Origin of the sequence: Sphaerisporangium corydalis (assembly GCF_025506355.1) — a bacterium.
In the GTDB taxonomy this organism is placed as follows: Bacteria; Actinomycetota; Actinomycetes; order Streptosporangiales; family Streptosporangiaceae; genus Sphaerisporangium; species Sphaerisporangium corydalis.
The window spans coordinates 1-176,950 of record NZ_JANZYP010000009.1 but is presented as its reverse complement, the minus strand read 5'-3'; the positions used below and the strand labels follow the sequence as shown (position 1 = coordinate 176,950).

The 176,950-nt window shown below is 70.9% G+C and carries 169 protein-coding genes and 1 pseudogene; 101 read left to right on the top strand and 69 right to left on the bottom strand.

What is annotated here, in order from left to right; translation table 11 throughout:
• Positions 1-191 precede the first annotated feature (191 nt).
• The 6 genes from NYZ98_RS09710 (at position 192) to NYZ98_RS09685 (ending at position 5,304) form a co-directional block, all read left to right on the top strand.
• Positions 192-1,355, top strand: coding sequence for an acetoin utilization protein AcuC (locus NYZ98_RS09710; protein WP_262842243.1), 1,164 nt, complete (start codon positions 192-194; stop codon positions 1,353-1,355).
• Positions 1,356-1,441: 86 nt separating this feature from the next.
• Positions 1,442-2,239 (top strand): phosphatase, encoded by a 798-nt coding sequence (locus NYZ98_RS09705; RefSeq protein WP_262842242.1) that lies wholly within the window; start codon positions 1,442-1,444, stop codon positions 2,237-2,239.
• 320 nt (positions 2,240-2,559) lie between these two features.
• On the top strand, positions 2,560-2,763 hold the full coding sequence (locus NYZ98_RS09700; protein ID WP_030456159.1) for a helix-turn-helix domain-containing protein: 204 nt from the start codon (positions 2,560-2,562) through the stop codon (positions 2,761-2,763).
• Between the two features lie 342 nt (positions 2,764-3,105).
• A complete protein-coding gene (locus NYZ98_RS09695) occupies positions 3,106-3,204 on the top strand; it encodes a 30S ribosomal protein bS22 (RefSeq protein ID WP_018654693.1) in 99 nt (32 codons plus the stop codon).
• A 106-nt stretch (positions 3,205-3,310) separates the two neighbouring features.
• A complete protein-coding gene (locus NYZ98_RS09690; RefSeq protein ID WP_262842241.1) occupies positions 3,311-4,351 on the top strand; it encodes an NAD-dependent epimerase/dehydratase family protein in 1,041 nt (346 codons plus the stop codon).
• Between the two features lie 53 nt (positions 4,352-4,404).
• Positions 4,405-5,304 (top strand): lysophospholipid acyltransferase family protein, encoded by a 900-nt coding sequence (locus tag NYZ98_RS09685; RefSeq protein ID WP_380707351.1) that lies wholly within the window; start codon positions 4,405-4,407, stop codon positions 5,302-5,304.
• A 51-nt stretch (positions 5,305-5,355) separates the two neighbouring features.
• On the opposite strand, the gene NYZ98_RS09680 is transcribed toward NYZ98_RS09685, so the two are convergent.
• The 3 genes from NYZ98_RS09680 to NYZ98_RS09670 form a co-directional block, all read right to left on the bottom strand.
• Complete coding sequence (locus NYZ98_RS09680; RefSeq protein WP_262842240.1) at positions 5,356-6,222, bottom strand: HAD family hydrolase; 867 nt, start codon at positions 6,220-6,222, stop codon at positions 5,356-5,358.
• 129 nt (positions 6,223-6,351) lie between these two features.
• Positions 6,352-7,041, bottom strand: coding sequence for a DUF5667 domain-containing protein (locus NYZ98_RS09675; protein WP_262842239.1), 690 nt, complete (start codon positions 7,039-7,041; stop codon positions 6,352-6,354).
• 119 nt (positions 7,042-7,160) lie between these two features.
• On the bottom strand, positions 7,161-7,760 hold the full coding sequence (locus NYZ98_RS09670) for a sigma-70 family RNA polymerase sigma factor (protein WP_262842238.1): 600 nt from the start codon (positions 7,758-7,760) through the stop codon (positions 7,161-7,163).
• 230 nt (positions 7,761-7,990) lie between these two features.
• Between NYZ98_RS09670 and NYZ98_RS09665 the strand changes: the two genes are divergently transcribed.
• Positions 7,991-9,724, top strand: coding sequence for an antibiotic biosynthesis monooxygenase (locus tag NYZ98_RS09665; RefSeq protein ID WP_262842237.1), 1,734 nt, complete (start codon positions 7,991-7,993; stop codon positions 9,722-9,724).
• Between the two features lie 58 nt (positions 9,725-9,782).
• Here the strand turns inward: NYZ98_RS09665 and NYZ98_RS09660 are convergent, their stop codons facing one another.
• Positions 9,783-10,031 carry a glutaredoxin family protein gene (locus NYZ98_RS09660; RefSeq protein ID WP_262842236.1) on the bottom strand — a complete coding sequence of 83 codons (249 nt, stop codon included), beginning with the start codon at positions 10,029-10,031 and terminating at the stop codon, positions 9,783-9,785.
• A gap of 244 nt (positions 10,032-10,275) precedes the next feature.
• Between NYZ98_RS09660 and NYZ98_RS09655 the strand changes: the two genes are divergently transcribed.
• The 13 genes from NYZ98_RS09655 to ccsB all read left to right on the top strand — a co-directional run bounded on the left by NYZ98_RS09655 (position 10,276) and on the right by ccsB (position 23,804).
• Positions 10,276-10,971, top strand: a complete 696-nt coding sequence (locus NYZ98_RS09655) for a redox-sensing transcriptional repressor Rex (protein ID WP_380707391.1) — start codon at positions 10,276-10,278, stop codon at positions 10,969-10,971.
• Positions 10,968-12,305 carry a glutamyl-tRNA reductase gene (locus tag NYZ98_RS09650; RefSeq protein WP_262842234.1) on the top strand — a complete coding sequence of 446 codons (1,338 nt, stop codon included), beginning with the start codon at positions 10,968-10,970 and terminating at the stop codon, positions 12,303-12,305. Before NYZ98_RS09655 ends, NYZ98_RS09650 begins: the two co-directional genes overlap by 4 nt.
• Positions 12,302-13,240 (top strand): hydroxymethylbilane synthase, encoded by a 939-nt coding sequence (gene hemC, locus NYZ98_RS09645; protein ID WP_262842233.1) that lies wholly within the window; start codon positions 12,302-12,304, stop codon positions 13,238-13,240. The genes NYZ98_RS09650 and hemC overlap by 4 nt, the downstream gene beginning before the upstream one ends.
• Before the next feature lie 89 nt (positions 13,241-13,329).
• Positions 13,330-14,910: a bifunctional uroporphyrinogen-III C-methyltransferase/uroporphyrinogen-III synthase gene (locus NYZ98_RS09640; RefSeq protein ID WP_262842249.1), complete on the top strand. Its 1,581-nt coding sequence runs from the start codon at positions 13,330-13,332 to the stop codon at positions 14,908-14,910.
• A gap of 81 nt (positions 14,911-14,991) precedes the next feature.
• On the top strand, positions 14,992-15,981 hold the full coding sequence (gene hemB, locus NYZ98_RS09635; protein ID WP_262842232.1) for a porphobilinogen synthase: 990 nt from the start codon (positions 14,992-14,994) through the stop codon (positions 15,979-15,981).
• An 83-nt stretch (positions 15,982-16,064) separates the two neighbouring features.
• Entirely contained in the window at positions 16,065-16,718 is a 654-nt protein-coding gene (locus NYZ98_RS09630) for a bifunctional DNA primase/polymerase (RefSeq protein ID WP_262842231.1), read from the top strand.
• 124 nt (positions 16,719-16,842) lie between these two features.
• The gene (gene hemL, locus NYZ98_RS09625) at positions 16,843-18,144 is read left to right on the top strand and encodes a glutamate-1-semialdehyde 2,1-aminomutase (protein WP_262842230.1); all 1,302 of its coding nucleotides are present in this window, start codon (positions 16,843-16,845) and stop codon (positions 18,142-18,144) included.
• Between the two features lie 79 nt (positions 18,145-18,223).
• A complete protein-coding gene (locus NYZ98_RS09620; protein WP_262842229.1) occupies positions 18,224-19,204 on the top strand; it encodes a LysR family transcriptional regulator in 981 nt (326 codons plus the stop codon).
• Positions 19,205-19,217: 13 nt separating this feature from the next.
• Positions 19,218-19,859, top strand: coding sequence for a histidine phosphatase family protein (locus NYZ98_RS09615; RefSeq protein ID WP_262842228.1), 642 nt, complete (start codon positions 19,218-19,220; stop codon positions 19,857-19,859).
• 93 nt (positions 19,860-19,952) lie between these two features.
• A complete protein-coding gene (locus tag NYZ98_RS09610) occupies positions 19,953-20,534 on the top strand; it encodes a TlpA family protein disulfide reductase (protein WP_262842227.1) in 582 nt (193 codons plus the stop codon).
• Positions 20,535-20,570: 36 nt separating this feature from the next.
• Positions 20,571-21,302, top strand: a complete 732-nt coding sequence (locus tag NYZ98_RS09605) for a cytochrome c biogenesis CcdA family protein (protein WP_262842226.1) — start codon at positions 20,571-20,573, stop codon at positions 21,300-21,302.
• Entirely contained in the window at positions 21,302-22,879 is a 1,578-nt protein-coding gene (gene resB, locus NYZ98_RS09600) for a cytochrome c biogenesis protein ResB (protein WP_262842225.1), read from the top strand. The genes NYZ98_RS09605 and resB overlap by 1 nt, the downstream gene beginning before the upstream one ends.
• Positions 22,869-23,804 (top strand): c-type cytochrome biogenesis protein CcsB, encoded by a 936-nt coding sequence (gene ccsB / locus NYZ98_RS09595; protein WP_262842224.1) that lies wholly within the window; start codon positions 22,869-22,871, stop codon positions 23,802-23,804. Before resB ends, ccsB begins: the two co-directional genes overlap by 11 nt.
• Before the next feature lie 122 nt (positions 23,805-23,926).
• Here the strand turns inward: ccsB and NYZ98_RS09590 are convergent, their stop codons facing one another.
• Positions 23,927-24,235: a PLDc N-terminal domain-containing protein gene (locus NYZ98_RS09590; RefSeq protein WP_262842223.1), complete on the bottom strand. Its 309-nt coding sequence runs from the start codon at positions 24,233-24,235 to the stop codon at positions 23,927-23,929.
• Positions 24,236-24,380: 145 nt separating this feature from the next.
• Here NYZ98_RS09590 and NYZ98_RS09585 point away from each other — a divergent pair, with 145 nt between their 5' ends.
• Both NYZ98_RS09585 and NYZ98_RS09580 read left to right on the top strand, forming a co-directional pair.
• Positions 24,381-25,436: a hypothetical protein gene (locus NYZ98_RS09585; RefSeq protein ID WP_262842222.1), complete on the top strand. Its 1,056-nt coding sequence runs from the start codon at positions 24,381-24,383 to the stop codon at positions 25,434-25,436.
• Positions 25,437-25,446: 10 nt separating this feature from the next.
• The gene (locus tag NYZ98_RS09580) at positions 25,447-25,695 is read left to right on the top strand and encodes a hypothetical protein (RefSeq protein WP_262842221.1); all 249 of its coding nucleotides are present in this window, start codon (positions 25,447-25,449) and stop codon (positions 25,693-25,695) included.
• Positions 25,696-25,960: 265 nt separating this feature from the next.
• On the opposite strand, the gene NYZ98_RS09575 is transcribed toward NYZ98_RS09580, so the two are convergent.
• Entirely contained in the window at positions 25,961-26,200 is a 240-nt protein-coding gene (locus tag NYZ98_RS09575; protein WP_262842220.1) for a BldC family transcriptional regulator, read from the bottom strand.
• Between the two features lie 292 nt (positions 26,201-26,492).
• Between NYZ98_RS09575 and NYZ98_RS09570 the strand changes: the two genes are divergently transcribed.
• Positions 26,493-26,693 carry a DUF4229 domain-containing protein gene (locus NYZ98_RS09570; RefSeq protein WP_262842219.1) on the top strand — a complete coding sequence of 67 codons (201 nt, stop codon included), beginning with the start codon at positions 26,493-26,495 and terminating at the stop codon, positions 26,691-26,693.
• Here the strand turns inward: NYZ98_RS09570 and NYZ98_RS09565 are convergent.
• Entirely contained in the window at positions 26,690-27,934 is a 1,245-nt protein-coding gene (locus NYZ98_RS09565) for an NHL repeat-containing protein (protein WP_262842218.1), read from the bottom strand. The genes NYZ98_RS09570 and NYZ98_RS09565 overlap by 4 nt on opposite strands.
• Positions 27,935-28,048: 114 nt before the next feature.
• On the opposite strand from NYZ98_RS09565, the gene NYZ98_RS09560 reads away from it, so the two are divergent.
• From NYZ98_RS09560 to NYZ98_RS09480, 17 genes are all read left to right on the top strand, one after another.
• Positions 28,049-28,780, top strand: coding sequence for a demethylmenaquinone methyltransferase (locus NYZ98_RS09560; protein ID WP_262842217.1), 732 nt, complete (start codon positions 28,049-28,051; stop codon positions 28,778-28,780).
• 130 nt (positions 28,781-28,910) lie between these two features.
• A complete protein-coding gene (locus NYZ98_RS09555; RefSeq protein WP_262842216.1) occupies positions 28,911-30,185 on the top strand; it encodes a geranylgeranyl reductase family protein in 1,275 nt (424 codons plus the stop codon).
• 91 nt (positions 30,186-30,276) lie between these two features.
• On the top strand, positions 30,277-30,636 hold the full coding sequence (locus NYZ98_RS09550) for an NADH-quinone oxidoreductase subunit A (protein ID WP_262842215.1): 360 nt from the start codon (positions 30,277-30,279) through the stop codon (positions 30,634-30,636).
• Positions 30,637-30,675: 39 nt separating this feature from the next.
• The gene (locus NYZ98_RS09545; RefSeq protein ID WP_262842214.1) at positions 30,676-31,227 is read left to right on the top strand and encodes a NuoB/complex I 20 kDa subunit family protein; all 552 of its coding nucleotides are present in this window, start codon (positions 30,676-30,678) and stop codon (positions 31,225-31,227) included.
• Positions 31,224-31,901 carry an NADH-quinone oxidoreductase subunit C gene (locus NYZ98_RS09540; RefSeq protein WP_262842213.1) on the top strand — a complete coding sequence of 226 codons (678 nt, stop codon included), beginning with the start codon at positions 31,224-31,226 and terminating at the stop codon, positions 31,899-31,901. The genes NYZ98_RS09545 and NYZ98_RS09540 overlap by 4 nt, the downstream gene beginning before the upstream one ends.
• Positions 31,898-33,253 (top strand): NADH-quinone oxidoreductase subunit D, encoded by a 1,356-nt coding sequence (locus tag NYZ98_RS09535; RefSeq protein ID WP_262842212.1) that lies wholly within the window; start codon positions 31,898-31,900, stop codon positions 33,251-33,253. The genes NYZ98_RS09540 and NYZ98_RS09535 overlap by 4 nt, the downstream gene beginning before the upstream one ends.
• Positions 33,250-33,927 (top strand): NADH-quinone oxidoreductase subunit NuoE, encoded by a 678-nt coding sequence (nuoE, locus tag NYZ98_RS09530; RefSeq protein WP_262842211.1) that lies wholly within the window; start codon positions 33,250-33,252, stop codon positions 33,925-33,927. The genes NYZ98_RS09535 and nuoE overlap by 4 nt, the downstream gene beginning before the upstream one ends.
• The gene (gene nuoF / locus NYZ98_RS09525; protein WP_262842210.1) at positions 33,924-35,210 is read left to right on the top strand and encodes an NADH-quinone oxidoreductase subunit NuoF; all 1,287 of its coding nucleotides are present in this window, start codon (positions 33,924-33,926) and stop codon (positions 35,208-35,210) included. The genes nuoE and nuoF overlap by 4 nt, the downstream gene beginning before the upstream one ends.
• On the top strand, positions 35,207-37,633 hold the full coding sequence (locus NYZ98_RS09520) for an NADH-quinone oxidoreductase subunit G (RefSeq protein ID WP_262842209.1): 2,427 nt from the start codon (positions 35,207-35,209) through the stop codon (positions 37,631-37,633). Before nuoF ends, NYZ98_RS09520 begins: the two co-directional genes overlap by 4 nt.
• Positions 37,630-38,985 (top strand): NADH-quinone oxidoreductase subunit NuoH, encoded by a 1,356-nt coding sequence (gene nuoH / locus NYZ98_RS09515; protein WP_262842208.1) that lies wholly within the window; start codon positions 37,630-37,632, stop codon positions 38,983-38,985. Before NYZ98_RS09520 ends, nuoH (NYZ98_RS09515) begins: the two co-directional genes overlap by 4 nt.
• The gene (gene nuoI, locus NYZ98_RS09510; RefSeq protein WP_262842207.1) at positions 38,972-39,487 is read left to right on the top strand and encodes an NADH-quinone oxidoreductase subunit NuoI; all 516 of its coding nucleotides are present in this window, start codon (positions 38,972-38,974) and stop codon (positions 39,485-39,487) included. Before nuoH (NYZ98_RS09515) ends, nuoI begins: the two co-directional genes overlap by 14 nt.
• Positions 39,480-40,445, top strand: coding sequence for an NADH-quinone oxidoreductase subunit J (locus NYZ98_RS09505; protein ID WP_262842206.1), 966 nt, complete (start codon positions 39,480-39,482; stop codon positions 40,443-40,445). The genes nuoI and NYZ98_RS09505 overlap by 8 nt, the downstream gene beginning before the upstream one ends.
• On the top strand, positions 40,442-40,738 hold the full coding sequence (gene nuoK / locus NYZ98_RS09500; protein ID WP_189165194.1) for an NADH-quinone oxidoreductase subunit NuoK: 297 nt from the start codon (positions 40,442-40,444) through the stop codon (positions 40,736-40,738). Before NYZ98_RS09505 ends, nuoK (NYZ98_RS09500) begins: the two co-directional genes overlap by 4 nt.
• A gap of 9 nt (positions 40,739-40,747) precedes the next feature.
• Positions 40,748-42,655: an NADH-quinone oxidoreductase subunit L gene (nuoL, locus tag NYZ98_RS09495; RefSeq protein ID WP_380707340.1), complete on the top strand. Its 1,908-nt coding sequence runs from the start codon at positions 40,748-40,750 to the stop codon at positions 42,653-42,655.
• Positions 42,655-44,184 carry an NADH-quinone oxidoreductase subunit M gene (locus NYZ98_RS09490; protein ID WP_262842204.1) on the top strand — a complete coding sequence of 510 codons (1,530 nt, stop codon included), beginning with the start codon at positions 42,655-42,657 and terminating at the stop codon, positions 44,182-44,184. The genes nuoL and NYZ98_RS09490 overlap by 1 nt, the downstream gene beginning before the upstream one ends.
• A 2-nt stretch (positions 44,185-44,186) precedes the next feature.
• Positions 44,187-45,758, top strand: coding sequence for an NADH-quinone oxidoreductase subunit NuoN (gene nuoN / locus NYZ98_RS09485; protein WP_262842248.1), 1,572 nt, complete (start codon positions 44,187-44,189; stop codon positions 45,756-45,758).
• 12 nt (positions 45,759-45,770) lie between these two features.
• Positions 45,771-46,766 (top strand): polyprenyl synthetase family protein, encoded by a 996-nt coding sequence (locus tag NYZ98_RS09480; RefSeq protein WP_262842203.1) that lies wholly within the window; start codon positions 45,771-45,773, stop codon positions 46,764-46,766.
• 14 nt (positions 46,767-46,780) lie between these two features.
• Here the strand turns inward: NYZ98_RS09480 and NYZ98_RS09475 are convergent, their stop codons facing one another.
• Together NYZ98_RS09475 and rarD are read right to left on the bottom strand one after the other, a co-directional pair.
• Complete coding sequence (locus NYZ98_RS09475) at positions 46,781-47,593, bottom strand: LLM class flavin-dependent oxidoreductase (RefSeq protein WP_262842202.1); 813 nt, start codon at positions 47,591-47,593, stop codon at positions 46,781-46,783.
• Between the two features lie 177 nt (positions 47,594-47,770).
• Entirely contained in the window at positions 47,771-48,688 is a 918-nt protein-coding gene (gene rarD, locus NYZ98_RS09470; protein WP_262842201.1) for an EamA family transporter RarD, read from the bottom strand.
• 138 nt (positions 48,689-48,826) lie between these two features.
• Between rarD and msrA the strand changes: the two genes are divergently transcribed.
• The 3 genes from msrA (at position 48,827) to NYZ98_RS09455 (ending at position 50,417) form a co-directional block, all read left to right on the top strand.
• On the top strand, positions 48,827-49,489 hold the full coding sequence (msrA, locus tag NYZ98_RS09465) for a peptide-methionine (S)-S-oxide reductase MsrA (protein ID WP_262842200.1): 663 nt from the start codon (positions 48,827-48,829) through the stop codon (positions 49,487-49,489).
• A gap of 278 nt (positions 49,490-49,767) precedes the next feature.
• Positions 49,768-49,998, top strand: coding sequence for a hypothetical protein (locus tag NYZ98_RS09460; protein ID WP_262842199.1), 231 nt, complete (start codon positions 49,768-49,770; stop codon positions 49,996-49,998).
• Complete coding sequence (locus NYZ98_RS09455) at positions 49,995-50,417, top strand: type II toxin-antitoxin system VapC family toxin (protein WP_262842198.1); 423 nt, start codon at positions 49,995-49,997, stop codon at positions 50,415-50,417. Before NYZ98_RS09460 ends, NYZ98_RS09455 begins: the two co-directional genes overlap by 4 nt.
• A 635-nt stretch (positions 50,418-51,052) precedes the next feature.
• On the opposite strand, the pseudogene NYZ98_RS09440 reads toward NYZ98_RS09455, so the two are convergent.
• A pseudogene (locus NYZ98_RS09440) lies at positions 51,053-51,431 on the bottom strand (transposase); the annotation flags it as partial.
• Positions 51,432-52,045: 614 nt separating this feature from the next.
• Here NYZ98_RS09440 and NYZ98_RS09435 point away from each other — a divergent pair.
• The 5 genes from NYZ98_RS09435 (at position 52,046) to NYZ98_RS09415 (ending at position 56,254) form a co-directional block, all read left to right on the top strand.
• Positions 52,046-52,357, top strand: a complete 312-nt coding sequence (locus tag NYZ98_RS09435; protein WP_262842197.1) for a hypothetical protein — start codon at positions 52,046-52,048, stop codon at positions 52,355-52,357.
• Complete coding sequence (locus NYZ98_RS09430; protein ID WP_262842196.1) at positions 52,333-52,749, top strand: PIN domain-containing protein; 417 nt, start codon at positions 52,333-52,335, stop codon at positions 52,747-52,749. Before NYZ98_RS09435 ends, NYZ98_RS09430 begins: the two co-directional genes overlap by 25 nt.
• 588 nt (positions 52,750-53,337) lie before the next feature.
• Entirely contained in the window at positions 53,338-54,153 is an 816-nt protein-coding gene (locus NYZ98_RS09425; RefSeq protein ID WP_262842195.1) for a hypothetical protein, read from the top strand.
• On the top strand, positions 54,150-54,527 hold the full coding sequence (locus NYZ98_RS09420) for a GntR family transcriptional regulator (RefSeq protein ID WP_262842194.1): 378 nt from the start codon (positions 54,150-54,152) through the stop codon (positions 54,525-54,527). The genes NYZ98_RS09425 and NYZ98_RS09420 overlap by 4 nt, the downstream gene beginning before the upstream one ends.
• A 110-nt stretch (positions 54,528-54,637) precedes the next feature.
• Entirely contained in the window at positions 54,638-56,254 is a 1,617-nt protein-coding gene (locus NYZ98_RS09415) for an alpha/beta hydrolase (protein WP_262842193.1), read from the top strand.
• A 111-nt stretch (positions 56,255-56,365) separates the two neighbouring features.
• Here NYZ98_RS09415 and NYZ98_RS09410 read toward each other — a convergent pair whose 3' ends face one another.
• Positions 56,366-57,187: a 5'-nucleotidase C-terminal domain-containing protein gene (locus tag NYZ98_RS09410; protein ID WP_262842192.1), complete on the bottom strand. Its 822-nt coding sequence runs from the start codon at positions 57,185-57,187 to the stop codon at positions 56,366-56,368.
• Positions 57,188-57,224: 37 nt separating this feature from the next.
• Here NYZ98_RS09410 and NYZ98_RS09405 point away from each other — a divergent pair, with 37 nt between their 5' ends.
• The 3 genes from NYZ98_RS09405 to NYZ98_RS09395 all read left to right on the top strand — a co-directional run bounded on the left by NYZ98_RS09405 (position 57,225) and on the right by NYZ98_RS09395 (position 58,966).
• Positions 57,225-57,530 (top strand): hypothetical protein, encoded by a 306-nt coding sequence (locus NYZ98_RS09405; RefSeq protein ID WP_262842191.1) that lies wholly within the window; start codon positions 57,225-57,227, stop codon positions 57,528-57,530.
• A gap of 129 nt (positions 57,531-57,659) precedes the next feature.
• Complete coding sequence (locus NYZ98_RS09400; protein ID WP_262842190.1) at positions 57,660-58,232, top strand: hypothetical protein; 573 nt, start codon at positions 57,660-57,662, stop codon at positions 58,230-58,232.
• A 32-nt stretch (positions 58,233-58,264) separates the two neighbouring features.
• Positions 58,265-58,966, top strand: a complete 702-nt coding sequence (locus NYZ98_RS09395) for a hypothetical protein (protein WP_262842189.1) — start codon at positions 58,265-58,267, stop codon at positions 58,964-58,966.
• Between the two features lie 352 nt (positions 58,967-59,318).
• On the opposite strand, the gene NYZ98_RS09390 is transcribed toward NYZ98_RS09395, so the two are convergent.
• The 3 genes from NYZ98_RS09390 to NYZ98_RS09380 all read right to left on the bottom strand — a co-directional run bounded on the left by NYZ98_RS09390 (position 59,319) and on the right by NYZ98_RS09380 (position 61,135).
• Positions 59,319-59,666 carry a helix-turn-helix domain-containing protein gene (locus NYZ98_RS09390; protein ID WP_262842247.1) on the bottom strand — a complete coding sequence of 116 codons (348 nt, stop codon included), beginning with the start codon at positions 59,664-59,666 and terminating at the stop codon, positions 59,319-59,321.
• Between the two features lie 23 nt (positions 59,667-59,689).
• The gene (locus NYZ98_RS09385; protein WP_262842188.1) at positions 59,690-60,109 is read right to left on the bottom strand and encodes a hypothetical protein; all 420 of its coding nucleotides are present in this window, start codon (positions 60,107-60,109) and stop codon (positions 59,690-59,692) included.
• 87 nt (positions 60,110-60,196) lie between these two features.
• Entirely contained in the window at positions 60,197-61,135 is a 939-nt protein-coding gene (locus NYZ98_RS09380; RefSeq protein WP_262842187.1) for a GlxA family transcriptional regulator, read from the bottom strand.
• A 244-nt stretch (positions 61,136-61,379) separates the two neighbouring features.
• Between NYZ98_RS09380 and NYZ98_RS09375 the strand changes: the two genes are divergently transcribed.
• The 6 genes from NYZ98_RS09375 to NYZ98_RS09350 all read left to right on the top strand — a co-directional run bounded on the left by NYZ98_RS09375 (position 61,380) and on the right by NYZ98_RS09350 (position 70,716).
• A complete protein-coding gene (locus NYZ98_RS09375) occupies positions 61,380-61,814 on the top strand; it encodes a DUF6010 family protein (protein ID WP_262842186.1) in 435 nt (144 codons plus the stop codon).
• Between the two features lie 263 nt (positions 61,815-62,077).
• A complete protein-coding gene (locus NYZ98_RS09370) occupies positions 62,078-65,188 on the top strand; it encodes a BTAD domain-containing putative transcriptional regulator (protein WP_262842185.1) in 3,111 nt (1,036 codons plus the stop codon).
• Complete coding sequence (locus NYZ98_RS09365) at positions 65,185-66,393, top strand: aminotransferase-like domain-containing protein (RefSeq protein ID WP_262842184.1); 1,209 nt, start codon at positions 65,185-65,187, stop codon at positions 66,391-66,393. Before NYZ98_RS09370 ends, NYZ98_RS09365 begins: the two co-directional genes overlap by 4 nt.
• Positions 66,390-67,733 (top strand): MFS transporter, encoded by a 1,344-nt coding sequence (locus NYZ98_RS09360; protein ID WP_262842183.1) that lies wholly within the window; start codon positions 66,390-66,392, stop codon positions 67,731-67,733. Before NYZ98_RS09365 ends, NYZ98_RS09360 begins: the two co-directional genes overlap by 4 nt.
• Before the next feature lie 43 nt (positions 67,734-67,776).
• Positions 67,777-70,296: an FAD-dependent oxidoreductase gene (locus tag NYZ98_RS09355; protein ID WP_262842182.1), complete on the top strand. Its 2,520-nt coding sequence runs from the start codon at positions 67,777-67,779 to the stop codon at positions 70,294-70,296.
• Positions 70,297-70,410: 114 nt separating this feature from the next.
• On the top strand, positions 70,411-70,716 hold the full coding sequence (locus NYZ98_RS09350) for a 2TM domain-containing protein (protein WP_262842181.1): 306 nt from the start codon (positions 70,411-70,413) through the stop codon (positions 70,714-70,716).
• An 80-nt stretch (positions 70,717-70,796) separates the two neighbouring features.
• Here NYZ98_RS09350 and NYZ98_RS09345 read toward each other — a convergent pair whose 3' ends face one another.
• Positions 70,797-72,407, bottom strand: a complete 1,611-nt coding sequence (locus tag NYZ98_RS09345; RefSeq protein WP_262842180.1) for an FAD-dependent oxidoreductase — start codon at positions 72,405-72,407, stop codon at positions 70,797-70,799.
• A 161-nt stretch (positions 72,408-72,568) separates the two neighbouring features.
• Here NYZ98_RS09345 and NYZ98_RS09340 point away from each other — a divergent pair, with 161 nt between their 5' ends.
• Together NYZ98_RS09340 and NYZ98_RS09335 are read left to right on the top strand one after the other, a co-directional pair.
• The gene (locus NYZ98_RS09340; protein ID WP_262842179.1) at positions 72,569-73,369 is read left to right on the top strand and encodes an alpha/beta fold hydrolase; all 801 of its coding nucleotides are present in this window, start codon (positions 72,569-72,571) and stop codon (positions 73,367-73,369) included.
• A gap of 323 nt (positions 73,370-73,692) precedes the next feature.
• A complete protein-coding gene (locus tag NYZ98_RS09335; RefSeq protein WP_262842178.1) occupies positions 73,693-74,430 on the top strand; it encodes a hypothetical protein in 738 nt (245 codons plus the stop codon).
• Between the two features lie 33 nt (positions 74,431-74,463).
• Here NYZ98_RS09335 and lgt read toward each other — a convergent pair whose 3' ends face one another.
• From lgt to NYZ98_RS09315, 4 genes are all read right to left on the bottom strand, one after another.
• Entirely contained in the window at positions 74,464-75,351 is an 888-nt protein-coding gene (lgt, locus tag NYZ98_RS09330; RefSeq protein ID WP_262842177.1) for a prolipoprotein diacylglyceryl transferase, read from the bottom strand.
• A 455-nt stretch (positions 75,352-75,806) separates the two neighbouring features.
• Complete coding sequence (locus NYZ98_RS09325; protein WP_262842176.1) at positions 75,807-76,976, bottom strand: Fic family protein; 1,170 nt, start codon at positions 76,974-76,976, stop codon at positions 75,807-75,809.
• A gap of 289 nt (positions 76,977-77,265) precedes the next feature.
• On the bottom strand, positions 77,266-77,934 hold the full coding sequence (locus NYZ98_RS09320; protein WP_262842175.1) for a hypothetical protein: 669 nt from the start codon (positions 77,932-77,934) through the stop codon (positions 77,266-77,268).
• Positions 77,935-78,133: 199 nt separating this feature from the next.
• The gene (locus NYZ98_RS09315) at positions 78,134-78,805 is read right to left on the bottom strand and encodes a lytic polysaccharide monooxygenase auxiliary activity family 9 protein (RefSeq protein WP_380707329.1); all 672 of its coding nucleotides are present in this window, start codon (positions 78,803-78,805) and stop codon (positions 78,134-78,136) included.
• 382 nt (positions 78,806-79,187) lie between these two features.
• On the opposite strand from NYZ98_RS09315, the gene NYZ98_RS09310 reads away from it, so the two are divergent.
• The gene (locus NYZ98_RS09310; RefSeq protein WP_262842174.1) at positions 79,188-79,949 is read left to right on the top strand and encodes a DUF2306 domain-containing protein; all 762 of its coding nucleotides are present in this window, start codon (positions 79,188-79,190) and stop codon (positions 79,947-79,949) included.
• On the opposite strand, the gene NYZ98_RS09305 is transcribed toward NYZ98_RS09310, so the two are convergent.
• The 5 genes from NYZ98_RS09305 to NYZ98_RS09285 all read right to left on the bottom strand — a co-directional run bounded on the left by NYZ98_RS09305 (position 79,939) and on the right by NYZ98_RS09285 (position 85,279).
• Positions 79,939-80,595, bottom strand: coding sequence for a response regulator transcription factor (locus tag NYZ98_RS09305; protein ID WP_262842173.1), 657 nt, complete (start codon positions 80,593-80,595; stop codon positions 79,939-79,941). The two genes, NYZ98_RS09310 and NYZ98_RS09305, sit on opposite strands and share 11 nt — an antisense overlap.
• On the bottom strand, positions 80,592-81,731 hold the full coding sequence (locus NYZ98_RS09300) for a sensor histidine kinase (RefSeq protein ID WP_262842172.1): 1,140 nt from the start codon (positions 81,729-81,731) through the stop codon (positions 80,592-80,594). The genes NYZ98_RS09305 and NYZ98_RS09300 overlap by 4 nt, the downstream gene beginning before the upstream one ends.
• Positions 81,732-81,806: 75 nt before the next feature.
• Positions 81,807-83,129 carry a lanthionine synthetase LanC family protein gene (locus NYZ98_RS09295; RefSeq protein ID WP_262842171.1) on the bottom strand — a complete coding sequence of 441 codons (1,323 nt, stop codon included), beginning with the start codon at positions 83,127-83,129 and terminating at the stop codon, positions 81,807-81,809.
• 36 nt (positions 83,130-83,165) lie between these two features.
• On the bottom strand, positions 83,166-84,608 hold the full coding sequence (locus NYZ98_RS09290; RefSeq protein WP_262842170.1) for a HAMP domain-containing sensor histidine kinase: 1,443 nt from the start codon (positions 84,606-84,608) through the stop codon (positions 83,166-83,168).
• Positions 84,605-85,279, bottom strand: coding sequence for a response regulator transcription factor (locus tag NYZ98_RS09285; protein WP_262842169.1), 675 nt, complete (start codon positions 85,277-85,279; stop codon positions 84,605-84,607). Before NYZ98_RS09285 ends, NYZ98_RS09290 begins: the two co-directional genes overlap by 4 nt.
• A gap of 119 nt (positions 85,280-85,398) precedes the next feature.
• Here NYZ98_RS09285 and NYZ98_RS09280 point away from each other — a divergent pair, with 119 nt between their 5' ends.
• On the top strand, positions 85,399-85,944 hold the full coding sequence (locus NYZ98_RS09280) for a hypothetical protein (protein WP_262842168.1): 546 nt from the start codon (positions 85,399-85,401) through the stop codon (positions 85,942-85,944).
• A 91-nt stretch (positions 85,945-86,035) separates the two neighbouring features.
• Here the strand turns inward: NYZ98_RS09280 and NYZ98_RS09275 are convergent, their stop codons facing one another.
• The gene (locus NYZ98_RS09275) at positions 86,036-86,974 is read right to left on the bottom strand and encodes an SDR family NAD(P)-dependent oxidoreductase (protein ID WP_262842167.1); all 939 of its coding nucleotides are present in this window, start codon (positions 86,972-86,974) and stop codon (positions 86,036-86,038) included.
• Between the two features lie 221 nt (positions 86,975-87,195).
• On the opposite strand from NYZ98_RS09275, the gene NYZ98_RS09270 reads away from it, so the two are divergent.
• Entirely contained in the window at positions 87,196-87,768 is a 573-nt protein-coding gene (locus NYZ98_RS09270) for a TetR/AcrR family transcriptional regulator (protein WP_262842166.1), read from the top strand.
• Between the two features lie 69 nt (positions 87,769-87,837).
• Here the strand turns inward: NYZ98_RS09270 and NYZ98_RS09265 are convergent, their stop codons facing one another.
• Positions 87,838-88,401 carry an ArsR/SmtB family transcription factor gene (locus NYZ98_RS09265; protein WP_262842165.1) on the bottom strand — a complete coding sequence of 188 codons (564 nt, stop codon included), beginning with the start codon at positions 88,399-88,401 and terminating at the stop codon, positions 87,838-87,840.
• Between the two features lie 79 nt (positions 88,402-88,480).
• Between NYZ98_RS09265 and NYZ98_RS09260 the strand changes: the two genes are divergently transcribed.
• Positions 88,481-90,025, top strand: coding sequence for an alpha/beta hydrolase family protein (locus NYZ98_RS09260; RefSeq protein ID WP_262842164.1), 1,545 nt, complete (start codon positions 88,481-88,483; stop codon positions 90,023-90,025).
• Positions 90,026-90,075: 50 nt separating this feature from the next.
• On the opposite strand, the gene NYZ98_RS09255 is transcribed toward NYZ98_RS09260, so the two are convergent.
• From NYZ98_RS09255 to NYZ98_RS09210, 10 genes are all read right to left on the bottom strand, one after another.
• Positions 90,076-90,681, bottom strand: coding sequence for a hypothetical protein (locus tag NYZ98_RS09255; RefSeq protein ID WP_262842163.1), 606 nt, complete (start codon positions 90,679-90,681; stop codon positions 90,076-90,078).
• A gap of 240 nt (positions 90,682-90,921) precedes the next feature.
• Positions 90,922-91,752: a hypothetical protein gene (locus NYZ98_RS09250; RefSeq protein ID WP_262842162.1), complete on the bottom strand. Its 831-nt coding sequence runs from the start codon at positions 91,750-91,752 to the stop codon at positions 90,922-90,924.
• Positions 91,749-94,013, bottom strand: coding sequence for a hypothetical protein (locus NYZ98_RS09245; protein WP_262842161.1), 2,265 nt, complete (start codon positions 94,011-94,013; stop codon positions 91,749-91,751). The genes NYZ98_RS09250 and NYZ98_RS09245 overlap by 4 nt, the downstream gene beginning before the upstream one ends.
• A complete protein-coding gene (locus NYZ98_RS09240) occupies positions 94,010-94,795 on the bottom strand; it encodes a hypothetical protein (RefSeq protein ID WP_262842160.1) in 786 nt (261 codons plus the stop codon). Before NYZ98_RS09240 ends, NYZ98_RS09245 begins: the two co-directional genes overlap by 4 nt.
• A gap of 250 nt (positions 94,796-95,045) precedes the next feature.
• On the bottom strand, positions 95,046-95,708 hold the full coding sequence (locus NYZ98_RS09235) for a Crp/Fnr family transcriptional regulator (protein WP_262842159.1): 663 nt from the start codon (positions 95,706-95,708) through the stop codon (positions 95,046-95,048).
• A gap of 239 nt (positions 95,709-95,947) precedes the next feature.
• Entirely contained in the window at positions 95,948-96,628 is a 681-nt protein-coding gene (locus NYZ98_RS09230) for an SRPBCC family protein (RefSeq protein WP_262842158.1), read from the bottom strand.
• A 39-nt stretch (positions 96,629-96,667) separates the two neighbouring features.
• Positions 96,668-97,057 (bottom strand): VOC family protein, encoded by a 390-nt coding sequence (locus NYZ98_RS09225; RefSeq protein ID WP_316249547.1) that lies wholly within the window; start codon positions 97,055-97,057, stop codon positions 96,668-96,670.
• The gene (locus NYZ98_RS09220; RefSeq protein ID WP_262842157.1) at positions 97,054-97,446 is read right to left on the bottom strand and encodes an ArsR/SmtB family transcription factor; all 393 of its coding nucleotides are present in this window, start codon (positions 97,444-97,446) and stop codon (positions 97,054-97,056) included. The genes NYZ98_RS09225 and NYZ98_RS09220 overlap by 4 nt, the downstream gene beginning before the upstream one ends.
• A 161-nt stretch (positions 97,447-97,607) precedes the next feature.
• Positions 97,608-98,306, bottom strand: a complete 699-nt coding sequence (locus NYZ98_RS09215; protein WP_262842156.1) for a class I SAM-dependent methyltransferase — start codon at positions 98,304-98,306, stop codon at positions 97,608-97,610.
• 185 nt (positions 98,307-98,491) lie between these two features.
• The gene (locus NYZ98_RS09210; RefSeq protein ID WP_316249546.1) at positions 98,492-99,415 is read right to left on the bottom strand and encodes an SDR family oxidoreductase; all 924 of its coding nucleotides are present in this window, start codon (positions 99,413-99,415) and stop codon (positions 98,492-98,494) included.
• 218 nt (positions 99,416-99,633) lie between these two features.
• Between NYZ98_RS09210 and NYZ98_RS09205 the strand changes: the two genes are divergently transcribed.
• Positions 99,634-102,060 (top strand): ATP-binding protein, encoded by a 2,427-nt coding sequence (locus NYZ98_RS09205; protein WP_262842154.1) that lies wholly within the window; start codon positions 99,634-99,636, stop codon positions 102,058-102,060.
• Positions 102,061-102,270: 210 nt separating this feature from the next.
• Here NYZ98_RS09205 and NYZ98_RS09200 read toward each other — a convergent pair whose 3' ends face one another.
• Together NYZ98_RS09200 and NYZ98_RS09195 are read right to left on the bottom strand one after the other, a co-directional pair.
• Entirely contained in the window at positions 102,271-102,744 is a 474-nt protein-coding gene (locus tag NYZ98_RS09200) for an ATP-binding protein (protein ID WP_262842153.1), read from the bottom strand.
• The gene (locus NYZ98_RS09195) at positions 102,741-102,953 is read right to left on the bottom strand and encodes a DUF5999 family protein (protein WP_262842152.1); all 213 of its coding nucleotides are present in this window, start codon (positions 102,951-102,953) and stop codon (positions 102,741-102,743) included. Before NYZ98_RS09195 ends, NYZ98_RS09200 begins: the two co-directional genes overlap by 4 nt.
• A 399-nt stretch (positions 102,954-103,352) precedes the next feature.
• Between NYZ98_RS09195 and NYZ98_RS09190 the strand changes: the two genes are divergently transcribed.
• Positions 103,353-104,225, top strand: coding sequence for a chitosanase (locus NYZ98_RS09190; RefSeq protein ID WP_316249545.1), 873 nt, complete (start codon positions 103,353-103,355; stop codon positions 104,223-104,225).
• 58 nt (positions 104,226-104,283) lie between these two features.
• On the opposite strand, the gene NYZ98_RS09185 is transcribed toward NYZ98_RS09190, so the two are convergent.
• Positions 104,284-104,655: a DUF742 domain-containing protein gene (locus NYZ98_RS09185; RefSeq protein ID WP_262842151.1), complete on the bottom strand. Its 372-nt coding sequence runs from the start codon at positions 104,653-104,655 to the stop codon at positions 104,284-104,286.
• A complete protein-coding gene (locus tag NYZ98_RS09180; RefSeq protein ID WP_262842150.1) occupies positions 104,652-107,087 on the bottom strand; it encodes a sensor histidine kinase in 2,436 nt (811 codons plus the stop codon). Before NYZ98_RS09180 ends, NYZ98_RS09185 begins: the two co-directional genes overlap by 4 nt.
• 166 nt (positions 107,088-107,253) lie before the next feature.
• Here NYZ98_RS09180 and NYZ98_RS09175 point away from each other — a divergent pair, with 166 nt between their 5' ends.
• From NYZ98_RS09175 to NYZ98_RS09165, 3 genes are read left to right on the top strand one after another with little or no spacing between them, the layout of a single operon-like run.
• Positions 107,254-108,183: an EamA family transporter gene (locus tag NYZ98_RS09175; protein ID WP_262842149.1), complete on the top strand. Its 930-nt coding sequence runs from the start codon at positions 107,254-107,256 to the stop codon at positions 108,181-108,183.
• Entirely contained in the window at positions 108,180-108,797 is a 618-nt protein-coding gene (locus NYZ98_RS09170) for a GntR family transcriptional regulator (protein ID WP_262842148.1), read from the top strand. The genes NYZ98_RS09175 and NYZ98_RS09170 overlap by 4 nt, the downstream gene beginning before the upstream one ends.
• Positions 108,798-108,843: 46 nt before the next feature.
• Positions 108,844-109,194 carry a hypothetical protein gene (locus NYZ98_RS09165; RefSeq protein ID WP_262842147.1) on the top strand — a complete coding sequence of 117 codons (351 nt, stop codon included), beginning with the start codon at positions 108,844-108,846 and terminating at the stop codon, positions 109,192-109,194.
• Between the two features lie 68 nt (positions 109,195-109,262).
• Here NYZ98_RS09165 and NYZ98_RS09160 read toward each other — a convergent pair whose 3' ends face one another.
• Positions 109,263-110,018 (bottom strand): crotonase/enoyl-CoA hydratase family protein, encoded by a 756-nt coding sequence (locus tag NYZ98_RS09160; protein WP_262842146.1) that lies wholly within the window; start codon positions 110,016-110,018, stop codon positions 109,263-109,265.
• 252 nt (positions 110,019-110,270) lie between these two features.
• Between NYZ98_RS09160 and NYZ98_RS09155 the strand changes: the two genes are divergently transcribed.
• Genes NYZ98_RS09155 through NYZ98_RS09120 form a run of 8 tightly spaced genes read left to right on the top strand, consistent with a single transcriptional unit; the run spans position 110,271 to position 118,959 of the window.
• Positions 110,271-111,734: a sugar transferase gene (locus NYZ98_RS09155; RefSeq protein WP_262842145.1), complete on the top strand. Its 1,464-nt coding sequence runs from the start codon at positions 110,271-110,273 to the stop codon at positions 111,732-111,734.
• Positions 111,734-112,801, top strand: a complete 1,068-nt coding sequence (locus tag NYZ98_RS09150; RefSeq protein WP_262842144.1) for a glucose-1-phosphate thymidylyltransferase — start codon at positions 111,734-111,736, stop codon at positions 112,799-112,801. Before NYZ98_RS09155 ends, NYZ98_RS09150 begins: the two co-directional genes overlap by 1 nt.
• On the top strand, positions 112,798-113,769 hold the full coding sequence (gene rfbB / locus NYZ98_RS09145; RefSeq protein WP_262842143.1) for a dTDP-glucose 4,6-dehydratase: 972 nt from the start codon (positions 112,798-112,800) through the stop codon (positions 113,767-113,769). The genes NYZ98_RS09150 and rfbB overlap by 4 nt, the downstream gene beginning before the upstream one ends.
• Positions 113,766-114,638, top strand: coding sequence for a dTDP-4-dehydrorhamnose reductase (rfbD, locus tag NYZ98_RS09140; protein ID WP_262842142.1), 873 nt, complete (start codon positions 113,766-113,768; stop codon positions 114,636-114,638). The genes rfbB and rfbD overlap by 4 nt, the downstream gene beginning before the upstream one ends.
• A complete protein-coding gene (locus NYZ98_RS09135; protein ID WP_262842141.1) occupies positions 114,638-116,026 on the top strand; it encodes an MFS transporter in 1,389 nt (462 codons plus the stop codon). The genes rfbD and NYZ98_RS09135 overlap by 1 nt, the downstream gene beginning before the upstream one ends.
• Positions 116,023-116,967: a glycosyltransferase family 2 protein gene (locus tag NYZ98_RS09130; protein WP_262842140.1), complete on the top strand. Its 945-nt coding sequence runs from the start codon at positions 116,023-116,025 to the stop codon at positions 116,965-116,967. The genes NYZ98_RS09135 and NYZ98_RS09130 overlap by 4 nt, the downstream gene beginning before the upstream one ends.
• Before the next feature lie 55 nt (positions 116,968-117,022).
• On the top strand, positions 117,023-118,204 hold the full coding sequence (locus tag NYZ98_RS09125) for a hypothetical protein (RefSeq protein WP_262842139.1): 1,182 nt from the start codon (positions 117,023-117,025) through the stop codon (positions 118,202-118,204).
• The gene (locus tag NYZ98_RS09120; RefSeq protein ID WP_262842138.1) at positions 118,201-118,959 is read left to right on the top strand and encodes a WecB/TagA/CpsF family glycosyltransferase; all 759 of its coding nucleotides are present in this window, start codon (positions 118,201-118,203) and stop codon (positions 118,957-118,959) included. The genes NYZ98_RS09125 and NYZ98_RS09120 overlap by 4 nt, the downstream gene beginning before the upstream one ends.
• A 43-nt stretch (positions 118,960-119,002) precedes the next feature.
• On the opposite strand, the gene NYZ98_RS09115 is transcribed toward NYZ98_RS09120, so the two are convergent.
• Entirely contained in the window at positions 119,003-119,836 is an 834-nt protein-coding gene (locus tag NYZ98_RS09115; RefSeq protein WP_262842137.1) for a glycosyltransferase, read from the bottom strand.
• 35 nt (positions 119,837-119,871) lie between these two features.
• Here NYZ98_RS09115 and NYZ98_RS09110 point away from each other — a divergent pair, with 35 nt between their 5' ends.
• Both NYZ98_RS09110 and NYZ98_RS09105 read left to right on the top strand, forming a co-directional pair.
• Positions 119,872-120,468 (top strand): acyltransferase, encoded by a 597-nt coding sequence (locus NYZ98_RS09110; protein WP_262842136.1) that lies wholly within the window; start codon positions 119,872-119,874, stop codon positions 120,466-120,468.
• On the top strand, positions 120,465-121,481 hold the full coding sequence (locus NYZ98_RS09105; RefSeq protein ID WP_262842135.1) for a TolB family protein: 1,017 nt from the start codon (positions 120,465-120,467) through the stop codon (positions 121,479-121,481). The genes NYZ98_RS09110 and NYZ98_RS09105 overlap by 4 nt, the downstream gene beginning before the upstream one ends.
• Before the next feature lie 32 nt (positions 121,482-121,513).
• Here NYZ98_RS09105 and NYZ98_RS09100 read toward each other — a convergent pair whose 3' ends face one another.
• Positions 121,514-122,491: a right-handed parallel beta-helix repeat-containing protein gene (locus NYZ98_RS09100; protein WP_262842134.1), complete on the bottom strand. Its 978-nt coding sequence runs from the start codon at positions 122,489-122,491 to the stop codon at positions 121,514-121,516.
• A 78-nt stretch (positions 122,492-122,569) separates the two neighbouring features.
• The gene (locus tag NYZ98_RS09095) at positions 122,570-123,133 is read right to left on the bottom strand and encodes a hypothetical protein (protein ID WP_262842133.1); all 564 of its coding nucleotides are present in this window, start codon (positions 123,131-123,133) and stop codon (positions 122,570-122,572) included.
• A gap of 298 nt (positions 123,134-123,431) precedes the next feature.
• On the opposite strand from NYZ98_RS09095, the gene NYZ98_RS09090 reads away from it, so the two are divergent.
• From NYZ98_RS09090 to NYZ98_RS09065, 6 genes are all read left to right on the top strand, one after another.
• Entirely contained in the window at positions 123,432-124,628 is a 1,197-nt protein-coding gene (locus NYZ98_RS09090; protein WP_262842132.1) for a YveK family protein, read from the top strand.
• The gene (locus NYZ98_RS09085; RefSeq protein ID WP_262842131.1) at positions 124,625-125,980 is read left to right on the top strand and encodes an O-antigen ligase family protein; all 1,356 of its coding nucleotides are present in this window, start codon (positions 124,625-124,627) and stop codon (positions 125,978-125,980) included. The genes NYZ98_RS09090 and NYZ98_RS09085 overlap by 4 nt, the downstream gene beginning before the upstream one ends.
• Before the next feature lie 57 nt (positions 125,981-126,037).
• The gene (locus NYZ98_RS09080) at positions 126,038-126,478 is read left to right on the top strand and encodes a MarR family winged helix-turn-helix transcriptional regulator (protein WP_262842130.1); all 441 of its coding nucleotides are present in this window, start codon (positions 126,038-126,040) and stop codon (positions 126,476-126,478) included.
• Positions 126,479-126,634: 156 nt separating this feature from the next.
• Entirely contained in the window at positions 126,635-128,329 is a 1,695-nt protein-coding gene (locus tag NYZ98_RS09075) for an MFS transporter (protein WP_262842129.1), read from the top strand.
• Complete coding sequence (locus NYZ98_RS09070; protein ID WP_262842128.1) at positions 128,326-129,069, top strand: dienelactone hydrolase family protein; 744 nt, start codon at positions 128,326-128,328, stop codon at positions 129,067-129,069. The genes NYZ98_RS09075 and NYZ98_RS09070 overlap by 4 nt, the downstream gene beginning before the upstream one ends.
• Positions 129,070-129,103: 34 nt before the next feature.
• On the top strand, positions 129,104-129,376 hold the full coding sequence (locus NYZ98_RS09065; protein ID WP_262842127.1) for a DUF6295 family protein: 273 nt from the start codon (positions 129,104-129,106) through the stop codon (positions 129,374-129,376).
• A gap of 158 nt (positions 129,377-129,534) precedes the next feature.
• On the opposite strand, the gene NYZ98_RS09060 is transcribed toward NYZ98_RS09065, so the two are convergent.
• The 11 genes from NYZ98_RS09060 to NYZ98_RS09010 all read right to left on the bottom strand — a co-directional run bounded on the left by NYZ98_RS09060 (position 129,535) and on the right by NYZ98_RS09010 (position 145,434).
• Entirely contained in the window at positions 129,535-131,262 is a 1,728-nt protein-coding gene (locus NYZ98_RS09060; RefSeq protein ID WP_262842126.1) for an RNA-binding domain-containing protein, read from the bottom strand.
• Between the two features lie 170 nt (positions 131,263-131,432).
• The gene (locus tag NYZ98_RS09055) at positions 131,433-132,614 is read right to left on the bottom strand and encodes a DegT/DnrJ/EryC1/StrS family aminotransferase (RefSeq protein ID WP_262842125.1); all 1,182 of its coding nucleotides are present in this window, start codon (positions 132,612-132,614) and stop codon (positions 131,433-131,435) included.
• A 1-nt stretch (position 132,615) separates the two neighbouring features.
• Entirely contained in the window at positions 132,616-133,293 is a 678-nt protein-coding gene (locus tag NYZ98_RS09050) for an acetyltransferase (RefSeq protein ID WP_262842124.1), read from the bottom strand.
• A 69-nt stretch (positions 133,294-133,362) separates the two neighbouring features.
• Positions 133,363-134,799 (bottom strand): oligosaccharide flippase family protein, encoded by a 1,437-nt coding sequence (locus NYZ98_RS09045; protein ID WP_262842123.1) that lies wholly within the window; start codon positions 134,797-134,799, stop codon positions 133,363-133,365.
• Positions 134,796-136,019 carry a glycosyltransferase family 4 protein gene (locus NYZ98_RS09040; RefSeq protein ID WP_262842122.1) on the bottom strand — a complete coding sequence of 408 codons (1,224 nt, stop codon included), beginning with the start codon at positions 136,017-136,019 and terminating at the stop codon, positions 134,796-134,798. Before NYZ98_RS09040 ends, NYZ98_RS09045 begins: the two co-directional genes overlap by 4 nt.
• Positions 136,020-136,089: 70 nt before the next feature.
• Positions 136,090-137,211 carry a DegT/DnrJ/EryC1/StrS family aminotransferase gene (locus NYZ98_RS09035; RefSeq protein ID WP_262842121.1) on the bottom strand — a complete coding sequence of 374 codons (1,122 nt, stop codon included), beginning with the start codon at positions 137,209-137,211 and terminating at the stop codon, positions 136,090-136,092.
• Complete coding sequence (locus NYZ98_RS09030) at positions 137,208-138,368, bottom strand: glycosyltransferase (protein WP_262842120.1); 1,161 nt, start codon at positions 138,366-138,368, stop codon at positions 137,208-137,210. The genes NYZ98_RS09035 and NYZ98_RS09030 overlap by 4 nt, the downstream gene beginning before the upstream one ends.
• Complete coding sequence (locus tag NYZ98_RS09025; RefSeq protein ID WP_262842119.1) at positions 138,365-139,333, bottom strand: NAD-dependent epimerase/dehydratase family protein; 969 nt, start codon at positions 139,331-139,333, stop codon at positions 138,365-138,367. Before NYZ98_RS09025 ends, NYZ98_RS09030 begins: the two co-directional genes overlap by 4 nt.
• Positions 139,330-140,367, bottom strand: a complete 1,038-nt coding sequence (locus tag NYZ98_RS09020) for a Gfo/Idh/MocA family protein (protein WP_262842118.1) — start codon at positions 140,365-140,367, stop codon at positions 139,330-139,332. Before NYZ98_RS09020 ends, NYZ98_RS09025 begins: the two co-directional genes overlap by 4 nt.
• 73 nt (positions 140,368-140,440) lie before the next feature.
• Positions 140,441-144,481, bottom strand: coding sequence for a DUF4082 domain-containing protein (locus NYZ98_RS09015; RefSeq protein ID WP_262842117.1), 4,041 nt, complete (start codon positions 144,479-144,481; stop codon positions 140,441-140,443).
• A 293-nt stretch (positions 144,482-144,774) separates the two neighbouring features.
• The gene (locus tag NYZ98_RS09010; RefSeq protein WP_262842116.1) at positions 144,775-145,434 is read right to left on the bottom strand and encodes a class I SAM-dependent methyltransferase; all 660 of its coding nucleotides are present in this window, start codon (positions 145,432-145,434) and stop codon (positions 144,775-144,777) included.
• A 170-nt stretch (positions 145,435-145,604) separates the two neighbouring features.
• Here NYZ98_RS09010 and rfbC point away from each other — a divergent pair, with 170 nt between their 5' ends.
• Both rfbC and NYZ98_RS09000 read left to right on the top strand, forming a co-directional pair.
• Positions 145,605-146,204: a dTDP-4-dehydrorhamnose 3,5-epimerase gene (gene rfbC, locus NYZ98_RS09005; RefSeq protein WP_262842115.1), complete on the top strand. Its 600-nt coding sequence runs from the start codon at positions 145,605-145,607 to the stop codon at positions 146,202-146,204.
• A 336-nt stretch (positions 146,205-146,540) separates the two neighbouring features.
• Entirely contained in the window at positions 146,541-148,226 is a 1,686-nt protein-coding gene (locus NYZ98_RS09000; protein ID WP_262842114.1) for a DUF4082 domain-containing protein, read from the top strand.
• A 92-nt stretch (positions 148,227-148,318) separates the two neighbouring features.
• Here the strand turns inward: NYZ98_RS09000 and NYZ98_RS08995 are convergent, their stop codons facing one another.
• From NYZ98_RS08995 to NYZ98_RS08985, 4 genes are all read right to left on the bottom strand, one after another.
• Positions 148,319-149,377 (bottom strand): 2-oxoacid:ferredoxin oxidoreductase subunit beta, encoded by a 1,059-nt coding sequence (locus NYZ98_RS08995; RefSeq protein WP_262842113.1) that lies wholly within the window; start codon positions 149,375-149,377, stop codon positions 148,319-148,321.
• A gap of 7 nt (positions 149,378-149,384) precedes the next feature.
• Positions 149,385-151,238 (bottom strand): 2-oxoacid:acceptor oxidoreductase subunit alpha, encoded by a 1,854-nt coding sequence (locus NYZ98_RS08990; protein WP_262842112.1) that lies wholly within the window; start codon positions 151,236-151,238, stop codon positions 149,385-149,387.
• A 256-nt stretch (positions 151,239-151,494) separates the two neighbouring features.
• Entirely contained in the window at positions 151,495-151,572 is a 78-nt protein-coding gene (locus NYZ98_RS41500; RefSeq protein WP_380707389.1) for a putative leader peptide, read from the bottom strand.
• A 191-nt stretch (positions 151,573-151,763) separates the two neighbouring features.
• The gene (locus NYZ98_RS08985) at positions 151,764-153,224 is read right to left on the bottom strand and encodes a polysaccharide deacetylase family protein (protein ID WP_262842111.1); all 1,461 of its coding nucleotides are present in this window, start codon (positions 153,222-153,224) and stop codon (positions 151,764-151,766) included.
• A gap of 148 nt (positions 153,225-153,372) precedes the next feature.
• On the opposite strand from NYZ98_RS08985, the gene NYZ98_RS08980 reads away from it, so the two are divergent.
• The 4 genes from NYZ98_RS08980 (at position 153,373) to nuoH (NYZ98_RS08965) (ending at position 155,939) form a co-directional block, all read left to right on the top strand.
• Positions 153,373-153,744, top strand: a complete 372-nt coding sequence (locus NYZ98_RS08980; RefSeq protein ID WP_262842110.1) for an NADH-quinone oxidoreductase subunit A — start codon at positions 153,373-153,375, stop codon at positions 153,742-153,744.
• 113 nt (positions 153,745-153,857) lie between these two features.
• Positions 153,858-154,391 (top strand): NADH-quinone oxidoreductase subunit B family protein, encoded by a 534-nt coding sequence (locus tag NYZ98_RS08975; RefSeq protein WP_316249544.1) that lies wholly within the window; start codon positions 153,858-153,860, stop codon positions 154,389-154,391.
• Positions 154,388-154,993, top strand: coding sequence for an NADH-quinone oxidoreductase subunit C (locus tag NYZ98_RS08970; protein WP_262842109.1), 606 nt, complete (start codon positions 154,388-154,390; stop codon positions 154,991-154,993). Before NYZ98_RS08975 ends, NYZ98_RS08970 begins: the two co-directional genes overlap by 4 nt.
• Entirely contained in the window at positions 154,986-155,939 is a 954-nt protein-coding gene (gene nuoH / locus NYZ98_RS08965; RefSeq protein ID WP_262842108.1) for an NADH-quinone oxidoreductase subunit NuoH, read from the top strand. Before NYZ98_RS08970 ends, nuoH (NYZ98_RS08965) begins: the two co-directional genes overlap by 8 nt.
• 64 nt (positions 155,940-156,003) lie before the next feature.
• On the opposite strand, the gene NYZ98_RS08960 is transcribed toward nuoH (NYZ98_RS08965), so the two are convergent.
• Positions 156,004-156,750, bottom strand: a complete 747-nt coding sequence (locus tag NYZ98_RS08960; RefSeq protein ID WP_262842107.1) for an SDR family NAD(P)-dependent oxidoreductase — start codon at positions 156,748-156,750, stop codon at positions 156,004-156,006.
• An 81-nt stretch (positions 156,751-156,831) separates the two neighbouring features.
• Positions 156,832-158,028: an FAD-dependent monooxygenase gene (locus NYZ98_RS08955; protein ID WP_262842106.1), complete on the bottom strand. Its 1,197-nt coding sequence runs from the start codon at positions 158,026-158,028 to the stop codon at positions 156,832-156,834.
• Positions 158,029-158,148: 120 nt separating this feature from the next.
• On the opposite strand from NYZ98_RS08955, the gene NYZ98_RS08950 reads away from it, so the two are divergent.
• Positions 158,149-158,742, top strand: a complete 594-nt coding sequence (locus NYZ98_RS08950; protein ID WP_262842105.1) for a TetR/AcrR family transcriptional regulator — start codon at positions 158,149-158,151, stop codon at positions 158,740-158,742.
• A gap of 103 nt (positions 158,743-158,845) precedes the next feature.
• On the opposite strand, the gene NYZ98_RS08945 is transcribed toward NYZ98_RS08950, so the two are convergent.
• The 4 genes from NYZ98_RS08945 to NYZ98_RS08930 form a co-directional block, all read right to left on the bottom strand.
• Positions 158,846-160,516 carry a hypothetical protein gene (locus tag NYZ98_RS08945; protein WP_262842104.1) on the bottom strand — a complete coding sequence of 557 codons (1,671 nt, stop codon included), beginning with the start codon at positions 160,514-160,516 and terminating at the stop codon, positions 158,846-158,848.
• 19 nt (positions 160,517-160,535) lie between these two features.
• On the bottom strand, positions 160,536-160,796 hold the full coding sequence (locus tag NYZ98_RS08940; RefSeq protein ID WP_262842103.1) for a hypothetical protein: 261 nt from the start codon (positions 160,794-160,796) through the stop codon (positions 160,536-160,538).
• Positions 160,797-161,015: 219 nt separating this feature from the next.
• Entirely contained in the window at positions 161,016-162,503 is a 1,488-nt protein-coding gene (locus NYZ98_RS08935) for a serine/threonine-protein kinase (protein ID WP_262842102.1), read from the bottom strand.
• Positions 162,504-162,618: 115 nt separating this feature from the next.
• The gene (locus tag NYZ98_RS08930; RefSeq protein WP_262842101.1) at positions 162,619-163,719 is read right to left on the bottom strand and encodes a helix-hairpin-helix domain-containing protein; all 1,101 of its coding nucleotides are present in this window, start codon (positions 163,717-163,719) and stop codon (positions 162,619-162,621) included.
• A gap of 397 nt (positions 163,720-164,116) precedes the next feature.
• On the opposite strand from NYZ98_RS08930, the gene NYZ98_RS08925 reads away from it, so the two are divergent.
• The 7 genes from NYZ98_RS08925 (at position 164,117) to htpX (ending at position 172,034) form a co-directional block, all read left to right on the top strand.
• Positions 164,117-164,920, top strand: a complete 804-nt coding sequence (locus NYZ98_RS08925; protein WP_262842100.1) for a 4Fe-4S binding protein — start codon at positions 164,117-164,119, stop codon at positions 164,918-164,920.
• Entirely contained in the window at positions 164,917-165,456 is a 540-nt protein-coding gene (locus NYZ98_RS08920; RefSeq protein WP_262842099.1) for an NADH-quinone oxidoreductase subunit J family protein, read from the top strand. Before NYZ98_RS08925 ends, NYZ98_RS08920 begins: the two co-directional genes overlap by 4 nt.
• A 1-nt stretch (position 165,457) precedes the next feature.
• Positions 165,458-165,835, top strand: a complete 378-nt coding sequence (nuoK, locus tag NYZ98_RS08915; RefSeq protein WP_262842098.1) for an NADH-quinone oxidoreductase subunit NuoK — start codon at positions 165,458-165,460, stop codon at positions 165,833-165,835.
• Positions 165,832-167,784, top strand: coding sequence for an NADH-quinone oxidoreductase subunit 5 family protein (locus tag NYZ98_RS08910; protein WP_262842097.1), 1,953 nt, complete (start codon positions 165,832-165,834; stop codon positions 167,782-167,784). The genes nuoK (NYZ98_RS08915) and NYZ98_RS08910 overlap by 4 nt, the downstream gene beginning before the upstream one ends.
• Positions 167,781-169,535: a complex I subunit 4 family protein gene (locus NYZ98_RS08905; RefSeq protein ID WP_262842096.1), complete on the top strand. Its 1,755-nt coding sequence runs from the start codon at positions 167,781-167,783 to the stop codon at positions 169,533-169,535. The genes NYZ98_RS08910 and NYZ98_RS08905 overlap by 4 nt, the downstream gene beginning before the upstream one ends.
• Positions 169,532-171,085 carry an NADH-quinone oxidoreductase subunit N gene (locus NYZ98_RS08900; protein WP_262842095.1) on the top strand — a complete coding sequence of 518 codons (1,554 nt, stop codon included), beginning with the start codon at positions 169,532-169,534 and terminating at the stop codon, positions 171,083-171,085. Before NYZ98_RS08905 ends, NYZ98_RS08900 begins: the two co-directional genes overlap by 4 nt.
• Positions 171,086-171,179: 94 nt before the next feature.
• Complete coding sequence (gene htpX, locus NYZ98_RS08895) at positions 171,180-172,034, top strand: zinc metalloprotease HtpX (RefSeq protein ID WP_262842094.1); 855 nt, start codon at positions 171,180-171,182, stop codon at positions 172,032-172,034.
• 63 nt (positions 172,035-172,097) lie between these two features.
• Here the strand turns inward: htpX and NYZ98_RS08890 are convergent, their stop codons facing one another.
• Positions 172,098-172,673: a pyridoxamine 5'-phosphate oxidase family protein gene (locus tag NYZ98_RS08890; protein ID WP_262842093.1), complete on the bottom strand. Its 576-nt coding sequence runs from the start codon at positions 172,671-172,673 to the stop codon at positions 172,098-172,100.
• Between the two features lie 138 nt (positions 172,674-172,811).
• The gene (locus tag NYZ98_RS08885; protein WP_262842092.1) at positions 172,812-173,711 is read right to left on the bottom strand and encodes a TolB-like translocation protein; all 900 of its coding nucleotides are present in this window, start codon (positions 173,709-173,711) and stop codon (positions 172,812-172,814) included.
• Positions 173,712-174,039: 328 nt separating this feature from the next.
• Between NYZ98_RS08885 and NYZ98_RS08880 the strand changes: the two genes are divergently transcribed.
• Positions 174,040-174,318 carry a hypothetical protein gene (locus tag NYZ98_RS08880; protein WP_262842091.1) on the top strand — a complete coding sequence of 93 codons (279 nt, stop codon included), beginning with the start codon at positions 174,040-174,042 and terminating at the stop codon, positions 174,316-174,318.
• The gene (locus NYZ98_RS08875; RefSeq protein WP_262842090.1) at positions 174,315-174,701 is read left to right on the top strand and encodes a hypothetical protein; all 387 of its coding nucleotides are present in this window, start codon (positions 174,315-174,317) and stop codon (positions 174,699-174,701) included. Before NYZ98_RS08880 ends, NYZ98_RS08875 begins: the two co-directional genes overlap by 4 nt.
• 31 nt (positions 174,702-174,732) lie before the next feature.
• Here the strand turns inward: NYZ98_RS08875 and NYZ98_RS08870 are convergent, their stop codons facing one another.
• Positions 174,733-175,341, bottom strand: a complete 609-nt coding sequence (locus tag NYZ98_RS08870) for a TetR/AcrR family transcriptional regulator (protein ID WP_262842089.1) — start codon at positions 175,339-175,341, stop codon at positions 174,733-174,735.
• Positions 175,342-175,453: 112 nt separating this feature from the next.
• Between NYZ98_RS08870 and NYZ98_RS08865 the strand changes: the two genes are divergently transcribed.
• On the top strand, positions 175,454-176,140 hold the full coding sequence (locus NYZ98_RS08865; protein WP_262842088.1) for an SDR family NAD(P)-dependent oxidoreductase: 687 nt from the start codon (positions 175,454-175,456) through the stop codon (positions 176,138-176,140).
• 225 nt (positions 176,141-176,365) lie between these two features.
• On the opposite strand, the gene NYZ98_RS08860 is transcribed toward NYZ98_RS08865, so the two are convergent.
• Complete coding sequence (locus NYZ98_RS08860) at positions 176,366-176,857, bottom strand: YajQ family cyclic di-GMP-binding protein (protein WP_262842087.1); 492 nt, start codon at positions 176,855-176,857, stop codon at positions 176,366-176,368.
• Between the last annotated feature and the right edge of the window lie 93 nt (positions 176,858-176,950).

Here is a 176,950-nt window from a genome sequence, read left to right as displayed (position 1 = left end):
TCTCGGGTCCTGGGGTTTGGTGGGGGATGGGGGTTTGTTGTTTTGGGGGGAAGGTCGTCGGTGGATGATCACAATGGGTGCGGTACGGTCGTTTTCATGAGTGCGCGCGGTGAGAAGGTGATCCCGCGCCCTCATCACGGCCGCCGGCCTGAGCCCGGCCGTGACCGGTCCGTCGTGGGCGAGGAGATGGCGTGAGCCGGTCCGTACGGGTTGTCTGGGATGACGCGCTGGTCTCCTACGACTTCGGGCCCGGGCATCCGCTCGCCCCCGTCAGGGTCGAGCTCACGATGGCGCTGGCCCGCGAGCTGGGCGTGCTGGACAAGGTCGAGCGGTCCGGATGCGCCCCGGCCACCGACGACGAGCTGTCCCTGGTGCACGAGCGCGACTACATCGCCGCGGTCAGGCGCGTCTCCGCCGACGGCATGCCCGATCTGTCCTGCGGCCTCGGCACGACCGACAACCCGGCCTTCGCCGGGGTGCACGAGGCGTCCGCCCTGGTCGCGGGCGCCACGCTCGCCGCCGCCCGCGCGGTGTGGACCGGCGAGGCCGAGCACGGGCTGAACGTCGCAGGCGGCCTGCACCACGCGATGCCGAACAGGGCCAGCGGCTTCTGCGTGTACAACGACCCGGCCATGGCCATCGCGTGGATGCTCTCCCAGGGCGCGCGCCGCGTCGCCTACGTCGACGTGGACGTCCACCACGGCGACGGCGTCCAGGCGATCTTCTACGACGACCCGCGGGTGCTGACGATCAGCCTGCACGAGAGCCCGCGTACGCTCTTCCCCGGCACCGGCTACCCGAGCGAGACCGGCGTGGAGGGCACGGCCGTCAATGTGGCGCTGCCGGCCGGCTGCGGGGACGAGGGGTGGCTGCGGGCGTTCCACGCCGTGGTCCCGCCGCTGCTCAGGGAGTTCCGGCCCGAGGTGCTGGTGACCCAGCACGGATGCGACAGCCACGCCCTGGACCCGCTGGCGCACATGATGCTGAGCCTGGACGGGCAGCGCCGGTCGTACGCCGCGCTGCACGCGCTGGCGCACGAGACGGCGGGCGGCAGGTGGCTGGCGACCGGCGGGGGCGGCTACGAGCTCGTCCAGGTGGTGCCGCGCGCGTGGAGTCACCTGATGGCCGAGGCGGCGGGCGACCCGATCAAGCCGGGGACGCCGACGCCGCAGGCCTGGCGCGAGTTCGCCCACGCCCGGACGGGCGAGATCCCGCCGCTGACGATGACCGACGGCCGCAGCCCGGAATTCACTGATTTCTCCGGAGGTTACGACCCCGGGGACGCTATAGACCGAGCGATCATGGCGACGCGGAAGGCGATCTTCCCCTTTCACGGGCTTGATCCGCAGCCCTGACCCCGCCAGGCATGGCGGCCGCCGGCGCGTAGTGCCTTGACGGTTGCACGAAGGTCGCACAACCCGCCAAGTGGACGGAGTGAACGATGGAGACCGCGACTGCTCTCTCGCGGGACGAGCTGAGGGACCACCTGGTCCGGACGAAGATCGCCGGGGATGTGGCCACCAGCCGGGAGAACAACCTGGACCACTACCGCTCACTGGCCGTACGCGACCCGCACTACATGTTCGGCCTCACCATGGAGGGCGACTGGACCTACCGCGACATCCTCGCGCTGATGGCCAAGTCCGCCGGGGTGGTCGCCGACGCCGAGCACCGTTACGGGCAGGACACGATCGACCCCGAGCGGACCATCGACGCCCTGGACGCGATGGGCGACGTCATCGCCGCCGCGCTCGGGCGCCCCTCCCCGAGGATCCTGATCGCCACCGGGCACCCCACCGGGCTGCTGACCACGCACCTCGCCCTGGCCCGGCTCGTACGGGCCCGTGGTGGCACGCTCCTGGCCCCGGGGGAGCAGCGGGCGTTCGCCAGCGGGGGGCTCGGCCGCAAGCGCCGGATCCGCTACCTGGACGACGTGGCGATGCTCGACGACGGCGGCGGCCTGGTGCACACCCACGACCCGGCGCCGATGCAGGCGATGATCGCGGAATTGGCGGGGCAGCTGCCGGATCTGGTGATCGCCGACCACGGCTGGGCCGGCGCGGCGGGCGAGGCGGGGGTCCAGACGGTCGGGTTCGCCGACAGCAACGACCCCGGGCTGTTCGTCGGAGAGGCGGAGGGCAAGATCGCCGTTACCGTCCCTCTTGATGACAATGTGCTACCGCGTCACTACGATCCGATGAACCGTTATCTGATCTCCCGGGTCGAGAGTGGCCTGTGATGTGCCCTGAGGCTAATCCGGTCTCACCTTAACCCGTGTTTCGCGCGCGCATTCGATGCCGGACGTCGACCGTTTGCCAACTTTTTTATGATCCTGAGCGACTCTAATGGGACACGGTTAGACCGTTCACAAGATCGGGATCAGGGCTCGGCTTGGCTGCTGGCCAGCGATTTTCCCCGTTCTGGTGGCAGGCGTCTCCACTGACTGATGGAATGGGGGGTTGCGCGATCGGAGACGCGTTCTACGCTGACAGCAGTACACGTGCGTGAGCAATGGCACCAGTGGGGATAACCCGGAAACACGTGCGGAAGAGGCGTCCGATGGGTGCAGGCGAAAGACCTCTCAGCGAGGTGAAGTTCCTGACGGTGGCAGAAGTGGCCACCGTCATGCGGGTGTCCAAGATGACGGTGTACCGGCTCGTCCACTCAGGGGAATTACCGGCCATCCGGGTCGGGCGGTCCTTCAGGGTGCCTGAGCAAGCGGTGCACGACTACCTGAGGGATGCGTTCATCGAAGCGGGTTGACTGGACCAGTAGCGACATCACCGGTCTCTGTGGATACCGCCTGACGATGAGCGCATGGTTTGCCAGGGGTGCGGACCAGTCCGGGAACGGGGTGGGTGGGCGACCGCTCGCGTCGTGGCCGGTCGTGGGGCGCGACCCCTCGGCGGGCCACGCGGGTTCCCCCCGGGGGGCGATCGACCGCGAATCGCCGGTAGGCTGTTGAATCGGTGTGCTTCTTGCGAGGCGCCGCGCAGGGTTCGGAGTGTGCCGTGGCAACGGTGCGTCCCGGGGCCTGGGCCGGCGCGCTGACTCGCCGGAGGGTACACGCCGATTTGCCAAAAACTACCTTTACCTGGGGGTCCCGTGGGCTCTGTGATCAAGAAGCGTCGTAAGCGCATGGCGAAGAAGAAGCACCGCAAGCTTCTGAAGAAGACCCGCATCCAGCGGCGTAACAAGAAGTAGTAGCGCGGACCGACGACGCAGAGCGGCGGACCGGGGGTGAGGGATCACGAACCCCGGTGAGCAGCCGAGCAAGCGCGACCCACATACGTGATTCTGCGAGGCGCCGATGACCCACACCGTGCTCGTCACCGGGGTCTCCCGGCACATCGGTGCCCGGGTGGCGGGCGTCCTCGCGGCGGACCCGGACATCGACCGGGTCATCGGAGTGGACACCGTGCCGCCGTCCTCGCTCACGCGAGGCGGCGGCGGCGTCGCGCTCGGCCGTATGGAGTTCGTCCGGGTTGATCTGCGCAGCCCGGACATCGCGCAGGTCATCGCGGCCGCCGACATCGACACCGTCGTGCACATGAGCCTGGTCAGCGCTCCCTCGAAGAGCGCGGGCCGTACGTACATGAAAGAGCACAACGTCATCGGCACCATGCAGCTGCTGGCCGCCTGCCAGCGGTCCGCGACGGTGCGCAAGGTCGTGGTGCGCTCCACGACCGCCGTGTACGGCTCGTCCTCGCACGACCCGGCGGTCTTCACCGAGGACGCCGAGCCGATCGAGGTGGCGAACTCCGGTTACGCCAAGGACGCCACCGAAGTCGAGGCGTACGTGCGCGGCTTCGCGCGGCGGCGCCCTGATGTGTCCGTCTCGGCCCTTCGCTTCGCGAACTTCATGGGGCCGGGCGTCGACTCGCCCCTCACCCGCTACTTCGCCCAGCCGGTGCTGCCGACCGTGCTCGGGTTCGACCCCCGCCTGCAGTTCGTCCACGAGGACGACGGCGTGGAGGTGCTGCGGCGCTTCGCCGTGGAGGACCACCCCGGCATCTTCAACGTGGCGGGCGACGGCGTCATGCTGCTGTCGCAGTGCGTGCGCCGCAGCGGCCGCCCGACGGTCCCGGTGCCCTCGACCGCGTTCCGCGTCATCGGCGACCTCGCCCGCGGGGTCGGCCGGGTCGACTTCTCCCCCGAACAGATCGCCCTGATGAGCTACGGGCGCGCCGTCGACTCCGCACGGCTGGTGGAGGAGCTCGACTGGCGTCCCAAACTCACCACCGCCGCCGCGTTCGATGATTTCCTCCAGTCGCGTGGCTTGTTTGGTGGTATGCCACTCACTGTGATCGACTGGTTGGCGACAGTGTGGGGTGGGGGCATGAAACGGTGAAGCACACAGACACATCGCATGACTTCGGTGAGCAGGAGCCAGGGACCGCCCAGGTGATCCCCATCACGGCCGCGCGCCGCCGCTCCGCAGGCGGGGCCGGCAAGGCCGACGTGGAGGACCGTCTGGCCGACCTGCTGGCCTTCCTGCGCCGGCGCGTCGCGGGCGAGTACGAGGTCGACGAGTTCGGGTTCGACCCCGAGCTCAACGACAAGGTGCTGCTCGAACTGATCCGCCCCCTGTACCGCCACTGGTTCCGCGTCGAGACCCTCGGCCTTGAGAACGTGCCGGACGAGGCGGGGGCGCTGGTCGTCGCCAACCACTCCGGCACCGTCCCGGTCGACGCCCTCATGCTCCAGGTGGCGCTGCACGACGACCACCCCGCGCACCGCCCGCTGCGCCTGCTCGGCGCCGACCTGGTCTACCAGCTTCCGGTGCTCGGCCATCTTTCCCGCAAGTCGGGCCACACCCTCGCCTGCCCTGAGGACGCCGACCGGCTGATGCGCAAGGGCGAGCTGGTGGGGGTGTTCCCCGAGGGCTTCAAGGGCGTGGGCAAGCCGTTCGCCGAGCGCTACAAACTGCAGCGCTTCGGCCGTGGCGGCTTCGTGGCCTCGGCGATCCGCGCGCAGGTGCCGATCATCCCGTGCTCGATCGTCGGCGCCGAGGAGATCTACCCCAAGATCGGGAACCTCCGGTCGATCGCCCGGCTGTTCGGCCTGCCGTACGTCCCGATCACTCCGCTGTTCCCGTGGCTCGGGCCGCTTGGCCTGCTCCCGCTGCCGTCCAAGTGGATGATCCAGTTCGGTGAGCCCGTGCGCACCGACGAGTTCGACCCCGAGGAGGCCGACGACCCGATGCTGGTCTTCAACCTCACCGACCAGGTACGCGAGCTCGTCCAGCAGCAGCTCAACCGGCTCCGCCTCCAGCGGGGCCACGCCTTCCCGCCGTTCTTCTGAGACCGCCTTCTTCCGAGTCTGAGAGCGCCTCGCCGGGCGCTGAACGGGGGGTCAGGCGGAGCGGTAGTGCTTCCTGAGGGCGATGGCCGCGGCTATGCCACCGGCGACGGCGCCCGCGGCGGCGGCGATGGGGAGACCGGCCATCGTGGCCTTGCGGCCGGTGCGGAAGTCCTTGACCGTCCAGTCGTGCTCCCTGGAGTACTCCATGAGCTCGCTGTCGGGGTTGATCGCGCAGGGGTGGCCCACGAGTTGCAGCAGGGGCAGGTCGTTGGCCGAGTCGCTGTAGGCCGTGCAGCGCGACAGGTCCAGGCCCTCGCGGCGGGCCAGCGCCTTCACCGCCTCGGCCTTGGCCGGGCCGTGCAGCAGGTCGCCCACCAGCCGCCCGGTGTACACGCCGTTCTCGGTCTCAGCGACCGTGCCGAGGGCGCCGGTCAGGCCGAGGCGCTGGGCGATCACCCGGGACAGCTCGACCGGCGTGGCCGTGACCAGCCACACCCGCTGCCCGGCGTCGAGGTGGCTCTGGGCGAGCGCGCGGGTGCCGGCCCAGATGCGTTCGGCCATCACCTCGTCGTAGATCTCCTCGCCGAGGCGGACGATGTCGTCGACCTTCAGCCCGACGACGAAGGCGAGCGCCGTCTCCTTGGCCTGGGCGATGTGCTCGGGGTTCTCGTTGCCTCGGACGCGGAACACCGCCTGGCCGAGGGCGAACCTCACCAGGTCCTTGGTGGTGAACAGGCCGCGGGAGGCGAGGCCCCGGGCGAAGTGGTAGATCGAGGCGCCGCGCATCATCGTGTTGTCGACGTCGAAGAAGGCCGCGGCGGTCGGGTCGGGCTCGGCGACCGGCGAGGTGATGGCGGCCGCGGCCGCGACCTCCCCGGCCATCTCCGCCTCGGTGCGCCGTCGCAGTAACCGCCTCATAGCCCCTCAGCTTAACGGGGGGCGGGGGATGTGGCCGATGTACGCGGCGTTAGCGTGGCGTGACATCTGGCCCACCGTTCCGGGTGGCCCGGGGTGCCGTCGGAGAAGGCCCCGGTGGGGGCCGCCAGGTCACGGGGTCAGGTCGTCGATCATGTCCAGGTAGGCGCTGGCCTTCATGCGGTCGTCGCCGCCGAGCTGGGGGATCATGGGCTCCACGACGTCGCGCTGCTCGTCGGTGAAGCGCTTCAACGCGGGCGCGTGCCTGCCCTGGCGCTTGACGTGGCCGAGCGCGGACAGGGCCGAGCGGGTCGTGGAGGCCATCTCGTCCAGCGTCGGCCCGATCAGCTGGGCGCGGCGGGAGTCGGGGTAGCCGAGCAAGGCCGCCGCCTCGGTCGCGCGGGAGTGCGCGGCGTTCAGCTCCCGCTGGGCGCGCTCCGCGTCGTCGGTGGTGAGGCTGAGCAGGGTGGCCTCCGCGGCGCGCTTGATCGGGTACAGGCGGTCGCCGGGGACCGAGGCGTAGGCGCCGACGCAGGCGACCAGCAGCAGGCCCGTCACGACCACGATGAGCACCCCTGGCCGCAGGCGCATCAGGAAGGGCGGACGACGCCTGCGCCCGGTCGCCTCGGGGCCGGGATCGGCGCCGGCGGCGCGGGCGGCCAGCAGCTCACCGCGCAGGCGGGTGCGGAAGTCGGGGCGCGGGCCGTTGCCGGGCTCGCCGCCGATCTCGTTCAGGCGGGCCACGAAATGGGTGTGGGGCTTGCGCCGCGTGATGGCGGCCCAGAACCTGGGCAGCCACCGCGAAGGCCCCCACTTGTTCATGAAAGCTCCCTGCCGCGCCCACTCCGATGATCCATAGGTGCTACCCGTCCAACGACGCGGGGACCCTCCAGGTTACGGCCGCCCGCCTCAATCGGGCCCCTCCCGAGCGCCACCCCGAATCAGCCGAGGTCCTGCGGCAGGGCCCTGGCCAGGGCGCGGATCGCGCGGAACTGCAGTGCCTTGATCGCGCCGCTCTTCTTGCCCATGATCAGTGCCGTCTCGGCCAGCGACATCCCGTGCAGGAAGCGCAGGACCACGCATTCCTGCTGCTCGGGGCCGAGATCGCGTACGGCGCGCAGGATCCGCTCGTTCACCATGGTCGTGACCACGGCGTTCTCCGGGATGTGCGGCCCGTCCAGCGGGACGTCGAGTACCTCGGCGGTGGGGACCTCCATGCGGTGGCGCGCGGACTTGAAGTGGTCGGTCACCAGGTTCCTGGCGATCGTCACCAGCCACGCGCCGAAGTCCCTGCCCTGCCAGGTGAAGTCGGCGATGCGCCGAAGGGCCCGCAGGAACGTCTCGCTGGTGAGGTCCTCCGCGAGGGCGTGACAGCCGACCCGGAAGTAGACATAGCGGTACACAAGATCCACATAGCGGTCGTACAGCGCCGCGAAGGCGTCGGCGTCGCCGGTTTTGGCGCGGAGGACCACCCGCCGGAGCTCGTCGATCTCCGGGGAGAGGCGCTCGCGCTGGTCAGCGGCGGCGCGCGTGGGGTTCACAGTGTCGGCCGATCCTGGAGGGGAAAGCCCGGCGACCGACCATGAGTTCGACATCCGGTATCCCTGGGGAGGAAAGGGAAGGGCGCGTGCGTGCTCGAACACTCTAGAAATCATCGGGAAATTACACAATCCACTTTGCCTCAGTAACTACCACGCGTAACAGCAGTGATGAGGCACTTCGGGCATCGGCTACCGGTTTGGAGGTAATGTCCGGCAGAGTTGGGGGCATCATGGAAGTCCTCGTTGCCGTCACCGCCTTCGCCGGTGCACTGTTCGCCGCCATCACCACTGGCATCCTGGTCGGACGTCTCCGGGATGAACGGAGCGGCTGGCTGATCGCCTGGACCATCACCACCTCGGCACTCTGCCTCGCGCTGGGCGCCGTGGCCATCGGCCATCTCATGGGATTCGGGCCCACGACCTTCCGGATCTACCAGATCACCGGCGCGTTCCTGGCCCCGTTCTGGCTCGCCATCGGCATGATCCAGATGATCGCCGAAAAGGCGGCCGCCAGGTTCGCCTCCTGGCTGCTCGGCATCGCCTTCACGCTGGTCACCGTCGTGATCATGGTCCTGGACCCCATCAGCGAACCCGAGAAGTTCGGCAAGACGCTGCCGCTGGGCGACACCCACTGGACCATCATCCCGACGTCCCTGCTGAACGCCGCCCACGGCCTCACCTACCTGATCCTGATCGGCTGCCTGATCCTCGCGGTCTTCCGCTGGCGCGGCGGCGACGACGTCGACGCCGACAACATGCACGCGGGCGTGGTCCTGGCGCCCACGGGACTCGCCCTGGTGGGCGCCGTGCGCTTCGCGATCCCCGGCGTCTTCGCGGCGCTGGTGATCACGCTCATGGTGGGGGCCGTCTGGTACGCCGTCGCGCGCCCGCTCGCGCCGTACGACGAGGAGCGGGACGGCGCCGACGACGACGACTGGGACGACGAGCGCCCGCCCGTCCGCAGGGCGGCCGATCCCGACTCCGGCTTCCCGTCCGGCCCCCTGCCGGTCACCACCGTCTCGTCGGCGATGCCGCCCCCGCCGCGCCGCTCCGGTCTCGGCGACCTGGTGGCGGAGTACCGCGCCGGGGACCAGGGGGACGTTGACTTCGCCGCGCGCATGCAGCCGTCCGGCGCCTTCGGCGGCCCGAGGACCGGCGAGTTCATCGGACCGGACGGTTCCGGCGACCCCCTGGCCGGCCAGGGCAGGCCGGGCCAGGGAATGCCAGGGCAGGGGATGCCAGGGCAGGGGATGCCAGGGCAGGGAATGCCCGGCGGCCCCCTGCCGGGGCAGGGCCTGCCCGGCGGCCCCGTGACCGGGCAGGGGCTGGCGCTCGGCTCCAACATGCCCGGCATGCCGGGCCAGAGCGGTGGCTGGGCCCAGCAGGGCCGGAACCCGATGCCCGGAGACCAGGGCCAGTACGGACGGCCGGGGCCGCTGGACGCGGGCATGGCCGGTCATGCCGGTCAGAACGGGTCACACCGCGCCCCTGGGCAGCCGCCGGAGTACTCCATGCCCGCCACCGGCGCGCTGTTCCCCGGCAACGAGATCAAGCCGCCCTTCGGGCACCCCGAGGGGTCCGCCGTCCGCAGGACCGACATGCCGCTCGCCTCGGCCGGCCCGGTGCGGCCGTCGCCGAGCATCTACGGCCTGCTCACCGTCTTCACGCTGATGGACGGGATGGGCGAGGCGTTCGACCGCCTGGCGGAGGAGACGGTCGAGGCCGTGCGCCGCAGCGAGCCCGACACACTGATCTTCATCTGCCACGCCGTGAAGTCGGCGCCGCTCCAGCGCATCGTCTACGAGCTGTACCGCGACGAGGTGGCCTTCACCGAGCACCAGCGCCAGCCCCACATGGAGCGGTTCTCCCGCGAGCGGGTCGCGCATGTGCTGGCGGCCAACGTCATAGAGCTCAACGTGAACGCCGCCAAGGTGGTCCCCCTGCCCACGGCCTTCCACGTCTGACCCGCCGTCCAGAACGGACCCGCGCGAACGGGTGAGCCGGGCGGGCCGGCGGGACGGGTCAGGCGGTGAGGGCGGTGCGGAGGCGGGTCTCGTCCACGCGCCAGAAGTCGTGCTGGACGCCGTCGACCAGCGTGACGGGGATCATCTCCCCGTAGGCCCGCTGGTCCTCCTCGGAGGCGGTGATGTCGCGCTCCTCCCAGCTGACCCCGAGTTCGGCGGCGACCCGCCGGATGACGGCCCTGGCGTCGTCGCACAGGTGGCAGCCGGGCTTGCCGAGGAGCGTGATCGTGTGGTCTCGCGGAGCCATGCGCCCAGCCTAACGGCCCCTCCCGGCGTGTCGTGGATCACAGCGGGAGGGCCGGATCCCGGACCGTCACCCCTACCTGGGAAAGTGGTGACCCGAGAGGCCGCGCTCGCACTTTGTGCATAGCTTCACAAAGGTACTAACCTGAATGCCTGCGCCCTCTCCTCGACATCCGTCACAACCGCGAGCGCGGCCGGGGCGCACCGGCCGCCCGTCCCCTGGAGTTCCGGCCAAAGTGATCCGCCGCATGTCTCAAGCGCGCGAACGTGGCATCCCCGATGCGACGGTCGCGCGGCTGCCGCTCTACCTGCGCGCGCTGAACGGGCTAGCGGAGCGGGGGACCGCCACCGTCAGCTCCGAGGACCTGGCGGTCGCGGCGGGGGTGAACTCGGCGAAGCTCCGCAAGGACCTGTCCCATCTCGGGTCCTACGGCACCCGCGGCGTCGGCTACGACGTGCAGTACCTGATCTACCAGATCTCCAGGGAGCTTGGCCTGACCCAGGACTGGGCCGTGGCCATAGTGGGGGTCGGCAACCTCGGGCGCGCCCTCGCCAACTACGGCGGGTTCGTCTCCCGGGGGTTCCGGGTGGCCGCGTTGTTCGACGCCGACAGGTCCGTCGTGGGCGAGCGGCTGGTCGGGATGGCCGTGGACCACATAGACGCGCTGGAAAGCGTGATCGAGGACCGGGGGGTCTCCATCGTGGTGATCGCGACACCGGGCGCGGCGGCCCAGCAGGTGGCCGACCGGGTCATCGCCGCCGGGATCACGAGTATCTTGAACTTTGCCCCCGTTGTGCTGACGGTGCCCGACGGGGTCGATGTCCGCAAGGTCGATCTATCGACCGAACTGCAGATTCTTGCGTTCCATGAGCAGCGCAAAGCGGATCGTGACACAGGGAGTCCGATGATGGCTGGAGACTGGGCCGAGGTGATGGACGCATGAGCCTTCTCGCGGTCGGCCTCAGCCATCGGACGGCACCCGTGGCGCTGCTCGAACGCGTCGCCGTGACCGGAGACGCGCTGGTCAAGCTTCTGCACGACATCCGCGCTGACGCGCACGTGTCCGAGGTGATGATCGTCTCCACGTGCAACCGCGTCGAGGTCTACGCCGAGGTGGACCGGTTCCACGGCGGCGTGACCGCGGTGACCGACCTGCTCGGCACCCACACCGGCGTCCCGCACGAGCAGCTCACCCGCCACCTTTACGTCCACTACGAGGACCGGGTCGTCGAGCACCTCTTCTCGATGGTCTGCGGCCTCGACTCCATGGTGGTCGGCGAGGGCCAGATCCTCGGCCAGGTACGCCAGTCGCTGCGGCTGGCCCAGGAGCAGGGCACCGCGGGCACCACGCTCAACGAGCTGGCCCAGCAGGCGCTGCGCGTCGGCAAGCGCGCCCACACCGAGACGGGCATCGACCGGGCGGGCGCCTCCCTCGTCGGGGTGGGGCTGACCCTCGCCGAGCGGGTCCTCGGCCCGATCAAGGGCAAGCGCGCGCTGGTGGTGGGCGCGGGCTCGATGAGCGCGCTGTCCGCCGCCACCCTCGGCAGGGCCGGGATCACCGACATCGTGGTCGCCAACCGCACCTTCGAGCGCGCCGCGCGGCTGGCCCAGTCCGTCGGCGGGCGCGCCGTCGAACTGGCCGACGTCCACCGCGAGCTCGCCGGCGCCGACCTGGTCATCTCCTGTACGGGAGCGGGTAGCGTGGTCATCGGCACCGAAATGGTGGCACGGGCGGAGCGCGACAGACCGCTGTTCCTGCTCGACCTCGCGCTCCCGCACGACGTGGACCCGGGCGTGCGCACACTTCCGAACGTCACGCTGGTCGACCTGGAGTCGATGCAGGAGGCCGGGCTCGGCGCGCAGGGCGACGGGGGGTCCGACGACGTCGTCGCGGTCCGGTCCATCGTGGCGGCCGAGGTGTGCGAGTATCTCCGGGCCGAGCGTGCCGCCAAGGTCACGCCGACCGTGGTGGCCCTGCGAGCCAAGGCCGCCGGCGTGGTCGAGGCCGAGCTCGGGCGCCTGGTCACCCGCGTGCCCGAGATCGACGGGCGGCTCAAGGGCGAGATCGCCCAGACCGTCCGCCGGGTCGTGGACAAGCTGCTCCACGAGCCGACTGTGCGTGTCAAGCGGTTCGCGGCGTCCCCGGCGGGCGATCATTATGCTGAGGCGCTGCGCGAACTGTTCGACCTGAACCCGAAGGTGCCCGAGGCAGTGACCAGAGCCGACGTGGCCGTGGAGACCGATGTGACCCGTCGAGCCGGCGAGGAGGAGGCATGACCCAGAGCCTGGGACCGGCCACGGCGCGGGGCGTCCTCCGGCTCGGCACGCGGCGGAGCCTGATGGCGACCACCCAGTCCGGGCAGGTCGCCGACCGGCTGGCCGCGCTGACCGGCCGCACGGTCGAGCTCGTCGGCGTGACGACCTTCGGCGACGTCACCAAGGCCCAGCTCGCCCAGCTCGGCGGCACCGGCGTGTTCGTCAGCGCGCTGCGCGACAAGCTGATCGAGGGCGAGATCGACTTCGCGGTCCACTCGCTGAAGGACCTGCCGACCAAGCCCGACCCGCGCGTGGTCCTGGCCGCGATCCCGCCGCGCGACGACCCGAGGGACGCGCTCGTCGGCGCGGAGAAGCTGGCCGACCTCGCGCCCGGCGGCCTGGTGGGCACCGGCTCGCCGCGCCGCGTGGCCCAGTTGCGCGCGCTGCGCCCCGACCTCGAGTACGTCCCGATCCGCGGCAACGCCGACACCCGCATCGGCAAGGTCGCCTCCGGTGAGCTGCGGGCCGTCGTGCTGGCCGCCGCCGGGCTCGGGCGCATCGGCCGCGCGGCCGAGATCTCCCAGTTCTTCGACGTCGCCGACATGCTTCCCGCCCCCGGCCAGGGGGCGCTCGCCGTCGAGTGCCGGGCCGGCGACGCCGACCTGATCGACCTGCTCGGCCTGCTCGACGACCCGCGCACCCGTACCGCGGTGACCGCCGAGCGCGCCGTGCTCGCCACGCTGGAAGCCGGTTGCAGCGCGCCCGTCGGCGCGTACGCGACCGATGACGGGCACATTCTCAGCCTGACCGCCGCCGTGGTCGCCTTCGATGGCACGCGGTCGGTGCGCAAGTCCACCGCCGGTGATCCCTTCGCCGCCATGGAGCTCGGCCGCGAACTCGCGACCGCCATGATCGCCGAGGGAGCCGGCACGTTGATGGGGGAGCGGACCCATTGAGCTCCGGTAGCCAGACCAGCAAGACCGACGAGACCGTCACGACGCCAGGGGGCGAGGCCGGGGAGACCGGCGCGAACGGCACCGAGGACATCGTCACGGACGGCGGGCACCGGCGTGAAGCCGGGTTCGTCGCGTTCGTCGGGGCGGGGCCGGGTGACGAGAACCTCCTCACCCTGCGCGGGGCCGACCTGCTGTCGCGGGCCGACGTCGTCGTCCTGGACAAGGAGACCTACGGCGCCCTGCTGCGCCACTGCCCGCAGGACGTCAGGGTCGTCGACGTCGCCGACGACATGGGCGCGGTCTCGCTGAAGGCCGTGCAGGAGGCCAAGGCCGGATGCCGCGTGGTGCGCCTGTGCGCCGGCGACCCCGGGTTGTTCTCCTCGGTCACCGAAGAGGTGGCGGCCTGCGCCAAGGCGGGGGTGGACTTCGAGATCGTGCCCGGCGTGCCCCCGGCCACCGCGGTGCTCACCTACGCGGGCATCGCCCCGGCCGTGGCCGTGCCGGAGTTCCGCATCGTGGACGCAACCCAGGTCGACGACTGGTCGGTCCACGCCGGGTCCGCCGGCACCGTGGTGATCTACAACGGCGTCGCCGACGCGGTCGCGATCGGCAAGGCGCTCGTCGCGGCGGGCAAGCCCGACACCACACCGGTGGCGGTGACCCAGAGCGGTACCACCACCGAGCAGTACACCGTGGTGTCCTCGCTCGGCAGGCTCGCCGCCGACCTCAAGCACGCCGACATCGCCGAGCCCGCGCTGATCGTCGTCGGCGAGGCCGTCGGCACGCGCGACCGGCTGTCGTGGTTCGAGAACAAGCCGCTGTTCGGCTGGCGCGTCCTGGTGCCCCGCACCAAGGAGCAGTCGGCCGGGCTGTCGGAGCAGCTCCGGTCCTACGGCGCGGTGCCCGAGGAGGTGCCGACGATCTCGGTGGAGCCGCCGCGCACCCCGCAGCAGATGGACCGCGCCATCAAGGGCCTGGTGACCGGCCGCTACGAGTGGGTGGCCTTCACCTCGGCCAACGCGGTCAAGGCGATCAGGGAGAAGTTCGAGGAGTACGGCCTGGACGCGCGGGCGTTCGCCGGGCTGAAGGTCGCGGCCGTCGGTGAGGCGACCGCCAGGGCGCTGGTCGAGTTCGGTGTCAAGCCCGACCTGATGCCCGCCGGCGAGCACTCCTCCGAGGGCCTGCTGGCCGAGTGGCCGCCGTACGACTCGATGCTCGACCCGATCAACCGGGTCCTGCTGCCGCGCGCCGACATCGCGACCGAGACGCTGATCGCCGGGCTCACCGAGCTCGGCTGGGAGTGCGACGACGTCACCGCCTACCGGACCGTGCGCGCGGCACCCCCGCCCGCGCCGATCCGCGAGGCGATCAAGGGCGGCGGCTTCGACGCCGTGCTGTTCACCTCCTCAAGTACCGTACGCAACCTCGTCGGCATCGCCGGCAAGCCGCACAAGGTGACGGTCATCGCGGTCATCGGGCCGCAGACCGCCAAGACGGCGGCGGAGTTCGACCTGCGGGTCGACATCATGGCCGAGACCCCCTCGGCCTCGGCGCTGGCCTCGGCTCTCGCGGAGTACGGCGCCAAGCAGCGTCAGGCGGCCCTGGCGGCCGGCGACGTCCCCCGGAGGCCCTCGCAGACCCGCAGGGGCGCGCGCCGCCGGGCCAGATGATCCGATGACAGTCGATCCCCCATCGCCGGTGCCGTCGCGTACGTGCGAAGGCACCGGCGGGGTCGGGGAGGGGAGAGCACGATGAGCGACGCGCAATTCCCGGTGGCGCGGCCCCGCAGGCTGCGCCGTACCGCGCCCATCCGCCGCATGGTGGCGGGCACCCGGCTGCACCCGGCCGAGCTGGTGCTGCCGATGTTCGTCAAGGAGGGCGTGAGCGACCCGCAGCCGGTCTCCTCGATGCCCGGCGTCGTGCAGCACACCCGCGACTCGCTCCGCAAGGCCGCGCACGACGCGGCCGAGGCGGGCGTGGGCGGTCTCATCCTGTTCGGAATCCCGGCCGTCAAGGACGCCAGGGGCTCGGCGGGCGACGACCCCGAGGGAATCGTCCAGGTGGCGCTGGCCGACCTGCGCGCCGACCTCGGCGACGCCATCGTGGTCATGAGCGACACCTGCCTGGACGAGTTCACCGACCACGGGCACTGCGGCATCCTCACCCCCGAGGGCGAGGTCGACAACGACGCCACGCTGGAGCGGTACGCGGCCGTGGCCGTCGCCCAGGCGGCGGCCGGGTCGGAGGTGATCGCCCCGAGCGGCATGATGGACGGCCAGGTGGGCGCGATCCGGGCCGCGCTGGACGCCGCCGGCTTCCCGCACATCCCGATCCTGGCCTACTCGGTCAAGTACGCCTCCGGCTTCTACGGGCCGTTCAGGGAGGCCGCGGAGTGCGCGCCGAGGTTCGGCGACCGCAGCGGCTACCAGCAGGACCCCGCGGGCCCGGTGGGCGAGGCGCTGCGCGAGGTGCGCCTGGACCTCGCCGAGGGCGCGGACGCCGTCATGGTCAAGCCCGCACTGGCCTACCTGGACATCCTGCGGCAGGTCCGCGACAGCGTGGACGTGCCGGTCGCGGCCTATCAGGTGAGCGGCGAGTACGCCATGGTGGAGGCGGCGGCGGCCAACGGCTGGATCGACCGCGACCGCATCATCATGGAGTCGCTCATCGCCATCCGGCGCGCCGGGGCCGACATGATCCTCACCTACTGGGCTACGGAAGTGGCCAGGAGACTATCCTGACGGGCCATTTCCGGGGGTCGCCTCACCTTGGACGCCCCTCATCGGGCATCATCAGGGGAAGGCAGGGTGGGGGAGGAAACACGATGGTGGGGGTACCACTGGCGGCTCGCCGAGCGAAGAGGCGAGGTCGTTCCCATGGGAGAGCGCACACGATCGCCTCGGTGCTGGAGTACGCCGAGCTGGGATGGGCGAGCTGTCTGGGCGCCCATTCGCCGCGCGAAGGGCGGCGTGCCTGCTCGTGTGACCGCCTCGGCTGTCCCGACCCGGGGGCGCATCCGCTGTCGCCGGCCTGGCAGATGATGGCGACCACCGACCCGGCGCTGCTGACCCGATGGTGGGAGCAGAATCCCGAGGCGAACGTGATCCTTCCCACCGGCCGGGTGTTCGACGTGTTCGACGTACCGGCCACGGAGGGCCAGATGGCTCTCGCCACGATGGAGTCCTCCGGCTTCGCGACGGGCCCGGTCGCCGCAAGCGGCGACCGGGTCCTTTTTTATGTCGCGACGCGCGGGGCCCCCGAGGACGAGGACGAGTGGTGGTCCTGCCACCTCGACTACGGCCCCGAGACGATCGAGGACAGCCCCGGGCTGCGCTGGCACTGCCGCGACAGCTACGTCCTTGCCCCGCCGTCGGCGCTCTCTGACGGCAGCCATTCCCGCTGGCTGCGGCCCCCCGACGGGCGCCCGCTCCCCGACCCGCTGCACGTCCTCGACCGGCTGGCCGACGCCCTGCCCTGAGCCTGCCCGCCGCCGGCCGGGGTGCTCCGCGTCCGGCGAGATGCCCGTACGGCCCTCTGCAGGTCTGCAGGGTCCTTCCCCGGCCGACCGGGAGGGCGGGGCCCACGCGGGCTAACCTTGACGCGTGAGCCGTACGGAGATCTCCGAGTCCTTGTTCGACCGTGCCCGGGCCGTGGTGCCCGGAGGCGTCAACTCCCCGGTGCGCGCCTTCGGCGCCGTCGGCGGCACCCCGAGGTTCATGCGCTCGGGCCAGGGCCCCTACATCGTCGACGCCGACGGCAACCGCTACGTGGACCTGGTCTGCTCCTGGGGCCCGATGATCCTCGGCCACCGCCATCCCTCCGTGGTGGCGGCGCTCACCGAGGCGCTGGTCCACGGCACGTCCTTCGGCACCGCCACGCCCGGCGAGGTCGAACTGGCCGAGGAGATCGTCTCCCGGGTCGGCCCGGTGGAGATGGTCCGCCTGGTCAGCTCAGGCACCGAGGCCACCATGTCGGCGATCCGCCTGGCGCGCGGGTTCACCGGCCGCTCGAAGGTCGTCAAGTTCGCCGGCTGCTACCACGGCCACGTGGACGCCCTGCTGGCCGCCGCCGGTTCCGGTGTGGTGACCTTCGGGCTGCCCGACACCCCGGGCGTGACGGGCGCGTCGGCGGCGGACACCATCGTCCTGCCGTACAACTCGCCCGAAGCGGTCACCGAGGCGTTCCGGGCATTCGGCGATGAGATCGCGTGCGTGATCACCGAGGCGTGCCCGGCGAACATGGGCGTGGTGCCGCCGGGCCCGGGGTTCAACGCGCTGCTGCGCGAGCTGTGCACGGCCTCCGGCGCCCTGCTGGTCGTCGACGAGGTGCTCACCGGCTTCCGGGTCTCGGCGTCCGGCTGGTACGGCCTGGACCCCGTGGAGGCCGACCTGATGACGTTCGGCAAGGTCATGGGCGGCGGCCTGCCGGCGGCGGCGTTCGGCGGGCGGGCCGAGGTCATGGGCCGCCTCGCGCCCGAGGGCCCGGTCTACCAGGCGGGCACCCTCTCGGGTAACCCCCTGGCCTGCGCGGCCGGGCTGGCCACCCTGCGGGCCTGCGACGACGAGGTGTACGCCCGGGTGGACGCGGCGGCGGAGACCGTCGGCCGCGCCGCCTCGGACGCGCTGACCTCGGCGGGGGTGCCCCATCGGCTGCAGCGGGCCGGCAGCCTGTTCTCGGTCTTCTTCACCGACCGTGCGGTCACCGACTTCTCCGGTGCCCGCGACCAGGACACCGGCGCCTACCGCGCGTTCTTCCACTCCATGCTCGACCAGGGCGTCTACCTGCCGCCCTCGGCGTACGAGGCGTGGTTCCTGTCGGCGGCCCACGACGAGGAGGCGCTCGCCCGGATCACCGACGCGCTCCCCGCCGCCGCCAAGGCCGCCGCGTCCGCCGCCTCGGCTTGAGCGTCGCGCGGCGGGTCGTGGGGCTCCGACCTTTCAGCCTGAACGGGACTATCGCCGGTAAATCATTTAGCATCGCTATATGCTCGATCTCCACCGCCTGAAGGCCCTGCACGCGGTCGCCGTGTACGGGTCGGTCGGCGCCGCCGCCGAGGCGCTCATGGTGACCCCGTCCGCCATCTCCCAGCAGATCGCCAAGCTGGAGCGGGAGACCGGTTCCACGCTCATCGAGCGCAGCGGGCGCGGGGTGAAGCTCACCGACGCCGCCGGCCTGCTCGCCGAGCACGCAGAGCGCATCCTCGCGCTGGTGGAGATGGCGGAGGCCGACTTCGAGGCGCTCAGGGGCACGGTCGTCGGGCGGCTGTCGATCGCCGCGTTCCCCACGGCGGCCCGCGGCCTGCTCCCGGCCGCGCTCAAGGAACTGAAGCGCCGCCATCCCGAGCTCGACCTGATGCTCTACGAGCGCGAGCCCGAGCGGCAGGTGCGCGAGGTGGCCCGGGGCGAGCTGGACCTGGCCCTGGTCCAGGACTGGCTGAACCGGCCGATGGCCCTGCCCGAGGGGCTTTCGCGGGCCCCGCTGTTCGACGACGTGGTGGACGTGGTCCTGCCGGCGGATCATCCGCTGGCCGGCCGGCGCGAGATCGACCTGGCCGAGCTGAGCGGCGAGCGGTGGATCAGCTCCTCGCCCGGCACGGTCTGCCACGACTGGCTGGTCTTCACGCTGAGGACGGCGTCGCTGGAGCCGGAGATCTCCTGCGTGGCCGACGAGTACGCGACGCAGATCGCCCTGGTCGGCGCCGAGCACGGCTGCGCCCTGGTGCCGCGCCTGGGCAGGGACGTGCTCCCGGCGGACGTCCGGACCGTGCCGCTCCTGCCGAGGCCGACCCGCCGGATCTTCGCGCTGTGGCGCACCGACGCGGCCCGGCGGCCGGCCATCCGGGCGGCCGTGGACGTGCTGCGCCAGTTGAGCCCGCCTTCGGGGCTGATGCCCATCTCCCAGGAACCTCAGGAATCCGACGAGTCCGGCATGGCACGTCACGTTTTGTCCCGTCCGGGCCAGTAGGCTGGTAGGTGTCATGAGCGAAAGCACCGTTGTTCACCTGCTCCGTCACGGAGAGGTGCATAATCCCCAAGGCCTCCTGTACGGCAGGTTGCCCGGATATCACCTCTCGGAGGACGGCCGGTCCATGGCCGAGATGGTGGCGAAGGCGCTGACGGGCCGCGACATCGTGGCGCTGTACAGCTCCCCGCTGGAGCGGGCGCAGGAGACGGCGGCTCCCCTGGCGGAGGCGCTGGAGCTCCCGATCCAGACCGACCCCCGGCTGATCGAGGCCGACAACGTGTTCCAGGGTCTGGTCATCGGCGGCATGTTCCGCTCGCCGGGCAACTACCGCCACCTGTGGAACCCCACCCGCCCCTCGTGGGGCGAGCCGTACGCCGAGATCGTCAAGCGGATGCGGTCGGTCATCGACCAGGCGCGTTCCGAGGCCCGGGGGCACGAGGCCGTCCTGGTCAGCCACCAGCTTCCGATCTGGATCATCCGGCTGGCGGCCGAGGGCCGCAGGCTGATGCACGACCCGCGCAAGCGGCAGTGCGGGCTCGCGAGCCTGACGAGCCTCACCTTCGAGGGCGGGCGGCTGGCGAGCGTCGGCTACAGCGAACCGGCGGGCGCCCTCATAAAACCCCCTAAACTGCTCAAACCGGCCAAACGGCGGTAGTCAACCTCGTTCCGCCCCGATTTCGAGGGCGCGTGGTGCGCTGGGTAGGGTTTGAGCTCTACCGGTTGTAGTGCGCAAGGAGATCCCTGCCCCGTGTCCCCGAAGTCTCGTGCCCTGCTCCTGCCCATGGCGCTGGCCATGGTGGTCGTCGCGGGCTGCGCGGGAGGCCAGGGCACCCAGCCGCAGTCCGGTGACACGCGCTTCGTCGCGGGCAGCGGCGCCGTGCAGTTCTTCCCCGCCGCCGAGCGGCAGGCCGCCCCGGCGGTCCAGGGACAGACGCTGGAGGGCACGCCCGCGAGCCTCGCCGACCACAAGGGCGACGTCGTGGTGCTGAACTTCTGGGCGTCCTGGTGCGCGCCCTGCCGCAGCGAGGCCCCGGTGCTCAAGGACATCGCGGCCACGACCAAGAGCCGGGGGGTCAGCTTCCTCGGCGTCGACTTCAAGGACGACAAGGCGCAGGCCCTGGCCTTCCAGCGCACGCAGCGACCCGGGTACCCCAGCCTGTTCGACCAGCCGGGCAAGGTCGCCCTGGCGTTCCACGGCATGGTCAACCCCGCCGCGATCCCCTCGACCCTGGTGCTCGACCGGCGGGGCCGGGTCGCCGCCCGCGCCCTCGGACAGGTCAAGTACTCCGACCTCGTCGACGTGGTCACCAAGGTCAGCGATGAGAAGTAGCCACTCCCCGAAGGACCCGCGCCGGCCGGGTGCGCCGTGAGCGACCTGGCGGGCACCGTCGCCGCGGGTTCGCTGGTCGTGGCTCTGCCCATCGCACTGGCCGCCGGTCTGGTGTCCTTCCTGTCGCCGTGCGTGCTGCCCCTGGTGCCCGGATACCTCTCCTACGTCACCGGCATGAGCGGCGACCCCCGGCGCGGGCGCATGGTCGCGGGCAGCGCGCTGTTCGTCCTGGGCTTCTCCCTGGTGTTCGTCCTCGGCGGCGCGCTCTTCGGCGGGCTCGGCGCCCTGCTGCTCGGCAACGCCGAGGTGATCACCCGCGTGCTCGGCGGCCTGACGATCGTGCTCGGCCTGGCCTTCCTCGGCCTGGTCCCCGGCCTCCAGCGCGACGTGCGCATCCACCGCTTCCCGGCGGCGGGCATCGCGGGCGCGCCCCTGCTCGGCATCGTGTTCGGCCTCGGCTGGACGCCCTGCATCGGCCCCACGCTCTCCGCCGTGCTGACCCTCTCGCTCGACCAGGCCAGCGCGGCGCGCGGCGCGACGCTGGCCTTCGCCTACGCGCTGGGCCTCGGACTGCCGTTCGTCCTGGCCGCCCTGGCCTACCGCAAGGCGCTCCACACGTTCAAGGCGGTGCGCCGCCACTCCCGCCTGATCACCCGTGTGGGCGGGGCGATGCTGGTCCTGGTCGGCGTGCTGCTGGTGACCGGCCTGTGGGGTCAGGTCATCGCCAACATGCAAGGCTGGGTCGGCGGATTCGAGCCGGTGATCTGATGACGTCGACCGAAGAGGTCAGGGCCGACCCGGTGCGCCCGACGGGCTTCGGCCCGCTGGGCTGGCTGCGCTGGGCGTGGCGGCTGCTCACCTCGATGCGCACGGCGCTGATCCTGTTGTTCCTGTTCGCGGTCGCCTCCGTGCCCGGGTCGATCTACCCCCAGCGGTCGATCAGCCCGGAAAGGGTCGCGCAGTACTTCAAGGACACCCCCGGCCTGGCGGGCTGGCTCGACCGGCTGTGGCTGTTCGACGTCTACACCTCGCCGTGGTTCGCGGCGACCTACCTGCTGCTGTTCATCTCCCTCGCGGGCTGCGTCGTCCCCCGGGCGGCGGCCCACCTGCGCGAGATGCGGCGCAAGCCGCCCGCGGCCCCGCGCAACCTGTCCCGGCTCCCGCACCACGCCTCGTTCCAGGCCCCCGGCGCCACGGTGGAGACGCTCGCCGCCGCGCTCAGGAAGAAGCGGTTCCGCACGGTCACCGGCCCCGGCTGGGTGGCCGCCGAGAAGGGCTACCTCCGCGAGACCGGCAACCTGCTGTTCCACTTCGCCCTGCTCGCCCTGCTGGTGGCGGTCGGCGCGGGCGGCCTGTACGGCTACCGGGGCAACGTGCTGCTCGTGGAGGGCAACGGGTTCGCCAACACCGTCGCCGCCTACGACCGGTACATCCCCGGGCAGAAGGTGTCGCCGGAGTCGCTGGAGCCGTTCTCCTTCACCCTTGAGGACTTCCAGGCGACCTACGTCGCCACGGGGGAGCGGCGCGGCCAGCCGCTCGACTTCTCCGCCCGCCTGAAGGTGACCGACCGCCCGGGGGCGCGCGAGCGGCCCTACGACCTGAGGGTGAACGAGCCGCTGGACGTCGGCGGCACCCAGACGTACCTGATCGGCCACGGGTACGCCCCGACGTTCACGGTCCTGGACGGCAAGGGTCAGGTGGCCTTCGAGGGGCCGGTGCCATGCCTGGCCGCCGACCAGATGACCTACACCTCCGAATGCGTCGTCAAGGTGCCGGACGCCGAGCCGGAGCAGCTCGGGTTCCTCGTGCGCTTCCTGCCGACGACCGTGCCCGCCCAGGACGGCTCCTACGTCTCGGTCTTCCCGGGCGCCGCCAACCCGACGGCCCAGGTGTTCGCCTTCTCCGGCGACCTCGGGCTGAAGTCCGGGCAGCCGCAGTCGGTCTACCAGCTCGACACCAAGAGCCTCAAGCCGCTGGTGATGGGCGCCGACGCCAAGCCGCTCAGCGTCGGCGCCACCCTCCCGCTGCCTGGGGGGGCCGGGTCGATCCGGCTCACCGGCGTACGCGAGTGGATCAGCCTGCAGATCGCCTACGACCCTGGCCGGGTCCCCGCCCTGCTGGCCGCGGGCCTGGCCGTGCTCGGCCTGGTCCTGTCGCTCACCGTCCGCCGCCGGCGCCTTTGGGTGCGGGTGGCGCAGGAGGGCGACGCGGTCGAGGTGGGCGGGCTCACGCGCACCGAGGGCGGCCCGGCGTTCACCGATGAGTTCTCCCAGATTGTCACGGCCCTTCGAGGTCCCGAGGCCGGCGAGTCCGCCTCGCGTCAAGGAGTAAAGGATGCCCACTGACGTCAATTCCGGGCTCGCCACGCTCAGCGACCAGCTGATCCTGGCGACCGTCCTGCTGTATGTCCTGGCCATGATCGGATACGCGCTGGACCTCGGCTTCGGCCGGGCGCGCGCGGCGGCCCCGGCCCGCGAGCTGGTCGCCGCCGGCGAAGGGCTCCCCGCGGCGCCCGAGCCCGCGGAGGACGGCCCCCCGCCGCCCGCCTGGGCCGCGCGGGCCGCCATGTTCGCGATCGTGGTGAGCTTCCTCGGCTGGGCCGCCAACCTCGGGGCGATCATCACCCGTGGGGTCGCGGTCGGCCGCTGGCCGTGGGGCAACATGTACGAGTTCGTGGTGGCGATCTGCTTCGCCGCCATGACGGCGTTCCTGGTGATGCAGGCCCGCCAGCCCGTGCGGTTCCTCGGGGCGTTCGTGTCGGTCGCGGCGGCGCTCGGGCTCGGCTTCGCCGTCCGCTACCTGCACGTGCAGGCCGGACCGGTCGTGCCGGCGCTCAACTCCTACTGGATCGCCATCCACGTGACCGCCGCGATCTTCGCGAGCGGCCTGTTCATCGTCGCGGGGACCTCGGGGATCCTGTTCCTGGCCCGCAAGGACGGCCCGTCGCGGCTGCCCGGCCGCGACGATCTGGAGCGGCTCGCGCACCGCGCCATCGTGATCGCCTTCCCGATCTGGACGTTCGCCGTGATCGCGGGCGCGCTGTGGGCCGACAAGGCGTGGGGTCGCTACTGGGGCTGGGACCCCAAGGAGGTCTGGGCGTTCATCACCTGGATCGCCTACGCGGCGTACCTGCACGCGAGGGCCACCGCGGGGTGGCGGGGCAGGGCGGCGATGATCGTCCAGCTCGTCGCCTTCGGCTGTCTGCTGTTCAACCTCGTGGGTGTGAACATCTTCATGTCGGGCCTGCACTCCTACGCTGAGGTGCCCTAGCCCCTGAACGCCCCCTGACCGTCCGGCCTCTCCCCTACGAGAGGCCGCCGGGGCCGCCCGTGCCCGCCGTCACGGCTCGCACGGGCGTGCCACCACCACCTGTCAGGGACACCCGCCGGGGGTCAGTCGTCCTCCCGGCGGAGGCGGCGGTCGAGGTCGCGGAGGAAGTCGGGGTCGTCGTCGGGTCCACGGGGCACGGAGGGCCGGGGCCGGCCGGGCCGGGCGATGCGTTGCCTCTGAACTGCCTGCTCGCTCTGGGGGCGGCCGAGCAGCAGCCATAGAAGGCCGCCGAGGTCGGCGAGAAGGACGACGATCAGAACCCAGAGCAGTTTGGGCAGGTTCCTTACGTCCTCCTCCGGTGTGGTGATCACATCGAACAGGCAGTAAAGCCAGAAGGCTAACAGGGCCAGGCCAAGAAGCACGCTAGGCATGTCCGCAGCGTAAGCCATTCGACGGTAGATCGTGTTCCCGGGGCGTAACAGCGCACTCCGATCCATCCCCATCGGACATCGGAGATGACTTCCCGAGCGGCCTCGTCGTACCGTGGACCGTGACCACGCTTCGCGGACGTGAGAGGTGCGTGCCGATGTTCGCGCTCCCGGCACCCTGGCCGTCGTCTTGACGGCGTTCTCCGGCGACAGGGGTCGCCACCGGAGAGGGCCACGCTGGCGGCAGAAGGCTCCGTACGGCTCTCCGTACCGCGGCGAGGCCCCCCGCGAGGGGACGCAGGAACCTGCGGAAGGAAGGCGCCCAGAGGGCGCGCCGGAACGCAGGGGAGACCCGCCCCGCGAAGGCCGTGAGGGGCGCGGCGACTCCTCGCGCGACCGCCTGGACTACCGCGACAGCGGGCGCAGGGCGAACCGCCGCGAGCGGCGCGCCGACGCCTTCTGGGAGGCGGAGCCGCCCCGGGCCGACTCGACGCGGGCCGTCACCGCGCCCGTGGTCGACCGGCCGCAGTACATCTGGCGGGACTTCGAGCTGGACGACGAGCCGCCGCTGGCCCAGCCCAACGCCCCCGACACCCCCGACGTCCGCGACGGGCTGCGCCACTGCGGCCCGCTGGAGCAGATCCTCTACCGCCAGTGGGACGCCGCCGACGGCCCGCCCTCGCCGGACGCCGTCCGCGCCGTGGACAGCCTCGCCCGCCTCCCGGAGCGGCTGAAGGCCCTGCTGGCGGTCGGGCTCGACGGCATCTACGTCGGGGCGGGCGGCGTGCCCGACCTGGACGACATGGGTTACCTGCGGGGCGCGCCGCTGCCCTCGGGCCGGGCCACATGGGACGTCTGCGCCGGCGCGTACGGCGACCGCAAGATCGTGGTGGGGGACCGGCCGTCGCCCACCCCCGACGTGATGATGCACGAGACCGGCCACGCCCTGGACGACATCGACGCCTCACCAGGTGAATGGGTGTCCGACTCCCCGGAATTCGTGGCCCTCTACGAGGAATGCGGGGCCCTGTTCGCCTCGGCGTTCCACAAGCAGTCAGGTGGTCTCGGCCGCAAGGAGTTCTTCGCCGACGCCTTCGCCGCGATCGCCTCGCGGCAGCGGCCGGCGCTGGTCGACATGCTCAATGGAGACACCCGTGCCGCTCTCAATGTCATGCTGTTCTTCAACCGGCGCTACGGAATCTAGGTGATCCGCCATGTACGTCATCCGGCTCGTGGACGGGACGTTGCGGATACCGCATTCCCTCACCAGTGACGACGGACGCCTGATCGGTAACGCGTACGTGGAGATCGCGCCGAGCGACCCCGACTATGAGCGCTGGCTGCCGGAGTCGATCACCGAGGAGCAGGAGGCCGAGCGGCGCGAGCGGTGGCAGGAGGAGAACGACGCGCTGGAGCGCGAATTCCTCGCGTTCAAGGAGTCACAGGCGAACTCGGACCGCTGATCCCGCCCCGAAGGTCCGGGGGGCGCGCCGATCGCGCGCGGCGGATCGTCGCCCAGAGCGTGGCGCGGGCGGATGACCGAAAATCGCGTGGGCCGGACGGCGAAGAGAAGATCGCCCCGTAATGCCATTAATGACATGCCCGAAAAAAAGAGCAGTGACCCTGCGGCTTCCGGGGGGCACGCAGGATCACCGGGTGGTGCAAGGCGGCTTCGAGTTCACCGTGCCCCGCGATGGACGCCGGGGACGGCACGCTCTCACCTGTACATCAGACACGCGGAGAGTCGCCACTCGGCCGATCGGCCGTGAGGACTTCCTCGCCACGCAGGAGAGCGTGCACCTCCGACTCGCGGAAACGCCGGTGCCCTCCGGGGGTACGGATGCTGCTGATGCGGCCTGCCGCTGCCCAGCGCGTCACCGTTTTCGGATCGACCCGGAAGAGGGCGGCAACCTCTCCGGGGGTCAGCAGGCGTTCGCTGCTACTCTCCACAATCTCTCCCCCTCGCATCCCGCATCCTGAAGCGGGCGGACAGGTAACCAGTTTGCCGAGCGGAAACTGATATATCCGTGATTTACATCGAAAGATCACGGGTTGTTATCAGCTGACTGCCCGTTTGTTATATGATAGAGCCTCTTTGGGGCGCTCGTGGGTGTTTCTTTACAAAAGCGCCGTGATGTGAACACTAGCAGTGCTCGCACCCGATGCGAAGTGAGCCTTGTAAAGCTCCACTCACGAAATCGGGCTCCGTCCAACGGCGGCGTAGACCGCTCCAGCTGTCCGGTGACGTAACCTCGACGTTGTGCGACCGTTCCTCGTCTACACCGCGTCACGGCTCGGCCTCTTCGCCGTCACCCTTGGTGTGCTCTATCTGATCGGCCTCCACCACGCCCTGTGGCTCATCGTGACCAGTTTCGCGGTCAGCGGCATAGCCAGCTACGTGCTGCTGTCGAGGCAGCGCGACGCGGTGAGTGAGCAGATCAGCAAGGGCCGCAGGGGTTAGGAGAGCGGGAACAAGCCGACCCGGGCATGGTACTCGTGTCCGAGGTGCGTGGTGTCGCTTCCGATGAGAAGGCCCTCTTTGTACGGCAGGAACGCTTTGACACCGATGCCCCGGTCCCGCGTCGGGTTCCACGCGAGCGCCCTTCCGGTGCCGGGGTGGATCGCTCCGATGCCCGGCCGGGGCACCGCGCCGGGGCCGGCCGAGTCCGACCCCCTGGGGTTGTCCAGCCACCGCTGGTGGCCGCCGACGTACACCGCGGCCCCGGTCACCGCCACGGAGTACAGCGAGTCGCCGCCGGTGAAGTTCACCCACGTCGGGGCCACCTCGTCCCCGCGCGCGTAGGTCTCGAAGCGGGCCGCCGAATCGCACAGCCTGCCCGAGCCCTTCGCGCCGCCCGTCGTGACCAGGACGAAATACTGTCCGTCGGGTGAGAAGTCCAGCCCTCGCACGTAAGAGGGGAAGACGTCCTTGCAGGCGGCCGCGTACGCCTCGGTGTGCCAGCCGGTCACGGTCGCCTGGGCCGCGCCGATGTCGACCAGGCCGACCTGGGGGCGGCGCAGCCCGTCCAACGTGGTGAAGGAGCCGTCCAGCGCGAGCCGGTCGCGGGTGGCCGCCATCGCGTAGACCTTGAGCGAGCCGCCCCGCTCGCCGCCGGGGGTGACCGTGAAGGCCGGGTCGACCGCTCCGGTGACCGGGTCGAGCCGGGCGAGCGCCGCGCGGGCGCTGCGGCCGACGCCGGTGAAGTCGCCGCCCACGTACAGCCCGCCGGGGTGCAGGACCAGGCTGGAGACCGCGCCGCCGCGCACCGGCGCCGAGAAGGACTCCACCGGCGACCCGTCGGCGAGGGACAGCCGGGCCAGGCCCCGGCCGGGGCGGCCCGCTGCGGACATGAAGGCGCCCCCGGCGTAGACCGAGCCTGCGGGGCCGGCCGCCAGCGCGTTGACCGGGCCGTCAGGGTCGGGGGCGAAGCGCGGGTCGATCCTGCCGGTGGCCAGGTCGAAGGCGAACAGGTTGCGCCTCGGGACCGCCGCCGCGCCGCCGGCCTCGCGCACCTCGCTGAACGCGCCGCCGACCACAACGGTGCCGCCGACGAGGGCGAAGGCGTTGACGATGCCGTCCAGGACGTGCGGAGTGGTGTCGGCGGGGTCGGCGGAGACGACCCGGGAGTGGCGGACCTCGCCCGCCGAGGCCGGGCCGCAGGGAAGGACGACCAGCGCCGCGACGAGCAAAGGGACGGCCATGACAGGGGAGATGAGAGTCGGCTTTCGGGCAAACATTCACCAAGTCCTAGCAGACGCTTAGTAATGATGTGGCTACTTTGGGTTGACCGGCGCGAGGCCACTAAGCTTGTCGCCATGACGCGTGCAACCCTGGACAAACAGCCGCACGAGGTCGCGGCGATGTTCGACCGCACGGCCCGGCGCTACGACTTGGTCAACGACGTGCTCTCGCTCGGTCAGGACCGGCTCTGGAGGAGGGCCACCTCGGCGGCGGTGGACGCGGGCCCGGGTGAGCTCGTCCTCGACCTCGCGGCCGGCACCGGCACCTCCACCGACTCCTTCACCGGCCTCGGGGCGCGCGCGATCGCGTGCGACTTCTCCCTCGGCATGCTCGGCACGGGCGCCGGGCGGCGGGGCGGGTCCGGCCTTCACGGGGGGGTGCGCGGGGTCACGTTCATCGGCGGCGACGCGCTGCGGCTCCCGTTCGCCGACGGCGCCTTCGACGCGGTGACGATCTCGTTCGGGCTGCGCAACGTCAACGACACCGTCGGGGCGCTGCGCGAGATGCTGCGGGTCACCAGGCCGGGCGGACGGCTGGTGGTGTGCGAGTTCTCCAGGCCGACGGTCAAGTCGTTCGAGCTGGTCTACTCGCAGTACCTCATGAGGCTGCTGCCGCCCGTCGCCCGGGTCGTCAGCTCCAATCCCGACTCGTACGCGTATCTGGCCGAGTCGATCCGTGCCTGGCCCGACCAGGCGAGCCTTGCCCGGCTCGTCCAGGAGGCGGGCTGGGAACGGGTCGGCTGGCGCAATCTCTCCCTTGGCATCGTGGCCCTCCACAGGGCCGTCAAACCGACCTTGGGCGAGTAGGTAAGCTCCATCTGACATCGGGCAGGGGAAAAAGGGTTAGACTTCCGCCGACAAGTTTGTGAAGTAGTTCACAAAGGCACGAAGGCCCTGAAATCCCGAGGCCCTCGACACCCAGGACAGGACAGGTCCCGTGAGCGAGTCAGCCCCCGCGGCGGACGCCGACATCATCGTCGTCGGCGCAGGACCCGCGGGTTCGACCACGGCCTTCTACCTCGCGCAGGCCGGCTTCGAGGTGCTGCTGCTGGAGAAGACCCGGTTCCCGCGCGAGAAGGTGTGCGGGGACGGGCTGACCCCGCGCGCCGTCAAGGAACTGGTCGCCATGGGCGTCGACATCGACGGCCCCGGGTGGATCCGCAACAAGGGGCTCCGCGTCGTCGGCGGCGGCCTGCGGCTGGAGCTGGCCTGGCCCGAGCTGTCGAGCTTCCCGGACTACGGCCTGGTGCGCACGCGCCTCGACTTCGACCAGATCCTCGCGGCCAACGCCGAGCGCGGCGGCGTCACGATGATCCAGGGCGTCAACGTCACCGGCCCGGTCCTCGACCCGCGCAGCGGCCATGTCGTCGGCGTGACCGCCAAGCGCGACGGCGAGCAGGTCACCTACCGCTCCCGCCTGGTCGTGGCCGCCGACGGCAACTCCACACGGCTGTCGCTCGCCATGGGCCTGCACAAGCGCACCGACCGCCCGATGGGCGTCGCCGTCCGCACCTACTACACCAGCCCCCGCCACGACGACGACTGGCTGGAGACCTGGCTGGAGCTGTGGGACACCGAGCAGGACGGGTCGTCCCGGCTGCTGCCCGGGTACGGCTGGGTGTTCGGCGTCGGCGACGGCACCAGCAACGTCGGCCTCGGGCTGCTCAACACCAGCGACGCCTTCCAGAACCTCGACTACCGCGACCTGCTGCGCCGCTGGGTGAAGAACATGCCCGCCGAGTGGGGGTTCAACGACGAGAGCATGACGGGGCCGATCCGGGGCGCGGCGCTGCCGATGGCCTTCAACCGCCAGCCGCACTACACCCGGGGCCTGGTCCTGGTGGGCGACGCCGGCGGCATGATCAACCCGTTCAACGGCGAGGGCATCGCCTACGCGATGGAGACCGGCCGCATCGCCGCCGACGCCATCACCACCGCCCTGTCCGGCACCACCCCCGCCCAGCGGGAACGCGTCCTGCGCGCCTATCCGAAGACGCTCAAGGACGCCTACGGCGGCTACTTCACCGTGGGCCGGATGTTCGTCGAGGCCATCGGCAAGCCCGGGGTGATGGGCTTCCTCACGAGGCACGGCCTGCCACATCCCACTCTGATGCGGTTCGCTCTGAAACTCCTTGGTAACCTCACGGACCGGCGGGGCGATGCGTCCGACCGGATCATCAACGCCCTGTCGAAGATCGCGCCGCCGTCATGACACAGCACCCGGAACGAAGATCGATGATCGCCCTGCCTAGACTCAGCAACCGATCGACCGAATCTCCAGCGCTCAGAGGGGACGCATAGCGATGGAACTGTACGTGCCCATCCTGGTTCTCGCGATCATCGCGGCGGGCTTCGCCGTGTTCTCCGTCGGGATCGCGCCCTTCACCGGCCCCAAGCGCTGGAACCGGGCCAAGCTCGACGCCTACGAGTGCGGCATCGAGCCGACGCCGCAGCCCGTCGGCGGCGGCCGGTTCCCGCTGAAGTACATGATCACCGCGATGCTCTTCATCGTGTTCGACATCGAGATCATCTTCCTTTATCCGTGGGCGGTCGCTTTCGACCAGCTCGGGGTCTTCGGACTGGTCGAGATGGTGCTGTTCATCGTCACCGTCCTGGTCGCGTACGCCTATGTCTGGCGCCGCCGCGGCCTGGACTGGGACTGAGAGGCAGCGTGCCGGAGGCGCGCGAGAGGAAGCAGTGAGATGGGTCTCGAAGAGAAATTGCCCAGCGGGTTCGTCCTGTCCACGGTCGAGCAGGCCGCCGGATGGGCGCGCAAGAACTCCGTCTGGCCGGCCACGTTCGGCCTGGCCTGCTGCGCCATCGAGCTGATGGCCACCGGCGGTCCCAACCACGACCTGGCCAGGTTCGGGATGGAGCGCGCCTCGGCGTCCCCCCGGCAGGCCGACCTGATGATCGTGGCGGGCCGGCTCTCGCAGAAGATGGCGCCGGTGCTCCGCCAGATCTACGACCAGATGGCCGAGCCGAAGTGGGTCATCGCCATGGGCGTGTGCGCCTCCAGCGGCGGCATGTTCAACAACTACGCGATCGTGCAGGGCGTCGACCACGTCGTGCCGGTGGACATCTACCTGCCCGGCTGCCCGCCGCGCCCCGAGATGCTCATCGACGCGATCGTCAAGCTGCACGACAAGATCCAGAACATGAAGTTCGGCGCACACCGCGCCAAGCAGATCGACGAGCTGGAACTGCAGGCTCTGCGGTCGCTTCCGCTCATCGATCAGGGGACCTCGAAATGAGCACTGACAACCTCCCCGGGGTGCCGGAGGAACCGATCGCCCGCCTGGGCATGTTCGGCGCCGGCGACTCCGGCGACACCTCCGGCTACGGCCGCCTGGTGGTGCGCCGCCCGGCGCGGCCGTCGGCCGCCAAGCCCTACGGCGGCTACTTCGACGAGCTGGCCGACGCGCTCGAGCGGGCCGCGGGCGACGTCTACGAGGGCATGGTCGAGCGCGTGGTCGTCGACCGCGACGAGCTGACCCTCCACGTCGCGCGCGAGCGCCTGCCCGAGGCGCTGCGCCACCTCCGCGACGACCCCGCCCTGCGGTTCGAGCTGTCGCTCGGCGTGTCGGGCGTGCACTACCCGGAGGAGACCGGCGCCGAGCTGCGCGCGGTCTACCACCTGTGCTCGATCACCCACAACAGGCGGGTGCGGGTGGAGGTCTCCTGCCCCGACGCCGACCCGCACGTCCCGTCCACGGTGTCGATCTACCCGACCCACGACTGGCACGAGCGCGAGGCCTACGACTTCTTCGGCATCGTCTTCGACGGCCACCCGGCGCTCACCCGCATCGAGATGCCCGATGACTGGGAAGGCCACCCGCAGCGCAAGGACTACCCGCTCGGCGGCATCCCGGTCGAGTACCGCGGCGCCACCATCCCCGCGCCCGACCAGAGGAGGTCGTACGCATGACCGCCGTCCATGACGGAGAGACCGCCCACGCCGGGCAGGACGACGCCACCGAGGGCAGGGTCTACAGCGTCAACGGCCAGGACTGGGACGAGGTCGTCCAGGCCGTCGCCGACTCCTCCGAGGAGCGCCTGGTCATCAACATGGGCCCGCAGCACCCGTCCACCCACGGCGTGCTCAGGCTCGTGCTGACCCTCGACGGTGAGAACGTCACCGAGGCCCGTGTGGGGATCGGTTACCTGCACACCGGCATCGAGAAGAACATGGAGTTCCGGACGTGGACCCAGGGGGTCACGTTCGTCACCCGCATGGACTACCTGTCGCCGATCTTCAACGAGGCGGCGTACTGCATGGCGGTGGAGAAGCTCCTCGGCATCACCGACCGGGTGCCGCTGCGCGCGCAGACCATCCGGGTCATGATGATGGAGCTCAACCGCATCTCCTCCCACCTCGTGGCCATCGCGACCTTCGGCCTGGAGCTGGGCGCGACGACGCCGATGCTGTTCGGGTTCCGCGAGCGCGAGCTGGTGCTCGACCTGTTCGAGTACATCACCGGCCTGCGGATGAACATGGCCTACGTCCGGCCGGGCGGCGTGTCGGTCGACCTGCCCGCGGGGGCCGTCGACAAGATCGGCGAGTTCCTCAAGATCATGCCGGGCCGCATCAAGGAGATGCGCAAGCTCCTTGACGAGAACCCCGCCTACACCCGCCGCACCAAGGACGTCGCCTACCTCGACCTCACCGGCTGCATGGCGCTCGGGATCACCGGCCCCATGCTGCGCGCGGCGGGCCTGCCGTGGGACCTGCGCAAGTCGCAGCCCTACAGCGGCTACGAGACCTACGACTTCGACGTGCCCACCGCCACCTCCTGCGACGTCTACGGCCGCTACCTCGTGCGGGTGGCCGAGATGGAGGAGTCGCTGAAGATCATCGGTCAGTGTCTCGACCGGCTCTCCGGCTCCGAGCTCAAGGGCAGGCCGGTCATGATCGAGGACAAGAAGATCGGCTGGCCGGCGCAGCTCGCCCTCGGCCCCGACGGTCTCGGCAACTCGCCCGACCACATCGCCCACATCATGAGCAGTTCGATGGAGGCGCTGATCCACCACTTCAAGCTGGTGACCGAGGGCTTCAGGGTCCCGGCGGGCCAGGCGTACGTCCCGGTCGAGTCGCCGCGCGGAGAACTGGGCGCGCACGTCGTGAGCGACGGGGGCACCCGCCCCTTCCGCGTGCACTTCCGCGACCCGTCCTTCACGAACCTGCAGGCGGTGCCCGCCACCTGCGAAGGCGGCATGATTGCCGACGTCATCGCCGCGGTCGCGTCGATCGACCCGGTCATGGGAGGTGTGGACCGGTGACGACCTACTCGCCGGAAGTCCGCGAGCGTCTCGAACGCGACGCGAAAGAGATCATCGGACGCTACCCGAAGGCGCGTTCGGCCCTGCTGCCGCTGCTCCACCTGGTGCAGGCGGAGGACGGCTACGTCTCCGACGCGGGCCAGGAGTTCTGCGCGGCGATGCTGGGCCTGAGCAAGGCCGAGGTGGTGGGCGTCTCGACGTTCTACACGATGTACAAGCGCAAGCCCGCGGGTGAGTACCACGTGGGCGTCTGCATCAACTCGCTGTGCGCGATCATGGGCGGCGACCAGATCTGGGACGAGCTCACCGAGCACGCCGGCCTCGGCAATGGCGAGACCAGCACCGACGGCAAGATCTCGCTCGAGCGCATCGAGTGCAACGCCGCCTGCGACTTCGCCCCGGTCATGATGGTCAACTGGGAGTTCTTCGACAACCAGACCCCCGAGTCGGCCAAGAAGCTCGTCGACGACCTGCGCGCCGGCAAGGAGGTCGCGCCCACGCGCGGCCCCGGGCGCCTGTGCTCGTTCAAGGACGCCTCGCGCGTGCTCGCGGGCCTGCCCGACGGCCTGGCCGGCGACGGCCCGTCGGCGTCCGGCCCCTCGATCGAGGGCCTCAAGATCGCCAAGGCCAACGGCTGGACGGCACCGGCACCTTCGAAGGGGGCCTCCGAATGACGACTCTGACTCCGGTCCTCACCGCGAACTGGGATCGGGCGGACTCGTTCACCCTCCAGGGGTACGGGGAGTACGAGGCCGCCAAGAAGGCGCTCGGGATGGACCCCGACGCCATCATCAAGGTGGTCAAGGACTCCGGCCTGCGCGGCCGGGGCGGCGCGGGCTTCCCCACCGGCATGAAGTGGGGGTTCATCCCCCAGGGCGATGGCAAGGCACACTACCTCGTCGTCAACGCCGACGAGTCCGAGCCGGGCACCTGCAAGGACATCCCGCTCATGATGGCCAACCCCCACTCCCTGGTGGAGGGCGTCATCATCACGGCCTACGCGATCCGCGCCAACCAGGCGTTCATCTACGTGCGCGGCGAGGTGCTGCACGTCGTCCGCCGCGTGCAGGCGGCCGTCGCCGAGGCCTACGAGAAGGGCTACCTCGGCACCGACATCCTCGGGTCGGGCTACGACCTGGAGCTCGTGGTGCACACCGGCGCCGGCGCCTACATCTGCGGCGAGGAGACGGCGCTGCTCGACTCGCTGGAGGGCTACAGAGGCCAACCTCGTCTCAAGCCCCCCTTCCCCGCCGTCGCGGGCCTGTACGCGTGTCCCACTGTCATCAACAACGTGGAGTCGGTCGCCAGCGTTCCCAGCATCATCGGGAACGGCGCCGACTGGTTCGCGTCCATGGGCACCGAGAAGTCCAAGGGCTTCGGCATCTTCTCCCTGAGCGGCCACGTCACCCGCCCCGGGCAGTACGAGGCGCCGCTCGGCATCACGCTGCGCGAGCTGCTCGACATGGCGGGCGGCGTGCGGGCGGGCCACCGGCTCAAGTTCTGGACGCCCGGCGGCTCCTCCACCCCGATCTTCACCGACGAGCACCTCGACGTGCCGCTCGACTTCGAGTCGGTCGGCGCCAAGGGCTCGATGCTCGGCACCCGGGCGCTGCAGATCTTCGACGAGACGACCTGCGTGCTGCGCGCCGTGCTGCGGTGGACCGAGTTCTACGCCCACGAGTCCTGCGGCAAGTGCACCCCCTGCCGGGAGGGCACCTACTGGCTCAAGCAGGTGCTCCGGCGGCTGGAGAAGGGCCAGGGCGACGAGGCGGACATCACCACGATCACCGACATCGCGGACAACATTCTCGGCCGCTCGTTCTGTGCTCTCGGCGACGGCGCGGTCAGCCCGATCCATTCGTCGGTGAAGTACTTCCGCGAGGAGTACCTCAAGCACTTCGAGATCGGCGGCTGCCCGTTCGATCACGCCGCGTCAACCGTGTGGGGTAAGGCATGACAGTACAGACGCCCTCGGCGGGACCGGTCGAGCAGCCGGTGGACCTGGTGACCCTCACCATCGACGGCTTCCAGATCAGCGTCCCCAAGGGGACCCTGATCATCCGGGCGGCCGAGTCGCTGGGCATCCAGATCCCGAGGTTCTGTGACCACCCGCTGCTCGAACCGGCGGCCAACTGCCGCCAGTGCCTGGTGGACATCACCGACGCCGGCAACGGCCGGGGCTTCCCGAAGCCGCAGCCGTCCTGCGCCATCGAGGTCGCCGAGGGCATGGTCATCAAGACCCAGCTCACCTCGCCGGTCGCCGAGAAGGCCCAGCGCGGGGTGATGGAGCTCCTGCTCATGAACCACCCGCTGGACTGCCCGGTCTGCGACAAGGGCGGCGAATGCCCCCTGCAGAACCAGGCCATGTCCAACGGGCAGGGCGAGACGCGCTTCGAGGAGACCAAGCGCACCTTCCCCAAGCCGATCCCGCTCTCGACCGAGGTGCTCCTCGACCGCGAGCGCTGCGTGCAGTGCGCCCGCTGCATCCGCTTCTCCGATGAGATCGCCGGCGACCCGCTGATCGACTTCTTCGAGCGCGGCGCCGCCGAGCAGGTGGGCGTCGCGGACGGCCAGCCGTTCCAGTCGTACTTCTCCGGCAACACCGTCCAGATCTGCCCGGTGGGCGCGCTCACCGGCGCCGCGTACCGCTTCAAGTCCCGGCCGTTCGACCTGGTCTCCACGCCGAGCGCCTGCGAGCACTGCGCCAGCGGCTGCGAGCTGCGCACCGACCACCGGCGCGGCAAGGTCACCCGCCGCCTGGCCGGCGACGACCCGCAGGTCAACGAGGAGTGGAACTGCGACAAGGGCCGCTGGGCCTTCGCCTACGCCACCCAGCCCGACCGCCTGCAGTCCCCGCTCGTCCGCGACGAGGAGGGCTACCTGCGGCCCGCCTCCTGGCCGGAGGCCCTGGCCGCCGCCGCCGAGGGGCTCTCGCGGGCGCGCGGCAGGACCGGCGTGCTGGTCGGCGGCCGGGTGACCGTCGAGGACGCCTACGCGTACGCCAAGTTCGCCCGCATCGCGCTGGCGACCAACGACATCGACTTCCGCTCCCGCCCGCTGTCGGAGGAGGAGACGACCTTCCTCGCCCACGCGGTCGCAGGCAAGGGCATCGAGGTCTCCTACGCCGACCTGGAGAAGGCCCCGGCCGTGCTGCTCGCCGGCTTCGAGCCCGAGGAGGAGTCGCCGATCATCTTCCTGCGGCTCCGCAAGGCGTGGCGCAAGCGCGGCCAGCAGGTCTTCTCCCTGGCGCCGTTCGCGGCGGCGGGGCTGGCCAAGATGGGCGGCACCCTGCTCCGCACGGCCCCCGGCGCCGAGGCCGAGGCCATCGGCGACCTGGTCTCCGGCTCCTCGGCGGCCGGCGCCGCGCTGAAGCAGCCCGGTGCGGTCATCCTGGTCGGCGAGCGGCTCGCCACCTCGCGCGGCGCGCTCTCCGCCGTCCTTCGGCTCAGCGCCGCGACCGGCGCCCGCCTCGCCTGGGTGCCCCGCAGGGCCGGTGAGCGCGGCGCCGTCGAGGCCGGCGCGCTGCCGAACCTCCTGCCGATCGGCCGCCCGGCCTCCGACGCCGCGGCCCGCGCCGAGGTCGCCCGCGCCTGGGACGTCTCGGCCCTGCCCGACACCCCCGGACGCGACACCTCGGGCATCCTGGCCGCCGCACTCGCGGGCGATCTCGACGCCCTGGTCGTCGGCGGCGTCGACCCCTACGACCTGGCCGACCCCGAGGCGGCGCTCGCCGCCCTGGAGAACACGCCGTTCATCGTCTCGCTGGAGATGCGCGCCAGCGCCGTCACCGACCGCGCCGACGTGGTCCTGCCGGTCGCCGCCGTGTCGGAGAAGAACGGCACGTTCGTCGACTGGGAGGGACGGGGCCGCTCGTTCGAGCGGGCCATCGAGGTGCCCGGCGTGCTGAGCGACCTGCGCGCCATCGGCGCCATCAGCGACCACATGGACGTGCACCTCGGCCTGCCCGACGCCGCCGCCGCCCGCCGCGAGCTCGCGGCGCTCGGCGCCTGGCGCGGCCCCCGGCAGCACGGCCCGAGCGTCAGCGGCGGCGGCCACCGCGCCCCCGGGGCCGGCGAGGCGGTCCTGTCGACCTGGCACCTCCTGCTCGACTCCGGTCGCCTCCAGGACGGCGAGCCCTACCTGTCCGGCACCGGCCGGGCCGTCGAGGCGCTGCTGTCGGAGGCGACCGCCGCCGAGATCGGCGCGCTCGACGGTAAGGTCACGATCACCACGGAGGGCGGCACGGTCACGCTGCCCGCACGGGTGGCCGACCTGCCCGACCGCGTCGTGTGGGTGCCGTCCAACTCGGCCGGCTGCTCGGTCACCCGCGACCTGCGCGCCGTGGCCGGCGACGTCGTCAAGATCGGGAGCGCTTCATGAGGCCTCTTCTCGTGGCCGACCCGGCCGGGCCCACCCTGGCCGACTTCGGCAAGGATCCCTTGTGGATCTCCATCATCAAGGCCCTGTTCATCTTCGTCTTCCTGATGCTGGGCGTGCTGTTCGGCGTGTGGACCGAGCGCAAGCTCATCTCCCGCATGCAGCACCGCTACGGCCCCAACCGCGCGGGCAAGTTCGGCCTGCTGCAGTCGGTCGCCGACGGCATCAAGATGGGGCTGAAGGAGGACATTCTCCCGAGGACCGTCGACAAGGTCGTCTACATCCTCGCGCCGATCATCATCGCGGTGCCGGCGTTCCTGTCGTACTCGATCATCCCCTTCGGGCCGATGGTGTCGATGTTCGGCGTACGGACGCCGCTGCAGCTCACCGACCTGCCCGTCGCGGTGCTGGTCGTCCTCGCGATGGCCTCGATCGGCGTCTACGGCATCGTGCTCGCGGGCTGGGGCTCGCGCTCCCCGTACGCCGTGCTCGGCGGGCTGCGGTCCACGGCCCAGGTGATCTCCTACGAGATCGCGATGGGCCTGTCGTTCGTGGCGGTGTTCCTGTTCGCGGGCACCCTGTCCACCTCCGAGATCGTGGCCAAGCAGGCGTCCGGCGGCTCGTGGGCCCTCGGCGGGCTGGAGATCCCGCTGCCCTCCTGGTACGCGGTGCTGCTGGTCCCCTCGTTCCTGATCTACGTGATCACGATGCTCGGCGAGACGAACCGCGTGCCGTTCGACCTGCCCGAGGGCGAGGGCGAGCTGGTCGGCGGGTTCCACACCGAGTACTCCTCGTCGCTGAAGTTCGCGATGTTCATGCTGGCCGAGTACGCCAACGTGTTCACGGTGTCGGGGCTGTGCATCACGCTGTTCCTCGGCGGGTGGCGGGCGCCCTGGCCGATCTCGCTGTGGGACGGCGCCAACGTCGGCTGGTGGCCGATGCTGTGGTTCTTCGTCAAGCTCGTCCTGGTGTTCGCGTTCTTCATCTGGGTGCGCGCCTCACTGCCCCGGATCAGGTACGACCAGCTCATGGCCTTCGGCTGGAAGGTCCTCATCCCGCTGAACCTCGGCTGGATCCTGCTGGTCGCCACCGTCCGCGCCTTCCGGGTCGCCGGCGACCAGAGGGGCCTGGTGATGGTCATCGCCTCGGTCGTCATCATCGGGATCCTCGCGATCTACTTCCGCTTCGACACGGTCAACCAGCGCCGCAGGGAGGCCAGGGCCGTGGAGGTCGAGGCCGAGTTCGAGCAGTTGCGTGCCGAGCCCGCCGCCGGCGGGTTCCCGGTCCCGGCGCTCGACCTGCCGCACTACCACGGCGTCAACGGACGCAAGGAGGTCCCCAGTGGGACTAACTGATTTCCTGAACCCGGTAAAGGGTTTCGGCGTCACCTTCCACCACATGTTCAAGAAGCCGGTGACGGTCAACTACCCCGAGGAGAAGCGGCCCACCGCGCCTCGGTTCCACGGCCGTCACCAGCTCAACCGGTGGCCGGACGGGCTGGAGAAGTGCGTCGGGTGCGAGCTGTGCGCCTGGGCCTGCCCGGCGGACGCGATCTTCGTGGAAGGTGCCGACAACACCGACGAGGAGCGCTTCTCCCCGGGCGAGCGGTACGGCAGGACGTACCAGATCAACTACTTGCGGTGCATCCTGTGCGGCCTGTGCATCGAGGCGTGCCCGACACGCGCGCTCACGATGACCAACGAGTACGAGCTCGCGGACACCAGCCGTGAGAGCCTCATCTACACCAAGGAGATGCTGCTCGCGCCGCTGGGCCCTGGGATGGAGGCGCCGCCGCACTCCATGCGCCTCGGCGAGACCGAAGAGGACTACTACCGGTTGGGCCGTAGCAATGGGTGAAACGATCACGTTCTGGGTGCTGGCCGTCGTCTCGGTGGTCGCGGCGCTCGGACTCGTCTTCAGCCGCAAGGCGGTGTACTCCGCGCTGATGCTGGGCGTGGTGATGCTCTCGCTGGCGGTGCTCTACGCCGTGCAGGACGCGCCGTTCCTCGCCGTGGTGCAGATCATCGTCTACACCGGCGCGGTCATGATGCTGTTCCTGTTCGTGCTGATGCTCGTCGGCGTCGACTCCTCCGACTCGCTCGTGGAGACGATCAGGGGCCAGCGCTTCTGGGCGGTCGTCGCCGGGCTCGGCTTCGCCGTCCTGCTGGCGGTCGGCATCGGCAACGCGGTCATCGGCGACCCGGCCGGGCTGTCGGGGGCGGTGACCGCCGACGGCGGCAACGTCCCCGCGCTGGCCAGGCTGATCTTCACGCGCTACGTCTTCGCGTTCGAGGTCACCTCCGCCCTGCTGATCACCGCCGCGCTCGGCGCGATGGTGCTGGCCCACCGCGAGCGCAGCGCGCCCAAGGCGACGCAGAAGGACCTGTCGCGCGCGCGGTTCCTCGGCGATCACCCCACCCCGCTGCCCGGCCCCGGCACCTACGCCCGGCACAACGCGATCGACATGCCGGCGCTGCTGCCGGACGGCTCGGTCTCCGAGCTGTCGGTCAACCGGGTCATCGCCCGTCACGACGTCGAGGGCGGCCGGCTGCCGGACAACCCCCGGCTCGCGCAGGCGATCAGGAACGTCGCCTCCGGCTCAGGCGGCACCTCGCCCTCGCCGAAGGTCGTCCAGGCCGTCGCCGAGGAGCCCGGGAGCCCGAGCCGGTCCGAGGGCCTCGGCGAGCCCGAGGGCGGAGGCCGGTCCGAAGGCTTCAGTGAGCCCGAGGTCCTGGGTGACGCGGAGGACAAGCCGAAGGTCGCCCAGACCGCCGGCCGGGCCGCCGAGCACCCCGTCGAGGAGGAAGGCAAGTGACCACCCACTACCTGGTGCTCTCCGCGCTGCTGTTCGCCATCGGCGGCGTGGGCGTGCTCGTGCGCCGCAACGCGATCGTCGTGTTCATGTGCGTCGAGCTGATGCTCAACGCGTGCAACCTGGCTTTCGTCACGTTCGCCCGCCAGCACGGCAACCTCGAAGGTCAGATCATCGCGTTCTTCGTGATGATCGTGGCCGCCGCCGAGGTCGTCGTGGGTCTCGCGATCATCGTGACGATCTTCCGAACCCGCAGGTCCGCGTCGGTGGACGACGCCAACCTGCTGAAGTACTAAGAGGTGGCCGTGGAACCCGCTGAGATCGTCCAGCACTCCGGTGGAGTGATCGGCGTCTCCTGGCTGACGATCGTCCTGCCCTTGCTGGGCGCCGCGATCCTCCTGCTGGGCGGCCGCCGCTCCGACCGCTGGGGCCACTTCCTCGGCGTCGCCATGTCGCTGGCGTCGTTCGTGGTCGCAGCGCTCGTGTTCTTCGAGCTGCTGGGCCTCGGCGCCGACCAGCGCCGCCGGCTCGTGCAACTGTACGAGTTCCTCCCGGCCGGCACCGTCGACGTCAAACTGGGCCTGCTGCTGGACCCGTTGTCGATCTCGTTCGCCCTGCTGATCACCGGTGTCGGATCGCTGATCCACATCTACTCGATCGGCTACATGGCGCACGACCCGGACCGGCGGCGGTTCTTCGCCTACCTGAACCTCTTCGTCGCGGCCATGCTCCTGCTGGTGCTGTCGGACAACTACCTCGGCCTGTACATCGGCTGGGAGGGCGTGGGTCTCGCGTCCTACCTGCTGATCGGCTTCTGGCAGCACAAGCCCTCGGCCGCCGCGGCGGCCAAGAAGGCGTTCGTCGTCAACCGCGTCGGTGACATGGGCCTCGCCCTCGGCATCTTCGTGATCTTCACGACGTTCGGCACCCTGAGCTTCGGCCCGATCTTCTCCCACGCCTCGCAGGCGTCGCAGGGCACGCTGACGCTGATCGGCCTCGCGCTGCTGGTCGGCGCGTGCGGCAAGTCGGCCCAGCTCCCGCTGCAGTCCTGGCTCCTGGACGCGATGGAGGGCCCGACCCCGGTCTCGGCCCTCATCCACGCGGCCACCATGGTCACCGCGGGCGTCTACCTCGTGGTCCGCTCCGGCGCGATCTTCGAGGGCGCCCCGACCGCCCAGCTCGTCGTGACGATCGTCGGCGTGGCCACCCTGCTCGCCGGTGCGATCATCGGTACCGCCAAGGACGACATCAAGAAGGCCCTGGCCGGGTCCACGATGTCGCAGATCGGGTACATGATGCTCGCCGCGGGCCTCGGCCCGGTCGGGTACGCCTTCGCCATCGCGCACCTCATCGCGCACGGCTTCTTCAAGGCCTCCATGTTCCTCGGCGCCGGCTCGGTCATGCACGCCATGAACGACGAGGTCGACATGCGCAAGTACGGGGGCCTGGCCTCCGTCATGAAGATCACGTGGATCACCTTCGGGCTCGGCTACCTCGCGATCATCGGCTTCCCGCTGCTGTCCGGTTACTGGACCAAGGACGGCATCATCGAGACCGCGATGGAGCACAACGCGATCCTCGGCTGGCTGGCCGTCGCCGGCGCCGGCATCACCGGCTTCTACATGTCGCGCGTGTTCTTCATGACCTTCCACGGCGAGCGCCGCTGGGACAAGGACGCTCACCCGCACGAGTCGCCCGCCGTCATGACGTGGCCGCTGATCATCCTGTCGATCGGGTCGGTCTTCGGCGGCGCGTTCCTCATCGCGGGCAACCGCTTCATGGAGTTCCTCGCGCCCGCGGTCGGCCGCCCCGAGGAGATGCCGAGCTTCCAGCCGTTCAGCCTCACCGGCCTGGTGACCCTCGCGCTGGTCGCGGTCGGCGTCGTGTACGCCTGGCTCAAGTACGGCAGGTCCGCGGTCCCGGCGGTCGCGCCACGCGGGTCGTTCCTCACCGTCTTCGCCCGTCGTGACCTGTACGGCGACGCGCTGAACGAGGCGCTGTTCATGCGCCCCGGCCAGTGGCTGACCCGCCTCGCGGTGTTCTTCGACAACCGCGGCGTCGACGGCCTGGTGAACGGCCTGGCGGCGCTGATCGGCGGCACGTCCGGCCGCCTGCGCCGCGTCCAGACCGGTTTCGTCCGGTCGTACGCCTTGTCGATATTCTTCGGCGCCGCCCTTCTGGTCGGCGCATGGTTCGTCGTAGGGAACCTGTGATGCCCTGGCTCTCGATATTGATGGGCGTGCCCGTGGTGGGCGCGCTGGCGGTGGCGGCGGTGCCCAAGGGCAACGCCAAGCTCGCCAAGCAGCTCACGCTCGCGGTCTCGCTCGTCGTGCTGGCGCTCACGCTGGTCATGGCGTCCCAGTTCGACCCGTCCGGGCCACGTGACCAGTTCAGCGAGGTCCACTCCTGGATCCCGTCGTTCGGCGTCCACTACGCGGTCGCCGTCGACGGCATCGCCCTGGTGCTGATCGCGCTGGCGGTGGTGCTCGTGCCGATCGTCGTGCTGGCCTCCTGGCACGACGCCGACCAGCCCGAGGCCAAGCGATCGGTCAAGACGTACTTCGCGCTGATCCTGGTGCTGGAGGCGATGATGATCGGCGTCTTCGCGGCGACCGACATCTTCCTGTTCTACGTCTTCTTCGAAGCGATGCTCATCCCGATGTACTTCATGATCGGGTCCTACGGCGGAGCCCAGCGGTCCTACGCGGCCGTCAAGTTCCTGCTGTACTCGCTGTTCGGCGGCCTGCTCATGCTGGTGGCCGTCATCGCGCTGTACACCGTCGCCGGCAAGGGCACGTTCCTGCAGCCCGAGCTGATCGGGGTCATCAAGGACCCGGCCACGCAGAAGTGGCTGTTCCTCGGGTTCTTCATCGCCTTCGCCGTCAAGGCCCCGCTGTGGCCGTTCCACACCTGGCTGCCCGACGCCGCCGCCCAGGCGCCCGCCGGCGCGGCCGTCCTGCTCGTCGGCGTGCTCGACAAGGTCGGCACCTACGGCATGCTCCGCTTCTGCCTGGAGCTGTTCCCCGACGCCGCCAAGTTCTTCACCCCGCTGGTGATCACGCTCAGCGTCATCGGCATCGTGTACGGCGCGATCGTGGCCATCGGGCAGACCGACATGAAACGGCTCATCGCCTACACGTCGATCTCGCACTTCGGCTTCATCACCATGGGCGTGTTCGCGATGACCGCCAACGCGGGGTCGGGCGCGACGCTCTACATGGTCAACCACGGCTTCTCGACCGGCGCGCTGTTCCTGCTCGCCGGGTTCCTGATCAACCGCCGGGGTTCGCAGTACATCGAGGACTACGGAGGCGTGCGCAAGGTCGCCCCGATACTCGCGGGCACGTTCCTGATCGCCGGCCTGTCGTCGCTGTCGCTGCCGGGCCTGTCGACCTTCGTGAGCGAGTTCCTCGTCCTGATCGGAACCTTCCAGCGGTACGCCGTCCCCGGTGTCATCGCCCTGTCGGGCATGGTCCTCGCCGCCGTCTACATCCTGTGGATGTACCAGCGGATGATGACCGGGCCGACGGCCGAGAAGGTCAAGGCCATGCCCGACCTGAACCTCCGCGAGAAGTTCGTGGTCGCCCCGCTCATCGCGCTGCTCATCGGCTTCGGGTTCTTCCCCGCCCCGCTGCTCAACGTGATCAACCCGGCGGTCGAGCAGACCCTGACCAGCGTGCAGGCGCCGCAGTTCACCCCCGCCGTACCCGCCACCGCTGAGAAGAAGGGGCCAGGCCAGTGAGCATGCTCGCCACCGCCGTCCTCGGCGCGCCGACTCCCATCCCGTCGCCGACGATCGAGTACGGGCAGCTCGCGCCGATGCTCCTGGTCTTCGGCGCGGCCATCGTCGGCGTGCTCGTCGAGGCGTTCACCCCGAAGTACCTGCGCAAGTCCATCCAGATGCCCATCACCGTCCTGTCCCTGATCGGCGCGTTCGCGCTGACGGTCTGGGAGGGCTTCCAGGGCGTGCGCAACGCCGCCGCCATGGGCGCCGTCGCGGTCGACGGGCCGTCCCTGTTCATCTGGGGCGCCATCCTGCTGCTCGCCGTCGTCAGCGTGCTGCTGATCAACGACGACGACCAGTTCGTCGCGCAGGCCGCGGCCGTCCCCGGCAGCGCCGAGGAGGACCAGGCGATCTCCCAGGGCGGCGCCCACACCGAGATCTACCCCCTGGTGCTGTTCGCCGTCGGCGGCATGATGCTGTTCCCCGCCTCGAACGACCTGCTGATCATGTTCGTCGCCCTCGAGGTCATGTCGCTGCCGCTGTACCTGCTGTGCGGCCTGGCCCGCCGTCGCCGCCTGCTCTCGCAGGAGGCGGCGATGAAGTACTTCCTGCTCGGCGCCTTCTCCTCGGCGTTCTTCCTGTACGGCACGGCCCTGCTGTACGGCTTCGCCGGCACGGTCGACCTCGGCGGCATCGAGAAGGCCCTCGGCACCGTCGGCGGCCAGGACAGCCTGCTGTACATGGGCGCCGGGATGCTCGGCGTCGGCCTGCTGTTCAAGATCGGCGCGGCTCCGTTCCAGGCCTGGAAGCCCGACGTGTACCAGGGGGCGCCGACCCCGATCACCGCCCTGATGGCCTCCGGCACGCTGATCGCCGCGTTCGGCGCGCTGCTGCGGGTCTTCTGGGTCGCGCTCGGCAACCTCGACGCCCAGTGGACCCCGGTGCTGTGGGCCGTCGCCATCCTCACGATGGTCGTCGGCGCGATCCTCGCGATCACCCAGACCGACATCAAGCGCATGCTCGCCTACTCGTCGATCGCGCACACCGGCTTCCTGCTCACCGCCGTGGTCGCCACCGGCAAGGAGGCGCAGAACGCCGGCGCGCTCGCCGGCATCCTGTTCTACCTGGTGGCCTACGGCTTCGCCACGGTCGGCGCCTTCGCGGTCGTCACCATGATCCGCGACGCCGGAGGCGAGGCCGGGCACCTGTCCCGCTGGGCCGGGCTCGGCAAGCGGTCGCCCGTCCTGGCCGGGATCTTCGCGCTCTTCCTGCTCGCCTTCGCCGGCATCCCGCTCACCTCCGGGTTCTTCGGCAAGTACGCGGTCTTCGCCGCCGCCGTCGCCGGAGGAGCGGTTCAGCTGGTCATCGTGGGTGTGGTGACGTCCGCCATGGCGGCGTTCTTCTACGTCCGCGTGATCGTCCTGATGTTCTTCAGCGACCCGGCGCCCGAGGGACCCACCATCGCGGTGCCGAGCATGGGTACCGCGGCTGTGGTCACGGTTTCGGCTGCGGCTACGGTAGTTCTCGGAGTCTTCCCCCAGCCGGTGCTCGACCTCGCGCACACGGCTGCGCAGTCGCTGTTCGTCCGTTAGGAGCAACACTTCATGGCCGCGCCGCCCGTAGTCGACCTGCCTTTCATCGACGAAGGGCTGGCAGCGGATGTCGCCAGTGGCCTCGACGCCGTCGAGAAGCTGCTCCGCGCCTCCGCCGACAGTGAGGACGCCTTCGTCGCGGAGGCGTCCAAGCACCTCATCGAAGCCGGAGGCAAGCGCTTCCGCGCGATGATCGTCCTGCTGGCGTCGCACTTCGGCGACGCCGGCGCCCCCGGCGTCGTACCGGGGGCCGTGGTCATCGAGCTCACCCACCTCGCGACCCTGTACCACGACGACGTCATGGACGAGGCCCGGGTCCGCCGGGGGTCCCCGTCCGCGAACGCCCGGTGGGACAACACGGTCGCCATCCTCACCGGCGACTACCTGTTCGCCCAGGCCTCCGAGATCCTCGCCGACCTCGGCCCCGAGCTGGTCCGCATCCAGGCCCAGACGTTCTCCCGGCTGGTCCGGGGCCAGATCCGCGAGACCATCGGCCCCCGGCCCGGTGTCGACGACGTCACGCACTACCTCGACGTGCTCGCCGACAAGACCGGCTCGCTGATCGCCACTTCCGGCCGGTTCGGCGCCCTGCTCGCCGGGGCGTCCAGGGACGTCGTCACCCGGCTCACCGACGCCTGCGAGGCCATCGGCGTCGCCTGGCAGCTCGGCGACGACCTGCTGGACGTCGCCTCGTCGGCGGGGGAGAGCGGCAAGACGCCCGGCACCGACCTGCGCGAAGGCGTCCGCACGCTGCCGGTGCTGTACGTGCTGGCGTCCACCGCCCCGGCGGACGCGCGGCTCCGTGAGCTCCTGTCCGGCCCGGTCGCCGAGAGCGACGTGGAGGAGGCTGTGGAGCTGCTGCGCGCCAACCCGGCCATGGCGCGGGCCAGGGCCGAGCTGATGTCCTGGGTCGACCGGGCACGGGCCGACCTCGCCGCCCTGCCCGACATCCCGGCCCGCGCGGCCCTGCTGGCCCTGTGCGACTACGTGGCCGACCGCTCCGGCTGATTCCCCGGCGGGGGTCAGGTTCCGGCGAGCAGTTCCACGACGGAGGCCAGCTTGTCGGCGTACATCGCGTTCACGGTGATGTAGGAGATCTGGTGCGCGTCCCGGCGGCGGAGCAGCCGGTCGGCCATCTGCCGGGGGGTCCCGTCGAGCACGGCGATCGAGTCCGCCGGGAGGTCGCCGCCGATCTGCTGGGCGAGCCACGGCGGCATCTCGTTGCCGACCACGTGCAGGCCGGCGCTGAGCTCCAGGCGGTCGAAGTCGTCGCTGGCCAGCTTGATCAGGCGCACGGGCTCGGCCAGGCCGTCCTCGGTGGTGGTCGCCGGCAGGCCGAGGGCCACGGTGTCGGCGTTCCTGGCGGCGAAGCCCAGCATCCGGGCGCCCGACGCCGCGATCAGGACGCGCGGGGCCGGTTCGGCACCCGCCCACTTGCGTGCGTGGCGTAGGGCCTCCTCGAGCTGCCTGATCCGCTGGTCGGGCGTCCCGAACGGCACGCCCAGCCGGGCCGCGTCCTCACCCGCCGCCGGCCGCCCGACGCCGAGGCCGAGCTCGAACCGCCCGCCCGACAGGAAGCCCATCCCGGAGACCTCCCAGGCGAGCTGCTCGGGACGCCGGTACGGGGCGGCCAGCACGAACGTGCCCAGCCCGATGGACGTGGTCGCGGCCGCCGCCGCGCTCAGCGCGAGCAGCGGGGGGAGCGTGCCGAGGGTGTCAGGGGCCAGGAAGGTGGCGTATCCGAGGTCCTCGGCGCGGCGGGCGAGAGCGGTCCACCGGCCGGCGTCCTTCACCCTCCCGGCGACGATCCCGAAGCGAAAAAGGCGATCTGCCATGGTCACTCCTTCGGTTCCCGTCGATGCTCCCGCCTCGCGAGGACGCCGTCGTCCTCCGCTCGGACAGGACCGCCGTACGGCCGAGGGGGTACGCGCGGGCGCCCGCGTACGTTGCGTGATGTATCCGGTCCCGATGCCGCGGCTCAAGACGGGTCAGGTCGGTCGTGATCTCGGCGTTCAGACCGTTTCGAGGGCCGGGGTCCCGGCGGCGGCCCGCCGGGTCGTGTGAGCGTTGCGCAGGCCCTCCCAGCTGAACACGGCCAGGGCCAGCCAGATGATCGCGAAACCGGCCCAGCGGCTCGGCGGCATGGTCTCGTGGGCCACCAGCACGCCACACAGGAACTGCAGGATCGGCGCGATGTACTGCAGGAGTCCGATCACCGTCAGCGGGACGCGGATGGCGGCGGCGGTGAAGCACATCAGCGGGATCGCGGTGACCACACCGGCGCCCACGAGGAGCGCCGCATGGCCGGGCCCCTCGTTCCCGAACGTCGACGTCCCCTGCGCCTGCAAGAAGATCAGATACGCCAGCGCGGGGGCGAGGAGGACCAGCGTCTCGACGGTCAGGCTCTCGGCCGCGCCCACGTTCGCGGACTTCTTGATCAGGCCGTAGGTGCCGAAGCTGACGGCGAGCACCAGGGCGATCCACGGCGGCCGGCCGTAGTCCACGGTCAGCACGACGACGGCCAGGGCGCCGAGCCCGACGGCCGCCCACTGCCACGGGCGCAGCCGCTCCCGGAAGATCATCACACCGAACAGCACGCTCACCAGCGGGTTGATGAAGTACCCCAGCGCGCTCTCGACCACGTGGCCCGCGTTCACGGCGTAGATGTAGACGCCCCAGTTCACCGAGACGACCACGGCGGCCAGGGCGAGCAGGAGAAGCTTCCTGGGCTGCCCGGCCATCTCGCGGAACCAGGACCAGTGGCGTCGTACGGCGAGCACGGCGATCACCGCCACCAGCGACCAGACCATGCGGTGAGCGAGGATCTCCACCGCCCCGGCGGGCTTCAGCAGCGGCCAGTAGAGGGGGAAGAGGCCCCACATGGCGTAGGCGGCGATGCCATACAGGACACCCCGGCGCGAATCAGGCATGTAGCCTATTTACACTGCTGACAGCCTTAACCACAAATAAGTAAGGCTTCGTCATCTATTAAGGAATGCTTACCTGAGGAACAACCGGACCGGCCACGTGGTTGGCTAGTCTGCAAGGCTGTCTGACGGAGGTGCACGATGGGCTGGCTCTTCGGCAAGAACAAGACTTCGATCGTGACCGCGGAGGAAGCGCTGCCCGGCCGCACGGCGACGATGCCCGTGCCCGGCCGCCACGCCGTCCTCGACGCGCCCCTCGCCCCGCCGTACCCCGAGGGTACCGAGATCGCCGAGTTCGGGCTCGGCTGTTTCTGGGGCGCCGAGCGCAAGTTCTGGCAGACCCCCGGGGTCGTCACCACCTCGGTCGGCTACCAGGGCGGCCACACCCCGAACCCCACCTACGAGGAGGTCTGCAGCGGGCTCACCGGCCACGCCGAGGTCGTCCGCGTGGTCTTCGACCCCGCCCGCGTCTCCTACGAGGAGCTCCTCAAGGTCTTCTGGGAGGCCCACGACCCCACCCAGGGCATGCGCCAGGGCAACGACGTCGGCACGCAGTACCGCTCGGCGATCTACACCCACGGCCCCGCCCAGGAGAAGTCCGCCCTCGCCTCCCGCGACGCCTACCAGGAGGTCCTCACCACCGCCGGCTACACCCCCATCACCACCGAGGTCACCCCGGCCCCCGAGTACTACTTCGCCGAGGACTACCACCAGCAGTACCTCTTCAAGGTCCCCAACGGCTACTGCGGCATAGGCGGCACCGGCGTCTCCTGCCCCATAGGCCTCACCACCGGCGAAGCCTGACCCCTGAGCCCGCCCTTGCGAAAGGGCGGGCTCCGCTGCGAGAAGGGCGGGCTCCGCCTGAAAAGGCCCTCGCTTCGCTCGGACTGTTCTTATGGGGCTCCCGCCCCAACCCTCAGGCCGGGGCTCCGCCCCCGCACCCTCGAACCCCGCGGCTACGCCGCACACGAAGACGGATACTGCGCAGGTCACTACCGACGCCCAGGTGACACGCTCTTTGGAGTGACCGCCAGGTGGATTCGAACCAGGCGGTCGTGCAAGTGTGTGCCTACACTTGGACTATGACCGCAGCGCCAGAGGAGTACGAGGACCTTCACCGGCTGGTGGACCGGTTGACGCCGGACCAGGTACGGGAGGTGCGTGCTCACACTCTGCGCCTGGTGCGTCCGAGCGAAGACAACCAGGACGAGCAGTGGCCGCCCGCATGGTTCGGGACGATCACAGCAGGTCGCGATGACTATGCGGAACGTGCTGAGGAAATCCTCCGGGAGGGGTACGGTCGTGAGGCGTGATTGTCGTCGACACCGGCCCCATCGTCGCCGCCGCCATTGCCAACGACCGTAAACACGCCGCATGTATAGCGATCTTCGAACGGCTCCACCGGGAGCGACGCGATCTATTGATTCCGAGTTTCGTAGCAGGTGAGGCGTGCTACATGCTAGGGCGTCTGGGCGGCGCGAAGGTCGAAGCCGCGTTCCTTCGCTCGCTCCGATACGGCCAGTTCAAACTCGTGGACCCGACGCCTGATGACCTCGGACGGATCTCTGTCCTAGTGGAACGCTATGCGGACCTTCCTCTGGGATCCGCCGACGCATCGGTGATCGCTCTGGCGGAGCGATTTCACCTCCCGGAGGTCTTCACTGTCGATATCAGAGACTTCTCGGTGGTCAGGCCGGCTCACGTCCCCGCCCTCACAATCGTGTCCCCATGACCCACTACCCGAGCTACGACTACCACCAGCAGTACCTCTTCAAGGTCCCCAACGGCTACTGCGGCATAGGCGGCACCGGCGTCTCCTGGCCATCGGCCTGACCACCGGCGAAGCCTGACCCACCGAACCACGGGCCGCACCCGCATCCGGGTGCGGCTCGTGGCCATACCCGGCTCAGCCAGGAAGCGGCTCAGCCAGGAAATGGCCTCGCTCCGCTCGGACGCTCCTCTTGGGGCTCCCGCCCCAAACCCCGAGGCAGGGGCTCCGCCCCCACACCCCCAACCGAGATGCGCTACACCACACGTGAAAACGGGTGCTGCGCAGGTCACCACCAGAACTCGGGCGGCACGACGGTCGGACCACCAGCAGTACCTTCACCGCAACAAAAACGGCTACTGCAGGTTGGGTGGCACCGGCGTCTCCTGCCCCATCGGCCTGACCACCGGCGAAGCCTGATCCACTTGGCTATGGGCCGCACCTTGTACAGGTGCGGCCCATAGGCATGTATGCGGCTTTGCCCGGAAATGAAATGGCCCTCGCTCCGCTCGGACTGTTCTTATTGGGGCTCCCGCCCCAAACCCCCAAGGCAGGGACTACGCCCCACATGCCCTGAACCATGAAGCTGGTCGGGTCCTTCAAGCCCCTCGCCAGGTTGGGTGTTCTCGCCGGTGAGGCGCCGGGCCAGGAGGTCGATCATGGGAATGTGGATCATGGCTTCGGAGCGGGTGGGCAGGGCCTCGTAGTCGCGGGCCAGGCGGCGGTGGAGCATCGGCCAGCCCAGAGTGCGCTCGACGACCCAGCGGCGAGGCGGAACGGTGAATCCTCTGCTGGTGGGGTCGCGGCGGACGACTTCGACGTCGATGCCGCAGGTGGCGATGCTTTCGATGACCTTGGTGCGATAGGCGCTGTCGGCCCAGATCTTGGTGATCGTGGGATGGGTGGAGGCGACCTGGGTCAACAGGGTACGCAGGCGGCGCTGTCGGATACGCCGGGGGCGGTGACCAGTACCGCGACAGCCGGTGCTGAGCGCCTGGCGGAGTGCCCAGCGGGCGTCGGACAAGTCGCTGGGGTAGGTTCGCTGCTTGGCCATACCTCCGGCGTACCTTTCGGCGCGGGGCAAGCCCAGCCTTTTGAGGCGGCCCTCACCAGTGGGTAAGGCCCAAAGCGCCAGGTCATGGGATGAGACAGGAGTTTTCGGTACGAGATCGGCAGCTGCCGGTCGAGCGGCTGCGCTTCAGGGGCCCGCACATCCGCTCAGACTGCGCATACGCCGCTGCTCCGCTGGCCGGACATGCCTGGGCATTCATCCATGGGAAGGGATCAAACGCCCACTAGTGCCGGCGTCGTCGCAACGATTGGCGCGACGTCAACACGTTAGCCCTATCGGCCAGGCGACCGGCGAAACTTGAACTTGCGACCTACGCGGCCGGGTCCTGCGGGGATTCGCCCGAGGCGTACGATGCCCGTCCCTCCTTGAGCAGAGGCTCCACCCCCGGGTTCCGAACCAGTAAGTTGACTGTCCGAGATTGTCTGGGTGTGATCGCATGAAGTACGTAACCGCTGGGGCGGGGATCGCTGGTCCGCCTGGGAGGTGGGTGATTTGCTACTCGAAGTAGTAAGATTGGTCTATGAGTCTGCCTGAACGAGCCTTTCCGCCCGGCGAGGGCCCGGCGGCCAAGGTCAGTGTCTCTCTGCGTGCCGGCAACATCCGCGCTGTGAAGGAACGTGTCGGTACCCGCGGCTTCTCTGCCTACGTGGACGCTGCGGTGGAGCGCCAGATCGAGCGTGACCTGCTGGAGGAGGCGCTTCAGGCCAACGAACAGGAGAACGGCCCGGTCCCCCAGCGCTTCCGTGATGAGGCGGAGGATCTGTTCCGCAGCGTGAAGTCGGCTCCTGAACTGCAGGAGGTCAGCGAATGGCACGCGCACGAAGCAAGCTGAGCGCCGGAACCGTCATCCTGGACTCCGAGGGCCTTTCCAAATGGTGTGCGGCCGATCAGCGGGTCACCGCGATCGTTCGAGAGGCGCAGAGCAACGATTTCCGCGTTGCTGTCAGCGCTCTGACGCCTCTCGAAGCCTTCGACCCGCGTGTGACGAATGACCGCCTGCGCTGGCACCTGTCGCGCTTGCGCGTAGAGCCGGTGACCGAGGACGTTTCCGGTCACGCGCTGAACCTGCTCCGTGTCAGCGGTCTCCACGGCCACAAGTACGCGATCGACGCCGTCGTCGCCGCCACCGCCCTCCGCTCCATCCGGCCGGTCATCATCCTCACGTCAGATGAAGACGACATGAACAAGCTATGCGGCAAAGCAGTCCGCCTGGTCCGTGTGTAGCGCCGACAAATATCGCCATGCCGATGGCACTACCACCCGCAAGACCTCTTCAAGGTCCCCAACGACTACTCCGGCATAGGCGGCACGGGGTCTCCTGCCCCGTCGGCCTGACCACCGGCGAAGCCCAACCCTGAGCCCGCCCTTCCGGGAAGGGCGGGCTCCGCTGCGAGAAGGGCGGGGCTACGCCCGGTAAGGGCCCTCGGTTCGCTCGGACTGCGCTTATTGGGCTCCCGCCCTGAATCCGAAGATAGGGGCGCGGTCGGGATGGCTCAGTTCGGTTCCAGGGCCCGCAGGAGATCAGCGGCGAGGAGGGATGTCCGACCGTCTCAGGTTCGCCGGTCCCCCTTCCGGGTGGTCGTTTTCCAGCAGGTCGCGTCTTCGACCACGTGTCTCGCCTCGATCACCAGCACGACCGAGGTTCCGTCCGGTGCGGTCGCTTTTCATGGGACCTCGAAGTCGGCGTCGTTCGCTCTGTGCACCCGGGAAATCTCTGGCTGCTGCTGTGGGTGGGAGTGCCTGCCGTCCGTTGACTTTGTCGCAAGGAATGACCCATCATGTTGATACAAAGCTTGCGACAGAGGAGGCGATATGGCCCGCGGACGATTACCAGACGCCGGCCCGACGGTGCGTGCGGCCGAGCTGCGGATGGCGGGTGAGTGGCTGGCTCGGCACGAGCTGGCCGGGGACGGGGCGACCCAGCTGCTGGCCGGCCGGTTGGCGGTGCGGCAGCGCGCCCGCATCGTCGCCGCGGTCATCTTGGCCGTGCTGATCATCGCCAGCGCGCTCGCCGCCACTTCCGCCTTCGGCGGCTCCCAGCCGCGTCGCCCAATGCCGCTGCTGGCCCTGACGGCGCTGGTGGCCGGGCTGCTGCTGGCGCAGTCGCTGCTCGACTGGTGGGTGCGGCGCGTCGACCAGCGGGTGGGCGCGACGCTGTCCCGCAGGGCCGCCCATCTGATCCAGCCGGGCTGGCGGACCGTGCTCGGCCGGCCGTACGCGGTCTTCTCGGTCGCCACGTTCGCCGGTGCGATGGTGCTGGCCGGTAGCGCCCTGGCCGTTCCCGACCCCACCGTGCGGCGGCTGGCCGTCGTGCTGCTGATCGGCATGCTCGGGGTGACGGCAATCCTGGCCGTGCAGCTGCGCCACGTGCTCAGGCGCCCGGTCGTGGCGGAGGACGAGGAGTCGCTCACCGCCGACGTCATCATGCGCGTCGAGGACGCCCGCGAGCTCACCACGCCGAGCGTGCAGTGGTCGCTGCCCATGGTGCTGCTGTTCGGCAGCGCGCCCGCCTGGTGGAGCGCCGCCGCGGTCGTCTACCTGCTCCTGGGCCTGGTCGCGTTGATCGCGCTCCATGCCAGGACTCCGTCGAGCACGACGGTGGCCCGGACGGCCATAAGGTTCCGATGATCGTCATCGACGCGGCCTCGCCGGTGCCGCCGTTCGAGCAGCTGCGGGCCCAGCTCGCCCGGCAGATCCAGGAACGCACGCTGGCCGTGGGCACCCGGCTGCCGACCATCCGCCACCTCGCGGCCGACCTCGGCCTGGCCGTCAACACGGTCGGCCGGGCCTACCGCGAGCTGGAGGAGTCGGGGCTGATCGAGACCCGCGGGCGGGCCGGCTCGTTCGTGTCGTCCGCGGGCCAGGAGGGCCGGGAGCGGGCCCGGCGCGCCGCCGCCGACTACGCGGCCGTGATCGCCAGCGTCGGCATCGACGCGAGCGAGGCGATCCGCATCGTCCAGGCGGCCCTGACGTCTCGCGGGGCGGCCTCGGCCTCGCCATGATCGTGAGCAACTGTGATCAAGCGAAGGGTCTTGCGTATCCGACAGTGCCGAGTTCGTCGTCATCGAGAAAGCATCTGTGCCTTTCGAAAGGGGCATCAATGCGATTAAGCATGCGATCAGTGTTCGTCGCCGCGGCGACGGTGGCCACCGTGGCGGCAGGCGCGGTCACGCCGGCGGCGGCCCGGATCGGGCCGCCGGAGTCGGAGGTGGCCGGAGGCGGGAGAGCGGCTCCGGTCTGGGGTGAGTGCCCGCCGGTGGAAACCGGTATCCCGCGCGACCCACGCCAGCAGTGCGCGACTTTACGGGTGCCGCTGGACTACCGCGCCCCGCGCGGGCGGAGCATCGAGATCACGATCTCCCGGATCGGCACGGCGCTACCCGGGTCGCGTCGCGGGATCCTGCTGTCCAACCCGGGCGGCCCGGGCGACAGCGGCCTGGACCTGCCCAGCGGGCTGGCGGACGTACTGCCACGCCAGGTCCTGGATCGCTACGACCTGATCGGCTTCGATCCGCGCGGGATCGGCCACAGCACCCCGGTCACCTGTGGCCTCGATCTCGTGCGGCAGTCCACGCTGCTGCTGCCCTACCCGGCGCCCGATGGCGGCATCGAGCGCAACATCGCCTTCGCACGAGACACCGCGGCCGCATGCGCCGAACATTCCGGCGATCTGCTTCCGTTCATCACCACGGCCAACACGGCACGGGACATGGACCGCATCCGAGCCGCGCTCGGTGAGCCGAAACTGTCCTACTTCGGCCTGTCCTACGGCACCTACCTGGGCGCCGTCTACATCTCGCTGTTCCCGGGGCGCGGCGACCGGATCGTGCTGGACAGCGCCGTCGACCCGGGCCTGGTGTGGCGGGACCTCCTGCGCGGCTGGAACCAGGCGGTCGCGGTGCGCCTGCCCGACTTCCTCGGCTTCGCGGCCGAGCGGGACGCCGTCTACCACCTCGGCGCGACGCAGGACGAGGTCAGGCGCACGTACGACCGGCTGACCTCGGCCCTCGACCGGCAGCCCGTGCCGAACCCCGGCGGCCCTGTGCTCGACGGCAACCTTCTGCGCGAGATCACCCGATCGTTGCTCTACTTCGACGGCTATTTCCCGTCTTTGGCCGAGTTCTGGCAGGAGCTCGCGGCCACCGTCTCAGGATCCGGTATGAACACCGCCATGGACGCCGGCATTCTGGCGCGACTGGACCGGCTGGGCTTGGCCGATGGCGCCAAGGTGGCGCAGGTACCGGCGGACAATCGCATCGCCGCGCTCTACGCGGTGTTCTGCGGTGACGTCGCCTGGCCACGCGACGTGGCGGCGTACGCCCGGCAGGTCGCGGCCGACCGGCGGGCGTGGCCGTTGACGGCCGGCATGCCGTCGAACGTCTTTCCGTGCGCGGCGTGGCCGACCCGGCCCGTGGAGCCGCTGGTCCCCGTCACCGGTCACGGACCGCGCAACGTGCTGATCCTGCAGAACACCCGTGACCCGTCCACGTCTTTGGTGAGCGCACGCGGCCTGCGCGCCGCGCTCGGCCGCCGGGCCGTCATGATCACGGTCGACCAGGGCGGCCACGGCGTCACCGGGCTGGGCAGCTGCGCCGACGAGGTGATGCCCGCCTTCCTGGCCACCGGTGCGCTGCCCGGGCGAGATCTCTTCTGCCCCGCTCCGTCACCGGCCGACGCCTTCGCCCGCGCCACGCACTCGCCGTACATACCGTCTGTGGGGCCGCTGTAGGGCCGTTGCCCGTGGACCGCCGTGACCGAGCCACGGGCCGCACCCCCATCCGGGTGCGGCCCGTGGTCATACCCGCGGTTTCACGCGGCGATCAGCTTGGGCACGTGACGGTCAGTGGATGGTGACCCGGTCGCCGGCCGGGGCGGCGACCGGGGAGTTCTTCGCCAGGTAGGTGGCCAGGGCGCCTCTGTCGTCAGGGCCGCCGCGATAGACGTTGGTGACTCCGGGCCATCGGGGGAAACCTTCGTAGCCGCCCACCAGGATGTAGTTGGCCGCGATCTTGATGAGCTGGTCGTCGGTCACCGGAACGCCGTTCAAGGTCATTTCGGTGACGGCGCCGCCCTCCAGCGTGTAGCGGAGCGAGGACGACGGCGTGAGCACCCAGCCCTGGGCGTTCGGGTGGGCGAGGACGGTCTTCAGCGCGGCGCCGTTGAGCTCCCACACGTCCACCGCGAATCCGGCAGGAAGCGTCGCGAAGACCTCCTCGTAGGTGACCGGGCCCGCGTCGAGGTCGAGGTGGAATCCGTACCTGCTGACCAGGGCGGCCTCCGCGCCCGACCGGGCCTGGACCGCGTCGAGGTTGGCATCGGCGACCAGTTCGGCCAGCGGGCCGCCGCTGGGCGTCCGGACGATGGGCTCGGAGGTCTCGCCGAAGGTGTCGTCCGCGTCGGCCATGCCGCACTCGAAGTAGTAGAGCGTGTTGGACGTGAGACCGTCGGGCTGCCTGAGCTCGATTTGGACCGACGTCTGACCTGGTGCCGGTGCCTCGTAGTCCATTTCCCAGTCGAGCGTCGCCAGCAGGGCGGTGAAGCCGCCGTTGTGCTTGGTGGGGGATTTGAGGTTCTTCCATTGCTCGGTGCCGACGATGCGATATTGGATGAGTTGCAGGCCGGGAGGGAGCCCTTCGAAAGTCCCGTAGACCTTGAAGGTCACCGGGCACTTCGACGCGGTGGTCCGCTCGAATGAGAGGGTGAGTTTCCGCACCGGATTGTCGGCCGATGCGAGTGGGGCGGAAGCCGTACTGGAAAAGGAACGCTGGGGTGCGGCCTGCGCGGCGGGAACGAAAGCAACGGACGCGAGGACCGCGACGCCCGCCAGCCAGCCGATCCGACGCCCCGCCCTACTGGGTAATCTCACATTTTTCCCATCTGTCGATGACGACGAGGACGAGCAGAGACTAGCCACGCCGACCGACAGTTCCGCGCCGAGCCGACGGTTCGCAAATCCCATCGTTCTTGGCATGAAGCATGAAATCTTCATAGGTCACCCTGAGTAGCCGCCGTTCCGGCTGGTCGTGTCGGGTCGCCGGGTGGGTTTCCCGGGCCGGCCGGTATTCCCTATCCAGCGGGCTCGGCGCCTCACACAATCTGCCCGAGGCGTACATCGAGATCCTTGGAGCGATCACATGCGCATACGCTCGGGCCTGTTCCGTACGTTCATGGCCGCCGTGACGCTCGCAGGCGTCGTGCTGATCCCCGCGGGACCCGCCAGCGCCGGCGTCTGGCAGCTCACTGATGGCTTCGAGCCCGGGACCGATCCCGGCGCCAGGTGGGAGCTGACCGAGAGCGGGCACTGCGAGGGCCCCCTGTACCAGAGCTCCTCACGGCCCACGCACAGCGGAATCGGCTTCGCCACCTTCGAGGCCTTCGCGAAGGGAGACTGGTGCGCGCTCGGGCGGACCGTCCACCTGACGCCGGTGACCGTTCACCCCGGGGCCAGATGTACCGCGGGCGTCTGGATGAAGTTGTCCGGCGAATGGGCTCAGCTCAACGTGGAAGTGATCGATCCCGACACCTGGCGGTACATCGCGCTGAAGCAGGTCCCCAACAACTGGACCGATGAGTGGTCACTCCAGACGGTGAGCTGGACCGCGCAGCGCGCTGACGTCGTTCTGCGGTTCGCCGTAGTGCAGACACAGGTGTGGTGGTACTCCGCGCTCACCGAACTGGACGACGTCGTGGTGCAGTGTGCTTACTGATCTCAGAGGCTGAAGTCATCACAATGGCGAGCATGACGTCGTATGTCCGCCCCTCCTTCTCCGATCCGTCCCTCAGGCACCGGATCGCCGACGCCACGCTCACCCTCACGGCGGGCGGAGCGCCGTTCGCCGGACGGGAGGTGGTCGTCGCCCAGCGCGGTCACCGTTTCCTGTTCGGCTGCACCGGCGGCGACCTCGTCCCGCCGAGGGCGGACGGAGGCGGCTCGCCCGGCGATCCCGCCGTCCCCGAGGACCAACGGCTCGCCGGCCGCTTCCTGGACCTGTTCAACTTCACCACGCTGCCCTTCTACTGGGGTGGGTTCGAGCCCGAGCGTGGCAGGCCGGAGACCGAGCGGATGCTGAAGCTCGCGCGCTGGTTCGGGGACCGGCAGGCCGGTGCGATCTCCCGCCACTACCGGACGCTGCTGTCGCACCCGGCCGTGGAGGCGTCGACCTACTGGGGCTTCCAGGACGGCGGCTGGCCCGGCGCCCCGGGCGGCTTCGTCCGTGCCGACGGCACTCCGAAGCCGGCGTACGACGCGCTGCACTCACTGGTCATGGGCGAGTGGTGGCTCTCGCCCACGACACTGGTCACCGACGACGACGGCCGCGTCCGGTTCAGCGGGTTCCTCGGCGACTACGAGGTGTCCGCGGCCGGGAGGTCGGCGGCCTTCACGCTGGACACGGCGGGCGAGGCCGCCGCCGCTGTCACCCTGACCCTGCCCGCCTCGTAGTTCCTCGCGGCCGCGTTCGCCGCCGGGGCCACGGCGAGACAGAGACCGGACGCCAGTACCGTCGCGAGGGCGGCGATGCGCTTAAGGTTGTGCATGGCATTCCCCATCGTGTTGACACGCACGAATCGCTGTTCACGGAAATAGCGGACCACCACGTGGAGTCGCGGTCGGGACCAGTGGTCACCGCCGGCCGGTATGCGCCCCCGAGATGCACGCCGGAAACGAGCTTCGCCGTTCGCCTGGCGGCCTTTTCCGCCGTTTTCCAGGTGTCCTCAACGTAGGGAAGCCGTCACGGCCGATCAATGGGCACGATGCCCAATTCGGGAGCCGCACCGCGCACGGTGCACGACCGTCAGCGCAGGGGCGCCGGCGTCGCGATACGGCCGGTGACGTGGAGCGCGTGGAAGAGGTCGTACGCGCCGGGGCCGCCGGAGAGGAGGTCCCGGTTGAGCAGGAACGCCTCGGCCCACTGGTGGGCGGCCTGTCCGTGGAGTGCCGGGGCGAGGCCGGGCGAGGCCCCCGGGTCGGGGCCGTCGCCGAGGCCGGGGCTGGTGATCCGTAGTGCCAGGGCCAGCACGGCGCGACCGCCGACATCCTTCAGGTCCAGACTGAGCGCTTCCTCACCGCGACTGAAGTGGGCCGTGACGGTGTTGCGGCTGATGCCCAGCAGACCCGCGACGCGGGACCTGGGGAACTGCAGGCCCAGACCGAGGATGTCGACGGTCAGCCGGGGGGCGGAGTCCAGCGGCGCGAGCAGGCGGCTCCGGCGAGGCAGATGAGGTGGTCGTCGTACACCGGGCAGCGCACCATGAGGCCGCGGCCGTGGTAGCCCGAGGCGTCCTCGTACGTCGCCGCGATCGGGTCCCGTTCCCCGGGCGCGCACTGGAGGATACAAACGCGCACGTGGCTCGCGTTGAGCAGGGGCGGGATCGCGCCCGCGCTCATCCTCCGAGCCAGCGTGACCTCACCCGCCACCAGTGCCATCGCCAGGGCCAGTCGCATCTGATGGGCCTTGCGGCGGTAGGCGAGGGATATCTGGGCGGCTTCCCGGGCGCGATACAGGGCCGCGATGATGCCGCCGGTGTGCGAGCACAGCGACACGGCCTGTCGTGTCAGCGTCTGTTTGCTGAGAACCAGCAGCACCGGGCGTGGGATCTGGGTGTCGATGGCTTCGAGGAGTATCCGGAACTCCCCGGCGTGGCCGAAACCGAAAGATTATTCTGGGTCGGTTCAGCGGAATGTGCGCCGGTACGTGTGAGGGCTGACGCCCGCGACCCGTTTGAAGCGGTCGCGGAAGGCGGTGGGGGAGGCGAAGCCGACCTGGGCGCCGATGCGTTCGACGGTGTGGTCGGTGGTCTCCAGCAGGTGCTGGGCTTGGCGGACGCGGGCGCGGTGCAGCCATTGGAGCGGGGTCACGCCGGTCTGGTCGCGGAACCGGCGCGTCAGGGTGCGGGGGCTCATGCCCGCGTGGGCGGCGATGTCGGTCACGGTCAGCTCGCGGGCCAGGGATCCCTGCAGCCAGATGAGCAGGGGTTCGAGTGCGGAACCCCGGGGCGCGGGCGGGAGCGGCTGGACGATGAACTGGGCCTGCCCGCCTTCCCGTTCCAGCGGCATGACCGACAGTCGCGCGGCGTCGGCGGCCACGGCGGAACCGTAGTCGCGGCGGATCAGGTGCAGGCACAGGTCCAGCCCGGCCGCGGCGCCCGCCGAGGTGAGGATCTGCCCGTTGTCGACGTAGAGGACGTCGGGCTCCACCTCGATGTCCGGGTACGCGGCGGCCAGCCGGTCGGCCGCGGCCCAGTGGGTGGTGGCACGCAGCCCGCCGAGCAGTCCCGCGGCGGCCAGGGGGAAGGCGCCCGAGCAGATGGAGGCGATGCGGGTGCCGTTGGCGGCGGCGGCCTTCAGAGCGTGGCCCACGGCCGGTGGCAGCGGGTCCATCGGGCTCGCGGTGCCGGGGATGATGATCGTGTCGGCGTCCGCCAGCCCGTCCAGCCCCCAGGGGGCGCGCAGGGTGAACAGGCCGGCGTCCACCTCCGGACGCTCGGCGCAGATGCGCACCTGGTAGCCGGGACGGCCGTCGTGTGTCCGCGTACGGGTGAAGACCTCGATCGGGGTGGACAGATCGAAGGGGATCACCAGGTCGAGGGCGAGGACGGCGACGGTGTGCATGGCGGAACAGTACCCAGCCGCCCGTGTCCCGCCCGAGGCTCCGGATCCGCCAGGCGGCTCCCGAGCTCGTCTGGCGGTATCCCGTTGACGGCTGTCGGGAATCCTCCTGGGAGGCGAACGGGCGGCCGGTTAGCGTCGGTGACGTTTCCGGCATCGGCGAGAGAAGGAACATGTATCCGTTCGTCCACCCCGGTGGAGATCAGGGCCACGTACGCATCGGCTTCCGGCGCATGGGAGCACCCAGATGATCACGAGGGTCGTCGTGCCGGTGGTGATCGGTCTGCTCTACGTCGTGGTGATGTCACTGATTCGCGAACCGCACCGGCGCCGGTTCAACGCCGTCATGCTGGCCGGGGCGGGAGGCGCCTACCTGAGCGGCGGTGGCCTGGACGGCTGGGAGTTCGCCTTCACCGCGGTCATCACCTACTGCGCCTACCGCGGGCTGGACTCGTGGACGTTCATCGGTGTCGGCTGGCTGCTGCACACCGCGTGGGACGTCCTGCACCATCTCAAGGGCAACCCGATCATCCCGTTCGCCCATGACTCGTCCTTCGGCTGCGCCATCTGCGACCCGGTCATCGCCCTGTGGTGCCTCCGTGGCGGCCCCTCGGTCGTGGACCTCATCCGTTCCCGGCCGGGACCGCTCAAAGGGTCTGGAGGGGTGACGACCGTCCAGTGACTTGGAGAGACCGCCGCCGGTGAGGGCGTGGCCCGGTCGCGGGCCGTACGCGTGATGGCGCCGAAATACGGGCCCGGTAGAATCGACCCGCTCGGCGTACGCCGTACGAAATGGTCGCGAGCGACGATCGCGTCATGCCCAACCGGAGTCGAAGCGTGGCTGAGTCAGTCCGTCCCGTGGTCACCGGGGGTGCAGATCCGCCGGCAGGCGGACCTTCACTGTACCTGCGGGTTCTCGGCCCCTTACGGCTGTGGCGCGACGGCGTGGAAGTGGACGCCGGCCCCCGGCAGCAGGCACTCCTCCTGGCGCTGTTCCTGGCCCGCGTCGGCAGGCCGACCAGCACGAGTGAGCTGATCGACCTGATCTGGGGCGACGACGTCCCCGCCAGCGCCCTGAACGTCATCCACAAGTACGTCGGCGCGTTACGGCGGGTCCTGGAACCCCTGCTCCCGGTTCGTGGCACCGGCTCGTTCCTGCACCGCCGCGGCAACTCCTACCTTTTCATCGCCGCCGCCGGCACGCTTGACCTCGTCGTGTTCCGGGAGCTCGTCGACGTGGCCAGGACCGCTCTGGCCGAGCACCAGGACGAGGCGGCGCTCGATCGCTACGTCGAGGCGCTCGGCCTCTGGAGTGGCCCGGCCGGCAACGGCATCGCCAACGGGACCGGCGCGACGACGGCCTTCGCCACACTCGACGACGAGTTCTACAACGCGTGCACGGCGGCGGCCGAGCTGGCCGTGTCGGGGGGCAGGCCGGAGCGGGTGCTCCCGGCGCTCCGGCTGGCCGCGTCGATGGCACCGTTCCACGAACCCGTGCAGGCCGCCCTGGTCGGTGCCCTGGGCGCCGCCGGACGTCAGGCGGAGGCCCTGTCGGTGTTCCGCACGGTCCGCGACCGCCTCGCCGACGAGCTCGGCGTCGACCCGGGTCCGGCGCTGGAGGAGGCGCACCGGCGGGTCCTGGCACAGCCCACGGCACCGCCGCCCCCGGTGGGCGCGGACGACGGGGCGGGGGAGGTCACGGCGGCCGCCCTGGTCGGCCGGGCCGAGGAGCTCGCCGTGCTGGGGCGCACCGTGCGGAGCGCGCTCGCCGGCCGCACGGCGATCGGCATCGTCGAGGGCGAACCGGGCGCCGGCAAGACCCGCCTGCTGGAAGAGGCCGCGGCCGTGGCGGGCCGGCACCGCGCACTCGTCGTCTGGGGCGCCTGCCTGGAGGGCGACGGTACGCCGTCGATGTGGCCGTGGGAACAGGCGCTGGGCGCCGTCGTCGACGACCTGCCCGCGCCCGCGCGGGAGAAGTGGCTGGCCAGCGAGCTCGGCATCCTCCTCGGGCCGCACAACGACGTCGCCCGCGCGGTGCCCGACGGCAACGCCCAGTTCCGGCTCTTCGAGCAGGTCGTCGCCCTCATCGCCCAGGCCTCGGCGCAACGGCCGACGCTCCTGATACTCGACGACCTGCAGTGGGCCGACGTGGCCTCCCTGCAGCTGTTCGGCCATCTGGCGGGCCGGCTGCCCCCGGGCACGGCGATCATCGGCGCGCTTCGTGACCGTGCGCCGACACCGGGTTCGGGCCTGTCCCGGGTACTGGCCACGACCGGCCGGCTCCCCGGCCACCACAGGTTCCGGCTCGGCCCGCTCGGTCTGGACGACGTGACCGAACTCGTCCGCCACGAGACCGGCCACGAGCCCGCCGACTCCGTCGCCCGCGCCATCCACGATCGCACCGCGGGCAACCCCTTCTTCGTCCGCGAGCTGTCCCGGCTCCTCCACGAGGCCGGCACGCTCACCGGTGACGACGTGTCCACGCAGACCGGGGTTCCGTCCACCGTGCGCGACGTCGTCCGCGACCGCATGGCCGGCCTCGACGACCCCGCGCGGGACCTGCTGCGCGTCGCCGCGCTCATCGGCCGCGACGTCGGCCTCCGCCTGCTCTCCCGCGCCGCCGGGGTGGGCGTCGCGGACTGCCTCGAACGCCTGGAACCGGTGCAGGCCCTCGGTCTGCTCGACCCCGGGCCTGAGGACCCGTCGTCGCTGCGCTTCGCGCACGACCTGGTCCGCGAGTCGGTGTCAGAGACCATGACCAGACAGCAGGTCACCCGCCTCCATCTGCGTGTCGCGGACGCGCTCGAACAGATCCACGCCGAGGACGAGGTCGTCGCCGAACGCCTCGCCTACCACCTGTGGGCCGCCGGTCCCCTGGCCGAACCCGTTCGTACCGCCGAGGCGTTGATCCGCGCCGGGCGCAGCGCGGCGAACAAGCTCGCGTTCGCGTCCGCCAACCGGCAGCTTCGCTCCGCCGTCCAGGTCGCCCGCGCGTCGGGGGTCATGGAGCTGGAGCTGTCCGCCCTCACGCTGCTGGCCATCGTGGTCCGGCGGGAGTCGGGCTATGACGCGTCGACGTTCGATCTGCTGGACCGCGCCGAGTACCTGGCGCGGACCCTCGGCCGGGAGGCGGAGGCCGACGACTTCCTCTTCATCCGCGTGATGGGGGCCTTCACCTCCGTCGAGAAGGGCCGCGGAAGACTGGCCCGCCGGATGCACGAGCTCGGACGGGCGTCCGCCGATCCGGCCGTCCGGCGCTACGGCCGGCACACCTGGGGACTGCATCAGTGGGACATCGGCGACATCGGCGCCGCGTACCAGACCTTGACCGGCGCCGACCCCGCCGACCCCGCCGACCCCGGTGGCGCCGTCGTACCGGACGACGGGACACCGCTCCGGCGGGACGGGAGCATCCCGGGGGAGGGGCCGGGATGGCGGGCCGTGATCACCGCCCTGCACGGTGACGTCGGCACGGCCCTCGCCTTCGTCGACACCTGGGACACCCCGGGCGATCCGTACGCGGCCTCGGTCTGGGTCTACTACACCGGCATGATCGCTTCGATGGCCGGTGACGCGGCCCTGGCCCGGGCCGCCGCCGACCGGTGGTTCTCCGCCGGCCTCACCCGGCTGCGCTCCCAGCTCGAGCACTACATCCGGCAGTACTGGTGCTGGGCACGCGCCCTCACCGGCGACGATCCGGCCGGCGCCGCGGCCGAGGCCGAGGAACTCCTGGCCGCCACCCTCCTCGACCCGCCGCAGTGGGGCATCGCCTACCATTACCTCCTGATCAGCGAGATGTGGCTGGAAGCCGGAATGCCGGACAAGGCGGCCGCCGCTCTCGACCAGGCCGATCACGCCATCTGGGAGCACGACCAACGCTACGCCGAGGGCCTGCTCCTGCTGGTCAGGGCGCGTCTGTCGCAGGCTCGCGGCGAACCCGCCGCGGTGGTCAGGGCCGCCGCCGAACTGGCCTTCTCCCGATCCACGGCGTGCGGGGCGCACCTGTTCGCCGGACGAGCCGGACGATTCCTCGAAGAACTGGGAGCCGACGCATGACCGCGACCCCCGACGCAAGGCTGACCGCCCTGGCCCGAGGTCTCGCGGCGCCCCGGGGCTTCGTCGAGGCCAGCCTGGTCGACCCCGCCCCCACCGCGATCCGCCTGCTGGGCGGCGTCCCCGCACCCGAGGCGCTGCCCGTGGAGGCGATCGGGCGCGCCTCGGCGGAACTGTGGCAGGACGCGGACGCCGCGGCCACGGCCCTGCGGTACTCGTCGCCGCACGGCTCGGCCGGGCTGCGGAACTGGATCGCGAAACGCGAGGGCGTCGACCCGCACCGGATCGTGATGACGAACGGTGGCATGCACGGACTCACGCTGGCCGTGCTGACCATCGTCGAGCGCGGCGCCACCGTCGCCGTGGACGATCCGGTGTTCCCGGGGTTCCTGTGGGCGCTCGAGGTCGCGACGACGCGGATCCTGCCGGTGCCGGTCGTCGCCGACGGCTTCGACGTCGAGCACCTCGCCGCCCGGCTCGCCGAGGGCGCGCGGATCGCCGCGGCCTACACCGTGCCCGACTTCCACAACCCGGCCCAGGTCAGCCTGTCGGCGGAGAAGCGACGAGGCCTCGTCGACCTCGCCGAGCGGTACGGCTTCTACGTGATCATCGACAACCCGTACCGCGAGCTGCGCTTCGCCGGAAAGGATCAGGGCGTCGCGCCCTTCAACGAGTCGGACCGGGCGATCCACGTCAACACCTTCACCAAGCTCCTCGGCCCCGGCTGGCGCGTGGGCTGGCTGGTGCTGCCCGACCATCTGGTTGAGCCGGTGATCCGGCTGCGCGGCCGCCTCGACGTGCACTCGTCGTCGGTGACCCAGGCGATCGTCGAACGGCTGGTCACCGCCGACGACCAGTGGTACGACCGGCTCGCGGGCACCGCCACCGCTCTGTACCGGCACCGCGCCGGCGTTCTGGTCGACGCGCTGCGCGAGCACCTGCCGGACGCCTTCGAGATCCAGGCCCCCGAGGGCGGGCTGTTCCTCTGGCCCCGGCTGACCGACGACGATGTCGACCCCGCGGCACTGTTCCGGCGGGCGGTCGCCGCCGGCGTGGTCTACCAGCAGGGCGAGTACTTCGCGGCGGACCCGGGATCGGGTTCCGCCGCGCGGCACCTGCGGTTCTCCTACAGTGACCGGACCCCGGACGAGCTGCGGGAGGCCGTGCGCCGGCTGGCCTCGGCGTTCAGAGCCGGAGACGTCTCGTGACGGACGTACGGCTGCCTCTGCGCGCGATCATCCCGTTCGCCGCCGGTTCGGTCGGCATGGGCATCTGGGTCACCGTGCCGGGCATCTTCCTGCTGTACTTCCTGACCGACGTCCTGGCCGTCGCGCCGCTCGTGGCCGGCACCGCGCTGCTTCTGGCGAACGTCGTGGACGTGGTGCTGCATCCGTGGGTGGGCCGGCTCTCCGACGCCGACCGGGCCCGAGGCGGCCACCGCCTCCGGCTGATGTTCGTCGGCTGCGTGGTGGTGCTCGTCTTCCTGGCGATGTTCGCGGTGCCGTCCGGCCTGCGCGGGACGTCCGCCGCGGTCTGGGTCGCGGTGGCGTACGTCGCCGGCAACCTGCTGTACTCCCTCTACCAGGTGTCCTACCTGGCCACGCCGTCCGACCTCGGCATCGGCTACCACGAGCGGACCCGCCTCATGGGCTTCCGCAGCGTGGTGATCACGGTGGGCGTCCTGCTCGCCGGGGTGGTCGCGCCGCTGCTCACGGGCGACGATCCTGGGGTCGGCGACTACACGCGGATGGCCGTGGTGCTCGGCGCGGCCACGCTGGTGACGATGCTGGCCGGCATCGCCGGCGTCGCCCGCCTGAACCGGGCGGCTCCCGGCGCCCCGGTCGAGGCGGGACACCGCGGCGGGCTGCTGGTGGCGCTGCGCGACCGGCACTTCCGTACGCTGGCCACGTCCTACCTGCTCATGGCGATAACGATGAACCTGGTGCTGACCGCCATGCCGTACTTCGCCGAGTACGAAATGGGCCGCCCCGAGCTCACCTCGGCGCTTGTCGCCGCGTTCATGGGGCCGGCGGTGCTGGCGATCCCCCCGTGGGTGCTGGTGGCCCGGCGTTTCGGCAAGCAGCGCAGCCTGCTCGCCGCGCAGGCCGCGTTCGTGGCCGGCTCGCTGGTGCTGGCGCTGGGCGTCGCGTCGACCATGCCGGTGCTGATCGGGTCCGTGGCGGTGCTGGGTGTCGCGTTCGCCGCGATGCAGCTGATCCCGCTCTCGATGCTCCCCGACGTGATCGCCGCGTCCGGTCCCGGCGGCGCCGGGAACGCGGGCAGCTACACCGGCCTGTGGACGACCGCGGAGGCCACCGGCGGCGCGCTGGGGCCGTACGTGTTCTCCGCCTGCCTGGCCGCGGGTGGCTTCGTGGCGAGCACCGCGGGCGAACAGATCACCCAGTCCCCCGGGGCGCTGGCCGCGGTCCGCCTCGGTTTCACCCTGGTGCCGGCCGGGCTTATGGCGGTCGCCATCGTCATGCAGCGCCGGTACACCCTGGACACCAGCGCCCAGCGGGCACCGGTCGGCGACCTGACGGCTCGATGAGGCGATTCACAATTCGTCCAGTGGCCCGGTGTTGGCTGCGCGCATGGCATTCGAAGAGACCGACGTGGTCGTCATCGGGTCGGGCATGGGCGGGCTCGCGGCGGCCCGGATGCTCGCGCAGTTCGGCGGGGCACGGGTCCTCGTCCTGGAGCAGCACTACACGCTCGGCGGGATGACGCACGAGTTCTCCCGCGAGGACAGGTACCGGTTCGGCACCGGCGTGCACTACATCAGCGCGAACGCGGGTCCGTTCCTGAACTTCATGACCGACGGGCGGGTGCAGCTGCAGCCGCTCCCCGACGACTACGACGTGCTGCACTTTCCCGGGTTCGACTTCGCGGTGCCCGCCACCCTGGCGAGGTTCCGGGCACGGCTGGCCGAACGGTTCCCCGGCGAGGCCGAGGCCATCGACCGCTACTTCCGCAAGGCGCGCCGTGCCATGGCCGGACTCGCGGCGCGCAACGTCCTGTCGTCGCTGCCCGCTCCGCTGCGCGGTGTCGGCTACCCCATCGTCGAGCGGCTGTTCCCGGCCACGTACCGCCCGCTGCGCGACGAGGTTCATCGCAGCGTCACCGACCCGAGGCTCCGGGCGATCCTCCAGGCGCGGTGGGGCCTTTACGGGACGCCACCGGCGAGAAGCGCGTTCGGCTACCACGCCGCCGTCCCGACGACGTTCTTCATGGACGGCACCGCCCACCCGGTGGGCGGCCCGAAGGCGATCAGCGAGGTCGTCCTGGAGATCCTCGGCGAGCACGGCGTCGAACTGCGCACCCGCCAGCTGGTGGAGCGGATCGTCGTCGAGCGGGGCCGGGTGGCCGGTGTCGACGTCCGGGACACCGGCAGCGGGCGCGCCTACCGGGTGAAGGCGCCGACGGTCGTCTCGGCGGCGGGCGTACGCAACACCTATGCCCTGCTGGGCCGCTCGGCCGAGGTGGCGGACCTGCCGGCCGAACCGTCGGCGGTCATGCTCTTCCTCGGTCTCGAGCGGTCCCCGGCCGCGTTCGGGTTACGCGGTGAGAACCACTGGTTCATGCCCGACCTCGACGGTTCCCCGCACGGCACGCTCTACGTCTCGTTCGCCTCCCTCAACAACCCCGCCGCCCGCTTCCACACCGTCGAGGTCCTTGAGCTCGTCGATCCCGCCACGTTCGACCAGTGGCGGGACCGGCCGGAGGAGTACCGGAAGCTCAAGGAGGAGTGGACCGAGCGCCTGCTGGACCGGCTGGAGGAGCGATGGCCGGGTCTCCGGGAGACCGTCGCGTTCGCCGAGCTGGCTACGCCGTTGACGTTCGAGAACTACCAGCACAGCGTCCGCGGCTCGTTCTACGGTCTCGCGGCGACCCCGCAGCGGCTGCGCTCCCGGCTCGCGGGTACGCGTACCCCGGTGAAGGGCCTGGTGGTCGCCGGGCAGGACGCCTGGGGTTCCGGCGTGGTCGGCGCCCTCGCCGGCGGGGTGATGGCGGCCAACGCGGTGCTGCCGCCACGGCGGGTCGGCGCGATGTGGCGGGCGGTGCGCGGCCCGATCGCCCCGCGTCCGGGTGAGTGGCGTGGCTACCTGCGGGTGTCCGGGGTCGAGCCCCTGACCCCGTCGATCAGCAGGATCCGCCTGGTACCGCTCGGCGCCGGAGCGACGCCGTTCGGGTTCGTCGCTGGGCAGTACCTGAAGATCGAGCTGCCGGTCGCGGTCGAGCCGATCGAACGCTCCTACTCGATCTCCAGCGGTCCGGACGTCACGGACTTCGTCGAGATCGCGGTGAAGCGTGAGCCGGACGGCCTCGGCTCCACCTTCCTGCACGACGAGTTGCGGGTCGGGCAGGCCCTGCGGGTGAGCGGGCCGTTCGGCGAGTTCACGTGGGTGCCCGCCGGAGGCGGCGGGACGCTGCTCCTGATCGCCGGCGGCGTCGGTATCACCCCGCTGATGAGCGTCCTGTCCGCCGCCGCCTCCGCCGGGCATCGTGGCCGCGTCGTGCTGCTGGTCGGCTGCCGGGACGAACCGCCGTTCCAGCGCGAACTGGACGAGCTTAGGGCCATCCTGCCCGGCCTGGAGGTGGTCGTCTTCCGGACCGGGCCGGGCGGGCGGGGGCGGATCGACCTCGACGCCCTGCGTCCGTACGCCGCCGGCGTGGACCGCGTGCACCTGTGCGGACCGGAGCCGATGATGCGGGACGTGCTCGGCCACCTGGCGAGGCTCGGCGTGCCCCGGGACATCGTGCGCACCGAGGCGTTCGTGTCGGCCCGCAGTGGCCGGACCCGGCGGGAGCGGGCGCACGCCATCGCGGTCGCGGCCCAGGAGGCCGGCGTCACCGGTTACACGATCGGGACGCCCAGCGGGCACTCCTTCCCGTGCCCGCCGGGACGGACGGTTCTCGACGCCGCGAACGCCGCCCGCGTCCCGTTCCCGCAGTCCTGCGGCGAGGGCGTCTGCGGCACCTGCCGGGTGCGGGTGATCGAGGGCACCTACGAGACCGACGCCCGGGGCATGTTCTCCACCGAGGAGCTCGACCAGGGCTGGCGGCTGGCCTGCCAGACCCTGCCCACCGGTGACCTGGTCATCGATCGCTGACAGCCGGCTCCCGGGGGCGTCAAGAAACCCTCCACAACGCGTTCACTGCGGGCTCGTACCTTTCGATGACCGGCCTCCCCCGGAACGAAGAAGTCATGATTGTGAGGCGCAGAAATGAACGATCGCCGTCCCTGGCCCGATATCGATCCCGACCCGATCCGAGCGCGCGCCATCCGGCAGCTGCACCTCAGACGGGGCCTCCAGGTCCATGTCCTGATCTACGTGCTGGCCAATGCCATCCAGGTGGTCGTGTGGTTCGCGTACACCCCGCAGCAGTTCTTCTGGCCGCTCTGGTCGATCCTCGGCTGGGGCATCGGCCTGCTCTTCCACATCTGGGGCGTGCATTCCGGTGCGGGAATCGACGAGGCGCGTATCGAGCGCGAGATCGACCGGATGCACGGCGGCGGGACGCGTAACTGACCCACCCGGCGGCGCCCCGGTCGGTCACCGGCGAGCGCCGCGTGCACCGAGGAGACCGCGCTCGCGGTGCGGTGCTCCGGTCAGTCGCCCGCGAGCGCCGCGTGCACCGAGGAGACCGCGCTCGCGCCCTCACCGACCGCGGTCGCCACGCGTTTGATCGAGCCCGAGCGCACGTCGCCCACCGCGAACACCCGTGGCGAGCTGGTCTGGAACGGCAGCGCCGACCGGTGATCGGTACGGACGAAGCCGCGCTCGTCCTTGGCCACGCCCGTCAGCCACGCCGACACCGGATCGGCGCCGATGAAGCAGAACAGCGCCCGGCAGCCGAGCCGGTACCGGGCCCCGCCGGGCCGTTCGACGACGATCGACGCGAGGGTGTCCTCGCCGTCCAGGTCACACACCGAGGCGCCGGTGTGCAGGCGGATCGCGGGATGCATGCGGATCCGGTCGGTCAGGTAGGACGACATCCGGGCGCCGAGGTCGGTGCCACGGATGATCAGGTCTACCGACGCGCCGCGGGCGGCCAGGGACAGCGCGGCCTGCCCGCCCGAGTTCGCGCCGCCGACCACGGCCACCGGCTGGTCCTCGTACCCGCGCACCTCCAGGTCGGTCGCCGAGTACCGGATGCAGCCCGCCTTCTCGAACGTCGCCCAGCGCGGGATGCCGAGGCGCCGGTAGTGCGCCCCGGTCGCGGCGATCACCGCGCGCGACTCGATGCGTGAGCCGTCCGCCAGCAGCACCGCCGGCCGGTGTTCGTCGGACGCATCGAGACCCGTGACCGCGCACGGCGAGAAGATCCGCACGCCGAACCTCAGCGCCTGGATCATCGCGAGCCGGGTCAGGTTCTCGCCGCTGACGCCCTGCGGGAAGCCGAGGTAGTTCTCGATCCTGGCGCTCTTGGCGGCCTGACCGCCGATTCCGGACCGGTCGAGGAGCACCGTGACCAGGCCCTCGGACGCCGCGTACACGGCCGAGGCCAGTCCCGCGGGGCCGCTGCCGACCACGACCAGATCGGCCGGACGTCCATCGGACCGGTAGGAGAGGCCGAGCGCGTCGGCGACGGCGCCCGGCGTCACGTTCCGCAGGACCGAGCCGGTGATCACCGCGGCCGGCAGGTCGGCCTCGCCGATCCCCGCCGACCGCATCAGGGCGGGTCCGGATCCCGCTGTCGCGTCGAGCCACACGTGCGGCAGGAGCAGTTGTGTCACGTAGGTGCGCAGGTCCAGCGCCGCCGCGTCGCCCGCCCTGCCGACGATCTCCAAGGCGTTGCCGGCCGCCGCCCGGATGGTGTCACGACGCACCAGGAACGCCTCGATCAGCACGTCGGCGATGTCGACCTGTTCGGCGAGGACCCGGCGCAGCATCGCCGCGCCGACCCGGACCACCGTTCCCGCGGTCACCACACGGGCGGTCAGGTAGACGTGCTGACCGGTGAGCAGGCTCAGTTCGCCGAGGAAGTCCCCGGGGCCGCCCTCGTACACCCGGTGCTCAGGCTTGAGCGCGGTCGCCTCGCGGACGATGTCCACGGTCGCCGAGCGGAGCAGGAAGAGGTCATAGGAGTCGTCACCGGGCGCGTACAGCTCCTGGCCGGGCTCGGCCGGCTCGACGTCACCGTACGAGGCGAGCCGCCGGAACTGCTCGTCGTCCAGGCGCGGGCCGCTCGGCGGGTTCGGTACGGGATCCGCGTTCATGCTCAGATCCTGTCGGCGTCGAGTTGACGGCTTGTTCCCGTGACGGGAGATCGGATTCAGTGCCTGTCCACAACGGGCTCCTAGCGTTCGTCGTAGTCAGGGTGCAACGGCTCGCTGACCGATCGACGAGGGAGTAGCACGTGTTGCGCACGATCAGATCCGTGGCGTCAGTCGCCACCACCGCGGCCGTCGTCGCGGGCTTGGGTATTTTCGCCATGACCAGCGCGGAGGCGCACACGGGCGGGCATCCGGGAAAGAAGCCGACGATCGTGCTGGTGCACGGCGCGTTCGCCGACAGCAGCGGGTTCAACGAGGTGACCAGGCGGCTGCTCGCCGACGGTTACCCGGTGGTCGCGGCGGCCAACCCGCTTCGGGGGCTCTCCTACGACGCGGCGCAGGTCAAGGCTCTGCTGCGCAGCCTCCAGGGGCCGATCGTGCTGGTCGGGCACTCCTACGGTGGCGCCGTGATCTCCGGGGCCGCCACCGGCAACGCCGAAGTGAAGGCCCTGGTCTATCTGGGGGCGTTCGTACCGGAGGAGGGCGAGAGCGCGCAGCAGCTGGCCGATCAGTTCCCCGGCAGCACGGTGGGCGAGTCGCTGAAGCCGGTACCGCTGCCGGACGGGCAGGTCGACCTCTACATCGACCCGAAGGTGTTCCACGCCCGGTTCGCGGGAGACGTGCCGGCCAAGGAGGCGGCTCTTTACGCGATCACCCAGCGCCCGGCGACCGGGGCCGCGCTCGGCGAACCGGCGTCCGGTCCGCAGGCCTGGCACACGATTCCGAACTACAACCTGATCAGCGGCGCCGACAAGATCATTCCACCGGCGGCGCAGGAGTTCATGGCCAAGCGGGCCGGCGCCAGGACACAGGTGGTCAAGGGCGCGTCGCACATGCTGTTCGTGTCGCAGCCGGGCACGACGGTCGCGTTCATCGAGAAAGCGGCCCGCGAGACCGCACGCTGAGGCCGTCCGGCCGCGACCTTTTGGGGTCGGCTGTACGGACGTGGGCATGGCGAGCACCGGCGGACCGACGGGGGACGCTCGCCATGCCCGAATGAAACGCGCGAACAGATCGACCTCATGGCCTCCGGTGGGGTCGCCGGATTCGTCTTCGCCCGGGTGGGCGGGCAGGCGGCCTGAGCAGGGGGGATACCGTACCCTCACCGAGGCCTACCTGCACTCCAGCACGATGGGCCGGCCGCTCTACGAGTCGATGGGTTTCCGCCTCGTGGAGACGGGGACCGTGTTCGAAGCACCGTGACGGACGAGACCGGGGGAGAGGTTTCATGAACTTCAGTGAGGACGTGCGCTCCGCCTTCCGGCGTGGTGAGAGCGACGCCGTGGTGCGCATGAGCGAGGCCGAGATCGAGCGGGCCCAGGCGGCCGGCGACCCGGCGGGGGAGGTGGAGGCCCGGTACAGCCTGGCCCGGGTCGCCATCCGCGGCGGTGACCTGCCCGGCGGGGAGGCCAGGGCGCGGGAGGCGCTCGCGGTCGCGCTGCGCTCCGGTGACCGGAGCCTTGAGGAACGGCCTAGGCACGTACTGGCCGCCGTGGCGCGCATGTCGGGCGACCTGCCGCGCGCCCGGGTTCTGTACCGGGAGAGCATCGCACTCAACGAGGCGCTCGACCGGCCCGAGACGGTCAACTCCGAGTATCACAACCTCGCGTTCTGCGAGCTGGGCTTGGGCAACCTCGACGTGGCGGGGAAACTGTTCGCCGAGGGCCGTGAGCAGGTGTTCCGCAACGGCTGGGCCGACTTCGTGCCGTGCGTCTGCGTGGCGGGCGCCGCGTTCGCCTCGGCCGAGGGTGATCACGCGAGGGCGGCGCGGCTGACCGGCGTCGCGGACGCCGCGTTCGCGTCGCTCGGCCAGGTCCCGGATCCTGACGACGCGGCCGACCTGGCCAAGGTACGCGCCGCCGCCGTCGAGGCGCTCGGCCCGGACACCTTCGGCGAGGAGTACGCGCGAGGCCGGCTCCTCGACCCGCGCGCGGCGTTCGCCGACGATCAGGCCTCGGACGGCTGAATCCCTGTCTGGCCGATCCGCCGCCTGGTCGCGTCAGGTGCTCCCGACGGCCTGCCCGTCGTTCTCCTCGTGCGAGGCCGTGTGTCGTGAGACCGGTACCACGATCTCTTCGGTGTCCTTGTGGCGTGTCACCCAGAGATGGACCAGCGCGCCGACGAACAGCACGATCGAGGTCCACTGGTTGATCCGCAGCCCCAGGAGCGTCACCGCGTGGTCCACCCCGCCCACCGGGTCGATCCGCAGCCCCTCGATCCAGAACCGCCCGAACGTGTAGCCGGCGACGTAGAGGGCGAACAGGCGGCCGTGGCGCAGCGTGAACCGCCTGCCGGCCAGGATCAGCCCGAAACCGAGCGCCGCGTCCCACAGCGACTCGTACAGGAACGTCGGGTGGTAGAGCACGCCTGGCGCGCCGCCGTGCGCCTGGTCGATCTCCAGGCCCCACGGCAACGTGGTCGGACCGCCGTACAGCTCCTGGTTGAACCAGTTGCCCCAGCGGGCGATCGCCTGCCCGAACGCGATGGCGGGCGCGACCGTGTCGGCCACCGGGCCCAGAGACAGCCCCCGGCGGCGGCAGGCCAGCCACACGCCCACCCCACCCAGGGCGACCGCTCCCCAGATGCTCAGCCCGCCCTCCCAGATGAACAGCGCCTGGTAGGGCTCCTTGATCGCGCGCGGGCCGAAGTAGGTCTGCCAGTCGGTGATGACGTGGTAGAGGCGAGCGCCGATCAGACCGAAGACCACGCCGGGGAACGCGATGTCGCTGATCGCGCCCTTCTCACCGCCGCGTGCGCGCCAGCGGCGCTCGCTCAGCCAGACACCGAAGCCGATCGCGACGATGAAGCACAGAGCGTAGGCCCGGATCGGGATGAATCCGAGATACCAGACCCCTTCGGCAGGGCTCGGAATCGAAGCAAGGGGCATGCCGGTGAGGCTAACCAACGCAGGGCCCCCCGGCCCCTTTCGTGACCTGATCGCAAACCTTCTACGACGCGACGCGGCATAGACGAACCCGTGATGCATTGAACGGCGGTGTTGATACGGTACTCCGAACCACGGGCCGCCCTCATCCGGGCGCGGCCCGCATTCATGCACGCGTCTCCGCGGCAACCGCGATCACGCCTGCGGCCGCGCCGGGAAGAAATGGGCCTCGCTCCGCTCGGACAGTTCTTCTTGGGGCTCCCGCCCCAAACCCCAAGGCAGGGGCTCCGCCCCCCCACCCCCGAACCCCACGAACGCGAGCCGTCTCTCGTTGTCGATCGTCAGGTAAGAGCACAAGCCGTTAGCCATCACAGGGTGGCGAGGGGCGATGACCTGACATTCGCTGATCGAGTGGTAGATCGCGGCCAGGCGCGATGGGGGGTGCCGTCGGATGATGGTCAAGGTGCTTCAGCAAGTCGCGGTCGCATCCACGGGTAGGGATCGCTAAGCGGCTTCCGTCTCGCCCGGCGGTCCTGCTGTATTTGCTGGAGCGGCTCGCCGGCAGTGTAAAAACGCCCTCTTCCATTGCCGTGTGGAATCAGGAGTCCGGAACCAGCAAGAGCCGCCAGGTCCCGGGTGGCTGTCTGTTCCTCAACGTCAGTACGCTTCAGATACCCGGCCCGCCGAACCCGATAGCCCAAGACAGCGTCGAACATCGCGTCGATCGTGCGTTCAGGAAGCGCGTGCTCCGCGATGAGTGCGTCGAGTTCGATCCAAGTGGTTCCAGCTTCCTCAACCCGCTGAGCCACCGTCTGGGCTTGCATGTGGTGGGCGCGGAGGCCGAATGAAATCCAGAGATGCGCATCGTGGCGTGGCTGCCATGAACCGTGGCCGGTGAGAGCCAGGGCAGCGTAGTAGTCATCGGTGTTCGCCCCAAGCCACTCTTCGATGCTGGAGAATTCGGGTTCGCCGATGTCCGACCTCGTCAGTACAGATGTCGCGAGGGCGCGAGCCATACGCCCGTTCCCGTCACGAAAAGGGTGAATCATCACTAGATTCAAGTGCGCCATTGCCGAGCGCACCACGGGGTCGATGTCCGAATCAGAGTGCAAGCTTGCTACCAGCGCATCCATGAGTGCCGGCACGTCGGCTGCATCGGGGCCTTCGTAGACCAGATCTGAGCGCTCATCATGCACGAATACCGGGCCTTTGCGATAGCGGCCGGGAGACTTTGCTGGATCGTGTCGCAGCATCATGTAGTGCATTGCGCGAATCTCAGTGGCATCAAAGGTTGAGTAGTCATCCTCGCCCATCGCCAGTACGTAGCCCAGGGCGTGACGATATCCTTGAATCTCAAGGAAAGTACGCTCGTCGGCACTGATCGGTTCCTCGTCGTCGATAGCGGCTGCCGCGTCATCTTCGGCGACTTGATAGCCTTCAATGCTGTTTGATCCTCTGATGGCGCGGGCGAGCGCGGATCGACGCAAGCCCCCCTCCCAGCGCTTGGGCGTTTTCAGCAGGTGGCGAAGTTGCTTGCGCATCTGGTGGATCTCGGCCAGAACCGCACGGTCCTCGGTAGTCAAGGGGGGCGTGACATAGATCGCGAGATGTTGCGATGACGACTTCATGCAGTCATCCTACCCTTCAGATGACTGCTTCAAGTAAACATGTCGTCATCACGGTTCTTTTCGATCTTGTCCGGCTCCTGGCAGGAGCGTGGAGTTGGTGCCAGTAGATGATCTTGGTGCTGGGTTCGCCTACACGGTCGGCCTATGGCATATCCCGGGCCGCCCCCTCCGGCGGCGGGAGGATCGCGCTTACGTCGCCCGATTGCTGCGGATCGCCGAGCTGATCATTCGTGATGGTTCTCACGATGCCGGTCGCGCGGGGTAGCAGAGGCGAGAAGCTCGATTTTGGTCAGCCTTCGATGAAGCGCCAGCCTTCGGTGAGGGTGGGGGCGTTGGTGGTGCCCTGTTGGGAGCCCTGGTCCCAGCAGCGGGTGAAGCCGTTCGGGATGGCCGGCCAGGCTCGTACCGTCTGGACGTTGTAGACCACGTCGAACGCCTGTATTCCGTACTGTCCGGTCACCCGGGTGCGGGGCGCGACGACGAGGCTGGCGTTCACGCCGATGGCGGTGGTGCGTTCCTGGACGATCTGGGTGCTGACGCTGGCCTGGAGGGACTTGGTCAGTTCCGCGGTCGTGCCCACGGTGGCCGTGATGATGATCCGGAAGGTCCGCGACTGGGATGAGGTGAACGTCGCGGTGATCGGCGTGTCGGCGAGGGTGTTGTCGACGACGCGGGCGTCGCTCACGTTGAACGTCGAGGCCGCGGAGACCGCGGTGTACCGGTACCCCTCGTAGTAGGGCACGCGGCCGATGGTGAACTGACGCCACACGATGTTGGGGTCGCTGGGGCAGGTGATGACCGGGCCGAAGTCGGTGGCGTGCGCGACGCCCGGAGTGGTCACGATTCCCAGGCCGGAGATCAGGGCGGCGAGCGCGGTGAACACGGGAAGCCGCCCGCGCCACCCGTTGAGCTTGCCGGCGATTCCCGGCCGACGCCGGTCGTGCGCGTCAATCGACACGTTGGCCACCTTCCGCCTTCATTCGACCTCGGGTAATCCGGCCCGGAGAACCGGCCGGTCCGGCCACCCGGACCGCGCGGCGGAGCCGCTCAGGGTGCCGTTTAAGATCCGTGAACATGCATACTGTGATCTCTGTCACGGGGGCTGTCAATGGCCCCGCCGAGGGGACGGCGGGGCCGGGAGCGGGGGCTGTGGGGGGTCAGGTGGTGAAGGTCACGTCGCTGCACATGAAGAACGTCTGGTCCATGTGCGAGGCCTGCCAGATCATGTAGACCACGGCGCGCCCGGTGCGGCCCGAGGTGCTCAGATTGACCGAGTAGTACGGGGCGGGGGCGTACTTACCGGTCTTGGTGAGCAACTGCAGGTCGCTCCAGGTGAGGGCCTGACGGGTGGGGTCGAAACCCGGACGGGTCACGTAGACGAGGAGATAGTCGGCGCCGTGATTGGCCTGGTCCCACAGTTTGACGGTGAAGGTGTTGCGTACGGTGGTCGCCTTCCACGCGCCGGGCACGTCCATCGCGTTGTAGCGGCCGCTCTCGGCGTGGCCGCCGCTGCAGAGCTGGCCGTTCGGGACCCCGGCCTGGAAGTTGCCGCCGAGGTTCATGCGGTAGAGGCCGTTCCAGTTCCACATGGCGTTGGTGTCGGTCTGCCACGCCTGCCAGCACATGGGATCCTGCTGCGCCATGGCCGGGTTCTGGAAGTCGCTTCCCCAGCGCGCCCAGCAGCCGTAGTGGCGGGAGGCCGGGTCCACGAGCGAGCCGTGGGCGGAGGCGGCGCCGGCCCAGGTCACCACGAAGGCCATCATGGCGGTCAGCAGGGCCGTGGCACGGACGGCCCAGCGGCGAGCCCGGGCATGGGGGTGGGAATGCACTTTGGGTCTCCGATCTTTCGCGGGGGTCCGAGTTCCGGGAGCGCTCCCCGATCCGGTGCCGCGATCGTAAATGACCCGAATTAGTTTGGATATCTATCCAACAAAGTCAGATGGTGGGGGCGTCGGGCCCAGGGTGATCCAAAGGGTGATGACCTGGCTGTTCGCCGGTTGTGAAGGGTCGACCGACTGGTGTCTATGTCTGTACTTTTCATCGTTAAGCCGACATTTGGCTGAGTGCGCCGTTCGTCCGTCGCGCGGCCGTGGTCGCCCACGACGCGAAGGGCGCCGGCCGAAAGTACGCCCGGTTCTCTGGCCGATCGGCCGGTTCAGGTCGAGCCCTTCCGCCGATGAGCCGTCGCCGTTCCGGGGTCAGGATCAGGGCATGACCGACCAGAGCACGACGGGACACCTCCCGAGCCCGGCACCAGACGGACGACCGGCCGGCCGGACCAGGGCGGGGAAGCCCTCCCGACGGGCCGGATGGCTCGGCCCCGCCGGGCTGATCGCGCTCAGCGTCGTGCCCATGGTCGCCGGCGCGGCCCGCATGACCGAGCTGGCGGGCGGCCCGGAGATGACCGCGGAGAACGCGCGTTACGTCGTGATGCCCCTGCCCGTGATGCTGCACATTCCGAGCGCCGTCCTGTTCTGCGTGCTGGGGGCCCTGCAGTTCGCCCCCCGGTTCCGCCGCCGCCGGCCCGGCTGGCACCGCGTCACCGGCCGGCTCCTGGTCCCGTGCGGGATCGTCGCGGCGGCCTCGGGGCTGTGGATGACGCTGTTCGCCGGCCGCCATCCCGCCGACGGTGACCTCCTCGCCGTCATCCGCGTCATGTTCGGCACGGCCATGATCGCGGCCATCGTCCTCGGCTTCGTCGCGATCCGGCGGCGGGACTTCGCCCGGCACCGCGCCTGGATGATCCGCGGCTACGCGATCGGCCAGGGCGCGGGCACGCAGGTGCTGACCCACCTCCCCTCGCTGCTGATCTTCGGCCCGCCCGGGCAGTTCACCAAGGCGATGCTCATGCTGGCCGGCTGGCTGATCAACATCGCCGTGGCCGAGTGGATCATTCGCAGGGAGCCGGCCCGTGTCCTCGCGGGCGGACGGCGCACGTCACCGTCCCCGAGCGTCGGCCGCGTCAGCTCCTGACGCGCCGGGTCTCGTAGGCCCAGATGACGATCTCGACCCGGTTGCGGGCGCCGAGCTTGGCCATGAGGCTCGCGACGTGGGACTTGACGGTGCTGAGGGAGACGTAGAACTCGCCGGCGATCTCGCTGTTGGTCAGCCCGCGCGCCACGGCGGCGAGGATCTGTTCCTCCCGGTCCGTCAGCGCCTCGGCGGGCCGCGCCGGCGCCGGGGCGGGCCCGTTGGCGGCGAAGGTCCGCAGCAGGCGCGCGGTGACGCTCGGGGCGATCAGGGCGTCACCCGCCGCGGCGGCGTGGACCGCCTCGGAGAGCAGCGCGGCACCGGCGTCCTTGAGCAGGAACCCCCGGGCCCCGGCCCGCAGGGCGGCGTAGACGTACTCGTCGAGGTCGAACGTGGTGATGACGACGACGGCCAGCGGGTCGGCGACCTCCGGGCCGGCGAGGGTGCGGGTGGCCTGAATGCCGTCGACGCCGGGCATGCGGATGTCGAACAGGCACACATCGGGGCGCAGGCGCCGCGCGAGCTCGACGGCCCGCCGCCCGTCAGCGGCCTCGCCGATGACCTCGATGTCCGGCTGGGCGTCGAGGATCATCGCCAGCCCGGTGCGGACGATCTCCTGGTCGTCGGCGACGATCACCCTGATGCTCATGCCACCGACCCGGTGCGGGGCAGCACGGCCGTGACGGTCCAGCCTCGGCCGGGGTCCGGGCCGGCCTCGCAGGTGCCGCCGAGCAGGCCGGCGCGTTCGGTCATGCCGATGAGCCCGTATCCCGGCGTCACGGTCGCGCGTACGGGGCCGGGGTCGCCGTCGTCGCGCACCCGCAGGCGCACCGACGTGTCGTCGGCGGTGACGCGGACCTCGATGCGCGTGGCGTGCCGGGCGTGCCGCCGGGCGTTGGTGATCGACTCCTGGGCTAGGCGGTAGATCGCGGCCCCGACCGATGGCGGCAGGTCGCCGAGGTCACCGTGCACCTCCACCTCGACCGACGGCCCGGAACGGGCGCGGCTCGCGAGCTGTTCGAGGTCGGCGATGGACCGGCCGGGCGCCAGGTCCGCCGGCTGGTCCCGCCGCAGCGCGCGGACCATGGTGCGCATCTCGGCGAGGGCGCGCGACGCCTCGGCCTCGATCACGCGGAGCGCGTCGGTCGCCGCGTCCGGGCGCGACACGGAGGTGGCGAGGCCCGCCTGGGCGCGGATCGCCATGGCCGAGACGTGGTGGGCGACGGTGTCGTGCAGGTCGCGGGCCAGTTGCTCGCGTTCGAGCAGCTTGATCTGGTCGACCTCGCGCATCCGGGCCCTGGCCCGGAACCGGAACGCGGCGCCGAGGGCGATGACCGAGAACAGGACGGCGAACCCGCCGATCAGGTCGCCGAGGTCGAGGCCGCCGGAGACCACCCAGACCAGGATCTTGGCGACGATGATCGCCAGCCCGATCACGGTCTCGCGCCCGGACCCCCACCGGAACAGCGCGTACGGCAGGAGCAGCAGGAACGCCATCGTGTACGTCTCGGGCGTGCCGCCGCCCAGCGCCAGCGGGACCAGGCCCGTGCCGCCGAAGCCGATCGCGACCATCAGCAGGGGTCTGGTCCGGCGCCACAGCAGGGTGGGCATCAGCCCGAGGGTCATGGTCAGCGCGACGGCCCGCCACGGAAGGTCCGGCCGCAGCACCCCTTCGACCACGCCGAACGGCGCGAGCACCCCCACGAGCGCCCAGTCCCGCCACACACGTGACGGCACATGAGGGGGACGGGGCTCGTCCCACACAGAGCGGACAAGGGCGAGCACGTAGTCATCGTACGAGAGCCACGGCCATCGCGGATCAGCCCAAAGTACGACACACGCGTTTCGAGACGGGGCGGCTCAGGATCGCGGTGCGGTACTCGGGGCGACGTGCACGGTGCGCAGGCGGGCGGGTACGGCCCACCACTGGTCGGGCCGGTCGACCACGGGGGCGTCCAGCCCGTCCTGGACGACGCGGGCGAGGCGGAGCAGGTAGGCGGCGATCCCGGCCGCGCCCTGCATCCACGTGGTGCCGGGCGGCAGGAGCGGCGGATCCTGGCGGTACTCCACGAACCGCCAGCGCGTGCCGTCCCGGTCGCGGATCGCGCGCTCGGCGAGGGCGTCCCCCATGATGCGCGCGGCGTCCAGGAGCGTCGCGGCCCGCGCGGGGTCCGGGTCGTCCTGGGCGGCGTCCAGCAGCGCCTCACCGACGCCCGCGGTCCCGCAGCAGCGGCCGTCGTTGTCCCAGAACCCGGGACGGAGCCGCCGGGGGAGCCCGGAGCCGAGGACGGAGTCGAGACACCGCCGCCGCAGGCCGGCGACCGGGTGGCCGTCGACCTCGGTCACGCCGGCGTGCGCCAGGGCCGCGAACACGTAGGAGGTGCCGGCCGGCCCGTGGCACCACGTGTACGTCACCGGCTCCACCTCCCGCGTGGAGGGCGGGATCGTGTGCGGGATGACGAACCCGCCGCCGTCCAGGGAGCCCACGGTCAGAAGGTGCCGGGCGCCGCGCTCGGCGGCCCGCACGAAGTCCTGGCGGCCCAGGGCCACCCCGGCCACGGCCAGCGCGCTCGCGACGCCGGCGGTGCCGTGCGAGAAGTTCGGCGTCCGGGACGGCGCGCCGGGCACCATCCCCCAGTCCAGGCCGGCCTCGGTACGCTCGGCGGCGCGCAGCAGGGCTTCGCCGCCGGTGGCCGCGATCGTCTCGGCGTGCTCGCCGCCGGCCCAGATCGCGGCCAGCACCACCCCGGCCGTGCCCGAGATGATGTCCGTCCTCGGCGCGTCGGAGCCCGGGTCGATCTGGAGCGTGGTCTTCCATCCCGCCGGGGTCATCAGCTCGGCGAGCCGTCGCAGCGCGACCGCCTCGCCGCCCCCGTCGAGCATCTTCAGCGCCACCGCGTCGCCGGCCAGCCCGTCGTACAGCGAGGGCTCCGCCCGGACGGCCGCCTGGGCGCGGAGCCGGGCCACGATGCGGGCCGAGAGGTCCCGCTCGGCGTCGCTCAGCGCGCGGTAAGTGGCGATCTCGGCCAGCACCGGCGCCAGGCCGCCGATCCCCGCGTACAGCGAGTCGCGGTCGTCGGCCGGCGCCGGCCGCTCCCCGTCCTCCGGCACCGCCTCCGGGAGCCACGGGCCGTCGTCGTCCCGCACGAGGCCCAGGACCCACGACCAAGCGGACTCACCCAACTCGCGATACGCCTCAATCGCCACCACCCGGACAGCCTAAGGCGCCCACCGCCGGGTCACGGACGGCCTCCCCGTGAGGCGATGTGTGGGGGGATCGGTGGCAGGGCGCAGGACGGCTCGCAGCAGGGCGCCGGAGCCGGCGGGGGAGGGGTCGGCCACGACGAGGGTGCCGCCGTGCGCGTGGGCGATGTCCCTGGCGATCGCGAGGCCGAGGCCGGAGCCGCCGGCGTCGCGGGTGCGCGCCTCGTCGAGCCTGGTGAACCGGTCGAACACCGACTCGCGGTGCTCGGCGGGGATGCCGGGGCCGTCGTCGGCCACCTCCACCGTCGCGGGCGCGGTCACCCGTACGGTCACCCCGGACTCGGCGTGCCGCACGGCGTTGTCGACGAGGTTGGCGACCATCCGGCCGAGGTGGGAGCGGGAGCCGGGCACGACCACGTCACTGGCGATGTCCAGAGATATCCTGACGTCGTCCCGCCGGCTGCGGAGCGCCTCCTCGGTGGCCACCTGCCCGAGGTCGACCTCCTCGATGCGCAGCGGCTCGCCGGCGTCGAGCCGGGCCAGCAGGAGCAGGTCGGTGGCGAGCCCCTGGATCCGTCCCACGTCGGTCAGCGACTCGCGCGTCAGGTCGGGGGCCTCGCGCGACCCGAGCTCCAGCCGGGTGCGCAGGGTCGCGATCGGGCTGCGCAGCTCGTGCGCCGCGTCGGCGACGAACTGGCGGTGCTGTTCGACGGCGTGTTCCAGCCGGTCCAGGGTCGCGTTCATGGTCCGTGCCAGCCGGGCGACCTCGTCGCCGGTGGCCGGTACGGGCACGCGCTGGTGGAGGTCGCTGGCCGTGATGTCGGCGAACTTCGCGCGGATCGCCGACACCGGCGCCAGCGCGTGCCCGACCAACAGCCAGCTCAGGCCCGCGACCAGCAGCAACAGCACCGGTACGCCCACCATCAGCAGGGTCCTCAGCGTGCCGAGCGCCTCGCGCGCGGGTTCCAGGGAGACGCGCGACCGCACGGAGATCGGCCCGCTCGCGGTGGCCGCCTGGCGTTCGGCGGTGACGTACCCGTTGCTCCAGCTCTGCTCGGCCTCTCCCGAGACCCGCACGTCGGGGTCCGCCGGAAGGGTCCCCGGCGTCGGAAGGGTCCCCGTCGGAAGGGTCCCCGTCGGAAGGGTGCCAGTGGAAAGGGTGCCCGTCGGAAGGGTGACCGCCGACAGGGAGTCCATCGTCCCTTCGACCGCGAGCGTCTTCTTCCCGGCGGACCCGCCGAAGGTGATCGTGTGCACGGCCGCGTCGGCGCGCCGCGCCGCGTCCTCCTCGGCGCTCGCGCGCAGGCTGCGCTGCAGGCTGCCCGTCATGACGGCGGACGCCACCCCGAGCGCGAACGCGACGACGATGGTCGCGACGACCGTCGCCCGGAGCCGCACCGACCAGCGCGTCATGACTCCCCGCCCGTCGCCCCGGAGCCGCACCGGCAAGCGCCTCATGACTCTCCGTCCAGGCGGTACCCGGCTCCGCGTACCGTCACCAGGGTCGACCTGCCGAACGGCGCGTCGATCTTGCGGCGCAGCGCGCTGACGTAGACCTCGATGATGCTCGGATCGCCGTCGTAGGCGAAGTCCCAGGCCTGTTCGAGCAGTTCGGCCTTGGAGACCACCTCGCCCGCCCGCCGCACCAGGGCGTGCAGCACGGCGAACTCCTTCGGCGTCAGCGCGATCTCGGTGGTGCCGCGGCGGCAGCGCAGCCCGGCGGGGTCGACCACCAGGTCGCCCGCGTGGAGCGCGACCGGCCGCTCGCGCCCGCCGCGCCGTACGAGCGCGCGGAGCCGGGCCAGCAGCACCACGTAGGAGAAGGGCTTGGACAGGAAGTCGTCGGCGCCGGTGTCCAGGGCCTCCGCCTCGTCGTACTCGCCGTCCTTCGCGGTGAGCATCATGATCGGCGTCCAGTCGCCGGCGTCGCGGAGGCGGCGGCAGACGATGTACCCGTTGAGCATGGGCAGCATCACGTCGAGCACGATGGCGTCGTAGTGGTTCTCGCTCGCCATCCACAGGCCCTCGCGCCCGTTGCCGGCCACGTCGACCGCGAAGCCCTCCTGGCCCAGCCCGCTCCGCAGCAGATCGGCCAGCCGTTCCTCGTCCTCCACCAGCAGTACACGCATGCCGTACAGCCTGGACGACGGCGGCTAAAGGCAGCCTGAAGATCATTTCTGCCGTCTTCAGCTCCGGTTCAGGTGCCTCGCGGGAATCTGATCACACGACCAGCGAGAAGGAGCCTTTCATGAAGCTTTCCCGTGCCGTCCTCATCGGCGTCCTCGCCCTCGGGCTGACCGGCGCCGTCACGGCCGCCGCCGCCGACGCGGGCGAACCCGCCCCGACGGGATCGGCCCCGCCGGTGACCACGACCACGACCGCGCCCGCCCTCCCGGCCGTCCCGGCCTGCCCGCCTCCTGGCGCGAAGGTCGACACCTTCAAGGTGGAGAACGGCAAGATCTACCACAACGGCGAGGAGGTCGGGACGCTCCCGGCCGAGGGTCCCTCCGTGATCGCGATGAAGGACGGCAAGCTCTACTTCGGCGAGGACGCGAAGGCCCTTCCGACACCCCCGGGCGCAGAGTTCCATACGTCCGTCAAGGGTGAGAAGTCCGTCAAGGATGGGAAGTCCGCCGAAGGTGAGACGTCCGTCAATGTCGAGACGTACGCCGAGGGCGAGCCGTCCGCCACGAGCAAGACGCCCGCCGAGGGCGGGGCGTCCACCGGGGGCGGGCCGTCCCGTATCAGTGGGACGGCCGAGAAGGGCGAGAACCTGAGCTGCTTCGGCGAGTAGCCGCCCAGAGCCCGAGCTGCGCCGGCGAGTAGCCGCCCGGGCGGAGCCGCGCCCCTACCCTCAGGGCCCGGCTCCGCCCGAGGTGAACGGGTCAGGCCGCCAGGGTGTCGGTCGTGACCTGCCAGAGGCGTGCCGCGGCCTCGGGGTCCAGGGCGTACGCGGCGACGCCACGGCGGCTGCCGGGCTCGTTGAGCTCGGCCTCCTCGCAGTCCTCGAAGTACCGGCCGCCGATGCCGTCGAGCAGGGGCGAGGTCGCGACCAGCACGGAGGTGGCCGCACCCTGCTCGGTCGTCTTCCAGGTGAAGGCGGTCGCGCCCATCTGGGTGCGCATCCGCTCAAGGTCCTCGTCGGACACGTAGCGCTGCAGGTTGGTCCGGATGCCGCCCGGCATCAGGGAGTTGACGGTGATGCCGTCGCCGGCCCAGCGCTTCGTCGCCTCGACGGCGAACAGCACGTTGGCCGTCTTCGACTGCCCGTACGCCGACCAGGGCTCGTACTCGCGGTTCTTGAAGTGGATGTCGTCGAAGACGACGGGCGAGCGCAAGTGGGCGCTGGAGCTGACCGACACGACGCGGGCGCCGCCGGCCGAGGCGAGGGCGGGGTGCAGGCGGGTGGCGAGCGCGAAGTGGCCGAGGTGGTTGGTGGCGAACTGCAGCTCCCAGCCCTCCGGCGTGCGCATCTCGGGGGAGGCCATCACGCCGGCGTTGTTGACCAGGATGTGCAGCGGGCCGTCCCACGCGGCGGCGAACGCCGCCACCGACGCCTGGTCGGCGAGGTCCAGCGGCGCGACGAGGATCTGCTTGTTGCCGGTGGTCGCGATGATGTCGCCGGCGGTGCGTTCCCCGGCGCCGAGGTCGCGGACCGCCAGCGTCACCTCGGCGCCGGCGGCGGCGAGCGCCCGCGCGGTCTCGACGCCGATGCCGGAGGCGCCGCCGGTCACGATGGCGCGGCGGCCGGTGAGGTCGATGCCGTCCAGGACCTCGGCGGCGGTGGACTGGGCGTTGAACGGCGTGGTGATGCGCGTGGTCATGGCTTTTCCTGTCTCGCTCGGCCATTCCAGGTCGAGGGTCTGGACGGTACGCTAGTGAAAGCGGAGGAACCTCCGCTACTCTCACCACTCTAAGCGGAGGAAGCTCCGGTTAGCAAGCCGACGTCCGCCGGCGTGGGCCAGGGTCGCGTACCCCTCGACCGGCAGGCCGAGGCGGCGACCCGCGCCCCGAGCCGCCGGGTTTGATCCACCGAGGAGGAGCAGTGCCGGCCACCGGGTCCCGACCGCTTCGCGCCGACGCGCGCCGCAACCGCGATCGGCTGCTGGAGGTCGCCGTGCGGGCGTTCTCCGAGGAGGGGGCGGACGTGACGCTCGACGCGATCGCCAAGTCCGCCGGGGTCGGCATCGGCACGCTCTACCGCCACTTCCCCACCCGCGAGGCGCTCATCGAGGCGACGTACCGCAACGAGCTCACCCGGCTCTGCGACGCCGTGGGGGAGCTTCTCGCGACCATGCCGCCGGACGAGGCGGTCCGCATGTGGATGGACCGGTTCGTCGAGTACATGACCACCAAGCGCGGCATGGCCGACGCGCTGCGCGCCGTCATCGCCTCCGGCGTCAACCCCTTCGCCCAGAGCCGCGACATGCTGGTCGGCGCCATCACCACTCTGCTCGACGCCGGCGCCGCCGCCGGGACCGTGCGCGCGGACGTCGAGCCCGGCGACGTGCTCACCAGCCTGAGCGGCGTGTCCCTGGCCGCCGGCGAACCGAGCCAGCGCGACCAGGCCGGCCGCATCCTCGACCTCCTGATGGACGCCCTCCGCTACCGCACCTGACGCCCGCCCTGCGCCTCCACGCCTGGCGGCCGGTCCGCGTGCCCGCGCGCCAGTTTTTTGTCGGCCACGTCAGTCCTCGTCGGCGGGGAAGGCGAAGAAGCGGACGTACATCGGGCGGGAGCCGGGCGGGGCGTCCTCGGCGGGGTGGCTGTACTTGATCAGCAGCGCGATGTAGGCCTCGTAGAACTCCCCGAACTCCTCCTTGGTCATCCGGCCGAGGCCGCGCGAGCCCTTGGCCCACTCGGGATCGCGCCGGTAGGCGTCGGGGAAGCGTTCGAGCAGCGCGCGGTCCTCGTCCAGGCCGATGCGGTGGAACTCGGCGAGCACGGGACGGTCCTCGGCGGCGAGCTGGTCGGGCGTGGGCAACCGCATGTCCCTCGGCCCCGGCGCCTTGCGCCACCAGCGCTCCCTGCCGGTCGAGCGCTCCGGGATCTCCTCGATGAAGCCGTACTTCTCCAGTTGGCGCAGGTGGTAGCTGGTCGTCCCGGTCTTGGCGTCGAAGAGCTCGCCGAGCGTTGTGGAGGTGGCCGGGCCGTGCACGTTCAGGTGGCGCAGCATGAGCCGCCGCATGGGATGCGCCAGGGCCTTCAGCCTCGCCGGGTCGTCCAGCATGAACGGCTTGTCATCCTTCATGATGAGCAGCCTAGTCATGCAGAACGATATCTGCAGATAACTCTTTGCCGAGATGTCTCTGCAGACTACCGTCGGCATCATGAGACGCCTCCTTCCGGCAACCACCCTGGCCATCGGCCTGTTGACCCTGCTCCCCGCACCCCCAGCGACCGCGAGCACCCCCGACGCCCCACCATCATTGAGCGCGTCCCTGCTCACCGCGCCCGCGAGCACGGCCGGCGATCCGCCACCCCAGGCCGGGCCCTTGCTCTCCCCGACCGTGAGTACGGCCGATGACCCGCCGACCCTGGCGGTGCCGTCCGACCTCCGGGCGACGGAGGTGAGCTTCACCGGTGCCGGGGGACTGGCCATGCACGGCACCGTCCTGTCGCCCGTGGGGGCGAAGACCGCCCTGCCGGGCATGGTCCTGGTCCACGGAGCGGGCGCCACCCTGCGCACGAAGCTGATGGGCGAGGCCATCGCGTTCGCCCACCAGGGCCTGTCGGTACTGGTCTACGACAAGCGCACCCTGGGCTACTCGCTCTTCCACCGGTCCTACTCGCAGCTCGCCGACGACGCGATCGGCGGCATCGCCGCGCTGCGCGCCCAGCCGGGCGTCGACCCGGCGAAGGTCGGCATCTGGGGGCTCAGCGAGGGCGGCTGGGTGGCCCCGATGGCGGCGGCACGCTCGAAGGACATCGCCTTCCTGGTGACCGTGGGCGCCAACGCCATGCAACCGTTGCGGCAGCAGACCTGGGCGGTGGCGGCCGGGCTGCGCAAGGCGGGCGTGTCGGGATCCCTGATCGACCACGCCGAGCTCAACCTCTACCGGACGATCGCCGACGGCGGCATGTTCCCCGAGCCCTACTACGACGCCAGGCCGACCATCGCGGCGGTCCGCCAGCCGGTCCTCGGCATCTGGGGCGTCGACGACCTGCTGACCCCGCCCGTGGAGAACCCGCCGATGTTCGCCAAGGCCCTCCAGCAGGGCGGCAACGAGCACTACACCTTCCGCTACTTCGCCGGCGCCGACCACGCCGCCCACCGCACCCCCGACCGCGGCGTCACCCGGCTGCCCGAGCTGATCCCCGGGTACGCCGACCTGGTCGGCTCCTGGGTCAAGGACGTCACCTCGGGCAAGTACCCCACGGTCCGCGTGTCAGGACCGCCGCCCGTACAGGTCTCGCCGAGCGTCCCGGTCGACCCGCCGGCCTGGTGGGCGTCGGCGTGGGCGCAGCTCGCCGCCCTGGTGCTGTTCGCGGCCGGTTTCATCGGCTACCCGCTGACCGCGCTGGTACGGCGCCTGCGGGGACGCGGCCGGGCCCCGGTCAGCAGGGCCGCGCGGCTGCTCAGCGCCACCGGCCTCACGGCGGTCCTCGGGTCGTTCTGCTACATGTTCTACCTGGTGATGACCGGCGGCAAGCTCGCCGCCCCCGGCCCCGTGCTGGCGGGCCGCCCCCTGATCTGGCTCGCCCTCCAGGCCGTCGCCGTGGTGGCCGTCCTCGCCACCGCCCGCACCGCCCTCTCCTGGCACCGCACCCCGTCCCCCGTCCCCCCCACCGAACGCACCCGCTTCACCCTCCTCCTCACAGCAGGCACCCTCTTCATCCCCTGGTCCCTCTACTGGGGCCTACTCCTCCCGTGAGATCGACCGTGCGTCGGTCGCGGTGAGGAACGTGGTCGACGAGGCGCGCGTCAGATCCCGCCGCTCTGTCGTGCCTTCAGGCCGAAGCCCATCGCGACCGGGTTCCACAGTTCGATGAAGTCCGCCTTCGCCGTCTCGGCGGCCGACGAGAAGTTCAGACCGCGGCCGTAGTCGCGGTCCGTCTCCACCCGCCCACCGCATCCGCCGCGGAGGTAGCGCCGCGCCCACGAGTAGAAGGCGGCGTCGGCCTTGTAGGAGTTGTCGAGGGCCTCGATGAGGGATCGCTTCAACCGCGTCCCCTCCGTCAGGAGGCCGGTCTCCAGGGACCGGGCGAGCTTGAGCTGCCTTTGGCGGGCCCGGGCGATCCCGTTGATGGTCCGCATCCCCTCGCGGTCGCACCCGCGGACCCTGGTGATCGCCGCGGTGAGGCCGGAGCGGGCCGTGCTGCTGTTCGACAACAGGCCGTCGATCGCGATGGCCTGTGCGCCGGCCGCGTCCGCCGAGGACGGGGACGGCTCGGGGGTGGCGGCGGGCGACGGCGACGCGGCCGTGGGAACGGCCAAGGGCCGGGGCTCCGCGAGGAGCCGCCCGGTACGGCCTGATGCCGAGAACCACACGGTGACCACCATCGCCACCACCCCCAGCGTCACGAACACCGGCGCGAAGTGCCGGCGCCTCACGCGCCGCGGTGGGCGCGGCAAGTCGTGTGACACCAGGACCGTCTCGCACTCAGGGCACCGGTCAAGGCCCCTCGAATCGGCTCCGCAGCTACCGCACAACCAGCCGATTTCCGTTCCGTCCAGCAAGGTCTCTCCTGAGGCGAGGTGTCCACGAGGCATCCGAAGGCGTCTGAGCCGTTGGGGCCTGGCCGGCCGGACGCCGGGGGCGCCGCCCGCTCATCTGCCGGAGAAGAGCGACTCCGGATCGGGGTCGGGCACCGGTATGCCCATCATCGTGAGGGTGTTGCGCAGCACCGTCTCGCTGCTCACCACGAATTCGTAGACGTTCGTGGACTGCTGGGTGGTCATGATCTCCCTGACCAGCGTGAGCAGGCGCTCGGCCTCTTGCCGGCGATGGGCGAACATCTCCTGGACGGTCTGGGCGACGTTCCGGGGATCCTCGGCGAGACGGACGGCGTACGGGGCGATCCAGTCGTCGATGCCCTCCGCCAGCAGATCGCGCCAGAGCCGCCGAAGCTCCCGCATCCGGTCGATATCGACCTTGGCGGCCTCGTGGGATTCCACGCGGGCGAGACGTTCACGCCAGATCTCCTGTTGCAGGCCCACGACAGGGAGGGCGGACCCGACCCGTGAGTAGGCGACGCATTCGAGCTGGACCGCGTCGTACTCGTGGAAGAGCCGCGCGCCCTTGATCTGCCTGTTGATCTCCGCCTCGGCCTCGTGGGGGAGGTGCGGGCCATACTGGCGCGCGATGCGGCGGACGATGTCGCTGAGATGCCACCGGATCCCCTCGCGGTGGACGTCGATCGTGTCGTGCAGGAGGGAGACGTCGCTGCGGCCGGTCGCCGACCAGTGCAACCGGATCGACACCGTGAACGCGAAGCCGTCGCTGAGCGCCGGGGTCTCGAAGGAGAAGGGAGAGTCGATGCGGCGGACGGTGATCTCGTCAGGGAGGCGCGGCGGACCGAACAGGGATTTCAGCCAGTGCCCGAACCTCGCGAACCAGCCGTGACGGACCAGTGCGAGATCGCCGGGGGCCAGGGTCATCGGAGGATCCTCCTCTCCAGATACGGCAGCAGCTCCTCGGCGGTCAGCCGGGAGATGGTGTGACGGCCCCACCAATGCAGATGGAAACGGAGCGCCGTGTTCAGCCGCCGGTCCTCGCCCAGGTCCGCCACGAGTGCGCCGATCGCGTGGACCGCGTCAGGCTCCCGGCCCGCGCACCGCACCCAATGGAGCAGGGCGGCCCAGGTCGGCCCGTTTCCCTCCGCGTCGGAGAAGGCGGACCGCCAGAGCAGCCCGATTTGGACGCGGCGCTCGTCGTCGCCGTCGCAGAGCAGGGCCAGCAGCGACGGCCGATCGTCTCCCGCGACCTCGCCGGGAATCATTGCCAGCCGCGTGAGGGACCGGTGGACGGCGAGGTCGAGGAGCGGCTCGCCGGAACGAGCCCATCGCGCGAGTTCTCCGATGACCTCGTCCCGGAAACCGGACAGGAACAGTTCCTTCATCGCACGCGCGACCTCGTCGTGCAGCCTCCCCCGGGACGCGGCACGACGCAGGGCGGTTAGCGCGTCACGGAAGAACAAGATCCCGAGGGATGTGCTGTAGGCCCGCACGGCCGTGGAACGGCGGGCAAGCGAACCATCGGCCAAGGTCCGCAGGAGTTCGTTCACCTGCCTGGTCACGGCCGGGTGCCGGGCGGTCACCTCCAGCGCCCACGCCGCCAGCCAGTGGTGGCCGACGCGGTTGGAGCGGACCCATCCGCTGAGGAACTCCTTCTCGATCTCGGCGTAGTCGTAGACGGCGAGCTTCCCTACCGCCTGCGCGGCGGCCAAGCGGATCTCGGGGTCGGGATCCTCGGTGAGGTCGCGCAGCCATGTGATCATCGGTTCGCGCAGTGCCGGATGGTTGTGCCAGGCCGTGTCGAGGACCGCGGTGGTCAGTCTCGGCTTGCGCAGCCGGATGCGCCGCCTGCTCTCGTCCGGCCCGGAGTCGTCATCGGCTTCGGCGTACTGCAGCCACGTTCCCAGGGTCTCGTCGAAGGCCGACCACAGGGAGCCCGGCGCGGGTGGCACGGTCTTGACCGAGTCCACCAGGTCGGCCAGGCGGAGGGCGGCCGACGTCGTCCTGACCATGGACTTCCCGTCGAGCACGGAGATCGCCAGCAGGAAGCTCCGCTCGTACTTCCTCCCCTGGTCGGACAGCAGTTCCTGGGCGCACTCGCGCAGTCGTTGCGGGCGCTCGTCGAGCACCTCGTCGAGCCGGCGGCCGTCGACCATGCTCTGGGCCACGGCCCCGGCCAGGGCATGGGCTTCCCGAGGCCGGCTGTTGTCGCCGAGTTCCTCACGCACCCGCGGGTCGGACGCCGTCTCGCGGGCCCGCGTGTTCCCGTCGGCCACGCCGGAACGCCACAGCCGGTAGGCCAGGCAACGCTCGAACACCGCGAGGGCGCCGGGGGCCGTGTGGGGCACTACGCGGATCTCACCATGGTCGGGGGCGAACCGTGTGTCACCGTCGACCAGGACCACGAAGGCGGATCCGGTGCGCGTGGCGAGGTAGGACAGCTGCCGGAACCCCGAGTCGTCCCTGGTCCGTACCCAATCGGCCCCGGAAGCGTCGAGCAGGTAGCCGGTGCTCTCCCGCAGGTCGCCCGTCCTCAGCCGGGAGGGGTCGATCCCGTGGGGGAACGTGGCGATCCGCGCTTCCGCCGCGCCTTGCGCCGAGCTGTGCAGGAGACCCGCCAGCGCCGTCATCGTCCGTCCCGTGCCTGGCGGACCGGAAAGGACGCCGACACGTCCAGGCCCCAGATGCTCGGTGAGGCAGGAGAGGCTTCCGGTGGAGACCACGTGCGAGGGAGAGAGCCGGGCCAGTTGCTCCTTGGTGAGCGGGGTCGCCTGCGGCCTCTCCCCGGCGTTCCCGTAGGTGACGTAGAAGTCGCGGCCGGCGTGGTTGACCCGGCTGTCGTCCCCCATCGTGAACTGGTTCCCGACGAAGGTGCCGGCGTCCGCGCCCGCCGTGTCCTGCAGGTCGGACACCAGCCGGCGCAGGTTCTCCCCGCGGCGGTCGCGCTCCAGGGTCTCGCGCACCATCTGCTCTTCGGGCGCGAGCGACTCCTCGTACTCACCTTCCAGGGCATCGGGAGAGGAGACCGCCGGCTTCTGCTCCTCCTGGCCGGGCTTGGCCTCCGGCTCGGCCTCAGGTTCGGCTTCCGGTTTGGCCTCCGGGTCGGCCGCCGGCCGTCGTGGGCCCTCCTCCGCCGGGCGCCGATCACCGGCTTCTTGCCGCGCACCGGACGGCTCGTCGCTCATGCGTCGTCCGCCGTGGTTTCGAAGAGGTACATGTCCCGGTCGCTGTGGTTGATCCGGGCGTCCGGACCACTGATGTTCCACTGGGTCCCGATCATCGTCCCGGAACGTTCCTTCCCGGCCTTCTCCTCGGCAGGAGCGGCCGGCTCCCGCGACGGCGGTGGTCCTGGCACGGGAGGCCCGTCCGAGGGGCGGCCGGCGGCGACCTCGTTGGCGGGGTGGATGTAGGCGACCTCGCTGAACCCCTTGGCGTCGTCCACCACCTCGATCTTCCGGAACGTCCACGGCCGGAGGCCGAGGCCTCCCGACTCGACGACCGGGAACATGGAGGAGGACACGATCAGGGCGAGGTGGGTGTCCTCGGCGTTCCTCAGCGCCCGCCTCAGCTCGTCGGCGTTGAGAAGACGGCTGAGCACGACGAGCGCGGGCCCCGCGTACCCCAGCGGGCTCCTTTTCAGCAGGCCGATGTGGGCGGCCATCCGGAGCTTGATCTGCATGCCGGGACCGTGATCCTCGTTGTGCACGGCGAGGCGGTCGTCGAGATCGCGCACGAAACCACCGACGACCGTGGTCAGATCGCATTCGGGGAGGACGGCCATTTCCCCGTCTCCCGCCGGAAGCCGGTCCCAAATCGTGCGGTCAAGCCCCGCCGACTCGGCACTCTGGCTGAGCATGGTGTCCAAAGTGCGCTGGACACCGTCCTGCTGGCGGATTCTGCGGCCGACGCTGTACTTCTCCACGTCGATACCGATCACGCAGCGGCTGACAAGAGGGGTTTCGGGCATCATTGACCCACCTTTAATGGATCTATAACTATTAAGGGGGATTGAGGCGCCAGATGTTAGCAGTTCCCCCTGAACTCCAGCAAACATCATGACCCCGAGCAATCGAACAGAATAGGATGATAAATCCATATTAATGACTAGAAATGGGACAATACTCATCGGCGGCCGACGATCACTTGGGATCTCTACTCTGGAGGGGATCCGCAGCGTGATGTGTCTGAAATCCGACACACCGCGGATCGCGCATCGTTCATTCCACCAGCAGACGGCGAAGCTCTCCTAGATCGAGGATGACCACGTGGCCGCGCTTCGTGTCGATCAGGCCCTGGTCGCGCAGGGGCCGCAGCTCCGCGGCCACCGTCCCCCGTGACAACCCGATCGCCCTGCCGAGCTCTGTCTGGTCAAGGCCCACGTCGATCTCTCCCGGAGCGCGGGGCGAAGCCTCGGGAAGCGCCAGCCGGAGCAGGCCGCGTACCGTCCGCTGGCCCGCCGGCAGGCTCGCCAGCTCGGAGCGTAGCTCCTCGCCCTCGCGTAGCCGCGTGAACGCGTGGCGAAGGAGAAGGTTTCCGAGCTTCATCGTGTCGACCAAGGCGAGGAATCGGTCGACGGGAATCACGCGCACGCCGCACGGATCGATCGTCGTGATCGTGGCCGATCTGACGTTTCCGTCGGGTACGGCCATCTCACCGAGGAGTTCTCCCGGACCGCGAACGGCCAGAACGAGATTCCGGCCCTCGGCGTCCACGCGTGTCACCTTGACGCGTCCGCGGAGCAGCACCAGGACTCGGTCCGCGGGACCACCTTGACTCATCAGAACGACGTTCGCATCGAAAAGACGAGGAGTACCCGCCTCTGTCAGCCGTTGCCAGGCCTGCGGAGGAAGGATTGTCGCTATACCGCCCACGTGGGACATTCTCAATGGAATCGGACCGTGATCACAACGGAGATCGCACGGTCCGGCTCCGGCGCGGGGTATTTCATGTGTTTGCCGGGTAACCGGGATCATGGCCGGAAAAAGAGGCCGTCACGGGCCAGGAACACGGGGTGGCCCTCGGCGGCCGCAGGCCGGGAGCCCTCTCGACTGCCCGGTCGTCCGGTCCCGCCGTCCGGTGCCGGACGGCGCCGCCGGTTAGGACCGGGCCGGATCGTCTTTTACCGCTGGGGCGAGCCGGGCGGCTTCTCGCTGGTGGTGGGCGATGTGTCGCGGGTGTCCTGGTCGAGGACCTTGGACCAGGCGGCGCTGATGTGGTCGGCGAGGGTGGCGATTTCGGAGGTTTCGCCGAGGTCGGACGGGGGGGTTTCGGGGAAGTCGCCGCGCAGGTAGGCGTGCAGGCCGAGCAGGCCCAGTTCCCAGCCGGCGCCGAGGCCCCACAGGCCCCGCTCGGGGTCGTTCAGGAGGTTGCCGGTGATCCCGGACGAGGAGGAGTGTTCGAGCTCCAGGACGGTGCCGTCGCCGTCCGGGGTCAGCCGCAGCTCCACCTGATCCGGCGGGAGGTCGCCAGGTGGGCCGTAGATCCAGGTGACCGTGAGGCGCTTGGGCGGTTCGCAGCGCAGGATGCTGCCGCCCGCGTTGCCCTCGAAGCTGAAGGTGCCGCCGACCCGCAGGTCCCCGGTCGGCCGCATGAAGAAGCGGCTCATCCGGTCGGGGTCGGTGCAGGCGTCCCAGACGTCCTTGGGCTCGGCGTCGTACCGTCGCCGCATCAGGATGCTCCGGGCCTCCCCCGAGGCGTCGTGGTGGCCGAGCTCACGCTCGGTGCCGGACGTCGGAAAGGTCTCGCCGCCGGTCGGGCCGGGGGCGTCGGCCGCGTTCGGGCCGGTGGTCGGGTCGGGCATGTGCGGTCGTGCCTTTCTTGGTGCCAGGGGTCCGGCCGGTCAGGCGAGCTGGTCGAGTCCGATGAGGTTGCCGCAGGTGTCGTCGAAGACGGCGTGGGTCACCGGGCCCATCTCCGTCGGCTCCATCGTGAAGGTCACCCCGAGGTCGGTCATGCGCTTGAACTCGACGTGGATGTCGTCGGTGGCGAGGGAGGTCGCGGGGATCCCGGCCTCGAAGAGCGACCGCTGGAAGGTCTTGGCGATCGGGTTGTCGTTCGGCTCCAGGAGCAGCTGGACGCCCTCGGGGCCCGACGGCGAGGCGACGGTCAGCCAGCGGGCCTCACCGAGGGGGATGTCCTGCAGCTTGGTGAAGCCGAGGACGTCGGTGTAGAAGGTGAGGGCCTTGGCCTGGTCCTCGACGAAAACGCTCGCGATCCAGAGCTTGATCATGGTGGTGTCTCCTGTTCCTGGTGGTCGATGGGATCGTCCGGCGCCGGGCCCGTCTGCTCGCGCATGCGGCGTTCACGGCGGCCGCGGGCGAGTTCGGTGCCGAGGGCGTCCAGGCTGTGGCTCCAGAACCGCCGGTAGCGATCAAGCCAGACGTCGATCTCGCGCAGGGGCGCCGGGTCCACGGCGTACAGGCGTTTGGTGCCCTCCGCGCGGACCGTGGCGAACCCGTTGTCCCGGAGCACCCGCAGGTGCTGGGAGACGGCGGGCTGGGAGATGCCGAACTCTTCCCGGATGACCGCGCTGACCTCCCCGGCCGCCAGTTCACCGTCGGTGAGCAGCTCCAGGATCCGCCGCCGCACCGGATCCCCGAGGACGTCGAACGCGTGCACGGGTGACAGCATGCCAGCGACCACTTATATAAGTCAACTCTTAAATACATTGAGCTGGCGGAAGGGAGGCCTGCGCGTCTCTCAAGGGAGACGGGCCGGGCCCTGCGCGCCTGGAGCCGAGGTGGGCCGGTGGGTCTCGACAGATCTGGGCGGGGGTGCGTTCAGGGTTTGCGGCAGGTGTAGGCGCCGTAGATGGAGCCGCGGAAGTGGGTGTCGACGATTTCGAAGCCGGCGGCGGTGAGCATCGGTTCGAGTAGCCAGCGGAAGGTGCTGTGTTCGGTGCGGAGGTGTTCGGCGTAGTCCTCGCGGGTGTAGCCGCCCGCCTGGTCGTCGGCCGCGCCGTCGAGCCAGGCGTCGAGGATCTCGTCCGCCTCGTGCGGGCGGAAGTCGAAGATCAGGTCGTGCAGGCGCAGGACGCCTCCCGGGCGCAGCATCGCCGCGATGCGGTCGAGCGCGAGCGCCTTCCAGAAGTCGGGGAGCTGGTGCAGGGCGTGGCGGGTGTAGACGGCGTCCGCCGGCGGGCCGGAGTGGTCGTAGGACAGGAAGCCCGCCTGGGCGAACTCGATGTTCGACAGCCCGGCGTCCGTGGCTCGGGCGCGCAGGTACTCCTGCATCGCGGGGGACACGTCGACGGCCACCACGCGGCGGAAGCGCTTGGCCGCGGCCAGCGCGAACTGGCCGGTGCCCGCGGCGAGGTCCACGACGGTCGCCGTCTCGCCCACCCCGAGCCCGGCGAGCACGGCGAGGTCCTCGGCCGGGTCGGGGCGCCCCTGCTTGCGGTCGAACCCGGCGACGAAGGCGGGGTCGAGGTGCTCGGGACCCGCGTGCGCCGTCTCGTCCAGCGTCCACTGCTTGATCATCGTTCGATGCTGACACGCCATCCAGCGACCCGCACTCCCTTTTCCACCGACGTTCGACTGACCTTTCATCGGCCTGTCCACCCACCGTGTACCGGCCGTGCCGGGCCTCCGACCGTGTAGCGGCCGCCGCTTTCCAGCCGCCGTGTACCGGCCGTGCTCCGCGGGGTGCGGGTGTGTCGCTGGGGTCAGCGGTAGGAGGTCGTGTCGGCGGGTTTGTCGGCGTCGACCACCTCGACCATGTAGCGCCAGGCGTCCGGACGGCTGCCGTCGAGGTCGGTGAAGCCGTAGATCTGGGCGAGCCCGCCGCTGGAGACCGAGCGGCCGTTCCAGCGGGCGACGTCGGGGTCGGCGGCGAGCGCGGCGGCCGCCCGCCCGACGAAGGCCGGGGACTCGGAGATCGCGAAGTGCGGGACGCGGGAGGTGCCGTCCAGCCAGTTCTCCTCGGTGACCTCGTAGTGCTCCAGCATCATCTCCGAGCGCAGCCAGCCGGGAGTGAGCGCGACGGCCGTGCACTCGTACGGCTTCAGCTCCTCGCCCTGCCCGAACGCCAGCCGGATCACCGAGGTCTTGGCCAGATCGTAGAAGGCCGACAGGCGGTAGTGGGCGGCGTTGTACTCGGCGACGCCGTCGGTGATCTCCAGGAGCAGCCCGCCCGGCCGTTTGATCAGCAGTGGCAGCATGAAGTGGCCGGTGATGAGGTGGGTGTCGATGGCGAGCCGCAGCAGGCGCAGGCCGGCGTCGAGGGAGTGCTCCCAGAGCTTGGAGTGCCACTCGAAGAGCGACTCCCCGCCCCAGATGTTGTTCACCAGCACGTCGAGCCGCCCCTGCTCGCGCTCGACCCGCTCGGCCAGCGCCTTGACCTGGTCCTGCTCGAGGTGGTCGCACTGGACGGCGACGGCCGTGCCGCCGGCGGCGTTGATCAGGTCGGCGGTCTCCTCGATCGTCTCCGGCCGGTTCATCTCAGAGGGCTGGTCCCGCGTGGTGCGCCCGGTGACGTACACGGTGGCGCCGGCGGCGCCGAGCTCTCTCGCGATGCCCCGCCCGGCGCCGCGGGTGGCCCCGGCGACCAGCGCTACCTTGCCCGTGAGCGGTCCGCTTGAAGATGTCATGACGAAGATGGTGCCATCGGCCACCGACAAAATCGGCCGGTGATCGCCGGGCGCCCGGGGAGGGCCGAGGAGAGCAAAACTTTGCGTTCACCTGGGGCGATCGGTGCGCCAGGGACGTGGGTTCGCCCACCCACCGGGCATAACCTGATTTATGCCGACTCGTGAGCCGTGTCCAGTTATCCGGCATCCGTGACCGGTAGAAGGCTTTGGTGAGCCGGATGGCGTCGAGCACCCCGAAGCGGCGGCGGGTGCTGCCCGCCGAAGTGACGAGCTTCGTCGGACGACGGCGGGAAGTGGCCGAGGTCAAGACCCTCCTGTCCAGGTCGCGGCTGGTCACCCTCACCGGCGCCGGCGGGGTCGGCAAGACCCGCCTGGCCGCCAGGGTCGCCTCGGACGTGCGGCGGGCGTTCCCCGACGGCGTGTGGCCGGTCGAGCTGGCCCCCCTGGACGACCCCGACCTGCTCCCGCAGACCCTCATGGAGGTCCTCGGGCTCAGGCAGGACCTCACGCGGTCCCCGATGGAGTCGGTCATCGACCACCTCACCGGCAAGAAGGCGCTGCTGGTCCTGGACAACTCCGAGCACCTGCTGCACGCCTGCGCGGTACTCGCCGAGGAGCTCCTCGCCTCCCTCCCCGAACTGTGGATCATCGTCACCAGCAGGCAGCCGCTGCGGATCGGCGGCGAGCAGACGCTGGCCGTCATGCCCCTGGCGGTCCCCGGCACCGACGCGGCGAGGCTCTCGACGGACGCGCTGGCCCACGTGGACGCGGTGCGGCTGTTCGTGGAGCGGGCCGAGGCGGTCCTGCCGGGATTCACGATCACCGACGAGAACCGGGACGCCGTGGAGCGGATCTGCCGCCGCCTGGACGGCCTCCCGCTGGCGATCGAGCTGGCGGCCGTCCGGCTGCGGGCCCTGTCGGTGCAGCAGCTGCTCGACCGGCTCGACGACCGGTTCCGGCTGCTCACGGCGGGCTCCCGGGTCGTGTCCCAGCGGCACCAGACGCTCCGGGCGCTGATCGACTGGAGCTACGACCTGTGCACCGGCCCCGAGCGGCTGCTGTGGGCCCGGGCGTCGGTCTTCCGTGGCGGCCTGGACCTGGAGGCCGCCGAGGGGGTCTGCTCCGGTGACGGCATCGAGCGCGAGGACGTCATCGACCTGGTGATCGGCCTGGTGGAGAAGTCGGTGCTGGTCCGCGAGGACCACCCGCAGGGGGTCAGGTACCGGCTGCTGGAGACCATCCGGCAGTACGGCGGGGACCGGCTGGCCGAGTCGGGCCAGGAGCGGGACCTGTGGCGGCGCCATCGCGAGTACTACCGCGACCTGGCGGCCCAGGCGAGGGCCCAGCTCTTCACCGGCTCGCAGGTGAGGTGGCTGGAGCGGCTGCGGCTCGATCACGGCAACCTCCGGGTCGCCCTGAAGTCCAGCTTCGACTGCGGGGAGCCCGAGGAGGGCCTGCGGGCGGCCATCGACCTGCTGTACCACTGGAGGACCGGCCACCACTCCGACGAGGGACGCCACTGGGTGGGCCACGGGCTCCACGTCGTCACCGAGCCGTCGGAGCTGCGGGCACGGGCCCTGTGGGGCGACGCGTGGATGGCGATCCTGGAGGGGGAGATCGAGTACGCCGTCTCCCGGCTGGAGGAGTGCCGCGTCCTCGCGGAGCGGCTCGGGCTGGACTCGGTCCTCGCCTACGTCGCCCTCTTCTCGGGCATGGTCGATCTGTACCAGGGCGACACCAAGCCCGCGATCAAGCTGTTCGAGGAGGCGCTCGCCGCCCACCGCGCGTGCGGGGACGAGACCGGCGAGGTGCTGGCGCTGACCAGGCTCTGCCTCGCCCACTCCTTCGAGGGCGACTCCGACAGGGCCGTCGCGGCCGGCGAGGAGGCCCTGCGCATCTGCGACGCCCGCGGCGAGGAGTGGCACCGGTCGTACGCCATCATGGCCCTCGGGATCGACGCCTGGCGCCGGGGCGACGTCGTGCGGGCCGGCGATCTGGCCAAGGAGAGCCTGCGGTTCGACGGAACCCTGCGCGACCGGCCGGGGATGGGCGTCAACGTGGCGGTGCTGGCGTGGATCACCGCCAGTGAGGGCCAGTACGAGCGGGCCGCCCGGCTGCTCGGCATCCTGCGGGGCGTCTGGCGGACCGACGGGGCGCCGATGTCCGGGTTCGGGCACCTGGTGGCCTACCACGACGAGTGCGAGTTCCGGATGCACCAGGCTCTGGGCGAACCGGGCTTCAAGGCCGAGGTCCAGCGGGGCGCCAGGCTGTCCGAGGAGGACGCGCTCGCCTTCGCGCTGGAGATCGGCACGTCCGCCGCCGACTGTTCCCCCGGCGTCGTACGGACCTCACCGCTGACCCGCAGGGAGGGGGAGATCGCCCGGCTCGTCGCCCAGGGCCTGAGCAACAAGGAGATCGCCGCCGCCCTGGTCATCGCCCAGCGGACGGCGGAGGGTCACATCGAGCACATCCTGAGCAAACTGGGCTTCCACTCCCGCGCGCAGATCGCGGTATGGGTGGCCGAGCAGGCCCGGGGGGCCGAGGGCCGGCAGGGCGCGGACGGTCAGGAAGCGGCCCCTCCGGCTGGGGAGCCGGAGGGGCCGCCGCCCGGGGGCCGGGCGCCCGAGGGGGAGCGCCGGGGCTGACCGGCGGCGGGGGGCCGCCCGCCGGTCAAGGCTTCGGGGGATGGTCTGTCACGTGCGTGCCCGGCCGGACCGCCCGATCAGGCCGCCGAACCGGGGGATGGTCTGTCACGTGCGTGCCCGGCCGGACCGCCCGATCAGGCCGCCGAACCGGGGGAATGGCCTGTCACGTGCGGGGCCGCCTGGTCACAGGCCGCCGACCGGTCTATCACGTCAGGCCGCCGCGTCCTCTTCGTCCAGGGAGATCTCGAACCAGACGACCTTCCCGGCGGGAACGCCGTAGCTGCCCCAGTCACGGGAAAGCGCCTCCATGAGGATCATGCCCCGCCCGCCCTCGTCGCCCTCGTGGGCCTGACGCATCTGGGGCATCGCGGGATTGGTGTCCTGCACCTCGCAGCGCAGTGTGCGCTCGTCCAGGGAGACCGTCATGACCGCTCCCCAGGAGTGCCGCATCGCGTTGGTGACGACCTCGCTGACCAGCAGCTCGACCACGTCGCAGCACGTGCCGGCCTTCCAGGCGTCGAGCTGGCGGCGCACCTGCCTGCGGATCCTCGGGACGGTGACCGGGTCGGGCAGGAGCACCCAGGAGGTCTGCCTCTCACGGTGCCGGGCGGGCCGGACGTGCAGGGCGGCGAGCGCGCGCCTGCGGTCCATGCGCTTCGCCGGGGTGACGTAAGCGATCATCATGCCGCCCTTCCGCAGCTCGCGTAGCCATAGTCGGCCCGGTGCACGGGGGGGATGCTCCGTCCGTCGGGCAGGAGCTCACCTGTGTCGTCGAACACCACGACGCCGTTGCACAGCAACCCCCACCCCTGCTCGGGGTGGAACGCGATCAAGCACGCCGCTTCGTGGTCGACGGCGTCCGCGGGCGGGCACTGAGGCTGGTGTTGACACATGGCTTGCACCTGAATCCGATAGATCTCTTTGCTAGGTCGTTCTCTTTACCAACACGTCGAGCATCTCCCGACGCGTCCATACCTAGTAACGGGACAACTACCCCTATTGCTACCCATTCCACACGAACGGGGACTGTTTCTTTACCTTCGCGCGAGGTGAGGGTGACCCAGGCGGCCTCTGGTGCCGTCCCGAGGGTCACCTCCTCTTTGCCTCGGGCGGGAGGCCCCAAGACGTTGACATGGCTTGAGCGCTAGTGCTTGTATTCGTTGGGAAACTTTCCTAACGATACCTGAAGGCCCACGCCTTCGGCCAGACCGCCAGTCGACTCCCCGTGGCGCGCCGCCGCTCAGGCGGCCCAAGTGCGCGGCCCGGCCGGAGTGGCGGGAACGGAGAGACAGTTGCGCATCCCCCCGGCCAGGCAGTTCTCCCGACGAGCGGGCCTCCTCGTCCCCACGCTGGCGGTGGCCCTGGTGGCCCCGGCCCTTCTCGGCTGCACGGGCGCCGCCCGGGCCGCGGGCCCGGTCATCCCGGCGTCGTCCACGGCCGCCGCCGCCGCGTCCGTCGACCTGACTGATCCGCACAAGAAGGACATCGCCATGCAGCTGGTGTCGAGCGCGGAGAACTCCTCGCTCGACTGGAAGGCCCAGTACAAGTACATCGAGGACATCGACGACGGCCGGGGCTACACGGCCGGGATCATCGGGTTCTGCTCGGGCACCGGCGACATGCTCGACCTCGTCGAGCTATACGCCACCAGGAAGCCGGGCAACGTCCTCGCCAAGTACCTCCCGGCGCTGCGCAAGGTCAACAACAGCGACTCGCACGCGGGGCTGGACCCGAACTTCACCAAGGACTGGAAGACCGCCGCCAAGGACACCGTCTTCCAGGAGGCGCAGAACTCCGAGCGCGACCGGGTCTACTTCAACCCGGCGGTCCAGCAGGCCAAGGCGGACGGCCTGCGGGCGCTCGGCCAGTTCATCTACTACGACGCCATCGTCATGCACGGTCCCGGCGAGGACAGCGTCAGCTTCGGGGGCATACGCAAGACGGCCCTGAAGAAGGCCAAGAGCCCCGCACAGGGCGGCGACGAGACCGCGTACCTCAACGCCTTCCTGGACGCCCGCAAGGCCGCCATGAAGACCGAGGAGGCGCACAGCGACACCAGCAGGGTGGACACCGAGCAGCGGGTCTTCCTGAAGGCCGGCAACCTCGACCTGAACCCGCCGCTGAACTGGAAGGTCTACGGCGACCCCTTCAGCATCAAGAGCTAGCGGCCCCGCATGCGAGAAGGGCCCCCTGGTCCGCCAGGGGGCCCTTCCCGATGCCGCTCTACAGGGCCTGGAGGCCCTGGATCACCTCCCGCAGGAGGCGTTCCTCAGGAAGCTGCGAGATGGTCGCAGGAGGCCGTACGGTGACCAGCTTCTGGTCGCGCAGGTCGCCCAGCAGGACCCGGACGACGCCGAGCGACAGGCCGCTCTCGGAGGCCAGGTCCACCACCGAGGTCGGCTGCGCGCACAGACGCAGGACGCGCGCGTGCTCGGGGCCGAGCCCGGCGGGGAACCTGGCGCCGGAGACGGCCCTGACGATCGCGACCATGTCGAAGGCGGGACCCGTGGGACGGGTGCGCCCTCGTGTGACGGTATACGGGCGGACGAGAGGTCCGGCCTCCTGGTCGAGCCAGCGTTCGCCACCGTCGCTCATGACATGTTCCCCTCCCCTTCGTGAGCCCGCTCCCAGCCTGCCCGGAACGAGGAGAACATGTCGGGGGCGGGCTGGAACGGCTGGACGTCCAGGGGGTCCTCAAGCGGGTTGCTCATCGGCCCGGCCAGGTGCTTGGGCGTGTGCTCGGCCGTGCTGCCCGCCGGCGCGGACTCGTCGCGAAGCTGGGGGGCCAGGTTCGCCTGGCGCACCCGCTGCGGGAGGCCGAGCCCCCGGCCGTTCCCGTTGCCATTCCCGTTCCCGGCCCCGTTGCCGTTCCCGTTGCGCCCGTTGCCGGCGTGGCCGCTCTCGTGCCCGTTCCCGTTCGGGCGGCCGTTCCCGAAGGCGCTCCCGTTCCCGAAGGCGCTTCCGTTCCCGGCGGGCCCCCCGTTTCCTGCGGGCCCTCCGTGACCGTTGCCGTTGGTGGTCCCGCCGGTCGCGGAGCCGGCGGCGGCGAGGGTGCGCCCGCCGCCGTTGACCGGCCCGGTCGCGGGCCCCGGCTCCAGGGCGCTGACCTGCTCGACCGCGTGCTGGTGCGGAGCGGGCCCGGTCGGCGAGACCATGCCCTCGGGGATGAGGACGATCGCGGTGGTGCCGCCGTACGGCGAGGGGCGCAGCGAGACGCGGATGCCGCGCCGGGCCGCGAGCTGCCCCACGACGAACAGGCCCAGCCGGTCGCTGTCGGCGAGGTCGAACTCCGGAGGATCGGCCAGCCTCTGGTTGATCTGGTCCATCTCGGCGGCGGTCATGCCGAGACCCCGGTCCTCGACCTCGATGACGAAGCCTCGCGCCACGAGCTCGCCGCGGACCTCGACGTGGGTCTGCGGGGGAGAGAAGATCGTCGCGTTCTCCACCAGTTCGGCGATCAGGTGGATGACGTCGGTGGTCGAGGCCCCGCACACCGCCATGCCCTCGGGCACGGCCACGTGTACGCGCAGGTAGTCCTCGACCTCCTCGACCGCGGCGCGGACGACGTCGTACAGCGGCACCGGGTTGCGCCAGCCGCGCCCGGGGACGGCCCCGGACAGGATGATCAGGCCCTCGGCGTGCCGCCGCATGCGGGTGGTGAGGTGGTCGATGCCGAAGAGCTCGTCGAGCAGTTCGGGGTCGGTCACCCGCTGCTCCATGCCGTCGAGCATGGACAGCTGACGGTGCAGCAGGGACTGGTTGCGGCGCGCGAGGTTGAGGAAGACCTTCGCGACGCCCTTGCGGATCTCGGCCTGGCCGACGGCCGCCTCGATGGCGGTGGTCTGCACCGAGGTGAAGGCCTCGCTGACGCTCACGATCTCCTCGGTCGTGCCGGTGGAGATCGAGGGGGTCTCCGCGGCCACGTCGACGTCCTCGCCGTCGCGAAGGCGGCGGACGACCGAGGGCAGCTTCTCGCGGGCCAGCTCCAGCGCCACGCGCTGCAGCTCGACCAGCTCGGCGGTGATGTGCCGGCCGAAGCGGACCGAGACGAACAGCGACAGGGCGACCGCGACGAGCCCGAGCCCGGCGGCGATGGCGATCTGCCACACGATGGACACGACGAGGGGCACGGCGGCGTCCGCGATCTTCTGGGACGCGACCCCCGCCTGCTTGTCGAAGGTGAGGTTGAGGCTCTGCAGGGTCGGGCCCCAGATCGCCGCCGAGCCGGGCAGCGGCCTGCCTGGCCGCACGTCCTGCGTGACCTGGTCCTCGATGGAGGCGTACTTGGCGTAGGCGGGGGAGTTCTGCAGGACGAGGTACGGCTGGCGAAGCGTGTCGTCGAGCCGCTGGAAGCCCATGTCGTAGAGGAGACGGCGCTTGGTCACCATGGCGGTGAAGGCGGTGCGCTCCTCGTTGCTGATCGTGCCCGAGGCGACCGCCCCGGCGAGCAGCGCGGACTGCTCGCTCATCAGCTCGCGGCTGCGGCCGATCAGCACGATGGCGCGTGTCGGCTCGCCCTGGTCGGACGAGGCGACGGCCAGTTTGTCGTAGACGCGGCCGACCGCGTCGGTGACCAGCCGGTACGCGTCCAGGGTCAGCAGCCGGGTGAAGCTCTTGGAGTCGACCCGGGCGCGGATCTCCGGCAGCCTGCGCGTCACCGCGATGAGCTCGGTGACCCGCTGCAGCAGCGCCGGGCCGGTGACCGCCTGCACGTCGGGGGCCATGGCCAGCCGTTCGAGCGTGGCACGCGCCTGGTCGGTCTTCGTGCGCTGGAGATCGAGTTCGCCCCGGTCGGCGGAGGCCGTCCCGAGGTAGAGCATCGACAGGTAGCGCTCCTGCTCGACCTCCGTCATCACCGCGCGCGCGGGGACGATGGTGTTGGTGAAGACCTTCTGAACGTCGAGAAGGCTGAGCCCCTTCTGAATCGTGATCGTCGCGGCGAAAGCCCAGATCCCTACTAGGGACACCAGTGGCACCAGCACCAGGGTCAGGATCTTGAACTTGATGGACCTCTTACGCCCGCCCATGTGACCTCGCAGGGGAACCGCATCGTTACACGCGGGTTATTGGTGGCGAAACAGTACCAATGAGGATGGCCTCTAACTAGGGTCCTTCCACAACAAAAAGGCTCCTATTCGAGATAGGAGCTCCCGGAGGCTCGACAGCAGTGTCTAGTTGTCTGACAATATTTTCATGGCCGTCAGACCGGACATCGTCTCCCCAACCGCCCGGGGCACCGCCGCCGTGGTCGCCGCCGCCGTCCTGTGGGGCACGGCGGGCACCGTGGGCACGCTCGGCCTCGGCGGGCGGCCCGACGCGGTGGCGCTCGCGGCCGCGCGCCTGGTGTCCGGCGGATTCGTCCTCGCCGTGGCGGCCGGTCCCGCCGCCTGGCGGAGGCCGGCCCGGGCGCGTTCCCTGGCGGCCGGCGCGGTGGCCGTGGCCGCCTACCAGCTCTGCTATTTCGCCGCCGTCGGGCGCACCGGCGTCGCCGTCGGGACGGTGGTCGCGATCGGCAGCGGGCCCGTCTTCGCCGGCCTCATCTCCTGGCTGTACGACCGCAGGAGGCCGGGCCGCCGCTGGACCCTCGCCACCGCCGCCGCCGTCGCCGGGTGCGCCGCCCTGGTCTCGGGGGGACAGTCCGTCGGCGCCGACCCCGGCGGCGTGCTGCTGGCGCTGGCCGGCGGGCTGCTCTACGGCTTCTACGCGGTGACCGCCTCCCGGGCGATCACCGCGGGCGCGCCGTCGGGCGCGGTGATGGGCGTGATGTTCGGTGGCGCGGCGGCGGTGATGCTGCCGGTCCTGCTCTGGCGGGGGACGGCGTGGCTCGGCGAGCCGCGCGGCCTGCTCACCGTCCTCTACCTGGGGTGCGCCACGACCGCCCTGGCCTATTTCCTGTACGGCAGGGGCCTGCGCACCACCCCGGTCGCACGGGCGGCCACCCTGGCGCTGGCCGAACCCGCCGTGGCGGCGCTGCTCGGGCTGTTCGTCCTGCACGAGCGGCTCACCGCCGTCTCCTGGGCGGGGCTCGTGCTGCTCGGCGCCGGTCTGGTCGTCGCCGCCGTCCCGGAACGGGCCCGCCCGGCGCGAACCACGGCCCAGGAGCGGGCACAATCATCGGCGTGAAACTGCGTCCAGTCTCGACGGTCGACGCGCTCGCGGGCGCCCTGCGCCGGCGCGTCCTGTCCGGTGAGATCGCCCCCGGCACGTCCCTGCCCGAGCAGGAGATCTCCTCCATGTACGGCGTGGCGCGCCCGACCGTCCGCGAGGCGCTGGCCGTCCTGGTCCACGAGGGGCTGCTGCGCCGCGAGCGCAACCGCAGCGCGTACGTCCCCGTGGTGACCAACGGCGACCTGGACGACCTCATGTACGTCCGCAGGCCGCTGGAGGACCTCATGGCCGCGCGGCTGGCGGGCCGCCGGGTGGCCCCGGCGGACTGGGCGCTGGCCCGCATGGCGGCGCTCCCGGCCGACGCGCCCTGGGCGGACATCGTCGCCGAGCACATGGCGCTGCACGAGGAACTGATCCTCGCCGTGGGCAGCCCCCGGCTGGAGCGCCTGTACGCCGCGCTGGCCTCCGAGACGCGCCTCGGCCTCGTACGGCTGCGTGCCGTGTATCCCGACAGGGAGACCCTGGTCGGCGAGCACCGGCTGCTTCTGGAGGCCATCGCCCTCGGGCCCGCCGAGGCGGCGCGCCGGGCGGTGGCGGCCCATTTGGATCACACCTGGGGCGCTGATTAGCGACTTCTCTTGCACGGAGCACTCTGAAGTCGTCACAATCGCGCCCATGCACGGCAACTCAGTGCCGGATTCGTATGTCTACGTAACCGAAGAGGGCGTCACCCGCCACTACGCCGACGGCAGTGTCGAAGCCCTCGCGTGGGAGGACGTCGTCGAGGTCCGCGTCGGCGGCGTCACGGAATCCGACATCCTGATCGTCCTGCTCGACCGCGACGGTCAGGGATGTGTCGTGCCGCGTTCCGCGACGGACGCGACCTTCCTCGCGCGGCTGCGCTACCTGCCGGAGTTCGACCTGGAACGGCTGAGCGAGGCGTTCACCGCCGCGGCCGCCGCGTACGTGGTCGTGTGGCGCAGCCCCGATCCGCCGTCGCCCCTCCCCGACCTGGAGTACGACTGACCCGGGACCTCGCGAGAGGACCGATCCAGGGACCTGGAGGACGACCGGCCCCGGGCCGCGGGGCGGGGCTAGGCGCCGTGGCGGCCGGCGCCCGAGCGGAAGCGGGCCACCCCGCCGGCCATCTCGCCGCGCAGCGAGACCATCCCGTGCCGCAGCTCGTTGCGCAGGGCCTCCTCCTCCGGCAGGCCCTCCTGTTCCAGGGCCGACAGGCGGTCCTGGCGCAGGCACGTCTGGGGGAGCTCCGCGAGCCCGCGGGCCAGCTCCTCGGCGGCCTCCCGTGCCGTGCCCGGTGGCACGACCCGGTCGGCCAGGCCCATCGCCAGCGCCTCCGCCGCCCCGACCGCCCGGCCGGTGAGAATCATGTCCATCGCCCGTCCCGCGCCGACGAGCCTCGGCAGGCGTACGGTGCCGCCGTCGATCAGGGGGACGCCGAAGCGGCGGCAGAACACCCCGAAGGTGGCGTCCTCGGCGGCCACCCGCAGGTCGCACCAGATCGCCAGCTCCAGCCCGCCCGCCACCGCGTACCCCTCGACGGCGGCGATCACGGGCTTGGACAGGCGCATCCGGGTGGGCCCCATCGGCCCGTCCCCGTCCTCGGTGACGCGGTTGCCGCGCCCGGTGCCGACGGCGTGCAGGTCCGCGCCCGCGCAGAAGGTGCCGCCCTCGCCCCACAGCACGGCGACGGCCGCGTCGGAGGCCTCGAACTCGCGGAAGGCCGCGGCGAGCGCGGCGGCGGCCGGTCCGTCCACGGCGTTGCGCACCTCGGGCCGGGACAGGACGACCGTCGTGACCAGGCCGGACCGTTCTATATGGATGCCAGGCATGCGCTGAATGTAGCCCGGTCATCGCCGCCTACACGTTTTTGGACCGTTCCGTCAAGTAGCTCAGCGCGACGAGATGGAGGCCTATTGTGGCCATTGCCCAGCTATATCGCTCGTTAATGACGATCTTTAGTATTTGGAGCGGGTACCCGCGCTCGTGGTGTTTCGGAGCCCTGTGTCAACCAAAGTGACGCAACGGCCGTCTGTTATCTGCACAGTCCGGCAGGAGCAGGGCAGGGGTAGGGGTAGGTAGGCATGAGGGTGGGGTTGGCGGAGCGCGGTGTCGCGCTTCTCGACACGGGCCCGCTGACGGCGTCGAGCATCTGGACGCGCTCCTATATGCGGGCTCTTCTCGCCGGTGACATGGCATGCGCCATGATCGCCTGCGAGGCGGTCATGGGATTCAGGCTCTGGGTGGGGGCCTTCATCCCGTGGTCGGAGTTGTTGTTCGGGTTCGGTCTCGGGCTGGTGTGGCCGGGTGCGATGGCACTGGCCGGCGTCTACCGGGAGAAGAGTCATGGGGAGGGAAGCGAGGAGTTCCGCGCGGTCTTCGACGGCGGGGTGGGGCTGACGGCCGTGGTGGCCATCGGCGCCTACGCCACCCAGACCATGATCGCGCGAAGCTACGTCATGGCGATGCTGCCGCTGGCGACGGTCCTGACGCTGGTGTTCCGCTACCGCATGCGCAAGCGCCTGCACCGGCGCCGCTCGGAGGGAGAGTACCTCCGGCGCGTGGTGGCCGTCGGCCACCGCACGGCGGTGCTCGACCTGGTCATGCAGTTCCGCCGCCAGCCGTACCACGGCATGCGGGTCGTCGCGGCGTGCCTGCCGCCCGGGCAGTTCCCCGGGAACGGGCTCGACATCGACGGCGTCCCGGTCTACGGCGACTTCGCCGACGTCGGGACCGTGGCCGACAAGGTGTCCGCGGACGCGGTCGCCGTGCTGGCCTGCCCCGAGCTGGACGGCGCCGCGCTGCGCCGGCTGGCCTGGAGCATCGAGACCAAGGGCACCGAGCTGTTCGTGGCCCCGGCGCTGATGGACGTGGCCGGGCCGCGCACCAGCATCCGCCCGGTCGCCGGGATGCCGCTGCTGCACGTCGAGCACCCCGAGTTCGACGGGACGCGCCAGATCGTCAAGAGCCTGTTCGACCGGCTGGTGGCGACCGCGGCGCTGACCGTGCTCGCGGTCCCCATGCTGGTGATCGCGGTCCTGGTCAGGACGACCAGCCCGGGGCCCGCGCTGTTCAGGCAGACCAGGGTCGGCCGCGACGGCCGCGAGTTCAGGGTGTTCAAGTTCCGGACCATGGTCCAGGACGCCGAGAACCGCAAACCCGACCTCGCCGAGGACAACGAGTTCGACGGCGTGCTGTTCAAGATGCGGAACGATCCAAGGATCACGCGGGTCGGCGGTTTCCTCCGCCGCTACTCGCTGGACGAGCTCCCCCAGCTCCTCAACGTCCTGCGCGGCGAGATGTCCCTCGTCGGGCCGCGCCCGCCGCTTCCCGAAGAGGTCGCCCAGTACGGCACGGACGTGCGCCGGCGCCTCGTGGTCAAACCGGGCATGACCGGCCTGTGGCAGGTCAGCGGCCGGTCGGACCTGTCGTGGGAGGAGTCGGTCCGGCTGGACCTGCGGTACGTCGAGAACTGGTCGCTCATCCTGGACCTGCAGATCCTGTGGAAGACCTGGTCCGCGGTCATCCGCGGTGGAGGGGCCTACTAGTGAAGGCGCTCGTGCTCGCCGGTGGGTCCGGCACACGGCTCAGACCGATCACCCACACCTCCGCCAAGCAACTCGTGCCCGTGGCGAACAAGCCCGTGCTGTTCTACGGGCTGGAGTCCATCGCGGCGGCCGGGATCCGTGAGGTCGGCATCGTCGTGGGCGACACCCACGAGGAGATCGAGGGGGCCGTCGGCGACGGGGGCTCGTTCGGCCTGGAGGTGACCTACCTGCGGCAGCGGGCCCCGCTCGGGCTGGCGCACGCCGTGCTGATCGCCCGCGACTACCTCGGTGACGACGACTTCGTCATGTACCTCGGGGACAACTTCGTGGTCGGCGGCATCGAGCCGCTGGTGCGGCGGTTCCACGACGAGCGCCCGGCCGCCCAGATCATGCTGACCCGCGTCGGGGACCCCCGGCAGTTCGGGGTGGCCGAGCTGGACGCCGCCGGGCGGGTCGTCGGCCTGGAGGAGAAGCCCCAGGTGCCCAAGAGCGACCTGGCCCTGGTCGGCGTCTACCTGTTCACCCCCGAGGTGCACGAGGCCGTTTCGTCGCTCAAGCCCTCGTGGCGCGGCGAACTGGAGATCACCGACGCGATCCAGTGGCTGCTCGACTCCGGCCGCCGGGTGGAGTCCACCGTCATCTCCGGCTACTGGAAGGACACCGGCAACGTCACCGACATGCTGGAGGTCAACCGGCTGCTGCTCGAAGAGCTGGACCAGCGGCTGGACGGCTCGGTCGACGACGCCTCCGAGATCATCGGCCGGGTCGTGGTCGAGGCGGGGGCGCGGGTCTCCCGCTCGCGCATCGTCGGCCCGGCGATCGTCGGGGCGGGCGCCGTCGTGCGTGACTCCTACATCGGGCCGTTCACCTCGGTCGCGGAGGACTGTCACGTTGTGGACAGCGAGATCGAGTACTCGATCCTGCTGCGGCGCGCGTCCATTCACGGGGTTCGCCGGATCGAGGCGTCCCTGATCGGGCGGGACGTCGAGGTCACGCCCGCTCCCAACACACCCAGAGCCCATCGACTCGTGCTGGGCGATCACAGCAAGGTGCAGATCAGTTCATGAGGGTTCTGGTAACCGGCGGTGCCGGGTTCATCGGGTCGCACTATGTCCGCACGCTGCTGTCGGGTGGCTACCCGGCGCTCGCCGGGGCGGAGGTGACCGTGCTGGACGCGTTCACCTACGCGGGCAACCTGGCCAACCTGGAGCCGGTCGGCGGCCGGTTCGACCTGGTCCACGGCGACGTCTGCGACGCCGGGCTGCTCGCCGGGGTCGTCCCCGGCCACGACCTGGTCGTCAACTTCGCCGCCGAGTCGCACGTCGACCGGTCGATCGACGGCCCGGCGGCGTTCATGCGGTCCAACGTGCTCGGGGTGCAGACCCTGCTGCAGGCCTGCCTGGACGCGGGCGTGCCGAAGATCGTCCAGGTGTCCACCGACGAGGTGTACGGGTCGGTCGACGAGGGCTCCTGGGACGAGGACGCCCCGCTCAGGCCGCGCTCGCCGTACTCGGCGGCCAAGGCGGGCGGCGACCTGATCGCCCAGGCCTACGCCGTCACGCACGGCCTGCCGGTGTCGATCACCCGCTGCGGCAACAACTACGGGCCGTACCAGTACCCGGAGAAGGTCGTCCCGCTCTTCGTGACGAACATCCTCGAAGGCATGAAAATCCCGCTTTATGGGGACGGCGGTAACGTGCGTGACTGGGTCCACGTCGACGACCACTGCCGGGCCATCCAGCTCGTCGCCGAGAAGGGCGAGCCAGGCGAGGTCTACAACATCGCCGGCACGGCGGAACTGACCAACCTCGAACTCACCCAGCGGATCCTCGACGAGCTGGACGTCGGCTGGAACGTCGTCGAGCGCGTCCCCGACCGCAAGGGCCACGACCGCCGCTACTCCCTGGACGACTCCCGGCTGCGCGGCATGGGATACGTCCCCGCGACCGGGTTCGACGAGGGCATCGCCGCGACCGTCCAGTGGTACCGCGACAACCCCTCCTGGTGGAAGCACCTCAGGAAGGACGCCCGGTGAACCGCCTGCTGGTCACCGGTGCGGCCGGCATGCTCGCGACCGACCTGCTGGCCGTGCTGGCCGCCGACCCGGCCGCGCCCGACGTCCTGGCCTACGACCGCGACCACCTGGACCTGCGGCAGTCGGAGTGCGTGCGCGACGTGATCCAGTGGGAGAAGCCCGACGTCGTGATCAACTGCGCCGCCTGGACGGCCGTGGACGACGCCGAGGCCCGCGAGGCCGTCGCGCTCGCGGTCAACGGCGACGGCGTGCGCGCGCTCGCCCTGGCCTGCGCGGAGGCCGGCGCCCGCCTGATCCACCTGTCCACCGACTACGTCTTCGACGGCACCGCCACCACCCCGTACGCCGAGGACGCGCCGACCAGCCCGGCCAACGCCTACGGCCGGGGCAAGCTCGCCGGCGAGCGTGCCGTGCTCGACGCGTTGCCCGAGACCGGGTACGTCGTGAGGACGGCCTGGCTGTACGGGTCGGCCGGGACGAACTTCGTGCGCAAGATGATCTCCCTGGAGGGACGGCGGGACACGGTCGAGGTGGTGGACGACCAGCTCGGCCAGCCCACCTGGTCCGCCGACCTCGCCGGGCAGCTCGTCCGGCTGGCCCGCGCCGGCGCCCCGCCGGGGGTCTACCACGGCACCAGCTCGGGCCAGGCGACGTGGTACGAACTGGCCCGCGAGGTCTTCACGCTGCTCGGCGCCGACCCCGGCCGGGTCAGGCCCACCACCGCCGCCGCCTTCGCCGCCCCGGCCGTCCGGCCCGCCTACAGCGTGCTCGGGCACGACCGCTGGGCCGCCGCCGGGCTGGCGCCGATCCGCCACTGGCGCGACGCGCTGCACGCGGCCTGGCCCTCCATGGTCGGGGGCCCGGCCTGATGTACCTGTCGGAGACCCGCGGGGCCGACTCCGGCAAGACGCCGGCGCCCGGAGCCGAGGACGGTGAGACGCCTCCGGGAGGTCGACCGCCGTCCGGCGGGCGCGCGGGCGGCGCCGGACGCGTCCTCACCGGCAACGTCATCGCGCTCGGCACGGTCAGCCTGTTCACCGACATCTCCTCGGAGATGGTGACGGCGATCCTGCCGCTGTACCTCATCTACCAGCTCGCGCTCAGCCCCATGCAGTTCGGCCTCCTGGACGGGGTCTACACCGGGGCCACCGCCGTGCTGCGGCTCGTCGGCGGGCACGTCGCCGACCGTTTCCGCAGCCGCAAGCTCGTGGCGGGCGCCGGGTACGCCATCTCTGCCGTCTGCAAGCTCGGCTACCTCGCCGCCGGCCGGTCGGTGCCGCTGATCGGGCTGGTGATCGGCGCCGACCGCGCGGGCAAGGGCCTGCGCACGGCGCCGCGCGACGCGATGATCTCGCTGAGCGCCCCGCCCGAGGCGCAGGGACGCGCCTTCGGGCTGCACCGCGCGATGGACACCGCGGGCGCCCTCATGGGGCCGCTGGCCGCCTTCGGCGTGGTCGCCGTGGTGGGCAGCGCCTACGACGCGGTGTTCGTGGTGAGCGCGTGCGTCGCCGTGGTCGGCGTGCTGGTCCTGGTGCTGTTCGTCCGCGAACCCGGCCACGCGACCGGTGTGCCCGGCCCGGCCGGCGTGGTCGGCGGGGCCGTACGGGCCGGTTCGGGGAAGAGCGCCGGGGCGGGAACGGACGGGCGTGACCGGGAGGCCGGTGCGCGGCCGAAGGTGACGCTGCGCGGGGCGCTGGACCTGCTCGCCCGGCGGCCGTACCGCCGCGTGCTGGTCGCGATGCTGCCGCTGTCGCTGGCGACGATCAGCGACTCCTTCCTCTACCTCATGCTCCAGCGCAGGCTGGAGATCGACGCGAGCTGGCTGCCGCTGCTGCCCGTCGGGGTCTCGGCCGCCTACCTGATCGCCGCGATGCCCTTCGGGCGGCTGGCCGACCGGGTCGGCCGCTCGACGGTCGTGATCGGCGGGTACGTGGCACTGCTGGTCTGCTACGGGCTGCTGCTGCTCCCGCCCGCCCCGGTCGTCCTGGTCTCGGCGCTCGCCCTGCGCGGCCTGTCGTACGCGGCCACCGACGGCGTGGTCAGCGCGCTCGCCGGCCCGCTGCTGCCGGAGGAACGCCGCGCCACCGGCCTCGCGGTCGTCCAGACCGGCCAGGCGCTCGGCGCGATGGCCGCCTCGTGGGCCTTCGGCGTGCTGTGGGCGGCGGGCGGCCCGGAGCTGGCCGTGAAGGCGATGGCCGCCGGGCTGGCCGTCGCGCTCGTCGTCGCCGTTCCGTTGCTCAGGAGGGCACGCCCATGAACCTTTCTGTGATCATCGTGACCTACCGGAGCGCCGCCTACATCGACCGCTGCCTCGCGGCGGTCGAGCGGGCCGTCAAGGCCGTGGACGCCGAGGTGATCGTCGTCGACAACAACTCGCCCGACGACACCGTGGCGGTCGCCAGGGCCGCCGCGCCGTGGGTGAGGGTGCTGGCCAGGGACGTCAATGGCGGGTTCGCCGAGGGCTGCGTGGCCGGCGCCGAGGTCGCGGCCGGCGACCGGCTCGTCTTCGTCAACCCCGACGCCGAGGTCCGCCCCGAGACCTTCGCCGAGCTGCTCGACTGCGCCGGGCGCCACCCCCGTGCCGGGATCGTCGGCGGGCGCTGCCTCACCGAGACCGGCGAGAACGACCCGCGCTCCTGGTGGGGGCGGCCCACCCCGTGGTCGGTGTTCTGCTTCGCCACCGGCCTGTCCACGGTCTTCCCCGGCCGCGCCCTGTTCGACCCCGAGTCCCCGGCGACCTGGACCGGCGAGCGCCGGGTGCCCATCGTCACCGGGGCGCTCATGCTGGTCGGCCGGGACGTCTGGGATGAGGTGGGCGGGTTCGACACCCGCATCTTCATGTACGGCGAGGACGCCGACCTGTGCCTGCGGGCCAGGGCCGCCGGCTACCGGCCGATGGTGACCGACCGGGCCGTGTTCGTGCACCCCGGCGGCATGTCCTCGTCCAGCCTCGGAAAGCTGGTGCTCCTTTTCACCGGCAAGGCCACCGTCGTGCGCAGGCACCTCCCGCGGGGGACGCGCGCCGCCGGCGCGGCCATGCTGCTGTTCGGGGTCTGGCTGCGTGCGGCGCTCAGCCGCCGGGTGGCCCCGCCGGACGCAGGCCGTCAAGGACGCCCGATCGCCCGGCGCGGCGACTGGGCCGAGCTGTGGGCGGTGCGCGCCGACTGGCGCGGGGGCTGGGACGCCCGGACACCATGATCTGCCGTCTTCATCACAACGTGTCGCTTGATCACAAGGGTTTGGGGGGTGAGCGATGACTCGCCATGAGGGTCGTCTCGGCGCGCTCGCTGAGATCGATTCACCCGCGGCCGAGCTCGCCGACCGCATGGTCGGCCTGTCGGTCCGCGGGCTTCCGCCGGGGTACGTCAACGGTGAGTTCGTCTTCACCAGGCGCGGCCGGCGCGGGGACGACGGGCGCTGGACGGCCGTGCCGGAGGGCCGGAGCGTGCGCTACAGCGCCATCGTGGCGCTCGGCGCGGCCACACTGCCGCCGAAGGAGCAGCGGGCGGCCCTAGCGGGGGACACCGTCGCCGACCTGGTGGGGAACCTCGTCAAGGGGCTCCCCGACACCTGCAACCTCGGTGACGTGGCCCTCATCACGTGGGCGGCCGCCGAGACCGGCCACCAGGACCTCGACCGGGGCCTGCACCGGCTGGCGGAGCTGGAGTCCGCGCTGCACGCGGGCGACCCGGTGCCCACGGTGGAGGCCTCCTGGGCCCTCGCCGCGCTGGTGGCCGCGCATCGCGTGTCCGGCGAGGTCCCCGGCCTGGCCTGGCGGCTCGCGCACGCGCGCAAGCGGCTGCTCACCGGCCTCGGCGACGACCGGCTCTACCGGCACGTCCTCGGGCCCGCCTCCTGGTACCGCGCCCACGTCGGCTGCTTCGCCGACCAGGTGTACCCGCTGCAGGCCCTCGCGCGCCTGCACGCCCACACCGGCGACGAGGAGGCCCTCGTCGCCGCCGAGCGCATCGCTTCGGGCATCTGCGCCGCCCAGGGGCCGCAGGGCCAGTGGTGGTGGCACTACGACGCCCGCACCGGCGGCGTGGTCGAGGGCTACCCCGTCTACAGCGTCCACCAGCTCGCGATGGCGCCCATGGCGCTGCTCGACCTGGCCGACGCCGGCGGCACCTCGTACCTGAGGGAGATCGCGCTCGGCCTGCACTGGATGACGTCCCGGCCGGAGATCGACGACGAGCTGATCGTCGAGGAGCTCGACCTGACGTGGCGCAAGGCCGCCAGGGCCGACCCGAAGAAGATCGTCCGGGGAGTGCGCGCGGTGGCCAGCGCGATCAACCAGGGCTCCCGAATCGGCGTGCTCGACCGCATCTACCCGCCACTCGCCGTCGACCGCGAGTGCCGCCCCTACGAGCTGGGCTGGCTGCTGTACGCGTGGCTGTTCACACTGCCCCGCGACACCCAGGGACCGCGCGGATGACCGGGGCGCCGCGCAGGGCGTTGCTCGGGATGTCCGTCGACGCGCTGACCATGGAGCAGACCGTCGCCCGGTGCGTGGCCGCGGTCGAGGGCAGGGAGAACCTCACCATCGGCGTGGTCAACGCGGCCAAGGCCGTCCGTATGGGCCAGGACGAGCGGCTGCGCGACTCGGTGACCTCGTGCGACCTGGTCGTGGCCGACGGGCAGGCCATCGTGTGGGCCTCCCGCTTCCTCGGCCGGCCGCTGCCCGAGCGGGTCGCCGGCATCGACCTGTTCACGTCCCTGATGGCCGAGGGCGCCAAGCGGTCGTACCGGGCGTACTTCCTCGGGGCGCGGCCCGAGGTGCTGGAACGGGTGGTCGCCGAGGTGCGCGGACGCTACCCGGGCCTTGAGGTCGCGGGTGCGCACGACGGCTACTTCACCGACGACCAGGCCCCCGAGGTGGCGGCCCGCATCGGCGCGGCCAGGCCCGACCTGCTGTTCCTCGGCATGACCTCGCCGAAGAAGGAGATCTTCTGCGCCCGCTACGCCGACGACATCAAGGCCGGGGTGATCCACGGCGTCGGCGGGTCGTTCGACGTGTTCGCGGGGAAGGTGCGCCGGGCGCCGGCGGTGTGGCAGCGGCTCGGGCTCGAATGGTTCTACCGGTTCCTGCAGGAGCCGCTCAGGCTGGGCCCGCGCTACCTGTCGACCAACACCCGGTTCGCCTGGATGGTGGTGAAGGAGTACGTCCAGGGCCGCCGCGCGAAGGCCTGACGGCGCGAGGCCGGGTCGTGTCGCGCGTGTGGTCCACGCGGGGTCAGGTCCTGCTGCTCTCGTCGCGCAGCCACGTCGTGTAGTCCTTCGCCCGCACGGCCCGGCGGGCGCGGGCCCGCGCGACGAGCGTGACGCCGAGGAAGACCCCGAGGTGCGGCAGCAGCCACGGGGCGCGCCCGGCCACCGCCAGCAGGTCGCGCGGGCCCGTGCGGGCCTCCTGCGCGGCCATCGGCCCCTGCTCTATCTCCGCGACCACCGTCACGGCCCGGATCCTGCGCCGCATCAGGTCGCCGAGCGTCCTCGGCGGGTGGATGACCGCGTGGGCCGTGCGCACCACCCGGCGCTCGCCGGGGGCGAACGCCAGCGAGGCCGCGAGGTCGTCCCCCATGACCGGGGGAAGGTCCATGAGGCGGCGGTTGCCCTCCTCCGACACCGCGATCACGCCCCGGCCGAACAGGCCCTCACGTACGGCCGGCAGCCGGTTCCACACCGCGTAGTAGGCGCGCACCGGCCACGGGCGGTCGTCCAGCGCCAGGGCGCGCTCAGGGGCGGCGGCGAGCGTTCCCGCGCCCAGGGCGTCCCGCAGGGCGCGGACGCCTGCGGCACCGACCTCCACGTCGGCGTCCACGTAGACGCGGGGATGGGCGGCGGCGGCCTGGTCGCCGAGCCGCAGGGCCTCCCGCTTGGAGGGCACCGGCGTCTCGACCACGCGGACCCCGAAGTCGCGCGCCACCGAGGCGGTGTCGTCCGCGCAGCCGTTGGCCACCACGACGATGTCGAACTCTCCGGGAGCGGCTCCGTCGAGCAGGCGCGAGAGGAGCCGGCCGATGACCCTGGCTTCGTTGTGCGCCGGGATGATGACGCTCGCGCTTGGCATAGTTCCGAAGTATTCACCCTCCACGGGAGTCTCCGATGACCGAACCGCGAATAGCGGCCACAGCCGATGTCGACCCGAGCGCCAAGATCGGCCCGGGCACCCAGATCTGGCATCTCGCCCAGGTGCGCGAGCAGGCCGTGCTCGGCGAGGAGTGCGTCCTCGGCCGGGGCGCGTACGTCGGGCCGGGCGTGCGGGTCGGCGACCGGGTCAAGCTGCAGAACTACGCCCTGGTGTACGAGCCCGCCGTCCTGGAGGACGGCGTCTTCGTCGGGCCGGCCGCCGTGCTGACCAACGACGTCTACCCGAGGTCCACCGACGCCGGGGGCGGGCTGAAGCGGGACGGCGACTGGACCGCCGAGGGCGTCGTCGTACGGGCCGGGGCCTCCATCGGCGCACGGGCCGTGGTCGTCGCCGGGCGCACCATCGGGCGGCACGCGCTGGTCGCCGCGGGCGCCGTGGTCACCAGGGACGTCCCCGACTTCGCCCTGGTGGCGGGGGTACCGGCCCGGCGCGTCGGCTGGGTCGGCCGCGCCGGGGTGACGCTACGCCAGGACGAGGGGGGCGGCTGGCGCTGCCCCGAGACCGGCGAGACCTACACCGAGCACGACGGCCGGCTGAGCGGGCCGAGGTGAACGTCTCGTCCCTGTCGGTCCGCGCGCGGGCGGCGATCCTGGTGGTCGCGGTGCTGCTGTGCGGCACGGTGGGCGCGGTGTACGTCCTGCGGTCCAGGCCGGAGCCGGCCGGCGTCGCGCGGGCGGCGGCGCCCTCGGCCGCGCCGGTGCCGCGCGAGACGGCCCTGGTGTCCGGGGAACTGCTCATGGTGGGCGCGGGACCTTCGCCCGAGAGCGGCACCGTGCTCGCCCTCCCGGAACGCGGAGATGGCCCCGCCCGCTCCACGGGGCTGCGCTGCAAGCGCTTCTACGCGGCCGCGGGCACCGGCCTGTGCCTGCGCGTCACCACGGGGCTGACGACCCGGTCGGAGGCCATCGTGGTGGACGGCCACCTGCGCGAGGTGCGGCGCGTCGCGCTGTCGGGCATCCCCAGCCGGGCGCGGGTCTCCGCGAGCGGGCGGATGGCCGCCTGGACGTTCTTCGTCGCGGGCGACTCCTACCTGAGCGTCGGCTTCTCCACCCGCGCGGGCATCCTCGACATCCGCACGGGCAAGCTCGTGAAAAGCCTGGAGGACTTCACGCTGGAGAAGGACGGGCGCGTGTACAGCGCACCCGACCTGAACTACTGGGGTGTCACCTTCGCGGCCGACGACAACCGCTTCTACGCCACCGTGTCGACCGAGGGCCGCACCTACCTGGTGCAGGGCGACTTCGCCGGACGGCGGATGCGGGTGCTCGGGGAGAACGCCGAATGCCCCTCGCTGTCCCCTGACGGCACCCGCGTGGTCTACAAGAAGCGGAGCGGCAGCGCCACCGACCCGTGGCGGCTGTACATGCTGGACCTGCGGACCGACCACGAGACCGAGCTGGCCGAGCCCGCCAACGTGGACGACCAGGCGGCGTGGCTCGACGACGGCACGGTGATGTACAGCCGGCTGCGGGCCGACAGCTCGGACGTGTGGGCGGTGCCCGCCGACGGGTCGGGCCGGCCGAGGCTCCTCGCGCGCGACGCGTACTCGCCCGCCGCGTCGTGAACCGGGGGCAGGTGGTGGCGTGCGGTGGTCGTTCAGGGGGACACCGGCTCGCCGGTGTCCTCCCAGACGTTCTTCTCGAAGCGGTTGCCCTTGCCCTTGGCGCTGAAATAGGTCAGCGGGCCCCAGAAGCCGCCCTTGGGGAACAGGCGCCGGGTGAAGACGTTGCCGACGATCCGGATGCCGGTGGCGGCGCCGAACTTCCCCTCCCCGCCGTAGATGACGTAACCCCCGCCGCCGAGCAGGTTGCGTTCGATCAGCACGTCGTGCGCGCGGCTGAAGTCCTGGTAGAGCGAGATCGCGGAGGTCTGGGAGATCTGGTTGAGGATGGTGTTGTGGCGGATGGTCAGGGTCCGTCCCTTCATGGGGGACCCGTTGACCTGCGGCCCGGTCACGTGGTCGCCGGGGTACTCCTTGAAGTCGTGCATGTAGGAGTCCTCGATCAGCCCGTGGTCGGTGCCGACGGAGTTCGAGACGGTGTGGATGTTCGCGCGCCGCACCGTGATGTCGCCGCCCTGGTTGAGCACGCCCCACTGGGCCTTCACCACGCCGTCGCCGGAGATCTCGCAGTCCTCGACGACCGCGCCGGACGCGCCCTCGGCCTGGATGATCGACCAGTCGCCCTCGCCGACGACCCGCACGTTGCGCACGGTCACGTCGTTCGCCTTGATGTTGAGCTTGCCGTGCACTTCGAGGTTCTCCACGACGGCGCCCGCGCGCATGACGGTCACCTCGCCGACCTTCTTGAGCGGGACGCCCGGCTTCAGGCCCGTGGTCCGCGCGGAGGGGAAGCCGTTCTCGTCGTCTTTCCCGGTCGCGTTCCCGGCCTGTTTCCCGGTCTCGTTCCCGGTCGCGTTCCTGGTCTCGGAGGGGTGGGGCGTGCCGGGCTGGCGGGTCAGGCCCGGGACGGGGTCGCGCCCGACGTCCGCCGTGCCGCTCGCGCCGCAGCCGGTGACGGCGGCGAGCGTGACACAGGCGAGCAGAGGGGCGAGACGGCGCGGCGAAGAGGACACCGAAAGCTCCAGGTCATAGATCTGCGGAACGCTCCATAGCGGGCTCGCTGAAGCGCTGGCACCTGTCGTGGATCGTGTCTACAAGGTGGTGCTCGCCCCGACGCGGGGCGGCCGTGCGCGCCTGACCGGACCTGGGGCGGCCGTCGGGCGTGGTGCGGGATCACGGCCGGGCCCGCCACCGCTGCGGTCGCGGGTCACCGACAGGACGATGACCGAGGCCAGGACGGCGATGAGGCCGATGCCGGCCGTGGCGCGGCCCTTCTGGAGGCCCTGACGCTCCGGCCCGATGATGCCGCCGATGGGCTCGTATTTGATCATCACCCGGCCGCTGGCGCCCGCCGAGGTCTGCAGGCGCTGGAGCTTCTGGGTGAGAAGCTGGAGTGCCAGATTGAGGGTGTCGATCGACTCTTTGGCGTCGGCCGAGAGGGCCTGCAGGTTGGCGTACGGCTGGCCGTACACCGGAAGCTCCTCGTTGCCCCAGTGCGCCACCTCGTAGTGGAACGCGGCGGTGCCGCCCATGGCGCGCAGACGATCCTGGGTGCCGGGATTGTCGAAGAAACGCGCGGTGGCCAGGGCCATATAGATGTGGTTGTCGGTGAAGTGGTCGTAGACCTCTCCTTGAAAGTGGTTCGTCTTGGTCATGAACGCGACCGTGACCGAACTCTGATAAAGAGGGGACCGGTATCTCACCCATGCCACCGCACCGGCCGCGACCAGGAAGATCAGCGCCAGGCAGCAGCCCCGCACAACCAGTCGCCTCCGCACCGACACATCGTGGCACAGGCGTACGGAGTTTTGGGACGGGCCTGGTAAAGAAAGCGCTCAGAGGAAACACTTGAGGGCGATGACAACGCACCGACGTGCTCGGGCGTCTTACCTCGGCGGCTCGGCGGGGTGGGAATGGCGGACGTTGCCGGCCGGGCGGGGGTGAAGGGACACTATGGACCTGCTTGATTCGCTGCGTGCGCTGCTCCGGCGGTGGCCCGTGACGCTCGCGTTGCTCGCCGTCACCATCGCGGCGACGGTCGGGGCGCTCATAGCGATCCCCTGGCAGTACGAGTCGAAGGCCACGGTCGTCTTCCTGTCGTCCCGCAAGGGGTCGCAGCCGGTGGGGGGCAACCCCTGGCTGGCCTTCGACGCCTCGCTGACCATCACGGCCGAGGTCATCTCCCGGGGCATGAGCGACGAGCGCACGCTGCGGAAGCTCAAGGACGAGGGCAAGACCGCCGACTTCACCGTCGGCCTCGCCCAGGACTCCCGTGGACCGCTCCTGGACATCACGGCCACCGGCGCCGACCCCACGGTCGCCCAGGCCACGATGGAGACGCTCGCGACGCTGAGCCAGGAGCGGCTGACCGAGATGCAGCAGAAGTCGGCCATCCTGCCGGACGCGACGATCCGGGCGGAACTGGTCACCTCCAGCGACAAGGCCGAGCTGACCCCGGAGAAGAAGATCCGGATGCTGGTGATCATCTTCGCGGGCGGCATGCTGCTCACCATCGGCGTCCCGCTGTTCCTGGAGTCCATGGCGCAGAAGCGCCGCAGGCTCGCCCAGCCCGAGCAGGTGACCGTGCGGGCCGGCGAGCCCCCGTCCGGCCCCGGCCCCTCCCACCCGCAGCGCGTCCAGCGTTCCCCCGGCGGCCCCTCCACGCGCCCCGGCGGCGGCTCCGTGCCGCGCGGCAGGGTCCCCGCGCGGGCCCCGAGGCCCATCGAGCCGCCCGAACCCCGTCTGTACGACCGCCGGGCCACCGGCGCGTCCCCGGCCAAGCACGCGCCGCCAGAGCCCCGCGACCCCTGGGCCGACCAGCACCGCGTCGAGGACGGCTACACCGCCCCGATGCCGGCCATCAAGGTCGAGGACGACCTGTACGTCTGGGCCGACGACAAGGACCGGCCGAGGGGGGCGCCCCCGGCGGGCTCCACCGCGAGGGACGGCGCCAACGGCCGGTCGAGCCCGTCTGGTGGCGGGCGGCCGGGCCAGGCGTCCGGTAACGGGCGCGCGGGGCGGCCGTCCTCTTCACAGGAACCGGAGCCGGGCCGCGGCCGGCGGCAGGCGCCCGGGGCGCGCCCGACCCAGGGCGGCGACTCCGACGACGAGCCCTACGTGGTGTTCGACCCCACCAGGCCAGGTCGGTGACCAGGACGTCCCAGGTGGCGCGGGTCCACGACCAGGGCCGCCCGCCGCCCGGCCTCGTCACGCCGGGCAAGGCGCGCGTCGACCCCGTGACGATCATGACGTTCTTCCTGATCGTCCTTTTCGTGATGCCGGCCCGGTACGTGGTGGGCCCCCTCGGCGGGGCCGGATCGCCCTCCTCGATGGTGGCCGTCCTGCTGCTGGTCTGGTACCTGCTGTCCACGCTGTCGCCGCGCTGGACGCCGATCCAGGGCCGGCAGCCGGTCCGCGCGGTCATCGTCTTCTTCGCGCTGGCCGTCCTCGCGAGCTACGTGGCGGCGGCCACGCGCCCGCTGTCGGCCGACGAGGTGAACGCCGCCGACCTCGGGCTCGTCCTGGTCGGCGGGTGGGCGGGCATCGCCCTGGTCACCGCCGACGGCGTCAACAGCATGGACCGGCTGGAGACGCTGCGGCAGCGCATCGTGCTCGGGGCGTCGTTCCCGGCACTGGTGGCGATGGTCCAGTTCTTCACCGGCATCGAGGTGACCCGCTACCTCGCCCTGCCCGGCCTCGTCGAGAAGGGGTCGGCGGTGCTGTTCGAGCGGGAGGGCTTCTTCCGCCCCGCGGGCACCGCCACCCACCCGATCGAGCTCGGCGTCGTGCTCGCGGCCGTGCTGCCGCTGGCCCTGCATGGAGCGATCTACTGCCGCGTGCCGAAGCAGCGCAGGAAGCGGTGGATCATGGTCGCGCTGATCGCCGGCGCGCTGCCGATGAGCGTCTCCCGCTCGGCCATCCTCGGCCTGTTCGTCGTGATGGTCGTGCTGCTGCCCACCTGGCCGCCGGAGTGGCGGCTGCGCGCGATCCTGATCTTCGGCGTGGCGTCGATCGTGATGCGCCTGGTCATCCCCGGCCTCATCGGCACCGTGCTGAACCTGGTGTCGGTGATCGGCTCGGACGAGAACTCCACGACCCGCACCGGCGACTACGACGCGGTGGTCCAGGCGGTGACGCAACGCCCCCTGTTCGGGCAGGGCTTCGCCACCTACCTGCCGCGCGTCTACCGCGTGATCGACAACCAGTACCTCATGTCCGCGCTGGAGACCGGTCTCGTCGGCGTGCTCGCGCTCCTGGTCTTCCTGCTGTCGGGATGGGTCCTGGCCAGGAGCGCCAGGCGGGCCGCGGCGGACGAGGAGACCCGCCACCTCGCCCAGTGCCTGGCCGCCTCGATGGCGGTCGCGCTGTTCGGCTTCGGCACCTTCGACGCCTTCAGCTTCCCGATGATCACCAACGTGATGTTCCTGATCCTCGGGTGCTGCGGTGCCCTCTGGCGGCTGCAGACGCAGCCGGGCCGGGTGCCCTACGACTCCCTCGACTGACCACGTTTCCGGATGTGCACAGTCCAACTGTTAAGTTGAACTGTGTATTCTCGTCGGGTGGGCGATATCTCGCATGCCGAAGCGGTGGCCGAGGAACTCCGGACGGCGGCCGGCCGGGTGGTACGCCGCCTCCGGCGTGAATCGGGCATGCCGGTCCAGCACGCCACGGCCCTGGGGCGGCTCGAACGCGGTGGCCCGATGACGGCGAGCGGCCTCGCGGCGGCCGAGCAGATCACCCCGCAGTCGATGGCGGCCACCCTGAACGCCCTGTACGACCGGGGCCTCGTGGACCGCGCGGCCGACCCCGGCGACCGGCGGCAGATCCTCTGGTCGGTCACTTCCGGCGGCTCGGCGGTCATCGCCGAGGACCGCGCGCGGCGGGCCCGCTGGCTGGTCACGGCCATCGACGAACTGACGGACGAGGAGGCGGAACGGTTGCGCGACGCGGCCAGGCTACTGAACATGATCATGGACAGAAGCGAGGCCGGCGGTGCCTGACCCCCGCCACGCCCGCACGCCCGTCCGCCTGGGCCGCCGGAGCCCGTACGCCGGGGTGGCCCGCCCCGTACGGCGCCGTCCGTACGCCGGGGTGGCCCGTCCCGCACGGCGCCGTCCGTACGCCGGGGTGGCCCGTCCCGTACGGCGGAGTTCGTAGTGCGCGGCGACCGGTACAAGTGGATCGCCCTGTCGAACACCACCCTGGGCGTCCTGATGGCCACCCTGGACGCCTCGATCGTGATCATCTCGCTGCCGGCGATCTTCCGGGGCATCGGGCTCGACCCGCTGGCGCCAGGGAACATCGGCTACCTGCTGTGGATGATCCTCGGCTACCTGCTGGTCCAGGCGGTGCTGGTGGTGGCGCTCGGCCGGCTGGGCGACATGTTCGGCCGGGTCCGCCTGTACAACCTCGGCTTCGCGATCTTCAGCGTCGCCTCGCTCGCGCTCTCGCTCGACCCGTTCACCAAGGACGCCGGAGCCCTGTGGCTGATCGGCTGGCGGTTCGTCCAGGCGTTCGGCGGGGCGATGCTCACCGCCAACTCCGCGGCCATCCTGACCGACGCCTTCCCTACCTCGCAGCGGGGCATGGCGCTGGGCGTCAACCAGGTCACCGCCCTGGCCGGGCAGTTCCTCGGGCTGGTCGCGGGCGGCGTGCTAGCCGTGATCGACTGGCGGGCGGTGTTCTGGGTGAGCGTGCCGTTCGGCGTCCTCGGCACCATCTGGTCCTACCGCAGCCTGCGCGAGGTCGGCACCCCGAGGAAGGCCCGCATCGACTGGGCCAGCAACCTGACGTTCGTGGCGGGCACCACGGGCATCCTCGTCGCGATCACCTACGGGATCCAGCCGTACGGCGGCCACCCGACCGGATGGGGCAACCCGCTGGTCCTCGGCGGGCTGGGCGGCGGGTTGCTGGCGCTCGTGGCCTTCTGCCTGGTGGAGGCCAGGGTCGCCGAACCGATGCTGGACCTGAAACTGATGCGCATCCGGTCGTTCATGGCCGGCAACCTCGCCACACTGCTCACCGCCATCTCCCGGGGCGGCCTGCAGTTCATGCTGATCATCTGGTTGCAGGGGATCTGGCTGCCGCTGCGCGGATACGACTTCGAGGAGACCCCGCTGTGGGCGGGCATCTACATCCTCCCGCTCACCGCCGGGTTCCTGATCGCCGGTCCGGTCTCCGGCCACCTTTCCGACCGGTACGGTTCGCGGGCGTTCGCCACCGGCGGGCTGGTGATCACCGCGATGTCCTTCGTCGGGTTCATGATGCTGCCGGTGGACTTCGCCTACCCGCCGTTCGCCCTGCTCCTGCTGGTCTGCGGCATCGGCATGGGCATGTTCTCGGCGCCGAACACCTCCTCCATCATGGGCAGCGTGCCGCCAGGAAGCCGGGGCGTCGCCTCCGGGATGCGCGCCACGTTCCAGAACTCCGGCAGCGCTCTGTCCATCGGCGTCTTCTTCTCCCTGATGATCGCCGGGCTGGCCACCACGCTGCCGGCCACCCTCACGGCGGGGCTGGTGGGCCACGGCGTGCCCGCCTCGGCGGCCGCGCATGTGGCGAACCTGCCGCCGGTCAGTACCCTGTTCGCGGCCTTCCTCGGCGACAACCCGATCGGCCACCTGCTCTCCTCGACCGGCGTGATGGCCATGCTGCCGGCGCACGACCTGGCGGTGCTGACCGGCAAACGGTTCTTCCCTGAGCTGATCTCCGGTCCGTTCCACCGAGGGCTGGTAACGGTGTTCATCAGCGCCACGGTGATGGCCCTCATCGCCGCCTCGGCCTCCGCGTTGCGCGGCGGAGGCGGCCAACACTCAGAACCCGCTCCGGCGGAGCACAAGGAGGCACAAGTATGAACGACGCGATATGGGCAGGCACGGTCGCCATCTCCGGCCATGCCGATGCCGAGCTTGAGGCCTACCTGGCCCGGCCCCTCGGCGACCAGGCGCGCGGCGGCGTCGTGGTGATCCACCACATGCCCGGTTACGACACGGGGACCCAGGAGATCGTCCGCAGGTTCGCGGCGAACGGGTACGCGGCGATCCTCCCGAACCTGTACTCCCGGGAGGGTGCGGGCGTCAGCCCCGACGACCAGGCCGCGGCCGCGCGCGCCAAGGGCGGCGTCCCGGACGAGCAGCTCGTCGGCGACGTCAGGGCCGCCGCGGCGCACCTCAACACCCTCGACCACGCCAACGGCAAGATCGGCGTGATCGGCTACTGCTCCGGCGGCCGGCAGTCCTTCCTGGCGGCGTGCTCACTCCAGATCGACGCCGCCGTCGACTGCTACGGCGCCTTCGTGGTGAACGAGCCGCCCGAGCAGTTCCCGCTGAAGGCGACGCCGCTGCTGTCCAAGGCCGCCGACCTGTCCTGCCCGCTGCTCGGCCTGTTCGGCGAGGACGACACCTACCCCGGCCCCGAAGAGGTCGGCGTCCTCGATGCGGAACTGGACAAGCTGGGTAAGGAACACGAGTTCCACATCTACCCGGACGCCGGACACGCGTTCTTCTCCGTCGACCGCCCCGCTTACCGCCCCGCCGCCGCCGTGGACGGCTGGAAGAGGATCTTCGACTTCTACGGCCGCCACCTCAGCGCCTGACCTCGGTCCACCTCGACGCCGACAGGAGACCACCATGTGCACCTACATCACCGAGAAGATCGAACTGGACGGCGCGGGCAAGGGCGGCACCGGCTGGTTCACCCTCAGCGAGGGCGCGGTCTACGTCGACCACCCCTACCACGCCTGCCACGAACACACCGTCAACATCGACTTCACCAACCCCGCCGAGGGCCCCTCCGCCCGCGTCGCCGTAGAACTCACCGAAGAATCCGCCCTGGCCCTGATCGCAGCCATCCAAAAAGCCCTGTCCTCGGCCCCCCCAGGCCTCGCCTCCGCCCACCACTGACCACCGACCACTCCACACCGGCCCTTTCGCCCGCCCCTCTCAGCAGACCCATGGGCGAAAGGGCAGCGGGTCTGCCGCCTGAGGGCCTCCTACCACCGTAAGGCGCCGGAATTATCGTAATGGCCTAAAACAGCTTGTCCGCTACTTCCGGGGAAGGCTTATTGGTCCGCGAGACTTTTGAGCGGACTTTTTTTCCCCGGAAAAGCCGGTCCAGGTCCGTAGCGGACTGCGGTCCCTCGCTTCTGCTCGGAGGTCCGAGTTATCATCTCGCGCCCGACCAGGTCGCGCAGAATATCACGAGCCTGGTAGACGTCGACATCAAAGAGGCGCTGGATGGTACGGCTGTTGACCTCTCCATAATCCATTATGTGATCGATTACTTTCCTGTCGATCTCGTCCATGGCCCTGCTGTGATAGGAGACGGCCGCACCAAGTCTCGCCACGACGTCTCCTCTGAGCCGGTAAGACGGAAAACTGAGGCGCATGGTCCCTCGCGTCGGTTCCAAAATATCCACCGGGCTCGTGGACAGCCGGAGCAGGCTCGCCTGAGCCTCTTCCGCCGAACGCTGGACGATGGGGGCGATCTCGGGCGCGCTGACCGTTCGTTTTCGGCACAGCGTCCTGATGATGAGGAGTGCGTCGGTGTCCTCTTGCTCCTCCGCCGGAAGAGTGGTCAGGAAACGAGCGATTTTCGTGTTGGGCGGCTGACCGCGAAACAGAACCGTCACCTGGTCCTGGTCTTCGGAGATGATTGGTGTGTCACGGCCGGATCTGATCATCTCTCGGAACATCCGGTCCACGCCCTGCCCAACCTCCTCGGCCAGGCCGAGGAGACGGAAGGCCGCCGCGAGCGCGGGGTACCTCGCACGCGATCCCATCGTCAAAATGTTGTGGATGGTGATTCCATTGACCAGCGGCCCGGGCGAGGTGATACGAAGATACTCGGCCGAATGGTCCACGTGCACGGGCGACCGGATCCGCCAGTCGCCATGAATGAAAGCGTTCGCTATGGCTTCCCGCACTGCGGCGGACGGATAATCTTCGATCTGTATCTGCTGGCCGTCGGCAAGCGTCAGCGGAGTGATTCCCTGTCTCGATCTGATCGATTGCAGGAGTTCCTCGAAGACAAGAACCAGGGGTGACTGCATCCGGAGAATGGCATCGGCTTCTCCCGCTTGCGTCCGGCGATGTTGGTACACCACGAGATCGGCAGAAGTCGACACCGAGCCGGAGCACAGGAGGATCTCTCCGGCACGATTCAACGATCCATCATCGGCGATCACTCTCATCGCCCGAAGGAGGTCGATGGCCGACATCCTCCCGTATGACCGGCGCGTCGGATCCGAAGAGTTCTGCAGGAGTCGCATGCAGTATCGAAGCGCCAATGGGTCGATATCGTCGACCGCACGTCCACTGGGTGTCGCCGACCAGTCCAGTCCGCGGCGTTCTTCGGTGAGGCGGCTGATGTCGAGTGGCCGCATGGGAAGACATTGGTCATTGATCCGTTGGTAGGCGTACCCCTTGGTCGTGGAGTAGACGTCCAGCCCCGCCGGGACGCTGACGACCAGCAGTCTCGCCCCCGCGAAATCAAGAGGGGACACCTCGACGAGCAGGCTGGGGTTCGTGAGCTGGTGGATGCGCCCTCTCAGCATCCCAGGATCGAGCTGACATCCCACGAACGCGTCCGGACCGGATCCGGAGTCCACCACCCCGACGACGATATGGCCACCGCCTGCGTTGGCGAAGCAGACGGCCGCCTCCGCGAGGTCGTTGCAGGCATCCTTCAGATCCGGCTTGGCCTCCTTGAAGTCCAGCCTCTCGTTCTCGCACTTGCGCGCCATGGTGCCCTGGAGGACCGCTTCGAGGGCGCGCAGAACGATCTCCATCCTTTGAGCCTCCTTTGAGGAAACTAATACAGTGAACGGTAACCTCAAAGGAGGTCTCAAACCCGCTGGCGCGGCGGGCCCGAAGGTAGATCTTCTCCGCACCTTCGCTGAGTCGTGCGAGCAGCGAGGAACCCCCTCCGGCGGCCGCAGTCTGATGATCATCATTTTGGTCAGAGGAGGGTGGACAGGGTTTCGGCTATTTGTTCTTGGTGGGTGGGGGTGAGGTGGGGGTGGAGGGGGAGGAAGACGTTTGTGGGGCGGTGGGGGGGGTTTTGGGGGGGGGGGGGGGGGGGGGGGGGGGGGGGGTGGAGGGGGAGGGAGAGGATTTCGGTGGCGGCTTTTTCGGTTGTGGGGAAGTCGCCGGGGGTGTGGCCGAGGTGGCGGAAGGCGGGTTGGAGGTGGATGGGGACCGGGTAGTGGATCTGGGCCTGGATGCCGGCGTCCTGGAGGCCGGCGAGGACCTTGTCGCGTTCGGGGACGCGGATGACGTAGAGGTGCCAGACGTGCAGGTTGCCGGGGGCCGTCTGGGGGAGCCGGATTCCCTCGATGCCGGACAGGAGGGTCGCGTAGCGGTCGGCGGCCGCGCGGCGCAGGTCGTTCCAGTGGGCCAGGCGCTTGAGTTTGGCCCGCAGGACCACGGCCTGGAGGGTGTCCAGGCGTGAGTTGAAGCCGAGGGTCTCGTGCTGGTACTTCACCTCGCTGCCGTGGCCGGTCAGCAGCCTGATCGCGCGGGCCAGGGCGGGTGAGGAGGTCAGGACGGCGCCGGCCTCGCCGTAGGCGCCGAGGTTCTTGCCCGGGTAGAAGCTCGTCGCGGCCAGGCCGACCGGCGGGCGCCCGGCCTGGCCGGAGCCCTGGGACTGCGCGGCGTCCTCGACGACGGCAAGGCCGTGCCGGGTGGCGAGGTCGTGGACGGCGGCCATCGGAGCCTGCTGGCCGTACAGGTGGACGGGGATGATCGCGGCGGTGTCCGGGCCGACGGCCGAGGCCGCCGCCTCCGGGTCGAGCAGCAGGTACTCGTCGTCGCAGTCGGCCAGCACCGGGCGCAGACCGGCCCGGATGACCGCCTCCGCCGTGGCGACGAACGTGTTGGCGGGCAGGATCACCTCGGATGGCGTGACATCGGTGTGCGGGGGTGGGGTCAGGCAGGCGCGGAGGGCCAGTTCGATGGCGTCGGTGCCGTTGCCGGCGCCCACACAGTGCGGGACGCCGGAGAAGGCCGCGAACTCCTCCTCGAAGGCGGCGACGTCCGGGCCCTGCACGAAGGAGGTGTTCAGCAGGACCCGGTCGAAGCCCTGGCGCACCTCATCGGCCACCTCGGCGTGGGCGGCTCGCAGATCGACGAAGGGGATCATGTCAGGCTCCATCGGTGACGTGGCTTGGACGGACGAAACGGGCGGGCACTCCGGCCCAGACCTCGCGGGGAGGGATGTCGCGGGTGACGACGGACCCCATGCCGACCAGGGCGTAGGAGCCGATGGTCAGGGTCTCGCGGACGAGGGCGCCTGAGCCGATGTAGGCCCCCCGCTCGACGTGGACGCCGCCGGCGAGCCGCGCGCCCGCGGCGAGGGTGGCGAAGTCCCCGATCACGTCGTCGTGGGTGAGGGTCACGTGGGGCATCACGCTGACGTGCGCGCCGACGGTGACGGCGGCGGTCAGCACCACCTGGGCCAGGACGACCGACCCCGGGCCGATGGACGAGGTCCGGGACACGGCGGCGGCGGGGTGGACCAGGGTGGCGTACCGCTCGACCGGCAGGCCGAGGCGGGCGACGACCCTGGCCCGGCTGGCGTAGTCGCGTGGGCTGCCCGTGCAGACCACGATCTTGGCGTCCTCCCGCGCGGCCGCCTCGCCTGACCCGCCCAGCACGGGCACGCCGTCCACGACGGTGCCCTGCTTGGCGGGGTCGTCGTCCAGGTGGCCGAGCAGGTCCCAGGTGGGGGTGACCTCGTTGACCGCGTGGACGAGCTGCGCGGTCTCCCGCGCGAACCCGCCGGCCCCGACGATGAGCAGCGGGACGGGGGGGAGGGTCATGGCGTCTCCAGCGAGTGCCGCGCGATCAGTGGTGGGGCGGTCATGGGGTGTCCAGGGAGGGCCGCGTGGTCATGGGGTTTCCTTGATGGCTCTTAGGGTGGCTCGGCGGCGGTAGCCGTAGAGGGCGACGACCAGGAGGGCGATGGTGCCGGCGGTGGCGAGGACCGCGAGGTCGGGGGTGATGGTGCGCAGGGCGAGGACGGCGGCGGCGCCGACGGCGAGCGCGGCCAGGAGGGCGGGCCACAGGTCGCGCGCGAGGGCGAGGAGGGGTACGCCGGAGCGGGCGAGCTGCCACAGGTAGGCGGGCAGGACCACGACGCCGGCCACCGCCACCAGCGCGACGGCGGCGCCGCGCAGCCCGTCCTGGTGGACGCCGATCCACATCGCCGGGACCAGGGCGGCCAGCCACAGGCCCTGGACGGCGAGCACCGCGCGGGACCGTTCGATGACCACCAGGTAGTCGTAGACCAGCTCGAAGAAGATCCGCATCCCGGCGAGCACCCCCAGCCCGGCGAGCGCGATGGCCGCCGGTTCCCACCGGTCCCCGTAGACGAACCGGATGATCGCGGGCGCGGCGCCGCTGAGCAGCAGGCACACGGGCAGGGTCAGGCCGACGAGCAGGGCCGCGACGGTGACGAACGACCGGTTGAGTGTCGGGCGGTCGTGCTGCAGCCGGGCGAACGCGGCGGGGGCCACCGCGCGCACGGGCTGGGAGAACACCGCGACCGGCCACCCGGACAGGTTGACGGCCAGGACGTAGAAACCGAGGGCGGTGGACCCGAGTACGTGGCCGACGACGATCTGGTCGGCGTACCCCACGGCGAAGACCAGCAGCGACGCCCCCGCGAGCGGCAGGCCGAACCTGACCAGCCGCCTGGCCACGTCCGGGTCGAAGCCGAACCGCAGCCGCTGGGGCGCGAAGGAGATGAGGAGCGCGCCTCCGGCGAGCGAGCCGCAGACCCGGCCGACGGCCAGGCTCATCGCCCCCCACCCGAGGAAGGCCAGCGTGAGGGAGATCAGCGCGCCGAGCCAGTTGTCGACCTGGTCGGCGATCATCTTGCGTCCCTGCATGAACTCGCGCTGCATCAGCGCCGCCGAGGTGGAGACCAGCCCGTTGGTCACGACGCTGATCGCGAGCACCCGTACGGGGCCGGTCGCGGCGGGGTTGCCCATCGCCTCGGCGAACGCGGGGGCGGCCAGGACGAACCCGGCGCAGACCAGCACGCTGAACCCGGCGGACATGGTGGCGACGGTGGGGACGATCGAGCGGGGGTCGTCGGGCCACCGCACGATGGCCAGGCTGACGCCCAGTTCGTTGATGCTGAGCATGGCGAGCAGCGCGACGAGCGCGACGGCGAACGTGCCGAACTCGCTGGGCCCGAGGACCCGGGCCAGCGTGATGCCGATGGCGAGGGTCCCGAACCGGGCGGCCAGGGTGCTGACGAAGCTCCACCCGAGCGCCTTGCCCGCCTTGGCGCGCAGCGAGGGCGCCTCGACGCCGGTCATTTCCGGTTCCTGGCGACGGCGTTGAAGTCGTCGCGGGTGTGGGTGCCGCGCAGGCGGTCGTAGCGGCGGCGGAGCTTGTAGTTCAGCACGCCCGCCGCGGTGCCGAGCGCGTCGAGGGCGGCGGGCCGTTCGCTGACGGCCCGCTCGTAGATCTCCACCTGGACGCGGGCCGCCCGCTCCAGGCTGAACCGCTCGACGACCAGGCGCCTGCCGTACTCGCCCAGCTCGCGGCGCAGCCCGGGGGCCGCGTGCAGCCGGCGGATCAGGTGTTCCAGCCGCGCGGCGCCCTCTTCGCGCCCGTGCCCGAGGCCGTACCAGCCCTGGCCGAGGAATGTCTTCTCGCTGTCGGGGGTCAGCAGCTCGAAGAACCCGAGCTCGCCCTGGACGATGAGCGGTTTGCCGAACGCCAGGGACCGCAGTGCCGAGCCGCCCATGCCGAGGCAGACGGTCGCGGCGGCGTACGCGGGACGGGGGTCGAGGAGCTGGCCGGTGACGACGACGACCCGGCGGCCGGCGGCCGAGTTGGCCGAGGCGGCGCGGTGTTCCACGTCGGCCCTGGCCGGGCCGTCGCCGACCACGACGAGCCGCGTGTCCAGTTCGGGCGCCAGGCGGCCGACGACGTCGATGGCGGTGAGCAGTCCCTCCAGCTTGAGCTCGGGGACCAGCCGCCCGACCACGACGAGGTCGAACGGCCCTCCGCCGGGGCCGAGGCCGTACTCGCGGCGGAAGTCCTCCGCCGGGTGCCCGGGGGCGTTGGCCACCACGTCGACGGGGGGTTCGATGAGGTGGACGCGGCGGCGGCCGGGCGCCGCCTGTTCCTGGATCTCGCGGGTGCCGACGACCAGGGGCAGCGACGACGGCAGGAACGGCGCCACCGACATGGACATGATCGTGCAGACGGCGGCGGCCGGGCCGCGCAGGCCCGCGTAGAACGCCTCGACACCGGGGGGCCACTCGTACCCGTGGACCACGTCGAGGCCGCGCCGCACCGCGAGGTCGCGCAGCAGCCGCACGGTCGCGGGGGAGGGCCTGCGCCGGCCGGGGCTCAGCGGGAGGTGCTCCAAGCCCGCGGCGGTGACGTGCCCGACCAGCGGGCCCGGCTCGCCGATCACGCTGACGTCGTGGCCGAGCCGCTGGACGGCCCCGGCCAGCTCGACGGCGTTGAGCTGGCTCCCGCCGACCTCCATGGCGTGGGGGTACACCAGAATGCGCACGTTCATGCCTCCCTGGGACACGCCGGACGGCGCACGGTCAGGCCACGGCGGCCCGGGCGTGCGCGGTGGAGGGCGGTCACCGGCCCGCGGCGGCGTGGACGGCCTCGACGACCTGGTCCTGCTCCGCCTCGGTCATCGCGTGGAACAGCGGGAGGATCAGCGAGCTGGCCGTCAGCCATTCGGTGGCCGGAAGCCCGGCGGACGGCACGCCGGCGTACGCCGGTTCCAGGTGGGCGGCCATGATGCCCCTGCGGGCCGAGACGCCGCGCTCGGCGAGGAAGGCGAGCAGCGCGTCGCGGCCGACGGGGAAGTCGTCGGGCAGCGCGATCCAGAACGACTGGAAGTTCGACCGGCCGTACGCGGGGTCGCGGACGGTGACGAGCCCGGGGACGTCGGCCAGGAGCTCCTGGTAGCGCGCCGCCAGCGCCCGTCGGCGGGCGATCAGTTCGGGCAGCCTGCGGAGCTGGACGAGCCCCACGGCCGCCTGCAGGTCGGTCATCCGGTAGTTGAACCCGACCTCGGTGTACTCCTCGGGCACGGTGGAACCGGTGGCGTGCCGGTCGGCGGCGCTGACGCTCATGCCGTGCTCCCGCAGCCGTTTCGCGCGGGCCGCCCACTCCGGGTCGTCGGTGGTGAGCATGCCCCCCTCGCCGGTGGTGAGGAGCTTGCGGGGGTGGAAGGACCAGGCGGACAGCGCCGAACCGGCGCCCACCGGCCGTTCGCGGTAGACCGAGCCCGCGGCGCATGCGGCGTCCTCGACCAGCGTCAGCCCGTCGTGGGCGGCGCGGATCTCCTCGACGTCGGCGGGCACGCCGGCCTGGTGGACGACGATGACCGCGCGGGTGCGGGGCGTACGCGCGGCGTCGACGGTCTTGGCGGTGAGGTTCCCCGTCGCGGGGTCGACGTCGGCGAACACCGGGGTGGCGCCGGTGTACCGCACGACGTTCGCGGTCGCGATGAACGACAGGGACGGCACCACCACCTCGTCCCCCGGCCCGACGCCGGCGAGCACCAGCGCGAGGTGCAGCGCGGTCGTGCAGGAGGAGGCGGCCACCCCGTGGCCGGCCTCGACGCTCGCCGCGAACGACCGCTCGAACTCGGCCACCCTCGGCCCCTGCGCCACCCAGCCGGAGGCGATGACCTCGCCGACGGCGGCCTCCTCCTCGGGCCCGAACCACGGCCGCATCACCGGGATCATCGCCCGGCCCCCTCTCTGGTCTTCAGGTGGAGAAGGCCGGCCAGCAGGCCGACCCTCTGGTTCCAGTCGTGCCGTGCCGCGAAGGCCCGCCGCCGCTGGGCGAGTGCGGGCGTCCGTGGGGCGCGCAGCCCCGCCGTCACGGCGGCGGCGAAGTCCGCCGGGGTCCGCGCGACGGGGATGAGCGGCCCGGCGTCCAGCCAGGCGGTCGCAGGCAGGTCGGTGGAGACCGCCGCCCGCCCCGCCGCCAGGTACTCCAGCGTCTTCAGCGGGAAGCTCGCCCGGTTGAACTCGCTTTCCGCGTACGGGGTGAGGCCGACGTCGATGATCCGCAGGTACGACGGCAGCTCCTCGTACGGTTTGCGCCCCACCCAGTGCACGTTGGGCCGCCCGACGAGCGCGGGCCACCGCTCCGGCTCGTACCCCTCCGACCGGGGCCCGACGAGCACCAGGGGCGCCCCGGTGGCCGCGACGGCCTCCAGCAGGGCGATGTCGATGCGGGCGTTGATGTGCCCGACGAACCCGGCCACCGGCCGCCCCGCCAGCTCCATGGGCAGGTCGCCCGGCAGGGCGGCGTCGTCGACGGTGTCGTAGGCGGCGACGTCGCACCCGTTGGGGATCAGGGTGGCCGCCCGGCCGAGCAGGGCGACGCGGTCGACCAGGCCGGGGGAGACGACGGCGACCGCGTCGGCGCGGGCCGTCATGCGGCGCTCGGCCTGGGCCAGCCGCGCGGCCGACATGCGGATCAGCGACGCGCCGGCCACCAGGTCGTCGGTGACGTACCGCAGGGTCCGCGCCTCCCGTGCGACGTCCAGCAGGTCGGTCGTCCCGGCCACGACGACCGCCGTGACGCGTCCCCCCGTCTTGCGCACGGCGGCGCGTACGGCCTGGCGGGCGAGCACGGCGGTGACGCGGTCGACGCCCCGCCGGTACGCGGCGGGCGGGGCGACGGGGCTCAGCCGCCAAAGGTGAGGCCGGACACGCCGCAGCACGTGTCCGGCCTCACCGGTCTGTGGGTCGCGCAGCCCGGAGCGGACGGGGCGCGGGGGGTCGACGTACAGCACGTCGGTGTGCGCGCTGAGCCGGTCGGCCATGTGCCGGTCGGTCCCGGTCACGCCGTCGTAGCGCGTGCCTCCGCCGTAGACGAGGAGGTCGTTCACCGGGTCTTCTCGGCGCGCCACCAGGCGACGAGGCGGCGCAGGCCCTCCTCGAGGTCCACCTCGGCCTTCCAGCCGAGCCGCTCGGCCGCCGCGCCGACGTCGGCCAGCCGGCGGGTCACGCCGTTGATCGCGCGGGGCGGCCCGAACTCCAGGCCGAGGTCGCCGGCGTCCATGACCGAGACGAGGGCCTCGGCCAGGCCGCGCAGGCTGGTCTCGGTGGCGGAGGCGATGTTGAAGACCTGGTCGGTGGCGTCGCTCTCGGCGGCCAGGAGGTTGGCGCGGGCGATGTCCTCGGTGTAGACGAAGTCCATGGTCTGCAGGCCGTCGCCGAGGATCAGCGGCGGCTGCCCGGCCTCGATGCGCTCCATCCAGCGGATCAGCACCTCGGTGTAGAGGCCGTGGATGTCCATCCGGGGGCCGTACACGTTGAAGTAGCGCAGGGCCACGTAGTCGAGCCCGCGCATCGCGTGGAAGCTGCGCAGCAGCCCCTCGTTGAAGGTCTTGGCCGCGCCGTACAGGGTGTCGTTGTCGTAGGGGTGGTGGTCCTCGCGGGTGGGGAACTCGGTGGCCAGGCCGTACACCGACGCCGACGACGCGGCGACGATCTTGCGCACGCCCGCGTCGGCCGCCGCCTCGACGACCTCGTAGGTGCCGTCCACCAGCACCTCCAGCGCCAGCCGTGGCTCCTCGGCGCACTGGGTGATGCGGATGGCGGCCTGGTGGAAGACCACGTCCATGCCCTCGGTCACCGACCGTACGAGCGCGGTGTCGCGGATGTCGCCCTCGACGACGCGCAGGCGTCCCGCGCCCGCCTCGGCGGCCTCGGCGAGGTTGGCCCGGCGGCCCCTGACGAAGTTGTCGAGCACGACCACCTCGGCGGCGCCCGCCGCGAGGAGCTGGTCGACGATGGTCGAGCCGATCGTGCCCGCGCCCCCGGTCACCAGGCAGCGGCTGTTTTCGATCATCGGGCGGTTCCCCCCAGTTCGATTCTTCTGCCGTCGTTCTCGATGCTCCGCCCGGCCGCCTCCAGGAGCGCGAGCACGCGCAGCCCGGACCGGCCGTCGGTCAGCGGCGCCCGGCCCTCGCGGATGGCCGCCGCGAACTCGTGCATCACCCCGCGCAGTGCCTCACGCTCGGGCAGGGCGGGCACGACGACGTCGCCGGTGCGGTAGGAGATGAGCGCCGCGCGGCGCTCATCCTGGCCCGCGGCCGACAGGTCGACCCCCCGGTCGTACACCGCGAGGCGTTGCGCGGGGTTGACGTCGTCCCACACGATCGTGCGGCGCGACCCGCCGATCACGGTCGTACGGATCTTGGTCGGGCTGAGCCAGTTGACGTGCACGTGGGCGATGGCGCCCGAGGACAGCCACAGGGTCAGGTAGGCCAGGCACGGGCGGCCCGCCCCGATCGGGTCGGAGGTGTGCGCGGCCACCGCGGTCGGGACGACCCCCTCGGGCAGCACGAAGTCCAGGATGGACAGGTCGTGTGGCGCGAGGTCCCACAGCACGTCCACGTCGGGCTGGACGAGCCCGAGGTTGATGCGGACCGAGTCGACGAACTGGACGTCGCCGAGCTCGCCCGAGGCGATGAGGTCGCGGATCCTGCGGACCACCGGCGTGTAGCAGAAGGTGTGGTCGAGCATCAGCACCTTGCCCCGCTCCTCGGCGAGGGCGACCAGCTTGGCGCCCTCGTCGTAGGTCGGGGTCAGTGGCTTCTCGACCAGCACGTGCTTGCCGGCGTCCAGCGCGGCCCTGACGAGGTCGAAGTGGGTGCGCGCCGGGGTGGCGATGGCCACCGCGTCCACCGACGGATCCTGGAGCACCTGGTCCACCGAGGACGTCGGCCGTACCGTGGTGTAACGGCCGAGCACCGCCTTGGCACGTTCCTCGTCGAGGTCGCACAGCCATTCGAGGCGCAGCTCAGGGGTGGCCATGGCGTTGCGCACCAGGTTCGGGCCCCAGTATCCGGCACCGATCACGGCAAGGCCGATCGACGTCACACGGGTCTCCTCTCGGTCGGCCGGGTGGTCCGATCGCCTGCCCTGGCGATCGGACCACACGCGGGTGAAGGGACTAGCTCGACGGGGTGAACAGGGCGTCCACCCAGTAGTTCGCGCCGTTGAAGCTGGCGGTCGGGAAGCCCGAGGACGTCCCGTACCGGTACACGCCGTTGCCGCCCGCCGCGCCGCCGTTGGCCAGGGCGTGCAGCGGTGAGTTGTCGTAGGGGCCGGAGTTGAAGTAGCCGCCGTCGCCCGCGTAGTGCCCGTCGGGCGCGAGGTAGGAGGCCACGTACACCTGGCCGGCGGTGACGCTCACCGGGGTGGTGAAGGTCAGCGACTGCCAGCCCGAGGCGGTCTCGCCGGTGAAGGTGCCGGTGGCCAGCAGGGTGCCCGTGGCGCTCCACAGGTTGCCCACGTGGGTCCCGGTGTTGCCTGCGCCCTTGTAGAAGCGGACGCCGGTGACGGTGCCGTCCATCTCTGCGGTGAACTTCACCCCCACCTCGACCGCGTCGGGGTCGTTGATCGAGGGGGTGCCGGGGGTGGCGTTGCTCGCCCATATGGAGCACGGGCAGCTCGCCGGCCCGCCGGTGGTGAACGACCACGACGTGGTGGTCATGGCGTTGTCGGCGTCGTCCTCGGCGCCGCTCACCGCGACCGTGAAGGTGGTGCTCTGCGCCAGCGGGTCCTCAGGGGTGAAGGTGAGCAGCGTGCGGGCCTCGTTGAGCGTGACGTCGCCCGGCACCTCCTGGTTCGCCCCGTCCTTCACCGTGATCTCGGCGGTGCCGTCCTGGACGGGCTCGCTGAACGTCGCCGTCACCGCCGTCCCGGTGGCCACGCCGGTGCCGCCGTGGTCGGGCGACTTGAGCGTGACGTACGGCGCGGTGGTGTCGGCCAGCTTGGAGAAGACCACGTCCACCCAGTAGTTGGTCGCCGACCACGACTCGGTCGGGAACGAGCGGGTGCCGTACTTGTAGACGCCGTTGCCGCCGTTCCCCGTGCTCGCCAGCGTGCGCAGCGGGGTCACCGTCACCTGCGAGGCCAGGCCGTTGTAGGTGGCCGCGTAGTGGCCGTTCGGCGCGTGGTACGAGGCGACGTAGGTGGTGTCCTTGGTCACCGGCACCGGAGTGTTGAAGTACACCTCCTGCCAGCCCTCGGTGGACTCGTCGGTGAAGGTCGCCGTGGCCAGCTCGCCGCCGGCGGAGTTCCACAGGGTGCCGGTGTGCGTCCCGGTGTTCCCCTCGCCCTTGTAGAAGCGGACGCCCTCGATGAAGCCGTCCGTGGTGGACTGGAACTTGACGCCCACCTCAAGGGAGCCGGTGTCGTTGACGCTCGGCACGTCCGGGACGGTGACGTCGGGCCACACGCTGCACGGGCAGACGCCGGCCGTCCAGGTCTTCGCCGTGGTGAAGGAGAAGGTGTACGGCGCGGCCATGGTGTTGCTCGCGTCGTCCTTGGCGCCCGACACCGACACGGTGAACCGCTCACCGGGGGCCAGCGGCGCGGCCGGCGCGAAGGTGAGCGAGGTGTGGGCGGGGTCGAGCGAGGCGGTGCCGGCGACGGTCGCGTTCGAGGAGTCCTTGAGCGTGAACGTCGCGCCGCTCGCCTGGACGGGCTCCCCGAAGGTGACCTTCGGCTGGACCGTGGTGGGGACGCTGGAGGAGCCGGGGACCGGCGTGGCCGAGACGGCCGCGGGCGGGTAGATGTCGTTGATGGTGAAGACGACGTCCACCCAGTAGTTGCCGCCGTTGTAGGTCTGGTTCGGGAAGCCCTCTCCCGACCGGTAGACGCCGTTGCCCGCGGTCTCGGTGGCCGCGGGCGCGGTGAGCGGCGCGGTGACCGTCGGCTGGTAGCGGAAGTAGTTCGCGTCGGCGGCGTAGTGGCCGTTCGGCGCGTAGTAGGACGCGATGTACTCGGTGTTCGCGGTGAGGTGGACCGGCGAGGCGAAGGTGAGCTTCTGCCACCCGCTGGAGGTCTCCCCGGTGAAGGTGCCGGTGGCCAGCTCCTGCCCGGAGGCGGTCCACAGGGTGCCGGTGTGCGTCCCGGTGTTGCCGGTGCCCTTGTAGAACTTGACGCCCGTCAGGTAGCCGTTGACGGCCGGGGTGAAGCGCACGCCGAGCTCCAGCGCGCTGGTGTCGTTCTCGGACGGGTTGGCCGGGGCCGAGGAGGAGGTGAACAGGCTGCACGGGCAGTCGACGGTGACGTTCTTCGACACCTCGGCGCTGACGTTGCCGCTGTCGTCGGCCACGCGGACCTTGATGGTCGCGGCGCCCGCGCCGGTGACCTTCCAGGAGTAGCTCCAGCTCGCGCGCCCGGTGGCCGGGTGCCAGGTGGTGCCGCCGTCGGTGGAGACCTCAACGCCGCCGACCTGGCCGCCGACGTCGGCGGCGGTGCCGGTGACGCTGACCGTCGTGCCGTTGTTCACGGTGGCGTTCACGGCGGGGGCGGTGACGACCGCGACCGGCGCGGTGACGTCGGTCGACTTGAGCGCCGCGTTCAGCCCGCCGGTGAGCGACTTGGGCTGCACGCCCATGTCGGCGAGCAGGTTCACCGTCGCCTGCTTGATACGCGTGTCGCTGTAGTCGGTCTCGTCGTAGGAGTCGTGGGTGCCGTCCAGGCCCCACGACCACTGCACGGTGCCGGCGCCGAAGACCAGGGCGCCGCTCGGCGCGCGGTGCAGGGTCATGCGGTGGGTGGCGCTCTTGGCGGCGACGTTGGTGCCGTAGTCGATGAGCACCTGCTCGGCCGTGTACGTCGTGCTCGACAGCGGCACCTGGCCCTTGGGCCGGAAGCCGTTGTCGGCGTCCTCGTCCCATTCGTAGCCGACGAGGCCGGGGACGCTGATCGACCCGGAGAGCTGGGTGGCGATGGTGGTGCCCCGCCAGAAGCGCATCTTGCCGTCGGCGGCCGGCACGGTCAGCGGGATCGCGGCGCAGTCGTCGTCGGAGGAGTTGCAGTTGACCGAGAACAGGGTGCCGGTGAGGGCGTTCTCCGGCTTGCCGCCGTCGGCGGGCGGGCTGAAGCGCGGGTCGCGCCAGGTGCCCGTCCACACGTTGGGGAGCGGGTCGATCTTGCCGTTCGCGTGAGTCTCCTTGTAGGAGACCAGGGTGCGGTAGGAGTTCTCCCAGCGGGTCTTCCAGTAGACCTCGTTGCCGCTGAAGAACGCGAGGTTCACGCCGTTGTCGCGGGCGTTCTCGAAGGCGGCGCGCTCCTCGCCCGACCAGTACTCGTCATGGCCGACCGACAGCACCGACTTGTGGTTGAGCAGGGTGGACGGCGCGCGTGCCGCGTCCAGGGAGGACATGTACGACACGTTGTAGCCGTTGGCCTCCAGCCAGCGGATCATGGGGTACTCGTTGGCGAACACGAAGTCGCGGCCCCAGGGGGTGGACTCGCGCGTGTTGAAGGGCCGGTTGTAGCTGACCTTGACGGCCCGGCCCGGCGCCACGACGCTGTCGCCCCGGTAGAGGCTGTTGAGCACCTTGTTCGGGTTGTCCTCGGTGGCCGGGATGTCGCCCCAGGAGTTGTAGGCCTGCCAGGTGCTGTCGGAGGTGCGGAACAGCAGGTCGGCCGTGCTCGCGTCGTCGCGGACGACGAAGACGATGTGGGTGTCGTCGTCGGTGTCGGTGCGCACCACGTGGGCGAAGTAGACGCCCGAGACCGCTGTGGCGGGAACGGTCCAGCTCGCGACCGTGCCCCAGGCGCAGGCGACCTCGCCGGTGGTGGTGTTCTCCGGGCAGTTCGGCTGGAACCTGGACACCGACGTGGTGGCGGGCACCGTGGTGATCTTCCGGGCGCCGTTGCCCTGGTAGTAGCCCATCCGGTAGATGTCGACCCGCAGGGTCAGCGCCGTGGAGCGGACCTTGAAGTTCACCGTCTGGCCCAGGTTGACGCTCATCTGGTCGCCGTAGCCCTCGACGGTGCCGTGCGGATTGGTGTCCCACTCCGTCCGGTCGCTGCCCTCGTTCTGGTTCTCACAGGTGATCTTGTTGCCACCCGCGTCGCACGGGCCCAGCGCGATCGCCGGCGCGGCGGGGGCCGTCAGTAAGGCGGCCAGCGTCAACGCTGCTGCTGTGATCGCCGAAAGTCGTCGGCGCGCGGCACTGCGCGGTTTCATGAAGCTCCCACGTGATTCGAAGGGTCGGATGCCCCGGTGGTGCTCACGCTGTGGAGCGTGGTCCCGACGAATCGACGTCCCGATGGTGAACTCGGTTTACGTGACTTCACCAACTGCCGTCCCAGTGGTCACACGAGTCAGCGCCGGTCGCCCCGCTGTGATGACATACCGGAGCCGGTCCGTCACAAAGTGTGATGGACCGAGCCTCGACCGCTTGTCGCATAATCTCCGCTTTTTTGCTGATAATTCGATGGGGAGAAAAGGTGATATGTCAGATCTGGGCGCCTCGGGGGCTACTTCTCCTTGATCGCGAGAACGGACTTCACAAGCCCGCCCAGCCGCTCGAAACGAATTTCCGAGGACGGGAAGTAGTGCCGCATCTCGGTAATGCTCAGCAGCTCCACCTCCATGACGATGTTCCGCGCCGCCTCCCGGTCGGAGGTGGGGGTGTGCACGAGCGGCCACCGGCGGAGCAGCGCCGTACGGGCGGCGATCGGGAGGTACTGGAACCCCGGGAACAGGAAGTGCGGCTCCACGGGGAAGTAGCGGTAGGGCGTCTGCACCCAGTGGCGCTCGGCCAGCCGGTGGACGGAGTCGGCGAACATCCGCCGCCGCAGGTGCCCCCCGACGTGCTCGATGACGGCGTTGGAGAACACCAGGTCATAGTGAGTGTCGAGGATGCCGGGCGGCAGCGCGCACGCGTCGGCCACGTCGGCCCTCAGCCAGCCCGGCAGGTCCGCGGGAGGCGTCTCCAGGTTGACGATCTGCACGTGGGCCGGCTGGACGGGCGCCCGCAGCCAGGCGCTGGCGGTGCCGCCGAGGTCGATCACCGACATGCTGGACAGGTCTGGAAAACTCTCCGCGAACCAGTTCCAGCGCCGGGCCCTGGCCTTGGCGCCGAGCGAGTCGGGCGCGTCGACGAAGCGGCTCCGGAGGGCGTTCAGACGGCTCATTGGTCTCCTTGGCGGGGAGTTCGTGGGGGGACAGGAGCTCGTGACCATTGTTCTGCTGTTTTCGGCACGTTCCAATGGAACCGCCCAACTATCGCAGACCACATCCGGCCACGGTGCGCTCCGGGGTCATTCGATAGCGCACCGAGACGGGGCCTGGCACTCTTGGCGTCGTGGAGCAACTCAGCATCGAAGACGCCTACCTGTTCACCCCGGCCGTCCACGGAGACGACAGAGGAACGTTCCTGGAGTGGTTCCGGGCCGACCTCCTGGTCTCGGCCGTCGGCCACGGCCTGAACCTCGCCCAGGCCAACTGCTCGGTGTCGCGGCGCGGCACCCTGCGCGGCGTGCACTTCGCGGACGTGCCGCCGAGCCAGGCCAAGTTCGTCACCTGCGTCAGCGGCAGCGTCCTTGACGTCGTGGTCGACGTCCGCGTGGGGTCCCCGACGTTCGGCCGGTGGGAGACGGTCGAGCTGGACGACCGCACCCGGCGCGGCGTGTACGTCGGCGAGGGCCTGGGCCACGCCTTCCTGGCGCTCAGCGAGCAGGCCATCGTGATCTACGCCTGCTCCGAGCCCTACGCGCCGCGCCGCGAGTACGGGGTGCACCCCCTGGACCCCGAGCTGGGCATCGCCTGGCCCGCGGACGTGGAACCGCTGCTGTCCCCCAAGGACGCCGCCGCCCCGACGCTGGAGGAGGCGCGGGAGAAGGGCCTGCTGCCGCTGTACGAGGACTGCCTGGCGTACTACGCGAAGCTGCGCGGCGAGGCCTGAGCGCGGGCGCGGCGGCGTTCGCCGGACGCGGCGTGACGGAGGCGTGACAGCGGGTTTTGGCTACGGTGGATCGGTGAATTGTGATGCCTAAATCACGGTATCCCTCGTGAATTCGGTCCATTAAGCGGATAAAAAGCGAGATCTGGTTGTCTACTCGTTTCCCAACCGCAACAATGGCCTCGCACTGAAACATGATCGGAGTCCGGCCACACGCGCCGGAGGTGGAGGCTTGTGCCAGTGAGCAACTCCCGGCATGCGGACGGACGGCGTGGACGCCGTCCCTCGTCCGCGAGATCTCGATCCGCTGGGTCGCCCCGGTTCCCCATGATGGGACGGGTGTCGTTGCTGGCCGCCGCCGCGTTGTTGGGGGCAACCGTCACGGTGGTGGTCATCAACCGGGGGCCCTCGGCTCCCGCGCCGACCTCGAACGCCGCACCCGTATCGGCCGAAGTGACCCTGGAGTCCAGTCTCTGGAAGTCCAAGAAGGCCGTCAAAGGCAAGACCCTGGCCGAGCACACGCCGCTGGAACTCGGCACGCGCTTCAAGGCGGGCCGCGACGGCGAGGTGGCCGGCGTGCGGTTCTACAAGCCCGCCTCCGAGCGCGGCACGCACCGCGGCAGCCTGTGGGGCCCGGACCGCAAGCTGCTGGCGAAGGTCACCTTCACCGGCGAGACGCGAAGCGGCTGGCAGCAGGCACTGTTCTCCACGCCGGTGCCGATCGTCGCGGGCCGCGTCTACACCGTCTCCTACCACACGGCCAACGGCGGGTACGTGGCCGAGCGCGGCGGGCTGGACGAGCCCGTCACGGTGGGCCCGCTGACCGCGCAGGCCGGGGTGTTCGCCCCCGCCGCCAAGGCGTCCTTCCCATGGCGCCGCCACTCCGCCCGGGTGAACTACTGGGTCGACGTCATCTTCCGGCACCGTGAACGCCGTGACATCCCCCGCCCGTCGCAGCGGCCCTCCGACGGCGTCACCGCCGGCCCGAGCACGCCGCCCGAGGTCTCGGCCACCCCGACGGTCACCGAATCCGGCCCGCCGACCGGCGAGGTCAGCGCGACGCCGTCGGTGACTCCGCCGGAGTCGAGCCCCCCGGCCTCCGCCACCCCCTCGGCGACCCCGACGAGGTCCGCCACGCCCAGCGCCGAACCCCCGGCGAGTCACACGCCGAAGCCGTCGCCCAGCGCCGACCCGACCAAGCAGCCGACCAGGGACCCCTCGCCCACGCCGAGCAGGACGCCGCCGGCGTCACCGCCGTCCACGAGCTTCCCCGGCGCGGCCGACACCGGGGTGCCCTCGGGCACGAACCTCAAGGCGAGCAAGTCGATCACCGTCACCAAGGACGGCACCGTGATCGACGGCATGGAGGTCAGCGGCGAGATCAACGTCGACGCCGACAACGTGACCATCAGGAACACCCGGCTGGCGGCGGCGCCCGGCGACTGGGGGATCATCCAGCGGCAGGGCCACACCGGCCTGAAGGTCGAGGACAGCGAGATCTTCGGCAACGGCCGCGACCGCACCCAGTTCGGGATCATCAACCAGGGCCGGGAGCTGACGGTCCGGCGGGTCGACATCCACACGATCAGCAACGGCATCCTCACCGAGCAGGGCCTGGTGGAGGACTCCTACCTCCACGACCCGAAGTACTTCTCCGGTGACCACACCGACATGATCATGTGTACGAGCGGGCCGCCGTCCGGGGCCACGCTGGTGATCCGCGGCAACACCGTCATCAACACGCTGGAGCAGACCGGCGCGATCGCGCTCTTCCAGGACTTCGGCGTGGTCCGCAACGTCACCGTCGAGGGCAACTTCCTGGCCGGCGGCGGCTACTCCCTGTACGGCGGCGCCGGCGCCAAGGGCACCTCGTCCAACATCAAGGTCCTGAACAACGTGTTCAGCCGGGACGTGTGGGCCAAGGGCGGCTACAACGGCCCGGTGGCGTACTGGGACAAGGGCGGGACCAACGAGTGGAAGGGCAACGTCTGGGAGGACGGCAAGCCCGTCCCCGAAGGCGGCTGAGCACATGACGAAGGGCCCTCCGCGGATGTTCGCGGGGGGCCCTTCGTGGTGCCGTTCGTGTGCCCTGAGGGTCGGCGGCCGCCAGGTCGCGGTCAGCCCACCTGCCAGGTGTCGCCGCCGCGCAGCAGGTCGCCGAGCTGCCCGGGGCCGCGCTCGGCCACGGCCTCCTCGAGCTGCTCGGTCATCAGCGTGTCGTACGTCGGGCGGTCGACCGAACGGAAGATCCCGATCGGCACGTGCTCGAACGCGGGCTCGTCCAGCCGGGACAGCGCGAACGCCACCGACGGGTCGGGGTTGTGCGCGTCGTGCACGAGGATCTCGCCCTCGGGCACCGTGGACCGCTCGACGACCTCGATGCCGCCGTTCGCCGCGCGGCGCACCGCCTTGGAGGCCGACACGATCGGCAGGCCGTGCTCCAGGCGCAGCGTGATGTCGTCACGCAGCCCCGGGTCCTTCAGCGGCTCGAAGGCGTTGTCGTTGAAGATGTTGCAGTTCTGGTAGATCTCGACCAGGCTCGTGCCGCGGTGCGCCACGGCCTCGCGCAGCACCGACTGGAGGTGCTTGCGGTCGGAGTCGAGCGTGCGGGCCACGAAACCGGCCTCGGCACCGAGGGCGAGCGAGATCGGGTTGAACGGCTTGTCCAGCGAGCCCATCGGCGTGGACTTGGTGATCTTGCCGACCTCGGACGTCGGGGAGTACTGCCCCTTGGTCAGCCCGTAGATCCGGTTGTTGAACAGCAGGATGTTCATGTTGACGTTGCGGCGCAGCGCGTGGATCAGGTGGTTGCCGCCGATCGACAGCGCGTCGCCGTCGCCGGTGATCACCCAGACGGACAGGTCGGGGCGGGACGCGGCCAGGCCCGTCGCGATCGCCGGCGCGCGGCCGTGGATCGAGTGGAAGCCGTAGGTGTTCAGGTAGTACGGGAACCGGGAGGAGCAGCCGATGCCCGACACGAACACGATGTTCTCGCGCTTCAGGCCCAGCTCGGGCAGGAAGCTCTGGACCGCGGCCAGGATGGCGTAGTCACCGCACCCGGGGCACCAGCGCACCTCCTGGTCGCTCTTGAAGTCCTTGAGGGTCTGCTTCTCCGTGGCCCGGGGGATGAGGGTCAGCCCGGTGCCGCCGATGGGGGGTGCGATATGCCCGTTCATCGCGATATCACTCACTGTCGATCACGTCCTGGATCACTCCGGCCAGCTCTTCGGCCTTGAAGGGAAGACCGCGCACGCGGTTGTAACTGATGATGTCGACCAGGAACCGGGCCCGCAGCAGGAGCGCGAGCTGGCCGAGGTTGATCTCCGGCAGCAGGACCTTGTCGTAGGAGCGCAGCACCTCCCCGATGTTGGAGGGCAGCGGGTTGAGGTGGCGCACGTGGACCTGGGCGACCTTCCCGCCCGCCTTGCGCACCCGCCGCACCGCGGCCGCGATCGGCCCGTACGTCGAGCCCCAGCCGAGGACCAGCACGCGGGCGTCGCCACCGGGATCGTCGACGACGAGTTGCGGGATGTCCTGCGCGATGCCGTCGATCTTGGCCTGGCGGAGGCGGACCATGAGGTCGTGGTTGTTCGGGTCGTAGGAGATGTTGCCCGTGCCGTCGGCCTTCTCGATGCCACCGATGCGGTGCTCAAGGCCCGGGGTGCCGGGGACGGCCCACGGCCGGGCGAGCGTCTGCGGGTCGCGCTTGAACGGGAGGTAGGTCTCGCCGTCCTCGTCGTTCGGCTCCACCTGGAAGTCGACCGACAGGTCGGGCAGGTCCTCGATCTCGGGCAGCCGCCACGGCTCGGAGCCGTTCGCCAGGTAGCCGTCGGACAGCAGCATGACCGGCGTGCGGTACTTCACGGCGATGCGCGCCGCCTCCACCGCCGCGTCGAAGCAGTCGGACGGCGTCGCGGGCGCCACGATCGGCACCGGGGACTCGCCGTTGCGCCCGAACATCGCCATCAGCAGGTCGGTCTGCTCGGTCTTGGTGGGCATGCCCGTCGAGGGGCCGGCCCGCTGGACGTCGACCACCAGCAGCGGCAGCTCGGTGGTGACCGCCAGGCCCACGGTCTCGGCCTTGAGCGCCACACCCGGGCCGGAGGTGGTGGTGACGCCGAGCGCCCCGCCGAACGCCGCCCCGAGCGCGGCGCCGACACCGGCGATCTCGTCCTCCGCCTGGAAGGTGCGGATGCCGAACCGCTTGTGCTTGGACAGCTCGTGCAGGATGTCGGACGCCGGGGTGATCGGATACGACCCGAGGAACAGCGGCAGCTTGGCCTGCACCGAGGCGGCGATCAGGCCGAGGGCCAGCGCCTGGTTGCCGGAGATGTTGCGGTACAGGCCCGGGGTGAGCTTGGCCGGCTTGATCTCGTAGGACACCGAGAACGACTCGGTGGTCTCGCCGAAGTTCCACCCCGCCTGGAACGCCGCGATGTTGGCCTTCGCGATGTCGGGCTTCTTGGCGAACTTGGTCTCGAGGAACTTGACGGTCGCCTCGGTCGGGCGGTGGTAGAGCCACGACAGCAGGCCGAGCGCGAACATGTTCTTCGCCCGCTCGGCGTCCTTCTTGGAGACCGCGAAGCCTTCGAGGGACTTCACCGTCAGCGAGGTGAGCGGGACGGCGTGCACGCGCCACTCGCCGAGCGACCCGTCGTCCACGGGGCTCGCGGCGTAGCCGACCTTCTGCAGGTTGCGCTTGGTGAACTCGTCGGTGTTGACGATGACGTCGGCCCCGCGCGGCAGGTCGCCGATGTTGGCCTTCAGCGCCGCGGGGTTCATGGCGACCAGGACGTTCGGGGCGTCGCCTGGGGTCAGGATGTCGTGGTCGGCGAAGTGGAGCTGGAAGCTCGACACTCCTGGGAGTGTGCCTGCGGGGGCCCGGATCTCCGCGGGGAAGTTGGGCAGGGTGGAAAGGTCGTTTCCGAACTGCGCGGTCTCCGCCGTGAAACGATCACCGGTCAGCTGCATGCCGTCGCCGGAGTCGCCCGCGAAGCGAATGATCACGCGGTCGAGTTGCTGAACCTGCTTGGTCACAGCTCGGTCCTCCTCGACGCGCCTGGGCGCCGTCGCTGCTGGCACGTATTCATTTCCATGCTAGATCCCTTGGGGCTGCGCGGGCTTCTTTACGCATGCGCGTCGAAGGGTGTGACCCATGTCCCTGCGACGGCACCGATCTCTTGGTCATGACGTGGCACACGGGCATCGGGGGCGATGCGGTGACACGTGGTGAACCCTGGGCCTGGGGCGGCTCAGGTCGAGACGCGGTTGACGACCACGGCCGTGGGCCTGGTCATGACCGGAAACGGCTCCCCGTACACAGCCCCGAGGCGAGCCTGCACAGGTCAACGTGCAAGCGGGAGTAGAGCACGTTTCGGGTCACGTTCACTAACTATATGTCCCTTCCACCGGTTGTCCCGAGCGTCTTGTCTCACCTCACATCGTGGGCGAGGGCCGTGGAGCCGGGGTCGTGGCCCGGTAGTGCCGGGGTCGTGCCCGGGCCGGGCGGGCCCCTGGCCTGGTGGCGGCCGGGATGCGGGGGAGGGGGCGCGGGCCGGGGGGTCAGGGCGCCGGTGTGGCGCTTCCCACGTTGTGGACCTGCCCAGGCTCCATTCCGTGCGGGCCGTAGAGCTCGGGAACGGTGACGAAGACGTAGCCACGGGCGGCCAGCGCCGTGAGGATCCGGGGCAGGGCGGCGACCGTCGCGTGGCCGCCGTCGTGCATCAGGACGATCGACCCCGGACGCACCCCGGCGGTGGCGCGGCGGGCGACCGAGGCGGGGTCGGGGTCCCTGGCGTCGGCCGCGTCGACGCTCCACCCGATGATGGCGAGCCCGAGCGCGCGGGCGGACTCGGCGACCTGCGGGGTGACGCCGCCGTAGGGCGCCCGCATCAGGGGCGGCGTGCGGCCGGTCGTGGCGCCGATCGCGATCTGGGTGCGGCTCAGCTCGTCGGAGATCTGGCGGACGTCCAGGGTGGCCAGGTCGCGGTGCGACCAGGCGTGCCCGGCGACCAGGTGGCGGGCGGCGGCCATCCGCCGCATCAGCGCGGGCTGCGCCTCGGCGCTGGCCCCCAGGGTGAAGAAGGTCGCGCGGGCCCCGTACCGGGCGAGCGCGTCCAGCAGCGCGCCGGTGTCGGGGCCGGGGCCGTCGTCGAAGGTCAGCGCGACGCACCGGGCGGCCGCGCAGTCCACCGGGCCCTCGTGGGTGGGCTGGGGGCCAGGGGTGAAGCCCGGCGGCGGGGAGCCGGGCATCGAGGAGGGGGTGGCGGAGTCCACCGCCGCCATGGCGCGGCGGCCGAAGTCCGACAGCAGAGGCGTGGCGTCGGCCGTGGGCACGGCGACCGCGACCCGGCCCATCCGCTCGGGGGCCACCTGGCCGTCGTCGAACTCGGCCACCAGGTCGCCGTGCGGGTTGAAGTTCAGGGAGTCGAAGAGCGCGCCGGTGGGCTTGACCGCCTCCACCCGCGTTCCCTGGCCGAGGTCGCGCAGCCGGTCGCGGACGATCGAGGCGAGCGTGCCCAGCGCCGCCGCGTCCCGCAGCAGGCCGGTCGAGTCGTGGACGCGCCGGGCGGTCTGGTCGTACCAGAACGTGCTGAGGGAGTTGCTCCATCGGCCGCCGGTGAACGAGCCGGTGCGCAGCCGGACCCCGTACACCCCCGCGGAGGCGGCGGTGAGCTGCCAGCCGACGTTGAGCTCGGTGCTGGCCGTGCCGGGGCGCGCGGCGGGCGCGTCGCGGGAGAAGCGGCGCACGGCCGCCGCGTTCACCTCGGCGAGCCGCTTGGTGAGGGCGGGGGCGGACGGCAGCTCGGGATGGCCGGCGTAGATGTGGCGGACCGCCGAGTCGTCGGTGATCGTCCGTACCGTCAGCCCGTCGACCGTGGAGGGGGGGACGAAGTTGATCGTGGTCGGCTGGGCGGGGAGGGTGGTGGGCGCGTTCGTGAGGGGAAGGGGGAGGACGATCCCGCAACCGGAGGCGACCGCCAGGAGCAGGGCGATTCCTCCGGAAAGCAGCGGGTGAGGCATGGCTGCCACACTAGGCACGCAAAATACGCATTTACTCGTTTTTTGCGGGATGAGAGACTGGCCTTTGACCGCGACGGGTAGTTCTGAGGTAACGGAAAGCGATTTCCATGCAGGGTTCGTGCCGGGTACGTCAAGAGGAGGCGGTGTGATGGACGGATATTTCAGTTCATACGCGATCGTCGCCGTGCTGTTCGGCATCGGCATCGTGATCTTCGCAGGAGCGCTCCTCATCAGCCGGGGACTCCGCCCGAGCAACCCCACCCCCGAGAAGGCCGTCACCTACGAGTGCGGCGTCGACCCCGTGGGGGACGGCTGGGCGCAGTCGCAGATCAGGTACTACGTCTTCATCTACCTGTATGTCGTCTTCGCCGTGGACGCCGTGTTCCTGTTCCCGTGGGCGGTGGTCTTCGCCGCGCCCGGCTTCGGCATGACCACGCTGGTCGAGATGTTCGTCTTCCTGGCCTTCATCGCGCTCGGCATCCTGTACGCCTGGCGCAAGCGCGTGCTCACCTGGACCTGACGGGCGGCCGGGACCGTGCGGCCCGCTTCCCGATCAGCCGCTCCGGGGACCGTGCGGCCCGCTTCACGATCAGCCACTCGCCTGGACGCCGCCGAGAGGGGACAATGCCTTCCATGGCCGCCAGCGATCTCCCGATGCCCACCGTCGGGCCGGTGTCCCGGCTCGCCCCCAAACCCATGCGCTTCATCCTCAACTGGGGGCGGCGCTACTCGCTGTGGGTCTTCAACTTCGGGCTGGCCTGCTGCGCGATCGAGTTCATCGCCACCTCGATGGGACGTCACGACTTCATCCGCTTCGGAGTGATCCCGTTCGCCAACGGCCCGCGCCAGGCCGACCTGATGATCGTCTCGGGCACGGTCACCGACAAGATGGCCCCGGCCGTCAAGCGCCTGTACGAGCAGATGCCCGACCCCAAGTACGTCATCTCCTTCGGCGCCTGCTCCAACTGCGGCGGCCCGTACTGGGACTCCTACTGCGTGACCAAGGGCGTCGACCAGATCATCCCGGTCGACGTCTACGTCCCCGGCTGCCCGCCCCGGCCCGAGGCGCTGCTGCACGGCATCATGAAGCTCCAGGAGATGATCGCCGGCGAGTCGCTCGCCGACCGCTACGCCTCGCGGCGGCCCGGCCCTGGCGTGACGTCGTGAGAGCGGCGATCGAGGGCCGCTACGGGGACCGCGCGGCGGTGTCGGAGTCGTTCGGCGAGACCACCGTCGACGTCGCCCCCGGCGACTGGCTCGACGTGCTCACCTACGCCCGGGACGAGCTCGGCTGCGCCTTCTTCGACTGGCTGACCGGGGTCGACGACCCGCCGGGCGGCTACTCGGTGGTCGCCCACGTCTACGACCCGGCCGAGCACGCCCACCTTCTGGTCCGCACCCGCGTGACGCGCGAGGACCCCCGGCTGCCGAGCGCCGTCGGCGTCTACCGCGGCGCCGACTGGCACGAGCGCGAGACCTTCGAGATGTTCGGGGTGGTCTTCGAGGGCCACCCCCACCTGGTCCCGCTGCTGCTGCCCGACGGGTTCGAGGGCAACCCGCTGCGCAAGGACTTCATCCTGGCCGCGCGGGTCGCCAAGCCGTGGCCCGGCGCCAAGGAGCCCGGCGAGTCCGGGCAGGGCTCGCCGAGCCGGCGCAAGACGCTCCCGCCCGGCGTTCCCACCGACTGGGGCCCGGCCGCGTCCGCGCCCCCGCCGACGCGCGGCCCCCGCGCGGTGCGCCGCGAGGCCGGGGAGGACGGCGATGCCTGAGGTGCTCGACGTCGCGATCCGCCTGGTGGTGATCGTCATCGCCTTCCTGACGCTGCCGCTGATCATCGGGCAGACCGAGCACAAGGCCATGGCCCACATGCAGGCCCGGCTCGGCCCCATGTACGCCGGCGGGTTCCACGGCTGGGCCCAGCTCATCGCCGACGGCGTGAAGTTCGTCCAGAAGGAGGACGTCATCCCGGCGGCGGCCGACCGCAGGGTGTTCTCCCTGGCCCCGGCGGTCGCGCTGGTGCCCTACCTCGTGGTGATGGTCGTGATCCCGGTCGGGCCCGGCCTGTTCGGCGCCGACCTCGACGCCGGGCTGTTCTTCGTGCTCGCCGTGATGGGCATCGGCGTCCTCGGCTCGATCATGGCCGGCTGGTCGTCGGCCAACAAGTACTCGGTGCTGGGCGGCATTCGCTCCGCGGCCCAGCTCATGTCGTACGAGCTCCCGCTGGTGCTCGCGGCCGCGTCGGTGGCGATGGCGGCTGGCACGATGTCGTTGCCGGGTATCGTCGAGGCGTGGCAGTGGTGGTGGCTGCCCTGGCAGGCGATCGGCGGCGTGGTGTTCTTCGTCGCGGGGCTCGCCGAGCTGCGCCGGCCGCCGTTCGACATGCCGATCGCCGAGTCCGAGATCATCATGGGCCCGATGACGGAGTACACCGGCATCCGCTTCGCCCTGTTCATGCTGGCCGAGTACGTCGGGATCCTGGTGCTCTCGGCGCTGACCACGGTGCTGTTCCTCGGCGGGTGGCAGGGGCCGATCCTGCCGGGGCCGGTCTGGACGCTGATCAAGATCTTCGTGCTGGCCTTCGTGGTGATCTGGGTGCGGGTCAGCTTCCCCCGGCTGCGGGCCGACCAGCTCCAGCGGCTCGCCTGGGTCGGCCTGGTGCCGCTCGCCCTGCTCCAGCTCGCGCTCACCGGCGTGGTCAGGGTCCTCATCGGCTGACCTCGGCGGGCCCATCAGGGCCTCGCCGGTCGTCAGCGCGGACAGGGTACTCGCCGGGCGGCGGTCAGCGGCCGAGAATGCTCCCGCCGTTGATGTGGAGGATCTGGCCGGTGACGTAACCGGCCTCGGGGGAGGCCAGGTAGCCGATCGCCGCGGCGATCTCGCCCGGCACGCCGCCTCTGCCGACCAGGGTGAGGTCCACGCGGGACTTGACGAACTCCGGCGTCGCCCGGTCCCCGAAGAACTCGGTGTCGCTGACGTAGCCGGGCGCCACCGCGTTCACGGTGATCCCGTCGGGCCCGAGCCGCTCCGCCAGCTCGTAGGTGTACGCGTGCAGCGCCGCCTTGGCGCCCCCGTACGAGCCGGGGCCGCGGATCGCCGCGATCGAGGAAAGGTGGACGATCCGGCCGCCGGGGCGCCGCAGATAGGGCAGCAGGCCCTCGGTGAGCAGCACGGCGGTGAGCACGTTCGCCTCGAAGTTGCGGCGGTAGCCGTCGGCGATGCCCGTCAGCGTGCCGTCGTGGCCGGGGGCGACGTTCCCGCCGGCGTTGGTGACGATCACGTCGACCGGGCCGTGCAGGGCGATGGCCTCGACGGCTTCCTGCACCTGCCGGGGGTCGGACAGGTCGGCCGAGGTCCAGGTCACCAGGTTGGCGTCATAGGCGGTGTTCAGCTTCGCGGCGGCCTCGGCCAGCACCTCGGCGCGGCGGCCCAGGATGATCACTTGGGCGCCCTCGCCCGCGAAGGCCTCCGCCGTCGCCAGCCCGATGCCGGTCCCGCCGCCGGACACCACCACGCGTCGCTGTTCCATGCCGCCCCCTCTTGTCATGCCTTCGGGTGTTTCCTGGCTTGTCGTATGTTCCCGCGTCCCCGGGAGGCGGGGGTCCAAACGTCAGTAGTCCTTCAGGGTGATCGCGTTCGCGGCCTTCTGGATGGGCTCGAGCACCTTGGCCATCATGCGGTCCTTGCCCGGCACGTACTTCAGCAGGGCGAGCATCTTCATCGCGAACCAGACCTGTGACCTGCTCCCCATCACCATCCGCTTGATGTTGGCCGGGCCGAGGCTCTGGTTCCGCTCGGCGAAGGGCCGCATGTCCCGCTCGTAGCCCTCGAACGCGGCATGGTGGCCGTCGTGGGCGGCCAGTTCCCCCGCCAGGACGTACGCCCCGACCAGCGCAAGGCTCGTGCCCTGGCCGGAGGCCGGCGAGGCGCAGTAGGCGGCGTCGCCGACCAGCGCGACGCGGCCCGTGGACCAGCGGTCCATGTGGACCTGGCTGAGCGAGTCGAAGTAGAAGTCGGGGGAGCCGGCCATGCCGGAGATCAGGCGCGGCACCTCCCAGCCCTCCCCGGCGTACGCCTCGGCGAGCAGCTCCTCCTGCCGGGCCCGGTCGCGGTGGTCGTAGCTCATCGGCTCGGAGGCGAACAGGAACATGGCCTTGGCGCCGGTGTCCTTGGCGGTGCTGTAGGTCAGCGCCGTCCTGCCGGGGGAGACGTAGGTGAGCTCCCAGCGGTCCAGGTCGAGGTGGTTCGGGACGCTGAAGATCGAGACGTGGTAGCCGAGGTCCTGGACGAACCGGCTCTCGGGGCCGAAGGCCAGCGCGCGGGTATTGGAGTGCAGGCCGTCGGCCCCCACGACCAGGTCGAACATGCGGGTCTCCCCGCTCTCGAAGGTGACCCGAACCCCGTCGGCGGTGTCGGTGATTGCGGCGATGGAGTCGTCGAAGAGGTACTCGACCTTGTCCTTGGTCAGGTCGTGGATGATGCGGTTCAGGTCGCCGCGCAGGACCTCGGCGTCCTCGCCCTCGCGCCCGCCGAAGGTGTCGCCGTCCATGCTGGCCACCCGCTTGCCCGCGGCGTTGACGACCGACCCGCCGCGCACGTCGGTGCGCTCGGCGCGGATCGCCTCAAGGATGCCCATGCGGCCGGCCACCTCCAGCGCCGCGCCCCGGATGTCGATCTTGTAGCCGCCCGGGCGGATCGAGGACGCCCGCTCCACCACGGTGGGGGTGAAGCCGTGGCGGTGCAGCCAGTAGGCCAGCGTGGTCCCCGCGATGCTCGCGCCGGAGATCAGGATGCTCTGGTTCTTCATGGTGTGCTCCTCGTTCGCTGCTCGCGTTCTCATCTGCCACGAACAGTACATCTGTATCAGTCAACTGTGCAATACGTTTGTACGAGACAATTGTATGAGACGGAGGGTAGACTCCTGGGCATGGGAAATCGTGAGGACCTCCTGGCCGGCGCCAAGCGCTGCCTGTACGAGAAGGGCTACGCCCGCACGACCGCGCGCGACATCGCGGCCGCCTCAGGCGTCGTCAGCCTGGCCGCCATCGGCTACCACTACGGCTCGAAGGAGGCGCTGCTCAACGCGGCCCTGCAGCAGGCGATGGAGGAGTGGGGCGACGACCTCGGCCGCACGCTCGCGACCGAGACCGACCCTGACCTGACCCCCGAGGAGCGGTTCACGGCGACGTGGGCGGCCGTGATCAGGTCGGTGACCGAGAACCGGTCGCTGTGGGCCGTGCAGTTCGAGCTCATCGCCCACAACAAGACGATGCCGGAGATGCGGGAGCGGCTCACCGAGTCCAGCCGGCAGGCGCGGGCCGGCCTGGTCGAGCTGTTCGCCGGTCTCGGCCGGGCGGCGGACGACGACGACAAGGGGACCGACCTGGCCGGGTCCCTCTACCAGGCACTGCTCATCGGGGTGGCGGCGCAGTGGCTGGTCGACCCCGAGACCGCCCCCTCGGCCCGCGACCTCGTCGCCGCCCTCCGCACCGTGACGACGGCCCTGTCCCCCGCCGGGTGACGAGCCCCGGCGGCCAGGCTCCGTGCCCTGTACGGCCTGTGCCCTGTACGGCTCCGTGCCCGCAGGCCGGGCTCGCTGCCCGTGCCCGGTCGGCGAGCGGGCGCTACTCGGCCCGCGGGCGGGCCTGGCGCAGGAAGGCCGCGAGGTCGGCGCCGTCGGCGTGGGCGGTCCACCGGCCTTCCGGGGGGTCGCCGTTGAGGCGCGCCTCGTTGCCCGTCTCGCCGGGGGCCGGCGCCGCGAGGTCGGTCCGGTAGCGGTCGGCGGTGAAGGCCAGGGCTTCGCGGAGGGGCGCGGGAAGGTCGGTGCCGGGGTGCAGCCGGGAGAACTCGGCCGTGGCTTGGACGACGGTGACGACGGCCCAGGCGGACTCCCTGGCGTCGTCCGACGGCCCCCGCCCCGCGGACACGGCCGCCTTGACGAAGTCGGCGGCGTGCGAACTCAGATTGATCGCGGCATGGGGGCTCACGGCGGTCGCGATGAGGGAGGTCGGGGCGGTCGCCGTGTGGGGGATCGGGCCGGTCCGGTCGGCGGGGTCCTCGGGGCCCGGTCCGGCCTCGGGGGGCGTCGTGTGCCACTGGTCGTCGACGACCATCCCGGCGTAGGTGAAGCCCGAGGACGGGTCGCCGAGCACGTGCCGCGCGGCCTGCCCGTTCTGGCTCGCCCGGTCGAGGACCGCCACCACGGGGTCGAAGTCCGCCTGGGCCTGCGGCCCGCCGAACCTGCGGCTCTCCGCTTCGAGCGGGTCGTACCCCCCGAAACTCGGACTCGGCACCTCGATCTTGCCGGCGGCCCGGGCGTCCAGCATGGAGCGGGTGACCTCGGCCAGGAACTGGGAGTCCCAGGTCTTACCGTCGGGGCCGTACTTGAAGAGCATGCCGACCGACCACGGGTCGCCGTTCTTCATGATCGCCGTTCGCGTCGCCTCGGGCAGCAGGGGCCGGCGGTCCTTGCCGGTGCCGAGGCGCATCTGGGTGGCCGCGGCGAGGGACGCGCCGAGCGCCCGCAGGATGCTCGCGCTCTCGGCGCTGAACAGCGTCGCGCCCGCCCGGTTGTACAGGGCGCGGGCCGCTTGGAGCGCCAGCGGGCAGCTCGCCGTCCAGAACGCGGTGAGGTAGTCCTTGTCCTTGAGGTGCTGGGAGAGGTTGTCCGGAAGGCGCGACATCGCGTCGCGGGCCTGGTCCGGGTCGCCGGTGGCGAGCGCCTCGGCCATGGCCTTGGCGTCCAGGCCCGCCTCGTTGCCGCTCTGGCCGGTGGCCGCCCAGTCGAGCCGCACGGTCGGCGGGGATTCGGCGGTGTGCGGCGGTGCGCCGTCGGGGCCGGTCGGCGTGGCGGCGGAATCCGTGCCGGTGGGATCGGCCGGGGTGGTGGTGTCGGGTGGTGTGCCGGTGGGATCGGCAAGGGTGGTGGCGGGGTCGGGTGGCGTGCCGGTGGTGCCGGGCGGTTTGCCGGTGGGATCGGCCGGCGTGCCGGTGGTGTCGGGCGGCGTGGCGGTGGCGAGGGGGACCAGGGGGCCGTCCGGGTCGGCCGGGCTGGGGCCCCAGCCCTTCTCGCGGGCCAGCTCGTACGCCTTGGCGGTGCGCGCGCCCATGTCGCGGGTGTCGTTCAGCGCCTCGTCCACCAGGCGGGGAAGCGCGGCGAAGCTGAGCTCGCTGTCCCATTTCTGCATCTTCTGCTGGATCATCGGGCCGTGCTCGGCCAGCAGGGTGTGCAGCCGCCTGAGCCGGTTCGCGAGCTCCTGAAGGCTGACGGGATCGACTCCCACGAACTCGCCCATGTCATCCCTCTCCGTACGGTTAGGACGCGAGCTTGCGCCGCTCCGCCTCTTCCAGGCGCGCGACGAGGTGGGGCTGTTCGGCGAGGACGGCGTGCAGCAGGGTGGTGAGCTGGTTCCTTCTGGCGTTCCAGCCCGCCGCCCAGTCGTCGGCCGCCAGGCCCTGCCAGGTCTGGTCGCCGAACATGGGGGGCACGGAGCCGAGCGCCCGGAGGATGTCGTGGACCACTTTCGCCGCCGCGGCCATGTCCGCCTGGCACTGGGCGGCTTCGGACGGTGCCATGCGTCCTCCTCCCTGCGGCGTCACTCGTGATCGCGTGACACCGCCTGTAAACCTAAGCGAAGCGCGTATGGGCTCACCAGGCTTGCAGGTTCTGGAAATCGGAATTACCAATCGATACACATTCGTGGTCATCAACCCGCAAGATCGACTAATTACGCCCATCCCGTTAATAGGTAATAGAACGCAATAAAAAGCAGGGCAGCGGAATGACGTCCCCGGTCAGTGGACGATGCCGAGCATCACGTCGGAGGCGCTGGGCCGGTTCTCCGGGCGCTTCTCCAGGCACCTGCCGACCACTTTGGCCAGCGACTCCGGCAACGCGGACAGATCCGGCTGCTTGGTGAAGATGCGGTTGAACACCGCCGCGATGTTGTCCTCGCCGAAGGCGGGGCGGCCGGTCGCGGCGAACACCATCGTGGCGGCCCAGCTGAACACGTCCGACTCGGGCCCGACGCGCTCGCCGGAGACCTGCTCGGGGGACATGTAGGCGGGCGTCCCGAGCACGCCGCTGGAGGTGGCGGTCGCGTTGTCCAGCACGCGGGCGATGCCGAAGTCGACCACCCGGGGTCCGTCCGAGCCGATCAGCACGTTGCTCGGCTTGAAGTCGCGGTGCACGATGCCGGCCCGGTGGATGGCCGCGAGCGCGCCGGAGGTGCCCAGCGCCAGCCGTACCAGCCCGTCGTGGCCGCGCGGCCCGAGCTCACGGACCAGTTGCTCCAGCGAGGAGCCCTCGACGTACTCGCTCACGATGAACAGGCGGTCGTCGGCGATGTCGGCGTCGATCACGCGGGCGGTGGAGAACGGTGCCACTCGCCGCGCCGCCTCGACCTCGCGCAGGAACCGCGTCTGCGCCCCGCTCTCGGCGGCCAGGCGGGCGTGCAGGACCTTGATCGCGACCCGGGTGCCTTCGGGGGTCTCGCCCAGGTAGACCGCGCCCTGGCCGCCCTGCCCCAGGCTGCCGATCAGCCGGTAACGCCCGATGTGGTCGGGCTCACCCGCGGGCAGCGGGCCCGGCGCCTGCGTGGGAAGCGTCGAGGCGTTGTGCGTGCTCGGGGCGGTCCCGGCGGGCGAGGCGGACGGGTTCGTGGTGGCGGGACCGCCCGCGTGCCTCGGCCCGGTCCTCGGTTGTGCCGGCGGCGTGGCGTCCCGTGGCTGCGGCGCGGCGGGCCGCTGGTTCGGACGCGCGGCGGGGTACTGCCGTCCCGGCGGCGGCACCGGACGGCCGCCTTGGGGCATGCCGGGCCCGGGCCGGCCGGGGGCGCCGGGCGGCCGGCCCTGGCCGTACGGGTACGGCGCCGGCGCCGGGCGGGGCGCGTATGGCCCGGGAGGGTACGGCGCCCGGCCGTACGGGGGCGGCGGGGGCGGCAGGAAGGTCTCGCGGCGGGGGCCGCTCGGGACGAAGACCATCGACCGGATGGCCAGGGAGTGGATCAGGCCGCCGATCCAGTTGGTGAACAGCCCGCCGAGCACCAGGACGCTGGCCCAGTCAGGGAACGTGTCGTCCTCGCCGTAGGTGACGACGAGCGCGCAGAGCACGATAAGGCTGACCAGATACAGCAGCGCGGCGACCGCGATCATCGGGGCGCGCCTGCGGTAGGCCGCGTATCCGATGGTGAACGGTGTGGCCACCCCGCAGGTGAACAACGGCGCCAGTGCCCAGATGATGCTGACCGCAGTAGTGGACTGGGAGGGCCTGGCTAGCTGCATACGCGAAGAATACGGAGATAGGCCGTATTACGCATGTTTTTACAGCGCACAGTGCGATCACCGATACCACTTTCCGGCACCGGAATCGGCTGTCCCGGCTCCGGCGGCGGGCGGCTCAGGGGAGGTAGATGGTGAGCTCCAGCAGCTCGGCCGTGAGGTGCGGGGGAAGGTCGACCGCGATGGACACGTCCTCCGCCGAGATGAAACAGCCCACGTCGGCCCGGGCCTCGACCACCCGCCTCGCCAGCTCCGCGGTCATCCCCGGCAGACCGGCGATCACCTCGGCCGAGGCGTGGTTGACGTCCACGAGCCCGCCGTCGTCGTACTGGCGCGGCAGGTCGGGGCGCCCGATACGCAGCTCGCGGGCCAGCGCGGGGTCGCGCTCCACCAGGTCGCGGGCCTGCTGCCGCAGCTCACGCCGGTGCTGCGCGTACGCCACCGCGTGGTCGTTGGGCGTCTCCGAGCGGTCGAACACCCTGTTGCGGATGATCAGCGAGTGGATCGTGCCGCCGAGCCAGCTCCCGGTCGACCCGAGGAACGCGAGCAGCATCAGCGCGTCGTCCGAACCGCTGGGCCCGCTCCTCGACATGGTGGCCAGGACGAACGTGACCATGCCGATGGCGTAGATCGCCGACGACAGGGCGAGCATCGTGCTCTTCAGCTTCGCCGCCGCGTACCCCATCGTGAACGGCGTCGCGATACCGCAGGTCAGCAGGGGTGCGATAGCCCACAGCACGCTGGCGGCGCTGCTCGGGTTCTGCGGCGGTGGCGGCGGGATGTACGGCGGGAACGGCGGCTGGGGGAGGTGCGCGCGGGGGTCGGCGGGCCGGTTCGGGCCGAACGGGCCGGGGACCTGCCGGTTGTACGGCGCCAGGCCGTGCTGGTCGGGACGCGGTGGGAGGAACGGCGCGGGGCCGCGACGGAGGTCCGGCGACGCGTACGAGGGGCGTCCCTGGTCGGGACGCGGCCGGCCGTACGGGGGCTCGGGGGTCTGGCGGCCGTACGGCGAGCGGCCCTGCTCGGGACCGGGGCCCCGGGGGCCGGGGGCGGGCCGGCGGTCCTGCTCGCGCGCGGGGCGGCGGTCATGGTCGGGGGTGGGCCAGCGGTCCCGCTCGGGCGCCGACCGGCGGTCCTGGTCGCGCGCGGGACGGTGATCCTGCTCGTGCGCGGGACGGTGATCCTGCTCGGGCTCCGGACGGTGATCCTGGTCGGGCACCGGACGATGGTCCTGCTCGGGCGCCGGACGGGGGTCCTGCTCCGGGAGCGGCCGGCCCGGCAGCGGCCGGCTCACCTGGCGGGGCTGCGGGGCCGTCGGGCCGTTCGGATCACCTGGCTCGGGGGGAGGGCCTCCCGGTGGCCCCGATCCCGGGCCCCCGTGGCCGTTGGTCGGGTGCATAACGCGAAGAATACGGCCTTCCACACTGTCCCGCATCGGCCAGGAGGACCACATGTCCCGGCGGACAAGTCCCCAAAAACACCGATGATTGTGGAAAACCGGGAGCCGACCGTGTCCCGCGCATTCACGGCGACGCCCTTGTGCGTCATGATGTTGAACCGTGGCTCGTATACCAGGAGAAGGGCTGGCGAAGGGTCTGGCCGTCACCCTTCGCCACATGCTGAGCAGGGCGGACACCCAGCAATACCCGGAGGTAAGACCCGACCTGCCCCCGCGCAGCCGGGGGGTGATCGCGCTGGTCGAGGAGAACTGCACCGTCTGCATGCTGTGTGCCAGGGAATGCCCTGACTGGTGCATCTACATCGACTCCCACAAGGAGACGACCCCCGCCCCCGAGGGGGGACGTCCGCGCGCGCACAACGTCCTGGACCGATTCGCCATCGACTTCTCTCTCTGCATGTACTGCGGCATCTGCATCGAGGTCTGCCCGTTCGACGCGCTCTTCTGGTCACCGGAGTTCGAGTACGCCGAGGGCGACATCCGTAACCTCCTGCACGAGAAGGACAGGCTGGGCGAATGGGTCCGGTCGGTCCCGGTGCCGCCGCCGCACGAGCCGAACGCCGAGCCGCCCAAGGAGGTCGCCGGCGCCGCCCGCCCGGCACGCGAACGCCCGGCCGCGCGGCAGACCGCCCCGGACCGGCCCGCCACCACCCCACCGAACACCCCCGGGGAAACCGCAGGCACACCCGGAGAAACCCCAGGCACGCCCGCGCCCGGGACCCCCGAGACACGCCCCGGCACCCCGTCCGGGCAGCAGGGCGGCCACGCCGCCGTCCGCGCCATCCGCCCGCCCGGCGCCCTGCCCAAGAAGCCCGCCGCACCCCCCGCGACCCCCCCGTCCTCCACCGAGGAGCCCCCGTTCGCGGGGCCGTCCTCCAGCGACGGGCCTCCGGAAGGGGAGCGGCCGAAGCGGGGGCCGGAGGAGCCGCCGGAGCGGCCCGGGACGGTGGAGGAGTCGTGACGGCGGCGGCGCCGGGCCTGTGGCCGCCCACCCCGCAGGAGGTCGTCTTCCTGTTCCTGGGCCTGGTGGCCGCCGGCTCCGCGCTGCTGGTCGTGACCACCAAGCAGATCGTGCACGCGGCCCTGTGGCTCGTCGTCTCCTTCGGCGCCCTCGCCGGGTGTTACCTGGTGCTGACCGCCGAGTTCGTGGCCTGGGTCCAGGTGCTGATCTACGTCGGCGCCGTGGTCGTCCTGCTGCTCTTCGGCATCATGCTCACCCGCGCGCCGATCGGCCGCTCCGCCGACCTCGACTCGGGCAACCGGATCGCGGCGCTGGTGGTGGCGGCGGGAACGGCCGCCGTCCTCGTCACGACCGTGGTCGCCGGCTTCTCCCAGGTCTACACCCCGCTGGTGCCGGGCCAGGGCGCGGCCGGGTCGCTCGGCGCGAGCATCTTCAGGAACTGGGTGCTGCCCTTCGAAGCGCTGTCGGTGCTGCTGCTGGCGGCGCTCATCGGCGCGATCGTGCTGTCCCGTACCGACATCGGCGGAAAGGACTGACGTGCACGTCGTCTATCCCGCCGTGCTCGCCGCGCTGCTGTTCTCGATCGGCGTGTACGGCGTTCTCGCCCGGCGCAACACCATCCTCGTGCTGATGTCGGTGGAGCTGATGCTCAACGCCGTCAATCTGAACCTGGTCGCCTTCGACGTGTGGCTCAGGGACACCCTGCACGGCGGCCAGGTGCTCACCCTGTTCGTCATCGTGATCGCCGCCGCCGAGCTGGGACTCGGCCTGGCGATCGTCCTCGCCGTGTTCCGCAACAGGCGGACCGTCGAGATCGACCACGTCCGCGACCTGTCCGAACGCGACGACCCGCCCGGACAGGCGGGCGAGGCCCCCGAGCCGGCCCCTGTACCGGCCAGGGACGGCGCGTCATGATCGGCGTGGCCTCGGCCGTCGTCCTGCTGCCGTTCCTGGCGGCGGCGGCCGGGCTGCTCGGAACACGGAGGCTGTGGAGGGGCGCCCCGCCGGGCCCGGCCGACCGGCCCGCCTACCGCAGGGCGGCCTGGATCGCCATCGTCCCGGCCTCGGCCTCGGCCGTCCTCGCGGTGTGGCTCCTCGCGTACCTGTGGCAGGGCGGCGCGGCACCTGGCGGCACGGCGTCCTACGGGGACGGCGCCGCCTTCTGGAACGGCGCCCTGCCGGGAACCGTCCAGGGGACGCTGTCGGTGATCGGCACCGGCTCGGTCCCCGTCACGGCCGGCCTCCGCGTCGACGGCCTGGCGGCCATCATCGCCGTCCTGGTGACCGTCGTGTCGCTCGCCGTCCAGGTGTACTCGGTCGGCTACATGCGCGACGAGCCCCGCTACCCCTCCTTCAGCGCGTTCATCAGCCTGTTCACCAGCGCCATGCTGCTCGTGGTGTACGCGGGCGACCTCCTGGTCCTGTACGCCGGCTGGGAGGTCATGGGCCTGTGCTCGTACCTCCTGATCGGCCACTGGTGGGAGGACCGGGCCAACTCGCGGGCGGCCGTCAAGGCGTTCCTGGTCACCCGCGTCGGCGACGTCGGGTTCCTGTTCGGCATCTTCACGCTCGGGCTCGCCGCGGGCAGCTTCCGCGTCGACGACGTGATCGCGAAGGTGCCCGCCATGCCCACCGGCACCCTGGTCGCGGGGACGATGCTGCTGCTGTTCGGGGTCGCGGGCAAGAGCGCCCAGGTCCCGCTGCACACCTGGCTGCCGGACGCCATGGCAGGACCCACGCCGATCAGCGCGCTCATCCACGCGGCCACGATGGTCGCCGCGGGCATCTTCGTCGTCGCCCGGCTGTACCCGGCGTTCCTGGGCGCCCGGCCCACGCTCGACCTGCTGGCCGTGATGGCCGCGCTCGGCATGCTCGGCGCCGCGCTGGCCGCCCTGGCCCAGGACGACCTCAAACGGGTGCTCGCGTACTCGACGATCAGCCAGCTCGCGTACATGGCCGGGTCCCTGGCCGCCGGATCGGACCAGGCGGCGATCTTCCACCTCGTCACGCACGGGGCGTTCAAGGCGCTGCTGTTCCTCTGCGCCGGCCTGGTGATCCACTCGGTCGGCTCGAACCTGATGAGCGAGATGGGCGGGCTCCGCCGGTCGATGACGATCACCTTCCCCGCCATGACCATCGGGTTCGCCGCGCTCATGGGACTGCCCCCCGCCAGCGGGTTCTTCAGCAAGGACGCCGTGCTGGCCGCCGTCGAGCACGCCGCCGCCGAGAACGGCCCGCTGACCGACGCCGCGGCCTGGCTCCTGTACGGCTGCGCGCTGCTGACGGTGGCCGTGACCGGCGCGTACGCGACCCGCGCGTGGCTGCGGACCTTCTTCGGCGCCAGCAGGGTCCACCACGTCGCGCTGCCCGAGCCGGAACCGGGGGTCGCGCACGTCTGGGACGGCCGCGAGGCGCCGGTGTCGATGCTGTGGCCGGTGGGCGTGCTCGCCGTGCCCGCCCTGCTCCTCGGGTTCGCGGGCGTGGGCGCGGTGGACTGGTCGTCGGCGGCGGTCAGCCTGGTCGTGGCGCTGCTCGGCGCGGGGGTCGTGTACGCGGCCTGGCGCGCCGACCCGGTGGCCGACCCGTCCCGCGTGCTCGGGGCGCTGCGGGTCCCGGCCGAGCGCGCGTTCTACGTGGACGCGGTGTACCAGAGGGTCTTCGTCGTCCCGGTGCTGTGGCTGGCCCGCCTGGTCGCCCGGGGCGACGACTCCGTGGTCGACGGCGCGGTACGCGGCTCGGGCGGCGTCGCCGTCCGGGTCTCCGGCCTGCTGCGGCGCCTGCAGACCGGCAACGCGCAGCTCTACCTGACGGGCGTCCTGGCGGGCGTGCTGATCGTCGCCGTGGGGGCGGTGGTGCTCGGATGATCGCGGTGGTGATCGGCCTGCTCGCCGTCCCGCTGGCCGGCGCGGCCCTCCTCCTGCTGTTCACCCGCGCCGAGCCGGCCTCCGGGGCGGCCTCCGAGCCGGCCTCCGAGTCGGCCTCCGGGGCGGTCGAGGCTTACGTGCCGCCGAGGCTCGCCGGGCCGGGGTGGATCGCGGGGCCGTCGCCGCACTGGTACGGCGTCGCGGTGTCGGGGATCACGCTGGCGCTGGCCCTCGTCCTGGCGGCGTCCTTCGACTACGGCCGGGCCGGGGTGGCGCAGTTCGAGGTCGACCGGCCCTGGATCCCCGGCCTTGACCTGCGCTTCCACCTGGGCGTGGACGGCATCTCGCTGCCGCTCGTGGTCCTCACCGCCCTGCTGACCTTCCTGTGCTTCGTCCACCTCGTCCGCCACCGGCCGGACGGCGGCCGGTTCCGCGCGCTCGCCTTCACCCTGCTGGTCCTCGAAGTCGGCATGATCGGCACGTTCCTCGCCCTCGACCTGCTGCTGTTCTTCGTCAGCTTCGAGATCGTGCTGATCCCCATGTACTTCGTGATCGCCGTCTGGGGCGGCAAGGACCGTGCGGCGGCGGCGGTGAAGTTCATCCTGTACACCCTGCTCGGCTCCGCCGTGCTGCTCCTCGGCCTGCTCGTGATCTGGGCGCACACCGGCACGCTGGACATGGTCGCCCTCGCCCGCGCGCACGGCGCGGGGATGCCCCGTACGGTCCAGATCGTGGCGTTCCTGGCGGTGGCCGGCGGCCTCGCCGTCAAGGCCCCCATGTGGCCGCTGCACACCTGGCTGCCCGCCGCGCACACCGAGGCCCCGACGGTCGGATCGGTGCTGCTCGCGGGCGTCCTGCTCAAGATGGGCACCTACGGGTTCGCGCGCATCGCCATCCCCGTGCTGCCCGAGGGCGCCGCGGCCGTCGCCCCCTGGCTGGGCGCGTTCGCCGTCGTCGGGATCGTGTACGGGTCGCTGGCGTGCCTGGCCCAGCGGGACCTCAAACGCATGATCGCGTACTCGTCCGTCGGGCACATGGGGTTCGTCCTGCTGGGCCTCGCCACGCTGACGCCCGTCGGGATGAACGCCGCCCTGTTCGGCAACATCGCCCACGGGCTGATCACCGGCCTGCTGTTCTTCGTCGCCGGCGCCGTCAAGGAGCGGTACGGCACCGCTGAGCTGTCCCGGCTCGGCGGCGGCATGCTCACCCGCCTGCCCTACCTCGGGTCGCTGCTGACGTTCGCGTGCGTCGCCTCGCTCGGACTGCCCGGCCTCGCCGGGTTCTGGGGGGAGATGCTGGCGCTGCTCGGCGCCTTCGACCCGGCCCCCGGCCTGCCCCGGCCGCTCTTCCTGGTCTTCATGGCCATCGGCGGCGCCGGGACCGTGCTGACCGCCGCCTACTTCCTCCTCATGCTCTCCCGCGTGACCCACGGCAGGGCGGACGAGCCCATCGGCGACGCGGGCCTGCCCGAGGAGCCGCTCGCCGAGACCGCCGAGGCCGCCGGGGCGCCCCGCGTCCGCACACCGCTCGCCGTCGCGGAGGAGCCGGTCGAGCCGGTGGCCACGGTGGCGACGGTGGCCGGCCCGCCGGACGTCCCCGGCCCGAGGCTCGGGTGGCCGCGCGACGTGACCCCGTACGAGCTGGCCGCCTGGAGCCCGCTGATCGTTCTCACGGTGGCGCTGGGGCTGTGGCCCAAGCTGCTCCTCGCCGTCACCGATCCGGCGGTACAGGCCTTCCTGGGGGCACGATGATCCAGACGATCGACTACGCGGCCCTCGCGCCTCCGCTGATCCTCGCGGTGGTCGCCGGGGTGGTCCTGCTGCTCGACGCGTTCCTGCCGCGCACGGCCCGCACCCCCGCGACGCTCGGGCTGGTCACGATGGCGGGCGTGCTCGGCGCGCTGGCCGTCGTCGCGGCGCAGGCCGTCAAGGGGCTGACCCTGAGCACGTTCTGCGTCCCCGCCGATCCCGCCGGGGGTCCCGCGTGCTCGTTCGTCGTCGACCGGCTGACGCTGGTGTTCGGCGGGGTGATCCTGGCCGCCGCCGTGGTGGTGGTCCTGCTCTCGATGGCCCTGCTCACCGAGAACGACCCCGGCTCCCCCGATTCCGCGCCGCCCGTGCCCGGGGCCGTCCCGGGTCGCGCCGGGCGCGTGATCCCCGCCGGGGAGTGGTACTTCCTGCTGCTGTGCGCGCTGACCGGCGCCGTCACGCTTCCCGCCTCCCGTGACCTGATCATGCTGGTGGTCGCGCTCGAGCTCGTCTCCCTCCCGGTCTTCGCGCTCACCGCCCTGAAGCGGTACGACGCGCGCGGCTCGGAGGCGGCGCTGAAGCTGTTCCTGGTCTCGGTCGTCTCGACGGCCGTGATGCTCTTCGGCGTCTCGCTCCTGTACGGCATGACCGGCTCGGTCCACCTCGGCCGCATCGCCGCCCGGCTCGCCTGCGTCCCCCTCGCGGCCGTGATCCCGGGCGGCGCGCCCGTCGGCGTGCTCGTGGTCGCCGTCGTCCTCGTGGTCGCCGGGTTCGCGTTCAAGGTGGCCGCCGTCCCCTTCCACTTCTGGGCCGGTGACGTCTACCAGGGCGCCCCGGTCCCCGTGGCCGCCCTGCTGTCGGTGATCTCCAAGGCCGCGGGGTTCGCCGGCCTGATCGTCGTGCTCACGGTCGCGCTGGCGGGCCAGGCACGGATCTGGGCGCCGATCGTGGCCGTGCTCGCCGCGATCACCATGACGGTGGGCAACCTGCTGGCCCTGCGGCAGCGGCACGCCGTACGGCTGCTGGCCTGGTCCTCGGTCGCCCAGTCCGGCTACATCCTCGCGCCGCTCGGCGTGGCAGGGCCGGACGCGGCGGCGGCCTCCGTCACCTACCTGGCCATCTACGCGGCCATGAACATCGGCGCCTTCGCCGTCGTCGCCCGGGTGAGCCGCGCGAGCGAGCGGAACGAGCTGGACGACTACCGGGGGCTGGCGTTCCGCCGCCCGGCGGAGGCGCTCGCGCTGGCGTTCTTCCTGATCTGCCTGGCCGGCCTCCCGCCCGGCCTCGCGGGGCTGTTCGCCAAGATCGTGGTCTTCCGGGAGATCGTCCAGGGCGGCGCCGGCTGGCTGGCCGTGGTCATGGCGGTCAACACCGTCCTCGGGCTGTACTACTACATCGCATGGGCCGGCCGCCTGTTCGTCCCCGCCCCCGGGCTCGCGAGCGAGCCTGGCCGCACGTCGTCCCGGCCGCTGGCCATCGCCATCGCGGTGGCGCTGCTGGTCTCCCTCGCCCTGTCGGTCGCCCCCCAGCTCGTCCTGTCCGCCACCGGCTGACGTCCGCGTCGACCAGGCCTGACCAGGGACGGGAACGTTTACTTGGGTGGCGAACGTTGCCAGGGGAGAGCGCAAGATTCCGAGAGGGGGAAGCGTGCACAACAACGGCCTGCGTACCGCCGTCCTACTGGGCGCGCTGTCCACCCTCATCCTCACGGTGGGAGCGTGGCTCGGCGGCAGCCGGGGTGCGGAACTGGCCGTCCTCGTCGCTCTGCTGACCAGCGGCATCGCCTACTTCTTCTCCGACCGCATCGCCCTGTCGGCCATGCGGGCCCGGCCCGTCAGCGAGGTCGAGCAGCCCGAGCTCTACCGGGTCGTCCGCGAGCTGTCCACCGACGCGCGCCAGCCCGTCCCCCGGCTGTACATCTCGCCGACCATGCAGCCGAACGCCTTCGCCACCGGCCGCAACCCCCGCCGGGCGTCCATCTGCGTCACGTACGGGATCCTGCAGATCCTCAGCGAGCGCGAGCTGAAGGGCGTGATCGCCCACGAGCTGTCGCACGTCTACAACCGCGACATCCTGATCTCCTCGGTCGCGGCGGCGCTCGCCACGATCATCACGTACTGCAGCTACATCGCCGTCTTCTTCGGCGGCTCGGCGGACGACGACGAGGGCCCCGGCTTCGTCGGCGCGCTGCTCATGATGATCCTCGGCCCGCTGGCGGCCGGCATGATCCAGATGGCGATCTCGCGGTCGCGGGAGTTCCAGGCCGACGAGTCGGGCGCCATGCTCACGGGCGACCCGCTGGGGCTGGCCTCGGCGCTGCGCAAGATCGAGCTGGGCACGCGCAGGCTGCCGCTGCCCGAGGAGAGCCGGCTGACCTCGGCGTCCCACCTGATGATCGCCAACCCCTTTCGGGGGGCGGGCGTCGGGCGCCTGTTCTCGACCCACCCCTCGACCGCCGCCCGCGTGGCCCGCCTCGAACGCATGGCCGGCTACCGCCGCTGACCGCTTTCTGCTGACCACTGACCACTGACCGCTGACCTTTGGCCGCCGGCTGTTCGCCGGGCCTCAGGAGCGGCGGGCGACGGGGTCGGTCTCCTCAGGGGCCAGGCCGGGGAGGCCGTCGATGCTCTCCCTGTTGTTCTTGGCGCGGTAGGCCCGCTTCTGCTGGACGTCCTTGCGCTCCGCCCACTCGTCCAGCAGCCGCCGGTCCTCGTCGAAGTTCATGAACGGCACCGAGAAGCCGCACGAGTCCGAGATGCGGTCGCACTCCACGACGATGACCGACCGGACACCCGGATGCGGGCCGAAGAGCTTGACCAGCGTGTCGAACTCCTCGTCCTGCGGGGTGACCACCCGGCCCCGGCCGTACAGGCGCACGATGTTCGGCGGGCCGGAGAACGCGGCGAACATGATGGTGATCCGGCCGTTGTCGCGGAGATGGGAGATGGTCTCCACACCGCTGCCGTCGAGGTCCAGGTAGGCGACCGTCAGGTCGTCCAGGATGGCGAAGGTGTCGGAGTACCCTTTCGGGGAGACGTTGACGTGGCCGCCGGTCTCGGGCGCCGTCGCGACGAAGTAGACCTGCTGCGCGGAGATGAACTGGCGCAACCGGTCATTAAGCTTGTCATGGACTTTGGCCATCTGCCCTCCTAGGCGCGCTCCTTCGGACTTTACCCGGCGGCGAAACCCGCGCCCCGAGGGGCCTGCGGCGAAGGGCGGCCCCCGCGAAAGCGCGCGTCCGGGCGGTCGCGCGCTTCCGCAGGGGACGGTGCCGGCCGATCACTCCCCGGGCAGCCACCACGTCCACAGGTGATCCCGCACCCTGAACGAGTCGGCCTTGGCGAAGTGGCCGGTGGACGGGTTGACCGCGCCGACCGTGGCCCGCACGACGTCACCGTCCTTCTGGGAAAGCAGGGTCCAGAGCGTGAGCTTGCCGGAGTCATCCCAGTAGATCCGGTACGCGCTCTCCTTCTTGGCGATCCCGAGGTCGATGGCCGGCGAGATCGCGTCCGTCGACAGGTCGTACTGCCGCAGGTTCGGCCGGCCGGACGGCGGGACGATCACGAGGGCGATGGTGACCCCGTCATCCGCGAGCGCGACCGGCGAGTTGTTCGACACCACCTGTGGCACCTCACGGGTCTCCGCCGGCTGGCCGTTGGTGTCGTACACCGCGAACTCGGTCGTGTTGTCGCTGGTGGACCCGGACATGAGGATCCGCCGGCCGTCCGGGCTGAAGCCCTGCACGCTGTCGCCCCCCGGCAGCTTCCCGATCTGACCGGTCCCGAGGTCGACGGCCAGTGTGGGCCGCTTGCCCGAGTCGTCGTAGTAGTCGATGACCACCACGTCGCCGCTGGGGGACAGGATGGGGTCGACGTCGCTCATGCCGAGCCCCTTCGGGGCGCGCGCCGCCGCGCCCGGGAGGCTGCGCACCCGGCCGGTGAGCACGTCCTTCCAGACCAGCTTGTGGTCGGACGCGCGGACGTACAGGACCCGGTCACCGTCCCCGCTCACGGCGAACGGCGTGCTGCTCGTCCGGTCCAGCCTCCCCTTGGCCGTCCGGGGGAAGACGGCGGCGTCGGTGAGCTTGACGGTCCGCCCGTTGCGGAGGGTCAGCATCCAGGCGCCGCACGGCCTGGCCTCGTCCTTCCGCGTGCAACTGTCCAGCGAGGCGTATCGCACGCCTTTGGAGCTTTTAGCGGATTTTGTACTTTTCGTGGTCGTGCCGCTCGTGGCGACGCTTCCGGCGGAGGCGGCTCCCGTTCGCGCCTCCGCCGGAATCGCGACGGTGGTGGCCGTGACCGCGGTGGCCAGGGCCAGGAGGGTTAATGTACGGCGCGCTTGCTTCATCGGCGCTGTTCCTTTCGTCACCCCCTTATAGATGTCATGGACTCACGAAAGGTTGCGTCACAATTCAGCGTCAACCAGGGCCCGGAAGGAGCCTGAATCGATCTCAGATCCGTGCGGCGAAGGGGATGCCCGGCCCGCGTCCTGCGTCTACCGTCACGGTATGGGGCACTCCTCCTTCACCATCAGACTGAACGACGTCCAGACCGAGGCCCTGGTGCGGCAGGCGCACCTGGAGGGGCGCCGGGTCGAGGACATCATCCGCAGTGCCGTCCAGCGGCACATCGAGGCCAGGCAGGCGGCGATCACCCTCATGACCCGCTGGAACCTCGACCGTGAGGACCTGGAGGCGGCGGCCGTCGCCCTCGACGTCCCGCCCCTCACCGACGAGGAATGGACCCAGGCCAACCGCCCGCCCATGACCCGGACGCGGGTGTCATGATCCCTGGACGCGTGCTCGACGTCAGCGCCCTGGTCGACATCGCCGTCGCCAAGACGCGCTACTCACGCCATGTCGTGGCGATGTGCCTCTACCGGGGAGGCGGCCTGTGCGTGCCGTCGACGGCGCTGGCCGCCGTGTACTCCATCGCCCCGCTCGACACCCAGGCCGAACTCTTCGACCTGATCATGGGCCCTGGCGTCACCATCGACGACCTCACGGCCGGCAAGGCCCCCGACATCGGCGAACTCCTGGACGGGGCCAACGACGTGGTGGCCGGCCACGTGGTCTGGTGCGCCCGCAACACCCACTGGCCCATCCTCACCGACCGCGGCGACCACCTGACCCTCCTGGACCCCCGAATCATGATCGACCCCATCCCCTGACCCGCCTGGGCGCTTTAACTTCGGGTGGGCCTCAGTGGGGCACGGTGACGGCTCGCAGGGCGATGTCGACGGAGGCCTGAAGGTCTTCGCGGCTCGCGCCGGCCGCGGCGTGGACGGCGTGGCCCTCGCTGAGCGTCATCACGAAACGGGCCAGTGCCCGGGCGTCCATGCCGTCCGGGAGGTCTCCCTCCTTCGCCGCGCGGGACAGCCGCTCTTCCAGGGCCGTCTCGGTCGCGGCCCGGCCGGCGGCCAGGGTCTCGGAGATGTGGGCGTTCTCCGGCGAGCAGGCCAGGCCCCCCTGGATGGAGAGGCAGCCCGGGGGGTGATCGCCGGTGGTGAGGGCGTCGGCGCTGGAGCGCAGGAACGCTTCTATGGCGGCGTACGCGGTGGGTTGCTCGAGTGCGGCGCGAGCGTTGGCCACCTTGGTCTCGTGGTAACGGGTGAAGGCACGCCGGAACAGCAACTCCTTACTGCCGAACGTGGCGTACAGGCTCGGGCGGTTGATGCCCATCGCGCTGGTGAGGGCGCTCAGCGACGCACCCTCGTAGCCGTGCCGCCAGAAGACCTCGGCGGCCCGGTCGAGGACCGTCTCCTCGTCGAAGGCCCGCGGTCGTCCGGTGGTGTGCGTCTCGGTACGCATGCGTTCACTCTACCGCTCGGTACAAATCACGGTTCAGCTCGCCCAACCGATCGGTACAAAACCTGCTAGTGTGACTCGCAACCGATCAGTACAAAAGGAAGCAGGGAGACGCATGACCGTCACACTGATCACCGGCGCGAACAAGGGCATCGGTTTCGAGACGGCCAAACAGCTTCTCGAACTGGGCCACATCGTCTACATCGGCGCACGCGACGTCGAGCGCGGCAAGGCGGCCGCGGCGACGCTCGGCGCACGATTCGTCCAACTCGATGTGACCGACGACGCGTCGGTGCGCGACGCGCTGGCGACCATCGACTCTTCCGAGGGCCGACTCGACGTCCTGGTGCACAACGCGGGCGTCCTCGGGGACGGGGCCATCGACGGACCGACGGCCCTCCGGGTGTTCGACACCAACGCGGTGGGAATCGTCCGCGTCACCGAGGCGGCACTGCCTCTGCTGCGAAAGTCCCCGAACCCCACGGTGGTCACCGTTTCGAGCAGCGCCGGGTCCTTCTGGGCGGTGAACGAGCCCGACCGGCCGGAGTTCAATCTGCCGCTCGCCCTCTACTCGGCGTCCAAGGCGGCGGCCACCATGCTCACCGTCCAGTACGCCAAGTCCCAGCCGGGCATCAAGTTCAACGCGCTCGAACCCGGCACCACCGCCACCGACATGACCGCCGCCTTCGGCATCGGAAGACCACCTGCGGAAAGCGCCAGGACCGTCGTACACCTGGCCACGCTCGACGAGAACGCCCCAACAGGAACCTTCCAGGACGAACACGGCACGCTGCGCTGGTAGCCAACGCCAACCACGAAGCCACACCGACAGGTGCCGACCGTGGAGCCGCGCCGACAGGCGGTGCCGACCTCCACGGAGCTGGCATGACCCAGGTGGGACTCCATGACCCAGATAGAACTCAGGGCACATGGTCGCTTCAAGATCGGCGACCGTGTGCCCCGAATGTTCCCTCTGATCTTCGGCTGGACGCGAAGACGCAGGTCAGCACGCTTGGATCCAGCGAAGTTAACGGTAGTTCGTGAACTGCAGGGCGATGTCGAGATCCTTGCCCTTGAGCAGGGCGATGACGTCCTGAAGCTCGTCCTTCTTCTTTGAACTGACCCGGAGCTCCTCGCCCTGGATCTGGGCCTTGATGCCCTTGGGGCCCTCATCCCGGATGATCTTCGAGATCTTCTTGGCGTGCTCCTGGTCGATGCCCTCCTTCAGGCTGACGACCAGGTGGTACTCCTTGCCTGACAGCTTGGGCTCACCCGAATCCAGCACCTTCAGGGACAGACCCCGCTTGATGATCTTTTCCTTGAACACGTCAAGGACGGCGTTCGCGCGTTCCTCGCTGTTGGCCTTGATCTCGATATTGTCCTGACCCGACCACGCGATCCCCGCGCCCGTGCCCTTGAAGTCGAAGCGATGCCCGACCTCCTTGACCGTCTGGTTCAGCGCGTTGTCGACCTCCTGACGGTCGATCTTGCTCACCACGTCGAAACTACTGTCGGCCATCGGTATAGGTGTCCTCTCTCGTCCCTCCGACCCTAGCGACCCAAGCCCCCCCGCGTGCGAACCAAACCCCACCCCCACCCACATCAACCCACC

What these genes read in the sequence shown, in the direction of transcription:
- NYZ98_RS09705 (WP_262842242.1), top strand. Translation starts at nt 1,442, where the DNA reads ATGGAGACCGCGACTGCTCTCTCGCGGGACGAGCTGAGGGACCACCTG.
- NYZ98_RS09700 (WP_030456159.1), top strand. Translation starts at nt 2,560, where the DNA reads ATGGGTGCAGGCGAAAGACCTCTCAGCGAGGTGAAGTTCCTGACGGTG.
- NYZ98_RS09690 (WP_262842241.1), top strand. Translation starts at nt 3,311, where the DNA reads ATGACCCACACCGTGCTCGTCACCGGGGTCTCCCGGCACATCGGTGCC.
- NYZ98_RS09680 (WP_262842240.1), bottom strand. Translation starts at nt 6,222, where the DNA reads ATGAGGCGGTTACTGCGACGGCGCACCGAGGCGGAGATGGCCGGGGAG.
- NYZ98_RS09675 (WP_262842239.1), bottom strand. Translation starts at nt 7,041, where the DNA reads ATGAACAAGTGGGGGCCTTCGCGGTGGCTGCCCAGGTTCTGGGCCGCC.
- NYZ98_RS09665 (WP_262842237.1), top strand. Translation starts at nt 7,991, where the DNA reads ATGGAAGTCCTCGTTGCCGTCACCGCCTTCGCCGGTGCACTGTTCGCC.
- NYZ98_RS09660 (WP_262842236.1), bottom strand. Translation starts at nt 10,031, where the DNA reads ATGGCTCCGCGAGACCACACGATCACGCTCCTCGGCAAGCCCGGCTGC.
- NYZ98_RS09655 (WP_380707391.1), top strand. Translation starts at nt 10,276, where the DNA reads ATGTCTCAAGCGCGCGAACGTGGCATCCCCGATGCGACGGTCGCGCGG.
- NYZ98_RS09650 (WP_262842234.1), top strand. Translation starts at nt 10,968, where the DNA reads ATGAGCCTTCTCGCGGTCGGCCTCAGCCATCGGACGGCACCCGTGGCG.
- hemC (WP_262842233.1), top strand. Translation starts at nt 12,302, where the DNA reads ATGACCCAGAGCCTGGGACCGGCCACGGCGCGGGGCGTCCTCCGGCTC.
- hemB (WP_262842232.1), top strand. Translation starts at nt 14,992, where the DNA reads ATGAGCGACGCGCAATTCCCGGTGGCGCGGCCCCGCAGGCTGCGCCGT.
- NYZ98_RS09630 (WP_262842231.1), top strand. Translation starts at nt 16,065, where the DNA reads ATGGTGGGGGTACCACTGGCGGCTCGCCGAGCGAAGAGGCGAGGTCGT.
- NYZ98_RS09620 (WP_262842229.1), top strand. Translation starts at nt 18,224, where the DNA reads ATGCTCGATCTCCACCGCCTGAAGGCCCTGCACGCGGTCGCCGTGTAC.
- NYZ98_RS09615 (WP_262842228.1), top strand. Translation starts at nt 19,218, where the DNA reads ATGAGCGAAAGCACCGTTGTTCACCTGCTCCGTCACGGAGAGGTGCAT.
- resB (WP_262842225.1), top strand. Translation starts at nt 21,302, where the DNA reads ATGACGTCGACCGAAGAGGTCAGGGCCGACCCGGTGCGCCCGACGGGC.
- ccsB (WP_262842224.1), top strand. Translation starts at nt 22,869, where the DNA reads ATGCCCACTGACGTCAATTCCGGGCTCGCCACGCTCAGCGACCAGCTG.
- NYZ98_RS09590 (WP_262842223.1), bottom strand. Translation starts at nt 24,235, where the DNA reads ATGCCTAGCGTGCTTCTTGGCCTGGCCCTGTTAGCCTTCTGGCTTTAC.
- NYZ98_RS09580 (WP_262842221.1), top strand. Translation starts at nt 25,447, where the DNA reads ATGTACGTCATCCGGCTCGTGGACGGGACGTTGCGGATACCGCATTCC.
- NYZ98_RS09575 (WP_262842220.1), bottom strand. Translation starts at nt 26,200, where the DNA reads ATGCGAGGGGGAGAGATTGTGGAGAGTAGCAGCGAACGCCTGCTGACC.
- NYZ98_RS09565 (WP_262842218.1), bottom strand. Translation starts at nt 27,934, where the DNA reads ATGGCCGTCCCTTTGCTCGTCGCGGCGCTGGTCGTCCTTCCCTGCGGC.
- NYZ98_RS09560 (WP_262842217.1), top strand. Translation starts at nt 28,049, where the DNA reads ATGACGCGTGCAACCCTGGACAAACAGCCGCACGAGGTCGCGGCGATG.
- NYZ98_RS09550 (WP_262842215.1), top strand. Translation starts at nt 30,277, where the DNA reads ATGGAACTGTACGTGCCCATCCTGGTTCTCGCGATCATCGCGGCGGGC.
- NYZ98_RS09545 (WP_262842214.1), top strand. Translation starts at nt 30,676, where the DNA reads ATGGGTCTCGAAGAGAAATTGCCCAGCGGGTTCGTCCTGTCCACGGTC.
- NYZ98_RS09540 (WP_262842213.1), top strand. Translation starts at nt 31,224, where the DNA reads ATGAGCACTGACAACCTCCCCGGGGTGCCGGAGGAACCGATCGCCCGC.
- NYZ98_RS09535 (WP_262842212.1), top strand. Translation starts at nt 31,898, where the DNA reads ATGACCGCCGTCCATGACGGAGAGACCGCCCACGCCGGGCAGGACGAC.
- nuoF (WP_262842210.1), top strand. Translation starts at nt 33,924, where the DNA reads ATGACGACTCTGACTCCGGTCCTCACCGCGAACTGGGATCGGGCGGAC.
- NYZ98_RS09520 (WP_262842209.1), top strand. Translation starts at nt 35,207, where the DNA reads ATGACAGTACAGACGCCCTCGGCGGGACCGGTCGAGCAGCCGGTGGAC.
- nuoH (WP_262842208.1), top strand. Translation starts at nt 37,630, where the DNA reads ATGAGGCCTCTTCTCGTGGCCGACCCGGCCGGGCCCACCCTGGCCGAC.
- NYZ98_RS09505 (WP_262842206.1), top strand. Translation starts at nt 39,480, where the DNA reads ATGGGTGAAACGATCACGTTCTGGGTGCTGGCCGTCGTCTCGGTGGTC.
- NYZ98_RS09490 (WP_262842204.1), top strand. Translation starts at nt 42,655, where the DNA reads ATGCCCTGGCTCTCGATATTGATGGGCGTGCCCGTGGTGGGCGCGCTG.
- nuoN (WP_262842248.1), top strand. Translation starts at nt 44,187, where the DNA reads ATGCTCGCCACCGCCGTCCTCGGCGCGCCGACTCCCATCCCGTCGCCG.
- NYZ98_RS09480 (WP_262842203.1), top strand. Translation starts at nt 45,771, where the DNA reads ATGGCCGCGCCGCCCGTAGTCGACCTGCCTTTCATCGACGAAGGGCTG.
- NYZ98_RS09475 (WP_262842202.1), bottom strand. Translation starts at nt 47,593, where the DNA reads ATGGCAGATCGCCTTTTTCGCTTCGGGATCGTCGCCGGGAGGGTGAAG.
- rarD (WP_262842201.1), bottom strand. Translation starts at nt 48,688, where the DNA reads ATGCCTGATTCGCGCCGGGGTGTCCTGTATGGCATCGCCGCCTACGCC.
- msrA (WP_262842200.1), top strand. Translation starts at nt 48,827, where the DNA reads ATGGGCTGGCTCTTCGGCAAGAACAAGACTTCGATCGTGACCGCGGAG.
- NYZ98_RS09460 (WP_262842199.1), top strand. Translation starts at nt 49,768, where the DNA reads ATGACCGCAGCGCCAGAGGAGTACGAGGACCTTCACCGGCTGGTGGAC.
- NYZ98_RS09435 (WP_262842197.1), top strand. Translation starts at nt 52,046, where the DNA reads ATGAGTCTGCCTGAACGAGCCTTTCCGCCCGGCGAGGGCCCGGCGGCC.
- NYZ98_RS09430 (WP_262842196.1), top strand. Translation starts at nt 52,333, where the DNA reads ATGGCACGCGCACGAAGCAAGCTGAGCGCCGGAACCGTCATCCTGGAC.
- NYZ98_RS09425 (WP_262842195.1), top strand. Translation starts at nt 53,338, where the DNA reads ATGGCCCGCGGACGATTACCAGACGCCGGCCCGACGGTGCGTGCGGCC.
- NYZ98_RS09420 (WP_262842194.1), top strand. Translation starts at nt 54,150, where the DNA reads ATGATCGTCATCGACGCGGCCTCGCCGGTGCCGCCGTTCGAGCAGCTG.
- NYZ98_RS09415 (WP_262842193.1), top strand. Translation starts at nt 54,638, where the DNA reads ATGCGATCAGTGTTCGTCGCCGCGGCGACGGTGGCCACCGTGGCGGCA.
- NYZ98_RS09400 (WP_262842190.1), top strand. Translation starts at nt 57,660, where the DNA reads ATGCGCATACGCTCGGGCCTGTTCCGTACGTTCATGGCCGCCGTGACG.
- NYZ98_RS09395 (WP_262842189.1), top strand. Translation starts at nt 58,265, where the DNA reads ATGACGTCGTATGTCCGCCCCTCCTTCTCCGATCCGTCCCTCAGGCAC.
- NYZ98_RS09380 (WP_262842187.1), bottom strand. Translation starts at nt 61,135, where the DNA reads ATGCACACCGTCGCCGTCCTCGCCCTCGACCTGGTGATCCCCTTCGAT.
- NYZ98_RS09375 (WP_262842186.1), top strand. Translation starts at nt 61,380, where the DNA reads ATGATCACGAGGGTCGTCGTGCCGGTGGTGATCGGTCTGCTCTACGTC.
- NYZ98_RS09365 (WP_262842184.1), top strand. Translation starts at nt 65,185, where the DNA reads ATGACCGCGACCCCCGACGCAAGGCTGACCGCCCTGGCCCGAGGTCTC.
- NYZ98_RS09355 (WP_262842182.1), top strand. Translation starts at nt 67,777, where the DNA reads ATGGCATTCGAAGAGACCGACGTGGTCGTCATCGGGTCGGGCATGGGC.
- NYZ98_RS09350 (WP_262842181.1), top strand. Translation starts at nt 70,411, where the DNA reads ATGAACGATCGCCGTCCCTGGCCCGATATCGATCCCGACCCGATCCGA.
- NYZ98_RS09345 (WP_262842180.1), bottom strand. Translation starts at nt 72,407, where the DNA reads ATGAACGCGGATCCCGTACCGAACCCGCCGAGCGGCCCGCGCCTGGAC.
- NYZ98_RS09335 (WP_262842178.1), top strand. Translation starts at nt 73,693, where the DNA reads ATGAACTTCAGTGAGGACGTGCGCTCCGCCTTCCGGCGTGGTGAGAGC.
- lgt (WP_262842177.1), bottom strand. Translation starts at nt 75,351, where the DNA reads ATGCCCCTTGCTTCGATTCCGAGCCCTGCCGAAGGGGTCTGGTATCTC.
- NYZ98_RS09325 (WP_262842176.1), bottom strand. Translation starts at nt 76,976, where the DNA reads ATGAAGTCGTCATCGCAACATCTCGCGATCTATGTCACGCCCCCCTTG.
- NYZ98_RS09310 (WP_262842174.1), top strand. Translation starts at nt 79,188, where the DNA reads ATGACCGACCAGAGCACGACGGGACACCTCCCGAGCCCGGCACCAGAC.
- NYZ98_RS09305 (WP_262842173.1), bottom strand. Translation starts at nt 80,595, where the DNA reads ATGAGCATCAGGGTGATCGTCGCCGACGACCAGGAGATCGTCCGCACC.
- NYZ98_RS09290 (WP_262842170.1), bottom strand. Translation starts at nt 84,608, where the DNA reads ATGAGGCGCTTGCCGGTGCGGCTCCGGGGCGACGGGCGGGGAGTCATG.
- NYZ98_RS09285 (WP_262842169.1), bottom strand. Translation starts at nt 85,279, where the DNA reads ATGCGTGTACTGCTGGTGGAGGACGAGGAACGGCTGGCCGATCTGCTG.
- NYZ98_RS09280 (WP_262842168.1), top strand. Translation starts at nt 85,399, where the DNA reads ATGAAGCTTTCCCGTGCCGTCCTCATCGGCGTCCTCGCCCTCGGGCTG.
- NYZ98_RS09275 (WP_262842167.1), bottom strand. Translation starts at nt 86,974, where the DNA reads ATGACCACGCGCATCACCACGCCGTTCAACGCCCAGTCCACCGCCGCC.
- NYZ98_RS09265 (WP_262842165.1), bottom strand. Translation starts at nt 88,401, where the DNA reads ATGAAGGATGACAAGCCGTTCATGCTGGACGACCCGGCGAGGCTGAAG.
- NYZ98_RS09260 (WP_262842164.1), top strand. Translation starts at nt 88,481, where the DNA reads ATGAGACGCCTCCTTCCGGCAACCACCCTGGCCATCGGCCTGTTGACC.
- NYZ98_RS09250 (WP_262842162.1), bottom strand. Translation starts at nt 91,752, where the DNA reads ATGACCCTGGCCCCCGGCGATCTCGCACTGGTCCGTCACGGCTGGTTC.
- NYZ98_RS09245 (WP_262842161.1), bottom strand. Translation starts at nt 94,013, where the DNA reads ATGAGCGACGAGCCGTCCGGTGCGCGGCAAGAAGCCGGTGATCGGCGC.
- NYZ98_RS09240 (WP_262842160.1), bottom strand. Translation starts at nt 94,795, where the DNA reads ATGCCCGAAACCCCTCTTGTCAGCCGCTGCGTGATCGGTATCGACGTG.
- NYZ98_RS09235 (WP_262842159.1), bottom strand. Translation starts at nt 95,708, where the DNA reads ATGTCCCACGTGGGCGGTATAGCGACAATCCTTCCTCCGCAGGCCTGG.
- NYZ98_RS09230 (WP_262842158.1), bottom strand. Translation starts at nt 96,628, where the DNA reads ATGCCCGACCCGACCACCGGCCCGAACGCGGCCGACGCCCCCGGCCCG.
- NYZ98_RS09225 (WP_316249547.1), bottom strand. Translation starts at nt 97,057, where the DNA reads ATGATCAAGCTCTGGATCGCGAGCGTTTTCGTCGAGGACCAGGCCAAG.
- NYZ98_RS09215 (WP_262842156.1), bottom strand. Translation starts at nt 98,306, where the DNA reads ATGATCAAGCAGTGGACGCTGGACGAGACGGCGCACGCGGGTCCCGAG.
- NYZ98_RS09210 (WP_316249546.1), bottom strand. Translation starts at nt 99,415, where the DNA reads ATGACATCTTCAAGCGGACCGCTCACGGGCAAGGTAGCGCTGGTCGCC.
- NYZ98_RS09205 (WP_262842154.1), top strand. Translation starts at nt 99,634, where the DNA reads ATGGCGTCGAGCACCCCGAAGCGGCGGCGGGTGCTGCCCGCCGAAGTG.
- NYZ98_RS09200 (WP_262842153.1), bottom strand. Translation starts at nt 102,744, where the DNA reads ATGATGATCGCTTACGTCACCCCGGCGAAGCGCATGGACCGCAGGCGC.
- NYZ98_RS09195 (WP_262842152.1), bottom strand. Translation starts at nt 102,953, where the DNA reads ATGTGTCAACACCAGCCTCAGTGCCCGCCCGCGGACGCCGTCGACCAC.
- NYZ98_RS09185 (WP_262842151.1), bottom strand. Translation starts at nt 104,655, where the DNA reads ATGAGCGACGGTGGCGAACGCTGGCTCGACCAGGAGGCCGGACCTCTC.
- NYZ98_RS09180 (WP_262842150.1), bottom strand. Translation starts at nt 107,087, where the DNA reads ATGGGCGGGCGTAAGAGGTCCATCAAGTTCAAGATCCTGACCCTGGTG.
- NYZ98_RS09175 (WP_262842149.1), top strand. Translation starts at nt 107,254, where the DNA reads ATGGCCGTCAGACCGGACATCGTCTCCCCAACCGCCCGGGGCACCGCC.
- NYZ98_RS09165 (WP_262842147.1), top strand. Translation starts at nt 108,844, where the DNA reads ATGCACGGCAACTCAGTGCCGGATTCGTATGTCTACGTAACCGAAGAG.
- NYZ98_RS09160 (WP_262842146.1), bottom strand. Translation starts at nt 110,018, where the DNA reads ATGCCTGGCATCCATATAGAACGGTCCGGCCTGGTCACGACGGTCGTC.
- NYZ98_RS09155 (WP_262842145.1), top strand. Translation starts at nt 110,271, where the DNA reads ATGAGGGTGGGGTTGGCGGAGCGCGGTGTCGCGCTTCTCGACACGGGC.
- rfbB (WP_262842143.1), top strand. Translation starts at nt 112,798, where the DNA reads ATGAGGGTTCTGGTAACCGGCGGTGCCGGGTTCATCGGGTCGCACTAT.
- NYZ98_RS09135 (WP_262842141.1), top strand. Translation starts at nt 114,638, where the DNA reads ATGTACCTGTCGGAGACCCGCGGGGCCGACTCCGGCAAGACGCCGGCG.
- NYZ98_RS09130 (WP_262842140.1), top strand. Translation starts at nt 116,023, where the DNA reads ATGAACCTTTCTGTGATCATCGTGACCTACCGGAGCGCCGCCTACATC.
- NYZ98_RS09125 (WP_262842139.1), top strand. Translation starts at nt 117,023, where the DNA reads ATGACTCGCCATGAGGGTCGTCTCGGCGCGCTCGCTGAGATCGATTCA.
- NYZ98_RS09120 (WP_262842138.1), top strand. Translation starts at nt 118,201, where the DNA reads ATGACCGGGGCGCCGCGCAGGGCGTTGCTCGGGATGTCCGTCGACGCG.
- NYZ98_RS09115 (WP_262842137.1), bottom strand. Translation starts at nt 119,836, where the DNA reads ATGCCAAGCGCGAGCGTCATCATCCCGGCGCACAACGAAGCCAGGGTC.
- NYZ98_RS09110 (WP_262842136.1), top strand. Translation starts at nt 119,872, where the DNA reads ATGACCGAACCGCGAATAGCGGCCACAGCCGATGTCGACCCGAGCGCC.
- NYZ98_RS09095 (WP_262842133.1), bottom strand. Translation starts at nt 123,133, where the DNA reads ATGACCAAGACGAACCACTTTCAAGGAGAGGTCTACGACCACTTCACC.
- NYZ98_RS09090 (WP_262842132.1), top strand. Translation starts at nt 123,432, where the DNA reads ATGGACCTGCTTGATTCGCTGCGTGCGCTGCTCCGGCGGTGGCCCGTG.
- NYZ98_RS09070 (WP_262842128.1), top strand. Translation starts at nt 128,326, where the DNA reads ATGAACGACGCGATATGGGCAGGCACGGTCGCCATCTCCGGCCATGCC.
- NYZ98_RS09065 (WP_262842127.1), top strand. Translation starts at nt 129,104, where the DNA reads ATGTGCACCTACATCACCGAGAAGATCGAACTGGACGGCGCGGGCAAG.
- NYZ98_RS09060 (WP_262842126.1), bottom strand. Translation starts at nt 131,262, where the DNA reads ATGGAGATCGTTCTGCGCGCCCTCGAAGCGGTCCTCCAGGGCACCATG.
- NYZ98_RS09055 (WP_262842125.1), bottom strand. Translation starts at nt 132,614, where the DNA reads ATGATCCCCTTCGTCGATCTGCGAGCCGCCCACGCCGAGGTGGCCGAT.
- NYZ98_RS09050 (WP_262842124.1), bottom strand. Translation starts at nt 133,293, where the DNA reads ATGACCCTCCCCCCCGTCCCGCTGCTCATCGTCGGGGCCGGCGGGTTC.
- NYZ98_RS09045 (WP_262842123.1), bottom strand. Translation starts at nt 134,799, where the DNA reads ATGACCGGCGTCGAGGCGCCCTCGCTGCGCGCCAAGGCGGGCAAGGCG.
- NYZ98_RS09040 (WP_262842122.1), bottom strand. Translation starts at nt 136,019, where the DNA reads ATGAACGTGCGCATTCTGGTGTACCCCCACGCCATGGAGGTCGGCGGG.
- NYZ98_RS09035 (WP_262842121.1), bottom strand. Translation starts at nt 137,211, where the DNA reads ATGATCCCGGTGATGCGGCCGTGGTTCGGGCCCGAGGAGGAGGCCGCC.
- NYZ98_RS09025 (WP_262842119.1), bottom strand. Translation starts at nt 139,333, where the DNA reads ATGATCGAAAACAGCCGCTGCCTGGTGACCGGGGGCGCGGGCACGATC.
- NYZ98_RS09015 (WP_262842117.1), bottom strand. Translation starts at nt 144,481, where the DNA reads ATGAAACCGCGCAGTGCCGCGCGCCGACGACTTTCGGCGATCACAGCA.
- NYZ98_RS09010 (WP_262842116.1), bottom strand. Translation starts at nt 145,434, where the DNA reads ATGAGCCGTCTGAACGCCCTCCGGAGCCGCTTCGTCGACGCGCCCGAC.
- NYZ98_RS08995 (WP_262842113.1), bottom strand. Translation starts at nt 149,377, where the DNA reads ATGAACGGGCATATCGCACCCCCCATCGGCGGCACCGGGCTGACCCTC.
- NYZ98_RS08985 (WP_262842111.1), bottom strand. Translation starts at nt 153,224, where the DNA reads ATGCCTCACCCGCTGCTTTCCGGAGGAATCGCCCTGCTCCTGGCGGTC.
- NYZ98_RS08980 (WP_262842110.1), top strand. Translation starts at nt 153,373, where the DNA reads ATGGACGGATATTTCAGTTCATACGCGATCGTCGCCGTGCTGTTCGGC.
- NYZ98_RS08975 (WP_316249544.1), top strand. Translation starts at nt 153,858, where the DNA reads ATGGCCGCCAGCGATCTCCCGATGCCCACCGTCGGGCCGGTGTCCCGG.
- nuoH (WP_262842108.1), top strand. Translation starts at nt 154,986, where the DNA reads ATGCCTGAGGTGCTCGACGTCGCGATCCGCCTGGTGGTGATCGTCATC.
- NYZ98_RS08960 (WP_262842107.1), bottom strand. Translation starts at nt 156,750, where the DNA reads ATGGAACAGCGACGCGTGGTGGTGTCCGGCGGCGGGACCGGCATCGGG.
- NYZ98_RS08955 (WP_262842106.1), bottom strand. Translation starts at nt 158,028, where the DNA reads ATGAAGAACCAGAGCATCCTGATCTCCGGCGCGAGCATCGCGGGGACC.
- NYZ98_RS08950 (WP_262842105.1), top strand. Translation starts at nt 158,149, where the DNA reads ATGGGAAATCGTGAGGACCTCCTGGCCGGCGCCAAGCGCTGCCTGTAC.
- NYZ98_RS08945 (WP_262842104.1), bottom strand. Translation starts at nt 160,516, where the DNA reads ATGGGCGAGTTCGTGGGAGTCGATCCCGTCAGCCTTCAGGAGCTCGCG.
- NYZ98_RS08940 (WP_262842103.1), bottom strand. Translation starts at nt 160,796, where the DNA reads ATGGCACCGTCCGAAGCCGCCCAGTGCCAGGCGGACATGGCCGCGGCG.
- NYZ98_RS08935 (WP_262842102.1), bottom strand. Translation starts at nt 162,503, where the DNA reads ATGCAGCTAGCCAGGCCCTCCCAGTCCACTACTGCGGTCAGCATCATC.
- NYZ98_RS08925 (WP_262842100.1), top strand. Translation starts at nt 164,117, where the DNA reads ATGCTGAGCAGGGCGGACACCCAGCAATACCCGGAGGTAAGACCCGAC.
- NYZ98_RS08910 (WP_262842097.1), top strand. Translation starts at nt 165,832, where the DNA reads ATGATCGGCGTGGCCTCGGCCGTCGTCCTGCTGCCGTTCCTGGCGGCG.
- NYZ98_RS08905 (WP_262842096.1), top strand. Translation starts at nt 167,781, where the DNA reads ATGATCGCGGTGGTGATCGGCCTGCTCGCCGTCCCGCTGGCCGGCGCG.
- NYZ98_RS08900 (WP_262842095.1), top strand. Translation starts at nt 169,532, where the DNA reads ATGATCCAGACGATCGACTACGCGGCCCTCGCGCCTCCGCTGATCCTC.
- NYZ98_RS08890 (WP_262842093.1), bottom strand. Translation starts at nt 172,673, where the DNA reads ATGGCCAAAGTCCATGACAAGCTTAATGACCGGTTGCGCCAGTTCATC.
- NYZ98_RS08880 (WP_262842091.1), top strand. Translation starts at nt 174,040, where the DNA reads ATGGGGCACTCCTCCTTCACCATCAGACTGAACGACGTCCAGACCGAG.
- NYZ98_RS08875 (WP_262842090.1), top strand. Translation starts at nt 174,315, where the DNA reads ATGATCCCTGGACGCGTGCTCGACGTCAGCGCCCTGGTCGACATCGCC.
- NYZ98_RS08870 (WP_262842089.1), bottom strand. Translation starts at nt 175,341, where the DNA reads ATGCGTACCGAGACGCACACCACCGGACGACCGCGGGCCTTCGACGAG.
- NYZ98_RS08865 (WP_262842088.1), top strand. Translation starts at nt 175,454, where the DNA reads ATGACCGTCACACTGATCACCGGCGCGAACAAGGGCATCGGTTTCGAG.
- NYZ98_RS08860 (WP_262842087.1), bottom strand. Translation starts at nt 176,857, where the DNA reads ATGGCCGACAGTAGTTTCGACGTGGTGAGCAAGATCGACCGTCAGGAG.